We start from the raw sequence: 230686 nt of genomic DNA, 5'->3' as shown, positions 1-230686 counted from the left end.
ATTTTGTCATGGTCTCAAAATTCTATAGTTGTGGATTCCCTGGTTGCGGCGGTGATGTTGAAGAACATACATCGTACTTTTCAGGCCACATTTTTAACAAGGTAACATGGGAAGAAACGCCTCAGGGGCGTAAAAGAAAACACGCATGTGATTGTGGTTACTATTACTATACAGACCATTGATAATTTGGATAAATGTTTTGTGATCGACTTCAATAAAGCGGTTTGATCATTTATGTATAAGTGATACACATATAGGATGGTCTATCCAACAAATTCATCATTAAGGAGACAGAAAATGAAGAATAATGTTAAAAAACTGATAGCCATATGCCTGATTATTGTTTCGGTATTTGCTGTTATTAACGCCTTTGCGGATGTGGTGCTGAAAGATGATGGCGGTGGACATGTGCATAAGTTTGATGAATTCTGGTATTCATACAATAAGCCTTCACAAAATCTGCATATAAATGTATACAGATGTTCCTGTGGTAAGACGGAACGATGGTATTCCAGTATTGATCCTTCCAGGCCCGCTGGAAATATCGATTAATCAACATGATGGTTACCGGCAGCTGAAAAGCTGCCGGTGATTTAATTGTACGCGGTGAAGATTCTTTCAAAAAACAGTAGACAGATGAAAACAAATTCCCCCTTTTTGACGTCTAATAGTATGGAAGTATTTCCATGGGTTTCATACGGAGTCTGTGCGCATCATAAAATACAACAACTCATCATACGGAAACCTTTACTGAACCAATACTAAAGTTTTGAAAGGAAAACGAGGTGATCGATCGGATACCGGGTGTAAAAACCAGGCTGACCAATACTTGCGTACAGATGAAACCCGATGGATAAACCGGATGACAGGAGATACGGAGCTCCTGTCATTTTTTGTTGGTTTTTGATTTGTTTAGATCTTTACTTTTTCTCTTATTTTTGGACGTGAAAGTAAAGAATTTGAGATGGCTTCTTGTTTTCAGGTAAAGATCTTTGGCTTCGTTTTTTTTAATTGAATTCTAATTACATTCCAACCGGCTGTTCGTGTTTCGCGGGCGCGTTTAGTGTACGCTTATGATGTCAGGGGAGCAGAGCTTTTCCGCGCGCGTGCCTGAGCCGGACTGTTGGGCGGAATTGGGAGAAATAACCCCTGCTATTGCTCCTTACTGAATCTGTTTTGCGGGTTTGGATGGCAGTATCCTTTTCATATACCGGGGGATGAACCGGGAAAGGAGAGAGAATCATGTTTTCGCTGCTGGGTGCGTTGTTTGTCGGCGCTTGTGTGATTGGACGGCATAGTTTCAGGGCCCTGACAAGGGGACTTTTGTTTGGCGTGCTGATCGGCATTTTCGGAAAGCGGAACTTTGATATGAACCGGGTGCGGGAAGACGTCCATGACAAGGTCAGGGACGTCCGGAGAACCGTGAAGAAGGCCGTGAAGGACGCGAAGAAGGAGATGCGGGATACCGGAAAGGCGCAGCGGGCCGCCTGGGAAGGAAGGGTGGCAGAGCGCCTGGAGAGGGCGGAAGCGCGGATTGACGCGGCAAGGGCCCGCCAGGCGGAACGGGAGGTTCGGGTGGAGGAACGCCTGGAGAAAGTCCATGAGCGCATTGCCGTGGAGAAAGCGCGGCAGGCGGAACGGGAAGCGCGGCTCCGGGAGCACATGGCCCAGGTGCAGGAGCGGCTGGCGGCGGAAAAAGCCCGCCATGCGGAAACAGAACAGAGGATCCGGGAAGAGCAGGAAGCTGTGCGCGCGAAGATCGAAGCACAGAAGGAAGAACGCCGCCTGCAGGCGGAGGAGCGCATGGCCCGGATCCATGCGGAGATAGAAGCCCGGAAGGCCCAGAGGGAACAGAAGGCCCGGGAGGAAGCAGAAGCGCGGAAGGAACAGGAAATCCGCCGCGCGGAAGCTGCCGCGGTTCCGGCTGAACCAGTGGTTATGGAGATTCCCGGAAACGGGAACGAAGCCCTGGAAAACCGGGAACTGGTGGAGGAACTGGAACGGAATGTCCGGACAGCCGCCATGGCCGCGGATGTCCCGGTGATCGAGTTCCCGGAAGAGGATGACAGGTACTTCTCCGCAAAGAAATACGGGTACGCCTGATTGGGGGAAGAACTGTGAACATCATCATTGCGTTTTATATCCTGCTGGATATCGCGTTTATCGGATTCTTTACGGTGCTGTTCAGACAGCGGATCCGGGAGGAAAAGGAAAAGGCCGGCGCGGAGCCGGAGGTTAAGGTGGATCTGGAATGCCGGAAAACACTGGGGTGCGACCCGGCCGGTTGCGCGGAGTGCGTAAGGGCCGCGGCGGCACAGCGGTGAGCGTCAGCAGGAATAATCGATTATTGGTAGAATAATATATACGTAAACTGAATAACGCCTATGAAGAGTGCGCGAGGGACAAGCCCTGTGACCGCACGACAACCTGCCGGAAACGGTAAGGTGCCAAAGCTTGACCGATAGGATGAGAAGATACTGCGAACAGAGTCCTGTCGGAAACGATAGGACTTTTTCTTTGCCCTCTTCATGGCCGGACAGATGAAAGGAGAGGGAAGAACATGGAAGGAAAGAAAGAATGTGTCGTCGGTTACTACAGGATCATAAAGGCAAAAGATCCTAATGCTGTTCACAGGGCTTTGCAGAAGGGATACGGGATCAAACATCCGGAACGGATCAATGGGTATTCCGGAGTCGTTTTCGGAACAGGGGATGTATTTGTTTCGGAGGCTGTTGGCCGGCGCATGGGAATAAAGGAATTCAAGGAGTTTGTCTTTAACTCGCTGATGATGTTTGGAAGGGAAAAATACGGGGAAATCTCCAGTGATGCTGAGGAGCTGAACGGGGAAAACCGCTGGCTTGGAAACGGTGACTATGTCTTTGGCCGTTACGGGTATTTCTTCGATAACCGTTATCAGGGAAAGAAACAGTATGATGAAATAATCCGGATCAGGATGTGGAAAGGAAACACCTGGGTCACCTATGATTCTGAAATGGATCTGTTCTTGCTGCTGAAGGATAACGGGGATGACCCCGGGACGGTGGTGGAAGACTTGCCGTGTGAGGAAGAATAGACGACGGGAAGTTGACAGGATCCGTTTTTCAAGTCATACTTGAAATACAAAACTCAAGTTCAATTTGAATCTGCTGGTTGCATGTCCTTTTCCGGGATAAGATAAATACGGAAAGGGGATGAGCAGGATGGCAGATGTGAAACACAAGATCAAACTGCTGAACATGTTCAGGCTGAATCCGGACAAGTTCCTTCCGGTGGCGGATCACGCGTGGAAGGTGTTCCCGGAGGAGGATCCGGGAACCGAATGGTATGACGACACGGAGGTCAACCTGGGCTGGGATGCGGGGCTGCTGGAGCCTGACCGGCCGTACTTTATGGAATGCTGGGCAACCTGCGGGATCACGATGCTGACATACTTTGTGTCAACAAGGGGGATTGAGGACGCGTCCACGGAGGACCTGGTGAGGATGCTGACGGACGCGCATCTTTTCCGGCTGCTGGATCCCGAAAATCCGAGGACGTCCGTGATGAAGTTTGAGGATGATACCGGGAATGAGTTTTATTCCATCAACGTGACGGCCGGGATTGAGGATGACCTGTATGTGGAAGGCGGAGCGTGTTATCCGTTCGGGCCGCTGAATGAGTACAATGAACGGAAAATGAAAGGGGAAAAGCCGGATGACGGAAAACGGAAAGATGAATAAGGTGATCGGGGAGAGGATCAAGGCGGCACGTCTGGTAAAGGGGCTGAGCCAGGAGAAACTGGGAGACCTGCTGGGGGTCTCCTTCCAGGCGGTGAGCAGCTGGGAGACCGGAAAGTTCATTCCTGATTCGGATCATCTGGCGGCGCTGGCGAAGGCGCTGGATCTCTCCCTGGACGCGCTGTTTGTGGATGAGGAAAAGAATTGGGAGCTGGGGAGGATCAATTATGATCCTGAGCACATGTTTACCCGTGTGAAAGTCAAGGCCGAGGAAAAGGGCATGTTCCAGACGCTGCGGGTGCTGGACCTGCTGCGTCCGGCGCATGGAGCGCAGCCCAGAAAGTCGAAATACGGGTTTAAAGCCAGCTATACTGTGCATCCCCTGACCATGGCCTGTCACGCCCTGGCGATGGGCCTTGTCGATGATGACGTTCTCGCGGCCTGTCTGGCTCACGACATGGTAGAGGACGCCCATATGAAGCCTGAGGATCTGCCGGTGAATGATCGGGTACGGGAAGCGGTACGGCTGGTCTCCAAGAACATGTATGATCCTAATGATCCGGATTGGGAAAAGAAATACTTTGAAAACATCCGGGAGAACCCGCTGGCCTGTTTGGTGAAATGCCTGGACCGGGTGAACAACCTGGCGGGGATGGCGGACGCGTTTTCCCGGAAGAAGATGATCCGGTATACGGCGGAAACGGATAAGTATTATCCGGCTCTGCTGGAAGTGGTCAAAAAAACACACGGATGGAATGATGCCTGGTGGCTGCTCCGGTATCAGATGATGACGATGGTGGAAACCTTCAAGAGGCTTTTGTGAGGAAAGGAGAAACATGGAGGAGAAGTATCAGTTTATCGATATACACAGCCATATTATCTACGGCGCGGATGACGGGGCCGGAAGCCTGGGGGAAGCGGTCAGGCTGCTGGAGCTGGATGAAGAAGAAGGCGCGGCGGCTGTGTTTGCCACCCCCCATTACGGGAAGGAAAACGGATACGCGCCGGACGCTGCCGGGGTGATGCAGACCTTTGAGCGCATCCGGGAACGGGCGGCGGAGGAAGTGCCGGGGCTTCAGCTTTACCTGGGAACGGAATGGTACTGCGCCTGGAACCTGGGAGAGCGGATCCGGAGGCGGGAAGCCTTCCGGATGAACGATACGGACTATGTGCTGGTGGAGTTCCTGGAATACAGCGAGGAGCATGAAAGCGCGGACAGGATCCTGACGAACCTTGCGGAGTTGAAGAGGCAGGGATTCAAACCGATCCTGGCCCATCCGGAAAGGTATAAGGCGATGCAGGAGGATTGGGACCTGGCGAAGCAGGTATGCGATATGGGCGTGCTCCTGCAGGTGAACGCGTATGACCTGGACCTGAACTGGAAGATCCGGACCAAGGAGCTGGCCCAGTGGCTGGCTGCGGAGCGGATGGTTTCGTTTATCGGGAGCGACATGCACGGGGTGTATAACGGCAAGCGGGTTCCGAAGATGAAGGAGGGCATCCGGTGGCTGTATGAGCATACGGACAGGGAGTACGCGGACGCGGTGGCCTTCGGGAACGCGGAGCGGCTGCTGGGAGTATCTTTGGATAAATAATAAAAGGTGTCGCCCGGCAGGCGACCCGGACGGAACGCGTCAGGTGTAGGATATGGATGTAAGCGGAATTGAGTTTGATGAAGGAGGAATGACGCATGTACGGAGCGATACTGGGAGATATCATCGGGAGCCCCTTTGAGTTTGACCAGGGAGGGAAGACAAAGGAGTTTCCGCTGTTTTCGAAAAGAAGCGGATTCACGGATGATTCCGTGATGACCCTGGCAGTGGCGGACGCCCTGATGGCGGCCGGGAAGGACCCGGAAAGGACAAAGACGCTGCTGGTGTATTCCATGCAGCGGTGGGGGAAGAAGGAACCGGACGCCGGATACGGCGGGATGTTTTACCGGTGGCTGCGGATGGAGAATCCGCAGCCTTACGGAAGCTACGGAAACGGCAGCGCCATGCGGGTGTCTTCCGCGGGCTGGCTGTATGACACCCTGGAGGAAACCAGGGAAATGGCCCGGCTGACGGCGGAAGTGACGCACAACCACCCGGAAGGCATCAAGGGCGCGGAATGTACGGCTGCGGTGATCTTCCTGGCCAGGAACGGAAAGAGCAAGGAAGAGATCCGGGAGTATGTGGTATCTGAATTCGGATATGACTTAAGCCGGACCTGCGATGAGATCCGGCCGGGGTACCATCATGTGGAGACCTGCCAGGAGACGGTGCCGGAAGCGGTGACGGCCTTCCTGGAAGGGAACAGCTTTGAGGACGTGATCCGGACAGCGGTCTCCCTGGGCGGAGACTGCGATACGCTGACCTGCATCGCGGGCAGCATGGCGGAAGCGTTCTACGGGGTACCGGAGGAACTGAAGGAGGAATGCCGGGAAAGGATCACGCCGGAGATGCGGGAGATCCTGGAGCGGTTTGATAAGGTAAGGAAGTAAAGGAAAAACGCATACAGAGCGGCGGCGCGGATACGCATCGCCGCTCTTTTGAAAAAGAGTGTTTGGAATTATCAATATTTGTGGTACAATAACCAAAACCACTCCGAAAAATTGATTCTACAGGGAACGGGGATTGATTGATGTTATCTCATCTCATCAGCGTGCATTATATTACCATCTTTTTGGTGGTCCTGCTGGGGATCAAGCTGCACGCCCAGGGAAAGACACGGGATGTGGAGCTGCGGTTTTACTGGCTGACGCTGATCTGCTGCGCACTGCTGGTAGTGGAGGATGTACTGGAGACCGCGGCGGCGGAGGATCCGGATATGCGGTTCTGGCGCACGCTCCTGTCCATAATGGGGTATGTGCTGCGGCCTACGGCGGCCATGGGGCCGCTGCTGGTGGTCTGCCCGAAGAGACTCAGGAACTGGAAATTGTGGATCCCGTGGGGGATCAACCTGATCGTGAACCTGACGGCATTCTTTTCTCCGGCCGCGTTCTACTTTAATGAGAACTACGATTTTGTACGGGGACCGCTGGGCTATGTGGTGTTCGCGGTATCCTTCCTTTACCTGCTGATGATCCAGAGCATGATCTGGAAACGGTTCTATGAGGGCAAAACCGCAGAGCGGTGGATCCTGATCGTGTGCGTGGTGGGCTGCATGCTGGCCTCCGTGGTGGATGCCCTGTACGGGCGGGTGCACATCAACGAGGCGATCATGATCTCCTGCGTGTTCCTGTTTATCTACCTGCGGTCCCATGACAACTACCTGGATCCGCTGACGAACCTGCGGAACCGGTTCGCGTTCTACGACGACAGCGAGCACCTGGTCCGGGATATCTCCGCGGCAGCCTCCATGGACATGAACGGGCTGAAGGAGCTGAACGACACGAACGGCCACGCGGCTGGCGACAAGGCGCTGGTGGCAATAGGGGGATGCCTGAGGGAAGCTGTAAGCCGGAACACGATCGCCTACCGGGTGGGCGGAGATGAGTTTGCGGTGCTGTTCATGCGGCAGGACGAGGGCACGGTGAAGGCGGCTCTTGCGGGCATGAAGGAACGCATTGAAGCGGCCGGGTACAGCGTGTCCGCCGGATACGCCATGAAGGCGGCGGGGCAGGGCCTGGAAGAGGTGCTGCAGGAAGCGGACCGGGAGATGTATAAGGACAAGACGGCGTATTACTTCCGGAGCGGAAAAGACCGGCGGGGGCATGCGGGAACCCCGGGAGGAATAAGGCCCTGTTGAGGAATAAACAAAGAGGCGGTGCCTGACGGCACCGCCTCCGCTTATCTTTATGGGGTTAAGGGTTATGGATTACGGATCCAGATCGCAGTAGTAATCACTGTATTCGTAAGTTAAGTTGTCTCTTTTTTCCGCTCCGCATTTGGAACACTCGTATTCATCACCGCTCACATAGACGTATCTCCAATGACCATGGGGCGTGGAAGAAAGGGAGCAGGATACAGTTTTATGCTGCGTATACATACCGTTATACTCACCCGCATAAACCCAGTTATGGTTACACTCAGCCAAACCCGGAGCTATGATCGAGAACAGCAGGATGACTGTGAGTGAAATCGCGATAAGTTTCTTTTTCATAAGTACCTCCTCATTTGGTTCGTTCTTTATATTTGTAATGCAGTGTGTTTTCAGATGCTTATATACCTGGCCACAGCATATGAATCAGCAACTGAACAGAATATATTGAACGGTTTAGTTATCCCACCCCCTTTGTGTAATGGATTATTCTGTAAAAGGACACCGCATTGCAAAACGGAATACAGTACCGCCGTTTGTGCAAGGCGTTACGGGTTCCCGGCCGTATGCCGGGGAATGAAAATCTATTGAACAGCCTGAATCTGTCGGGGAAATTATTCGTATTTGACGCTGTATTTCTCGCTCTTGGTCATCTTCCGGCTGCCGGAACCTTCCACGTAAGGCATGAGGATGATCAGGGTGCGGCCCTTCTGGAGCTTGATCTCGTTGCCGTCCTCACCGTAGAAAACGGTACGGCTGTTGATGTCGGTGCGCTCCCAGACGCCGCGGTAGTGCTTGCCGCCCATGAAGTAGTCAGCGTTGCCGGTGCCGGTGAGTTCCGGATCCGGACGGAGGCTGTCGATCCAGTGCATGCCGATGCCCTGGACAATGATGTTGTTGAAGGTAATGAGCTCATTTTCGTTCCGGCTTTCCGCCACAACCTTTTTGACGGTTTCGCCTTCGCTGTTCCGGACCTTTTTGATCTCCGGGTTCACGAGCACGGTATCCTTGTAGGGCACATCGCCGAGTTTCTCCACATTGACATAGCGGATATAGGCATTGAGGGAAGAATCGTACTCCAGGCGGCTGTCGGTTTCATATTTGTTGCCCCAGGTCACATAGACGATGGAGCCGGAGTCGCCGCCTTCGGGCAGGTCATCCGAGAAGAGCCAGGTATGGTTGGCCGGGACGTGGTCCTTCGGGACGATGTTCTTGACGATGTCCGCGGGCATGAAGAGCTCGCTGTTGGCGCTGTCGATACCGCTGAGACGCCAGACATAGTCTTTCCAGGCCTTGGGGTAGTCACCGACATAGGCCAGGCCGATATCGTCCGGAGTGGCACCGGCGGGGTTGCGGACGCCCAGCTTCCGCCATTCTTCCGGGACGTCAGCAGAGGAATAACCGGAGGTGCAGTAAGCACAGTCCCATTCCTGCCGGATACGGCAGTGGGTGAGGCGGGTGCTGCGGACAAAGCCGACATAGTCCGGAATGGTGTCGGAGAAGATCATGGACATACGGGTTTCATTGCCGCCCTTCTTCTGGGGCGCTTCATAGACCACATCGGAATAGGAACCGTTGACGGGGGCGACGATGTACAGCTTGCCGCTCTTGCTAACGCCGACGCCGTTGCCGGAATTGGAGATCTGTACCATGATCGGCTGGTACTGGCCGGTGACGGAAACACCCAGGAAGCCGTCCGGGGCTTCGATTTCATCCAGCGCGCGGCCGGTAGTGGGGCTGAAGCCTTCGCCGATCACGTCATCCGCGGAAGGGTTGAGGCCGGCACGATTGATTTTGATGTTACGGTCGGAAATACCATCGATCTCAGTGGGTTCCGCAAAGGCGGGAACTGCTGCCAGCAGGGCCAGGGCAAGGAACAGGGAAACGATTTTCTTGGTCATACAGTTAATTCCTCCGGTTCATGTTCTAGAACATACTCATATATATAGACGAATGAGGAGGGGATTTTGTGCCATGGTTTTGAAATTTTTTTGTAAATTTTCTGTAATGTACGAACAGACTTGCACTGAGACCGTTGGTGCTCAACGGCTCCAGTGCAAGAATGAATTATGTCAAAGCAATTCATTGCTTTGACATATGAATTATCGTCTGCGACGATATGAATTATTGAACGGCGGAGACCGTTCAATATGAATTATGCCTTCCAGGCATATGATAGTTACTGTGCTTCGCACGGGGTATTTGCCTGTGGCAAATATGATATAATTATGTACACAATACGGGGAAATGATTCCGGAGGAGAAAACAGTGAAGAAGATTCTGATCACGGCGTTTGAACCGTTTGGCGGAAGCGCGGTGAATACGTCCGCGGCGGTGCTGGAAAAGCTGCCGAAGGAGATTGGCGGGGCCGGGGTGGAAAAGGCGCTGCTGCCGGTGGTGTTCGGGAAGGCGGCGGAGAAGGCTCTGACCTGTAAGGCGGACTGTATCTTTCTGCTGGGGGAGGCCGGAGGCCGGACAGCGGTGACCCCGGAACGCCGGGGAAGGAATGAGCGGAATGCCCGGATCCCGGACAATGAAGGGAATAAGCCGGAAGGGGAGAAGATCCTGGCGGACGGGCCGGAGGAATACCTGACGGTGTTTCCCGTGGATGCCATCACGGAAGAGATGAAGGCGGAAGGATACGGGATCGAAGTATCCGAAGACGCGGGAACCTATGTGTGTAATGACACCTTCTACCTGGCGGGCGTGAAGAGCGCTGTGCCGGTGCAGTTCATTCATGTGCCGGCGGAGAGGGAGAAGGCGGAGGCGTTTGGGGAGATAGTGGAAAGGTTTATTGAAAAATGCCTGAAAAGCATTTTTCAATAAAAAGGAAGGGGTAAGTGAAATTTTGAACGGCGGAAGCCGTTCAATGAATTATTTGCCTTCGGCAAATATGAATTATCGTCTGCGACGATATGAATTATTGAACGGCCAGCCGTTCAATATGAATTATTCGGCTACGCCGAATATGATGATGACCGGAACGAACGCAGTGAGTGCAGCGGAGAAATCTGGCCACAGGTTCAGATTAGAACGGAGAAACTCCGGTTGTAACTTCTGTTTGTATATGTATGAGAAAAATGGTATAATTTCCCTGTAAATCAATGGTTATCCATCTGCGCACAAAAGAGACCTATCATTCTTCGTTTTTTTCTTAATCCTGTTTTGAGCGAAAACCTGTTTTTGTTTCGGAGGGAATGAGAAGATGACAGAAATGCTGAAGCAGATTCCGTACTGGGAATATCTGACGGAAGATGAAAAGAAGCGTGCCGCGGAGTCGGCGTATATCCGGCACTATGTTACGGGAGAACAGATGTACGGGCCCTATGTGGAATGCGTGGGCATGATCCATGTGCTGAAAGGGGAAACCAGGGCATACCTGCTTTCGGATGAAGGCCGGGAGGTAACGCTGTTCCGGGTGGTGCAGGGGGACAACTGCATTATCTCCGCTTCCTGCGTGCTGGCGCAGATCAGCTTTGAGGCGCATATGGAGGCCTCGGAAGATTCCGATATCCTGATCATTCCCGTGGAGCTGTTCGGGGAATTCTGCGAGAAAAATGTGTATGTGCGGTGTTTCGCCTATGAGCTGGCGACGACGCGGTTCTCCTCTGTGGTGGCAGTGATGGAGCAGACGCTGTTTTCCCGGCTGGACAAGCGGCTGGCGGGGTGCCTGCTGCGGCTGTACAAGAAGACCGGGGACACGGAGATCCGCCTGACCCAGGAGCAGCTGGCCGGACAGGTGAACTCCGTGCGGGAGACCGTTGGACGGATGCTGAAGCGTTTTGCGGCGGAAGGAATGATCGAGATCCACAGGGGCGGCGTGATGCTGAAGAACCTGAAAAAGCTGGAGGAAACAGCCCGCTGAGGCTGTGTGATCTAGTCACTGACAAAAGGGGTTCGGATGAATATAATAGCAAACTGAATCCCCATAAAGAACCGCCCTTTCCCGTCACTGCATACCACGGGGGAGGGCGGGATCTTTTTGACCTTTGGGCAAAAAGATCAATGAACAATGAACAATTAACAATGAACAATAAAAGGTTTTTGCTTGACCGAATCTTTATCGCGTGATATAATGCCTTTCGTTCCCTGTTATGGTCTGTTGGCTCAGTTGGTAGAGCACATCGTTCACATCGATGGGGTCACTGGTTCGAGTCCAGTACAGACCACACGGGAAAACCCACCCCTAGCGGGTGGGTTTTTCGCTGTGCCCGTGTACTGGCCTCTCACCAGTGTCCAATCGATGCGTTAAGCGCATCGATTGGGCGCGGAGCCGAAGCGCTGCCAGTGGCAGATGAAGCGAGGCGGAAGCGTAGTGAGCAACAAGTCATGCAAGCGGCAGCGAAGCAGGGCGACGATTGCGAACTTGACCGAGCAAGCGAAGCGCAGCGAGACCTGGTTCGAGTTCAGTACGCCGAAGATCAATTTACAATTATCCGGCTGCGGCCGGGGAAGATCTCTCCACGCGGCCGTAAACGGCCTTGGTCGAGATGACATTTTAGGTGCATTACTATGCGGTTCCCATGTGTGTTGATTCGATCTGAACCCGTAGGAGATTCTTCGACGTCGCCTGCGGCTCTGCTCAGAATGACACATAAACGAGCGGCGAGCCCGCTCCAAGGGCGAGCAGCGACGATTGAGCGAACGGAACACTGGTTCGAGTCCAACTGTCACCACCACGAATCCGGTAGGCGTTCAAGTTCAACGCTTACCGGATTTTTTTGCGTACCCCTCAAGGGTACGCACTTTTCGAAGTCAGGAGTACGCACTTTTTTGTCAGAGGGGTACGCAAAAAGGGTACGCAGTTCACCTGAAAACTGCGTACCCTTGGAAGCATTTCGTTCACATCCATCGTGATGCTTTAGCCAACTTCCGTTTTTTTCACCAGAAACATAAGCAATTAACGAGCAGTTTTTCTTTCGAGTTTCGTATGCCTAATAGGAAAAAATATCAAAAAATAATAAACACTCACCTAGTAGCAGTGCTATGATAATATATGTTGAACAAAGGAACAGAAATCCAATAAAGCACTGTTCCAATGCTTAAATTAACATGGCATGGCTGCCAAAGTGATCAACACACGAGGAGGAATCCTTCTTAAACTGATTAAATAAGGAGCACTGCTGTATGTTGTTTCAATCATTGGATAAACTCAAGCGGCAGTCGATACTGGCTGCAATTCTCATGATGGCTCTCGGTGTGGTCATGCTGATTTGCCCCGAAAGCTATGTGAATACCCTCGTTGTGACCGTGGGCTATGGGATGATTATCTTTGCGCTCGTGGAGATGCTTGAATTCATTGTAAGCAAAAAAGCCTTGATTCACTACATCATTTTTACCGGCGCATTATTCATCGCTATTCTCGGCGTCTTCATACTCATTTACAATCAGGATCTTCTGAAAGCCTTGGGCTGGCTGTTCGGATTCGTGCTGGTGCAAGATAGCCTGTTTACGCTGTTGAATGCTCTGTTGTTTGCCCGCCGCTCCAATCGGAAGGGTTGGTGGATGCTGATCATATTTGCCATTGTGCTTATGGCTTTGGGTGTATTGATCTTTTTGAATCCCTGGTGGGATTCCCCGACCTTACTCATGAGGATCATCGGTGGCGCGCTCCTGTTTTCCGCTTTTGTGAGCACGCTTAGGCTCATTTGGGTGTGGCCGTTCAAAAACGGGAAGGAGAGTGCGGAAGATGCCTCTGAACGATAAAGCGCAAAAAATGGTGGACAAGCTTGAAACTGAAAAAGAACAGATCAAACATAGTACGGAGGAAATGAGTGCGGAACTGAAGCGGCTCCTTGAAAGTGAGATCAATGCGTTTCAGAAGCGCGAGAAGCACCGCTCCACCGAAATGATCGCTATCTTTGCCAGGCATAATTTCTACGCCAACGGTTTTACACCGCAGGAGCTTCGGACGACCCTGGAAGATCTTGGGCCAACCTATGTAAAGATCGGCCAGATCATGTCCAGTCGGGTTGATCTTCTGCCTGTCGGGTATTGCAGGGAACTGGCAAAGCTGCGTGATAGCGTAAAGCCTCTGGACCCGGCTGTGGCCAAAGCCGTCATCGAGCAGGAAACCGGCAAAAAAAACGACGAAATCTATTCTGAGTTTCGGGATGAACCACTGGGATCCGCATCGATCGCACAGGTCCATTATGGTGTCCTCAAGGATGGTACCCGAGTCGTTACCAAGATACAGCGCCCTTTGATCGCCGACATGATGCGAAAAGACTTCGTGCTTCTCAACAAGCTTGTTGACCTGGTGAACATCGTCGAGGAAGATTCCGACGAACAGGTCATCGACTTCAAATCGGTGATCAGAGAGGTTGAACGTGTTACCAAAGCTGAACTTGATTTCCGCGTGGAGGCAGAAAACACACGTCTTTTTAGGAAGAAGTGCATTGATGACGAAGAACTGATCTCCTGCCCAACCGTCATCGATGAGCTGACCACCGAACGCATCTTTACCATGACCTATATCGATGGCTGCTCTGTCGCCAACACGGAAAAATTGACTGCGGATGGTTGCGATCTGGATGAGATCGGGCGCGTGATTGTGGACAGTTACCTGCATCAGGTGCTGGACGTAGGCACATTCCACGCCGATCCGCATCAGGGCAACATCCTGGTCAGCCATGGCAAGCCCTATTGGATCGACTTCGGGATGATCGGGCACGTCACGGACAAGGATATCGATTTAATCCAAGACGCGGTCAAGGCGCTGTTGATCCAGGATGCTGACTCTTTGGTCAACGCGGTCATGGGTATGGGCGCTGCTTCGGAGAAAACCGACCGCACTATGCTTACCCGGGATGCAGAAATGTTCATCCAGAAGTATATGAATGTGAAGAGCGTCAGCGACATCAATGCGATCGAGGTGTTCGACGAAGTGATGAGCTTGGCTGCCAAAAACCACGTTTCTATGCCTGGCAGGTTCACCATGCTCGCCCGCTCCCTCACCACCCTGGAAGGCGTCATTGAGCAGCTTTGCCCTGACCTGAACATATTCGATATGCTTTATGATAAGCTGAAGGAGCGTGCGCGGCAGAATATGAACATTCCGCGTGAGCTTTTTGAGAAAGGGCAGGAACTGGTCAAGGCGGGTAAAAAGGCAGCAAGAATCCCTCTCCTCGCTTCTGAAGTTCTGGAGGGTATGGTGAAGGGAAAGACGAAGGTGCGCTTCGAGTTGTCCGGCTATGAGGAACCCCTAAACCGGATCTTCCACTTCCTGCGGTACACCGTACTGACGCTGGTGGCTTTGGTACTGTTCATCGGATCCTGCATTCTTTGCACCACCGATTTCAAGCCGATTCTACCCAACGGAGTGCCCCTGCTGGCTGTAGCCGGGATCGTCTTTTCCATCGCGTTGGCGATATTCTCGATCAAAAAGCTGAAATAGCTGACATTTGTCGTAGCACGATGGCACTCTAAGGTTGCCACATAGAAAAGAGAAAAAAATTAAAAAAATTAGCACTCACCTCTTGACAGTGCTAACAATATGACTATAATATGTGCTGAACAAAGGAACAGCGATCCAATAAACCACCGTCCCAATGCTCAAAATCAACATGGCGTGGCTGCCATGGCGGCCCAACACCCAAGGAGGTAAGAGTTATGTTGATGCCGAGTATTTTTGCTGAGAATTTGTTCGATGATTGGTTTGATTTCCCGTCTTTCCGGAACATGGATCGTCAGCTCTACGGCAGGCACTTTGCCCGTGAGATGAAGACCGATGTGCATGAGCATGATGACCATTACGAAGTGGACATTGACCTGCCCGGCTTCCAGAAGGATCAGATTCAGTTGAGTCTTGAGAATGGTTATCTGACCATCACGGCCACGAAAGAGGTCGAGAAGGATAAGACGAAGAAGGGCAAGACCATACGTCAGGAGCGTTACGACGGAACGCTGCAGCGGAGCTTCTATGTGGGCGATGCGCTTACGGAGGAAGATATCACCGCAAAGCTGGAGCATGGTGTGCTGAGCTTGAACATCCCGAAGAAAAACGAGAAAAAGCTTCCTGAAAAGAAGCTGATCGCGATTGAAGGATAATGGGCTCTCATCCCAAGCAAGCTAAACCAACCGCATGGCTCATCATGGAAACATGGTGAGCCCTTTTTCTATAAAAGAAAGCGTATTAATTATATAATGCAAATATTGTTACTGATTGATGCTTCTATTTCCTTATAATATTCTCGATCTTAGTAATGGGTCTGTTCTCCAGCCTTTCCAGATCCGCATCTATTGTCGCTTTCAGAGCTTTTACTTCCTCGTTCGCCGTTTTTTCATCGTATAGCAATGCAATCAAATTTCCCTGTCGCTCAATCAGACTGGCTTTAACCAAAGCTGTTGGCTCAGCGATTTGCCCAACCTTTTTTGTCAGGTCCTGTGCTCTTTGTTCTGCCTCCTTCTTAAGCATTTCTGTCTCTGCTTTTATTTCAGCCAACCGCGCCTTTATGCGGTCAGTCCTATAAATCACGTCTGGATAGGCTTCAGCAAAGCGGCGATAAAAAACAGATTTATCTGTGAGCGTACGTCTGATCTCCAAACTAATTTCCTCTGTATTGTCTGCCTGACTACACTCAACGCTCGTTTTCACCAGTTTCAGGATAAAGTGAGTCATGGCATAGTCCGAAGCACAGACCGCGGCCAGCACTCCAACTGCAATTTCTTTTGTCAGCAGAGCAATCCTATCCAGTATTGTAAAAAGTACCGGATTAAAGAAATGGACGATCGCAACACCACCCAATCCAAACAGAATCAAATTTCCTATCCACACCCGACCATGCAGATTCATGGGCTTTTGACTATAATCCCACCAACGGGCATGAAAGCGTTTCTCCAAATACCAGCTTGTAAAATACTCTACTCCACCGCACAATAGAAATGATATGACAAAGGTTGTACCAAAGGCTTCTTCAAAGGGAGTCAAGAGGTGTACCGCAACGGTGATCAGTACTGCCCCGGTTCCATAGATAGGGCAGATCGGCCCTGTAAGGAATCCACGGTTGATAAAACGGTGATACTGGATATATTTTAGACAAACCTCAATACACCATCCCGTAAGAGAATAAATGAAAAACAGAAGAACAAGATCTATCAGCATTGTGCCTGTCGCATTCATGACGGCGCTCCTCCTTAACCGGAAGTCAAGGTTGTCTGTTTATGCCTAACAATGGTTCCCGGTTCCAATGATAGCATATCCTGGTGAATTTTTCAGAGAATTTTCGCCGCTGGCATTCATCAACAGAAGAATGCCAGCGGCTTTCCGTCATGAAGACATGACGTCCAGCCTGCTGCTGCTGGGTGAGCTTGTTGCCCAGCATGGACAGCTTGGCTTCCGTGCCCGCGATGGTCTTTTCATAGTTTTCAACGCCAGCCCCGGCCAGACGGAAGGTGGGCTCGGCTTCCTTGATCTGCTGGTTGATGGTGCGCATATTGCGCGAGAAATTGCTGGAGTCCAGCGACAGCGCGACTACCAGTTCGCGCAGGGTTTCAGCCATAAAGTTTCACTTTGATTGCAGGAGATTCGGGAAAGATGGCAGAATACTGGTTAGGAACATCGGTTCGACAACTCGGGATCTGAAAAACCACTTAACTTTGAATTCAAAGAACTGTCGACAAATCAAAACTTCCTTTTGCAATTGACCTCTGAGGAATATATTTCCTTCTTTCCTTTTCAGAGAAAAGAAGTATAATGATTCAGCGGAATCGAAAGACCGTCCGGTTGGGCTTTTATTCTGATTCACACTCTTGAGAGGCAGCCTTATGAATCGATTTTTTATTGACTCACTGAAGATGATGCGGGAAAATTACATCCGTGCCTTCGGGGGAAAATACGACACGGAGATGTGTCCAATCAAAGATGTGGAAGTGGACGAGCGGGACGCGGCGGGCATCGTGACTGCTTCTACGGGATTTCTTCGGGGGCTGACGATCGACGGCGTCAGCAGTCTGAAGAAAATCTACACAAATGACGTAAACGGAAAAACAGAGGAAATTCTTGATATTCGGGAGCGGGATGGAAGTGAACACGAATACAGGGATCTGGCGCTGACGAGATACCGCTGTTCCCTGATGACGGTTTTCACGATGGAACAGCTGATGCGAAAAAAACCGAAAAACGTGGGATTCATCGGGACAGGCCGCACGAACCTAGCGAACTGCATCGGAATCTGCGAGCGCTTCTCTCCCTTGGGAATCGTAATCCGCGGAAGCAAAAGGAACGTCGACAAGAACATCGGGGATTTCCTGCTGGTTAACGGAAAAACGAAAGTGGATGACACGGAGGATATGATTCATCTTAACGCCTGCGATACCGTGATTATCTGCACTTCCGCCACAAGGCGGGAGGAAATGATAAGCGCCAACCTTCTGATGGGCCCGGATTTGATCATCGTTCTGGATAGCGGGTATTACCTGGATGAATCCTTCCGGAAAACCCGGGATAATTATTCGGACAGCCCGGAACAACTGGAAGCTCATTTCCGGGATGAATTTCCCTGGGATGAAAAAGACTATACCTTTAAAACACTGCTGGATAAACGGGACGCCAGAAAATGCACGGCCTACCTGTACGGCATCGGCCTGGCCGACGCCGTGGCGGGGGAGGAGATCACGAACCGCATTGAAAAATCTCACAGGAAATAAAGGCATCCTCTAGAACAAAAATTCTTCATCAAAAACAGGATGCGTCTCCGCATTCAGAGACCAAAATATTTCTCGGAATATAATCTTGTCCGAGAGTCGCCAAAGGGAATACATATGATCCTGTACCGTTCCCTTCCCTTTTTGAGATGAACGGTATGGATAAATCGGGGTAAATAATTGCCCTTCGAGTGTCATGTGAAAACCCGCAGAGCTTATCACAATCTGCTCTGCGGGTTTTCGTCATCTTTGGGTTTAAGCAGCAATCACTTATGGCGATGTATGTATTGACAAGAAGAATGTATATAATGAAACCGTAAATGAATACAGGGGGCTAATCTTAGAACTCTTTACAATAGATATCTCTTCCTCTGTAAACTTTGAATCTCTAGCCATTGTCAACTATCCTTCCTTTCGTTTGGTATATCACCTCCATCCTTTGTCCAGCAAGCATTCTGCATTGCTTTTCTTGTTAGTGTGCTATTTCCATTGTCCAGGTATGAGGACTCTGTGTTAATAGTCTTGTCCATTTTTGAGGATTTCGGCTATTTTATCTGTCCACAAACCGGGATCGGGTTAAATTCATCTGTCCATTCTATGGGGAGTATTTTACACTCCTGGCCCGTGAACACCCCCTGAACACCTTTTCATTGAACACCTCCGAAAATAGAAAAAGCCTTTATTTTAAAGGCTTTTCAGGTGTGTTCACGTCCACATTTCAGTTTGACAACTTGACCGGTAGCCCAGTGCACATCGTTCACATCGATGGGGCAAACGAAGGAAGTCTTTCCGCAATCTCGGTCGGCATAGCGGGTATTGCTTTTGCTGCAACCCGCTATTTGCCTCGATAAGGAAACGCACACGCACCGCGGACGGGATCCCCGTCCCGCGCACCGCGCGCGTCAGGACTCCACCTTGTTTTCGCCTATGGCGAATGACCCACTGGGTCACCACGCGGATCGTTCCCCACAGTGTGGAGTGCCGCAGGCAAGCGCCCTGAGTTTGTTAGCGCGAAACGAGCGGCGGGCCCGCTCCAAGGGCGAGCAGCGACGATTGAGCGAACGGAACACTGGTTCGAGTCCAGTACGCCGAAGATCAATTAACAATTATCCGGCTGCGGCCGGGGGAGATCTCTCCGCAACCTCAATCGGCGCACTGCTCGCTTGGAGCGCTTCGCATTGCTTGTTTCGGTAAGGAAACGCACACGCACCGCGGACGGGATCCCCGTCCCGCGCACCGCGCGCGTCAGGACTCCACCTTATTTTCGCCTTTGGCGAATGACCCACCGGGTCACCACTCGGATCGTTCCCCACGCGGCCGTAAACGGCCTTGGTCGAGATGACATTTTAGGTGCATTACTATGCGGTTCCCATGTGTGTTGATTCGCTCTGAACCCGTAGGAGATTCTTCGACGTCGCCTGCGGCTCTGCTCAGAATGACACATAAACGAGCGGCGAGCCCGCTCCAAGGGCGAGCAGCGACGATTGAGCGAACGGAACACTGGTTCGAGTCCATATGTGCCTTCGGCATAGTTGTTTCGCTCTCTTACGCAACCTCAATCGGCGCATTTACCGCAATCTCAATGGTCGCAACTCCCCACTGGGGAGATTGCTCCCTTTCGATTGACCTCTCGGGGCTGCCGCCCGTTTTTCGCTGAGAAAGAGCCACTGGCTCTTTCTCCGGGCGCTCCAAACCCTCTGATGAGATTTCCGCCACTGGCGGTCATCAGAGGTTCGCCCTGGAGCGCTTCGTACTGCTTGTTTCGGTAAGGAAACGCACACGCACCGCGGGCGGTATTCCCGCCCCGCGCACCGCGCGCGACAGGACTCCACCGCGCTTTTGCCTGCGGCAAATAACCCACTGGGTTATCACTTCTTTCGTTCCCTGGTTCGAGTCCAGTACAAAACTGCGTACCCTTGCAGGCGACTCGTTCACATCAACCAATGACCGTTAGCCCGTATAACTTCCGAGTTTTCTTTTCAAGAGGTATCCCAACAAACTGGAATTTGTAAAATGATGCTTACAGCTTTTTGCAGGTGAGTTCGTCGTACGCCACACAGCTGTCACTGAAGGTCAACTTGAGCATCCCGCCCTTCCTGCCGAACTCGTTTTCCCCGATGGGATAGAGCATGAATTCGACTTCATCGCCGTCTTCGTCGATTGCTTTTGCGTAAAGCTCATCGTTTCTCAGGAAGACTTCGTCGACAATAAAATCGGCGTCCTCAGGATGCTCGTACTTGCCGCAGAAACTATTCCATTTCGACTTGTCGACACTTTTGAGTGCAATATCCTCAATCGACACGATGGGCTCCGGTTCCTTATCCCTTGCGATTGCTTCCATTCCGTTCCAGTAACCCAAATACGCCCTTACATCCCTGTAGTCCCGGTTGGCGAGGATCACAAGAACCCTGTCCGCATCTATGAAGCGTTCAAACCAGGTAGCGACACCCGGCATGCCGCCGCTGTGACTAACAATCAGACCGTACTTCTCGTCGTGTCCGATTCCCCATCCGAATCCGTAGCCCAGTCCATCGTCTTCATCGTAAACAGCATCTTCGCAGTTGTTGAGTCTCCCGGGAGTGTACATGATCTGCTGCTCCTCGGCAGTAAGCACCTTGCCCTCGCGCAGCGCCCTGTCCCATCTGAGCATGTCAAAAATGTTGGTGTACACATAGTCGTCACCGTTCAGACCATCAAAGGCAACCACTTCTCCGTCCTCGGCGGAGTCAATATCGGCAACCCATTTATCGTCTTCGAATACCGTCGCACGGGCGTAGTTCTCGAACGGAACGCCGTCCCTGCGGATATGACAACAGCGGGTGGAGGTCATCCCGGCAGGCTCAAAGATGTTCTTTTGCAAAAATTCCTCGAAAGGAACGCCGGAGAGCCGCTCCACAAGCAGAGCCAGCAGGTTATAGCCGGTATTGGAGTAATGCAATCCTTCCCCCGGTGCGAAGTATGGTTTCGCTTTGGTTTCAAGGAGAAAACTGAGGATTTCGTCGTTGCACGGGACCCGTTTTTCTTCCTTCCAGATTTTTATAAACCAGTCCGCATCGTCAAAATAGTCGGGAATTCCGCTGGTGTGGTTCAGAAGATGCCGGACAGTTACGCCCTCATACGCAGCAAGTTCCGGAAAATACTTTGTGATCCTGTCCTCCGGGCTGAGAAGGCTCTGCCGCATCAGCAGCATAACGGCCGTCGCCGTGAACTGCTTACTGATCGAAGCCAACTGAAAGATCGTGTCCTCCGTAATCGGAAGCGTGTTTTCAGGATCCCGGAAGCCGAGAGCTCCCTTGGACACGATCTCGCCGTTTTCCGCATAGAGCCACGCCCCGTTGAAGCCGTCTTTTTCCTGCAGCGCCCGGGCAAGGTTTTCCATTGCTGTATTCTTATCCATTTTGTTTCTCTCCATAAACTCCGATTTGTCGTTGGTCACATAACTCAAAAGATATTTTCCGAAATATCTTGCCAAAAGGGAGCCATCAAACCGGAAAGGTGCGTAAATCTTAGGGAACAATATCGCGTCATTTTGTTTCTTCCACGGTATTTGTCAGCCTGTGCAGTCGATGATAACAGACCATGATCAGAAAAGCTCCCGCACCAATCCATGCTGCAATCTCTGCCAGATAAACTCCCCAATATCCCAGAATCGCAGGAAGAAGCAGCGCTGCTCCAACACGCAGCGCCAATTCCAAAAAGCCGGAAATCATCGGCATCACTGTATCGCCCAAGCCTTGCAGGGTAGTTCTGTAAACAAAAAGCAGATACAGCATGGGCAACCCGGCTGCCATCACCCGAAGAAAATCATATCCAATCGCCAGCACCTGATCTGCCAGTTCCGCCTCATCCCGGATAAACAGGGAAAGAATGGACTTTCCGAATACTGTCATCAGCCCTCCGACGGTAAGCGCGAGCAGAAAACCGATCTGTGCTGAACGCCGCAGCCCCAGCCTTACACGATCCATTCTTCCGGCGCCATAATTCTGCCCGGTAAAGGTACCCGCCGCGCTTCCTAGGGAAGATCCTGCGATTTCCACCAGTCCCTGCAGCCTGGAGGCCGCGTTGTACCCGGCCATAAAGATGAATCCGAAGGCGTTGACCACGCCTTGCAGTATGAGCCCTCCAAGTGAAATGATGAGGTTCTGAAAGGCAATCGGGAATCCGAGCCGAATAAGTTTTCGAATCACTATCCGGTCAGGACGGTAATCGACCCGCTGAGGGCGAAGTTCCGGAATCTTCAATACCGCAGCCAGACAGATTCCGGCGGAAACCGCCTGTGCTATCACGGTCGCATACGCGCCGCCGTTAGTGCCAAGGCCCAGGGAACCGACAAACCACCAGTCCAGAGCGATGTTTACCGCCGTGGCGCAGGCCAGAGCCAGCAGAGGCGTTCTGCTGTTTCCCAGCGCGTACAGAAAGCCGCTGAACACATTCAGGCACATCACCACCGGCAGGCCTGCATAGATAATTCGCAGATAGTTCTCTGTCAGATGAATGGTTTCCTCCGGCGAATTCATCCATGTCAGCACAGGACGCAGCAGCGTCTGGCTGATTGCCTCCAGTGCGACTGTCACTGCTGCGGAGATCAGATAGCTTTGTGCAACGGTTCTTTTCAGTTCCGCATACTGTTTTCCACCGTAGCACTGGGAGGCATGGATGGAATATCCCTGCGCCAGCCCCATGGGGATTGACAGCACGGCCCAGTCCAGCCACCCGGAGGCCGAAACCGCTGCCAGTGCTGTAACTCCCAGCAGCTGCCCGATAATCAGAGAGTCAACCAAATTATAAAACTGCTGCAGCATATTCCCCGTAAGAACCGGTAGCGCAAAAACCAGTATCAGCCTCACGGGATTCCCTGATGTCAAATCCTTGATCCGTATCACTTTTTCTCCTGTTTCTGATGCTGAAGAAAATCAAAATATATCTTACGAGTTTTCTTACCAACAGGTGCCTTGACAAACTGGAATTTGTCATTCAAAGGGAAATGAACAGGGAAGAAAATGCTTTTCTTTCCCATCATCCTTGAATATATCAGATCATTTTCAGCCTTTCATGCATAACGCGCACATCTTCCTTAGCCCCTGCTGGCGTAGGCCATTCTCCTGGATTGCCCAGTCGATCCCCGATTTTTCTCGGGATTATGTGTACATGAAAATGAGGGAGTGATTGGCTCACGGGACTGTTGGCTGACATGATGTCGGCTCCGTCGTAACCGCAGTCTTCAATCAGGTGTTTACTGACCTTCTGTGCCATGAACCAAACCTTACAAGCCACATTCTCGGGACAATCGGTCACATATCGATAGTGCCTCTTGGGTATAACAAGAATATGTCCGTCATAATCCCTCGAGATGTCCATGAATGCGAGAGCCTCGTCATCTTCACAGATCCTGAGTCCCTGTATCTCGCCGGAACCTATTTTGCAAAACACACAGTCTTCCATATTTGCCTTTCCGCCCATAACTTGATATTGCGTTCCGTAACAGCAAATCGATGATTGCAAAAGCCAAATCCCGATTTGTCGATCGCCATATAACTCAAAAGATATTTTGGCAAGCCCATACTGGCTACCAACCCTAATTTTAACATATCCTCTGGATTTTTGGCAGAAGATATTTGCCGCTGGCATTCATCAACAGAAGAACGCCAGCGGCATGGCTCAGTCGGTAGGACAAACTGAACAAAAGATCCAACTGCCAACAGTTCGGATGATCCGAACCGCTCACATCGACGGTCAAATTTGTCTCTCCATCAAAAATCTTGCAAGTTTTGTGTTGCCGGGTGTTGCGAAAAAAGTACTGCGCAGGCCCAATGGAATGAACAGCATATCCCGGACAGTATCGTCAAAGGGTTTATCCACGCGCATCCGACCCCGGGAAAAACTTCCAGTACTTTTTTCATACCGTTCCCCTTTCCGCTGAAGTTTATCGGTCAAGGCTGTTTTCGTCCAGAAGGAAATCGATGATGTTGATTCTCAGAATTCCTTCTTCATCAGTCCAGCTCTTTCCGTAAGATTTTGAAATAATGATTTTCTTAAAAGAATCCTTTATTGCATTCAGCGGTCTGATTTCTGTCCCGGCTTTTTGCGGGTCATCCATATTCAAGGCGGACTGAATATAGTACCGTTTGCCTCCGCCGGTTGCGATAAAATCAATCTCGCAGTTCTTCTGCACCCGTTTTCCTTCATCATTTTTCTCCACAATCGGAATTACGCCAACGTCTGCATGATAACCCCTGACCAACAGTTCATTATAAATCAGGTTTTCCATAATATGCGTTTCTTCCTGCTGGTGCAATCCAAGCCTGACATTGCGAAGTCCGACATCTGTGCAGTAATACTTGGAAGGATATTCAAAATATTTTTTCCCTTTGATGTCATATCTGACTGCCTCAGAAAAAAGGAAGCTCTCTGTCAGGTATTTCAGATAAGCACTGATGGTTTCAGCATCCACTTTGATGTGTTTTACACTTTGAAGGGTTCTTGATATTTTGCTGGCATTCGTCAGCGAACCGATTGATGAACAAAGATCACTGGTCAGTTCCCGCAGCAAAGCAGGCAGCGCAACATTATACCTTTCTTCTATATCCTTGAAATAGATTTCCTCGAACAGATCGGACAGATACTTAAACTTATCCTCATCCCTGTCCAGGGATAACAGGTAGGGCATTCCGCCATACATACTGTATTCGTTATAGGCTTCTGTCTTATCCTGACCGTATGCCTCGTAAAACTCACGGAAAGAAAGCGGGTACACTTTCACTTCATCTCCGCGGCCCCTGAATTCTGTGGCAATATCCTTTGAAAGCATTTTCGAATTGCTGCCTGTTACATACACATCAATATTCTTCAGGCGAAGAAATCCGTTCAGAACACTGTAAAGCCTGACAGGCTTATCCTGCTGCTTAAGTTCGTCTTTGGAAATGGCAAACTGTATTTCGTCGATAAAAACATAGTATTTCCGGCTGGAATCGGATGTGCGTTCCCGGATATAAGCAGAAAGGCAGTACGGATCACGGTACTTTTCGTTCAGATCATCATCCAGCGCCAGCAGAATAATATGATCCTCCGGGACACCGTCCGCAAGAAGATATTCCCTGTACAGGTCAAACAGCAGTGTACTCTTTCCACATCTGCGGATCCCGGTAATCACCTTAATCCGGCCGTTCCATTGGCGTCTGATCAGGGCATCCAGATATTTTCTGCGTTCAATCATATTTTTTGTTTCCTTTCGGAAGTTGCTCGTCTTTTCGAGCTACTTCCGAAAGGAAGTATATCATACTCACCGTAGTGAATCAAGAAGTGAACACTGAAAAGGGGAGAGAACAATTCATAATTCTCAACAACGGTGACGGTGTTGTCATAGAAAAAAACACGAGCAGGAGCCGCAACTGAACTCCTGCCCGTCGTTTTATTTTTCAGATTATGCTTTATGGCATGAATGCTCTCCGCATCCATGGCTGTGGCAGTCATGACCTTCTCCGTGGTGGTCATGATGGTCGCAGCGCGCGTCAGGATCATATTCCAGGCTGCCTGCGGCCAAGGCCTTCGCCGCGGTGTCCGCGCTGCCGGTCACACCGGCATACAGCTTTATCCCGGCTTCCGCCAGTGCCATCTGAGCACCGCCGCCGATCCCGCCGCAGATCAGGGCATCCGCCCGGGCTGCCTGCAGGAAACCAGCCAGTGCTCCGTGTCCGCTGCCGTTGGTATCCACGATCTGTTCCCGGACAATGGCTCCGTTTTCCACATCATACAGCTTGAACTGTTCGGTGTGGCCAAAGTGCTGGAAGATTTCTCCCTGTTCGTAAGGTATTGCGATTCTCATGCTCTGGATTCCTTTCATCATCAGGTGTTCCGGAGGCGGAACCGGTGCGAACTCGCAGCATCCGCCGGTGATCTGCAGTCTTTTTCCCTGGACCAGCGCCGTGGCGGTTTTACGCCTGGCACTTTCATAGATCGCGGTCACCGTGGTCCTTGCCACATTCATCCGGGCGGCGCAGGATTCCTGATTCAGCCCTTCCGCATCCATCAGGCGCAGCGTCTCATACTCGTCCAGCGTCAGACGGATCACTTCGGCGTCCGGCGCGTCATCCGGCGAAAAACTGCGGAACATGGGCATCTGCCCGATCCTTCTGCATCTGACCGGTCTTGGCATGCGGCACCTCCTCCTTTGTTAAGGTATAGTACAATTAATGACATATGTCAATAACGAAAGGGGCCTTTCTGAAAACCATGGTGTTTACAGAGCTTTCCGGAACAGGGATTATCCCTGCTGCTTCCCTGTTATTGAGCCACATCAAAATCCTGGTGGATCACTTCGATTTCCATGTTTTCATTCAGCGTGATGATTGTGGCATAAAAGTCGAAACCGATGCTGTTTGCTTCTTTTTCGGCCTTGACCTTCAATATGTTTTCGAGGCCCCGGGTTACAACCGGCTCCTCCTTTTCCGGGTCGGAATTGTCCTCATAGCGGATCGCGGCTGCCGGCGGAAGGTGCAGGATGCTGAACGCGTGCATATACCGCCTGTCATCGTCTGTGCTCTGGGCGATCATGTCCTCGTCACCGACCTGGAAGAATACGATTTCATATCCATCCTCTGTCGCGATCAGGATATCTCCGCTTTCCTCTTCCGTTTTTTCCTTTACTCTGTACAGCCGTCCGCCGGCCAGCAGGGTATCACCGGCTTCCAGCTTTTCAATATTGTCGATGTCAAAACGATCATCATCGTAGAGGGTCACCGTGAAGGTTTTTGTCTGAGCGTCATATTCGCCGACTGTCGCATGGACCGTCACTCCGGCCAGGCCGTCGGTTTCTGTGCTTTCGGGTTCCACGGTTTTTGCCGCTGCGATTGATGCTGTGAGGATCATCACAGCTGCCAGGATCAGGAATACTGTTTTTTTCATCATGTTCTCCTCCTTGATATTGTTCCTCCGGGCGGTCCCGCGTACGGGGCTTTACCGTGATTCACCGGCTGATCATTTGCTTTTCAAACCGGAACATGCCGCCGCCCTCTTCATAGTTTTCCTCCTCGCCGGTTTCGGGATCATGAGGATCCGGGTGATGGCTGTTGAAAAACTCGACGATATGGAAACCGCATTTGTTGACATAGAAATGGATATTCCTGGTCTCAAAGTACGGCGTGCAGGTTTCCCAGACTTTTGTATCCGGATACAGCCGTTCCACTTCTTTCCAGGCGGCGCAGCCGATCCCCTTGCTGTGGGCGTCCGGGCAGACAAACAGCAGATCCAGGTGGTTGTGCTGCGTTTTTTCATCGATCCTGAGCACGATGCCGCCTACAATTTGGCCGTCTTCACGGATGCGGTAGGCTGCGCCGTCACGGATGCTGCGCAGAATCGTTTTCCGGGAGATGATTTCCCCGTCTTCTTCATAATGGGCATCCCGGAGTCCGAACTCCTCCATCGCACCATACTTAAAGGCACGCTGATTATCGAGGACAAACTGTTCCCGGTCATCATCGGTGAGCGGTGTCAGGGTGATCTTTGCCATATAAAGGTCTTCCTTTCTGTATCAGTATTCGTTAATCACCTTTAGGAATGTATCTGAATTCCCGGCGCGGCCGGGATTAAGGGCGGATTTTTGATTTCAGGCTTTTCATCTCCTATAAAACAAGCGCCCGGCTAAAACACAACTCTTCATTGCATTCTAAAACCGAGCGCACCCGACACCTTATCCGGCAGGCGGCCTGCTGGCGTAAGCCAACGATCCCCTGTGCTGCGGCACACTGCCCTCCGGTGACCTGTATTCAATTCACGTTGTCAGCGGTATCCGCCTAAAACAGAATGCCGGCTGACAGTATTATTTTATCATCTTTGTTTCCGATAATCAAATGACGGAATGCAGCACTCCTTACGAAACACAAGATAATGCCAATGGTCAGATAACCTGAACGATATAATATCCCAAGGTTTTTTACGGCGTTTTTCAGCGGTCTGTTCTTTTTCCCCATGCCCACCGTAATTCTGTATTGTGTTATCGGGGGATGTCGGTTATTATGGTCAATATCAGACAAGCGCATAAATGAAAGGAGCTGACCCTCAATGAAAAAAACCATCGCACTGGCACTTTCCATTGTTCTCGTCCTTGTTTCACTTTCATGCATTGCACAGGCTGAAGAAGGACCGAAGTTCGTCACAATCCGGGAATGGATGGATGCAAAGGGAGAATGCGGGGACTGCATGCTGCTTCTGAAAATCAAGCAGGTGCTTAATCCGGTTGTGGCCCTTGCGGTTGATGAAACCGGAGAGGTAAATCTTTTTTCCGGAGCAAATGAAGAAAGTTCATTCGTGCAGTTCTGGGACGAGGAAAAAGGCTTTTTTGAAAACTATTTCCTGGTGATTGCGAATCCCAAATACAATCCGTATGAGGGAACCATCGAGATGGCTGAATGGACGCTGCTGCGGATCCTTCCGGCGATCGACTGAATGATGATCGTGCTTTGACTAATCAAAGAGATCCTCAAGTCTAAATGACCTGAGGATCTTTTTGATGTCATTCTTATATTATCTGTGATCTGTTGTGCTGGCATTATTATACCCGCTATATTACATCAGTGTTCCGGCGCGCCGCCTGCAGGGTGTGTTTTTTCAGCAATCAATTATCCTGAGATAATACTCATCGCTGCCTTCAAAAACGCCGGTTCTTCTGAACCCGTGGTGCTCATAGAATGTTCCGACACGGGTATTGTCCTTGTGAACGCCCAGCGCAATGGAGCGTTTCCCGAACTCATCGTATACCCGGGCGACCGCCTTTTCCAGGATTTCTCCGCCGATCCCTTTGCTGCGGTATTCCCTGTCAACCACAAATCCCATCACCCTGTAGAACGGTTTCCCTTTCATTTCGTCAGGATCGGTATCCCAGGGGATGGCTTCCCCGATCATAATTAAACCGACAGGTTTCCTGCCCATGTATGCAATGAATGTATGCCCGATCAGATGATGCTCAGCGCCGTAATCTGTAACTTCCATCAGCGTGTCTGCGGTATCCACCCATGCTTCAGGAATATCGTCCCGGTTGATCGCCCGGGCATCCCGGAAATTGTCATGCGTGAGCTGTGCCAGGGTCAGGATTTCCATACTGCTGCGTTCCTTTTGCGGGGATTAAGTGAAAGCCATTAAGTTTTCACCGGCTGCCGGCTGTTTTCCTGCTTTATATGTTTTTGATGTACTCGCCTTCCACGTAAAACACGCCGTCGGTCAGGGGCCGGTGTTCATCGGGTTTCTTCAGGACGCCGCGGCGGATCAGCTCATCGGAAACATAACCGGCGAGCTGGTTCGCGTAGCAGGAAACCCACTGGTTGATCTGGGAATCAAGCCGCTTCGGGACAAAGGACGCAAAGGCTTTCCGGAGATCTTTGATCCATTCGCCAAGAGGCGCCTCAAGGCCGTTGTCGGCATCGAACAGGGAAACAAAGGCTTTGAAAGCCGCAGCGGTGAAGCAGGGGAAACTGAGCTGATACCCGTCAGCGCACTTCCGGATCAGGCCGTTGCTGATATAATGCGCGGCGTCCTCGTCACTGAGACTGATCTGAATGATCCCGTTTTCACTGCTTTGCGGGATGCCTTCCGCGTGCATCCGGCAGGTGCCGTATACGTGGTAGACACCCGGGTCGAAGTATCTGGATATCCAGTAGTAATAGATATGGGACGGCTTTTCGTTTCCGCTGCCGCTGTCATCGCCGGTGGTGTTGCAGCCGCAGTTGAATTCCGCCGCCATCTCGCGTTCGTCTTCTGTTTCCTCAACGATCATCCAGCCGTAGCCGCCGTCCTGCCGGACCGGATACGGGCCGTTTTCGAAACGCAGTTTTGTTTTGACGGCGCTGATCATATTCCGCAGGACATACGGGATCACGATAAAACCGAGCCGGTCCATGCCGAAATCATGGCCGTAGAAGTCAAGCTCCCTTACCGCTTCGGATCTTTCTGAGAACAGGTTTTCAAAGAAATCCGCAAAGGACCGGATCAGCTGAGCGGAGGCGGCTTCCAGCTGCTTCCGGTCTTCCAGGCGGAGAAGGATAAAGTCAGTCGCGTATTTGTTGCCGGCGCGTCTGACGGCGTCACCGTATACCAGCTTCGGAAGCTCGTCCTCGATATACATGGCGGGGATCCCGGTGGCTATGCTGATCTCCTCAACGGTCAGCGGCTTTTCGTACGCGGCGAGACAGATGGCCCGCGCAACCTGGGAGTGCAGGTATTCATAGGTGTTCAGGTCGCCGTTGCACACCGTGGTGTTCCAGTTGATGCGTTTATATACTCTTTCCATTTCATCTGCTCCTATCCGTTCCTTGATCTTGCGGCGTCCCTCGCTGAGACGCCATTTGACAGTGGTTTCGGGAAGGGAGTATTTGACCGAAAGATCGCGTACGCTCATCTCACCGACGTAGTAATCGACAAAGATATTCCGGTATTCGGTGGAAAGCGTGTGGAGATATCTGAACACGTTCTGGTATTCCGCTTCATCATCTTCGCCGGATTGCTCTTCGGCGGCGGTGTCCGGCAGATCATCGCCCGAAAGGATCATCCTGTTCTGCGCCCGGGCGTTGATGAACCGGGCGTACCGGTTGCGGGCAACACGCCAGACCCACGCGTCCGGCGAATTGATGCTGTACTTCTTCATACCGGTCAGCACGTGCAGGAGAATGTCGCCCGCCAGGTCTTCGGCATCGCTGGGATTGTTCAGGCGCTTCCGGCAGAAGTTCAGAACCGGCTCGACATATTTCAGTATCCCGTTCTGATCCATGGTCATCCCTCCTTTCCGTCAGGATGTAAATGCATTTACACCTGTATAGTGCCTGCAAAAATGATTTGGATAGGTCAGAAGTATCATAACAAAAAAGTTCCCTGCAGGACAATCCTGCAGGGAACCGCAAATGGAGCGACTATCGCTGATCAGTTTTCGATTTCAACAAGGGTGATTTCGACAAAAGGCAGGACTGTCTTGAGGCTCTCCACGGAGCCCTGGGATTCCGCCGGAATGAAAACAAACATGCCGGTTGCCGCGTGATACCCGAAGGTAACAAGAATGGGTGTTCCCTTTTCAAAGAGGTACAGGTAGGAGACCTTTTTTTCTTCCGTCAGGTCGCTGTTTTTGATATAGGCCTGCGCAAGGTTGGCGAAGGAAACGGAGGACGCGCCCGCCTGTCCGTTCACGATGCTGCAGATCGTTGTAACGCCAATTTTATTCAGGATCTGTTCCTGCAGGTTATCAGAGAGGCTGTTCCACTGGCTGCTGCTGTCCGGATCCTTGTCGATCATGATTTTAAGATAGGCTTCGGGGTTGTCCAGGGTGACGGCATAAACCGCAACGGGCTTGTCATAGTCACCGGTGTTCACGGCTTCCCGGACATCGTTCCAGGTGGAAGGGGTGCCAAGCAGGGAGAGATAGGTTTCGCTGTCCACCATTTCACTCATCACGGAGGTGACTTCCAGGCCGATATGGTAATAATCGGGTTCTGCCTGGGCAAAGCCGGCGATTCCAACAAACATCGTCATGATCAGCAGAATGCAAATGGATTTGATGGTTCTGTTCTTCAAGTTCTTTCCCTCCTGTCGGGAAACGATAGGGACGGTCTTTTTCGTTCCCTTGTTCATATTTTACCAGATAGTATCCGGATCCATACAGTATAGCACAAAATCCGGTTCGGGTTCGTGAAGCTGCAGAGGCTTTTCAGCGCCGGCCTGATCCTCAGGTACCTGTACGGCTTTGTAGACTGTTGTTTTCGGCATTCCTGTCAAGCGTGATATCTGGCCTAATGAAAGCCCTTCATGGTGCATTTTTCTTACGTACTCTTTTCGAAGAGATGAATCCAGCTGTTCAAATTCTGAAACGGATGAGCATTGTGTAATCCTGCGCATCTTTTCCTTAGCAAGATCATTCTTAAGGCGCCGGTCACAACTGGCTTCATCCATGACAGAATCATCATCATTCTTTTGATTGAGATATTCAACCAGTTGCTGCTTTCCGCCAAAGAGATCCAACGCATATTGGGTGTCTGTTACTGTGCCTTTTCCCTGTTCATAAGCAAGGAAACTGCTCCAGCGATAGCTGCCCGGGCGGCTTTCGATTCCTGCCTTCATCGGATTTTGAATAATATATCGTAAAACTGTCATGAAATACAGGCCAGATTCAACGTTTTCACTTCTGAATCGATCCTGAAACAAATGACCGACCCGTTGATACTTTTGGTTAAACCAGACGGCATAGCGCGTGCCGATCCTTCTGAAGATTGTGTCCAGCGATTCATCTGCCGGTTCTATCAGAAGATGAACATGATTGGACATCAAAACAAAAGCATAGAGCTTAAATCCTGAACCTTTTTTGCATCTTCCCAGGATATTCATGAAATACAGCCGATCTTCATCCTCTTCAAAAATGTTCTGCCTGTTGATTCCACGCAGCATGACATGATAGATGTTGGATAAGCTGGTTTTTCTTGCTGTTCTCGGCATGTTCATCACCCATGGCTACTATATCATAGATAAGATACAAGCGACAAGAAAGGGAACGATAGGGACGGTCCTTTTCGTTCCCCTCAACTTTGGTTTAAGCGTTATTTCACTTTACTTTCTGAATGGTGACGAAAAAAGGGAACGAAAAGGACCGTCCCTATCGTTCCCCCCGACTTTGGTTTAGGTGTTATTTTGCTTTGATTTCTGAATGGTGATGAAAAAGGGAACGAAAAGGACCGTCCCTATCGTTCCCTTTTTGATTATTCTTTTTTGGGAGATGTTGTATAATCGGCATAAGTGTGCGTCTAAACAGGTGAAAGGGGGTATGCGGTGCCATGGAAACGGTAAAGGGCCCTTGCCGTTCGGCGGAAGAAGAAATCACGCGCCTGGTGGAAGAACATCAGCTGGCGCTGCTGCGTCTGTGTTTTGCCTATCTGCATGACCGGGCACTGGCGGAGGACGCGGTTCAGGAGACCTTCCTGAAGGCGTACAGGAAGCTGGACCAGTTCCGGGGAAACGCCAGTATGAAGACCTGGCTTTCGGCGATCGCGATCAACTGCTGCCGGGATATGAGCCGGGGCAGCTGGTTCAGGCATATAGACCGTTCGATCACGATAGAGCAGCTGCCGCTGCGCGCGGAAGAAACGGATCCCGAAGAGGATGCGGTATCGGTTGAGGTGATGAACCTGCCGATCCGCCTGCGGGAAGTTGTTTTGCTTTACTATTTTGAGGATATGAATACCAATGAGATCGCGGAGACGCTTCGGATCTCCCAGCAGGCGGTTTCAGGCCGGCTGATGAGGGCGAGGGCAAGACTCCGCAAAGCGCTGGGTAATGCTGAAAGGGGTGAGCAGGATGGATGAAAAGCGTGAGATGCAAAACCGGCTGAACCAGTCCCTTTCCGGCCTGAAGGAAGATCCGTTCCTGGCTCAGCGCGTGATCGCGCAAGGGAAAGGAGAACCTGAAATGAAGAAAAAGATATCATTCGCCTTTGTTTTAGCAATGGTTTTACTGCTTCTGCTTGCGGTAGCGGCAGTGGCAGAGGTACTGGGAGTCAACGTGTTTGAACTGTTCGGCAAAACAGACAGCAGGTATGCGGAGCTTGCGCCGTATACAACGCTGGAGAGCACGCCGGAAGTGAGTGTAAACAGTGAGGAACTGGGACAAACGGACGCGGCGATCAACAGCGCCTATTATGACGGAACATCGCTGATTGTCGGATATACGATCCGGAACAGTTCCCGCATGGAGGAATATCTTCCGGATGAAACCCTGGCAGCTGCAATGACACAGATGGATAATAACCTGGTCTGGGCGGCGGACAATGACGAAGAAGGGGAACTGATCACGGCATGGGTACAGGCCCGGGAGGAAGGAAGAAAAGCAGGACTTGTACAGTATCACGTCTGGCCGAGTGATCATACGGAAACAGATGATGGGATTGATATCAGTCCCAGAACGGAAGAAACCCGCACAGGTGAAGACGGACTTGAATACACAATGCGTGAATATAACACACCGCTGACAGAAGAACTGCGGAACCTGGATCAACTGACCGTCAATATCCGGCTGTACCGTACGGAAGAATATTTGTACTTTGACGGGGAAAAGACCTGGACGCTTCAGAAAACAGAACCAGCCGGAGTCATGAGGGCGGTTGTTCAGAAGACTGGCGCGGAAGCTCCTGTTTTCAGCGGAACAGGTACGTATAAGGGGACGGACTTCAGCGCTTCAGTCACTGCATCCGCATCATCTGCCGCACTGGATATTCATTTTTCTGAGCTTCTTCCGCAACTACCGGAGGACCATTGGTACGCCTTTTACCTGACGGATGAAACAGGAACGGTTCTGTTCCAGAACGAAGGCTGGGATGATGAGAAAAAAGAGGGTACCATCACTTTTGAGGGCACCGGTAAAGTTCCGCAGGAATTGAGCCTTCGCATCATTGAGGAGCAGGAAGGCGAAATTGATGTTGACGCGGAGATGAAGGAAGCGGAAGAGATCAAGTTGAACAGATGATAAGCAAGGAAGGACGGCTAAGTGCCGTCCTTCTCTTTTCCCTTCGGTCGGGAGTGGTAAGTGGGCCTGGGGGACGGTTCCGGTGGCCCATTAAGGGAACGATAGGGACTGGGAACGATAGGGACGGTCCTTTTCGTTCCCTTTTTTCATCACCATGGGAACGATAGGGACGGTCCTTTTCGTTCCCTTTTTTCATCACCATTCAGAAATCAAAGCGAAATAACGCTTAAGCCAAAGTCGAGGGGAACGAAAAGGACCGTCCCTATCGTTCCCCAGGCCCACCCCAGGCCCACCTGATTACTGGTAGATGAAGTACATGATGAGAGCGACGCAGGCGAGCCAGCCGCCGGCGAAGAGGATGAAATGTTTCTTCTCCATGTGGATGGCGATGTATTCGCGGATCAAAGCACTGGGCCAGAAATACCAGGCCACATGGCTGCCGATGCCGGTGCACTTCAGGCCGATATCCCGGCAGTAGCGGAGTGCACGGTAGACATGGTAGTTGCTGGTTACCAGGGCAGTATATTTCCGGCAGTCATAGGTGTCCATGATCTTTTTGGAGAACTGGAGGTTCTCCAGGGTGGTGGTGGACTCAGTTTCGGGGAGAATATCGTCTTCGGGGACGCCGTGGGACATCAGGTACTGTGACATGGCTTCCGCCTCAGAGATGGTTTCATCGGAACCCTTGCCGCCGGAGGGAATCAGTTTGGGCGGGGTCGGATCCGCCTTGTAGACCTCGATCGCCTTGTCCAGGCGGTCCTGCAGGAGCTTGGAAACCCGGTTTCCGTCCAGCAGGCCGGCTCCGTGGATGATGACGAAGTCAAAATCCTTTTTCCGGGGAATGATCTGCAGGAACAGGGTGTAGATCATGAAAATGAGGAAGGAAACGGATCCGTAGATCACCGTGAAGCTGAACAGCGCGGCGAAAACCGCGATAAAGGTCTGGGGGATAAAGGGCTCTTTGCCGTCCAGGGCGGCATAGCGCAGGATACCGCCGAAGGTGATGAGTTCACCGATGAGGATGGCGATGCCGAAAACCAGGGAAAGCAGCTGGGACAGGTGCCGGCCTTCCTTCCGGATCATGACGATGCCGTTGAAGATCAGGAAAAAGGGAACGATCAGGATGATCAGCAGGCCCAGCCACAGCGTAAGCATTACGGGCATGCTGCTGTAGCGGCCCAGCACGCCGACAGCAAGGGGAAACAGGGAAAGCAGCGCAAGGGACAGGAGATAGCAGTTGCGGTAACGGCTTCTGTCCTTACGGAAATACAGGACGAACATAAACCAGCAAAACATGGAAAACACGATGGCGGCGAGGGCGAGGTACATGATCTGTTAATCTCCTGATCTGATGCTTAATAAGATGATATTTACAGGTTCCGCTGCGCGACAACAACGGTGTAGTGGTCCGTGTCATAGGTGACGCCGGTTTCGGTAAAGCCGTTTTTATGCCAGAAGGATTCCGCCTGCGGGTTGCCTTTGACCCAGCCCAGGCGGATGCTCTTATATCCGAAGGACGGCATGGCGGCGCAAAGCTCGTCGATGATCCCGCTTCCGATACCGGCATGCTGGACGGATACGTCCGTCATGAAAAAACCGATGAAGGCCGTGGACTCATCCGGAAAGGAAACGATCAGGTCCATGACCGCGACCAGCTTCTCTCCGTCGAAATAGCCGACATAGTACTTATCGGAAAGGGTCTTCCGAGGGGGAAGGGCTGCCATATCACCGATGATGCCCTCCTCCGTCACAAAGGGCGGGCAGTATTGGTAATACAGGCTGTTTTCGCGGCAGAGCGCATAAACAAGCGGGGCGTCATCCGGGGTCAGCCGCCTGACGCGATAGCGGGCGGAAAGCGCAGTAATATCCATAGAGTTCCTCAGCAAAATGTGAAGTTCTTGGCAACCATGTCTATCATAGCATACTTTCGGGGGAGTAAACAATTCGCAAATTGTCCGGACAGGAGGCAAACTTGAAAAGAAATGGATATCCGGTTATCATGGAATGTATACAATGTACAGAATGGAAGTGAGATGAATGGATTACCGGGAGATGAAAAAGGAAGAGCGGGGCGCCTGCGCTGAGCTGGCTGCACGGGCTTTTGATGACTATGAATACTTTACGGTGTATTTTCCACGGGGTGAGCGGCGGTACCGCTTCCTGCGCAGCATGATCGACACGGAATTCCGGGTCAACGACGGGCTGGAAGTGTTCCTGACCGCGAAGGAGGGAGACCGGACGGTGGCCGCGGCGATCCTCTGCCGCCCGGGGTATATCAAACCCTCCGCCGCGGCATACCTGCGCGGGGGCTTCTGGAAGTCCATGCTGTACGGCGGATTCAGGGACGTGTCGGCCTGGGACAGGATGGAGTATGAAGCCTTCGGCCCGTGCCGGGAAATGAACAGGAAGGACGCCTGGTATCTCAATATGCTGGTGGTCTCCCCGGACCGGAAGGGGGAAGGGATCGGCAGCCGGATGCTGCAGGAATGCCTGATCCCCTATGTGAAGGAACACGGCGGGAAGAAGCTGTGCCTGTTTACCAACTCACAGGGAAACAGGGTGTTTTACCGGAAGAACGGATTTACGGAATTTGATGAAAGGCAGTTTGCCTATAAAGGGAAAACGATCGGAAGCTGGAGCCTGCAAAAAATAATTCAGAATTAAGAATTCAGAATTCAGAATTATCCCGCTGCAACGGGGAAAGAACAATTAAGAATTAAGAATTCTGCGATCGCCGTTACCAAAATGTCCGGGACATTTTGACGGCTGTAGCATGGGAGTCATTAGCCATGCAAAAGCATGGATGACTCCTCAACAATTCATAAATGGGTTGGATATAAAAATATATACGATGTGAATAATCAATACTGTCCCTCTCGTCATAAAAGGTGAAGGAGGTGATCGGCCATGGAACATGCTGAGGTACCCGGCATGATCCGTGAACAACGGTTGAGCAGATGGATCGAAGAATACTCCGATCCTGTTTTGCGGACCTGTTTTGTTTATCTGTCCGATCGGGCCCAGGCGGAGGATGCCACGCAGGATACGTGGATCAAGGCCTGGAAGCATATGGATGATTTTGAACGGAAAGGCATTGCCAATGAAAAGGCATGGCTTTTGCGTATCGCGATCAATACCTGCAAGGACTATCGGCGCTCGGCGTGGTTCCGGCATGTGGACCGGAGCAAAGCCCTGGACGAACTGCCGCCGCAGCTGACCGCCGTGGAGGCGGAAGACCGTACCGTCACACTGACCGTGATGGACCTGCCGGACAAATATAAACAGGTCATTCTTCTCTACTACTTTCAGGGACTCACCATGCAGGAAACGGCCGACGCGCTGGGCTCCTCACAGCCGACTATACAGCGCCGGCTGAAAAAGGCGGAAGAGCTCCTGAAGGGACAGCTGACGGGAGGTGCGGAATATGAAGGATAAGAAACTGGAACAGCAGATTCAGCATTCGCTGAACGCGGAGCTTTCCGGACTGAACACAACTTCCTGGCAGCGCGATCAGTTTTTTGAAAACGCGACAGGAGGATATAAAGTGAAACGGAAGCTTTCATACGGCCTGGTACTGGCCATTGTACTGCTGCTGGCGGCCGCGACCGCCGTGGCAGTGGCGCTGCTCAGCCCGAAGGAAGTGGTGGAGCAGGTGGCAGTGCCCATGGCACAGGAAAACGATCCGGACTGGAGGGTGAATATGGAGTTCTCAGCGGAAGAGCTGGAAACCTTCATCCGGAAAGCCAATGAGATCGGGATTGAAATAGACGACAGCCATCCTCTTATGGAAGCCCTTCGCAATGGCGATGGCTATGACGAGGAGGAGGCTATCATGGAGGTGTGCCGCCAGGCTTTCGGCGGAACCTACAGCACCTGGACCCTGGAGGAACGCCACTGGTTTGACGACATGCTGACGGAGATTGGCTTCACGGACGGGGAAAGCCAGCCGCTGCCGGGGCCGGATGACCTGACCGAGGAGGAAGCCCGGGCAAAGATGATCGAGGCGATCGAAGCAGAGTTTAACGATGAGATGTATCTGTCTGACTACGGAGAAGAGATGAACCTGGCAGACAGGGAAAAGTTTGCCCTGGCCCTGGACTATTATCCGGAGGCGAAGACGGACGGAACCGTATGGCACCTGGAAGCCTGGCCGCGGGGAGAGGAACGGTATGACTTCTATACCGCCGCGCTGGATAAGGCGGGGAATCTGTTGGGCGTTGTTTCCATGACCCGGAAGGCGGCCGACGCGCCGGAGGAGCTTCTGAAACCGAGCAAGGAAAAAGAGGAAATGATGCATATCGCCGCGGAGGGCATCCGGGAGAAGCTGAAGAAGGATATTCCGCTGGAGGATCCGGAAAAGTTTGAGAGCTTAGGACATGCGCTGCCGGGGACGGATGACGTAACCTGGGACATCGTTTTTATCAGCAAAACGATGGACTGGGGTTACTGCAATGCCCAGGTCAGCGAAAAGACCGGTAAGGTGAAGATCATCAGGGCGGACGCGGGAGATATCACGGCTGACAATATCCTGGATCGGAACCGGGCTGTCTATGGCTGGTATGATGAGTGGCCCAGCGAGGTGTGGGCCGCCGTGGCCGCCGCTGCGCCGAACCTGACTGCGGAAACCATGACTGGCCGGATCGTGAAAGCCACGCCGTGGATCGCCTGGCATGAAGGCCTGCTGACCCTGGAAGAGGCGGAAGAACAGGCGTTCCGGAGAACCGGCGTGCGCGTCGGGGAATACAACAGCGCCTGCCTGATCGATTCACAACCCAATCCTGTGTGGAAGTTCCGGCTGATAGAATACTTCGGGGAATACAGGGACATGGTGGTGGAGATCGATGCCGTGACCGGCGAGATCACAGACCTGGATATGTACAAGGCGGATCATTATACCCTGGAACCGCCTTATCACATGATCACACTGCACCGCATCTGGGCGAAGATGGAACTGGAGGAGAACGGTCCGCTGTACCTGGCGCGCCTGGCGGTGATCCACAAATTCGCGGACCTGAGCTATGACTGCCCGGAAGAGGACAGTATTCCGATCTTTAGGGAGACGTTCTGGACGCCGGAGATCGACGGAAACACCGTAACCTTCCGCTGCCACTGGTCGAACCTGCCGGACTACCGGGTGACGCTGGACGAAAACGGAATGCCCACGGAGGTTGTGGAACTGGCATCCAGCGGAACGGAAGAACTGCCGGCGGAGCAGATGCCGGGATATGAGGAGTAGCCCTGCGGGCTACAATGAATTATTGAACAGCAAAGCTGTTCAATGTGAATTATCGACTGCGTCGATATGAATTATTGGACTTCGTCCAATATGAATTATGCCCTTCGGGCATATGATAGTTACTGTGCTTCGCACGGGAAAAGAACGAACCGAGTGGTTCGTTCTTTTTGGTTGAAATAGAGCGAAGGATCATGGATAATAACAGGGAAACGGAAAACACCTGAGAGGATTATTCTATGCAGATCTATGAAGTCGGGGAGCGTGCCTCGGATATTCTCCTGATCCAGCCTGTGGATGATCACGACCTGGAACTGATCGAAAGCGAGGCGGCGGCCATCCGGCAGCTTGCCGGGCGGGATTTCCACCTGACCGCGGTGCGGGTCCGGGACTGGAACCGGGACCTGACGCCCTGGGAGGCGCCGCCGGTTTTCGGAAAGGAAGGCTTCGGGAACGGAGCAGGGGAGACACTGCAGGAAATCCTGGAGCTGGCAGGCGGGGAGAAGAAAAAGATCATCCTCGGCGGATATTCCCTGGCCGGACTGTTTGCCCTGTGGGCAGGATACCGGACGGACTGTTTCGCGGGGATCGCGGCGGCTTCCCCTTCCGTGTGGTTTCCGGGCTTTTCGGATTTTATGCGGGAGAACACCATGAAGGCCGGGTGTGTTTACCTGAGCCTGGGGGACAGGGAGGAGAAAACCCGGAACCAGGTGATGGCGAGGGCGGGGGACTGCATCCGGGAGGCACGCGAGCTGCTGGAACGGCAGGGGACCTGCTGCACACTGGAATGGAATGAGGGAAACCACTTTAAGGATCCGGATCTGAGAACTGCCAGGGCTTTTGCCTGGGTGATGAACCATATTGGCTGACAGGAGAGAAAAAAACGTGAACGGGAAATACAGGGCAACCATCCGGGCATCCTTCCTTGGGTATGTTGTGCAGGCGATCGTCAACAATTTCGTGCCGCTGCTGTTTATTCGGATGCAGAGTGAGTTCAGCATCCCGCTGGCACAGATCACCCTGCTGATCACCTTTAACTTCGGCCTGCAGCTGCTGATCGACCTTTTGTCCACGCCCTTTGTGGAGAAGATCGGGTACCGGGCGTCCATACTGCTGTCCAATGCCTGCGCGATCGCGGGCCTGGTGCTGCTGACCATCCTGCCGGGCGTGACGGGCAATCCCTTCGTCGGGATCCTGATCTCCGTATGCGTTTACGCCGTTGGCGGCGGGCTGCAGGAGGTGCTGGTGAGCCCCATTGTGGAGGCGTGCCCGACGGACAACAAGGAAAGTGTCATGAGCCTGCTGCATTCGTTCTACTGCTGGGGACATATGGCGGTGGTGCTGGTTTCGACGGTTTTCTTTGCCTGCTTCGGGATCGCAAACTGGAGAATCCTGGCGCTTGTGTGGTGCATTGTCCCGGCTGTTGATTTTGTGATGTTCACCAGGGTGCCGATCGCGAAACTGGAGCCGGATGACGGGGTGCGGGGGAGCATCGGGACGCTGTTTAAGCAGAAGTTCTTCTGGATCATGATGCTGATGATGCTGTGCGCCGGGGCCTCGGAGCAGGCGGTGAGCCAGTGGGCGTCCGCCTTTGCGGAAAAGGGCCTGGGGGTTTCCAAGACCATGGGAGACCTGCTGGGGCCCATGCTGTTTGCCCTGTGCATGGCGGTGTCCAGGACGATCTACGGCGTGCGCGGAAGGAAGCTGGACCTGAAAAAGTTTATGGGCGTTTCCGTGGCGCTGTGCATAGCGTCCTATGTGATCATTGCCCTGGTGCCCAATCCGGTGATCGCCCTGATGGGCTGCGGACTGACCGGATTCGCGGTCGGAATCTTCTGGCCCGGGACCACCAGCCTGGCCTCGGCGAATATCAAAGGGCGGGGAACCCTGCTGTTCGCGCTGCTGGCCCTGGCGGGGGACCTGGGATGCTCCGGCGGGCCGACCTTCGCGGGACTGATCGCCTCCTCCGCGAACGGGGATATGCGGCTGGGCATCGGCGCGGCCATCTGCTTTCCGATCCTGCTGGGAGCAGGGCTTGTGATGGTGAGAAAGAAAACAGGTAAAAAAGAAACGGAATTGCCTTCGGTCAAAGAGGGTAAGTGAAATGGAGATCCTTCGACTGCGCTCCCTTCGTACCGCTTGCTCAGGATGACACTTTAATCGGAACAGATGTGAAATATTGTGCGGTTAACCGCACAATGTGAAATGTTCGCCTGACGGCGAACGAGTAAGATGGTTATACTGTGAAAACCGGAAACAATAAAGAAACCAGCGCCGGAGGGCGCTGGTTTTTGGATGGCCGGGATTATCTGACAATATAGCGGGCGAGTTCCAGGGCGATGTCGAAATGGCCGGGATCGTGCTGGGTGTTTTTGACCTGGTTTTTGGTCATCCGGGCATCCCACTTCGGGGCGTCCAGGAGGTCGCCGCAGGTGAAGAAGAAGTAAGCGTTCAGGCCGCGAAAATCGCACATGGCCTGGACAGCGGCACATTCCATTTCCACGGAGATGCAGCCTTCGCTTTTCCGCTTTTCAAAGTTTCCCCGGGTCTCCCGGTGCACGGCGTCCGTGGTCCAGGTTTTGCCCTGAATCCAGGGAAGACCGGCCTCCTCCATGAAGGCGGCGACGGTATCGCTGTTTTTCACGGTGATGTAGTCCGAGGCGGGCGCATAGTGATAGGAAGTGCCTTCATCCCGGTAGGCGGCGGTGGGAACCATGACTTTGCCCCGGGCGATCTCCTTGTTCAGGCAGCCGCTTCCGCCGAAGACGACATACTTGTCTGTATTGATCAGGGACAGGGTATCCTCGATATCGGCCACGCAGCCGGCGGCACCGACATAGGACATGTATACCGCGAATTCCTTTCCTTCATAGGTGAATACGTACACGGGATTCGCCCCGTTGGAGGAATAAAGGTCGCCGATCTTTTCACAGTCAAACCGCTCCAGCACATACTGCAGGATATTGTTGGAGAAGGTCAGGATGCAGGCATCCACCTTCTTCGCGTTTTCGTTGCGCCATACTTTGATGATCTCTTCTGTCCGGTTATCAAAAGTATCTGTGATCATGGCTGCCTCCGTTTTCCGGTATTTTGACATATGATAGCACAGAACCCGGAAAAACCAAAGAAGAAGTTAAGGACATCAAAGACAGGGGAATGCGGTGGGCCAGAGGGACGGTTCCGGTGGCCCAGGCTAAAATAGATCGAAGGAATCGTCTCCTCTGTTCCACCTGGGCCACCGGAACCGTCCCTCTGGCCCAGTCCCTCTGGCCCACCGAAAAGTGGAACTAGGAACCGTCCCGGGGTTCCGTTTTTTAGTTGCTTTTGGCAGAGCAGTAGAGCTGGATCGCTTTGTTGGCGAAAGCACCGGTTCCTTCTCCACCGGCCCGGTCGATGTTTTCCGTCATTTCACCGCCGGCGGCATAGGCCTGGCCGAGACCGGAAAGAATCTGGTCGGAGCAGGTATAGAAATGCTCCGTAATGAAGTCCTGCAGCTTCTTTACAAGACCCTGGACCTTTTCGGAGGCGGGATCGCCATTCCGCTCAGCACCGATCTCGGTGAAGATCTGCATCATCTGGCGGTTCAGGTCACCGGTCTGCTCATCAGTCCGGCCTTCCACCTTCTGTTCGTATTCCCGGTATTCCGGGGTGCTGCCCCATTCGGCCTTGGCCCGGCGGGCATAGTCTTCCAGTTTTGATTTGTCAAACGCCTTGAAATCCATTCCTGACGTTCCTCCTTGCTTCATCTCACGGGCCAGGTTCATCAGGTTTTCCAGGTGCTCCTTTTTCAGCCGGAGCAGTTCGATCTGCTGGTCGATCGCCTTTTCCCGGTCAAAGTCCGGGCTTTCGATGATCTGCCTGATCTCTTTCAGCGGGAATTCCAGTTCCCGGAACAAAAGGATCTGCTGCAGGGTTTCCAGGGCTGTATCGTCATACAGCCTGTAGCCCGCTTCGGTATATTCCGACGGGTGCAGGAGACCGATACTGTCGTAATACTGCAGGGTGCGTATACTCACGCCTGTCAGCCGGCTGACCTCATGGACTGTTTTCATGGAAATCCTCCTTCCTGTCCGTGGCAGGAACAGGATAAGGTATTACGTAACGTCAGAGTCAAGGGGTTGGGAAAATTTTTTTAGATCAGTTTTATTATGCATGTTTCGATATGCAATGACAAGCGATGGGTGGATAGGAAGGAAAGCGGAACCCCGGGACGGTTCCTCGTTCCATTTTAGTCCTGCAGTTTCGCAAAATGGAACCCCGGAACCGTCCCGGGGTTCCATTTTACATGGTGGTTTTTCAAAAGTGGAACTAGGAACCGTCCCGGGGTTCCGTTTTCCCTTCGGTTCGCTTCTCAAGTCCAGCTAACTTGCCCGGGAGAAACTGCCGTGCTATGATTTCGGGGAATGGAGGGGAAAGCATGACACCGAATCAGAGGCAATGGGCGTGGTCCAGGGATCAGCTGGCAAAGGCTGTTGTTTCGCTGGGCTATCCGGGAGAATTCGCAGATCTGCTGGCGAAACAGCTGGGAAGCCCCAAAGCCATCGACCGGCTGACCTCCTATCTGTATCATGCGAAACCCCGTTCGATGGAAATGATCATCGATGAGATGCTGGCGATCCGCGCGGAGATCGATGCCTGGCGCGAAAGGAAGGAAAGCCTGGAAGCCCAGGAAGGATACAGCAGATGGCTGAACAGCGAGACCAGGCGGCAAAATGAGGATGAATAAAGACGATGGAACCCAGACAGGTTTTCATTCGTCTTTTTCTTTGAAGGGAGTGTGACTATGAAGAAACTGATCTGCTTTGGATTAACCCTGATGATGCTTATGGCGGCGTTTTCCGCGTATGCGGATTCAGAAATGGACGCTGTGTTTGATTCCGGGTCTCCCATACTGAGTGAAGTGACGGGAGAATTTGATTTTAAGATGACGGAAGAAACTGTTTCCCTGCTGAAAGAAAGTGATGAGGAACTTCGCGTGGTGTCCATATCACCGGTTGGTTATTCCGGCATTTTTACTCTCGGCAAGTCTATGCTGACGGTGTATGACGAGAAGCTCTCTGTTGTTCATCCGTCTTCCGAACAGGGCGTGAAGGACGAATACGGCAACCTGGACCGGTATTATAACGGCCTCAATACGGATATGAGCCACCTGATCGGTGAGGAGGGCGTTGTCTATTCTCCTGACGGGAAATACGCGTTCATCGGCAACAGAAATCAGACGCTGATGTACATGAAGCTGTACATTGATCCGATTCTGCTGGATCTTTCCACGGGGGAACTGATCCTGACAGCGACTTATCCGGGCAAGCTGAGCATTGAAGGCTCCGGCGCCTTGACCTCCGGGCTGTTTTCAGCGGACGGCCGGTATTTCTATTACACCTTTTTCGGGCGCAGCGGGGAGATGCTGATCAGTGTATACCGCTATGACCTGACCACCGGAGAGACAGAGCTTTGCTTTCAGTCGGATCAGAACCTGTACTATCCGCATCTTTCAGAGCTCAGTGACGGAAGCCTGCTGATGCTCAATGAGGCCCGGCGGAACGATGAAAAGGAAAGCCTGGTCATCGCGAAAGAAGATAACGGGAGCTGGACCCTGCAGGAAACTGAGCTGCCGCTGGACCGGACATGCCTCTACGCGGACGAACTCAATTATGCTGCCGGCACAGGTCTTGTGTGCCTGACGGAAAAGACGGATCTGAAGGAAACCTTCGCTTTCCAGATCATCAATCCGGAAAAGGATTTCGAGGGACTGGACCGGATCCTTTGCGTAACAAAGGACACGAATGAGATCGTCAGCCTGTCGCCGGAAGAATTCCAAAAGGCTATGGAAGACGAATGTGCCTACCAGGAGATCCATAAAGCTGTTTTCTCACCGGACGGCCATTACCTGCTGCTGCATGCCCTGGGTGATTCCGCAAACCTGCTTCTGGTCCGGCTGGAGGACATGGCGGTTGTGAAAGTGGGCGGCCTGGACGCAGTGGACATCAACAGCGGCGTAATGTCAAGAAGATACCCTGTCTGTATCGAATGGAACACGGACGCGCTGATCATCGGCACAAAGGACGGGATCAAGGCGTTCACCTTTGACACCGGAAAACCGTGAAAGAAGAAAAGTGGAACAGGGAACCGTCCCGGGGTTCCATTTTTGCGGGTATGGCAATTTTGTTCTATCATGCATTGCTGAAGAGGCGGTATGATTTTTGTACGCTTTCCGCAGAACAAGGGAAAAACAGGCGGAGGGGCGGGGCTGTGGTAAAATTTAGCAGTACTTTTGATGAGACAGACGAAGGAGGTTATCTGTTATGAAAAAGATCCTGGCAATGGTCATGGCACTGGCGCTGTGTGTCTGCGCGGCCGCGGCATGCGCTGAGACAACCGTTGAGTCCAAGGTGATCGAAGCCTATGGCCTGGAGCTGAATACGAAAGCGAATACACTTGTCCTGACGGATGGAAAAACATACGACAAGTATGTGGTGGACACCGAAGGCAACAAGCTGAGCGACAGCTTTGCCTATATTTCCTCCAACGACGGATTCTACACCGTGGGCAATGAAGATCTGCACCTGGGCCTGCTGGACGGCCAGGGCAAGCAGCTGCTGCCCCTGGAATACGGCGAGATCAAGGTCTACGGAACCAAGTGGATTGCCGGTATCAAGCTGGTGGTTAGCGAGGATTCCGAAGAGAATCCGGACTACAAGTCCCTGTTCGGCGGTAAAAGCTACATGATCGATTCCGTTGACGTGTATTACGCCGGCGAAAAGAAAGCCACCCTTACCCGGGCAGAATGGGATTATGCCAAAGCCTTTGGCGATTACATCGCCATCGAGGACCGGGAAGGCAAACAGTCCTTCTACAACAAGGATTTTGTGAAGTCCCTGGCGGAAGCATCCTATGCCTATGAGTATAACAACGATTACTCCACAAAGACTGTTACTCACCTGGGCAGCGGCCAGGCGGCCTTCACCGCTGACTGCACACTGACCGCGGATGAGGTGCTGCAGTCTGTGTGGGTCAACTCTGACAAACAGCTGCTGGACCTGCAGGGCAATGTGCTGGCGGACTTCTCTGATTACAAAAACGTGCAGGTGGACGCTGAATCCAACCTGATCAAGCTGGAGAACGCGGACGGCAAGGTTGGCCTGGCGGACAGCACCGGCAAGGTGATCATCCCCTGCGCATATGACAGGATGAGCTACGCGCTGGCCGGCGCGCAGAAATCCGGATATCTGTATGTGGAGAAGGACGGCAAGAACGGCTTTGTCAGCCTGACCACCGGAGAGGAAACCGGTTTCACCTTCATGAAGGATGCGGGTGACCAGCGGGCCAACTTCATCCTGGTGAATGATGCCCGGGAAGGCAAGATCCTGATCAGCGCCATGGCCGGTGAGCTGCCCGGACGCTATAAGGAAACGAACGCCGGTTTCCCGGCCCAGGCGGACGGCAATCCCTATGCCATCGTCAAGGAAATGGATGATACCTGCCGCGTGGTTGGCCAGAAGGGCGAGGAAGTGCTGCCCGGTGTGACCTTCAGCGGTATCTATGACGCGAAGATTTCCGATGACGGCACGCTGATCCTGCTGCCCGGCGAACGGGGAAGCTACACGCTGTACAAGGTCAGCTACAACCCCTGAAATATAATTAAGAATTAAGAATTAGATTGGGAAGAGACGAAGGTATTATCCGGAGCATCGGGTTGGATAGAGACTGCGGAGGAGATTTCTCCATTCCGCTTCGCTTCAGTCGAAATGACATCCGGGAACAATGGTAGACAATTACAGTAAACAAACACAGCCCGGAGGGAAAGATCCCTTCGGGCTGTTGATTTTGTGCGATCAGGGCTGCCAGAGGAAGAGACCTTCGGCGGTGGCGAGAAGACGGAGGCGGTTCAGCAGGGTTTCGGAAGGATTGTAAACGGTCATGCAGGTATCATCCCGATCCAGGGTGATCAGCGCGTCCTCCCGAGGGAGGAGGATACACAGGTTTTCCTGCGTGTCGAGGATTCGGGAAGCCAGAATATCCGGAGCGGGATTGCGGACAAACTCCTCCGAATCGGCGGCGCAGACCTGGAAATCATAATAACAGTTCAGCTTCAGGAGGATATCCGTGAAACGGCGGCGCAAAGTGGATAGCGCGGGCTCGCGGAGATAATACTCTTCCACCGCGAAGAACTGCCCGGCGCTGCCATCCGGCACCTGCTCCGGCAGGAAGTCAATTACCCAGTAAGGCTTATTCAGCAATGTTTCAATCATACGGTACCTCCCAGCCACTGCCGGACTTCCGGCAGGCGTTTTTCGGCTTCCTTCCGGCCAATCTGATAGACCCGTTCCAGTTCATCCGGATCTTTTGTTGTGTGACTGATTCCCAGGGCTTCCGGGGGACGGATCACCAGGGCGGTCTTTTCCGCTTCCATGCGGTCCAGATCGTCCATCTCCCGGTTATACATCTCATGCCGGTGTTCCATGGCTTCACGGATCTTCGGATATCGGCGGAGGAACAGTTTCATAAGGGCTGATGTATTCGGATTTTTCCGGTAGCCCCCGGGCTGGGTCAGGACGATGACGTTCCGGTCATACCCCTGTTGCTCCATGAAGGCATATGGGACGGCGTCGCTGATGCCACCGTCCAGGTATTCATGACCGCCGATGGGGACCGGCCTTGAAACCATGGGCATGGAGGCCGTGGCCCGGAACCAGAGCATATCCTCGCCCTTTCCGTCCGTGAACAAATGGTATTCGCATTTGCCGGTTTCAACGTCTGTCGCTCCGGCATAGAAGGCCATGGGGTTTTCCGCGAACGTTTTGCTGTCGAAGGGGTCCAGGATCTCCGGCAGTTCCCGGTAGCAGAAATCCGCGCCGAACAGGTCGCCGGTTTTCAGCAGGGAACGGATACTGCAGTAACGGGGATCCCGGCAGTATTTCTTGTTATAGCGGATGGGCCGGCCAATCTGCCGTGACTTGATATTGCAGCCGAAGCCTGCTCCGGCGGAGATGCCGGCGGCGCCGTCAAAGGTGATTCCGTTTTCCATGAAAACGTCTATGACGCCGCAGGTGAACATACCGCGCATGGCGCCGCCTTCCATAATCAGGGCTGTTTTCAATCCGATTCCTCCCGTAAGGGGTATTTGCGATGATCGATTACCGGTAAGGAAAGTATAACACAGATTTTCAATTCAGAATTCAGAATTCAGAATGCAGAATTAGGTTGGGAAAAGATACTTGATGTCTTGCAAGTATATAGACATAATCTGAATCCGTAGGAGATCCCTCGACCTTGCTCGGAATGACAATTGAATCGGAGGGAAAGCGCGTGGTGCGCGCTTTCTTTGAATAAATGATGGAAAGGAAACGGACGGGTAAATCGTTTGGTAATCAGGAGGGATGATATATATGAAAAAAGTGATCCTGGTGATCCTGGCGGGCATACTGCTGATGGCCTCGGTTTCTGCTGTTGCGGAATATAAAGATTACCGGCTGACGGAAGGGGATATGTCCATCGACAGTACATGGGGATACCTGGCGCTGGACGCTCATAATACCGTTGCCCTGAACCGCACCATGACTAAGGGATGGCATGTGACATGGTACAGGGACGGAAAACTGTACAGGGATATATCGGGAAAGGGTGATATCACAATGGTGCCTGCCGTGGTCGGCAGGGACGGAGACACATTATTCATGGCCAAAAAAGTGGCTAAAGACAGCACAGAAGTCACCTATATGAAATGGACAGAAGAAGGCCTGACGGATGTTCCCGCGTATGAGGTCAGTTCGTTTGATATTGATGATCCTGCCTTGATCAAAGAAGAAAATGGCTGGAAGATCCGGTACCACGGGAACGAAACCGCCCTGCCTGACAGCATTCCGGCTGAAGGGGAAGAAATCCGTGGATGCATTGCTGCCGGAAAGGGTTTATTCCTGGTGGAGACACACAAAGAAGAGGGATTCAGGAAATTTATAACCTGTATTGACCACGGAGAAGTGAAATATAAGGCGGAACTGCCGTGGAGCGCTTATTTCCAGGCTCCTGACGGAAAAGGCGGCTTTATCACGACATATACCTACCCCAGTGGTGATTATTCCCCGGTGGAACTGACGCATTATGACGCACAAGGCGAGGCGGACAGGCACCTGCGGCTGACGGGTAACAAGGTGGTCCTGAGCGTTTGGGAATCAAGGCTTGATGAAGAAACCGGGCTTTGCACCATCTATGGTTCCGCTGTGGCCAAATCCCGGAAGGTCTTCACTGTTTTCGCGATGACGCTGGATGAAGATCTGAATGTCTGCAAGCTGGACATGCGGAAGGTCGATCCGGAGTACCAGGATTATGATCCGCGGTTCTATATGGCTCCGGATGGAACAGCCTATGTGATTATTCAGGATATGAGAGACAAAAAGAAGCTTCGTCCGGTGCTGATCCCGTTCTCCCTGCTGGAAGAGAGCAAGGAAACGTATGGGGTAGACTTACAGTAATGAATAATGAATAATGAAAAATGAAGAATGAAGAATGACGGAGGAAAGCGCGCAGGTGCGCGCTTTCTTTGATTGAATGCGCCTTCGGCGTAGTAAGGGATATCCGCAACCTCAATCGGCGCACTTACCGCAATCTCAATGGTCGCAACTCCCCACTGGGGAGCTTGCTCCCTTTCGATTGACCTCTCGGGGCTGCCGCCCGTTTTTCGCTGAGAAAGAGCCACTGGCTCTTTCTCCGGGCGCTCCAAACCCTCTGATGATATTTCCGCCACTGGCGGTCATCAGAGGTTCGCCCTGGAGCGCATCGCATTGCTTGTTTCGGTAAGGAAACGCACACGCACCGCGGGCGGAATTCCTTCGTGCCCAGGGCTGATACCCGCAACCTCAATCGACGTGGCTCCACACTGTGGAGACCACTTGTTTCGGTTGACCTCAGAACCGATGAGATTTCCTCCACTGGAGGTCATCGGTTCTTCGCCCCGTTCTTCACTGAAAACGAGCACACAGGCTCGTTTTCCGGGCGTTTCGAACCCCGCGCACCGCGCGCGACAGGACTCCAGGTCACTTTTACCTTCGGTAAATGCCACACTGTGGCACCGCTTCCTTCACTCCCCTCGACTATGCTCGGGATGACAACCCAGATGGTTGTGTCATTCAGATTGGAACAAACGCAGTAAAGGGTATGGGTTGCGCGGGCGGGAATCTCATGTTATGATTGCCGGTAACCTTTGGAAAGAGAGCAGACCTATGGAATACAGATATGCCACGACCGACGATATGAACCTGATGATCCGGAGCAGGATGGATACCCTTCGGGACGTAAACAGCCTGGATGAGGATTATAAGTTCAGCGAAGAGTTCCTGGAAGCCAGCAGGGAATACTTCCGGGAGGGAGACCAGTCGACCGTGCTTGCTATTGATAACGGCCGCGCAGTGGGCTGCGCGACTATGTGCTACATCGACCTGATGCCCACCTATGCCCATCCCTCCGGACGGAGGGCCCATTTGATGAACGTGTGGACGAATAAGGATTACCGCCGACAGGGCATCGCCGAAAAACTGGTAACCATGCTCATTGAGGAAGCCCGGGGCAGGGGCGTGAGTGAGATCAGCCTGGACGCCACGGAGGCCGGACGACCGCTGTACCGGAAGCTGGGGTTTGTGGAGTCGGGGGAAAACATGACTATGATAATTCAGAATTAAGAATTCAGAATTCAGAATTATCCGCTGCGGCGGGATACTACTTAAAACTGAAAAACGAAAACTTAAAACTTAAGAATTCTGGAGAAAACAGCACATAGTGCTGTTTTTTTCTAATAAAACTGCCGAACGCTTAGCCGTTCGGCAGTGATGAGATACCAGTGAAAAGTGAAGAGTGAAGAGCTGTTGAATGAAGGGACAAGCCCATTCATTCAACGAACGCAGAGGCAGTCGTACCAGTGAACATAACGCTGGCCGTTGACCACGATCTGCTCGTTGTTGGGCAGGAGCTCGGACCAGCACTTGCCGGCCCAGTCATCCCGGTTGAAGCGGCGCCAGAGGACGGTGTGTCCGCTGCGGTCCAGGTACTGCTCGCTGATGACGCCCTCATTGTAGTCACCGAAGTCCATGACGCATATGGTTTCATAGACGGTGCCGTCCAGGGTCACATCGCAGCGGCCGGCCACATCAACAAAAGGCTTGTCTCCGTTGACGGTCAGTTCGCTGCCCTTCCGCTGGATCTTTCCCCAGGATTTGACAGCGACGGGTGTTCCGCAGTTTTCCTCGCCGAGCCCCCAGTTGTCCATGAAGGCATCGCCGTCCAGGAAAGTGGTCAGGGTGCGGACACCGTTATCAATATGCTCAGCGGAAAGGAAGCGGGTGTAGCCGTCCTTTTCCTGGGCGGTGAAGAACCATTCTTCCTGGCCGCCGGTGGAGGCATCCACAGCGGCTTTCATCGGATCGCCTTCAGCGGCTGTGGCTTCGATAACCTTGGCGTGGATGGCAACGCCGTCCAGACCGTGTACGTTTGCCGGGCCGGTGACGGCCATCTCATAGGAAACATCCAGCTTACGGGAAGGCAGGTCGTACATGCCCCAGGTGACTTTTTCACCGATCTTCGGCACGATGAACCAGCCGGTGAGTTCCTCACAGTTGACGGCGAAAGCGGGTTCGTCTTTCCAGATGATGGAATATTCAGGCAGGACAGCGGGCAGTTTCAGCATTTTATTACTCATGATAATCTCTCCTTTCGGCGGGTAGGGGTAGGCGGTACGGAAATGGAACCGGGCCATGCTCATCCGGCTTTTGACTGTGCCTTCAGGAATCTTCAGCTGCTCGGATATCTGTTTCTGTGACAGCATATCCTGATAGAACAGCCGGAGCATGAGACGATCCCGTTCCGGAAGGGCTTCCAGCGTTTCCTCTACGGCTGAGTTGTCCGGGGATTCTTCCGCGGCCTTTTCCGGAAACTCATCCAGCAGGATCTCGTTCCGTCTGGCTTTCATCCGGTACCAGTCCGCGCATTTTCTTCTTGCGATGCTCAGTATCCAGGGGAGGAACACGGCCGGATTCCGAAGTTCCCTGTATCCCTTGAAAGCAGCCAGGTATGTTTCCTGCAGGATGTCTTCCGCATCGGCAGGATTGCTCATACGGGCTTTCACCCACCGTTCCACAGCTGTTTTGCTGCCGGCGAGCAGGGTTTCGAAATCATCCATGGCTTCACTCCCTTTCAGGTGGTCTTGAAAATCGACTTTCACCTATATAGTCGCAGGCCGGCAGGGAAAGGTTCGATCTGCGGAAAAAAATCTGAAAAAATAGTCTTAAACATATTATCATCTTTCCTGACGCATGGAAAATGGAGATTGCCCGTGTGACAGAGGGACAGACGTAATGTCACACTGCATATGACATTACGTCTGTCCCGCAGTCACACGGCTGCGGTCGAAAATGATAAATTAGTGATAGAAGGGAAGGTATTCTTGATATATAATAGACGCAAATGAACAGGAGGACTAAGGAATGCTGGACAAACAAGGATTTGACCTGTGGGCAGACGGATATGATGAGGCAGTGGGCCTTTCCGATGAGGATAATACCTATCCCTTTGCGGGATACAAGGAGGTACTGGGAAAGATCTTCCGGACGATCATGGAAAAGCCCGGCGCTTCGGTGCTGGATATCGGCTTCGGAACCGGTACGCTGACCACAAAGCTGTATGAAAACGGATGCGACGTCTGGGGACAGGATTTCTCCGAGCGGATGATCGAACTGGCTTCCGCGAAGATGCCCGGCGCGCACCTGTACCAGGGAGACTTTTCCAAAGGCCTGGTGGAGCCGCTGGCCGGACGGAAGTATGACTTCATTACGGCAACCTATTCCATGCACCACCTGCCGGATGAACAGAAGGCTTCTTTCCTGCGGCAGCTGCTGGGATGCCTGAACCCGGGTGGACAGATCCTGGTCGGGGACGTGGCGTTTGAAAGCCTGGAGGCAATGGAAAAATGCAGTGTGGAAGCCGGAGACGAGTGGGACGATGAGGAGTTCTACTGGAAGGCCGATGAAATGCGGAAGGTTTTCCCGGGACTGAAGTTTGAGAAGGTTTCGTTCTGCGCAGGGATCATTTCAATTAACAATTAACAATGAACAATGAACAATGGTGGTAAAAACAGCACAGAGTGCTGTTTTTCGAATTAAGGGATTCCTCCGCTTCGGTCGGAATGACAAATCAAGTGCACAGCTATAGAATCCCATGATTATTGAGTGAATCGGAATCCGTGGGAGATCTCTCCACGCGCTGCGCTTGGTCGAGATGACAAATAGCGTTGATCTGTGGAATAGAAGGAACAGCAATAGAAAAACACGCTTACGAGGATTGTAAGCGTGTTTTCTTTCCGGGTCGTACGGCATGAAAAAAAACCGGAGCGGAGGCTCCCGGGAAGGGGATTAAACTGGATCGGTTATCTTTCCTGTGACCAGGGCGCTGCGGGAATAGCGGATGATCAGCAGGGTGGAGCAGAGGATCCATCCGACGGGGTAGGCCAGGGCGACAGCGACGAAGCCCGCGTCGAGGGCTTTGGTGACGGCCAGGTAAACCTGGCGGAAAGCCACAAAGGAGACCAGCATGATGACGGTCGGCATGGTGGCGTCCCCGACGCCCCGCAGGGCACCAGCGTAGATCTGGTTGAAGCAGATGGCCAGGTAGAACGGGGTCACGATATGGATAAAGCGCACACCGTAGTCAATGACTTCCGCCTCCGGGGAAAAGAAGCCGGTCAGGAGCCTTGCCAGGGCGAAAACGATGAGCCCCAGGGCGGCAGTGGACACAATGCTCATGGTGATGGCGGTCTTAACGCCCTCCCGGGCCCGGGCGGGCTGCTTAGCGCCCCAGTTCTGCCCGACAAAGGTGGTGGAGGACATGCTGATGCTCTGTACAGGGATGAGGGCAAAGGCGTCGATCTTGCCGTAGATGCCGTAACCGGCCATGCAGGCGGAACCGAAATAGTTGATATAGGACTGAACGAACACATTGGAGAAAGCGGTGATGGCTGACTGGATGGCGCTGGGGAGACCCAGCTTCAGGATCAGGGAAACGGAGCGGCGGTCGATACAGAGCTTCCGCCAGCGGATGCCGTAGTTGCCTTTTTCCCGGGTCAGCGTAAACAGGATCAGCAGGGCTGAAAGGATCTGGGACAGGATGGTGGCGTAAGCTACGCCGTCCACGCCCATGCCGAAGACCAGCACGAACAGCAGGTCCAGCACCGTGTTCAGCAGCGCGGAGATGATCAGGAAGACCAGGGGCCGCCGGGAGTCTCCGACCGCGCGGAGGATGCCGCTGCCCAGGTTATAGAACAGGATGCCGGAAACACCGGCAAAATAAATGGAAAGATAGGTTCGGGATTCCGGGAGCACGTCCGCCGGGGTCTGCATGAAGTCCAGCATGGGCCCGATGATGAGCTGCCCGAGGATCGTGGCGAGGGCGCTGATAATGAAGGTGACCGCAACGGTGGTGTGGACGGCCTTGCTGAGCGCCTCGTCATCGTGGGCGCCGTAGCGCTGGGAGATGACGACTGACGCGCCGGTGGCCAGGCCCGCGCAGGAACCGACGATCGTGTTGATGATTGGGCCGGTGGAGCCGACCGCGGCCTGGGCCTGCTGGCCTACAAACTGGCCTACGACCAGGGTATCCACAGTGTTATAAAGCTGCTGGAACAGCAGTCCGATCGCCATAGGGATTGAGAAGCGCAGCATGTGTTTCCAGATGCTGCCCTCGGTCATATCCAGGTCCATCCGTGCCAAGTGATCACCTCCGGGGCTGTCCCCCTGCCGGGATTGTATCAGCAATCATATCACAGAAAAGGAAAATCATCCAATCCATGTGTGCCGTTTCCTTTCGGGATGAATAATGATATAATCACAGAAGTGTTTCTGTACTTTGACTTACGGGAGAGAAAAGTATGCTGTGGACCTTATTCCTGACTTTTTTCAGGATCGGGGCATTCACCTTCGGCGGGGGATACGCGATGATCTCCGTGATCGAGAACATCTGCGTGGAACAGAAGAAGTGGATTACCCATGAGGATCTGGTGAACGTAACGGTGATCGCGGAAAGCACGCCGGGACCGGTGGCCATCAACTGCGCGACCTTTGTGGGCTACAAGCAGAAAGGCATATGGGGATCGATCGCGGCCACGCTGGGTGTTGTGCTGCCGTCCTTCATTATCATCTGGGCGATCTCCATGTTCCTGGAACGGTTCCTTGAGATTGCCTGGGTGGCCAGCGCGTTCAAGGGCATCCGGGTGGCCGTGGGCCTGCTGATCCTGGATGTGGGTATCAAAATGGCACGGAAGATGCCGAAAGAGCCGCTGCGGATCGTGCTGATGATCGCCGCGCTGGCCGCGATGCTGCTGGCCGGCTTTTTGGGCTGGAACCTTTCCACCATTGTCCTGCTGCTCTGCGCGGCGGCGGTCAGCCTGGCGGTGTTCCTGGTGCAGGATACGCTGAAAAGGAAGGAAGGTGATCAGCAATGATCTATCTGGAACTGCTGATCGGCTTCCTGAAGGTGGGCTGCTTCTCCTTCGGCGGCGCGTACGCCGCGATTCCGCTGATCCGGGACGTGGTGCTTTCCTACGGCTGGGTGAGCGAGGAAATGCTGACGGATATGATCGCGGTCAGTGAGAGCACGCCCGGCCCTATTATGGTGAACCTGGCGACCTATGTGGGCAGCAGCCAGGCGGGGATTCCCGGGGCAGCCATCGCGACGCTGGCCTCCATCCTGCCGGCTTTTGTGATCATCCTGCTGGTGATGGCTGTGCTGCGGCATACGCTGAACAATAAGTATGTCCAGGCGGTCATGAAGGGCCTGCAGAGCTGCGTGATCGGCGTGATCACGGCGGTTGGCGTTCAGATGCTCTATAAGAACGCGATCCAGCCCGTGGTTACGGGAACAGGGGACTGGCGGGCTCCGGCGCTGGCAGCGGTGCTGGCGGTGATCTATTTCGGTTCCCGGAAGATCAAGGCGCTGAAGAAGGGAATATCGCCGATACTGCTGATCGGGATATCGGCAATATCTGGCATCTTGATCTTCTGAGATCATGATGCCTAATGAATAATGAATACTTAAAACTTAAAACTTAAAAATTCAGGTAAAAACAGCTTCCGGAACCGGAAGCTGTTTTATCCATCATTATTCATTTTCCTTGTAAAATGTCATCCTGGGGTTCGGAACGCCCGGAGAAAGAGCCAGTGGGCGAAGCTCTGAGGACTGCCAGTGGCAGATATATCATCAGAGCTGAGGTCAACCGAAACGAGCGAGCTGTCTGGGGGACAGTCGCGACGATTGAGGTTGCGGATTCTATTTCAGTGGAGAACGGGGCGAAGAACCGATGACCTCCAGTGGAGGAAATCTCATCGGTTCTGAGGTCAACTGAAACGAGCGAACTGTCTGAGAGACAGTCGCGATGATTGAAGTTGCGGGTATCAGCCCCGGGCCACGAAGTGGGACGAGCGTAGCGAGCGCAGTCGAAGGATCTGGTTTTCAGTAAAGCATTCTGAAAGAATGCTTATCAGGGTTTGTCCACGGTCTGGTAAACGTTGGAGTAGAGACGGCCGTGAACGGGGGTGACGCCCGCTTCGGCAAAGAGCTGCGCGCAGGTGACGAAACGGTATCCGCGCCTCTTCAGCTCCGGAACGATGGTCTTCAGCGCTTCCACGGTGTTTACGTTCCATTCCATATCGTGGAGGAGAACGATCTGGCCGTCCTCGGCGTTGGCCAGGACCCGCTCTGTCCTCTGCTCCGCGGTGACCTCGGGAACCCAATCCTCGCAGCCGGCGCCGCAGATGAAGGTGAGGTCAATGTTGTCATACATTTCCCGGCTGACCCGGATGAAGGGCGGACGGAAGAACTGCGGAGCCCGGCCGGTGATGGCCGTGATCTTCTCCGAGCAGGTTTTCACCTCTTCCCGGATGGTTTCCGGGGTCATCTCATCCATGAAGCTGTGGGTGACGGAATGGTTTTCGATATCGCAGCCCAGGGATACGGCCCGGCGGACCATCTCCGCGGATTCCGGGTTGATGTTCTGCGCAATGAGGAAGAAGGTGCCCACGGCGCCGTTTTCTTCCAGGATATCCAGCACCCGGGGTGTGATGACGGTGTTCGGGCCATCGTCAAAGGTAAGGGCGATCATGGGCATGGTAAAAAACCTCCCTGTTTTATGAATTCATAATTCATAATGATTCATGTGCGTCCTGCTGTACGTACAAGCATTGTATACAGCGGACAAGGGGATGTCAATCTTTCGGCGCACCGAATGAGCAGCGGGGAAGAAAAACGTGCCGGAAAGCGTAAAATATAATGAATCATGGGAGCAGAAAGGGAGGAGAAAATGAAAGCTGATAAAGACTTCAGGCGGGGTGTGATTGTCTTATTGATTATCGCGATCCTGGTTCTTGTCCGGGGTTATTATCGGACAAAACTGGACTGGCTTCAGCTGCCGGAAGGGGCAACGGGTTTCCTGGGAACGAGGATCGTGGCTAACGATATCTGCTGGAATCATTGCGTTGTGGAGAAAGTGGTCCGCTATGAACAGGGACTGGACGAATTCCGGGAATACCTGAAAGAGCACAATTCACATGAGCAGCTGGAGGGTGTGAATGTCTGCCCTTTTGACGTGCTGGATGATATGGGTCACTATTGCTATGATAATCTGAAGGAACCAAGGCAAAGTGAAGTCCGGGAAGACGGTGTTGAGAAATACATTATCATGGAATACTGGGTATACGGCGCCAGGGGGAAAAGCCAGTGGCGTCTTGTGGATGAATGAAAAGTATAGTTAATTCACAATTCATAATTCATAATTATATATACCTGAAAAGCTTGATGAATGAGATTAGTAAAAGAACAGTAAAAAACTTGCGGATATATTGTATAAAAAGGTATAATAATTTGTTGTGAATGTCCTTGGCCCATATGTATTTCAGGGATGGGGCCGAGCCATTATCATTATGAATTATGAATTGTGAATCATGAATTATTCATTTCCGGAGGGGACAGCATGAAGGAAGTAATCAGGAAGACGGTCAAAGAGCTGACACAGATTACGGTGGAACAGATCCACTGCAACGCTCATGCCTGTCCGCCGCCGGACCGGCAGGAGATCGTCAAGGTGATCCATGAGCTGCAGGCCCTGCTGTTTCCCATGGCCTTCCGGCGGGAATATCCGGATATGGCGGATGAAACGCTGCTGAGCCGCGCCCTGTACCGCCTGAGGGACCAGCTGACGGCGGCCCTGCGTTTCCGCAACGGCCTGGAGGGAGACCCCATGGCTGAGGCGGACAGAATCTGCGAAAAGTTTTCCGCGCGGCTGCCGGAAGTCAAGCGTCTGCTGCTGCTGGATGTGGAAGCCCTGTATGAGGGAGACCCCGCCGCGGGGAGCCGGGAAGAGGTGATGGTCACCTATCCGGGTTTCCGGGCGATCTCCATTTTCCGCATTGCCCATGAGCTGTATGTGCTGGACGCGCCGCTGATCCCCCGGATCATGACGGAGTACGCCCATGAGCGCACGGGAATCGATATCCATCCCGGCGCCACGGTCGGGCAGTATTTCTTCATTGACCACGGCACAGGTATTGTCATCGGTGAAACCACCACCATCGGACACCATGTGAAGCTGTATCAGGGCGTAACCCTGGGCGCAAAGAGCTTTGAACTGGACGCCAACGGCAATCCGGTGAAGAAGATCAAGCGGCATCCGGATATCGGGAACCACGTGGTCATCTATGCCAACGCCACGATCCTGGGCGGGAATACCCGCATCGGGGATAACAGCGTGATCGGCGGCAATACCTGGCTGACCCGCTCTGTAGAGCCGGGCAGCATTGTTACCTACCGGGAGGGAGAAGTATGAGGAGCCTGAAAAGAATCCTGGCCCTGGCCCTGTGCCTGTGCGCGCTGCTGCCTGCGGCCTGCGCGGCAGCGGAGGGAAATGAGGAGCTGCTGAAGACCTTTGTGCTGCGTTACGGAGACAGGGAAAGCAAAAAGATCGCCATTACGGTGGACGACTGCTATAAAAGCGCGACGGAATGGATTAAGCGGGATGCGGAGCTGTGCCGGGAGTACGGCATCGCGATGACGTTCTTCCCGCTGGTGAACACCGGCTGCCTGGAAGAAAAGTACCGGGATCTGTGGCAGGAAGTGGTGGACAGCGGCTGCGAGATCGGTACCCATACCAATTATCATGTGAAGATGGGCAACCGGGATGCCTGGTCCATCATCGGCGGCCTGGGCAAGAGCCAGGAAGCGCTGGACAAGACCCTGGGATACCACTATGAGATCCGCTGGCTGCGGCCGCCCTACGGTACCGTGGGTGACGGAAAGAAGCTGAAGGAACAGCAGGTTATCAACGCGATCCGGAAGTACGGGTTCCAACATATTGTTCACTGGGAAGTCAGCGAGACAAAGGATCTGGATAAGGCGCTGGAAAAGACGAAGAACGGCAGCATCCTGCTGTTCCACAGCAAGAAAAAGGATACGCTGTTCCTGGAAAAACTGATCCCGGCACTGCAGGAAAAGGGCTTTGAGATGGTGACGGTGAGCGAGCTGTTCGGGTTTGATCCGCCGGAAACCAGCGATGAGCTGTATGTGTATAACAAGGAAAACTACAGGAACAAGGATTAATTCAGAATTCAGAATTAAGAATTCAGAATTGGGTTGGGTAGAGAGAATTGATTTCCTACAAGTATGTGGACATAATCTGAACCCGGAGGAGATTCTTCGCTGTGCTCAGAATGACACCGGGAGAAACGCCGTCCTGATATATCGATGCGGGCATATACAATTATGAATTGTGAATTATGAATTATGAATTAACATAAAGGGATTGGATTAAGTGAACCGTAAGTCTTTGCGCGGCAGTTTACTGCTGCTTCTCGGCTCCGTGATCTGGGGCGCGGCGTTTGTGGCACAGCGCGTCGGAATGGATCACATGGGGCCGTATACTTTTACAGGGATCCGGATGCTGCTGGCCTGGCTGGTGATGATCCCGGTGACCCTGTGGATGGACCGGAGAAACAAAAAAGAGCCCGGTTACCAGGCTCCGGATTTCAAAGAGCAGCGGATCAGCGGCGTTGCCTGCGGCCTGCTGCTGTTTATCGCCACGTCCCTGCAGCAGATGGGACTGGTTTCCACGACCGCCGGAAAAGCGGGGTTCATTACCGCCCTGTATGTGGTGCTGGTGCCGGTGGCGGCGTGGCTGATGTTCCGGAAGAATCCCGGAAAGATCATCTGGCTTGGCGTCGCGATCGCTGTGGTGGCCCTGTGGCTCCTGTGCATGCCCGCGGGCGGCAGTCTGGCCCTGCAGGGCGGAGACCTGCTGGTGCTGGGATGCGCGGTGGCGTTTACCTTCCAGATCCTGTGCGTGGATCATTTCGCGCCGCGGGTCAGCAGCGTGAAACTGGCCCGGGACGAGTTCCTGGTGACCGGCGCACTGAGCATGCTGATCGCCCTGATGACCGAAACGATCACCGGGGAAGGCATTCGGGAAGCTCTGGTTCCCATCCTTTACACCGGTATCCTGTCCGGAGCGGCAGGCTATACGCTGCAGGTGCTGGGCCAGCGGGATACGGACCCCACTGTCGCATCGCTGCTGATGTGCCTGGAAGCGGTGTTCGCGGTGCTGACCGGGGCCCTGCTTTTGGGCGAAAAAATGACGGTCCGTGAGACCGTCGGATGTATTATGATGTTTACCGCGGTGATCCTGGCCCAGCTTTCGCCGGTTATATCCAGCATCCGTCGAAACGGACGATCTCACCGTTAAAGTATTCCGGCATTTCCAGCAGGCGGAGCATGGCCTGTGCCGCCTCTTCCGGAGAAGCGATATAGCCCGCGGGGATCTGGTCACGGATCTCCGCGGTTTCATTTTCTGAAAGGTGCGCGTTCATCCGCGTATCGATGATGCCCAGGGCAATGGCGTTCACCCGGATATGGGAGGGCGCCAGTTCTTTTGCCAGGGCTTTGGTGAAGGCGTTCACCGCGCCTTTGGAGGCACTGTAGGCCACTTCGCAGGAAGCGCCGCAAAGACCCCAGACGGAGGAAACGTTCAGGATCCGTCCGCCGCCGGCGGAGACCATGTCCGGTACATAGGTATGGCAGGTGTTGTAAAGCGAGGTCACGTTGACCCGCAGCACCCGGTCCCACTCCTCCGGAGACATATCCGTCAGCAGGCCTGTGCGGGAGATGCCGGCGTTGTTGACCAGGGTATCCACAGGACCGAAACGTTCCCGCAGGCCCTGCACATAGGCCAGGTCGCTGACATCGCCGATGTCGGCGATGCAGATAAGATCACCCGCTGCGGAAACGCGGCGGGCGGTATCCTCCAGGGCAGCCTTGTCGCTGCCGCCGTTGAGGATGATCTTGGTGAAGCGCCCGGACTCCGCGCAGGCAATGGCAAAGGCCTTACCCACGCCGTGAGAGGCGCCTGTGATCAGGATGGTGCTCATACGTGTGTATAGTCGAAGACTGTGATGATCCCGCCCATGTTGTCCAGGGAGGATTCCCAGTTGTTTGTGCTGTTCAGCTGGATATCGAATTCCTCATCATCACCGACGATCTGGCGGTAGACTTCATACTGCAGATGGTCATCCACATACAGGGCAATATGGGGATGCTCCTCGAGGTACTCGATATACTCTTCCATGGTGAAGTCCATATAGTGCATGATGGCGGCGTTGCCCTTGCCGACATAGCGGTAGACGTTCAGGTGAACGGAAACGCCGGTTTTAAAGCTCTTGTCCGTGGAGGTTTCCAGGGGCCACTGGTTCTGCGGGAAACGGAAGACAAGGCCGTACTTCCAGCAGTTCTCGTTCATCCACTTGCCTTCAGGTGTGGTGGAATACTTCGGGGAACCGACATCGGGATCATTCTTGTCATACAGGCGGAGCTCGAAAGCGAGACCGGAGTTGTATTCGCTGGTGCCGGGATAGTTGACTTCCTTCTTGGTGGCTTCATCGAGGGCTTCTCCGGAATACTTGGAAGAGAGCTTCTCCCTCTTCTTGTTGTAGTATTCCTGCTGCCTTTCGATGGTGCGGTAGCCTTCCTCCACCAGGTAATGTTCCATGCCTTCCGCCTTGGCAGCCAGGAGGGCTTCGTGGAGCGCGGCGAGCGCGTTGGTGTGAAGCGTTACGTTGTTATCTTTGGCCTGGATCTTTTCTTCGCCCTTATAAGCCTTGCTTACGCCGACAATCCCCGCATCGCTGTAATCCGTGGGACGGGAGTGCCACGCGTTGACCAGCAGCATGCCGTTATACATGATCTCCTGCCGGTTGCTGTGTACAGCCCTTTGATCCTGGAGCGGGTACTGGGACAGGTCCAGCACTTCCCATTCCAGCTTATCATCGTTTTCCGGCCAGGAAGGGTTCTCGGGGTTGTTATACGCGGCCTGCGCTTCGGAAAGCTGCAGCTGGTATTCAATATCAATCTGCTTGTTATGCTCTTCCACCGCAGCCTTCGCATCCTCGTAGGCCTTGTCAATGGCATCCTTCTTGGGCTGGATGACCAGGGGATTAATCAGGAAGCAGACAACAGCCAGCACGGCAAGCAGGATCGTGATAACCAGGACGATCGGGACAGCCTTGCTCTTCTTTGCTCTACTCATTTTATGTGCCCACCCTTTTCAAATTCAGAATGAGGAATTCACAATACATCATTGTGTTTCTGTGACCGAAATAACCGGAATGACAAAATCATTCTTTAAAAATTTCGTTACACATAGTTACAATTCCTTCACATTATAAGGGAAACAACGTAAAAACGCAAGCGTAGGGGGCCGGAGAAACGGTAAAACCGTTTTTTCGGCCCCAATGAACAATGAAGAATTAAAAATGAATAATGGTGGAGAAAACAGCGCAGAGCGCTGTTTGTAAGAACTGATCAGATCTCTCCACTACGCCTGCGGCTCCGGTCGAGATGACAAAGGAGGCAAGACGATGGGGTTCCTATGCTTGTTGGGAACGATAGGGACGGAACGATAGGGACGGTCCTTTTCGTTCCTTTTCCAGCCAGAAAAGTGAATAAGGGACATGCGGGGGAACGAAAAGGACCGTCCCTATCGTTCCCGAGATAAAAGCGCATTGGATTTCTCCAATGCGCTTCAGGTTTACACAAACATTTTTAAGTTTTTAGTCTTCAGTTTTCAGTATTCATTGCGGACGCACCGCGGCCGCGCTTACATCCTTTCGGGCGCTTCGATTCCGATGAGGAAGAGGCCGGTTTTGATCACCGTCTTCGCGGCGCCGGTCAGGGCGACCCTCGCGGCGGCCTGGGCCGGTTCGCCGTCCAGGATGCGGTGCTCGTAATAGTATTTGTTGTACGCCTGGGCAATGTCGGTCACCGCGCGGGTGATCATGCTGGGTTCGTACTTGGCGGCGGCTTCGCGGATGACGTCCGGGAAGCGGCTGATCAGCCGCAGCAGGGCCTGCGCCTCATCGTCCGTCAGGGCGTTCCAGTCCGGGGTGACACCGGAGAAATCCGGGGCCTTGCGCAGGACGGAGCAGCAGCGGGCGTGGGTGTACTGGACGTAGGGGCCGGACTCGCCGTCAAAGTTGAGGGCGCGGTCCCAGCGGAAGTCGATATCCTTGATCCGGTTGTTGCTCAGGTCGGTGTAGACCACGGCGCCGATACCCACCTGGCGGGCAACCTCGTCCTTGTTCTCCAGGTTGGGGGACTTCTCCTCGATGATGTCCCGGGCCTTGGTCACAGCCTGGGACAGCAGGTCCTCCAGCAGGACCATGTTGCCCTTCCGGGTGGAGAGGGCTTCGCCCTCGAAGCTGACCATACCGAAGGAAACGTGGACGCAGTCCTTCGCCCAGGGATAACCCATCTTTTCCAGCACGCGGAAGACCTGGCGGAAATGCAGGTCCTGCTGATAGGCGACCACGTACAGGCACTTGTCAAAGTGGTAGGTGTTCTGGCGGTAGATGGCGGCGGCCAGGTCGCGGGTGGCGTAGATGGTGGCGCCATCGCTCTTGAGGATCAGGCAGGGGGGCATATTGTCCTCGCTCAGGTCTACGACCTGGGCTCCCTGACTTTCAGTCAGCAGCCCCTTATCCCGAAGCTCCTGCACCACAGGTTCCATCTTGTCGTTGTAGAAACTTTCACCGGCATAGCTGTCAAAGGAAACGCCGAGGATATCGTAGACGCGGGCGGCGTCTTTCAGGGTCACTTCCTTGAACCAGCGGAAGATCTCCATGGCCTCGGGATCGTTGTCCTCGATCTTCTTGAACCAGGCGCGGCCCTCGTCCTCCAGGGCGGGGTTGGTTTCGGCTTCTTTATGGAAGCGGACATAGAGTTCGGTCATCGCGTCGATGCCGCGCTCCTCCACGTCTTCCTTTTTGCCCCACTTCTTGTAGGCGCAGACCATCTTGCCGAACTGGGTGCCCCAGTCTCCCAGGTGGTTGATGCCCACGGTCTCGTAGCCCAGGAAGTCGAAGATCCGCTTCAGGCTGTTACCGATCATGGTGGTGGACAGGTGGCCGATGTGGAACCGCTTGGCGATATTGATGGAGGAATAGTCCAGGCACACGGTTTTGCCTTTGCCTTCCTCGCCGGAGCCGAAACGGTCCTTCTTCTCCTGCAGTTCAGCCATGATGCCGGCGGCAAAGTTGGCCCGGTTGAGGAAGAAGTTCATGTAGCCGTTCACGGGCTGCACGGAGGCGGTGCCCTCATTCTTCCAGGCGGCGCAGAGGGCTTCCGCGATCTTCGGCGGGGCGGAGCGCAGGGGCTTGGCCAGGCGGAAGCAGGGGAAGGCGTAGTCGCCCAGGGCCGGATCCGGCGGTACAGCCAGCAGGCCGCGAAGCTCATCCGCAACGGGCAGGCCTTCGGCATCGGGCCAGACAGCCTTGATGGTGTCGGCAAGGAGATTGGCGATGGTGGTCATCATGTCCACGATTAATCCCTCAATTCATAATTCATAATGCTTGATGCATAATGTTTAGATACTGAACAGTCGGGGCATATCTGCCACCATACTGTACAAACAATCATTATACAGGGTTTACAGGCTTTTTCGCAACCATAAAAAAGCGCCGTGTATGTGACCAATGATGACATATAAACCAGTAATCCATAATTATGAATAATTATTTGTCTTGTCTTCTGATGACATTTTATGGCGAAAGACAGTTGGCGAAGCGCTTCGAAAGGACTGAACACGATATTATTGTTCATTGTTCATTCTTCATTTTTCATTATGCAACTTCCGCCTTCCGGAGGCGGAAGTTGCATTGACATCTACCTATATAATGCATATAATTACATACAGAGGCGAACCGCTTTTTTCGTGCGCTCTTTTGCACGAAGGTAACGGTCAACATATGGGCGGGTAACCGCTCCGCCACATCAAGTCAGGAGGTAAATTCATGTCCATCAAACTGACCATTGACGGCAATACCGCTGTCAGCCACGTTGCGTATGCGTTCAGCGATGTGGCAGCTATCTACCCCATCACCCCTTCTTCCCCCATGGCGGAAGTCGCGGATGAATGGGCCGCCCATGACAGGAAAAACCTGTTCGGCCAGACTGTGCGCATTGCTGAAATGCAGTCTGAAGCCGGCGCTGCCGGTGCCGTGCACGGATCCCTGTCCGCCGGTGCTCTGACCACCACGTTCACCGCATCCCAGGGTCTGCTGCTGATGATCCCCAACATGTACAAGATCGCCGGCGAACTGACGCCCGCTGTCTTCCATGTCAGCGCCCGCGCCCTGGCGTATCACGCCCTGAACATTTTCGGTGATCACAGCGACGTTATGGCGTGCCGCCAGACCGGTTTCGCCATGCTGGCCAGCAACTCCGTCCAGGAAGCCCACGACATGGCTCTGGTTGCCCATCTGGCGACCCTGAAGAGCTCCGTGCCGTTCCTGCACTTCTTCGACGGTTTCCGCACCAGCCACGAAATCCAGAAGATCGACGCTATCGACACCAAGAACAACTACGAAGAGATCAAGGCTCTCGTGCCGTGGGACAAGGTTGAAGAGTTCCGCGCCCGCGCCCTGAATCCGGAACATCCGCATCAGGCCGGTACCGCCCAGAACAGTGATATCTACTTCCAGGGCCGTGAAGCCGCCAACAACTTCTACGCTGCCGTTCCCGCCATCGTGGAAGAGTGCATGGACGAAGTCGCCAAGCTGACCGGTCGGGTTTACAAGCCCTTCCAGTATGAAGGCGCTCCGGATGCCGAAAAGGTCATCATCTCCATGGGCTCCAGCTGCGACGTTGCCCACGAGACCATCAACAAGATGCTCGAGAGCGGCGAAAAGGTCGGTATCGTGAAGTGCCACCTGTATCGTCCCTTCTCCGTGGAATACCTGATGAAGGTGCTCCCGAAGACCGTGAAGAAGATCGCTGTGCTGGACCGCACCAAGGAATCCGGTTCCCTGGGCGAGCCCCTGTACCTGGATGTTGTTTCCGCCCTGGCAGAAGCCGGACGCGGCGACATCAAGGTTGTGGGCGGCCGTTACGGTCTGGGCAGCAAGGAATTCACCCCCACCATGGTCAAGGCCGTGTTCGCCAACCTGGATGGTGAGATGAAGAACCACTTCACCGTGGGTATTGATGATGACGTCAGCAACACCAGCCTGAAGCTGGGCGAAACCTTCGCCGCCGCTCCCGCCGGTACCGCTGCCTGCATGTTCTACGGCCTTGGTTCCGATGGTACCGTCGGCGCCAACAAGAACAGCATCAAGATCATCGGTGACCACACCGAGAAGTACGCCCAGGCTTACTTCTTCTATGACTCCAAGAAGTCCGGCGGCCTGACCGTCAGCCACCTGCGCTTTGGTGACACCCCGATCCAGAGCCCCTATCTGATCGACGTGGCCGACTTCATCAGCTGCTCCAACCCCGCCTATGTTACCATGTATGACATGGTCAGCCCCCTGCGCGAAGGCGGCACCTTCCTGCTGAACTGCCAGTGGAGCGTTGAGGAGCTCAACGAGCGCCTGCCCGCTTCCATGAAGAACAAGCTGGCTGCCAAGAAGGCGAACTTCTACATCATCAACGCTATTGACCTGGCCCGCAAGGTCGGTATGGGCGGACGTACCAACACCACCATGCAGGCTGCCTTCTTCAAACTGGCCGACATCATCCCCTACGAAGATGCCGACAAGTACATGAAGGAAAAGGTTGTCGCTTCCTACGGCAAGAAGGGCCAGGATGTCGTCAACATGAACTTCGCCGCCATCGACGCTGCCCTGACCGGCCTGGTCAAGGTTGACATCCCCGCCGACTGGGCGACCACCACCGAAGGCGCTGTGCCCGCCAAGGTGCCCGGAACCAACGAGTACTATGATGAGTTCATCGCTCCGGTTCTGGCCCAGGAAGGCAACAAGCTGCCCGTATCCAAGCTGGATCCCCGCGGTATCGTGCCCACCGGCACCACCAAGTTCGAGAAGCGCGGTATTGCCGTGTTTGTGCCTGAATGGCAGATCGACAACTGTATCCAGTGCGGCACCTGCTCCATCGTCTGCCCGCACGCCTGCATCCGTCCCATCTATGTTGAGGGTGATGCGGAAGTGCCGGAAGGCTTCGCCACCAAGAACGCTACCGGTAAGGAATTTGCCGGCATGAAGTACCGCCTGCAGGTCAGCCCGCTCGACTGTACCGGCTGCGGCAACTGCGTTGACGTCTGCCCGCTGAAGGACAAGGAAGGCAAGCAGGCCCTGGTTATGAAGCCCCTGGACAGCCAGCGTAAGGAAGAGGCCAACTGGGAGTACGCCATGACCGTTCCGGAAGTTGCTTCCAAGATCGAGAACAAGGCTTCCGTCAAGAACAGCCAGGCCCTCAAGCCCCTGTTCGAGTTCTCCGGCGCCTGCGCCGGCTGCGGCGAGACGCCCTACGTCAAGCTGGTTACCCAGCTGTTCGGCGACCGCATGATGATCGCCAACGCGACGGGCTGCTCCTCCATCTACGGCGGTTCCGCCCCGACCTGCCCCTACACCACCAATGAGAAGGGCTTCGGACCTGCCTGGTCCAACAGCCTGTTCGAAGACAACGCTGAGTTCGGCTTCGGTATGAACCTGGCCACCACCCAGCGCCGCGCCAAGCTGGCTGAAGTGATCGCGGAAGTGGTCGAAGTCGGCAAGGACGAAGCCATCGTGGCTGCTGCCAAGGAATGGCTGGACAACATGGACGACGCCGAAGGTTCCCGCAAGGCCGGTGAAAAGCTGGTTGCCGCGCTGGAAGCCAAGGACGGCGGCGCCGACAAGAAAGCCTTCATCCTGGCCAACAAGGACCTGCTGACCAAGAAGTCCATCTGGATCTTCGGCGGCGACGGCTGGGCCTATGATATCGGCTACGGCGGAGTTGACCATGTGCTGGCCCAGAACCAGGATGTCAACATCCTCGTGCTGGACACCGAAGTGTACTCCAACACCGGCGGCCAGGCCTCCAAGGCTACCCCCACCGGTTCTGTGGCGAAGTTCGCTGCCTCCGGTAAGCGCACCAAGAAGAAGGACCTGGGCATGATGGCCATGAGCTACGGCTATGTGTACGTCGCGCAGGTCGCCATGAGCAACCCGCAGCAGGTCATCAAGGCCATGCTGGAAGCGGAAGCTTATCATGGACCGTCCCTGATCATTGCCTACGCACCCTGCATCAACCACGGCCTGAAGGCCAAGGGCGGCATGGGTAAGGCCCAGGCTGAGATCAAGAAGGCCGTTGAGTGCGGTTACTGGCAGCTGTACCGGTACAATCCGGAAGCTGAGAACCCGATGACCATCGACAGCAAGGATCCCACCGGCGATTACCAGGAATTCCTGAAGGGCGAGGTTCGTTACACCTCCCTGGCCCAGCAGTTCCCGGATGCCGCCGCCAAGCTCTTTGTACAGCAGGAAGAGGACGCCAAGGTGCGCCGCGAATCCTACAAGAAGATGGCCGGACAGAACTAAAATGGCTACGAAGAGGCTGCCGCAAGGCAGCCTCTTTTCTTTGCCATTTTAGTTCAATTAAGAATTAAGAATTCAGAATTAAGAATTATAAATGGTTTGGTCCTGTACTCACTGAATATTGTGCCGCGGTTTCTGTTACGGACTGTGATGTGATAACGAGGCGGGACAGCATTTCATTCTGAATTCTGCATTTTGAATTCTGCATTGGATTTGCCTGCTTTTGCAGGCAAATCCTTGTGACTTGTTTTGAATGGCGGGAAATGGTAGAATATAAAGGATGCAACAGCAAAGGAGGTGCGCCCGGATGAGTAAGACAAAAGAGCGGATCCGGGAAAGCAATCTCCGGTATAAGCAAAGCCTGGGACAGAACTTCCTTTATGACGAAGGCCTGCTGGCGGAACTGACGGCCGCGGCCGGGGTTACAAAGGATGAGGATGTGCTGGAGATCGGTCCGGGATGCGGCAGCCTGACGAAGCACCTGTGCGACGCGGCGAACCGTGTTTTGGCTGTGGAACTGGATGAGCGGCTGATTCCGCTGCTGCATGCTTTCCTGGACGAGAAAAAGAACCTGACCGTGGTACAAGGGGATGTGATGTCCCTGAACCTGCAGGAGGTTACCGCGGAGCTGAAAAAGCCCTTTGCCGTGGTGGCCAATATTCCGTATTACATTACCACGCCGCTGATCAAGCTGCTGCTGGGCGGAGACCTGCCGGTGAGCCGGCTGGCGCTGATGGTCCAGCAGGAAGTGGCGGATAAGATCCTGGCGCAGCCCGGGGAGGATGCCTGGGGACCGCTGTCGATCCTGTGCCAGTTCCTGTGCGAGCCGCGGCTGGCGGTGAAGGTGCCTGCGGAGATGTTCACGCCTCCGCCGAAGGTGGACAGCGCCTTTGTGGTGCTGCCTGTGCGGGAGAAGCCCGCTGTGGAAGTGAAGGACCGGGATCTGTTCTTCCGGGTGGCGAACGCGGCGTTCGCGCTGAGGAGAAAGACGATGGTGAATAACCTGTGCGCCACGTTCCGCGTGGACCGCGCGAAAGCGGTGGAATGGGTGACGGGAGCCGGGCTGGACGAGAAGATCCGCGGAGAAAAGCTTACTCTGGAAGAATTGGCGTCTTTAGCCAATGTGATTGAATGATTGGATACCCCTGCGCTCGCCACAGCATAACGGGCTGCTTCCGTGCCTTTTCGGACGGGCAGACCGCAGGTGTATAAGCGGGGAGTTTGTTTGCAGCCCGATACTTCAGGAGTTTAAAGAAATGAAGATTGCAAGATTTACGCATGTATCTGAGGCACAGTACCGGGAAGCTATGTCCGGCCGGGAGGGTTTTCTTCCGCTGGAAGAGATTCCTCTGCCCAAACGCGCGACAGCCGGCAGTGCCGGATACGACTTTGTGTCGCCGGTGGACGTGACGATCCCCGGGGGAGAAACGGCCCTGATCCCCACCGGGATCCGGGCGGAGATGGAACAGGGCTGGGTGCTGATGCTCTTTCCCCGCAGCTCGCTGGGGTTCAAATACAGCATGCGGCTGGCCAATACGGTGGGCGTGATCGACAGCGATTACGCGTATGCGAAGAACGAGGGCCATATTATGGTCAAACTTCGCAACCCGCTGGACACACCGGTGTCCATCGGCAGGGGGGACAGATTCTGCCAGGGCGTATTCCTGCCCTACGGAACGGCGGAGGAGGAAGACGACTTCGCTGTGAGGACCGGCGGATTCGGTTCGACGAACAAATGAGGATATCATTGGAGGGAATTACACCATGGAACTGATTCGGGCAACAGAGCAGGAACTGGATGAACTGCTTGCCTTTTATCAGCATGTGGCGGATAACATGGGAAAAAGCGGCCTGCAGCAGTGGCGCTGGGGCGTGTATCCGAGTGAGGAGATCATCCGGGAGGACGTCCTGCGGGGCGACCTGTATTACATGCGCAGTGACGGGGCCCTGGTGGCGGCGGTCGTGTTTATGAACGGCCAGGAACCGGAGTATGACTCCCTGACCTGGTCCTGCGGGCTGCGGCCCGGCATCTTCCACCGGCTGGGTGTGCATCCCTCCATGCAGGGAGCCGGCATGGGCGGCCTGGTACTGGATGATGTGCTGCAGCTGCTTCGGCGCAGCGGATGCGACTGTGTACGGTGCGATACTTCGGAACAGAATGAACACGCGATCCGGCTGTATGAAAAACTGGGATTCCGCAGGTGCGGAAAGATCCACTGGGAAGGCGCGGAAGGCGACAATATCACCTTTGACAAGCCGCTGAAGCGGGAAACGCCCCTGTGGCCGATCCTCATGAAACCGGCTTTCCGGGACGGGGCGCTGACTCCCTGGGGCGGAAACCGGCTGCACGAGATATACGGAAAAGAAACAAAGAACGACCGGACCGGCGAAAGCATGGAGGTCAGCTGTATTCCCGGATTTGAAAGCACAGATGCCCAGGGACGGAAGCTGACGGAACTGATTGCGGAACACCGGGAAAAGCTGGTGGGGAGCTACGCGGACAAGCCGTTTCCGCTGCTGCTGAAGCTGATCGACGTGCGGGAAAAGCTGAGCGTTCAGGTGCATCCGAATGACGCTTACGCCGCGGAACATGAGAACGGCAAGCTGGGCAAGACTGAAGCATGGCTGGTACTGGATACGCCTGCCGGCGGCGGTGACCTGGTGTACGGCGTGAAGCAGGGGACAACCCGGGAGGAACTGAAGGCGGCGTGCGATGAAGGCACCGTGGAAAAGCTGCTGAACAAAGTGAAGGTCAAGCGGGGAGACGTATGCTTTATTCCCGCGGGCTGTGTGCATGCTGTCGGAGCAGGCGTGATGCTGTATGAGATCCAGCAGTCTTCCGACCTGACCTACCGGTTCTATGACTGGGACCGGGCGGATGCGGATGGAAATAAGCGGGAACTGCATCTGGACAAGGCGCTGGATGTGGCACGGCTGAGGAGCGCACCGGCCATGAAACGGGTCGGGAAGGCTTTCGGTACCCGCCGGGTGCTGTCTGAAAAGTATTTCACACTGGATCTGATCCATACCGATACGATGGAACTGCTGCCCGCTGTTCACGAGTTCGGCATCCTGACCGTGATCGAGGGGGAGATGGAGCTTCGTTTCTCCGGTGGTATGGTGGCGATGAAGGCAGGGGATACCTGCCTGCTGGCGAAGAACGGACCGGAGTTGGCGCTGGTCGGCGCTGGAACCGCTGCGCTGGCGATGCCTGGCTGAGCCTGAATGCCATTCAGGCTCAGCAATGAAATATTTCAAAGCAATGAATTGCTTTGAAATGTGAAATATGCCCTCCGGGCATGTGAAATATTCGGCTGCCGCCGAATGTGATATATGGTTTCGGACCCTTATTGAGGATATAAAAATGATAAAACATAATGTAAACGGAAATATTGAGGGTGTGCGGGACGCAATGCTCGCACGCCTTGACAGCCTGTACAGCTATGAGCTGGAAGAAGGCGAATTCCTGCCCCGGGAGCTGATGAAGATCCTGGCGGAATGTTCCTGCGCGCTGAACCGGGAGATCGCTGTCTATATCACCCGGGACGGGGAGATCGTGAACGTGGCCATCGGCACGGACTGCGATGTGGAACTGACGGACTTCCGCCTGCGCCGGAACACAAGCCGGCTGAGCCGGGTCCGCTGTGTGCATACCCATCCTGACGGAGACGGCCGCCTGAGCGACGTGGATCTGAGCGCGCTGAAGATCTTCCGCTATGACGCCATGACGGCGGTGGGCGTGAAGGACAATGAGCCTGTGATCGTCCAGACGTCCTTCCTCGGGGAAAACGCGGAGGTCATCCTGACGCCGACGGAACGCTGGTACAAGCTGCCGGACGCGGAATGGCTGGCCCAGATTGAGGAAAGCGACCGGCTGGTGGGCCGGGAGGAAACCGAAAAGATGGAGGACGGCCGGGAAAAGGCTGTACTCATGGGCATCGAAAGCGAGGAATCGCTGGAGGAACTGGCACGGCTGGCGGAAACAGCCGGAGCGCAGGTGGTGGGCAGTTTCCTGCAAAAGCGGGACAAGCCGGACAGCGCGCTGTTCATCGGTTCCGGCCGGGCGGATGAACTTGCCCGGGACTGCCAGGCCCTGGAAGCGGACGTATGCATTTTTGATGAAGAACTGACCGGTATGCAGGTGCGGAACCTGGAGGAAGTCCTCCGGATCAAGGTTGTTGACCGGACCGCCCTGATCCTGGACATTTTTGCCCAGCGCGCTTCCAGCGCGGAAGGCAAGCTGCAGGTGGAACTGGCACAGCTGCAATACCGCTCTGCCAGGCTGATCGGCCAGGGCCTGGTGCTCAGCCGGCTGGCCGGCGGTATCGGTACCCGGGGCCCCGGCGAAAGCAAACTGGAAATGAACCGGCGCCGCATCCGAGAACGGATGACAGAACTGAGGCGGCGGCTGGATGAACTGGAGAAGCAGCGAAGCCTGCGCCGCAAGAGTCGGGAACGGAATGAGATTCCCGTGGTAGCACTGGTGGGCTATACCAATGCCGGCAAGAGCACCCTGCTCAATGCCCTGACCGGATCGGACGTTTATGTTCAGGATCAGCTGTTTGCGACCCTGGACGCGGTTTCCCGCCGCATGGTGACACCGGAGAACACGGAGTACCTGCTTACGGACACCGTAGGCTTTATCCGCAAGCTGCCCCACACGCTGGTCAGTGCTTTCCGCTCCACACTGGAGGAAGCGGTGCTGGCGGACGTGCTGGTGATCGTATCGGATGGCTCCAGCCCGGAAATGTTCAGGCAGCACGATACCGTGGAGGAGGTTCTTGCGGAGCTCGGAGCTACGGAACAGAAACGCATTGAGGTTATCAACAAGTGCGACGAGGGAGATCCGGATCCGGTATTTCCCGGAGCGGTCCTGATCTCCGCGAAGACCGGCGAGGGCCTGGAAGACCTGAAGCAGAAGATTGCGGAGACCCTGCAGGCATCCCACCGCCCGGTGACCTTCCGTATTCCCTTCAGCCGCTACGGGATCCTTTCGGAGATCCGTCCGCTGGGCCGGGTGATCATGGAAAACCACACGGATACCGGCACGGAGATCACCCTGATGATCGCGGAGGAAGACGCGGAACGCCTGATGAGGAAGTACGGAACGGAAATCTGCCTGCCGCAGGAATGAAATATTGGCCTGAAAAGGCCAATGTGAAATACGTCTTCGACGTGTGAAATATTGAACTGCAGGCAGTTCAATGTGAAATATCCGACATACGTCGGATGTGATGATTACTTTGTTTTTCATAATGAAATGTATAAAACATACAGCCAGAGGCTTTTTCCTCTGGCTGCTTTAGTTTCGGGTCATAATCTGAATCCGAAGGAGATCCCTCCACTTCGGTCGGGATGACAACGTGGCGAAAGAGGTAAACCTTTCGGTACAAACAAATAATTCTGAATTCTGAATTCTTAATTCTGAATTAGCCACATGATCTGTCCTGCGGATAGAAGTGCCTGTCGAGGCGTTCTTCAAACTCTTTCACGGGAAGGGGCTTGTCATAGTAGAATCCCTGGGCGATATCGCAGCCGCACTTGCGCAGGATGTTTACCTGATTGATGGTTTCCACGCCCTCGGCCACACAGGTGAGGCCGATCTCCTTGGCCATGTTGACCACGTGGCGGAACATGATGTTCTGCCGGTCGCCTTCAGCTTCTTCATTGATGGGCAGGAAATTCTTATCCACCTTCAGGATGTTCCAGGGGATCTCCCGGATCAGGTTCAGGGAGCTGTAGCCGATCCCGAAGTCATCCACGGAGGTGTAGATCCCGGCATCATGCAGGGCGCCGGCAACGCGTTTCAGGTCACGGAATTCCACGTCCGTAACGGTTTCTGTCAGTTCAACCTCGATGAATTCGTGGGGAACATGATGCTTGTCGATGATCGCCAGGATGCTGTCTGTCAGGTTCATGTTGATCAGGTGGCGGCGGGAAAAGTTTACGGATACACGGACGACCTGGCGTCCTTCATCCAGCCAGCGGCGCAGATCCCGGCAAACCTGATCCAGCACGTAGAAATCCAGCTTGCAGATGTCCATGGTCTGCTCCAGGTCGGATATATAATCCGCCGGCATGATCAGGGTTCCGTTGCGGCACCAGCGGCTCAGGGCCTCGGCACCGGCAATGCTGTTATCCCGCAGGTTGATCTTTGGCTGGTAGAAAACCTGGAATTCATGGTTTTTCAGTCCTACGGGGAACTGGGCACGGATCTGCATGAACCGGTCCTTTTCCTCCATCATCTGTTCACTGGCATAGACGATATCCCCGGCATCTCCGCGCCAGGCAGCATTGTAGGAGCTGGTGAGGCGGTCAAGGATATCTTCGCTGTGGCAGTAGTAATAGTTTTCGGGAACAAGAAAGATCCCGGCACGTGAGGAAAGCAGAACCCGGCCGTCATCTTCACTGCTGTAAGGAACCGGGAAGCCCTCAAAATGCACCAGGACCTCGTTTAACTTCTCTTTCCGGAAGACGGTGACAAAGTTATCCCCGCCAAGGCGGCTCACAATGCCATCCGGACTGACAATTTCTTCCAGTTTGTCGATATATTTTCTCATGACCAGATCACAGATATCCCTGCCCAGCTGCCTGTTGATCAAGGAGAAATGACGCAGGTTGAACCGGGCGAAAGCATAGTCTGTGATCGTGCCTGAGGAGCCGATTTGTTCTATCGTTGCGGTGAGAAAACGGAAATTGCTGTAGCCCGCGTCATCGAAGAGGGTGGCTTGTTCCACCATCCCTTCCGCACGCAGGCGGCCGACCACGGTGAGCATCAGCCGCTGGACCATTTCGATCCGTTTTCGTTCCTGTTCGTTCCATGGTTCCGCGCCTTTTGCACGGAAGGCTTTGCAGTCCGCGACTAAAATGTTGCTCAGTACGGTGCGGCAGGTCAGGACATCTGCGGGTTCTTCACCGCTGTCATAGCAAATCAGAACTGTACCGTGGCCCAGGCGTTCTTCTTCAGCGCTGCTGTAATACTCGGCAACGCCTTTGCATACCCGGAATGCGATGCACAGTTCTTTCAGGACGGAATAGATTTTTTCGAGGTTGAAATGATCAAGATCCGTGATTGTATCCGTCAGCTCTTCCAGATACTGCGAAAACAAGACGTCCTGATTCATTGCTAAGCGCCCCGCTTCTTTTTGCATTTTTGAATACCAGTTACATCATACAAGATGTAAAAGTAAAAATCAAGGGCTTGTACGGACAATTGCAAACAAAACATTGTTAAAACATAGAAACATACAAGTTTACGAATTGTTCGTACAGAACGATACAAATAAGCGCGGACAATGTTATTACGCGGTTCGCACGGTATGCTGATAATCGAACAAGAGCGGTATATCCCATCAGAAGGATCAGAAAAACCTATCGGATGAGTCGGCGAAAGGGATGAAAACTTGTACGGACAGAAAAGAGCCGGTTTACACCGGCTCTGAAAGAGTACTGTTATGATGAACCGCGGCGATCAGATCGCAGCCAGCGCCTGAGCGATATCCTCGATCAGGTCGTCCTTGTTCTCCAGACCGACGCTGAAACGCACCAGGTCAGGAGATACTCCGGCAGCGAGCAGCTCTTCGTCGCTCATCTGGCGGTGGGTTGCGCTGGCGGGATGCAGGCAGCAGCTGCGGGCATCGGCCACGTGGGTTTCGATGGCAGCAACCTTCAGGTGTTTCATGAAGGCTTCCGCGGCTTTGCGTCCGCCCTTGACACCGAAGGAAACCACGCCGCAGGAGCCGTTGGGCAGGTATTTCTGCGCCCGTTCATAGTATTTGTCTCCGGGCAGTCCGCAGTAGGTGACCCAGGCGACCTTGTCATGACCCGCCAGGAACTCTGCTACGGCCTGGGCGTTTTCACAGTGACTCTTCATGCGGACGTGCAGGCTTTCCAGACCCAGGCCCAGGATGAAAGCGTTCTGCGGGCTCTGGATGGAACCGAAGTCACGCATCAGCTGGGCGGTTGCCTTGGTGATGAAGGCGCCTTCCAGGCCGAAGCGTTCGGTATAGGTGATGCCGTGATAGCTTTCGTCCGGCGTGGTGAGGCCGGGGAACTTATCGGCATATCTGTTCCAGTCGAATTTGCCGCTGTCCACAATGCAGCCGCCGACGGCGCTGCCGTGGCCGTCCATATACTTGGTGGTGGAGTGGGTGACGATGTCAGCACCCCATTCGATGGGACGGCAGTTGACAGGAGTGGCGAAGGTGTTGTCGATGATCAGCGGAACGCCGTGGGCGTGGGCGGCTTTGGCAAACTGCTCAATATCCAGCACGCTCAGCGCCGGGTTGGCGATGGTTTCACCGAAGAGGGCCTTGGTGTTCGGGCGGAAGGCGGCGTTCAGCTCTTCATCTGTGCAGTCCGGGCTGATGAAGGTGAAGTCTATGCCCATCTTCTTCATGGTGACGGCAAACAGGTTATAGGTGCCGCCGTAGATCGCGGAGCAGGCGACCACATGGTCTCCGGCGTTGGCGATATTGAAAACGGAATAGAAGTTGGCAGCCTGGCCGGAAGAGGTCAGCATCGCGGCAGTGCCGCCCTCCAGGGCACAGATCCGCGCCGCCACCGTGTCATTGGTGGGGTTCTGCAGCCGGGTATAGAAATAACCGGAGGCTTCCAGGTCAAAGAGCTTGCCCATGTCCTCGCTGGTATCATACTTGAAGGTGGTGGACTGGATGATCGGGATCTGGCGGGGTTCACCGTTTTTCGGCGTATAGCCGCCCTGTACGCAAAGTGTTTCAATTCTGGACATTCAAAAGGACCCCCCTAAACAATTAAGAATAAAGAATTCAGAATTAAGAATGGACAGATTAAATATGGAACACTGTATAAACAGCGCCTTGAATAATATATCAGTTTTTGGGGTGAAATGTATGCGCTTTTTGTGTATTCAGGGAAAGCTATATTCTATAAAGAGCTATAGTTTCAGACTATAGCCGGACAAAATGAATTCTGAATTAATTAAAGTCTGCGCTGTGAAGGATGAACTGCATGTCGGAGTTCCGGATGCGGGCTTCACCCGGATCGGTGATCCGGCTGCGCAGGGACTCCATGTGCTCGGAGGGCAGGCATCCCAGCTCCGACTGGAAGGCGCGGCGAAAGGTGCGCATGTTGGTATAGCCGCAGGCATCGCTGATCTCGGTCAGCGTCATGTTCGGATCCCGCATCAGCAGGCGCGCGCGGCTGATCCGGATGGCGTTGATAAACCGGCGGAAATTGGTATGCATCCTTTCCGAGAAGAAATGGGAAAGGTGGGAGACGCTGATCCCCAGCGCACGGGAAGCGCTTTCCAGGGTGATCTCCTCAAAAGCGTGCTCGGATATATAGTGGATGATCCGGTGGCCCAGTTCCTTTTCACTGTAATCATAGACCGGACGGTAGGAAAGGCTGTGGAGCAGGCCGGCAAGCAGCACATGCAGGTAGGAGACGCACAGGGGCAGGTTTTCCTCCATGTTCAGATGGCTGAGCCGGTCCACGGCCAGCCGGAGGTCCAGACAGGTATCCCCGGCACGCAGCAGGGGGCATTCCGGCTGAAGACCATGGAAGGTGCCGGCGTATTCCGGAATGATCTCCGGAGGGAAGATGGCGGTGACCCCGTTGGAATCCTCACTCAGTTCATCATAGCTGTGAGGCACCAGGGGGAAGACGATGAAGGCATCTCCCGGATCGAGCTTATACCGGACCTCATCAATCGTGACGACGACGGTACCCCGGGTTATGACCACCAGCTCCGCCACGGAATGAACGTGGGCAGGGAAGGTGTGGTGTGTCATTTCACCGATAAACAGTTGCTCCGGACGCTGTTCATAGAACGTATTCACAGTCTGGTTCCTCCGTTTTTGCGCAGTTGCATTCTTTGTCCTGTATTATACGATAAACAGGTGCGTTCTGACTTATTGTAAACCAAATCGAACAAAATGCAAATAATTTTAAACTATAAAAAGCAAAATTTGTCCCATACTTCTCAAAAAAAGTCGTTGTGGGTTAACGTTCTTCCTGCTATAAATAAGGAGTACACGACAGAGATAATGAAAAATGTAAACAGATATTGCTCTCGCCTGAAGGATTCAGAACTATTCGGAAAAGAGGTGGAAATATGCGGGATTCCGGAAGAAGGATCGATTACAAAAAGCGGCGTTCCTATCAGGAATTCCTGTATATCCTGCCCTTTATTCTTTTAGTCGCGGTGTTTTCCTATTTCCCGCTTTACGGATGGAGATACGCATTCCACGACTATGAACCCCCGTTCCCGATCAGCGCCGAAAACTTTGTGGGTTTCAAATGGTTCAACTACATCATTTCCAAACCCGCACGTGTTAAGGATATCCTGAGGGTACTGCGGAACACCTTCGCCATGAGCGGGATCTCGCTCCTGTTCTCCTGGTTCCCGATGATCTTCGCGGTGTTCCTCAATGAGATCAAGTGCAAGCCCTACCGGAAATTCGTCCAGACGGCGACCACGCTGCCGAACTTTATCTCCTGGGTGCTTGTGTTCTCCATCGCGTTCAACGTCTTCAGCTCCACCGGCGCGGTCAACACCATTATGACGGATCTGGGGCTGATCTCCGAACCCATCGCGTTCCTGAAATCCTCGGAGCATGTATGGTTCAGGATGTGGCTGTGGCTGACATGGAAGAACGCCGGATGGGCCGCCATTATGTACCTGGCCGCGATCTCCGCCATTGACGAGCAGATGATCGAGGCGGCCAAGGTGGACGGCGCGACCCGGATGCAGATCATCTGGCGGATCACGATCCCCAGCATCCTGCCCACGTTCTTCGTGATCGTTATGCTGAACATCGCCAGTTTCCTGAACAACGGCATGGAGCAGTACTATGTATTCCAGAACAACTTCAACAAGGAATACATCGAAGTGCTGGACCTGTATGTGTACAATATCGCCCATAAAGGCGCAGGCAACTATCCGCTGTCCACAGCCATCAGCATGCTCAAGAGCATCGTCAGCATCGGACTGCTTGCCGGCGCGAACGGCCTGTCCAAGCTGATCCGCGGCGAGAACTTTATCTGACAAAGGGGAGGTGAATTACATTGACAGCCCACGCGGAACCCAGGAAAAGTCATATCCAGCGCAGTTTCAGCGATAAGGTGATCGATGTAATCACCTACATCGTATACGCGTTCTTTGCCTTCGTATGTGTTTTCCCCTTCTATTACCTGATCATCAACTCCATCAGCGCCAACAACCTGAGTGAGCGCGGCAAGGTCATTTTCTGGCCGCAGGAGATTCACTTCACCAACTATAAGAACCTGTCCACGATTCCCGGACTGACCGACGCCGCGGTGGTTTCCGTGCTGCGTACGGTGGTGGGCACCCTGTTTACGGTGATGATTGCCGCTTTCCTGGGATACATGTTCACCCGTCAGACACTGTGGAAGCGGAAATTCTGGTACCGGTTCGTGGCAATCACGATGTACTTCAACGCCGGTATCATTCCGTGGTACCTGGCCATGAAGACCATCGGGATGACCAACAACTTCTGGGGATATATCTTCCCGACGGTGGTCCAGCCGTTCTATATCATCCTGTGTAAAACCTACTGCGAAGGGGTGCCGCAGGCGCTGCAGGACGCGGCGGAAATAGACGGCGCCGGTACACTGAGGATCTTCTTCCGGATCATGCTTCCGGTTATCAAACCGATCCTGGCGACAATCGCGATCTTCGCGGCTGTGAACCAGTGGAACGCGTTCCAGGACACCCTGCTCCTGATGACCAAGCGCCGTGACCTGGACACCCTGCAGTACAAGCTGTATCAGTATATTACCCAGGCCAGCAGCATCAAGATCAGCAGCAGTACGACGACAACCGATATTGCCGGCGCGCTTGCCACCGCGGCAACAGCTACTTCCATCCGTATGACGGTTACGGTGGTGGTTGTGGTCCCGGTTATGATGATCTATCCCTTCTTCCAGCGGTACTTCACCAAGGGGATTATGATCGGCGCGGTCAAAGGATGAACATTCGATGACCGCCAGTGGCGGAAATTTCATCGAATGTGAATTCAACCGAAACAAGCGAGCTCCCCGGTGGGGAGTCGCGCCGATTGAGGTTGCGGAGGATGCCTTTGAGCCACACCGATCAAATGAACAATGAACAATGAACAATGACAGATGGTTAATACCGACTGAATACGAATAATTACAGGCATTCATAACAATTCCGAGTGTGACCGATTAACTGAATAAACGTCCAGATCAATTATTCCGGTTTACTGTTGCATGCTAGAGTAACGATAATTTTAGTAAGGGATTCCTCCACGCAGGCTGCGCCTTTGGTCGGAATGACATATAGCAATGACCTTTGCTAATCAACTGTGTAGGTGAAGGCAAGAATGCCTTTATCATAGAAAAAAGGAGGGGAGCGAGGGAAGCGGTGCCCCGGTGGGGCATTTGACGAAGTCAAAAGCGACCCGGAGTCCTGTCGTGCGCGGTGCGCGAGGTGGGAATCCCGCCCGCGGTGCGCGCGCGAACCCTTACCGAAGCAAGCAGAGGGCTGAAGCGACAGCGAAGCCAACTGCGCCGACTGAGGTTGCGGTTCAATTCTGAAGATGGGGACAAGAGAGTCCTTTCATCATAAATTAAAGGAGGTACAACTATGAAACGGTTTCTGTCTGTTCTGCTGACGATCGCTATGCTCCTGGGCATGGTCACCATCAGCGCGATGGCTGAGGGAGAAGAACCCATCACCATCACAATCTATGATGCTGCGGCTAACTATCATGGCATCCAGAAGGGCTGGTTTGCCAAGGTTGTTAAAGATCGCTTCAACATCGTCCTGGACATCGTCGCTCCGCAGGTTGCCGGTCAGGAGATCTACGCAACCCGCGCTGAAGAAGGCGATCTGGGTGACATCGTGATCGTTGACAAGAGCGAATTCCCGAACCTGGTCCAGGCCGGCCTGGTCCGCGAGATCAATGAGATTACCGGAAAAGAGAATCTCATGCGGTTCAAGGATCAGATCGAACACTACAACAAGGAACTGACCGGTGAAGAAGGCAAGTTCTACGGCATTCCTTCCGAAATGACCGATACTTCTCCCTCTTCCCTGACCGACGACGTGGTTCCGGACAGCCCCATGCTCCGCTGGGACCTGTACAAAGCGATCGGCGCTCCGGAAATCAAGGACCTGGACGGCCTGGTTGACGCTCTGGCCGCTATCCATGAGATCCACAAGACCACCGATGCCGGCGATCCCTGCTACGCCGTGACCCTGTGGGCTGACTGGGACAACAACGACGATATGTCCGGTCCCGCGAACGTGACCCACATCACCCCCTGGTATGGCCAGAAGATGAAGCGCAGCGCCCTGCTGCAGGCTGACGGCGAAACCTTCCTGAAGGTTTATGACCGTGCCGGCGCCTACTACAAGGCCACCAAGTTCCTGAACAACCTGTACCAGAAGGGCCTGGTGGATCCGGACTCCGGTTCCCAGGACTGGAACTCTGTTATGAACAAGTGGATCAATGGCCAGGCTGACCTGCTGTGGTACAACTGGTCCGTTGGTTTTACCAACAACAACAAGGACGCCGACGGCGTGCCGCTGAAGTCCAAGGGCGAAACCTTCTTCTGGATCCCGATCACTGATTCCAAGTACTATGCTGAATCCGATGCCTACTACGGAACCGCCCGTATGTTCGGCGTGGGATCCAAGGTCGAAGGCGATAAGTATGACCTGATCCTCAACTTCCTCGACTGGTACGCCAGCCCCGAAGGCATGACCTTCCAGCATGTCGGTATCGAAGGCCTGAACTACACCGTGAACGAAGACGGCACATTCTCTGTGCTGCATGACGATGCCCTGTCCGCCAACCTGCCGGTTCCGGAAGAGTATGTCGGTGAAGACGGTGTTGTGGGCTACAGCGATGGTAACAACGCGATCAACCAGTGGATCGGCGCTTCCATCTGCGTGAACCCGCTGACCAACGAACGCTTCCCCACCAAGTTCTGGGCTTCCTACAAGGCTCAGGAGAAGGAAGAGGACAAGACCAAGGCTGAGTGGCAGGAGCACTTCGGAGCTGAGAACGCTGTGGACTACATGCTGAAGAACGGCATGCTCGAGCCCAGCCCCAACGTTGGCTTCGCCGCTCCCAAGGATGAAGGCGAAATCAAGTCCCTGCGTCCCGAAATCAACGGCAAACTGTGCGAATACACCTGGAAGGCGATCTTCGCGAAGGATGACGCTGAATTCGAAGCCCTGTGGGACGAGATGATCGAAGAACTCGACGGCTTCGACTATGACAAGCTGTTCGAGAACGACGTGGCTGCTTACCAGGTTGAAGTTGACATGAAGAAAGCGGCTCTCGGCAAATAATCAGTTTATCCACTCCGGGGCGCTCCGTACGGAGCGCCCCAATTCATTCCAGAGAAAGTCAAAAAACGGGAAGCGGACAACAAAAAACAGGAAGGTGGAATAATCCTCTTCATGCTATAGTACATATGGCGAAACAGAATTACAGAACAATCAAGGAGAACAAAGATGGAAAAGGATTATTCCGCCCTTCTGCCGGATGGCAGCACCTTTGAATTCTGGGAAACCGAACCTGTATGGGAAAGGGAACTGTTTGTCAGTTCCTCGGATCCTGCCGCCTCGGATGATAATGACGGCAGTGAGGCCAGGCCGTTCCGGACTATTGGCCGGGCAGCGTCGGAAGCAACGCCGGGTACCCGGGTGCGGATCCACGCCGGGCTTTACCGGGAATGCGTGAAGCCTGCCATGGGCGGCACGGATCCCCGGCATATGATCTCCTATGAAGCCTTTGGCGACGGTGACGTGGTCATCAGCGCCTCGGAGGAAGTGAAAGACTTTATCCCCAGCGAGGGCTGGATGCTGAACCGGGGCTGGGGAGCAGAGCAGCCGGAGAACGTTCGTGTCTGGGAATATGACCTGGATCCGGACCTGTTCCGGGGCTACAATCCCTTCTGCGCGGTGAACATCCTGCATGACCGGCTGTTCATCGAGTATGACAAAACGGACATGACCACCTACCTGAACCGGCGGGGCTGCGTTTTCTGCGACGGCAAGCCGCTGAAGCAGGTACCGCTTTACGGTGGGATGGCGCAGGAAGACAATACCTACTGGGTGGAGGCGAACGGCCAGAAAGTCCACTTCCGCCTGGCGTATGACGAGAACCCGAAGGATCACCGGATCGAGGTGACCGTGCGGGAGCAGTGCTTTGCGCCGGACAAACCTTTCCTGAACTACATCCGGGTGAAGGACCTGGTCTGTGAGCATGCGGCCACCGGCGCGCCGGTGCCGCAGCGCGGAGCCATCTCCGCGTACCGGGGACATCACTGGATCATCGAAGGATGCACGGTATACTGGACAAACGGCGTGGCGATCGATATTGGCAATGAATGCTGGCATCATACCCACCGGCCGGACGAGATCATCGGATACAGCGTGATCCGGAACTGCACCATCCAGGACGCCGGCGTCTGCGGCATTGCCGGGATGTTCGCGGAACGGATGCTGATAGAAGGCAACACCATTGAGGGAACCGGCTGGCAGAAGATGGAGCTGAGCTGGGAGGCCGGAGCCATCAAGCTGCATAACAGCGTGAACGGCCTGATCCGGAACAATGTTTTCCGGAATACTTTCCGGGCGGATCACCTCTGGCTGGACTGCGGCAATGAGAACAACCGGATCACAGGCAACCTGTTCCTGAACGGCATTGAGCAGCGGGAAGCAATCTTTATCGAGTGCACCCGGGAAGGGATCAACCTGATCGATCACAATATCATCTGGAATGTGGAGGGCCGGTTTGATCCGGCAAAGGTGCCGGCTGAGCCCGGCTCCTCCGGATGGTATAAGCTCCAGGAGAACGAAGCGGTGAACGGCTACGGTGTCTACGGGGAGGGAACGGACCGGCTCCATGTGTCCCATAACCTCATCGGCTGCTGCCGCCACAGCGGATACTATCTTAAACCTGTGCCCTTCCGCATGCACGGAATGCTGCGGGGCGGCACTTCCCGGGACGCGAAGATCCGGAACAACATCTTCTACGACTGCGGGGAGGCGGCCATTGATTTCCCGACAAAGGACAACGAGGCGGAGGGCAACCTGTATGTGAAAATGCAGGGCGGCTACCTGCGGGTGATGTATCCGGAACCGGAAAACTGCCTGGATCTCAAGTCCTGGCAGGAGTTCTTCGGCTTTGACAAAGAAGGGCAGAACGCCTGGTTCGATATCGACCTGGACGAGGAAACGGGAGAAACGGTCTTCAGCTTCGCGGAAAAAGCACCCTTCGCGTTCGGCAGGGATCTGAAGAGACTGCATATGATCCTGGATCCGGAAAAGGTCAAGCCGGTGCAGGCGGATAAAGATCTGCCGTGGGAGCAGGAAGAACGGGTTTTGCCGGGACCGTGGGGCTGCTGGTGTGTTGCACCGGCAAAATGAAATGGAGATCCTTCAACTGCGCTCTCTGTGCACCGTTTGTTCAGGATGACATTTTAAGCGGAAGTGTGAAATATTGAACGGCAAGCCGTTCAATGTGAAATATTCCGCATACGCGGAATGTGATGGTTACTTACAGCCTGCAGTTGTTTCAGGCTGGAGAAAACACTATATCATTATGCATTATGCATTGTGCATTGAAAAACCGGGAGGTTTTGTTATGTTGCGTCAGGTAAGAACCGAAAACGGTGTTGTGCGGGGCATTGAAGCGGCGGATCCGCGTATTACAGCCTTCAAGGGAATTCCCTTTGCCGCGCCGCCCACGGGAAAAAACCGCTGGCGGGCACCACAGCCCTGTGAGAACTGGGCGGGCGTGCGGGACTGCTCCCGCTTTGCGCCGATCTCCATGCAGTGGATCCCGGGCCTGGGAGATGATATCTACTGCCGGGAGTGGCATGTGGATCCGGAAATCCCGATGGGAGAAGACTGCCTCTACCTTAACGTCTGGACAAAGGCAAAAGAGCCCGGAGAGAAGATGCCCGTGCTGGTCTGGTTCTTCGGCGGCGGCCTCCAGTGCGGTTATCCGGCGGAAATGGAGTTTGACGGGGAACGCATCGCGCGGCGCGGGATCGTGGTGGTCACGGTCAATTACCGGGTCGGCGCCCTGGGTTTCCTGACCCATCCGCAGATCAGCCGGGAACAGCAGGACGCTCCGGCCAATTTCGGTAACCTGGACCAGCAGGCGGGACTTCGCTGGGTGCAGCGGAATATCGCGGCCTTCGGCGGCGATCCGAAGAAGGTGACCATTGCCGGACAGTCCGCCGGCGGCGGAAGCGTTATGTCCCAGCTGGCCTGCAAGGCCAATGAAGGCCTGTTCTCCGGCGCGGTGGTGATGAGCGCTATGATCTTTGACCCCTATCTTCGCCGGGAGGTGGGCCGTCCGGAACTGCTGAAGCAGGCGGAAAAGAAGGGCCTGGACTTCTTTGAGTTCCTGGGTGTGAAGACCCTGGAGGAAGCCCGTGCCATGGACGCGGTGACCCTGCAGCGCAGCTATGAGAAATATATGGAAGGCCATCAGCCTTTCTTTACCGTGCAGGATGATAAGTTCTGCGTCGGGGATCCCATTGCCCTGTATACCCGGGGAGAATGCGTGGATGCCGTCATGATGGCGGGCAACACGTCCGACGAGTTCCTGAACAGTATCGAAGTGAAAAACGAAGTCAAACTGAAGGAAGCGGCTGTGAAACTCTTCGGGGACAAGGCGGATGAATTCATGGCCTTCCCGGAAACCCGGGCGGCTGTATCCGGCCAGGGCTACGCGCCGGCCAGCGGCATCGAGTGTACGGTGAAGGGTGTTCTGACAGAAACCGCGAAGGCCGGCAGGAAGGGCTACTGCTACCTGTTTGATCCGGACATGCCCGGATGGGACAATCCCGGCACGTTCCATTCTTCCGACCTGTGGTTCTGGTTTGAAACCCTGGCCAAGTGCTGGAGGCCTTTCACCGGCCGGCATTACGACCTGGCCCGGCAGATGTGCGACTACTTCTGCAACTTTATCAAAACCGGTGATCCGAACGGCGAGGATCTCTGCGGCCTGACGCTGCCCCGCTGGGAGCCCTGGAGCGGGGAGGCGCCCTGCACCATGAAGTTCCTCCCGGACGGCGCTGCTCCTTCCACGGAGCCGCTGACACCCTTCAAGCAGTTCCTGTCTGACAGGATCATGGAGCGGATAAGAACAATTAAATAATTCAGAATTAAGAATTCTGCGATCGCCGTTACCAAAGCCACTTTGCGCCTTTGACGACTGTAGCATGGCAGTTGTTACCCAAATCATAGATTTGGACAACTGCTCAACAATTCAGAATTATATATGGTTGAACAGGAGGGATATCCAGTGGCTCTATGGTGTCATCTCGACTAAGGCCGCAGGCCGCATGGAGAGATCTTTTACGGAATATGGATTCAACCAGAAACTAAGAACAAGAACAGCGTTTCGGTTTTAAACCGAAACGCTGTTTTGTTCAGGAACCATATTATTTTTCGTCTGTCAGGTATTCCGTGGCGACATAGCCTTCATAGCCCTTGATCTCGACCTTGCTCCAGTACTTGCCCTTCTTCAGCACAGTAACCTTGGTGCCGCCCCGGAAGCTTGTTATGACATCAGAGTCGCCGTCCGCTTTTTCCCTCATGTTCAGCTTGACGCCCTTCATAATATACATAGTAGAGCCGGAGGAAGTCTTCTCCTTTTTATCAGCTTTGGAGGAGGAAGAAGACTTAGAAGAAGTATTGGAAGAGGAGTTAGAAGAAGACTTTGAGGAGGAGTTCTTGCCGGTCACCCCGCTCTTTTCTTCCTCCGGCGTATCTTTGCTGTAAGCGAGGTAACAGGTCATCATGTAGCCTTCTTTTCCGTCCACACGGACCTTGGTCCAGGTATCACCCTTTTTCAGGATTTTGACCGTGGTGCCGCGGGGGAAGGCGTCGATCACCTCGCCGTCTGTGGACGCCTCATCGCGGAGGCGAAGCAGGTAGCCTGTGACCTTCGTGGTCTCTGACAGGGCGGATGCACAGGGCATCAGGACTGCCAGGCAGAGTAAAAGACAGAGGATGCGTTTCCTTCCTGTCGATTTCATCTGATAATCACTCCTTTTATGACGGCGGGATGATCCGCCCGGAGGCCGTGCCCGTAAAACAGCAATTATTGAAGCACGACCGATGACTTCTTTTGTTATTTGTAATATATCGACCGAACATATCTATGTCAATGGCGATTGTTTCCCCTCTGTTTCGCAATTCTTAAAAGACTGTTACATGTATCCGTTTTTGCAAAATTAGAGCAATAACATGTAACTTTTCGCTGCTTTGAGGGACAAAAACAGCCGCTGTCCACCATAAAAGACGTAAATGGAGGGGGATTTGTTTCATGTGAATTCTGATTTCAGAATTTACATGAAACAATGCAGAATGCAGAATGCAGAATGATATATGGTCTTCCGCAGAAGACATACCAAGTGCGATGCCACGGGGACGGTGGGACCGTCCCCGTGGCCCGCAAAAGCGGCGGGTAACAATCTGAATCCGTGGGAGATCCTTCGACTCGGCCTGCGGCCTTGCTCAGGATGACACGGTAATGCTGCTCCGTCTCAACTATGCGGCAGAATGGATTCAACCATATAAAATATGAATTATGAATTGAAAAAAAGGCTGTTTCCAGCCTTTTTAAACTTAATTATGTACTTCTTCAATGAGCTCAAGCACGCGCTGTGTTCCGTTTGCGGGTGGGGAGCGAGGAAAACGGCAGCCCAGTGGGCTGTCCGCTGAAAGCGGAAGTGACCCGGAGTCCTGTCGCGCGCGGTGCGCGAGGCGGGAATTCCGCCCGCGGTGCGTGTGCGTTTCCTTACCGAAGCAAGCAGCGGGTTGAAGCGTCAGCAATGCCCGCTGCGCTGACTGAGATTGCGGGGCAAGCGACGACTGCAGATGCGGGGGTTACTTCTTCCTGATTTCTTCAATCATCTCAAGAACACGGTTTGTGCCATCTGCAGGCGGAGCGTCCTTCAGTGCGGCGGTCAGTTTCTCCCGGTCTGCCCAGGTTTCACCGATGGCCTTTACCATGGAATCAGGCGTCATGTTTTCCTGGAGCAGCACTCGGCAGAGGCCGCGTTTTTCCAGGCTTTTTGCGTTCAGGATCTGGTCGCCGCGGCTGGCTCCCTTTGGATAGGGGATCAGCAGCATGGGACGGCCGAGGGCCTGGAATTCACACAGGGCGTTGGCGCCGGCGCGGCTGAGGACGAGGTCCGTGCAGGCCAGCACATCCGGAAGATCCGCATCCAGGAATTCAATCTGTTTATATCCGGCTGTTCCTTCCAGCTCCGTATCCAGGTTGCCCTTTCCGCAGATATGGGCCACATCGAAATCAGCGGTCAGCCGGGGCAGTGCCTGCCGCAGGCAGAAGTTTACGCTCTGGGCGCCGGAGGAACCACCCATCATCAGCAGGACGGGTTTCTGCCCGTTAAAGCCCAGCAGTTCCAGCCCCTTTTCCCTGCTGCCGCGGAACAGTTCGGGACGCAGGGGCGTACCGGTCATTTCCGCCTTTTTTCCCAGTGCTTCAGCGCATTCCGGGAAGGTGGTGGCAAAGCGGGTGGCGAAGGGCTTGCAAAGCTTGTTGGCCAGGCCGGGGGTCAGGTCGCTCTCATGGCAGAGCACGGGGATGCGGTGCAGCCAGGCACCGAAGACAACGGGCACAGCAACGAACCCGCCTTTGGAGAACACCACATCCGGACGGATTTTGCCCATCAGGCGGGCGGACTGGAACGCACCGGCGATCACCCGGAAGGGATCGGTGAAGTTCTTCCAGTCGTGATAACGGCGGAGCTTGCCGCTCTTTACCGCGTGATAGGTGACTCCTTCCACGGCGCGCATCTTCGGCGCTTCCATGCCGTTTTCCGTACCGATATAGTGGATTTCATATCCGGCTTCCTTCAGCCTGGGAATCAGCGCCAGGTGAGGCGTAACGTGCCCCAGGGTACCGCCGCCGGTCAATACAATCTTCTTCAAAACAACACCTCAATATCCAGTGACAGGATTCACAGTCCACAAATGATATCATATGAACACGTTCTATTATAAATAAATCAACGATAATGTACAATGAAAAGATCCATTCGCCGCTTTTGAGGATCAGTTTCTGCATCTTACCTGCCAAAATCTGCCTCTTGGCTCAAAACTGCTGACAGAATATGGTTCTTTGTTTATACTATGCCTGTACTTAGTTGATGCGCACTCAACAGGAAGGGAGATCTCTTAATGCAGGTCAAGATTGAAGTATCGCCGGAGAACAAACCTCCGCGGGCGGTCATTTATACGGATCAGTTAACATCGGAAATCCAGCGGGCCCTGGATGTGCTGCAGGCAAAGGACACCCCTGTGCTGGCGGAGCGTAACGGCCGTACGTTCCTGCTTACCGGACAGGAGATCTGCATGGTCCGGGTTGAGGACGGAGAAACAAAGCTCTATACGCAAAAGGAAGCATTCAGTACGCGGAAACGCCTGTATGAAGTGCTGGAGCAGACGGGAGGCAGCTTCATGCAGATATCCAAGTCCTGCGCTGTCAACCTTTCCTTCGCGGAGAGCGTGGAAGCCGGGTTTGGAGGAAGCTTACTGCTGAAGATGAAGAACGGGCTTTCGGATTACGTTTCCCGGAAGTACCTGCCCGGTCTTAAAAACTATCTGGGATTATAGGAGGATAGAACAATGAATAATAAAGAACGTAAAGCATTTGTGATCAAAAACACCAAAACGACAGTGGCTATTGCTTCGTTCCTGTTTTTACTCAGCTTCCTGATCAACGATCTTAATGCGGAGGGCGCCTGGTCCTCTTCCGGTTATTATGTTACCAAACAGGCCCTCGGCGCTTTGGGAATCGGACTCGGTTTCGGCCTTGCTTCTGTCATTTTCACCAATCCGAAGCTGAGCCAGTCCGTGCAGACTGCGGTTTACCTGGTGACCGGATGCATCATTATGGCGGGAATCGGGCTGCTTACCGGCATGATCCCGACAGATAAAGGCCTGCTTCGTTCGGCACTGGCAGTTCTTCTTATGCTTGTGACTGCCTTTATCATCTGGGGGTTATCGTACAGCCGGCAGAAGAAGCTGGCACAGAGGATCAACCTGGAACTGGAGAAAAGGGGAAACTAAATATCACATTGGACGAAGTTTAATATTTCATTGAAAAAAAGCCCGGAATTATTTCCGGGCTTTTTGCCTTACTTACTCTTGTGGAACAGCAGTTTTTCGTAACGGTCCTGGTCGCAGCGGCGAACCATAACTTCCAGTTCCTCGTCGCCCATGACCGTGTTGCGGCCCTTGGCATACAGTTCATCGACCTTCGCGCGCATAGCCACGATCAGCGGATCGTTCTTGTCGATCGTGTTGTCGCCGGTCAGGCGGAAGTAGTTGTTCAGCCAGTGGGCAACAGAAGCGGTGCCGCCGCGGCTGTCTACAGCCACGGAAGCGGGACGGTTCAGCAGCTTCGCGGTATCGAAGATGTTGTAGATCTCCTCGTCCTTCAGCATGCCGTCGGCGTGGATACCGGCGCGGGTCACATTGAAGTGGCGGCCGACGAAGGGCTGCCGCGGGCTGATCTCCAGGCCGATCTCCCGCTCCATATAGTCCGCGATCTCGGTGATGGCGGTCAGGTCCATGCCGCCGTCATCTCCGCGCAGGCTCTGGTATTCAATCGCCATGGCTTCCAGCGGGCAGTTGCCGGTGCGCTCACCGATACCCAGCAGGCTGCAGTTGATGCTGCTGCACCCGTGGAGCCAGGCGGTGGCGGCATTGGAAACGACCTTGTAGAAGTCATTGTGGCCATGCCATTCCAGCTGCTCGGAAGGCACTTCCGCGTAGTGGCGCAGGCCGTAGATGATGCCCTGTACGCTGCGGGGCAGCGCGGTGCCGGGATAGCTGACGCCGTAGCCCATGGTATCGCAGGCGCGGATCTTGATCGGGATTCCGCTCTCACGGCTCAGATCCATCAGGGCGCCGGCGAAGGGAACCACGAAACCGTAGAAATCGGCCCGGGTGATATCCTCAAAGTGGCAGCGGGGACGGATGCCGTATTCCAGGGCGGATTTGACGATGCCCAGGTATTTATCCATGGCCTGGCGGCGGGTCAGGTGCATTTTATTGAAAATATGATAGTCGCTGCAGGAAACCAGCACGCCGGTTTCGGCGACACCGGCCTGTTTGACCAGTTCAAAGTCTTTTTCATTGGCCCGGATCCAGGTGGTGATCTCCGGGAACTGAAGGCCGGCGTCCTGGCACAGGTGCAGCGCCTTCTGGTCGTTCTCCGTGTAAAGGAAGAACTCGCTCTGGCGCACCATGCCCTTGGGTCCGCCCAGGCGGCTCATGAGCTTGAACAGGTGCAGGATCTGTTCCGGAGTGAAGGGGCTGACGCTCTGCTGGCCGTCACGGAAGGTGGTATCGGTCATCCAGATCTCATCAGGCATCTGCATGGGAACATGACGGAGGTTGAAGGCAACCTTCGGCACGTGTTCGTAGTCGTAGATCTCCCGGTACAGGTTGGGTTCCGCCACATCCTGAAGGCTGTAGCGGTATTTGGACTGCATGAGCAGGTTAGTCGTGGAATCAAAACTCAGCATGGACAATCACTCCGGTTTCTGTATACAATGCGGTCATTATAATCTGAAACTGTTTGAAACTCAAGTAAAGTACGGAAAGAACACAATATCACAATAATTCAGAATTATTGTGCCTGCAGACAGGCACTACTGAATAATGAAGACTGAAAACTGAAAAATGAATAATGGCGGATGGATGGCTGCGCCATCCTTTGAATTATCAGGAATTGAATTATTTGATCATTAATTCAATTCTTCGTTTTCCGGTTCCGGAACGATTTTTTCGCCGCTGGACAGGAAAAGGTAGAAGGCGGCAACGGAACAGCCCGCGTATACGCTCAGGGCCAGACCGGCCAGCATCTGGAAGACCGTGGAGAGCACTCCGTTCAGCATGGAGGCAATCAGCATCTCCAGCAGATACCAGAGCAGAAAGCTGAAGAGCAGGAAGAACAGATCCTTTTTCTTATCCTTCATCAGCTGCTTGCTGCGGCGGATGCAGGAGAGGATCTTCTCTCCGGGTTCGTCCGCCATGATGAATTCCGACATGGCGTAACGCAGGGCGGCGATGGCGCCGGGAACCACAATCAGGAGCGTAACGGGAAGCGTCATGTTGTAGCTGTTCTGCAGGGCTGCCAGGCGTCCCTGCAGGGTGCCGGACTGATAAACCGGGACCATCAGGGCTGTTGCCGCGGCGATACCCGGAAGCATCCAGAGGAGGATCTTCAGGATGATCAGGAGCTGCAGGCCGATGGCTTTCAGGAACAGCTTCATCCGGCACAGCACGGTGCCAACCGGATCTTCCTGCCCGCGGAGACGGTCCATCAGCCACTTGTACATACCCAGGGTCAGGCAGGGGGTTATGAGCCAGGCCAGCACTTCCAGTCCGCGGACGGTCCAGAAACTCGTGCTTGCGAGGATGGCGTCAAATTCCTTCAGCAGCAGATCCTGGGTCATCAGGCCGTCCCGGCTGGCAGCGACCATCACTGCCTGCAGGCGGGTGATCAGGTCATTTCCCGTATAGGCGGAAAAGCCCTGCATCAGCAGTGTGGGCAGATTCACGATCAGCGCTACCAGCAGGGCTGTCTGCCAGTGGCCTTTCAGCGCCGCGCGGGCTTTCATCCGGAAAACAACGGAGGGATAAAGCATGGGTTATCTCCTTACAATAAGCAAAAAGGGATGCCTTGCGGCATCCCTTTCATGCATCGATCAGTCCTTCAGGGCATTCATGTCGACCTTGATGCCGGCTTCTTCCACCCACTGAGCGAGAGTAGCTTCGTAGGTGTCATTCTGCTTCGTATTCAGCAGGGAGGAGGAAATGGTTTCTTTCAGGGTATCGAGGGCGATGGGGCCTTCGGCTTCATCGCTTTCATAGCGGATGATGTAATATCCGTACTGTCCTTTGGTCTTGGGAGAAACATCGCCGATCTTTTCCAGCGCCATGGCGGCGTCAACGAAAGCAGCATCGAAGCCGCTCATTCCGGCGGCTACGGCATAACCCTTTTCATTATCCTTCATGCCGGTATCTTCGTTGTACTCGTCCGTCAGCTTCTGCCAGTCGCCGCCTTCAGCCAGCTGGGCCACAACGGTGTCGGCTTTTTCATCGATGTTTGCGAAGGCCTTGTCTGTGGCATCGGTGACTGCCTGGTTGGCAGCCAGCAGGGCCTTGTCAGCTTCATCCAGTTCCTGCTTAGCTGCGGTCAGATCCGCTTCGGCCTTGGTTTTCTCTTCATCGGTGATGCCCTCGGTATCCAGGACCTTCTGCGCGGCATCGACCTTGTCCTGCGCGGCGGTTCGGGCGGTATTGGCATCAGACAGCTTTGTGTTGGCATCTTTGATGGCGGTCTGGTCTTCTTCCGTGAATTTGACCAGGATCTGCTTCACGCGGCGGACGCCGGCGGGGGTGTAGTACAGGGTGGTATAGCCGTTGTTCGCGGTGGCGGCCCAGGAAGCGGCGTTTTCAGCATAGGTTTCCTTGTTGGATTCGACCTTGCTGTCATACTCAGCCTGAATCTCTTCATCTGTGACGGCAACGTCCTTGACGGCGTATTCCTTCAGCTTGGCAGAGACCGCGTCCTTGGTGGCGCTCTCTGTCCGGTTTTCCATGGTATAACCCGCGTCTTCAGCCATTTTCACGGCAGCTTCGGTGAGGGCGGCTTCATCCATTTCGTCTTTGCCTTCGACATACTGCTTGGCGGTATTCACCATGTTGTCGTAGGATTCCTGGGCCTTGGCCTTGACGGCTTCCAGTTCCTCGTCTGTCAGCTGATCAAAACCCAGCTCAGCGGCCTTGGCGGTCAGGGTCAGGTCCTCTTTCAGGGCCTTGACAGCGGCTTCCTGCGCTTCGGCAATATTGGCAGGATCTGTCATATCGTAGGCATAGCCAAACATGGAATATGTTTGGGCCTTGTTGATGAGCTCCTGCTGGGCTGCGGCTTTCACCTGGATCTTGGTGTAAACCTTGTCGCCCATCCGGATAATCTCGGTGGCATCGTCAACAGCCTGGTCCTTCTGGATCAGGGCGCAGCCGCTCAGCAGCAGGACAGCGGCCATCATGAGTGCAAGAAGAGCTTTTTTACGCATAGGGTATCTCTCCGTTCATTATCAATTAGTTGGGAACACTCCCAATATTATATCAAAGGGGAAATGCTCAGGCAAGCCAAAAACTGCTGCCGCTGAAAAAATACAGGGAAGAACAGAACGGAACATCCACTGCCTGCCGTTCTGTGATATAATCACATACACAGCAAAACCTGAAAAACTGATACAAACCGAAAGGAGAAAACAAATGAAGAAGATCGCTGCACTGCTGCTGGTACTGTGCATGCTGCTGACGGCTATACCTGCCCTTGGCGAAGGCCCCTCCGGAAACTGGTATATGACCCTGGCGGATGTCAGCCTGGGCTATATCCTGCTGAATGAAGACGGCACAGCCAATCTCAATATTGCTTCCCAGGTGGAAGCAACAGGCACATGGACCGTGGACGGGGACAACGTGACCATTACGGCTGAAGGCGAACCGCTGACCTTTGTCTATGACGGGACGAGCCTGAAAAGCGATGTTTTCCCGCTTTCCCTGGGCCGGGAGGAAGGCAGACTGCCTATGAACGTCATCGTCAGTATGATGAGCGGCGAGGAGTTTGAACTGCCGGAAGGCATGACTGAGGATGATGTGAGAACCATTGGCATGAACTTTATCGCGGAATATTCCAGGATCATGGAAGCAGCATCTGCATCCGCAGATTCCGGCGAACCCGCTGCCGAACCTCCTGCTGAACCCGCTGATGAGCCGGCTGCCGAACCCGTTGCTGAGCCGGCGGCCGAACCCGCGGCGCAGGAGGATCCCGCCGTAACCATCGTGAAGGGAACCTTCAAGGTGGTTGAGAGCTACAGCGGCTTCCGCGGAGTCTATATCGCCAGGATCCAGAATAACACCTCTGTTCCGCTGTTTATCAGAACCGGCAGCCTGAAGGTGATGGATGCTTCCGGAAACCAGGCGGGCGAGGCGACCTACCTGTCTTCCTGCGGTTCCAAATACCTGGAACCCGGTGAGATCTCCTTTATTTCCATGACTGCAGACCTGGCGGAAAACGGCAATTATACCTACGAAGCGACGATTGAATCCAGGACAGATGCTTATTTCAGCACCGATAAAACCGTGAAGCTGGACAACCCTGAATTCAGGAAAGCGGAGGGAGAATACGGACGTGACACTATGCGTGTTACCGTGATCAATGATTCGGAAGAGCCTCTGCCCAATATTGAAGTGGTTTTCGTGCTGGAGGATGCTGACGGCAATCTGCTGGATCTGAACACTGAATCGCTGTTCCGCCATGAACTGGGCGCCAACAGCACCATTACCCTGGTAACCAGCGTGGACAGCAAGGTGATGGAATTCTGCGCCGCCAACGGTATTGAGCCCACCACTGTGGAAGCTTATGGCTGGGTGGAAAACAACGACTGGTAAGCAATCTGAACAATCGGGGATAAAAACAATTGCCGTGCTCACATTGAGCACGGCAATTGTTTATCCGTCAGGATCAGGCGGCGGGTTCTTCTTCCGCGGCGTCCTTAACAAAATACATAATGGCACCCGTTTCGCCCATGCTGGCAGTCAGGGCCAGCATGCCATCCTGGAGCATTTCCAGCTTGAGTCCGTAAGAGGTTTCACCTAAAGCAACGGACATGCTGAGCGCTCCGTCGGCATAGGTCAGCGGCAGGGCATTGGTTCCGAATACCTGGGCCAGGCTGCCTTCACCCGTGAACTTCATGGTGCTGTTTTCAACCACCAGGCCGGGGAGCTGCTGTCCGGCGGCGGCAGCATCCACGACCGTGCCGTTGTATCCAATATAGACGATGTTCCATGTGCCGTCAAAATCTTCCGCCGCGGCGGCAGGATTCACTTCCGCGATCTGGATGCCCTGGGGCATTTCGCGGGTGAAGACCATGGTCATATCTTCATCGCCCAGCGTGATCTTACCGTCGGCATAGGTGCCTTCCGCGGGGGAGTCTTCAATGGTTACGGTAATCTTTTCACCGTCGAGAACCCAGGTGCCGGCAGCCACATTCTCAGTACCGGGCATGGACATTTCCGCAGTGCCGTCTTCGGCAAGGTTCATGACCATCGTCACGCCGGCCAGGGAAGCATACCATTCGCCTGTAATGCTGTCTTCCGCCATTGCGGGGATCAGCATGCACGCCATGCACAGAGCCAGGATCAGAGAGAACAGTTTCTTCATCGGTTCATCGCTCCTTTTCCATTCGTTTCTTTTATCGCACGTTTTATGCGTAACATCTTTTTTATACTACCATATGTTGGAATATATTGCAAAATATGCCTCTGAAGCCAGTACCAGGCAGACTGACGCGGGTGTCTGTACCAGGGCAGGCAATAAACGCTGGCATAACAAGGACCGCGTTCAGATGAACGCGGTCTTTGGGCTTAGACATCGTCCCAGGTGATCCAGACGGCGTCGGATCGCTGCCCTTTGTCCTTTGGCGCGTCAGTATCGATCAGGAGACCTGTTTGGGCATTAACGAGCGCTGCCATATGAGCTGCGCTTTCCGGGTCATCATCATCTTCCAGCACCCAATAGGGAAGCAGCACCGGATCTCCTTTCCGGTTTTCGGGATCGTTCAGGGAGAGATAAACAAGCCGCAGCCTTGTGGGTTTGATCGGTTCGAGATTGATCCCGCTTCCGCAGGACTGCTTCAGTGCCTCTATGACAGCGGACAGCGGGCAGAGCGGTATGTCTTCAGCCAGGACGCCTGATTCATTGCTCATGTCGAGGTTATACCAATAGCAATCAGGAGAAAAGATATGGAATGTGCATTGGCCGTGAGGCAGTATTCCCTGCCGGTCATAGTCACTGAACCAGGCAAAATAATCTGATATATGACCATAACAGGGAATACCATGGAAAACCTGTTCATATTCCAATGAATAATACCCGGTACTGTCAACCGGCTGATCCACAGATGGCTTCCTGCCTTTTTCCCGGTACCGCCGGGAGTTGGCCCAGGCGCGATGCATGCGGAATGCCGGACTGCTGTCTTTGGGATTCAGGGCCTGATCCGCAAAGGCAATGGCTTCGGCCATGGTCAGCGGACTTCCATCCGCCTGTGCATCCAATCCGTATTGACTGATCCGCATGGTACCCCTGATCGGGGTTCCAGCCACTTGTTCCTTTTTGAGCTGAACAGACCAGCCGGTCATATAACCCGCATTACCGGGGCGGCGTTCCTCTATACTGCCGCCTTCCGGCACCGGCGGAGCCTGATCGGGTTTGGGAAGTGCAATGGTGATCACCGGGATCTGTTCAACATCCGGAATCTCCAGGGAAACAGTATAACGACCTTTGAGTGTTTCTATTTCGATCGTACCGTCAGCAAGGGTTTCCGCCTGTTTCCGGACCTGACTGATCGTACAGTATTCAGTGTCAGCAGCTGCCAGACAGGGCAGACACAGTATCAATAACAGAAGTACTGTAATTCTTTTCATTGATATTCCTCCTGCAACATGGAAGAAAAGAGTTTATATGTACCGTCAGATAACACCGGCGGTCAGTCTGCCGGTTTTACCAGCACGGCCTGACTCATATCCACCTTTGCGTTTCCTGTGCTTTCTCCGTTTTCATCCACTTCCGTTTCTTCAACGGGGGCCAGGTACAGTTCATCCGGGATATTCTCCAGGTACGGATAGAGGAAGTCAGCAGATTCATCGCCGAAACCTTCACAGCCGCCCTTGCCAGGGAAGATCAGTTTACCGTCCTTATCCACCAGTTCCAGGCTCCAAATCCAGCTTTCAAACATATCCATGGGCTTATAGGGCCACAGGACGGTGCCGTCCTCATCCACCACATTTTCACCGTTTTCCTCAATGAAGGCAGCCATGGCTTCGGGATTGGCCTCCAGGTCCAGGGTGATATAGGTCATCAGGGGCGTGAAAGCCGCGTCAGAGACTTTAGCAGTCACTTCCGGCAGGACTGTTTCTTTGTTGGGATGATAAGTCTTCACTTTGGACTGGATATCACCGGCATCGTAGGTGAAGGTGATCATTCCTTTATCGGGTTTCTTCAGGTCATCTCCGTCCCACAGTTCCGGATGCTTCGACCTGCTGTAATTCTCCAGGGGCTGACATTCCCCGATGGGCAGGCTGATCTCGATAGGCCCGTTTACAATGACGCCATTGTTGTTCAGCCGCCAGACAAGGGTGCAGATGATCTCGCCGGGAACGGTTGTGCCGTCCATCCCCATTTCTGAGCTTTCAGGCGCATTCACTTCCTGACCGTTTACCCAGATGGAATCGTTCCACCAGCCAACGTTATGGGCTGCCAGGACTTCGTACATCTTTTCTTCATCGCTCCAGCCAGATACAGCTTTGTCTGGATCTCCGCCTTGTTCTTTCAGCTCATCCTCCGGAATATTGTCTCCATAACGGTCTCTAAGGGTAACCCCGAAAGCTTCGTCCATATCCGGGATCTGGTATTTGTACTGCACCATCAGGATCCGGCCGTCATAACCCACTTCCTGAATGGAGATCTCCACGTCATTCACGGTTTCTGTATAGACATCCCGCTGCATGATGCTGTCAGCGTTGACCGGCGATTTGCCGGTAAGGTAGGAGATGGAAACCCGCTCAAACAGATGCCACTGGACCGCCGCGAAAGCGATGGCACCAAGGGCCAGGATCAGCGCGATGGCGATGACCAGCGTGCGGCGGCTGAAACGGCCGGCGGTTTTGATCGCCTGTTTTGTACTTTCTTTCATCTGTGCCTCCTGCGTCACGATGTTCTCCAGGGTCATTTCCACCCTGTTGTGGAAATGCTCCGGGACTTCGGGGGTTACAGATGCCAGCCTGTTTTTAAATTCATTAATCTTCATTTATTCCGCCTCCTCTTCCAGCTCAACGAGGAGAGCTTTGCCTATCTGTTTCCGTGCGCTTCTCATACGGGTTTTGACGGTGCTTTCCGGTATTCCCAGGGTATTCGCCAGATCCTGTATGGAGTAGCCGTCCACATAATGAAGCGTGATGAGCAGGCTGAGCTCAGGCTTCAGCTTGCTGACCGCTTCCAGCACGGGAGCATCCGGTTCGGGAGCATTTGCTTCCTGTGCCGCGGCTTCCTCCAGGGGACAGAAGTTCCATTTTTTGCGCTTACGCAGGAGATCCTTGCACTGGTTTGTAAGAATACGGGACATCCAGGGCCTGAACTGCTTCAGGTCCCGCAGGGATTCCCGTTTCTCCCAGGCCTTGATCAATGCATCCTGTACCGCATCCTCAACATCCGCGTTGCTGCCCATGTAGGACCAGGCGATGCGGTATAACAACTTCTCGATCCGCCTGATTTCCGCTTGAAACATCAAAGCATCCACGACATCGTTTCCCCTTCAAAATATTCGGTCGGCGCGTCCGCTTTCCGAAGAAGCGTCCTGTACAGCGCTGATTACAGGTTCCATCTATAAGACGAAGGAAAAAGAAAAATGGTTTTCTTTCTGAAAACATTTTTCTTTTTCAATTAACAATGAACAATTATATACTGCGGACAAAGCCCTACTTAAAACTTAAAACTGAAGACTGAAAAATGAATAATGATGGAAAAAACAGCACATTACGTGCTGTTTTCATGAATCAATTCAGATCTCTCCACACGGTCGCAAGCGACCTTGGTCGAGATGACATTTGAAAATGTCAGTTTAGAGTGAAGAGTGATGAGTTAAAAGTGAAAAGTGAAGAGTGAAGAGTGAAGAGTTTTGATTGTCGGATATATTAATATCCGACAATCAAACCCTCACGCTCAGCATAGAAGCTGTCGAGGCCGCGGGCGGCCTGCACCAGGACCTCAATACCGGCATGGGCTGCTTCCAGGGCTTTCTTCAGGGCTTCGGCATCCTTCAGGTTCTGGCAGTGGCTGATGACGATCTGCTTGCCGGCAATACCAACCTTGCTGATCTCTTCCACCAGGAAACGCACCATGCTCTTGCTGCCGCGGGCTTTGCCGCGGATGACGATCTCGCCCTTCTCATCGCCCATACCGATGCCCCAGAAGCCCAGGTGGCCGGCGATGAAACCGATCAGGCGGCTCACCCGGCCGCTCTTGATCAGGTTATGGTAGGAGATCAGCGCGAAGCTGGTGTGGATCCGGTCCGCGGTCTCATTCAGATCCTTCTCGATCTCCTCAAAGGACTTTCCCGCAAGGATCAGGTCACGGGCATGCCAGATCAGCATGGACACTTCGGGACCGGTGGCCTTGGTGTCAATGATGGCGATCTGTTTGTCCGGTTCGTCTTCCAGAACCATGTTCCGGCCGATCAGGGCGCTGTTATAGCAACCGCTCAGGGCTCCGGAAATGGTGAAGGCGATGACCGGACCGGGGGCGGAGAACTTTTCCCGCCAGGCTTCCGGGGAAGGACAGGCGGTCTGCGCCATTTCGGAGTGGGTTTCATTTGCTTCCAGCATTTCACCCACGTTCATGTTCTCATCATCCACATATTCTTTGCCGCCGATCCGGATGGTAAAGGGGATCGTCGCAAAATCCATTTTGCCTTCTGTGCCCTCCAGCTCATAGAGGTCACAGCTTGAATCAGATACCAGATGCCACATACTCCAGACATCTCCCTTCGGTATTACGATTTAAAACCGGGGCGCTTCAAACGCGGGTGTTTCCACCGCGGGCATGGCGCTGAAATCGATCGGATCTCCGTTCAGGTCCTTCGCCTTGCTGTTCGGAACAGCCTTTTTATCCTTCAGGATGAACAGGGGATCCTTCGTGATGAACACATATTCCTGATAATCGAAGAAGTCACCGAAGGTCAGCACCCAGATCCGGGCATCCTTCGCTTTCTTCGCGTCAGCTTCCTCCATCGGCGGAAGGTCCGTCATGGTGGCGTAGCTCATGGCTGCCTTTGAAATGCCGCGGTATTTTGCCATGACCGCTTCATCGAAACCGACGGGGTCATAACAGTTTTCCCGCAGGATCAGCTTGGTCCTGTCATCCGCGTCCAGCGCCGCGCTGCGCAGGACAACGGTGGTTTCATCCGTGCGGCATTCCAGCCCGGTCAGCTTCCCGTCCGGGGAAAACTCGGCATCCAGGACATAACCGCCGAAGCCTGTCTGGCGCCAGCTGACTATGCAGCTTTCGGCCTTGCCGTCTTCCCCGAAGGTTACCGTACGGACAAAACGGTCTTTTGTATCTTCCACGGTGCGGGTTTCGCTGATCAGGGTGCCGTCTTCCCGGAAAGCATATTCCGCGTCGGCTCCGTCCGCGTCATCCGAAAGGGAGGCACGCACGAACTCAAGCGGACCGTTCCAGGTGTTGTATTCCTGGGTGAGGCCGGTATCCCCGTTCCAGTAGATGTAGACGTTGAAAATGCTGTCTTCATTGCCGGTGCGGTGGGCAACGGCGGAATCGGTGTTCTTTTTGGAGAAAATGGTGTTCTCCGTTGCTTCCACAAAATTGATCTCCGTCACAACCAGTTTCGGGACTTCCCGGTCCAGTGTCAGGGTCAGGCGGCCGGCATCACTGACGGAAAACTCTGTCACACGGGCAGGCTCCGGAAGCCCTTCCGGCAGGGCGACGGCGGATGCCTTCGCGGGGATCTTTTTCAGTTCTTCGGGCAGGATATATCCGTTCTTCGGACTGCCTGCGGCATGGGCGCCTGCCAGAGGCAGCAGCACCAGCATGACCGCGCACAGCAGTGTAAGCGCTCGCTTCATGATCAGCATCTCCTTTCACGGTGTGTGCGTAAAAGAATAATCATCCTATTATACGCCTTCCGGACGTTCCTTTGCAAACCAACCCGGGAGTTTCCTTCGTCCTTTTTGTGTGTTTACCAAAAAAGAAAACGGACGGGAGGTTCACACGGAACATCCCGTCCGGACAGAACGTTTTACAGGTTCACAAAGTTGACCAGGTTTTCCCGGGGTGCCTTGGCCCGTTCGCACTTCAGCTCGTTGAGCATCAGGGCGGTCTGGCCGTCCGGCCCCTGTACCATCTTGCAGCGGGCGGTCAGGCTGAAATAGGTCTTGTTGTCCGGGGTGCGCTCGCCCTTGCAGACCCAGCCGCAGGGGGCGATATCGTTGGCACAGCAGGTCATGGCTTCCCGGGCAAAATAGTAGAAGCCCTTCGGGAACTCCCGGCGGCGCCAGGCCTGGCCAACCAGGCTGACCACCTTGCCGTCGTAGCGCTCCGGATGATCCATGCTGTCCACGTAGAACAGGCCGAACTGCTCATCGGAGATGCGGATAACGTCCGCCTTCATGTCATAAGGCAGGTCCTCATCCCGGATGCCGTCATCCACCGTGCCGTCCAGGTTTTCGAACATGATGGTGGCGGCGCTGTTCATGGCGCGCAGCTGCTTGCGCCAGCTGCCTTTGTTAAAGTCCTCCCCGCAGCGGTTCACATAGATCATATCCGCTGTCTTCATGGGGTCGGTGAGGAGCTTGCGCATGTTGGTCATGTAGTTGTCGAAGGTGGTGGCATCGGCGGTAGTGACCACCTGTGCCCAGTCCCACAGCCGGGGAAGCATGATCTCATCCAGCTTCTCCAGACCCCACATGGTGTTGTATTCCATGATCACGCAGGTGGGCTCATACCGCTTGTCCAGCTGGGCCAGACGTTCGGTGGTCAGGTCATCGGCGCTGTCCAGGACCTCCAGGATGCCCTTGTGGTCCTTCAGGCTCTTGTCATCCCACTCGACTTCGCCTTCTTCGCAGCAGAGGATCAGCACGTTGCCGCCGTTGGTGAAGCGTTCGTTCGCCAGCACGGTCAGGCCCAGGGTTGTCTTGCCGCTTTCAATGAACCCGGTGATCAGGTATACCGGCACAAATCTTCTGATCATAGATGAAACAACTCCGTCAGCGCTTTTTCGTTCAGGTCGGCGCCGATCACGCACAGGCGGCCGGTGTAGTCCGCACTGCCGTCCCGCATGTCGATCTCGCCGGGCACATAGTCAAACTGGAACCAGCTGCCTGCCGCGGTCTGCAGGATACCCTTGGCCCGCAGCACCTTGCCGTATTCCTCTTCATCGGAGAGCTTCTCCAGCATGCCGCGGATCTCGTCCTTTTCATACCGCTGCGCGGTTTCCAGGCCGATGTTGCCGAAGACTTCGTCCGCGTCGTGGCCTTCTCCGTGGTGATGGTGGTGATGGTGGTGGTCATGGTCATGGCAGCCGCAGGTGCAGCCTTCGCCGTGTTCATGATGGTGATGCTCATGATCGTGATCATCGTCGTCATCGTCATCGTCATCATCGTCGTGATGGTGATGGTGATGCTCATGTTCATCCTCATCATCGTCATCGTCGTCATCATGGTGATGATGGTGGTGGTGTTCATGTTCATCCTCATCGTCGTCATCGTGATCATGGTGATGATGGTGGTGCTCGTGCTCATCCTCGTCGTCATCATCGTCATCATCCAGCGGGGCAAACCAGATGGGCTTGCCGTTCTCGATCACGTCCAGCATGAAGTCCGCGTCCATCTCATCCCAGGGGGTGGTGATGATCCGGGCATCAGGATGGGCTTCGGCGATCAGCTGGCGGCTCTTTTCCACCCGGGCGGCGTCCAGCAGCTGGGTGCGGCTGAAGATCACCGTGGAGGCACTCTTCACCTGGTCCAGGAAGAACTCACCGAAGTTCTTCATATACATGCGGCACTTTCCGGCATCCACCACGGTGGCGCTTCCGCCGGTCTCGATATCCGTGTGGCGCTCTTTCGCTTTTTCCACCGCGGAGAGAATCTCGCTCAGCTTGCCGACGCCGGTGGGCTCCACCAGGATGCGGTCCGGATGATAGGTGTCGATCAGCTGGTCCACAGCGGCCTGGAAGTCACCCGCCAGGGTGCAGCAGATGCAGCCGGCGTTCAGCTCCGTCACTGTGATGCCGGCGTCCTTCATGAAGCCGCCGTCAATGCCGATTTCACCGTATTCGTTCTCAAGCAGCACAACCTTTTCATTCTTCAGGCGGCCGCCCAGCAGTTTTTTGATCAGTGTCGTCTTACCGGCTCCGAGGAAGCCGGAGATCACGTTTACCTTTACCATGGATGATCCTTCTTTCCTTACGCTCGCCGCGAACCGCGGCGGCACTCCTTTTTATAGCGCCAGATTCCTTGTTTGTCAATGGCTTTCGCCATACAGGCTCCCAAAGGGCAGCAGGAGAACAGAAAAAGTTTTTCGCGGGCATGTTGCGTTTTTTATGTTATCCTGTGTCTAATGTGTGAACGGGCTGAGCCGGGAGAACAAAACGCAAGGCACAGCCCCGATGAGACAGGAGGTGAGGCTGCCATGGAAACTGTCATGGGCCCGGACAGTAAAGAGGAAAGAATAGAACGCATGGTAGCCCTGTACCAGCTGCCGCTGCTGCGGCTGTGCATCATGTATCTGCATGATGAGGAACTGGCAAAGGACGCGGTACAGGAAACATTTATCAAGGCCTACCGGAACCTGGACAGCTTCAGGGCGGACGCGACGGAAAAAACATGGCTGACGCGGATCGCGATCAACACCTGCAAGAACCTGCACAGATCCGGATGGTTCAGACATATGGACCGGGCGGTCACGCCGGATATGATTACCGACAGGCCGGCCCCGGCCCGGCAGGAAGACGATGACCTGACCACAGAGATCATGAACCTGCCCGTCAAGCTGCGGGAAGTCGCATTGCTCTGCTGGCTTCAGGGAATGACATATGAAGAGACCGCCGAAGCGCTGGGGATTTCCCGGCAGGCTGTGGGCGGTCGGTTGAACCGCGCAAGAAACAAACTGCGCTTTGCTATGGAAGGAAGTGATCATCATGACCTTGCATGAAGAACAGAAACGGGTTCAGGAAGCGGTCAGCAGCTCCTTCGCGTATGTACAGGAAGATCCGTGGCTCGCGCAGCGGGTTCTTGCCAACGCGAAAGGAGAAGAACCTGTGAAAAAAAGGATATCCCTTACCCTTGTACTGAGTATTATCCTGGGCCTTGCCCTGATCGGAACGGCATACGCCCTGTTTTCCTCCCGGGTGGTGGAGTTTTTCGGAAACGAGTATGGAGAAGATTTTGCTGAATGGCTGAAGGACGGGAAATCTGCCGCGATCGGGGAAACCGTTACCCTGGACGGCGTTGACTTTACCCTGGATGAAGTGATCTGGCGGGACAACGGGATCTATGCAGTCGGAACCGCCAGGGCAAAGGACGGAAAAGACGAGCTGGTCCCCATGGAAATGACATTTGCCGCGGACTGGACGGATGAGGATGCCCTGGATGAGGAATACCGGGTGCTGATCAGCCGCGCGCAGGCCGCCGGAGGACGGCTGCTGTCCGTGGACTGCAGGCCGAGTACGATCGGCATGGATGAAGGCACTATGGACATCCTGGACAACGTGGGTTTTGACCAGGAATACAACGAGGACGGAAGCATTACCTTCTGCTTTGAAGCGACTGATTATACGCTGGAAGAAGGTACGGTATACCAGATGGAGATGTTTGCTCAGGTGGACGAATGGACGGCGGAGGGTGAAGTGGATGAAGGGAAAGGGGCTTACCAGACCTGGATCGTTTCCTTTACCCCTGAATTCATGGACGGCCGGACATAATAAAAAGACGAAAAGCAGCTGACAGGCTGCAGGACGATTTGACGGAGGATACCTGAAAATGCGTAAATATACCAGAATACTTTCTTTTCTGACTGTATTGATTCTGCTGTGCTCCGCTGCCGCCATGCCGGCATTTGCGGAATACGAGCTTGTGGTTCCTGAGGAATATAAGGAGACAGGCACCTTGCCCGTATACCGGGCGGTCAAAAACGACTTCACGTCCGTGATGCAGCCGGAATGGCTGAACCAGAGCGGAATCACCGAAAAGTGGGATACAGGAGCCTTCTTTAACGATCACGCGGAACTGTTCTGTTATCCGGAATCCATCAGTTATTCTGAATACACGGATGAAATGATTGAGATTAACTGGGCTGAACGGGAGGAAAACCCGGAGATTGAGCCGGAAATGTACAATCAGCACGCACTTCCGAGCGCCATCACCCGGCTGGCCAACGCAGCTTATACCGGAATGCGGGAGTATGCCCGGGGAGTGAAGCTGGAACACGAACAGCTGACGCTGATTTCCCTGGCGGAAGCCCGGCAGGCGGCGGAAACCTTTATCGCAAGGGTGGGCATGGAGGATCAGGGCTACGAGCTCGCCTATGCGCTGGACATGGATCTGGAACGGATCCGGACCATCGGGGAGGAATACAACCGTTTCCGGTTCGATGAAGGCCGCAGAAACTGCGATATGCTGGATTATTCGACTGCCACGGCTGAAGATGAAGGCTATTTCCTGCTCTATACGCTGCTGGGATCACCCCGCATCAGCTACCATGATTATCATCTTGAGCTGTATGTCACCAGCCGGGGAATTGAAGACGCATATTTCGGCGCAGAGTACCGGAGAGAGGAAATTGTGGATACCCCGGCGGAACTGATCTCTCCAGATGAGGCGGCGGCCCGGTTCTATGAAGAACTGGCTGCCAGCGAAAGCCGCAGGACGGCGGATTCCCTGGACAAGATCTCGCTGACTTATATGCCTGTACACGCAAAGAACAAAAAAGATGGCATGGTTTTTACTCCAACCTGGCAGATTTCGTACACATGGCGGGGAAGAAACCGCCACTGGGCCTATATCAACGCGATCGACGGCAAACTGATCGACGCGGTATTCAAATAAAAACAGTTCTCCCATAAAAACACCCGCGGGACAATGAGTCCCGCGGGTGTTTTGTGATGCTTTTCAGAACCGGGAGTAGATGCCGGTCAGCACTTCTTTCCGGAAGGCTTCCTTCATCGGAAGGTCCGGATATAGATCTATGGTATCCACGGCCTTCTGGTTATCATAGGGAACGGAAAGAATGGTAATGTTCAGCGGGCCGCCGTCTTTTTCCCCTTCCAGCAGGAGCGCGTGGGCCCTGGGAAGGCTGAGGTTGTCGCCGACACTGCCGGTGTTGAGCGCGTATCCGCCTTCCAGCGGGCGGACAAAAGGCCTGTGGCTGTCAGCGCAGATGAGACCGTCCGCCTCCGGGCGGCCGTCGCGGAATTTGAATCCTTCCCGGAGTTTTTCATCCGGATCAAAGCTCAGGTAAAGCGGATCCAGGAAGCGGCCGTGCACCAGGCGGAACCGCATGCCGGCGATGGTCAGCTCGTCTTCCAGCGGCAGGGAGTCCAGCCACGCGAACCGTTCCGGACCGATCTGCCGGGAATAGAAAGTATCCTGGTCCTTTTCATTGCTCAGGCCCCGGTCCCAGTTGCCGGCGACCCAGTGACTGCAATGGGCCCGGACCCAGTCGCAGGTCTTGTCGCTTTCCGGGCCCTTGCCAACCGCGTCCCCGAGGAACCATATATCGTCCGGCCGGATCTTTTCCAGCTCCCGCTCCATGGCTTCTGTCGCGGTCATGTTCCCGTGCAGGTCCGCCAGGAGAACAATCTTCATATCCGTCACCCCGCTGTTCTTCGATCTGATACGGCTATTGTATCGGGAAAAGCCCGGATTGACAAGAACGGCCGGGGAATTGTCAGTTCAGTACCTGAAGCCGGTCGCCGTCGCTCCGGAAGGCGATGGTCCCCAGCTCGTCCGTGCGGAGCGTTTTTGCTCCGATCTTTTCCAGCCGCTCGAGTACCTGCCGGTGCGGGTGGCCGTATTCATTGTTTTTTCCGACGGAGATCACAGCCCAGGAGGGCTGCACAGCCTCCAGGAAAGGTTTAGTGCTGGCGGTGCTGCTTCCGTGGTGGGAAACCTTCAGGACATCCGCTTTCAGGTTTGCGCCGGCGTCCAGCATCATATACTCAGACCAGTCTTCCGCGTCCCCGGTGAAAAGGAAGGAAGTTTTTCCGTAATCGATCCGAAGCACGATGGAGGCGTCATTGGTGCGGCTTTCACTGACCGCCTCCGGCCAGCAGTGCAGGACGGTGACAACGGCGCCGCCCAGCCGCAGCGTATCGCTGACAGCCGGAACAGCCAGGGGAGTTCCCTGCTTCGCGGCGTATTTCAGCACATACTCAAAGGCTTTGGAATCCCACTCCCGGACCGGAGAAAGCAGAAGGTCCGCCGGTGCCGCGTTCAGCACGGAGGACAGGCCGTACACATGATCCACATGGGGATGGGTTGAGATCACATAATCGATATGGCGAAGGCCAAGGGTCTCCCGGATATACCGGTAGACCATCCCCGCGGAAGCCCGGGGGCCGCCGTCAATGACCATGGCCTCGCCGTCGCACAGAACCACGGCGCAGTCGCCCTGGCCCACGTCCAGGAAATGGACTTCCAGATCCGCCAGCGCGATGGCCGGCAGAAGCAGGAGTACCAGGAATACCGTTAATACCTTTCTCATCTTTCGGTTCATCACCGGAGGGCTCAGGGATTCCGGTGACCAGGATGAGTATAGGCAGAAATGTACATATAAAACAGTACAAATCGGGACAAATACGGGCGGTTATTTTGCGGAGTGTGGCAAACCTGCGACTCAATTACCGGTTGAGTATTCTAAAGCATACAGTTATTGATAATGGATAAAAAACAGGTTATGATTCAACTGTCAGCTGACATAACTGATATGGAGGGATACAGAATGAATATGAATGTGGGAAGCGTGATCAAACGCCTCCGGACAGAGCACTCAGTCACCCAGGAGGAACTGGCCGGACACCTCGGCATTTCATACCAGGCGGTCAGCAAATGGGAAACGGGAGCCACCATGCCGGATATCACCCTGCTGCCGGAACTGGCGGCATTCTTCGGGGTCAGGATCGACGAACTGTTTTCCGTTGACCGCGAGGATGAGCTGGAACGGATCGATACCATGCTGCAGCGGGAAACCATGACAGACCGGAATTATGCCTACGCGAAGCGGGTCCTGGACGGGATCCTGCAGGAAAACCCGAAGGATATCGGCGCGATCAAACGGTATGCCAGGGTATACCTGGAGAAGACCAATACGGATCTGCTGGCTGCAGGACGTATGCTGGAGACTGCCATGGAACTCAGCCCGCTGGATGAGGAGATCTATTTCCTGTACCGTTCCGTGCGCGGCGGCAACGGGTATAAACAGCACAGTGACAATGACTGGTTCATCCGGGTCTGTGAGCCTTATGCCAGGAAGTATCCGCAGAACAGGCACCTGTATTTTATGCTGATCGAAGCCATGACGGACAAGAAGTACTTTGACCGGGCGGAAGAGCTGCTGAACGCGGTGCGGTTTGAAGGAGAAAACCGGTATATGAAAGAGGTGCTCCTCGGGGATATCGCGCTGGCCAGGGGAGAAGAGGAAAAGGCCAGGGAGATCTGGAGCAGTATCCCCGGTGATGACTGGCTGGGACAGCAGGAAGCCGGGGAACGGTTCAACCGGATCAATGAATATGAGAAGGCCATAGAGTGCTTCAAAAACGCGTATGACGCGCAGACGGAAGAACCGCGCAAGCTGGATATGATCTATTCGTTGGCGTTCCTGTACAAGAAACTGGGACGATGCGCGGAAGCGAAAGAAGCCTGGGAGCTGATCGCCGATACCCTGATCTCCGGATACGGAATGACGGAAGAGGATAATGATGTGAAGTGGCCCCGGCGGGAGATCGCCAGGCTGGATCAGCTGATGAACGCGCAAGGCTGATCCGGAGCGTTCCGGAAGCAGCCCGGCAGTAAGCCGGCAGTAAAAATACAGTAAATTTACAGTCAAAGGACAGTTTTCGTACACTTGAAACACAGTGGACACCGGGTATATCATTACACTGGAAAAATACACAGAGGGCTCCGGCAGACAGCCGGGGCCCTTTTCGTAAGGAGGAATAAAATGAATGTGGAACCTGTCGCCCTGCGCGGACTTCGCCGTGAACTGACCCGTGACCTGTTTGAGGAACTGGGCGCCATTCAGTGCAAAACCGAAGAGATCCTCGGCTATATCGGTACAACGGAAAAGAAACTGGAGGCCTGGTGCCGGAAGATTTACAGGCACTCCCTGAATGAAACGCTTGAGATGATCCGCCAGGACGGACTGATCGCCATCCGGCGGGCCAGTTTTGATCAGCTGAAAAAGAGCGCGACCCTGATCTCCCAGCAGTATAACCGCTTCCTGCCCAACGCCGGTATGGATCCGCAGAAGAACGCGGAAGCCGCGATCCGGGCCCTGACAACCGCGGCAGCGCCGCGGCGGGAGGAAATGCAGGAACTGTTCGCTGATCCGGAGGAGGGAGGCGAGGAGTCCTGAGCTTCCAGTTTCAGCCCTTTTCCCGCAAACAAAGGCAGCTGCTTTACTGGTGGATGCCGGGGTCCGGATATGAAGACCGGCGCATTGTGCTGGCGGACGGGGCGATCCGGAGCGGAAAGACGGTGGCGATGATCCTGTCCTTCCTGCTCTGGAGCCTGACCTGCTTCCAGGGACGGGATTTCATCATGGCCGGTGTCACTTCCGGAGCCCTGGCACGGAATGTGCTCAGCCCGATGCTGTCCATGCTGGAGACCCTGGGTATTCCCTATGAATGGAAACGCGGGGAGGGAAAGGTGATCATCGGCCGGAACAGCTATTACCTGTTCGGTGCGGACAAGGACAATGCCCAGGACAAGCTTCAGGGAATGACTGCTGCCGGTGCCTATGCCGATGAGGCGGCCCTGTTTCCCCGGTCCTTTGTGGACCAGATGATCGGCCGCTGTTCTGTGGAGGGAAGCCGCATCTTTCTGAACTGCAACCCGAACGGCGCCTATCATTTCCTGAAAACGGATTTTATCGACCGGGCGGATGAGATAGGCATGTACCGGCTGCATTTCACCATGGATGATAACCTGACCCTTTCCCCAGCAATCCGGAAAAGCTACGCCCGAAGCTTTTCGGGCGTTTTTTACCGCCAGTATATCCTGGGAGAATGGGTCAGTGCCGAAGGCGCGGTCTATCCTATGTGGGATGACCTGGAAAACACGTTTGACGAATCGGAACGCGGCGAGGAGGAACAGCCGTTCCTGGATATGCGCCGTTTCTGCGCTGTGGACTACGGCACAGTGAACCCCTGTGTTTTCCTGGATGTGCGGGACGATGGAAGAACCTTCTGGATCATGAGAGAGTATTACTGGGATTCCACAGCCCGGCGCAGGCAGAAAACAGACGCGGAATACGCGGACGACCTTTACGCGTTCCTGGACGGAGACCGGAATACGCAGATCATTGTGGATCCCAGCGCGGCCAGCTTCAAGGCGGAACTGCGAAAGCGGGGCTTCCGTGTACTGGACGCGAAAAACGACGTCCGGGAAGGGATCGCTACAACGGCGGTGCTGATCGGAAACCGGAAGGTCCGGGCGGAACGGAACCACTGCGTCTCGCTGATGCGGGAAATCCATGGCTATACCTGGGACGAGAAAGCCAGGCAGAAAGGGGAGGAAAGACCGGTGAAAGAACATGACCACGCGATGGACGCGATGCGCTATTTATGCCATACGAAAACAAACCGTTTCCGCGGTATCTAACCGCGGAAACGTAATGAATACTGAAGATTGAATACTGAAAAATGAATAATGGTGGATGGATGGCTTCGCCATCCTTTGAATCCATAATCTGATACAGCAGGAGAGAAAATGATAATCATTATGAATTGTGAATTATGAATTATGAATTGAAAAAGCGAAGCTTTGCCCGTGACGGTTATTCCAACACGGCGGCGTTCCTGGGGAAAGATTCTGTGCTGCTTTCGGCAGGCACCTTTGTCCGCTCCGGGCTGACGTCGGATCCGGAACTCCTGACAGCCATGTACAGGGAATCCTGGCTGACCATGCGGATCATCGACATGCCCTCGGAAGACATGACCCGGGCCTGGTACAGGCTTACCGCGGACCTGGATGAAGACGAAATTCATGCCCTGCGCCGCCTGGAAGCACGCCACAGCATCAAACAGGAACTGACCAATGCCCTCCGGTGGGCCAGGCTGTATGGCGGCTCCCTGGCACTGATGGTGATCCGGGGTGAGGAAGACCGGCTGGACCAGCCGCTGGATATGGATATGCTGCTGCCGGGATGCTTTCAGGGACTGCTGGTGCTGGACCGGACCCAGGGGATCGAGCCATCGGAGGAACTGGTGTCAGACCTGGATGATCCGGATTTCGGACTGCCGGCCAGCTATACCGTGAACCTGAACATGGAGGGATACAGCTCCGTAACCCTGCATCACTCCCGTGTGCTGCGGTTTGTCGGGCGGGAACTGCCGCGGGTGGAGACCATCCGGGAGCGGTACTGGGGAGTCAGCGAGATGGAGCATATCCAGGATGAACTGCTCAAGCGCAGCGCGGCTTCGGCCAACATAGCCCAGCTGATCTTCCAGGCGAATATCACCACCCTGAAGATGGCAGACTTCGGTGACCTGCTTGGCACGGGCACGGAGGAACAGCGCAGGAACCTGGAATACGCCATGGAAACAGAGAACCGGTTCCGGACCTCCTTCGGGCTTCAGCTGATGTCGAGGGATGACTGCCTGGAAAATCACCCTTATTCCTTTGCCGGACTGAGTGAGATCTATGAGCAGTTCATGATGGATATGGCCGGGGCGGCGGAGATCCCGGCGACAAGGCTGTTCGGCCGGAGTCCGCAGGGGATGAACGCCACCGGGGAATCAGACCTGCGGAATTACTACGATATGATCGCCCAGATGCAGGAGAGGATGCTCCGGCCAGCGCTGGATAAGCTGCTGCCGGTGATGGCAGTGTCCTGCTGGGGCTTCGTGCCGGAAGACCTGGAAATTGTTTTTGAGCCGGTAATGACAAGCAGCCCCGCCGAACGGGCGGAGCTGGTGCAAAAAATGTCCGGGGACGTGATCGAAGGGTATAAGTGCGGTCTGTTCACAAGGGAACAGGCGCTGAATGAACTGAAATCCCGGGGAGAAGAGATGGGCGTATATACGAAGATCAGGGATTAAGGCTATAGTGATATGGACTGGAAAGCAGGTAAATATGGTTCAGGATGCTGGTACAGTAGTCAGTCATGGAGGTCTTTATGATCAGGGTATTCAGGAGATCTCCGTTGAGCCAGTAAAGCATCTCAGTATACACTTCAAAAGTTCCGTTGGCATTATAACTGATCTTTATTCCGGGAACTTCCCTGTCCGAGATCCTGCGATGAATGATCTCATAACTGAAATCATCCGGTGATGACGCGGTGAATGCCCGGTCATAGAACTTCTTTATTTCCTCAGCATATGCTTCTTCACCGTATTGCTTCACGAACGGTACGGCGGAGGTGCTCACCTGGAAAGTGACAGTTCCAGGTTTTTTCGAATTGGCCATATACATCATGGTGACAGGATCATTGTTTTTCAGGAAATCCGGATCCTCGTCCGAATACTCTCCTGCGCGTGCACGATTGGTGTCAAGGAGATTCAAGTATCCCTGCTGGGTGTAAAAAACCCAGTCCTCCAGGGCACAGCCAATGTCCATTGTCGCGTTTTCATATATGATGCCGTTCGTAGGAATATCAAAGATATCGGGACCTTCAGGCAGTTCGGGCGTTATGACAGGCTGTTTTTCCCGCGGCTGGAAATCCGCCGGCACTTCCTGATCCTGCAGATAGCTCAGGTTCCATTTCTCCGGGTTATGGGTTGGCTTGTACTGCCAGGCTTCAGCGGGCACGCCCAGAAGCCTTCCGTCATCAGCCTGCGCCTTCATCGTCAGGACTTCTTTAAAAAACTGCATGTCGCGGTTTCCTGTGTAGGGATCAAACCCGTATACTTCCGGTTTGTCCGGATTGGGAATTTCCAGCTGCCATTTTTGGTAAAAGCTGCCCAGCTGATGGATCCATTCGTGCACACAAACGATCTTCATATCGGCTATGTGCTCCGGAGAAGGATCATCACCAAGCATGACGACAACCGCGTAACCAGGTTCTTCACGGGGGTTTTCCGGAGCAGTTGCCAGACCTGCGTATGTCAGGGCAAAATGATCCAGGCGTGCCATGACAAGTACGGAATCATATTTACGTAAGGCAAGGTGCTTCACGTCGAGTTCGGATGATGGCAGGCTGTATCCATAATCCGGATTATATGTGAGAGCTGTGACCGGTTCATCGATGGTCATCCGGGTAATCTCAATATCGACCAGTCCGTCTGTGGACTCTTCAACAAATGACTCAAATGCTTTGGACACCTCTTCGGAAACCTGGTGGTTTCTTTCTGTCATGCGGTTAGTGATCCCGAGACAGTCGACGGTTTCTACATCGATCCACAGGACTTTCCATATGCTGGGCCCTTGGAATTCTTCCTCCGCTTTTTCCTCTTTCCAGCCAGCCGGAAGCAGACCGCGCTTCTTGGCGTAAAACAGCTGGAAGCTGTATTCCGCGCCGGCTTCGGTCTCGATCTGATAGGCGGTCGTATCAACCGGGAAAACGGCGTTCAGGGTTTCATCGGTAAGGTTATTCTTCCAGAAGAGTTTGAAGAATCCTTTTTCAGCATATCCGTCCGGCAGGATCACCGTGAAGCCGGAATCTGTCTGCTCCACGGTAAAATCCTCAACCGGGGTGTTCAGTTCCGCGGCGGACACAGGCAGGGCTGCCAGAAGCATGGAAGCCAGGAGCAGCAGGGCTGTAAAGCGTTTCTTCATATGGAGACATACATCCTTTCCCGATCAGATTTAGTTTCCAGTACAGCTCTTTATACTGATTATACGTACGGCATGAGCAGAGTACAGGACGGATCCGGAAAAATAGGAGGGGCTATTTTGTAAAAGAGGTAGGAAGTAGGAGATAGGAAGTATAATACTTAAAACTTAAGACTTAAAAATGAATAATGAATAATGGTGGATAAAACAGCGCCGGAGGCGCTGTTTTCAGGATTTAATTCAGCTTTCCTTGCACACTTTGTTTGTTCGGGATGACATGTTTATCAAACGGAGTGCACTCCGTTTGATAACTATTCTTCCGGAACAAAAGTCAGCTTATGGATCTCGGCGTACTTTTCGGCTGCGGAACCGGCAGCACCGCAGATGGTCTGCAGGCTGTTGCCAAGGGAAACGTACGCACCGGTCTGAAGCTCGGGATTATCCTCCATAGAAACGTTATCCATGATGCCGATGGCGGTGACACTGGCCGGAACATGCAACTCTTTGATGCCGGTCCTGCCGAAGGCGTTGTAGCCGATGTATTCCAGGCCGTCGGGCAGGGTGATGCCGGTCAGGGGCGCCCGGTTGAAGGAGTTGGCATAGATCATCTTTACACCGTCCGGAACCTGGTATTCCTTTGCTTCATTCATGAAGGAATAGAAGATCAGTTTTGTGCCGTCGGCGGACATGAGGATGGTGTTATCCTCATTGCTCCGGAAATGGGTGTTTTCTTCAGGGGCGTTGATGTAAGCCAGGTAGTCGCACATTACAAAGGCGTTATCATCGATCTGCTCCAGGGATTTGGGCAGCTGCAGCGCGTTCAGGTAATAGTTGCCCCAGAACGCGGCATACTCTATTTTCTTCAGGCCTTCGTTCAGCCCCGGGTTTGCCAGCCGGAAACAGCTTTCAAAGGTTGCGGAGGGGAGCACTTCCAGGGAGTCCGGCATGCGGGCATAAATCAGGTGGGTGCAGCCGCCGAAGGTGCTGGAACCCATTTCACGGACCGTATCCGGCAGGGCAACATAACGGACACCGGTTTCATAAAAGACACAGCTGTTCATGGAAGTGACCGGTTTGCCTTCGATCTCGGCGGGTACAACAACGTAATCACTTTTCCCGACATAGGCAGTCAGGCATACTTCATCCTGCTCAATCTTATAGGCAAAATCGGAAGCGGGAGCAATATCCAGGCTCATGGGTCCGAAACTGAAAACGCCGCAGGTCGTGAAGGAATCAACCATTTCAGAAATGGTGTTTGTGTATTCCGCGTCATCCGGATCCGTGGTGTACATGAAGAACCAGAGATCGCCCATGACCTTGATTTCATCATCCAGGCTGATCCCGTCATAGGGGTCCATGATCCAGACCATTTCAAAACCCTGGCCGACCATTTCCACCCGGGTGGCAGGAAAGCCGTGAAGGTCAAACTGCTCGACGATTTTGCTTTCATTGGTGCTGATGCCCTGCGTGACGTACAGGCCCTCCCACAGGAAACTGTAGGTGGGATTGTTCTCATCCACCATGATGAGGGCCTGGTCGGACAGGCTTATTTCCACAGCCAGGATCAGATGATTCTGGTTTTCAGGATCCATGGCAATGACGGAAGGAAGGCCGTATACTTCGCTGTTTTCACCGCCGTCCCATTCAATGGGGCAGTCAATACAGAAATGCCCCGGATATTCTTCGTTGCTGTCCGCAGACAGCGGAAAACAGGTATAGCCCGGCAGGGAACGGAAGGATTCTTTCGTTTCTTCCTCCGTGTTTTCCGCCAGGGCAGGGACACAGAAACATAGGGCAGCAATCAGCAGCAGGGAAAGGATTCGCTTAAACATCGGAAACCTCCATACGCGCGGTGTTGTATTTTGCTGTTCAGTAGTCTGTTGTGTTGTTGGGTGCCTGTTTTATGGAACGATCTTATTTTTTGCTTTCACGGACATAGACGTATACGCCGATCACCAGCGCGACAGCGGCGATGATCACGTGGGATAAGGGTTTGCTCATATCAATGCGCAGGATACCGCCCTGGGGATCAATCAGCGTGACAACAAAAGACAGTGCTTCAAGCGCAAGCAGGGCAATAACCGCGACTAAACCCGCGGTTTTCAGCGCGTTCTTGTTCATTTTGTTTATCTCCTAATATACAGGTCGGTCAGAAGTGTTCTCATGTAATAATTTATGCCTGATACAGCATATCAGATGTAATTTATACCGACAACTCCGAAAACAGGAAGAATACAAAAAAACGGAACAGAAAACCTGTTCCGTAATGCGTGATACGGGGAAACGTATTATTCCCCGGCGGGGACGCGGGTGAAGGAAACGCTTCCTTTTGCCTGATGTCCGGTCACGGAGATATGGTATGTGCCGGCTTCAGAAATCGGGAGACTGAATTCGCCGTTCTTCTGGTCAGTTCCCCTGTAGAGCGGTTCTTTTCCTTCCTGTCCGACACTTGCGTCTATACTGCCGGCAGAATGGGCAAAGCGGATTTCGAGCTGATCGCCTTCTTCAAGATACAGATCGGCTGATTCTTCACGGTTCAGAACAGCATAGTCCATCTGGAAACCGCCTTCATTGGCAGACCTTGAACCGTCAAAAACGCTGGTGGAACCGCATCCGGAAAGCATTACGGAAAGGGAAACCAGCAGGCTGAGGATTGCGAATCTTTTCAGAAAAGTCATTTTCATGGGGAATCCTCCTGTATGAATGATGATGCGATTGTGCACCTGTTCCGGTGCGTTTCATCGTGATGAAAGAGTAACACGGGAACAACAGGGAATAAAGGATAAGGCAGGAAAAATACGGAGCCGTATTTCCCGCCGATGAATACAATAGAAAAATACAGGCAGCGGAGGCGGCCTGTATTTGAACAGTGGTCAGCTCTTTTTCTTCCTGCGGAAGCGGGCGGGCAGGTCATTGGGATCAATGGCTTTCAGCAGGAACGCGGCGGCAATATAGACAATGACGCCGACTGCAATGCAGACCGCAACCAACAGCAGGCGCTTTGTGAAACCGGCGGACAGGCATTGTTCACCGCCGAACATGAACTGGTAGATAAACCAGACGACACCGCCCATCACTGCGGCAGCACCCAGCGGACGGAGAATCACATTGGGGATAGAGAACCTGCAGCCGGTATATTTACAGGAATAATACAGGTTTGGAATCATGGATACGGTGTAGCAGACCAGAGACGCGACAGGCGCCCCGTGAATGCTGATGTTCCGGTTGCTGACCAGGATTATGTTCAGAACGATCTTACAGACAACGCCCGCAAGCAGGGTCAGCATCGGGATTTTCTGCTTTCCGGCTCCCTGCAGGATACCGGAGGTTGCCTGTACCATGGTAAACAGGATAATGGTCATGGCGGAGAACTCCAGCAGATTACCGGCCAGCATCAGTTCTTCCGCTGAGAACCTGGGATTGCTGCCATAGAGGAGAAAGACGATGGGCTTAGCCAGCAGGCTCATGCCGATGGAGCAGGGAAAACCGACAACCGAGGCGACCCGAAGGCCGATACCGGCTTCCCGGGCGACATATTTCATATCCTTCCGGGCCAGGCCGGAGGCAACAGCAGGCACCAGATTGGTGGACATGGCCATAGCGATGGCCGTAGGAACATTGATCATTGTGATGACAATACCGCTGTAAACGCCGTAACGGGAAAGAGAGATTGCGTCGGAGAGACCGGAATCCATCATCAAACCTTTGAGCATTCCGGAGTCAATGACAGAAGACAGCGGGACGATGCAGGCACCTAAAGAGATCGGGATGGCAATACGGACGATGCGCTTTGCCAGATCCCTGCCGGAAACGGTTTTTTCATCCGGCTTTGCAGGCGGATTCTTAAACAGCCGCCCCTGAATGAGCATGTACAGCATGGCAGCGCATTCTGCCAGAGAGGTACCCAACAGGGCGCCGGCGCTGCCCAGAATCCAGCCTGTTTCCTCTCCGCCCCGGGCGAAGCCGATGGAAGCCAGGGGCAGGGCAACAGCCACCTTACCGACCTGTTCAATCAGCTGGCTTATGGCGGTGGGCATCATGCGGCGCATTCCCTGCATGTAGCCCCGGTAGGCGCTCATGACGCAGACGAAGAACAGGGACGGGGCGATACACATATAGCTGAGGTAGCCTTCAGGGGTCTTGACCAGTGTTGCGATTAAACGGGAACAGAGCAGCAGGATGATGGTGGAAACGATGCCCAGTACTGTGAGCAGCTTGAAAGCCGTCTTGAATACCTTGCGGGCATTGCCCGGCTCCCCGATGGTGACATAGTGGGAAACCATGCGGGAAATGGCGACGGGAATACCTGCGGAAGTGATTGCCAGGAGAAGATTATAGGAGGGCATGACCTGCTGGAACAGACCGAGGCCTTTTGTGCCGATGATATGGGACAGCGGGATCCGGAACAGTACGCCGACGACCTTACAGATGATGCCGGCTATGCCGAGTACGGAGATGCCGCCGATGAGGCTGCGTTGTCTTTCTGTCATAAGGTTTCCTTTCTGACCGAAAAAAATAACAACACATTATAGCACAGAACAAACAGAATTGAAAATTCGGGACGCGTTCCTTCCGGCGGGAGAGGGACGCGTCCTGCTTTGGGGAGGAGTGGAAATATGCACTATTACGGGACGCGGTTGTCTGAAAACATATCCAAAAGGGAACCCGAGGGTTATCTTCTGTGCCTGAATGTGCCGGTGGCCCGGACAGGTACGCAGGAATACCTTCCGGAGGAGCTGGGGATCACCAATGAACAATTAACAATGAACAATGAACAATTTCATGCTGAAGCAGGGGGCGGCCCGATCAGGGTGTTTCGACCAGAAGAAGAGGTGTTTTCTCCGGAAACCATTGCTTCCTTTGAGGGAATGCCGGTTACCAACGATCATCCGCCGGAAGGGGTGGATATCGGGAATATCCGGGCCCTGCAGAAAGGGCATGTTCACAATGTCCGCCGGGGAAGCGGAGAAGAATCGGACCTGCTCCTGGCGGACCTGATCATTACCGATCCCAAACTGATCCACCTGATCCTGGAGGAAGGCAAACGGGAAATCTCCTGCGGCTATACCTATGAGCTGTGTGAGGAGAACGGACGGTACCTCCAGCGAAAAATCCGCGGGAACCACGTGGCGGTTGTCGACGCCGGACGCGCCGGTCCCCGCGTTTCTATAAAAGACTACAACAAACCAGCGATCGAAAGGAGAAACAAGATCATGAAGAAGTCCCTGTCCAAAGTTCTGGCCCGTATGGCCAAAGACGGCGACGTGGAAACCGTCGCGGAGATCATTGAGGAAATGCTGGATCCCGCTGAAAACGCGGAAGCTGAAACGGCTCCTGAACCGGAGATCGTGGAAGAGGAGCAGACGGAAACCGAAGAAACGAAGAACATCATTATTGATGAAAACAGTTTCGCGGGCATCCTGGAACGCCTGGACCGCATCCTTGCCCTGCTGGAGCCGGCCGCGGCGGATGAAGCGGTTCCGGAGGAAGCATCAGAAGTGATTGGTGAAGCACTGGAGAATGCCGCGGAAGAAGCGCTGGATCCGATGACAAGCGAGATCTCCGAGGTGATGGAGGAGATCCTGGATCCGGTGGCTTCCGCCATTATTGAGGCGGAAAACCAGGAGGAAGCCGGGCTTCCGGAGACACTGCAGACCGGAGACGCGCTGCGCGCTGCCCTGAAAGCCGTGCGGCCTCTGCTTGTCCGGATGCCTAAGGGAACGCAGCGTAAGATCGCCGGTGATATCGCCGCAAACCTGCGCCGCGCCGGGGGCAGAAAGACGGCTGATTCTGACATCTACGGGGTTCTGTCTTCCGCCTGCCAGCGGACAGCGCCTGTTTCCGCCGACCTGGGAAGGCGCATTATGGAAAAACGCAACGCAGCCATGAGGGGAAAGGAAGCGAATCATCGTGGGTAAGGTACAGAAAGGTTTCAGAAGCGGCAGTCCCGGAGCGGTTTCCCGCTCCGTGGATGACATTGTGATCTCTGTCAAAAATGCCGGGAATACGGATATTCCCTTCGGCGCTCCTGTATTTATGGGCTCCGGCGGAGCTGTGCCCTTCAACACTGCCAATCCGCAGGAATTCACGGATTTCCTGGGATTTGCGGTCCGGGTGGCGGACAAGACGCCGGAAACTTATCCCCGGGATCAGTCCGGCGAGCCCCAGGCAGGCGTGTGGAAGGCCGGGGATGTGATGGAGGTGCTGGTCCGCGGAGGGATTGCTGTATCGCTGAGTAATTCGGGCAATAACGGCGGGGCAGTGTATATCCGCAAGAGTGACGGCGGCCTGACCGGAGCGGCCGGAACAGCAGGTTCAACGATGATGCTGGAAAATGTCCGGATCCGGAATAAGCAGGGCAGCGGAGAAACTGTATCGGAAGTCACCGTAAACGCGCGCAATAATATCTGATCCATATGATGAACAAAATATAATTGAAAGGAGTTTTGTCATGAATCATGCTTTCAGGATCGATCCCCGCCGCCTGGCGGTGAACGATTCCTATACCTTCCTCATGAAAGAACTGGAGAAGGTGGATAATGAAATCCTGGAGCCGCTTTCCGGTACGGACTGGCCGAGGGATATGCCGGTCATTACCGGCGGCGGACTGCTGGAATCCATCGCTTCCGTGGATGTATCCTACGCTTCCACCGGCGGGGATGACGACAACCTCTTCTTTGAGGCGGCCAATGATATTCCGGTCATCCAGGCGGATATGTCCAAACAGGTGGCCCGCACCTTCAATTTCGCGGAATATATGTCCTTCTCCACCATGGAAAAGGAGAAGATGATCCAGGTGGGCCGGGATCCGGAAACCTTCCTGAACAAAGGAATCCGGCTGCACTGCGACAAGCTGATCGACCGGAATGTTTACACCGGTTTTGTGAAGGTATCCTCCACAGGCCTGTGCAACAATCCGGCGGTGACCCGGGCTTCCGCGGCTGCCCATACCCCGGGCGGAACGGACACCTCCTGGGCGACAAAGACCGCGGATGAGATCCTGGCGGATATCAACCGGACTATTTCCGCTCTCTGGCGGGACAATGACTGTTCCAGCGATGCCCTGCCGAACCATATCCTGATCCCTGTGGAGCAGTTCGGCCAGCTGGTAACCCGCAAGGTTTCGGACGACTCCGAACGGTCCATCCTCACCTATGTACTGGAGAACAACCTGACAGTTCAGCAGGGCGGGGAACTGACAATCGCCCCATGCAAATGGTGCTCCGGTATCGGCAGTGACGGCAGCGACCGGATGGTGGTCTATATGAACCGGGTGGACCGGATCTGTTTCAACCTGACCCAGCCCCTGCGCCGTATGGATACGGAATATGCCGAGATGCGCATTAAGATTCCGTATATCGCCCAGTTCTCCGAGGTCCGGTTTCTGTACCCCAGTACGGTTCGGTATCTGGACGGAATATAATCCGTCCGGATACCGAACCTTCAATGCAGAATTCAGAATGCAGAATGCAGAATGATATATACTTTACAATCCTGCAAGATGCTTTAGCTGTTCGATGCTGCAGGCTGATGAATTGCGGGGTGAAGATGCTTCTGAAATTATCTGCAGCCTTGTTTGAAATGATACTGTCAATGTTACTGGTAGTTCCAAATGTCTGTTAATGTTGAAAACAATTGTGAATTATGAATTATGAATTGTTTTCGACTGAAAGGAGAAAAGCCTATGCTTATATTGTCACGGGTATGTGCCGAGTTTCGGGACCGGTCCGGTACAGTGATATACCGGGTTACGCCGGAAACCCGCCTGACCTTCCGGGAAGCGCCGGAAGCCATCCGGCAGGATCCCCTTTTTGAACTGCTGATCCGGGAAGGTTCCCTGGAAGCATCCATGACACCCGTACAGCAGAAACAGCTGGAAAATTCACCGCTTGAGGGGGTGGACGCGGCAGGCAGGAAGCCTGCAGCGTCTTCTTCCCGGGCCTCCGGCCGGAAGTCCAGAGCGAAGGATGAACCCGCAGCTGAGATAAAACCTGACGAAGAAAAAACGGAACAGGAACCGGAATCCTGACAGGAGGTGAAGCCGGTGACCGCTGAAGAGTTTACCGATTTCTATCCACAGTTTACCGGCTTCTCGCCTGTTGTTGTGCTGACGGAATACATCCGCCGGGCCAACGGGCAGTTTTCCTCCTTTACTCCGGAGGACGCGGAGGAAGCCCGACGGCTTTATACGGCGCATCAGCTGACCCTGTATGCCCGTTCCGCGCCTCCGGAAGGTATACCGCCCATCAGGGCGGTACTGGCTTCCGCCGGGCAGGCCCCGCAGCGGATTACGGGTAAAAAAGTCGGGGAGGTGTCGGTTACTTACGCAACCGCCGCCTCCCCGGCATCCGGTTCCGGCCTGGCTGAACCGGCGGATTTACGGGAAACCGCGTTCGGGCTTCAGCTGCTGGCCATTCTGCGGCGGTACAGGAGAAGCCTGTATGTACCCTGAAAGGGATGAAGATCAGGCATGAAAGGTTTTGTTGGCCTGGGGTGTGTAATCATCATCGGTATCTGAGGAGAACACAAAGGAAGGGCAGGGCATAATCAGCTTTTCCTCTTCAGGCTCTTCCTCTTCTTCCCCTTCGTATACGTCTTCCTGCTCCTCTTCGGCCCGGGCCTGTTTCCGGCTGAGCCGGCGACGGTACAGGATAAAACCGATGATCGTGCCTACGACGAGGCCGCCGATGGCTGATTCAGAGGCGGACAGGGAACCGAAACCAGAGAGCAGTGCGTGGATGATGGACCGGAAAGCGGAAAGAATGCCGGACAGACCGGAAGAAAGCCCGCGGACTAAAGCGCGGCCTCCGGCGGCTGCCGTGTGCAGGATCTGATAACGGAAGATGAGGAAAAACAGGAGAGGTACCAGCCACCGGTGCTTCCGGGAAGAACGGCGGTTATGGTTTCGGGTATTCCGGTTGTTGTTCCGGTTTTTGTCTCCGTTCCAGTTCCAGTTCCAATTCCAATTCCAGTTCCAGTTCCAGCCCTGGTTCTGATCCTTGTTCTGCTGGTCTTTATCCATAAGACAGGTCCCTTCTTTCTGCGAAATAATGAAAAGTGATGTTTCAGAGGAGTGTTTCCCCGAATACAGGGGATGGTTATTCTTTGCGGGACAGCCTGACCGGACGGATCAGCATCACCAGGGAAATGAAAATCATCAGGAGGACCATGATGGTCAGGCATGTATCAGAGGTGATAAAGAGTGTTCCATCCGCAGGCACGTAGTTTTGAAGATGAATGAAAACATCGAGGATAAAATGCAGGAACATGGGGATCACGATGTTGCGTGTGTTGAGATAGATGACGGCAAAGGCAAAACCGACAGCGCCTGTATAAAGGAACGTGGCGAAACTGAGACTGGTGCAGAGATGAAGCGCACCGAAAATGCCAAAGCTGATAAGCGCGTAAAGGAGTTTCCGGCGGAGAGTCCGCGGACCGTGGAAATATCCTTCACAAACGAGAAGACGATAGCACAGTTCCTCATAGAACCCGGTGGTGATCTGCAGCAGGAATAGATCGATAAAGATCAATTCGCTGGTCAAACCGGAAAAGGAAGCTCCGGGAGCCGAGAGAAGCGCGAAAACACAGAACAGATGATACAAAGTATACAAAACCGCACCGGCGCCTGTAATCAACGCGGGACCGTTTTCGCGTGAACTGAGTATTTCCGGGACCAGCCTGCCGTAAAGCTTCCGGGCAATCCGCAGGACGGCGAGACCAAAGATGATCCGCAAGGTGCAGTTGTACAGGAACGCGTTGAGGACTGTCTGCCGGGGACCGTAAAATACGAGGAAAAAAAACAGCACTGAGAGACCGAGCGCGATCAGGATACCAACCCACTGCCTGCTGCGCTTTTCAGGCGCCGCATCGTTATCATCATCGGAAAACCCGCAAGAGTCCTGATATCGGCTGCTATTGATATTCAAAGCGGAATCCTTCTTTCGTTCTGATCGGGAGACAACTCCTTCATGAAGGGAAGTGTATCATTGACCGGACGGGAAAAACAGGATAAAGCAGGCGGAATAACGATGGGTATTATTCCATGTCGATATACCGGAGCACGGCGTCACAGGGAGATTCAGAGGGCTTGCACGGAAGATCCGGTTTTGTGCCGTAGAGGGAGTTCAGCAAACCTTCCGCGTTGGCGGTGGCCACTGCTGAAAACTTCATCAGCAGGCCGGTCCGGGTAAGACGGGTGAAACATGAACTTACCATGCCGCCGTCTCCCATAGTGGTCCGGCCGACAAGGGTGGCCCAGTGTGTCTGCCTGCAGAATCCGGCGAATCCGTCCGCCGCGGAAAAGACAATCTGATCGATCAGGACCCAGCGCTTCGCGTCGCAGTGGATGATCCTGCCTTCTTCAGCAGGTTCAGCAAGAAAGGTCCCTGATGAAGTGTACGTCAGGTCCAGTTCCCTCACAAAGGGAGGCAGTTCGTCGGCGGGCAGGGAGGATACCGGCACAGCGTTTTCCATTATGCCGTAATCCCTGGTTATGGGGGTATCACGGAAGTAAAGCCGCTCGGTGATAGGAATACGCTCTCCGAAAGGTGCCACCAGCAGTTCATACCAGTATAAGTCTGACCCGCCGTGGTTACCGCAGATGTCGAAGACGATATGCTTCACGTCCGGATGCTCCCGGACAGCATCCACGAGAATATTCCGGTCACGTTCCATAAGGGTAGAATTGAAGGAGGGCAGGCGGAGGTAAAGGAGAGACCTGCCGGGATCATAGGAAACGGATGAAAGATATATGGCGGAGCTGAATGAAAATTTGGATGGTAAAGACTGGTTCCGGTCCATGGAAGCATAGACGGCACGGGTCTGTTCGTCATTGAGCAGACGGATCTCAGGAGAGTCGGCATCATACCAGTTTGCGGCGTTATCGGTATAATACCGATAAGTGTCCGAATCCAGTATGGCCAGATGAGCAGGACTCCCTATCCTGTTAAACAGATTAGCCAGGATGTGCATCAGGTCCCCGGCGGAATCACAGCTGTTGAGAACCGTTTCACGTCCCTCACGGCACATATCATCATAATTCGGGTATTGCTGCCGGATGTAAGGCAGGCAGGGAAAGCATTCCTCCAGGATGCTGAGCGCTTCATCATAATCCGCGAGGAAATCTTCCTTTGTAAACTCCTCGGATGCCGCGGCAGTGCCGCAGAGCAGGCAGAACACCAGGAGAAACGACAGGACCTTTTTCATCGGCAATACCTTGCTTCCGCTGTTATAAAACCTTTTTTACCATCACGACTTCGTCATTCTGCCAGTCGATCTCAAAGCCGTTTTTCAGGAACAGTTTCCAGGAGGGATTGTCCGCGGCAATATCGTCATACAGGACAGCGACGCCGTTTTCCTTTGCTGCCTGGCAGAGCAGGTTTATACCGGCGGAACCGTATCCCCGGCCCCGGTATTTGGCCAGGACGATCACGTCACAGATGTGGATGTTCCTGTCCTCATCATAGTGATAGGCGATCTCGCCGACAAAGCAGCCGACCGCATCGTCATACAGGTAACGGTAATACATTTCAGATTCCGGAGCGTCCATCCAGTACTCATACCAGTCTTGCCAGTCTTCCTTCGGAAAGGGAATGGTGCCGCCCCAGGCGTCATTGTAGGACATGGTCTCGGGATCGGCCATCAGGCTCTCCCGGAAAGACAGTTCATCCAGCGCGGGTTTATATGCTTTGATCATTTTTGCCTCTTCACAGTTTCAGTTCGTATTCTTCCTCGCCGGTTTGGGTAAAGCCCAACGCAAGGAACATTCTTTTACTTTGCTCGTTGAAGGAATAGATATTGGCCCAGACGCGGTCCATGCCTTTTTCCCGGGCCAGCTCCAGCATGCCCGTAACGCATCTCCGGCCGATGTGCCGGTTCTGGTATTCCTTACAGATCACGATGGCCAGCTCCTTGCTGTCCCGGAGGGAAACGTCGCCCACCAGGACACCCTGATACTCAATGTAATAGCAGTCCCCGTGGGAGGACAGATAGTCGTACATCCGGTGCAGGGTTTCCAGGTCATAGACATGGTCGATATTATCCACCTGCTTGCAGACATCCGGATCCTGGTACCAGGGGAAGGAAGCCTCATCGTTGCGGTAGTAGGGAATGAGCTTTATATCATTGTCAATGGTTCGAATTGTCATGGCGGTTCCTCGTGTTGTTTATTCAGTCAATCTCAGAATTTTCCGTTTTCAGGTCGCGGTAATGCCTTCCGCTTTCCGCGGTAAACTTCAGGACGCAGTAGTCCGGATCAGTCACACCGTTTTTGTAGAACATGGTGTCGCCTTTTCTCCAGATCATATCCTTTGAGGCCTGGTCTGTCAAAACAGCCATAGTACCCTTCAGCATAACGCCTTCATAATGGATCAGCCCCTTGTGATAAAAGTAGACGCTTGCTTTGGGGTTTTCGAGGTACTGGCGGATCCTCATGGAAGAAGTGTTGGTGGAGAACCAGAACTCCTTCACTCCGACCCGCTTCCGCGGCTTCAGCATAGCTTTGACGTTCGGGCAGCCTTCATCGTCCACAGAACAGACAAAACTGACACTCTGCCTGCTGATAAAACGCTCCACAGCTTTCAGATCCATTGTTTCATTCTCCATTTGCTGAGATTTGTAAACAGGTTTATCCAATCTGATTATCTGGCTTTCGGCAGGCTCCACCGGAAACGGGCAGCCAGCAGCCGCAGGACCACGGTAATGGCAGCGCCGGCGATCATGGCGGTTACGGCACCGGTGTGGGGCCAGAGCAGAGCACAGGTCCATGCCCCGATGATGGAGGCACAGGCATAGAAGTGCTTGATAAAGATATAGGGCGTGTTTCCGGCAAAGATATCCCGCAGGATGCCGCCGCCGACCCCGGTGAGCACACCGACGAAGGTGATCAGGAACAGGTTCCGCTCCGGCATGGCGGCAGTGGCCACCTGGACGCCGACCACGGTGAAAAGGCCCAGGCCGACAGAATCCATGAGCAGGATCAGGACTTCATAAATCTTCTTTCCATGCTCAAAGACATTCCGGACCGCCGGGATGAAGATCAGGATGCTGACAAGGATGGCGGTGGCCGCGAAAACAGGGTTCTGGAAGGCCGCGGGCGGGGTGATGTTCAGGATCAGGTCCCGCAGGATTCCGCCCCCGACAGCTGCCGTGAGGCCCAGGATACTGACGCCAAAGATATCCATCTTTTTCTGTATGCCGACAACCGCGCCGGAAACAGCGAAAGCGATGGTACCGATGATTTCAAGGATAAACAGGATCTGCATGACTTCTTCTTCCTTTTCCCAACGGGGATCAGACGTTTTGAGCCGGTTTGTTCCGGAGGAGGGAAACCGCGGTGATGACGATAACCGATAAGCTGCCGATGGCACCGACATAGTTCATGATGGAAAGATTGAAGACCGCGAACATTACGGCGTTGATCAGGAAGGCGAGCTTCAGGCCTCTTTCGCTGTCTTTCAGCCGGAAAACGGCAACGGAGTATTCCAGGTTCGCGATAACGGGAAGCCAGCCGATGAGCCCGCGGTTGTTGAACGCCGCGCCCAGCACGACACCCAGCAGGATGAGGTCCCATTCGACGGCTTTGCTTTTGACATTTTTCATTGCCGCCAGGTTACGGAGAACGGACACAACGTTCTGGGCCGTGCTGCTGTAGCCTTTCAGGACGAAGGATCCGGCGCCGTAAAAGAACTGGCTGATCAACTGCGCACCGAGGATGTGCCGGGGATTTTTCCGGGTTCCGCTGATGCCGTCCGTGATCATCGCTCCGAGGCTGCAGATGTTTCCGATAAGAATTTCGCTGGTTTCCACGCGTTTCTGTCTCCTTTGATGCCGCGGGTTTTTCCAGCGGTGAACGCATTATATCACAAGGAACGGCAAAGGGGAATTAACCGGCGGTTGAAAGACTTATGGAGTATGAGTCACCCAGACGGACAAATCCGACGGACTCGGCCAGCCTGAGGGACGCGGTGTTTTCCGCTTCAGCGGACCAGATCGGGCATTTGCCCCGGGACAGGACTTCATGGATGCACTGAAGGCAGGCGGCCTTTGCGCAGCCCCGGCCCCGGTACGCCGCCAGCGTATTGATCCCGATTTCCCGGATGGATTCCTGCATATAGGGCATTATCGGCATATCGGTGCAGCTGACGAGCAGGCCGTCCATGAAAACCCCGCAGCAGAGATGCTCCGCGGCCATCTCGTCGAAGTATTCCCGCAGCCAGGATACGTCTTCCAGATCCGGATACTGCGAGCGGAAGAATTGCTCAAAGGCGGGATAGTCGGAGGGTTCCAGGACGCGGGCGTCCGGGCTTTCCCTGTCATCGCCGGCGTAGAACCAGCGGATACTGTGTTCGGGCCTGACCCCGTAAACCTGCTGAAGTGCCTGACCCAGCGGCGTGCCGCCGCGCAGGAACTCTTCCAGCCGGGGGATACTGTCCCGCACCGCGTCTCCAAAGGAAACGAAGGTTCCGGAAGCTGTTTCCAGGGCCCAGACGTCAAAACGCTCGCCATAGCCGGCCTGGACAGTGTTCCGTTCCGGGGTGAAGAGAAAAACAGGGGCATTCTGCGTTCCTGCCAGCAGATTGCCGTCGGAACCCAGCCAACGGGAAAAGTATTGCTGGGTCATTTCCTTACAGTTCATAACAGACTCCTGTGGATCAGACAGATTATTCTTCCGGATTATATCACAGAGAGATACCGGAACAAAAGAAAACGCCGGTAAAGAACCGGCGCAGGAAGGAAAACAAAGGAACCTGGAGGAGTATGCGGGGGATTACTTTTCCGTTTCATTCTTTTTCCGGAAATAGGTGGATATACCGACACCCAGGGAGATAACGATGATGACGGACTGGTACGCCATGTTCTTGAAATCAACATACGTGCTGGCACTGTCCTTGTTGATCAGCAGCCCAAGGAAGCCAATCGCCTCGAAAATGACCAGCGTAACAATGGTAACAAGAACCGCGCTTTTGAATGCCTTCTTATTCATTTTGCTTCTCTCCCTTAACCGGACCGGGCCGGATCATTATGCTTTTTTTGCTTTGTCCCTTTACCTGAATTATAACACAAAAAAGAATGAAGAATGAACAATGAAAAATGAAAAATTATGATTACTTTGACTATCCATGAAGATTCAGAGCATCAGGAAAAACGAAGGGAATGCCTGGAGTGGCTGGGAAAGCACCGGGTGGACGTGGGACTGACATCTAAAGCCTCCGGCCGGTCCCGGTTCCTGCTGGGAATCCATACCCGCGGGTCACCGGTTATGCGGATCCCGCCGCGGCCGGTGGTGCAGCCGGCGCTGGCACAGGAAGACCTGCGGGAGGAAATGGCAGGCTGCCTGGCGGAAGCCTGCGGCGCTGCTTTTGCCGGAGACTTTCCGGGCACGCGGGAGGGACTGGAGAAAGCCGGTCAGCGCGGGGTGGACGGCATCCGGGAATATATTGACGCGGGAATTGACCCGCCGAACGCACCGGTGACGCTTTCCGGCGGATGGATCTATAACCGGGTCGCGAAAAAAGGCGTGCCGGTAAAAGGAAAATCCGGTACGACCCCGCTGGTCGATACCGGACAGCTGTATGACGATTTTGATTATGAGATCACGGAGAAATAACCCTGCTTTACCGGGCCTGAAGCCAGTCCACGATACCGCCATGGCCATGTTCCAGGATATAGCCGATGACATTCTGTTTGCGAAGGATGGACCGTACGAAGTCCCCGTCCAGGGATTCCAGGAGGTCAACGGCGGCGCGTTGTGAACTGCGGCGTATCTGTTTGAGCAGTTCGGTATCCCTGAGCTTCCGGGCGGCTTCTCCTTTGGGGTAACCCTGGCCGAAGGGCTCCGAAAACAGTTTCGCGACAGTGGCATCAAAATTTTCATATCCGGCCCAGGTGTATTCCTCGCCAAGCGGCAGGGAAACCGCGTTTCCGTTATTGATCTGGGCGAAAAGATAAGCGTCCATGGGGGTCGGCGCGTATCCGCACAGAACGCCCGGGAAGCTGTTGCAGGCAAGCATCATCCCCTGGCCGGAAGAACATCCGGTAACGATGAAGTCCACGGCACCGGAGGAAAGGAGCATTCCGGCCAGTACGGAGATCTCTATATAGCTGTAACGGTCCGGTTCATCTTCCGTACATCCGAAATTGATGATCTCCGAACCGGCGGCGTATTTCTTCACCGTGTCGAAGATGAGCTTGTTTTTTCCGACCTGCGAGCTGGCCTGGATGATTCCGATATTCATGAAAATCCCTCTTCCGGTCTGGTCTGTTCCAACCCCTGACAAATAATATTATAACGGAGCAGATATGAAAACAAGGGGAAAAGGAAAACGCGCCGGCAATGAAAACCGGCGCGACGCGGATTCCTGTGATGAGACTATTCCATATCAAAACGGAATTCTCCGTCCTGGCACTTTTCACTGGTTTCCACGATGATGTAAACCGTCTCATTCGCAAAGGGCCCAAATACAGAATCAAGTTCTTCACCGGCGCCCAGGGAGAACAGCTCTTTCTTTTCACCGTCATCATAATACACGACGGCGCTGCCCGTTCCCAGTTTCGCGGATGCTTTCAGCTGTCCGCTGCTTTTCAGGGTAAAGGCCATCCGGCCTTCAAAAATGGCAAAGTTCAGAAAGGCGGAGCGGGTTGTGTTTGAATGAACACATCCCACAGCGTTGTAATGGGAGGAGTATTTACCGCTGCAGCCGGTCAGGCACAGCAGGCAGACGATCAGCACCGCGGCCAGCAGCCATTTTGTTGTTTTCTTCATCAGTTCAGTCTCCTTCCTGTGCGTCGGGCTCTCTGGACATCACTTTTTTGCAGAATGATCTCTTTCCGCAGCGGGGGCATTTCAGGAGCCGTTTTGACACCACGTTCAGTCCGAAAGCGTGGGACCAGAACGTCGGGACGAAGGTTCCGGAACACCTGGCGCACTGATAATACCCGATCTTCCGCTGCCCTTCGATAACAGCCAGGAGGCCGACCGCAAAGATCAAAAAGGCGATCGCCAGGATGATAAACCTGAGGGTCAGGGAGATGGCGCCTGTGGGAAGGCAGGCCACAAACAAGAGGGTCAGGAAGGAAAGCAGCGATACACCGCCCAGGGCGGACAAAAGCATATAATGCCGCCGGTTTTCCTCCCGTTCTTTGATCATATCCACCATATTATTCTCCGCTTTCTCCTGATACGCTTCCCCGGGGACAAGCTCGGCCGACAGCAGGTCATTGACTGTGATTCCGAGTTCATCGCACAGAGGAAGCAGCAGGGATACTTCCGGGAATCCGTTTCCGCATTCCCATTTCGAAACCGTTTTGTCGCTGATGCCCAGTTTTTCAGCGAGCTGCTTTTGTGTAAGGCCTTTCTCTTTCCGCCGCGCGGCGATAAAGCGGCCTGTTCTGACCTGATCCATGCGCTCCTCCTTTCGGGGATGGATTATCCCGCAATCCTTCCTGAAATCACACCCACGGACCGTAGAATATGGCGGAAAAGCGGAGTCTGCGATCCGTAGAGTTGGCAGGAAGGTGCTGTTTTAAACGGATATCCGGATAAAAACGATGAGTTGATCACATCGGGGAATTATTGATACATATGACGGTTTGTGTCCGGGAAATCTTCCTCACTGACGGAAGAGGGAACCTCAGGCTCTTTTTCTTCTGTTTTTTCCGTTTCTGTGTTTTTCCATCTGCGGTAAAAGAACCAGGCCAGGCCGATGAACACCCCGAGCAGGACACTCCAGAAGGGAGATATGGAGCGGAAGACCAGCGGGGTACGGAGCACCACGCGAATCGCGTAGCGGAGCGTAAAACCGGCACGTATCAGGGCCTGAAGGAACAGGGCCATGTTGTAAAGATAGTAAACTACGAACAAACCGAGAAAGACCCAGCACGCGCGGCGGAAGCCCTTGTTTCCGAATAAACGGCGGAAGAAGCCGGAAATACGCTGAAACATATCGATTCTTTCTCCTTGCCTGAATAACTGGATACAACCCTTATAGTATACCATGACGGAGGTCTGATGGGTATTTCTTCTGTTCTCCATGATCCCGAACTGGGATCTGTTGCTTTTACCGTTGAGCGGATCACCTGCACCCGGAGCCGGGAGGGAACGGTTTCCTGCAGCGTGACCGGGCAGGCGGCGGGCTGCATTCATCCCGGAACAGCGGAAAGCCTGAAACTGCTGCCGGAAGAGGAAAAGAAGGAGTCCTGTATTGTGATCTATACCGACTATGCCCTGAGCACCGGAACACCGGCGGATGACAGCGGCTCCTTTACCGCGCCGGACAGGATCCGGTGGAACGGTCAGACCTGGCGGGTGGTGAGGGTACGGAACTGGCAGGGATTCGGGTTTGTTCAGGCCCTGGCGGTGCTGATTAACGAAGAAAACCGGGAGTGATGAACACTCCCGGCGCATATGGATTCGCCTTGCTTACTTCTTTTTCTTCGCGACGGCGTCCTTCATTCCCTTGCCGGGCTTGAAGGCGGGGGCCTTTGTCGCCTTGATCTTGATCACTTCGCCGGTGCGGGGGTTCCGGCCGTTACGGGCGGAACGCTGACGGGTTTCAAAGGTGCCGAAGCCGGGCAGGATAACTTTGCCATCGGCAACTACACCCTGGACGATAGCTTCCAGCGTGGCGGTAACAACTTTCTGAGCCTCGGTTTTGGTAACTCCAGCTTTAGAGGATACGACTTCAACGAGTTCTGTTTTGTTCATGTTTATTATCCTTTCCGGGCGTGTGCCCTGCTTTTGATGTGATTATATCACACTTGTGCGCGAAATACCATACAAATGGAGAAGAAAACGATGAATTTTCCTTCAAAACCGGTTCAAATTGCCCTTTTTGATGCTCTTTGTGCCTGCGCAGGGGTGAATAATCTGTCCCGTGAGGCCGCCGCGCTGATCCGTGAGGCTTATGCTGAACCGGAAAACGCCCCGCGGCCGCCGGTAAACCGGAATGTGATCTACTGGACACTGCTGCAGGATCCGGCTTCCGATCCGGTGTCCACCGCATATGTTCCCCAAGAGGCCGGAACAGGCAGAAACACAGCCCTGGTGTACACAACGCTGAAATACCGGCTGATCATTGTCTGTTACGGTCCGGCTTCAGAGGAGTACGCGCTCCGGATCCGGCACATGCTGTACCTGGACGGAAACGGGTTTCCCCGGCGGATTCTGCGGGACGCCGGAATCTTTCCCGTTCCGGATCCGCCGCAGCCGGCCCTGATGCATGAGGAGGAGGGCTCCCTCTGGCGGAAACGGGCGGACCTGTCGATCCCGCTGCGCATCCGGTATGAACAGCAGGCGGGGACGCGGCCTTCCATTGCTACAGCGCCTGTTGTGATCCTGAAACACCAGGGCGGCACCAGACATCAGGACGAATTATGAATTGTGATTTCTCAATGGCTATGCTATTATTTGCGCTGAATACAGCGCCGGAGGTGAGACGCGGTGACGATCCTTGTGGATATGGACGATACCATGGAGCAGCTGCTGGAAGCCCTGGTGAAACGGGCCAATGAGCGGTTTGACCGGAACGTGTCGGTGGATGACGTGACCGACTGGACCATCGTGTGTGCTTTCCCGGGCATTGAAAAACGGCAGATCCTCGACTTTATGCGCGAGGATGATTTCTGGGAGGACGTGAAGCCCGTGCCCGGCGCGGCGGAAGCGCTGAAGCATTTCATGGATGAAGGGCATAAAGTCTACGTCGTTACAGCCACAGAGTTTGAGCATGTGCACAGGAAAATGGAGGATGTGCTCTTCCGGTACTTTCCCTTCCTGTCCCCGCAGCAGGTCATTATTACCAGCCGGAAGCAGATGATCCGGGGAGACGTGCTGATCGATGACGGCATTCACAACCTGGAAGGCGGGGAATACAAAAAAATCCTCTTTACACGGCCCTACAACCGGGACTATGACGCGGAGGCCAACGGTATGATCCGGGTGCATAACTGGGATGAGATCGTTGAAGCCATAGACCGGATGGAATAAAAAAACGATTCTGAACGTCGCTGAAAAGCGGCGTTTTTTGCTGCCGTTTTTGACCCCACAATTCATTCTTAATTCTGCATTCTGAATTCTGAATTTAAAAACCGTAATGAAATGGAGGCTTTTTCTGTGCTGAGCATTAATCCTGTTGCCCGCGTGGCGGTCAGCACCGTCCGGGCATCCGCCGCTCCGTCCTCTTTTGATACAGGCCTGCTGCTGGTTCCGGACACCGGATATACGGAGGAGCGCCGGCTGCAGGTTTATACCTCCGGGGCGGAGGCCACTGCCGGACTGACTGCCCTGGGGTTTGAGGCGGACGGGGATGCCTGTGGGGCGGCGCTGAAGTATTTCGCGGCTTCTCCGGCACCAGGGCACCTGCTGGTTTCCTGTTATCCGGTTTCACAGACGGCGGAGGACGCTCTGGACGCGGTGCTGGAGCAGACGGCAGATTTTTACGGTGTAATGCCGGTATCGCCCCTGACAGATGAGGCGTTGACGAGACTGGCCCGGTACGTGGAAGCCCTGCCGGTTCCGGCGGTACTCTTTGCCCCGGTATTGTCTTTTTCCGCTGCCGCGGATGGACCGCTGGACCGGCTGTACCGGGAACGGCTGAAACGGACGCTGCCGTTCTGCTGCGCCGCGGTTCCTGACTGCGCGGCGGTGATGGGAACAGCCATGGGACTGGAACTGGCACATCAGAAAACCGCCTTTGCCCTGTGCTACAAGACCATCCAGGGAATACAGCCTTCCGCGCTGACACAGGGACAGGCGGACAGCATTAAGGCAAAGAATGGAAATGTGTACGTGGCGCGGGGCTATACCCACTTTCTGTTTGAGAACGGAACGATGGCTAACGGGCAGCGGTATGATGAAGTCCTCTATACGGATAAAATCGCGGAAGACCTGCAGAACGCCGCGGTGACGCTGCTGGCGGAAAATCCGGATAAGATGCCCCAGACGGATGATTCCACGGCTCAGTTTATCAACCGGTTTTCCTCCATTCTCATGGGCTATACCGACCGGGGTGTGCTGGCTTCCGCCGTGTGGCGCGGGACAGATGCGGGACCTGTCCGGAGCGGGGAGATCGTCGAGAACGGGTTTATGCTCTGGGCGGACAGCTATGATGACCAAAGCGAAGCTGACCGGGCGGCGCACAGGGCTGTACCGGTGCAGTGCGCGCTGTGCCTGGCGGGAAGCATTGAGTCTGTTGTGATTGAAATAAAAGTAGAGATATGACAGATATGAGGTAGGAGGTAGGAGGTAGGAAGTAGGAGGTTTTTTACTTAAAACTTAAAAATGGTGAAAAAAACAGCGCGGGATGCGCTGTTTTTCTGAAGGAATAGGGCACCAGATGCCGGTTGAATTACGACAGTTCGTCGATGAGGGTTTCGGCTTCTTCCCGCATATCAAGCAGCCTGTTTGTACGCTCTTTCCACAACTGCTCCAGAGCCTTGATCTCCTTCAGGGTTTTCGAGATCTTGTCCTTATAGGCTTTAAGCTCTTCCAGGTCCATACCGTCCAGAATGGAGCATTCCATCTGGTCGATCTCATCCGCCTGGAAGACATCGGATCCCAATTCTTCGTTCCAGGCATCGCCCGCAGGTTCTTCTTTCCAAAGCTTTGCCATTTCGCGCTGCGCTTCTTCCAGACAGCTGTAGGGAACATAGACATCACGGGTAACAGTATGTTTATCAATGCTGACGATGTTCATCCTGAACGGGATGCCTTTCTGGTTCAGGAGCTCTTTAAGAACCGCTGCCTCACTGGGTAGATTCAGGATGGTCAGATAACAGTGGTCATCATCGGCCGGTTCACGGGTTTCTGTGCTTCCGCAGAAGGGACACACATCTTCCATAATAATACGCCTGCATTTCTCACATATCAGCGCCATAAGGATATCCTCTCTTTCGTTTTTGTGAAGCTATACTGACTGAAAAAGCTAGGGATAAGGTCAAAACATGAAGGCAGACCGCGGTGTCACAGGTGGCAGAGGTCTTTTGCCCGGGCGTAATCCTTCCTGCTGACATAGACCATGTAAACATAACTGACCTGGTCAGAGTAAGAAGAGGATGGCATACCGGAACCATATGTACGGGCACCTATGCTGGTGTGGATGGCTTTTCCCAGCGCGGTGCTGTTCTGGACAGTTTTCATGAAATACTTAATACCGGCAGCTTTCAGCGCCTCCCGTACTTTTGCCGCTGTTTCGCTGGAAGAGTCAGCCAGAAGCCTTTTGCGGTTCAGAATGGTGACCATATATATGCTCCTTTCATTACCGGGATGTAACCTGTCTATATACAAACTATCACAGAAATGACCGCCTGGCAAGGCGGTCATCATAGCAGAAGGAGGCACGCATGGCTTATAACGTTTATTCCCTTCCGGATGTGAAGTCGGTTTTGTACCATCCGGATGTGGGGACGGCGAACCTGCATCTGTGCGGTATCGGGAAGATCACCGTGGCAGCGGCCGGGGACCTGAGCTCCCATACAGCTACCGCGGACGGATATGTGGTGGTGAACCGGCTGAAAACAACAAACGGCACCATCCAGATTGAGGTGCCGCAGAACAGTATCGGGGATGATTTCCTCAGGCGCTGGGCCAGGTGGGCAAAAAATACGGGCAATCCGAACCGGATTGCCCTGGGAACACTGACCATTACGGATACGGTGTCCGGGTTCAAAACCATCTGTACCGGGGTTTCCCTGCAGAAAGCGCCGGACCGGACTTATGACCGGATGGCAACGAACGTCAGTTATACCCTGCTGGCAACGACCATAACGGAACAGTAAGATTAATTCAGAATTCAGAATTCAGAATTCCATGATCGCCGTGACCAAAGTTCTGGAAGGAACTTTGACGGCTGTAATATGGCAACTGTTACACAAATCAAAGAATTGGACAGTTGCTCAACAATTCATAATTAGGAGTGTTTGCTATGCGCACAGTCACAAAGGATATCGAAATCAGGAAAGACGGGAACCTTCTCGGTTTTCGCCTTTTCAAACTTGATGCTTTTTCCGGGGTGGTACTGCTCCGGCTGCTGATGAGGCTGGAAGGGAAGATCGAACATCCTACGATGCTGGACCTGATCGCCTCCCTGTCGGAGGAGGAACTTCGGTCTGTGATGACGGCGGTGCTGAACCATGTTTCCGTGCTGCTGCCTGCCGGGCCCCAGCCGGTGATGACCGGCAGCGAATGGGGCTATCCGGAGCTGGAGCACGATACCCGTTCCTGCATGAGACTGCTGATGGAGGGCATCGCCTGGAGCCTGTCCGGTTTTTTCGGCGAAGGCGGGTCGGGGATGGAAACAGCCCCTGCGGATACATCCCCCTGACCTGCCCGAACATCGATGAGTTCCTCTTTCTGCCGGTAGCCGCCGGAATGTGGCGGCAGCATGAACTCTGGGACGGCACCTATACGCTGGACGACCTGCTGGACATTACGGAGCTGATCCGGGTGCGAAGGGAAAATGAAAAAAGGGCGGCCGAAGCCGCCCGGATATAATGAAAAGACACACAGCCTGCCGCTTTTGTCAGCCGCGGCGGCCGGGTCTTGTTTCAGACATGTTCCGTATCTCCCCAGACAAACAGGCCCAGTTCCGGGATGGGTTTCTCGAAACAGAAGGTCCAGGCTTTGCCGGGGAGGGTGAAAGAAATGGAAAGATCGCCCGTCACCGAGTCACGGTGCGTGCTGAGTGAGAAACGTGTATAGAGCTCCCCCTGGCGTCTGATCACGTAAACCTTCGTCTTTCTCATTTCTATCACCCTCCATAATATTAGACGACAGGAAGGGGCATTTTGTTTTCACTTTTTTGTAAAAAAATTGTAAAAATTGAAAATTTCTTTCAGGAGGGGGTATCTCGTGCAGGAATTCCTGGCTTCCTTTGCCGTCAAAATTGATGAAGCAGGCGTCAGCCGCCTGCAGTCTGTCCTGTCTGAAAACCGCGAACTGGCGGAGCAGCTGGCAGCAGCTTTTGACGGTGCGTCCGCGGCGATCCGCTCCTTTTCGGAAGAGCTGGGTATCCTGCCGGGCTTTTCCGGTTTCGATGTCCCTGTGGAAGAAACCGCAGGTCCGGGCAGGCTGCCTGTCGGGCTGGACCTGGCACAGGCTTTCAGCGATTATGAGAGTTTCACCGCTCTGGTGAAACAGCCTGTTTCACTGAAAGCCAACGCCTCCGGGATCGTATCCGCCGCGCGGAGCGCGGTGGGCAGTATCCGGAGCATCTTTTCGGATCCGGTGGAAGTAAAGCTGAAAGCCAATTCAGAATTACGAATTCAGAATTCAGCATTAACGCCTACGGGCGGAGGGAATAGAATTAATTCAGAATTAAGAATTCAGAATTCAGAATTATTATCCGGCAGCCTGGAACATACAAACAATTCAGGGACGGGATTCGTGAAGTCAGAACTGATGTCGGAGATTCGGGGAGATCTGAATGCTTCGCGGATGAGCCTGGTTCTTTCTGAAATCCCCAAAGCGGGGGAGGCGGGAACGGGGAGTGTCAGTCATTACAGCCAGAACGTATCCGCGCCGGTGAATATCCATGTGACGGCAGCGGGAAGCGATCCGGAGCAGATCGGCCGCAGCCTTTATGATACGGCGGAACGATACCTGCTGCGGACCCTGCAGTCAGCCAAAGGATAAAATTCTATTTTGCGGTTTCCGGAGAAATAGACGGTTCTATTTCCGCAAAGCGAAGGTCGCGCATATGAAATGATATGGTATAATTTCCCCTGTCGGAAGGGGGAGAACAGAATGCTCGTACCGGTTTTGCTGTTTCTGCTGGGATTCATACTGCTGATCAAGGGCGGGGACTGGTTTGTGGATGGTTCCACGGATCTGGCCCGCCGTTTTCATGTTCCGGAGCTTGTGATCGGGGCGACGGTGGTTGCCATCGGAACGACCCTGCCGGAGGTGCTGGTCTCCGCGACCGGCGCGCTGAAGGGCCATAGTGAGATCGCCTACGGAAACGCCATCGGGAGCGTGATCTGCAACACGGCGCTGATCTCCGCTGTTACCTTCGCGATACGGCCCTGCAAGGTGGACACAAAGAGCTTCCGGGTGCCGGTGGTCTTTTTCTTCATCGCGGCAGTGTATTATGCCCTGAACGCTTATATCGGCCGGACCTTCAGCCGCCTGTCCGGCATTGTGCTCCTGCTGATTTTTGCTGCCTATATCGCCTACACCATCTGGGACGGGAAAAAGAACGGCTACGGAAGTACGGATGATGCTGAGGAAGCGGAAGACGGGGAATCCCCCCTTTGGAAGACCATGCTGATGCTGGCCGCCGGCGCGGTAAGCATTGCCGTAGGCGCCAACCTGCTGGTGGATAACGGAACCCTGATCGCCGAGGCTATCGGCGTTCCGGAAAGCGTGATCGCCCTGACCTTTGTGGCGCTGGGTACCAGCCTGCCGGAACTGGTAACGGCCATCACGGCGCTGGTGAAAGGCCACGGCGCCCTGAGCCTGGGCAACATCGTCGGCGCGAACCTGTTCAACCTGGTGCTGGTTTCCGGCCTGAGCACAACGCTCAGCCCGTTCAAAGTGCCTGTCAGTAATACCATCTGCGGCACGCCGGTTTCCCTGGCGGTGGATATTCCCGTAATGTTCTTTGTGATGGCTTTCATGACGCTTCCGGCGCTGAAACGGCAGAAGCTGACCCGGTTCCAGGGCATCTTCCTGCTGTGCGTGTATGCCGCGTTCTGCGTATTCCAGTTTGTCATCTGATACCCCTGTTGATCCGATCCGACCGGCCTGCGAAAATGCAGGCTTTTTTTGTACCCGCAGGAAGGGAGAAAAAGAATGAGCATGGCTTCCACAGCCTATGTTGCCTGCGCGGCAGACGGGAAAAACTACGCCTGGCACTTTACCGGGGTGACAGCTATTGAACACAGTCTGACGCTGGACCTGAACCGGGAGGCGCCCCAGGGAACGGAGACCGTTAACAGCGCGAGAAACCTGCCTGACCGGGTGACACTGTCTGTGATTGAAACCGATACGGCCCACAGTCCCGGCTGGTCTGCCCGGATGCTGGAGGCAATGGCCTCCCTGAAACGGAACCGCATCCCCTGCAGGGTGGTCACCTCCCTGGGGACCTATGAGAATATGCTGCTGACGGAGATCACAGCCACCCAGGACGAGGAAAACCAGGAAGGATGGAGCGGGGAACTGGTCTTCCTGGAATACCTTCCGGCGTCTGCCGGAAACGACGGGGAGGTAAAGACAAACACCAACTCCTCGGTGCGGGAAAACACCGGAACGGCAGGAAACCTTAAGAAAGTGACAGGAACCGCTTTGACGCAGATGCTGCAAAGAGCAGGGGTATAACCAATGAACAATTAACAATGAACAATGAACAATTAATAGTTAAACCTTTATTGGGAGAGATGGTATGACGGGGTATTTATTACCGGTGACAGGGGAAACGTGGCAGGTGATGACGCTGGATCTGTCCATCGGCGGGGAACCTTTTCACGCGCAGGCGGAGCTGCGGTACCTGCCGGCCGCGGACCAGTGGTTCTTTTCCCTTTGGGACCACGCGGCGGGTGAACTGCTGGTAAACATGATCCCGCTGATCTGTTCCCGCGGGGAGATGAATGACCTGCTGCGGCCTTTCCGGCATCTGCGGAACGGAAAAGGGGCAGGCAGCCTGCTTTGCCTGCGCGGAACAGAGGAACCATCCACCCGGGATCCGGCCGGGGAAAACCTGGCGGAGTTCAGGCTGCTGTTTCTGGATGAAATACCGGATGAAAACTGACATGCTGCCATAGGGGAAAACGAGATGAGCAATCCAATGATCCGGTCATTGACTGTGATGGCGGACGGAGAACGGGTAAAGGGGCTGAACCGTGTATCTGTGACAGGCCGGGAAAGCCTGGGCCTGGAACCCCTGCCGTTTATCCTGCGGGCGTGGAATCCGGATGATTCCGCCCATGCGATGCTTGCCGCCGCAAAGACGATAACGGTCCTGCGGGAGAACAGCCTGCTGGCGGCAGGACAGGCTGCCGGAGTTTACCGGCGGACTGTGCCGGAGGGGATGATTACGGAAGTTGTCTTTTCCCCGAACCTGGCCCTGTGGGAAGCGCCGGTCTCCCTTTCCGTGGAGGCCGGCACTTCTGTATCTGAAACTGTTCAAAGGATCCTGAATGCTTCCGGTACCGGGATCCGCCTGCTGACCTGCGCAGGACCGGATCCCGTGTTTTCCAGGGGACAGGCTTTCCGCGGACGGGCAGCGGAATGTGTGAATGACGTGCTGTCTGCCGTTCCGGCACGGGCATACATGACGGAAGCGGGACTGTGCGCGGCGCCGGCGGAAGGGCTGCCGGTGTCACTGACGCTGACCGAAAGCGATTTGACAGACGTTCCGGTTTTCACCGGGGGAAAGATGATCCTCCGGACAAAACCGGCGGGCTGGCCGCTGGGAAAACGGGCAAAAGTGAAATGGAAAAACGAGTCCACGGAGGGACTCGTTACAGAGCGCAGTATAGACGCTGACAATATGACAGGTAGCTGGCAGGCGGAAATCATTTTGGAAATTCAGAATTAAGAATTCAGAATGATATTAAGGGATCTGTCTGTATGCTGTTCTCTGGTTTCCGGAGTCTGTCAGAAACTGTATCGGGAGAACGTTTTGCAGCATGTGCTGTTCACAATTCTGCATTCTGCATTCTTAATTCTGCATTAGTTTGTGGTATTCCACGCCATCCAGGGTTTTCCAGGTGAAGGTACCGTTTTCCAGCAGGATATAGCCCCGGGGGGAACCTGCCTTCGGAATGGAAACGGAACCCGGGTTGAGGCAGGGAATGCCTTCCCGGACGTCCCAGGCGGGGATGTGGGTATGGCCATACAGGAGGATATCTCCCGGCTGCAGCGGCGGGAGGTGATCCGGGCCGTAAACATGACCGTGGGTGGCATAGAGCCGGAGACCGTCCACACAGACCAGGGCGTAGTCCGCCATGAGGGGGAAGTCCAGGACCATCTGGTCCACTTCCGTATCACAGTTGCCGCGAATGCACAGGATGCTGTTCTTCCGGGCGTTCAGGGCGGGAATCACTTCCTTTGGCGCGTAGCCGTCCGGCAGGTCATTGCGCGGGCCGTGATAGAGAATATCTCCCAGCAGAAGCAGGCGGTCCGCCTGCTCCCGGTCATAGGCCTTGAACAGCTCATTGCAATACAGGGCGGAACCGTGAATATCCGAAGCGATCAGCAGTTTCAACGAAAGGTTCTCCTTTTCTCAGTACAATTATATCGAGGTGACGGAATGAATCATTCGACAGACGGCGGATTGTCTCCTTCCGAATGGCTGGCGGTGAAGAAGGATATTTTAACCTCTTTACACTGTGCCATGCCGGGAACGGTGGAAACCTTTGATCCGGGAAAAGGGACCGCGGAGATCCGGCCCGCGGCGTCTGGCTTTCCGCTGCTGCGGGATGTGCCGGTCTTTATGCCGGTTCCCTTTGAAGTGAATCCGGGAGACGCGTGCCTGGTGGTATTCGCGGACTATGATACGGATGCCTGGCAGGAGAACGGAGAGACTGGAGAGCCCAGGTCGGGGAGGAGGCACTCCTTGTCAGATGCATTCGCGTTTGTAGGGTTCAGGAAGAACCCGAGAACAATTCAGAATTAAGAATTCAGAATTCAGAATTAATTGCGGCTGCGGCCGCGAAAGGAGAGAGTGTATGCTTATCCGGCCTGTGGATGAATCCGGGGATGTGCTGCCGGTACTCAGGGTTTCGGATATGCTGAAGGGGAGCAGGGCGACGGCGGAACTGATCCATGACCGGCTTCGGCTGCTGACCGGCGAGTGGTGGGAAAACCCGGGCCGGGGCAATGGCGTACTGGAGATGCTGAAGGAATCCCGGCTGACGGAAGCAGACGGGCAGCTGATTGCCGGATACCTGTCCTCCTATATACGGGAAACTCCCGGAGTACATGACATCCGGGAGTCAAAAGTTTCTGCTGACGGCCGCAGGCTCCGCTTTTCCTTTATTGCGGAGACCACGGATGGGAGCGTTGATATTTCCTATGAATCAGAATGAGGATCAGGGGGTAACGGTCTGATCAGGTTCAACAGTTCGGGTGTCTACGCGAACGATGGGTTCATCAGGCCTGTCTGACCATGCCATGATCAGCGTATCGGGAAGCTCCTCAGGCAGCTTGCAGGGCAGGCGGTACACGTAGGTGGTGTCATCATCCTCATATTCCTGGGAGATCGAGTGAATGACGGTTCCGCTGTACGCGTTCATGTCCCTGTTTTCATCCAGCAGGTGAGCGTGCCTGAAAAAGTAATCCCTGTCTTTCGTCCTGAACTCAGCATAATCGGATACCTGTGACCGGTAAATGGAAACGGTCATTTTATCAACGTTTGCCGGGTCAGAGGCCAGCCTGTATTTGCCGATGAGCAGGGGTTCCTGTTTTGAATCGGGAACATAGATCGGGATGATGACCTGTTCCTGCCGGTAAGAGCCTTTTGTTCCGAGCTCCCAGGACATCAGGTTGCAGAACAGGTCATAGATCTCCTGACTGGGAATGGATTTTCCTGTTGCGCGCAGGATGGCTGAGCCGTTTTCGGTCAATTCGGTGCCGTTGGAATAGGAATCCAGCATGGATTCGGCAGAAGGAGAAGTGTAGTTCAACGACTCGGGCATGGAGGAACTTAAGGTGACGCGGATCACTTTATCATAGCCATGGGCGGCAGCCCATTCTGTAATGGTCTGGGATCTGCTGTCCGGTACCTGTCCGATCTTTTCCGGTGAATCAGAAGATGGAGTGACATCAAAGTTTACCACCAGGCATTTTTCAGACTTGGGGGTAACCTCAACGGTGAGGCAGATATTGCTTGTATCGGCGACGGCTTCAAGCACCTTCACCGAGGCCGTTTCTGTTTCAGCTTCATCCAGCTTTTTCAGGGTATACCATGCCTGTACCGCTGGCTCTGTGGTATTTTCGGGAATCGTGACAAGATAGTATTTAAACGTATCAGGAAGGTTTTTCAGTATATCGTCTGTCATTTCTTTTGTCGGTATCATAATACAGTTCTGATTATCAGCCAATGGATTAAAAAAATTGGTAATGTTCGAAAAACTTCCGGCCATCTCATTATCAGAGAGAGAAAGGATGCAATAGCTGACGAAAGATCCGTCATCTTTCAGACGATTCAGTTTACAGTATGTATTCAGGGAAGCCCGGATAATGGAGACGGTTATTTTTCCTTCTGGTTTTCCAGTGTCCGGATCAACAACCGAGATGTAATCAGCAAGGGTTACAGGTACCTCACCTGTAGTGCTGACAGACAATGATATGCCTTTTTCCTCACATTCTGCAGCAATAAGGCGATAGGAGGGTTCATCACTCATATCATAAGGGGTAAGAGACAAGTGAAGGGGATACTGATCAGTATCAGGAACTGTACTGCTGACAAGATTGATGAGGGTAGAACCGGTTTCAGTGATCTCTACCTCTGTGGCTCTGAATGGGTCAAACAATCCATCGCGCAGAGACGTTGCATTAAACTGCAGCAGTTTATGATAACCGTGTTCGACGGCCCACTGATAAACGGTCTGCCCGTCATAATCTGATGTTATTCCAATATTCTCCAGGGCACTATAACTTGGATGCATATAGTCAGCCAAGGTGAGGCAGTTACTATTTTTTGGTTGAACCTCAACAGACAGATAAACAGCTATACCGTCTGTGACTGCTTCCCGGATCTTCACAGTGCCCTGATCAAATTCAATGTCTTCCTGCTCATTTTCCTGTGTGTTTTCCTGCTCATATTCCAGAGCATCGATATAACAGTAACGGGCAGTCAGTACAGGAATATTGTCATAGAGGCAAGAAGCATCCGCATAGATCCGGTAAGAAGATCCGGCTTTCCATGGGAAAGTGCAATACGAGGGGCTTTCAATGATTACCGGCCGGGATGTACCATCTTCGCTGGTGTTGATCAACACCCTCAGGGGGCTGGCAGAGAGGACTTCCTGTACAACGCCTTTGACATAGTATACCTGGCCAATCCTGACGTCTATTTTATTCACCAGATCTTTATAAGATAAGGCATCTGTTAAGCCCCATGCCTTCCCGGAATATTCAGTAATGGGCGGGATGTCTGAAGTGCTTGTTCCAGGGAAGACTTCAAGCTCCGGAATATGAGACGCTGTATCCGTGAGGGTCAGGCGGATGCTCCCTCCGTCGTGCAAGCCCGGAAGGAACGACTCACCCTTATCTTCCATATTCCACGGAATGATATGGAATTCCAGGTCATATACGTCATTGTCTGCGGCAGGACCCACAATGGTCATTAGAGCGGATCCGTCTTCCCTGAGCGTGTGCTTTTCAATATGCCAGAGACGGGAAACGGGGCCGGGTGTGTCATCTGACGGAGCATTCAGGTCAACAGCCAGGGCCTTCGGAAAACCGTGCTCCACGGCCCATTCATACAGGGACTGCTCCGGGCTGTCAGGCTGGATTCCATACAGATCAGAGACATACTGAACAGACGTGCTCAAAAGGTGATTTGCGTTCAGTGCAAGGGTATGTTCATTCTTTGGCCGGATATCAACGGTGATCCGGATATCAGAGCCATCCCTTACCGCTTCAGTGAAAGTCAGAACAGCGTGTTCTGTCTCAATGGGTGTGGGGCTGGCAAGGGGGGTGACGGTTGTCTGTGCTGTGGCGGTAATATCCACAGGACTGGTTGCCACGGGCGTGAGGTAGTCGCGATGGTCATTTCGGGCGGCTATCACAATGCCTCCGATGACGAGTACCAGCGCGGCAAAAGAAGAGACAAGCCGCATGGAGAAGTTCCACTTCGGCCGGCTCTCCCTTTCCGCCTGCCGGTTCAGCTGGTTCAGGGTGTCCATAACGGACTGCTGGAAATATTCATCCGGTTCGCCCAGGGCGTTGCGGAAATCTTCATTACGTTTCATATTCTTCCAAAGCCTCCTCGTTCAGGATGTCCCGCAGCCTGGTGCGGCCGCGCATAAGTCTCGTTTTAACGGTGCTGGCAGGGAGCTTCAGGATCTCTGACACATGCCTGATCTCATATCCTTCGATATAGTGCAGGATGACGGGAACGCGGTACTTTTCCTTCAGCTGAAGCAGGGCGCCCCGCAGGTCGACGAATTCCGGCGCGTCCAGGGGACGATCAGGAATCTCGCTGACAGGGTATACCCGCTTTTCATGACGCTGGATATCGTGGCACGCGTTGAGGAGAATCCTGATGACCCAGGTCTGAAGGTAGCGCTCGTCCTTCAGGTTTTCCCGCTTTTCCCAGCTGCGCCGGATGGCTTCCTGTACGGCATCCTGCTGATCCGCCTCGATCATCAGCTGGCCCCTGGCGATCCGGTATAACGTGGGTGTCATCCGGATAATCGCCTCGGTAAAGGCTTCGTTGGTCACTTTGGTTTCCTCCTGAAGATAATCTGCCCGGGCATTTTGACATCCGTTAGACGGAGAAGCCGGCAAACAGGTTTCATTTTAGCACAAGTTTTTTCCGCGTAAATGCGACAGTGAATGATGAATTGGAGGATGTATGTCTTATTTCGCGCCATATATTGACGGAACCGGCATCCATATGCCGACTTATGAAGACCGGCTGGAAGACCTTACGGAAGCCTACCGGAACATCTTTGGTATTGAGACGGAACTTGGACCAGCTGTGCCGGATTACCAGCTGTTATCTGTTTTTGCCAAAGCGCTGGATGATGCTTCCGCCCTGGTACTGCAGGCATATAATTCCCGGAATCCGGCTTATGCCTCCGGGAACGCGCTGGATCTGCTGCTGCCTGCCTACGGCCTTACCCGGGCGGCAGGGGAAACAGACGCATCTGTACGGGCACGGATCCGGCATTCCCTGGCTGGCCGGAGTACCGGAACGGCGGATGCCCTGCTGGCCGCGGTGAAAGGAGCGAAAGGTGTACGCGATGCCCGGCTGTATGTGAATGATACAGACAGTACAGACAGCATCAGTATTCCCGCACACAGCATCGCGGTGGTGACCGACGGCGGAAACGGGGAAGCTGTGGCACAGGCAATCTTCGATAAAAAGCCGCCGGGGATCGGGACATGGGGAAGCACCACGGTTACTGTCCCGGACGCCCAGGGGAACGGTCATCCGGTTTCCTTTACCCGGAATACGGACAAGATGATCGTGGTCTATCTCTTTATCCGGGTGCTGGAGGGCGGAAACCGGGATGAGATCCGAAATGCCCTGAAGGGACCGGTGGCGGACTACATCAACGGATTGGGCCTGGCGGCACCGTTGAACATTCCGCAGCTTTACGGCGCAGCCTACAACGCGAAACCGGAGATCGCGAAAACCTTTATCATCACTGATATCCAGGCAGCAGTAAGCGGCGAATCTTCCGCGGCGCGGGATCTTGTTCCCTGCGCGTGGAACGAAAAAATCACCACCATTCAGAACGGCGGTGTGATCTTCTATTTCAGTTAATGAAGGCAGAAACAGGATGAATTGTGAATTGTCGGATTATCTTTCTCTTTTTCCCGCTTCTTCCCGGGAACGGCCTCGCTTTATGGCGCTGGCAGAAGCTGTCCTCCGGCAGGCGGCGGACCTGATGACCCTGGCTGCGGCCCTGCAGCCGGGGTATTCGTTTGCCTGTGCGGAGGGAATTCAGCTGGACAGTATGGCGGAGGCTTCAGGACTGAAACGCGCGAATCTGGGCACAGATGTTCCGGATGAAGCTTTCCGGTGGTATGTGCTGGCCAAGCTGGCCCTGTGGACCTGGGACGGAACAAATGAAACCGTCCCCGCGGTACTGGAGGCTGCCTCTCCGGGAAGCATCCTGACAGACAACGGGGACGGGACGGTGACGGTGAGAGGGGGAAGTGTTTTACCGATCCCTGCGGGGATTGGGAAAACAATGCAGAATTCAGAATGCAGAATTCAGGATCAGGTTGCTGGCGCATGATGAGCCGCTTTCTGGTTTATGGACATCATTTGCGACAGTGGACAAACGAACTGTTTATCACATGACGCCATGGGAGCGGAGCAGTTCACAGAAGCGCTTACGGGCAAAGAAGACCACAAATTTATAGCTTTCACCGCTTCTCATGTGAATGGTGACCGCGGGAAGAAACAACGCGCGGTCTTCGGTGATGCCGGCGATATCAGTGTATTTCATTTCCAGGTTCCGCAGGTTGGCCGGGATGGTCAGTTTGCCGGTTTTGTAGGTAATGGCGTTGTCATCCGCAATAATGTCGCCGCCCAGAAGACCATGGTAACAGAAGCTTACAATAAACAGGTTCTTTTTCATGGGATTTACCTCCTTCAGCGGCACAGGCCGCTTATTTACTGATTAAAGAATATGACAAAGGGAGGGGAATGAACAGGATGAAAAAGGAGAAATAGACGCTGATAATTGATTTGAACAGGAGGGGTGCAAATGATCACAACGGAAGCATTGATCGAAAAGTTCCGGCAGGCCCTGAAGGAGAAATGGGGATATATCTGGGGAACGGCCGGGGAGAAGTGGACGGAAGCCAAACAACGGGAACTGGAGAAAAGCACTGATTCCAACAGGGCCCAGGGACGAAAATACGGAAAGAAATGGATCGGGCACACGGTCGCTGACTGCAGCGGCCTTTTTTCATGGGCTTTTAAGCAGCTGGGCGGCACGATGTATCACGGGTCCGACACGATGTACCGGAAATGGTGCACGGAAAAGGGGGAACTGAAGAAAGGAAAACGCACGGACTGCGCTGTCCTGAAACCGGGCACGGCGGTTTTCGTGTGGAACGGCAGCCGGTACAGCCATGTGGGCTTGTTTGTGGGAGACGGAACTGTGATCGAAGCGATGGGAACGATCAACGGGGTGACCACAACGAAGGTCACGGCGGGGAAATGGACGCATTGGGGAGAGTTGGCCGGCATTGATTATATCAATGCCGGCAATGAAGAATTACATGATCGCCGTGACCAAAGTTCCAATGGGAACTTTGACGGCTGTAATATGGCAGCTGTTACCCAAATCAAAGATTTGGACAACTGCTCAACAATGAACAATGAACAATTAATGGTTGAAGCCTGGCCGACGCTTCGGAAGGGGAGTAGAGGGGAGACTGTTAAGGAACTGCAGGAGGTGCTGGAAAGGAAGGGATACAGTGTAGGTTCCTGCGGGATTGACGGGAAATTCGGGAAAGATACCCTGGCGGCGGTGAAGGCCTTCCAGAAGGATCACGGGCTGAAGATGGACGGCATTGTGGGACCGGTGACGAGAAAGGAGCTGATGAAAGAATGAACATTGAGACGATCGTTGCGGCGCTGATCACCGCGGGTTTCGCGTTCCTGGGTGTCTATATGAGCAACAGGAAGCAGGCGGCCCTGGTGGCATACCGGCTGGAAAAGCTGGAGGAGAAGGTGGATAAGCATAACAGCGTGGTGGAACGAATGTACCGGCTGGAGGAGCAGGTGAAAAACCTGCAGGCGGAAGTGAAGCTAATCCACAATGCATAATTCTGCGATCGCCGTTACCCGAATTAAAAATCCGGACGGCTGTAGCATGGGAAGCATTTACCACGAATGGCTCGGCGTTACCAGCGCTGAAACGCTGACGCCTGCATGGACGATCTGTTACCAGCGCTAAAGCGCTGACAGATCAGTCTTAAGCGTGGATGCTTCCTCAACAATTCAGAATGAAAACATGTAAAGTGTGATGAGGAGGAAAAAAGATGAAGATTAACTGGAAGGTTCGTTTTCAGAACAAAGTATGGCTGGGAAGTTTTTTCAGCCTGATCGTTGGGTTTGTCTACAGCCTGCTGGCGCTGTTTGACGTGTTTCCCGCGGTAACGCAGAACCTGGTGGTACAGCTGCTGAACCAGGTGCTGACTTTCCTGGGCCTGATCGGCGTGATCGTGGATCCCACGACCGCCGGGATCGGGGACAGTGAACGGGCAATGGGCTACGAAACGCCGTACAGGGATGAGGAGTGAGCCGGGGGGGAATGCCCCCGGCCTTTTTTTATTTGTAAAATTTCCGACAGTTTAACTTTTTTCCCTCCCCGGGCGTCTATAATATGTCATGACTGATGAAAACTCTTCGGAGAGGTTGTACTGATGATGGATGAACTGCAATTCACACGGAAGCTGCTGGACAGCGAACAGATGCTGTACAGGATCGCCTGCGCGCTCCTCCGGTCCGAAGCGGACCGCCAGGACGCAATGCAGGAGACCGCACTGAAGGCCTGGCAGAATTACGGAAGGCTGCGGGAAGAACAGTATTTTAAGACCTGGATCTGCAGGATCATGGTAAATGAATGCCACAACCTGCACAGGAAAAACAGCCGGTGTTTCCCGGCGGAGATGATTCCCGACCGGCCAGCGCCGGAAAACGATGACCAGGAGACACGGCTGATGCTGGAAAGCCTGCCGGAGAAGCTGCGCGTTCCGCTGGTGCTGCACTACCTGGAAGGGTTTACGCTGGAAGAGATCGCGCGGATACAGCAGGTATCCCTGGCGCTGGTCAAAAACCGGATGCATCGGGGACGCAAAGCGCTTCGTGTGGAATGGGACGGAAAGGAGGAGTCGAAATGACAGAGCAGGAGCTTCGCGCACGGCTGAACCGGATGACCGGCGAAATCCCGGCGGAAACACACCAGGCATATCTTTCGGCTGTCCTCAGGGGAAAGGATGAAGTCAGGGTGAAAAGAAAGATCCCTGCCGGGCTGGTCTTCGCGATCGTGCTGGTTCTGCTGGCGGCCGCTGCTGTTGCCGCGGGCGTTGTATACGATATAAGATGGTGGTTCGGCGGACAGAACAATGGAAATGACGCGGCCTGGCAGCAGGAGATTATGGAAAACCGGGTGGAAGAACCGGCCCAGCAGCAGGCGGATGACGGCCTGGTGGATGTTACGGTGCAGGACGTTTCCTGGGCACCGGAAGCGGGGGAACTGATCATCACCTTCAGGGCAGCCCCGAAGGACCCGCAGCATTATGAACTGCACAGCAAATGGGCGCTGGATACGGACGGCTCCTATATGGGTAAGGATTATGAACCGCCGGAAGACGCTGACGAGGACGCGGAAGAGAGAAATTATCATATGCTGTGGCGGGATAACCGGGAAACGGATGAAGTGACCCACGGACCGGTTGCGGAGATGATGGATGACAACAGCAAAACCCTGCTGCTGATCGATGCGGAAGGTGTCAGCCTGAAGGACGGAACTTCACTGGAAGGATCCGCTTCGCTGGATGAGCTGCGTACACCGGACGGGGATGTGGTCTATATGATGTATTACCATCCGGACTGGCTGAACGCTTCCTATGATGAAGAAATGAGGAAATTTGTTGAGGAATATCCGAATATGAAGGACTACGCGGAGCAGCAGATCATCACGGCACAGGCCGGGCGGGAAACGCTTGGCAGTGAGGGAATGAACTGCGTCCTGCGTTACAGGGTAATGGAGTATACGGAGGACGATGCCGATCTGTATACCGGCGGAACGGCCGGACAGGTGGAGTTTGCCATCTGCACCGGGAAAGGGGAGTAAAGAATGCTGAAAAGAATAATCCTTTGTCTCCTGTGCCTGCTGACGGCGGTTTCCGGCTGCATGGCGGAGGAACTGCCTTCGCAGGCATATGAATGCGAGATCCGCATGTATCCTGATCTTCCGGAAAAAGCCATGAAGGCGCTGCTTTCGGAATATATGGCGCCGGGCTGCGAGGTGACCTATGATGAAAATATGGCCTGGTGCGATGAACTGCTGATGAGCGGATACGGCTGGCACCGGAGTGCAGAAGCGGTGACCGAAGACAGCGAAAGGATCAGGAACTGCCGGGAAACGGCGGAAAAACTGCTCCGTACCGCATATCCGGATAACGAACCGGAACTGATCACCGCCATGCCCTATCAGGATTTTGAAGCGAAAACTATGGAACGGTCAGAGTGCTTCGAGCTGAAAGACGGGCAATGGTTCTATATGGACAGGCCCCTGACACATGAACTGGAGGGAGCGCTGACGGCCGCACAGCTGAACGGCGCGAGAGAACGGGAACGGATAGAACAAATCGATCCGGACTGGACGATCCTGCAGTACCATCCGGGTCCGGTCTGCGGACTGCCGGTGGGACTGGTGCTGGACAACGGACAGGAATATATGCCGTTCTGCCTGACAACTTTCATTTTTGATGCCGGGAACCACATTGTTTCTGTGAACCTGGGCGGAAGCTTCACGGCCAATCCTGTCCGGGAAACCGTGGTGAAGATCACCGTGGAGGAAGCACTCCGGATAGCTGCGGAAAAGAATGACGGAACAGAAATCTATGACTGGCGGATACGGGGATGGGAGGGCAATGCCTATGACTTCCTTCTGAAGGAACTGGGATGCTCATCCATCCGGATGCGGATGGTTTCCGGCAAAACCGCACGCCTGGTGATGGCCGTCAATAAAAAAGGACGGCTGCAGCCGGCCTGGGAATGCAGTGAATACTATGAGCTGCTTATGGATAACGAGGTCATTCAGGAACACCACCAGGGACCGTGGAACTTCTACATTTCCGCGGAGGACGGGTCCCTGCTGAATCCGTAAGAAAAGGAATGATGAGAGATGAAGAGAATTATTGCGCTGGTTCTGTGCCTGATGGCGGTGGTTTCCGCCTGTATGGCGGAGGAAATGCCTGCCGGAGTATATACAGGCAGGATCAAAATGTATGGGAAGATTCCGGAAAAAACCATGGAGACAGTGTTTTCCGGATACATGGTTCCGGACAGCGAGAAGGTATTTGCTGATAACAGTGCCTGGAGCAAGGATCCGGTCATCTTCAACGGAGAAGGATGGGATGTGATTCCGGATCCGGAAATTTTGGATAATGAACGGACCAGGGCTTGCCGGGAGATCGCGGAGACACTGCTGGAGACAGTCTATCCCGAAGGAGAAATGGAACTGATTGCCGCCATGACTTGCCGGGATTATATCGAGCGTGACTTTGAAAGATGGGATTTCTGGGACCGGGAAGACGGACAATGGTATTATCTTGGAAAAGCTTTGTCGCCGGGACTGGAGAAGGTTCTGGAAGCGATGCAGAGAACCTGCGGGGAAAGACGGGAAAGAATCGAAGAATTTAACCCGGATGTTATGATCCTGCAATATCACCCGGCCCCTGTCTGCGGCCTGCCGGTCGGGCTGCACTCCTACCGGACTGAAGATCCGTCATTCTGTCTGAATACATTTGTCTTTGACGCGAACAACTATCTTGTTTCCGCAAGACTGGGAGGCGGCTTTACCTTTGAACCGGGGAAAGAAGCTTTGATCACCGTCACGGAAAAGGAGGCGGAGGCCATCGCTGCGCAGACTCCTGTACTGCCCAGCTTATCAAGCTATGACTGGCGGGAGTATGCCATTGGACCTTATGATGAACTGCTGAAGGAACTGGGATACGCTGAGATCCGGCATGAGTTTGTCAACAAACAGTCCCTGCGCCTGGTGATGGCTGTGGACAGCAAAGGAAATATCCAGCCTGCCTGGGAAGGATGGGAAGTGATGAATGTGCTTGCGGACGGGAAAATCGTGAAGGAATGCTATGATGCCCTGACGTATTACTACATTTCCGCGGAGGACGGGTCCCGGCTGGAATGAAGTTTTTTCCGTGACAGGCCGCCTTCGGGCGGCTTTTTCTTGCTTTTCAGGACAGATTCGGGGATAATGAACGCATCACTCCTGAAGGAGGAACCGAATGGAAAAGAACTTTATTCCCAATATACAGAGTTCACTGAGGGGCCATATCCTGAAAATGCCGGAGGCGTGCTATTCCGCCAGCGGCATCATTGTCAACGGCCGGAGGATCAAGACTTTCGTTTTTACCACCGACCTGGCTATCATCCGGAACTGCGACGCGGACGCCGTGTTCGCGGTCTATCCCTTTACGCCGCAGCAGGCGATCAGCGACGCGATCATCAAGGCATCCTATATTCCGGTGTTCTGCGGGGTGGGCGGAGGCACCACAAAGGGACCGCGGACCGTGGCACTGGCAAAGGACGTGGAATGCCAGGGCGCCATGGGCGTGATCCTGAACGCGCCGATCACCAACGCGAACCTGGCGGCGGTGGCCATGGCGGTGGATATTCCGGTGATCATCACCGTGACACAGGAAAGCACGGATATCGAGGGCAGGCTGAAAGCCGGTGCCTCTATGCTGAACGTGGCCTGCGGGTCAAAGACGCCGGGAGTGGTGGAAAAGATCCGGGCGGAGTATCCGGAGATCCCGCTGATCGCCAGCGGCGGCAACTCGGAGGAAAGCATTGCCCGGACCATTGCCGCGGGAGCGAACGCGATCACCTTTACCCCGCCGTCCACAGCGGAACTGTTCAAGGAAATGATGGAAAAATACAGGGAAGAGTAATCCCGGCCGCCTTAGGGCGGCTTTTTTGGTTGCAATCATGAAAAAAGGGCTTTTTTCCGTTTCCGGCGAATAGTAGAGGAAGACTCAGAAGAAGCATGTCTTGTTTCCCTATACTCACTGCGACAACAAAAAGAATACGGGAGGAATGAAGATGAACAAACGACTGATCGCAATGGTTCTTGTTCTTGGCTTGCTCCTGTCCTGCGCAGGGCATGTAACGGGTGAAGAGGCGGCCGCGCCGGCGGCGCGCAACGCGGCGGAAGACCTGCTGCTGATCGTGGACTTCCAGAATGTATACCTGCCGGGGTATGACTGGGCCTGCCCCAATATGCCGGAAGCCATGGTGAATACGATTTCCATCCTGATCAATCCGGAAGCGCCGGATTATCTCCTGACAGCGTATATTGCCCCCACGGAGCCGGTGGGACGCTGGCAGGACTACAATGAAGCCTATAAGGAAATCAACGAAAACGACTTCCTGTCTGAACTGGCGGAAGCAATACTTCCCTTCGCGGAGGAAGGCCGTGTGGCGGAAAAGACCACCTACTCCTCCATGGACTGCGATGCTGTGGTGGAAGCCATGAAGGGGAAGAAAGCGGTTGTGCTGACCGGTGTGGTTGCGGAGTGCTGCGTGCTGGCCACCATGCTGGACGCGATCGATATGGGCTATGAAGTGGTGTATCTGTATGACTGTATCGCGGGATGCTCGGAAGAAAATGAAGCAATGATCAAAGCCCTTGCCGAGAGCTTCGCCCCGGTTCATACGACCGTGATGAGCAGCGAAGAGTATCTGGACGCCATCGGCGCCGGAAGCGCCTGGGGTGGTGAAGATGATGAAGCATTCTACTGGAGCGATCCGGATGAAAAATATATAGCGGAACTGCTGGCCCCGATGAAGGAGATCCATGACGAAAAAGAAGCGGAAGCCTACATGAAGGAACTGTGGCCCCTGCTGAGCAGCGAACCTCTGCCGGAGGGAGAACTGAGCATGAATGTGGATGAGCATGACATGAGCTACCACATGTCCATCAACAACGCGGAAGGGAGAGACCTGTACACCGCGAACTTCCTCAGCAACGGCGTGATCCAGGAGATCGGGTATAATGACCTGGATGACCGGAAGTATTCGGCTTCCCGGATGGACGGCGCGGACCTGGACGAAGCGGTGTGGGAGCAGGCGAAGGGTCAGCTTACCGAACAGCTTGAGAAGCTGGCGCCGGGGGTGCTGGAGCTGCTGGAGCCGCTGAAGGTGGAGGATTATATTGACGTGGGGGACAAGCAGTACCTGTATATTTACGCGATGCCGCTGGACCCGGCCTATGATGTGGCAACCTGCATTATCGCGGTGCTTGATGCGGAAGGCAACTGTGAACTGATGGATTATTCCTGCTACGGGGCGGGCTGAGCGATCCCGGCAGCAGAACGACAGCATATACCGGGAAACAGGAAACTGTTTCCCGGTTTTTTGAGCGTGGAAGACAAAGGTACTTTGCTCCGTTCTTATAGATGAACAGCTTTTCGTGGACGCCGGGGAAACCTGCTGATAAATCATTGCCGAAAGGAAACAACAAAATGAGAAACATCCTGAAACGATTCCTGGTCCTGGTGATGGCAGCTGCCATGGTCCTGTCCGGCTGCGCGGCAGCCTTTGGTGAGACGGCGGATTCTGAGACTGCGCGGATAGAGGAACTCGTGACCGACTTTTTCGAATTTTGGGGAAACAGTGATTATGATCCTATGGTGGAACTGTGTGATCCGAAGTGGAAATCGAACTGTGAAAATCCCAAAAACGCGCTATTTAACCTGCTCGCGAACAGAAGGGCGCTGGAACTGTATATTGAGCTGATTTCCGAAAACGGGACAGGATCGGACGGCACGGTAACGCTTTCAGTACTGATGGACCGGAATGACGGAAAGGAACCGGTACAGTACAGAATGTCCATTCATGTGATAAAGGCCGCAGACGGGAATTGGTATATTGATCCCCAAAGCCTGAAAAGCTATGAGGTCATCACAAGTGTACAGACAGAGGCTGCGGATGACACGGTAATCCGGAACAAACTGGCAGTCTTCTTTGAAGGATGGGGAACCAATGACCTTGACCGGATGCTGGAAGTGTGCTCCCCTGAATGGAAGAAGGAACAGGAAAACGCCAGACGGAGGCTGTTTGAGCTGCTGGGAAACAGGACAGCTGTGGACGAAGAAATATTAAATATCGAAAAAACGGAAACGGATACGGTTCGTAAGGCGATGGCTTTTATAACGGTGGACCGGAATGACGGCAGGGAACCGATACCGTATTTCGTCAGTATTCTTATGAAAAAAGGTGAAGACGGGTTCTGGTATGTTGACCCTGAAAGCCTCAGAAGTCCGGAACCGACTTTGAATGATGAACTGGCAGCGGAAGCAGCTGCTGAAACGGAGAATGACAGCACAACGGAAGAGAAAGCTCCCGCCAGATAAAAGCTGCGCCAGGTATTCAGACTGTGTATGAGAAAGGCAGGATAACCGGCAGATGAGACAGAAATTTTTTCTGTCTCATTTTTTTGTAACGTTTTTTCCGGATGTGCGACTAAAAGAATGAAAGCGCTTTTGAAACTGCGGAAGGGAGGGACGCGCCACGGCTGACATGGAAGAAATGTACGACCGCTACAGTGGCATGGTAAAAGCCTACCTGACGCGCCTGAGCGGAAGCAGTGAACTGGCGGAGGAACTGACGCAGGAAACCTTCTACCAGGCGGTCAGGAGCATAGACCGGTTTGACGGAAGGTGCAGCGCAAGCACCTGGCTGTGCGGGATCGCGAAACACCTGTATATCGACGCGGTCCGCAGGCGGAAACCCACGGAGCCACTGCCGGAGGATATTCCCTCCGGGGAGGATTTCGCGGAAAAGATCGTGCGGAAGGACCAGGCGATGATTGCCCACCGGTACCTGCACAGTCTGGAGGAACCATACCGTGAGGTGTTCACCCTGCGTACCTTCTGCGACCTGAACCATACACAGATTGCGGAACTGTTTAAAAAGAGCGAGTCCTGGTCCCGGGTGACCTATTACCGGGCCAGGCAGATGCTGCGGGAAGCCATGGAGGGAAACAAGAATGAAAAAGAATGACTGTAATGTGATCCGGGACCTGATGCCCCTGGTGCTGGACCGGGTTGCCAGCGATGAAAGCCGGGGACTGGTTGAGGAACATATGGAAACCTGCGAGGAATGCAGGAAAGAGTATGAAAAGATGAAGGCGGATATGCCGCAGGAAACGCTGGCGGAATATGAGGAAGAACAGCGCACCATCGTGGAAGCGTTGAAAACCACCCGCGCGACCCAGCGCAAACGGAAACGCAGGAAACTGATCCTGGTGTTTGCTGTCGCTTTTGTGGCGGTGATGGCGGCAGGATTCCTGATGACCTGGCTGGATCAGGGGAATTGGCCGGTGAACAATGAAAAGTACACCATGAGTTTGAGCAGACTGAAAAACGGGGAAATTGTTGTAACGATGGATCTGAGATTCAATTCCAGTTATATTGGATCAAATGCTAAAGTTGTAGAGGAGAACGGAAAGAAAATCCTGTATGAATCTGTTTACGTTCCGCCGCTCCGGTATATTAACGGCGGGGAGAATCATGGCAAATCATTCTGGTCTGTCTGGAGTGATTCGGATCTGCCGGACGAGGTTCGCCAGGGCAAACCGGGAGATTATGTGACAATCTGGAAAAAGGGAGATCCCATTCCGGATGCCTCTGAGGAAATGGAAAAATATATGGAGATGGAGAGAAAAGCATATCCTTATCTATACGAAGAGGGAAAAGACAGTCTCAGCGAACTGGATGAGCTTGAGAATGCTGTGCCGGAATGGCATTGAACCACACAAGCGTTTAGCGCAGGGCAAAAGCCCTGCGCTTTTCTTTGTGTTTTGATATATTTTTTTGTATGATGGAGCACAGAGCAGCAAAACCACGTCTTAATAGTGTATCCGGATACGGGAAAAGGAAGTGAAAGCATGAGTGATCAAAACGAACAGCTTTTTATCGAAGCTGTGAAAGCCAGACGGCAGGCAATGTGGCGGGTGGCTTATAACCTTCTTCACTCGGACGCGGACGCGGAAGACGCGGTTTCAAGCACGGTGGAATCCACCTGGAAACACCTGCCGAGGATCCATACGAAGGAAGCCCTGCCGGCGTACCTGATGCGGAGCGTGATCAACGCGGCCCACGATGAACTGCGCAGGCGGAAGCGGACAACGCCGATCGAACCGCTGGAAAATGTGCTGGAGGCTCCGAAGGCCGAACGCGGCATAGCGGACTACCTGACAGCACTGGATGAAAAATACAGGCTGCCGATGCTGCTGAAATTTGATGAAGAGATGCAGGAAAAGGAGATCGCGGCAGCGCTCCACCTTCCGCGCGGGACCGTTTCATCACGGATCGCGCGGGGGCTGGAAATGATCCGGAAGGAAATGGAAAAGGAGGGAATGAAGAATGCTTCAGGAAGATATGAAAAAAGCCATCCAGGCGAAGCGGAGAACGCCGCCTGCGGGCTTTGAAGCAAGAAGCGATATGCAGATACTGAAACTGACGGCTGAGACAAAGCCGGGAAGGAGAATGCCCCGGGCCGCGGTGATCCTCTGCGTGATCCTGGCGGTGATGGGACTGGCCACAACCCTGGCGGCAACGGTGGACGTATGCAATGCCAGGCTGCACGCTCTCTGGCCGGAAGCCGCGGAGTTCCTGATGCCGGTGGATATGAGCTGCGAGGCGGAAGGGATCCGGATGGAGGTCATTTCCGCTGTGGTGAAGGACAACAAGGCCATGATTACGTTCTCTCTGCAGGACCTGGAGGGAGACCGGCTGAGTGAACATACCGCCATTACGTCCGGTTCGGAAGCGTTCCCAAGGAGCGATGAGGAACAGTATACGGTAGACGGCCCGCTCTGCCTGTCCTATGACGCGGCTGAAAAGAAGGGAGTATACGCGCAGGTTTACGATTTTGAGCCGGAACTGATCAGCGAGGATTATGAGATTCCGCTGCTTATTGATTCACTGGAGACGGTGAAAGTGGATGAAACAGACCTTCGCCCGATGCTGGAACAGTACGGGAGGGACGTGAAGACGGCGGAAGCGCCCGGAGACGCGAGAGCACTGCGTTACAGAGTGGTTTCGACTGACGGCAGCAGACCGGAAACGGCCACGATCCTGGATCCTTCCGCGAACCTGAAGATTCCGCTGAATGAGTATGTGGAACTGAGCGGGATCGGCTGGATAGACGGAATGCTGCATGTGCAGATTCACTATCCGGACCATGTGATGAAAAAGATCAGCCGGGATACGGAGTATTTTCCCACGTCCTGCTGGCTCCGCATGTATGGCGTGGACGGAATCAGTCCCTGGCACTGGCATCCGGAAAAGCTGCCGGACGGGGTGATCGGATGGGAATGGGATGAAAACGGCGATGAGATCGGCGACTGGGAAGAGTATATATTCCCCTGTGAGCCGATAGACGTGGAGGAGGGAGTTCTCCGGGCTGAACTCCGGGATAACACCAGCTGGCAGGAAATCAAAGGGAACTGGTCTGTGAAGATCCCGATGAAGAGAGTCCAATTCCAGGAAGGAAACTGACCGGGAGCCGTTCCGGAATAACAGAGGAACCCCCGTTTCCCACAGGCCGGGAAACGGGGGTTCTTTCATTTAGTATTCGTAAAGGTCTTCATTTCGGGCTGCAAAGAGACTCCGGAGGAGATCCCTCCACGCGGTCGCAAGCGACCTTGGTCGGGATGACAATGGGGACGAATTCCCGATTCAGGGTCAGCCCCAGACTTCTTCCGCGATCTCTTTGACCAGCTTCAGCTTGGCCCACTGCTCCTCCTCAGTCAGCTTATTGCCGATCTCGCAGGAAGCAAAACCGCACTGGGGACTGAGGCACAGCCGGTCCAGGGGAATAAACCGGGCAGCGTCATGAATGCGCCGGATCACTTTCTGCTTATCCTCCAGGACGGGGGACTTGGTGGTGATGAGGCCGAGGACGACCTGCTTGTCTTCCGATACTTTCGCCAGGGGCGCAAAACCGCCGGAGCGCTCATCGTCATATTCCAGGAAGAGGGCGTTGACGTTCTCCCGGGCGAAGACATAGTCCGCCACGGTGTCATAGGGGCCGCTGGTGAAATAGGTGGAATGATAGTTGCCGCGGCAGATGTGGGAATTGATGACCATATCTTCGGGCTTGCCTTCCAGCGCCAGGTTGTTGACCTCCAGCAGCTGGGCCTTGACCTCCTCCAGGTCGATGCCCAGGGATTTGTAGCGCTGCTGCGCGGCGTCACCCACCAGGGCACCCCAGGTGCAGTCATCCAGCTGGAGATTGCGGCAGCCCGCGTCATAGAACTGGCGGATCACATCCTGATAGGCCTTGCCGATATCCCGGATGAGCTCCGCGTTGTCCGGATAGAACTTCCGGGTGGTTTCGAAATTGGCGGGGATGATCATCTGCTGGAAGGTCTGGGCGGGGGCGGGAATGGTGTATTTTGCCACGGTATTCTCATCCTCAAACTGCTTCAGGAAGGAGAAATACTCCACAAAGGGATGGGCTTTGGCCCGGATCTTTCCGACCAGGTAGGTGTCATCCAGCACGGCCAGCTCATCATGGAAGGGTACGCCCTTTCCGGTTGCTTTGTGGTCCACACCATCGAAGCCCCACATGAAGTCCAGGTGCCAGAAGGTCCGGCGGAACTCGCCGTCGGTGATAACGTGATAGCCAAGCTCCTTCTGCTTTGCCACCACTTTGGTGATTTCACAATTGATAATCCTGTCCAGTTCCTCCCGGTCGATCTTACCGGCCTGAAAGGCTGCCTTGGCGTCCTTCAGGGCCTGCGGCCGCAGGAAACTTCCCACAAAATCATAGCGGAAGGGTGTTTTCAGGTTGCTCATACGTCAGGTCTCCTCTCCGTGATCAATGCTATGAACCGGATTGTAAACCTACCGGGGAAATAGGTAAAATATATCTTTTACAGGGTTTACCATAGAAAAAATCTATGAACGGTGATATACTGCAATTAAATCCTATCCATGGAGGAAAATGCCATGACCCTGAAACAGCTCCTGTACGCGGTGACGGTGGCGGAAACCGGAAACATCACGGACGCGGCGAAAAAACTGTTTATTGCCCAGCCCAGCCTGACCGCAGCCATTCATGAGCTGGAGAAAGAGTACGGGATCGTACTTTTTGCCCGGTCCAACAAGGGCATGGAAGTGACCCCGGACGGGGAGGAATTCCTGGGTTACGCCCGGCAGGTGCTGGAGCAGGCGAACCTGATCGAGGAACGGTATACGGGGCAGAGCATGGGAAAGCAGCGATTCTGTGTATCCTCCCAGCATTATTCCTTTGCGGTGGAAGCTTTTGTCAGGCTGCTGAAGGAACAGGCCGGCAGTAAATATGAATACCATATGCGGGAAACCCAGACCTATGAGATCATTGAGGATGTGGCACACCTGCGCAGCGAGATCGGGGTGCTGTACCTGAACCGCTTCAATGAAACGGTTATCCGGAAAACCCTGCGGGACAACAATCTTTCCTTTACGCCCCTGTTTACTGCGAAGCCGCATGTGTTCATCGGCAGGGATAATCCGCTGGCTGAGAAGAAAAGCCTGACCCTGGAAGACCTGAAACCTTATCCCCGGCTTTCCTTTGAGCAGGGAAGCCACAATTCCTTCTACTTTTCGGAGGAAATCCTGAGCACTGCGGACTGCGACCGGGAACTGGTGGTGTGCGACCGAGCCACGCTGTTCAACATGCTGGTCGGCCTGAACGGATACACCATCTGCAGCGGAGTGATCAGTGAGGAACTGAACGGACCGAATATTATCGCGAAGCCGCTGGAAGCGGATGATTATATGGAGATCGGCTACATCCTTCCGGGTGCTATCCGGCCTTCCTTCCTGACAGCCAGGTACATTGAGATCCTGAAAAGCCTGGCACCGTCAAACCCGGAATAACAGACAAACAACAGCGCGGCAGTCCCTCAGGGGCTGCCGTTTTTTTGCCTGCCCGGCGGCAGGATCGGGATTTGTTATCAGAAGGTTCATCTATGTAAACAAGTTGTAAAATTTGCAAAAATGTCTTTACTGATGAAACAAAAATGCGATATTGTGCGTCTAATAAAGTAGATGGGAGTAACAGAATAATCCGGAAGAGAGGGACAAGCGGGTGAAGAGATCATATATCCGGACAATTCTTATGATAATCTGCCTGCTGGCTGTGACGGCAGGGACAGCGCTGGCAAACACGGGGGACAAAGTCGATTCTTTCCTGAATAACCAGTGGAAAGAATACGCGGACTGCCTGAAACCTGTCCGGATGAGCTGCGACAAAGCCGGAATCCGGATCGAAGTGATTTCGGCGGGCGTGAAAGACCGGAAGACGCTGCTGGTCTTTTCCCTGCAGGACCTGGAGGGAGAACGGATCGACGCGGATACCCGGACAGTGCTGTATGACGATCTCGGCAGTTATGAAGGGGCTGCGGCCTATATGCTGGATTATGACGAGACAACGCACAAGAGCATATACGCGGAAGAGATCCGGCACAGCAAACCGGTACAGCCGGAGGAAAACGGGATCACGTTCAGCATGAAAGACCTGCAGCTGACGCGGCATTCGGAAACGGACCTGATCCCGCTGGTGAAGCAGTACGGGAAAAACGCCGGAGGCGTCATGCCGCCGGAGAACCTGCCGGTGTGGTGCGACCGCCCCGGTGAATACCAGAGCGACCAGGTGCCGGATCTCAAGGTGCTGGATTATACCCATCCGCTGAATATTCCCCTGAGGGACAACCTGATGCTGACCGGGGCCGGCTGGATAGATGGCCTGCTGCATGTGCAGATCCACCATATGGACAGGCCACATGCTTCGGTAAAGAACAGCTGCCAGGATCCGCTGGTGTTCAGCCTGTGCGATGATATATATGCCGAGCGGAAGGACCGGCTGCCGGAAGGCGTCCGGAGGCTCAGCTGGGACGAAAACGGCGACCGGGCGGCGGACTGGTATGAATACCTGTTTGCCTGCGGACCGGAGGAGATGGACCGGTTCAACATTGTGGCGGAGATACAGGAAACCCTGGGCGTGCTGGAAGAAAAATGGGAGATCAGGATCCCGGCGGACACGATCCGGGATTCCTGACAGCTTTGACCGGAAGGACAACTGCCTGAAGGAGGGTCAGACGAATGAAAAAAGGAAAGGATTTCCGGATGCCCGCGATCGCGTGCGCGCTGATTATTGTGATGTGCATCGGCTTTGTGGTATCGTACGGCCTGCTGGGAAACAGCATTCTGGGAAACCTCCATACAGCACAGGCTGCTGAAAACGTGCTGACAGAAGCAGCGGAAACGGAGATGGCGACGGAGGCTGCGGAGACGCTGACAGCCGGAGCGGAAAGAATTGCCTCCGATACCGCGGCAGAGATTGCGGATAACGGGACGGCAACCGGGAACAACCGGTAGAGACCGGAAGGGAAAAACCGTCGGGAGCATGAAAAATATGGGGATTTTATACAGCTGCGCTTTCATCGCGGCTGTTTTTTTTGTATAATTTTTTATAAATTCAAACACTTCGTGAACCAAAGGCACTGTCGGAAAGTCTAATAGGTGTAAACCAAAGGACAGGGAGGAACCTTAATGACAGGTGAAGCTTTCGGTCAGGTCATGACCGAAATGACGGAGACGCTGTACAGGATAACCTGCAGCCAGCTGTCTTCTGAAGCGGACAGGGAGGATGCCGTTCAGGAAGCCCTGCGGAGAGCCTGGGAAAAGCGCGCGTTTCTCAGGAACGAATCCTACATCCGCACCTGGATCATCCGGATCCTGCTGAATGTTTGCCATGACATCCGCCGTGAAAAAAAGCGGATGATTCCGACAGAGGAGTTTCCGGAGGCGGCAGCGCCTTCCGCGTATGATTCCATTGACCTGAAGGAGTGCCTGCTTCAGCTGGAGGAAAGAGACCGGATGCCGATCCTGCTGTATTACATCGAAGGATACGATGTAAAAGAGGTCGCTTCGATCCTGCGGATCCCGCAGGGAACCGTGAAATCGAGGCTGAACCGCGGACGCAGCAAGCTGAAAGAGATTTGCAGGGAGGAAGTGTTTGAATCATGAAAAAGGCAGAAGATTTCCGGAAAGCGTTCGGACCTGCGGACGCCGGATTCCGGACTGTTATGCAGAAAACCATTGAAGGACTGAAAGCGGAAGAAGAGAAGAAAAAGGCAGCCCGGGACTTCCGGCGGTTCCGTGTGCCCGCGCTGGCGGCGGCCATGGCTGTTGTGCTGATCGTGGGTATCGCTGTACGGGGCGGCTTCCATGGCCTGATCAACCGGCCGGATGAGATTGCGCCCAATGACATTCAGTATACCGCGCAGCCCATTGAAACAACCCTGGCGCAGGGAACGGAACAGAACGGTACAGCAACCGCAGCGCCTGATGAAAATGAAACTGATCATGCCCTGATCCAACGGGTGGTGGACTTTGCCGAACGCTGGAACAGCAGGGAAGAACGGACTGATGAAGACCTGGACGAGATGCTGAAGCTGTGCTCCGCAGAATGGAAAGAGAAAGCCGGGAATGCGCGGGAAGCCCTGGATGAAATCCTGGGGGACACAATCTGTGCCGGATTCGGGGACGGAAATGAAATATCCGGAAGCGCGGGAGACCCGGTGCGGACACTGACCTGTGAGAACATACTTCTTGCGGTGGGAAACAAGACATACGATAAATTCAGGATGGAGTTTGACCTGTGCCTCGGAAAGGACGGACTCCGGTACATCAATCCTGAAAGCATCCGGAGGACAATGCCGCAGATTTCAACAGATCCGCAGGACATCATTAACGACAAGCTGGAGGAAACATGGCCGGGGATCACAAAGGAACTGGTTCCGGTCAACCTCAGCTGTGAAAAACAGGGAGTGCGGATGGAACTGATCTCCGCTGTTGTGAACCGGTTTGAGGTTTATTATGTCTGGTCTCTCCAGGATCTGGAGGGAGACCGGGTCAACAGCGCCAGTTCCAATAAAATCAGTGAGATATACAATTATGAGACATATTCCGCGCAGGATACGGTTGACCTGCTTTATGAAGAGGCGGAGCATAAGTATACCTATGGAACGAAGCGCATGTATGACCAGGCGCTTCCGACGGATGACGATGTCTTTATGATGGGCATGGAAGACATGCCGGTCCGGCACAGGGTGACAGCGGATATGGTTCCTTACCTGAAGGAGTATGGAAAGACGGAGAAGGGTATCGAACTGACGAGCCCGCTCGACACCTACTGCTGGTACGGTCAGGATGTGGAAGAGGATAAGACCTGGAAGGTGCTGGATTATACGCATCCCCTGGATATCGCCCTGGATGAAGATATCACCCTGACCGGAATCGGCTGGATCGGCGATGAACTGCATGCCCAGATCCATTTCACCGGTAACAGGGGCATGATTTCGGAACGCGGCTATGAAGGCATACGCTTTGAAACCTGGCTGGGCGACTACGGTATCCGGACGGATGAGGAAGGCGAGTATACCGGGTATGAGCTTGCCATGCTGGCCTGGGATGATACCGGCGACGGCCTGCCGGACTGGGTGGAATATGTGATGACCGGCACTCCGGAGGATGCTGACCGGACGCTGTTTGAAGTCGAACTGGAGACCTTCGAGTCGTTTGTGGAAGACACCTGGAAGATTGAGGTTCCGTTCGGGCTCCTGCGGCAGGATGCCGAAAACAGCGGTGAAACCGAATATGAAGAAAACGGCCTGCGGTACGCACTGAACGCCGACGGTACGGCGACAGTTCTTCCCGGCGCGGATAACAAACAGATGGACGAGATCGTCATTCCGGCGGGCGTAAACAACAGCTACAGGGTGACGGAAATCGGAGAAGGCGCCTTTGAGGACTGTACGGAACTGAAATCAATCACAATGCCCGATCACCTGACCCATATCGGGAACCGGGCATTCCGCGGCTGTACGGCGCTGAAATCGGTCACAATGCCGGGAAGCCTGTTCTCGATCGGGGAATCCGCTTTTGAAGGCTGCACGGACCTGACGGATATCCTTTTCCGGGAGGAAAATGACAGCGGATTCATCAACATTGGCAGGAAAGCGTTCAGCGGCTGCAACAGCCTGATTTCCGTATGGCTGCCAAAGAATATAACATGCGGGGAAGCTGTCTTTGCTGACTGTGAGAACCTGGATTCTGTTATCCTTCCGTATATGGCGACCGGCGTAACGGAGAATATGTTCTCCGGCTGTGTGAACCTGACCTCTGTTTCCATGGCGGATGGAATGACGTACATCGGCAAAGGCGCGTTCAGCGGCTGCAGAAAGCTGCACGAAATGGTCATTCCGGAAAAGATGATGTATATCGCGGAGGAAGCTTTCAAGGGCTGCGAGAGCCTGGACAGCCTTGTGATCCCTGAAACAACATGGGGGATAGAGGACAGGGCTTTCGAGGGCTGCACCGGCATAAAGACCATTACCGTACAGACGAAGGAGCTTGAAATCGGTGAGGACGTCTGGAAAGGCTGCGATGGAAAGAATATCAATGTGATGGTGGATGACGAAACGAAGAGCCTGGCGGACTGGTATAAGGAAGCCAGGGAAAAAACGGAAGAAACCTGACGGTTTTCCCGGCATAACGGGATTTGACGCAATGATCCGGTTGTGATATACAGAACCGGATCATTTTTTATGCCGGAGCCCGGGCAGAAGTGAAACAGATGAAGGGCCCGGATCGTTTATTATCACGAAGAGAACGAAGAAGGGAGGCAGGCCTGTGGCAAACGGAAACAACCGGGATCCGTACCGCCGGGAAACGGTGAACCCGGCATGGAACGGAATGCGGGGGCCGGCCTCCAGACCCGAAAGGGGATATATCCCGCAGGATAACCGCCGGCAGGTTCCGCCGGGCAATTACCGGGGACAGGTTTCCCGGCAGACGCCGGCGGGATACGGCTATGTTCCTGATCCGCGGCAGCAATACAACCAGGGTATGGGAGCGGGAAACCGGACACCCCGGCCGCCAAAAAAACAGAAGAAGGGCAGTACGGTAGTGATTGCCGCGGTTCTGATCATCCTGCTGGCGGTGATCGGCGCGGGCCTGCTTCAGTCTGTCAGTCACCGGAACAGTGAACAGCAGTCCCGGGATACGATCCTGGCGAAAATTGAACCCTATAACGAAAAGTTCTGCCCCGGGGTGTATGTGGACGGGATCGACCTGGGCGGCATGACCGCGGACGAGGCGCGGGAGGCGGTGAACTCCAGGATCCGGCAGGTCTACGGCACATGGAAGGTACAGCTGACCTGGAACGGTACGGTGTACGGAGAAATAGACGCGGACATGCTGGGCTTCAACGTGGACACGGAGAGTGTGCTGTATGAAGCGGCACAGCTGGGGCATACCGGCGACGCGGAAACGCGATACGAGGAAATGCTGCGCCTGGAAAAGGAACCGTACCAGGCCTATACAGCGAAACCGGACGGAAACCTGCGCGTGATTGATGAGAAACTGGCACAGATCAAGGTGCAGATCGACAAACCGGCTGTGGACGCCAGGGCGGTCAGCTTTAATCCGCGCAACCCGGACAACCCTTTCACCTTTGAGGAGGAACAGTACGGGTGGAGCCTGGACACGGAAGAGGTCCGGAAGGAAATCTGGCGGAGGGCTTCGGCGCTGGAAAGCGGAACGGTGGAACTGACGCCGAAGAAAATCACACCGTCTGTTCTGCTGGAGAACGTGAAGAAAAACTATACGCGCCGGGGAGAAGCGGTGACGGATATCCGGTATGACGAGGACCGGAACAAAAATATCGAACTGGCTTTTGAGTATATCAACAGCAACGGCAGTATCCTGAAACCGGGGGAGACTTTCAGCTTCAACGACGTGGTCGGCAGGCGGACCCAGGAAAGGGGATTCTATCCGGCCATCGAGTATGTGTACGGGGAAAAGGAAACCGGCTTCGGCGGAGGCGTCTGCCAGGCCAGCACCACGCTGTACCAGGCAGCGGTCCGGTCGGGACTGACGATTGTTGAAAGGAAGCAGCATTCCGAACGGGTAAACTACACGCAGCCTGGAAAGGACGCGACAGTCTACCTGTCCGAATACCGGGGTGGAAAAAAGATAGACCTGAAGCTCAGGAATGATACGGACGGACCGGTTTACATCTGTACCGAGGTCACAAGGAAACCGGGATCCAAAAACAAGAAACAGATGATCGCCCGGGTGGTGATCTACGGAAAGGATCCGGGCGGCGTGACATGGGACATCGTGACGGAGGAACAGGAAATCCTCTGTGTCGCGACGCCGGTTCCTGTTATGGACAAACAGGAAGCGGCACCGGCAGAGAACGGCTGCATTGTGGACAGTTACCGGGTGGAGTATACCAACGGGGTTGAAACAAACCGGGTAAAGCTGGGCCGTGATGAGTACAAGCCCAAACCGGCCCGTGTCTATGAACCGTAAGGCGCGGAAGAACAGCAATTGACGCGGCGATCCGGCTGTGATATACAGAACCGGATCGTTTTTTTCTTTCCCCAAAAGCAAAAAGCCCTCTTTGGTGTGTCTGTTATACAGATCGATCGAAACGGACGGAGGATGCGCAGAATGGATCAGGAAAGGCATTTCCTGGATACGGTGCGGAAAAACCGGGACAGGATGTACCGGGTGGCGATGAGCTATCTGCATACCGGAGCGGACGCGGAAGACGCGGTTTCCGCCGCGGTGGAAGCAGCCTGGACACATTTTTGGAAGCTGAGAAACCCGGACGCCCTGGGACCTTATCTGATCCGCTGTGTGATCAACGCTTCCAAAAACGAGCTGCGAAGAAGGAAACGGCTCGTTCCGCTGGATTCCGTGCAGGAAAGCCTGATCACGGACAAAACCGGAGACCTGCTGTTTGAGTACATCTGCGGACTGGAGGATAAATACCGGATCCCGCTGATTCTCAGGATGCAGGAACGGATGACTGAAAAGGAAATCGCCGAAGTGCTCCGGGTTCCGCGGGGAACCGTTTCCACCCGTATCAGCCGCGCACTGAACGAGCTGAAGAAACAGATGGCAAAGGAGGGAATTGTATATGCTGAAGAATGATATCGAAAGAACGCTGCAGGCACATAATCCGGATCCCTCGGAAGGCTTTGCGGAAATGATTGATGATAAAGTGTTCCACCTGATGGCGGAACGACAGGAGCAGAAAGCTGCCCGGAAGAAAAAACGGCTCCGGCTGGTCCCTGTGACCGCGGCGGCGCTGGTAGTGGTGATGTGCGTCGGGATGCTGGCCGCGAACGGCCATTTCGGGCTGATCAACCGGCCGGATGAGATCCGGCCCGGCGAAGGCAGGTATACCGTACAGCCTATTGAGACGGTCCTGGCGCAGGGAACAGTGACCGTTCCGGGAGAAACGGACGGGACAGAAAATCCCGCGGTATTGGTGGAAGAGAACGAAAGTGATGTGATCGACCGGGGATACAGTTTTATACAGCACTGGAACGGGGAAAGCATATGGGATGATGCCGACCTGGAAGCTATGCTGGATCTGTGCACACCTGAATGGAAGGAAAAAGCAGGGGATACCATTGAAGCCCTGAAAGAAATCCTTGGCAATACTTCGTATAACGGAATGCAGGGATATATCTCGCTTTCGGGAGAATCGGGTGATCCGGTCCGGACGATGACCATGCAGGGACATGGAAAATGGGTCCAGACCAAGCTCAGTTTTGATCTGAAGCTTGAAGCTGACGGATTTCGGTATATCGATCCGGAAAGCGTTCAGATCACAGTTCCGGAAGAACCCAAACTGCATTCTTTAGTTGAAATGAAGCTGGAAGATCTTGACGCGGAACTGAAAAACCACTGGCCGGGAATTACGGAAGAACTGATCCCGATGAACCTCAGCTGCGAAAGCCAGGGGTTCCGCGTGGAAGTGATTTCCGCACTGGTGAAAGGACGTGAAGCCTGGTTTGTCTGTTCAGTACAGGACCTGAAAGAAGAAGAACGGGATTTTGACCGTGATGTGTTCGGGTACTCTTTCCAGGTACAGACAGATATCACTGATCAAATGGAAGAAGTGACCGGTAATACTTTTGGCTATGACAAGGAGGAACACAAACAATTTTTCCTTGCACATCAGGAATATGATGAACCGATCACATCGAAGAACCGCAATATTACACTCAATGTAAAGGACATTATTATTATCGGAACCAGGAGAACAGAACTGACTCCGCTGATTGAGAAATATGGGAAAACGGTGGACGGAATTGAACCACCGGAAATGTACCCTGATGAAAGGGACACGAAAAAGAGAAATGTACTGGACTATCGTAATCCGCTTGATATTCAGATTGAGAAAGGCGTTTACCTGACCGGAATCGGCTGGATCGATGACGAACTGCATGTTCAGGTTCGCTTTACATACTCATCCCGCGGAGGGAGATTCCCGGTACTTTTCATGAATAACCTTAACGCATGGGGAGCGGAAGATTATGATCCCAAGTTCAGCGGATCAATGTGGACGGAAGAATCGGGACAAGCGGAAAACTGGCAGGCGGAAGTCTGGTATGAATATTTCTCACCTCTGAAACAGGAGGATGTAGAGTATGTAAGGCCGGCGCTTGAGATTGATACAGAATTGGAGACGGTTGAAGGAGACTGGAATATCCAGATCCCGCTGGACCGGCTCATGGTCGGCGGCAGCCAGGATGATGTTGAATCCATCGGAACGGACAATCCGGAAGAAACCGAAGCTGCATCCGGTGTGGAATCAGCGGATATCAACGCACTGCTTGAGCAGGAATGGCCGGGCATTACGGAAGAACTGGTTCCGGTGAATCTCAGCTGTGAAAAACAGGGAATCCGGATTGACGTGCTGTCCGCACTGGCAAAAGATAAAGGAGCCTGGATCGTGTATACGCTGCAGGATCTGGAAGAAGACCGGACACCCAGACAGGACATATACCAGTATGTGCCTTCTGTTTTTACGGATTTCGATCATGGCGCGCATTACGTGGCATCTCGGTATCTCCTGTATGATGAAACAACCCGCAAATCTTTCATGGCAGCATACATACAATACTATGACACGATTCAGCCGGACAGCCGTTATGTATCGATCATGATCAATCATATCAACATAATCGGGGAAACGAAAACCGATCTGGCCCCCCTGATCGAACAATATGGCAAAACAGCTGAAGGAACAGAACCGCCGGAGCTGCTGTACACCTCGCCGGTTGATCTGAAAAAGAATGTGCTGGACTTTCATAACCCGCTGGATATTCCGGTTGATGAGGATGTAACCCTGACGGGGATCGGCTGGATCGACAATGAACTGCATGTACAGCTTCACATGACCGACAGGATAATCAGAGCCTTTGCGGCAAAGAGTGACGCAGGCAATTCCTATGTTGACGGAATACAATACTGCGAAACAGGGTTTGAAGAGGAAAGCTGGGATGAGGACGGCAACGGCCGCGGTGATTGGGCTGAGTTTATTTCAGAAGTGAAACCGGAAGAAAAAGATTCGGTGAAGGCGGAGATCAGGATCCAGAAATGTATAGAATCGGTGACGGATGACTGGGAAATCCAGATCCCGCTGAACCAGATTATGGCCGGCGGCAGCCAGGAAACTGATGAGTCTGCTGAAAACATTCCAGAACAAACTGCGGAGGCTCCTGAAGGCACAGGATCCGCATATGACACATATGATATGGAAAACCTCCATGAGAAGATGGAAAGCAAATGGCCGGAGATCCGGGAAGAACTGATCCCGGTGAATCTCAGCTGTGAGAAACAGGGGATCCGGGTTGAACTGCTTTCAGCACTGGTGCAGGACCGGGAAGCCTGGGTGATGTATACGGTGCAGGATCTGGACGGAGACCGGATTTCCGGACGCAGCATGGAGCAGTACAGGCCATATGCCGTGACGGTCATCAGCCAAAACCTGGATATGATGTCAGGCACGGTATTCACGGAATACGATGAAACAACACACAAAATGACGGTTGCAGAATATGTGCTGTATGATCAGCCAGTCGAGCCTTATAATGGCCCTGTAACGTTTGGGATAAAGAATATTACGATAAGCGGGCATACGGATACCGACCTGACTCCGCTGATCGGGCAATACGGGAAGACGGCTGAAGGAATTGAACCGCCGGAGATGCTCTTTACTGAACCGACAGACCTGAAGCGGAAAGTGCTGGATACCCATGATCCGCTGGATATCCAGATCGATGAAGGCGTTGTACTGACAGGCATCGGCGTGATTGACAATGAACTGCATATACAGCTTCAATATCCGGATAACAGGCTGATATGGTTCGCGGACAATACGAGATACCACAAGATGATCATGTCCTATGTAAGCTATAGCTTTGAGAACAGGGAGCATGATATCAATGAGCATTTCATGTCGGCATGCTGGGACGAAAATGGAGACGGCGTTGAAGACCGGGAGGAATATATCTCAAGACTGAAACAGGAAGACGCGGACAAAGCTGTAACGATACTTTGTGTTGAAAGGATTCTGGAATCGATAGAAGATAACTGGGAGATTCAGATCCCGCTGTGTTCTGTCCGGAAAGAAGGAAACCGGTTTGAATATGACGGACTGGTGTTCGGCGTGAAGGAGGACAATTCACTTACGGTAGTCAGCGATCCTTCCTATAAGCAGAGCACAAAGATTGTCATTCCGGAAACGGTATACGGGTTATATGTCAGGGAAATTGCGGAAGACGCGTTCAAAGACTGTACCAACCTGACTTCCGTGATCATGCTGGACTATGTGACTGAAATAGGGGATTACGCGTTCAGCGGCTGTGAAAACCTGGCATCCCTCATTCTTCCGAAGAAACTGGAAACCGTTGGGGAAGGCGCTTTTGAAGGATGCAAAGCACTGACATCCATTGACCTGCCGGACAATGTGATGACCATCGGAGGCTCCGCGTTCCGCGGCTGCAGCAGCCTGAAATCCGTTTCCATTCCGTATGGAGCGAAGTTTGAAGGAGGACATGTTTTCGCTGACTGTACGAGCCTGGTTTCGGTCACGCTGCCGGGCTGTATGGAAAACCTGGAGATTTATACATTCTCCGGCTGTGAAAACCTTGAGTGGGTCATCATCCGGGAAGGAACCAGGACCATCGGAAGAGGCGCTTTCCGGAACTGCGAAAAGCTGAAACTTGTTGAGATCCCGTACAGCGTATACTATATCAGCGACTATGCTTTCGAGAACTGCGGGAACCTGGAGAAGATTGAACTACCGGAAATAGTGAGCTACATCGGGAAGAACGCGTTCACCGGCTGCGAAAACCTGGTATGCGTTGTGTACGAAGGTTCCTACGCACAGCAATACTGCGAGGAAAACGGCATTCAATACGAAATCCGGCAGGCGGAATAACAGGACTTTTGACCGGGAGCCGGGGAGAAAACGCTTCTCCCCGGCTCCTCTTGTTGCGGGTTTTGTTCCGTGATATGATGAAACAAAAATGACGATCTGAGGACTGACTGAGCCTATGCGGAATATGATCGATGAAGCCATCAACTATATCCGGGAGCTGTTTGCGGAGAACGCGGACGGGCATGGATTTGAGCACGCCATGCGGGTATACCGCAACGCCCTGCTGATCGCGGAAACGGAGCCGGAAGCAGACCGGCTGGTTGTTTCCCTGGGCGCCCTGCTCCACGACGCGGATGACCACAAGCTGTTCAACACGGAAAACAACGCCAACGCCCGCCGTTTCCTGGAAGCACAGGGCGTGGACCGGGAAACGGCAGACCGGATCTGCGAGGCGGTGAATTCAGTCTCCTTCAGCAAGAACAGGGGAAAGCATCCGGAAACCGTTGAGGGACGGATCATCCAGGACGCGGACCGGCTGGATGCCATCGGGGCCATCGGCATTGCCCGGACGTTTGCCTACGGCGGAAAGCACAGCCGGACACCGGAAGACTCCATTGCCCATTTTCATGAAAAACTGCTCCTGCTGAAGGACCTGATGAATACGGAAAAGGCAAAGGAAATGGCGGAAAGCCGCCACGCGTTTATGGAACAGTTTCTGAAGGAATGGGAACAGGAAATCGGGTGAACAGGATGCAGACCTGGGAAGTGAAGGTGATCCGCTGCAGGCGGAAAACCATCGGGATCCGGATCGACGACGGGGGCGGGATCACCGTACGGGCGCCGCTGCGTACATCGGAGGCAGAGATCCGGCGGGTACTGGACAGCAAAAGAACGTGGATCGAAAAGACGCTGGAAAAGGTCAGCGCCCGGGCGCAGGTGCCGAAGCTTTCCGAAGGCGAACTGGAGGACCTGGTGAAGCTGGGACGGAAGGTTATCCCGGCCAGGGTGGCGGAATGGGCCCGGCAGGTCGGTGTGACCTATGGACGGGTCACCGTCAAAAAGCAGAAGACACTGTGGGGCAGCTGCTCCGCGAAGGGAAACCTGAATTTCAACTGCATGCTGCTGCGGTGCCCGGAAGACGTGATGGACTATGTGATCGTCCATGAACTGTGCCACCGGAGGGAACTGAATCACTCCCCGCGGTTCTGGGCGGAGGTGGAGCGGATCCTGCCGGAATACCGGAAGCCCCTGAAGTGGCTGAAAACCGAGGGACAGGCGCTGATCTCCCGGATGCCGTGAGGCTGGAACAGGGCAGAACGAAAGCCGCCGGGCATGAGCCCGGCGGTTGAGATGAAAACGGCTTTATGATAATATTTCATTTACAGGACTGAAAAGAAACCGGAGGACTGCGGGATGATCAAGGATATTCTTTCTGTATTCGGCGGCGCGTTGTGGCTGATCGTAAGGTTTATCCTGATCATCGCCCTGAGTGTCGCGGCTGTGTACTGCGTCGGCACGCTGGGCTTTTTTCCTTTCATCTGGGAAGGCCTGAAGCGCCTGGGGATTGCCGCGGCCTGCATCGGCCTTGTGGTCCTGCTGATCCGCAGCGGACGGGACAAGGACGATGAAGGCCCGATGCCGGACGATTTCCGTCCGTAAAGGGGAGATTGTCAGACCAGGTTCCGGAGACTGAAGCTGCTGGCGTTATAGACCTTCACCCCGTGATCCAGGGCGTATTTGACCGTATAGGCTGTGCCGGTGCGCGGCCGGTTGCAGTAACTGACACACCAGGCGGAACAGTCCACAAGCTTTCGGTCCCGCAGGAGAAAGACGTTTTTTTCATATTCGTTACGGACGTAGACCACCTTGTCGCTGCCAAGGAGGATCTTCTCCTCCCGGGCACGGAGCTTGTCTGTCCAGTCTTCGGTTTCCCGCCAGGCGGGATAAGGCAGGACAGAGATGATCTTGATCTGGTGTTCGTCATGGGCTTTCAGGTCCAGCAGGTATTCTGAGGCGAGCATATCAAAACCAACCGCCCCGCCCACGCCGAAGAAACGGACGTTCTTCTCCCGGATGAGCCGGAGGAGGATGTTCTTCGCCCGGATCATGATCTTTTTCTCTTCTCCCGGAGGGATCACCCGATGCCCGGTGAGACAGCAGGTCTGCGCTTCCTGTGAAAGATCCCTGTAGCGCTCCGCGTAAATATCCGTCATAACCCTCTTCATCCTTCTTTTTCTCCTTTTCATTATACGGGAGGCCCGGAAGGAAGAAAAGCGAACAAATAAAAATATCAGCGTTTCCAAAGGGAAACAACGGTATGGAGGAAACGAAAAATGGCAGAAAAAACAACGGCTGTCCAGATCGTGATGCCGCAGCACTGCAACGGCTATGCCAAACCCAGGCTTTTCGGCGGACAGATCATGGCGTGGATCGACGTGGTGGGCGCTGTGGCGGCCCGCCGCTATACCGGGCACGCGGTGACAACGGTGTGCATTGACAACCTGAACTTCCTGAAGCCGGCGTACCTGAACGACACGGTGGTGCAGGAGGCAACGGTGACCTGGACCGGACGAACCTCCCTGGAGGTCCGGGTGGACAGTATGGTGGAACGGCTGGACGGCAGCCGGGAACTGATCAACCGGGCTTATGTGGTTTTTGTGGCCCTGGATGAGCAGGACCAGCCCGCCGCGGTTCCCCCGTTCGTTCCGGAAACAACGGAGGAAAAACAGGAATACGCCGCGGCGGAGGAAAGACGCAGGATCCGCCTGCAGCGGTAAGCGGCACAAGGAGGTTTCCATGAAAAGAATCATTGCGCTGGCACTGGCCCTGGTGCTTTCCATCGGCTGTGCCGCGGCGGACAATAAAAACTTCAATATCCGGTTTTTTAAGGATAACGCTTCCTTCTTCCGGTTTATGGAGCCGGAGGGGGGAAACTCCGCCTTTATTGAAACCCTGGAGACGGCGGAACACCGCGCCTTCATGACTCCCTATGACAGCGAAACCTATTTCAGCACGGTGTATCCGGAGATCATGGTTTCGGACTATACAGCGGATGAGGCTGAGCATGCCGCCTTCCGGATCTGGATCCGTTACCGCGGTACGAAGCACCTGAATATCAGCACGGTTTCCTTCATCCTGGACGGGATGGAATACCGGTTCCTGGATGTGACCACGCCGGACTGGACCGCGACCAAGGAAGACGGAACAGCGGCGGAGGACGCCATGATCATGCTGGGCAAGGATATCAGCAACGCCACGTTCTTTGCGGGCCTGCTTGCCAAGGCGGTGGAATACGCCGGAACGAAGACGGCGGATCAGGAAACAGCCCTGCCGGAGATGACGATGATCCTTCACGGGGAGGAAGACGTGGAAGTTACCCTTCCGGCCGCATTCTGGGAGGAGACGGCGGCGTTCGCCATCGCGCTGGATTCGATCAACGGCTTCCAGTTCCTGACCAAATACTATACAGGGACGCCGTGTGAGATCCACGCCAACTGACAAGGGACAGATAAAACTACAGCAGCCGGGTTTGCCCGGCTGCTGATTCTTTTTGGCAGGTTTTATTTTTCCAGTTCGGCCTTGCACTTCCGGAGCAGGGTGATCACAGGCAGCCCCTGGGGACAGGCCCGCTCGCACCGCCCGCAGGAAACACAGTCGCTTGCCAGGCCGCGGCCGGCGGTTACGATGCTGTATTCCCGGATGGTGCGGAACTCGGGACTGCCTTTCCGGCGGTTGATCACGTTGAAGATCTCCGGGATGGGAATGTTCATCGGGCAGCCCTTGGTACAATAGTGGCAGGCGGTGCAGGGGATGGACTTGTCTTCATCCAGCGCTTTCCGGGCGAGGCTGATCAGTTCCATTTCCTTTTCGTCCAGCGGGCGGAAATCCTTCATGGTTTTCAGGTTGTCATCCATCTGGGCCAGGTTGCTCATACCGCTGAGCACGGCATGAACGCCCTCCAGCCCAGCAGCGAAGCGCAGGGCCCAGCTGGCATAGGAAACATCCGCGCCGTAAGCGTCAAACACCGCCCGCACTTCCGGAATGGGGTCGGCCAGGATGCCGCCCTTGACCGGCTCCATGATCATTACCGGAATCCCGCGCTCGCGGCAGATCTCCCAGTTACGGCGGGAGGCCACACCGGGGTTTTCCCAGTCAGCATAGTTGATCTGCAGCTGGACAAATTCCGTGTCCGGGTGGGCATCCAGCAGCCTTTCCAGCAGGGCGGGATCCGCGTGGAAGGAGAAGCCCCAGTGGCGGACCAGCCCTTTCTCCTTCAGGTCCTTTACAAAGTCCCAAAGGCGGTAGTCATCGTATTTCTGATGGGTGGAAACCTGGAGAGCGTGAAGCAGGTAGTAATCAAAGAAACCGGCGCCGGTGCGCTCCAGGCTGGTCCGGAATTCCTGCTTGGCGCTTTGTTCATCGGTCGCGCCGATGGTGGCGTGGATCTTGGTGGCCAGGGTATAGGTGTCCCGGGGATAACGATCCGCCACGGCGGCTTTGAAGGCTTTTTCGCTGTCGCCGCCGTCATAGACGTAGGCGGTGTCAAAATAGGTGCCGCCCGCGGCAATGAAACGGTCAGCCATTTCACAGACCTGGGGGATGTCGATGCTTCCGTCCGCGTTTTTCGGCAGGCGCATCAGGCCGAAGGCAAGACGGAGGGGATTGGGCCTGAATGGTTCCGGCATAATCGTATCCTTTCTTTCAGTCATTCAGTTGTGTTCATTCCTGCAAAACCATTATACCCGAAAACCGGAAAGAATCCACGCTTTTATTTTCTTTCACCGCATGATGCCAGGACCCGCTGAAGCAGATCCAGTGCCCTCCGGTGCAGTTTGTAAGCTCCGTTGAGACTGCGGTTCAGGGACATCGCGGTTTCCGGCCAGCCCTGACACTCCAGGTAACGAAGCTCCAGCAGGCGGATCATCTCCATGTCCGGCAGCCTTGAAATGAGAATGGCGGCTTCTGAAGAAGCCTGCGACAGTTCCGCTTCCAGGCGGGTAACTTCCTTTTCCTCGTCAGCGGCTTCCGCAAGCAGGGCCTGCATCCGGGTGGGATCGGGGGATGATTTTACGCGGACCTGGTTCAGGCCGGAAGATAACCGCACGGAGTATTTCTGCAGCATTTCGATCCGCATGAGCCGGATGCTGATCGCCTGCCGGATCTTTCCGGGCCTTTCAAGGCATTCACGGACAGTCATTCACGATCCCGCTCCTTCCGGAGCATCCTGAGCACCTTCTCACCGTCAAAATGGGTGAGCCGGCGGAATCTTTCCGAACGGAAGAAAGCCTCGGTTTCCGCCAGCTGCCTGCGGGCTTCAGAATCGGGCAGCCTGCTCAGGGCATGAAGGTGATCCGCAATGGCCTGGCGGATGACATCCTCAATGAGCCGCAGGCAGCCGTTATCGTCCGCCGCTTCCGCCTTTTCCCGGTTGTGTGACATGACGGTATGAATGGCTTCGGAAGCGGTGGGATCGGGATAATGTTCATGATTATAAATGTCCATTGTGTTTCCTCCTTTCGTCGGCATTACCATAGCGCCGGAAAAGGGAAAACACAGGGACACAGGCTGTCCATTCTGAAACGCCCGGGAACGGAAAAACGCGGTTCAGGGATCACCGGAAAGACGGAAACGGACTGTCGGGGGATCCAGAGAGTCATGAAAACAAAGGCGGCGGGCGGAACAGGACAGGCTGTGTCCGCCGGGAAGGAAAAAAACAGGGAGAAAACCGGAACAGGAAGAAAAAAGCGATGGTCAACAAGGGAAAATTTTGGTAAAATAGACGCAACAAATTGAATGATAACTGCCGAAAAGGAGCAATGACCATGAAAAAAGGAACGTCGCTTTTCCTGCTTGTGCTTTACTGCGTATTCTGTATGGTGATGACACCGAACCAGGCCAGCGCCTATATCGATCCCAGCACCACCACCTTTATCATCCAGGCGGCCATCGGCCTGGTGGTGGCGATTGCCGCGGGCGTATCCATTTACTGGCGCAAGGCCAAGAAGAAGATCAATAAAGTTGTAGGCAAGGAAGAAGCTTCGAAGGACGAAAGCGACGACCTGGAAGACCTTTGATCACGGATAAGAGAGAAGAAACATGCAATTAATCTGCGCGCCGCTTGGCTGGCTGATGAGGATCGCCTACAGCGTGACGGGCAACTACGGCCTGGCTGTGATCCTGTTTACCCTCATGACCAAGGTGGTCCTGCTGCCTGTATCCCTGTGGGTGCACGCGAACGGCATTAAAATGGTCCGCCTGGAACCGGCGGTCAACCGGCTGAAGGTCAAATATTTCGGCGACCCGGACAAGGTGGCCGATGAACAGGCCCTTCTGTATAAAAAAGCACATTACAGCCCCTTCGCCACCGTGATCCCGGTGGCGGTTCAGGTGATCCTGCTGATCGGCCTGGTCCAGATCATCTATCATCCGGACGTGTGGCTGCGGCAGCCGGACCTGAACACACGTTTCCTGGGCTTTGACCTTTCCGCGACGCCTTCCGCGGCCGGCGGCATTCACTTGCTGATCCCTGTGCTGGCAGGCCTGGCGGCAACAATCCTGAGCCTGTGCCAGAACCGGCTGAATCCGCTTCAGAAAAGCCAGGGCAAAGCGGCCCAGTTTTCCTCCATGGCGGTTTCCGTCGGCATCAGCCTGGTGCTGGGATTCACGGTGCCCGCCGGAGTGGGCTTCTACTGGATCTTCAGCAACCTGTTCACCATTCTGCAGCAGGTGGTGCTGAACAAAATACGGCCGCCGGAGAAGGAGATCGACTGGGCTGACCTGGAGAAATCCCGGCAGGAACTGGCTGCCTATACCAACACCGGCAGGGAAACCGTACGCAGCCGGGAGGATAAGCACCGGGAAAAAGCGGACTACAAGCGCTTTTTCTCCGTGGGGAACAAGCACCTGGTTTTCTATTCCGAGAGCAGCGGGTTCTATAAGTATTATGAGCGGATCATCGCCTATATCCTGGCAAACAGCAAACTGACCATACACTATGTGACCGGTGATCCCAACGACCAGATTTTTGAGATCGCGAAAAAGGAAACGAGGATCGTTCCGTACTATATCGGGCAGAAAAAGCTGATCACACTGTTCATGAAGCTGGAGGCGGACGTGATGGTTATGACCATGTCCGACCTGGGCAACTACCAGTACAAGCGCAGCTATTACAGCAAAAACATCAAATATGTTTACGTATTCCATTATCCGCTGAGCACCCATATGGTGCTGCATACCGGCGCCCTGCGCCACTATGACGCGATCCTGTGCGTCGGGGATTTCCAGTTTGAGGAGATTCGTCAGACAGAAAAGCTTTTCGGTGATCCGGAACAGGAGCTGATCGCCTGCGGATACGGCCAGTTGGAAAAGCTGTATGACGCGTACCGGGCAGCGCCGCGGACAGAGCGGGTTCGGCCGAAGGTGCTGATCGCTCCTTCCTGGCAGGCGGACAATATCCTGGACAGCTGCATAGACGACCTGCTGAAGGAGCTGCTGGGCAGGGGCTTTGATGTGACGGTGCGGCCGCATCCGGAATACGTGAAGCGCTACGGGGACCGGATGGATGCCATCGTGAAGCGGTATGAACATTATGAGGGCGGGGACCTGTTCTTCGAACTGGACTTTACCGGCAACACGTCCATCTTTGATTCGGATACGGTGATCAGCGACTGGTCCGGTACAGCCTACGAGTTTGTGATGGTCACAGAGCGGCCCTGTGTGTTTATCGATACGCCGCCGAAGATCAACAACCCGGACTATGAAAAGATCACCGTGGCTCCGCTGGAATTTACCCTGCGGGACCAGGTGGGTATCCGGGTGAACCCCGGGGAGATCCCCGGACTGGCGGAAAAGATCCGCGGGCTGCTGGAGGATGAGAGCTTCGGCGAAAGGATCAGGGGGATCAGGGAGAAAACAATCGCCAACTTCGGACGGAGCGGCGAAGTTGGCGGAAGGTATATAATTGACTCTGTAAAAGAAAAAGTTCAGACGAGAAAAAATGCATGATGAGAGTCAATAGGTAGGAGGTAGGAAGTAGGAGGCAGGAGGTATTTTTACGCTTCTCCTGTTTACTTCGTTTTGAAGGTAACGGTAACAGTGGCGGAGACGCAGATCTTAGCCGCCTGGATGATGGTGGCGGCATCAGTTTCAACGGCACCGGCAGCCTTGGTGACAAAACGATTGGTTCCGTTGTCATAGGTGAAGAATCCGGTTTCCTGGATGGACTCGATCTCCGGTTCGCCCATTCCGGCGGCTTCCGCAAGGACAGCCGCCTTTTCCTTTGCTTCCGCAAGGGCGGCCTTCAGGGACTCCGCCCGGGCGGCTGAATCATCGGAAGCGGAGAAGGAAACGCCGTCCAGCATGTTCGCGCCGGCGCCGAAGGCCAGGTCGATTACTTCCCCGACACGGCTGATATCCTTTACCAGAACGGCCAGGCTGGAAGAAGCGCTGTAGCCGGTGAGCTTTTCCTCGTAGCCGCTGTAGTCATAGACCCCGTAGAGGTTGACATATCCGGTGTTGATGTCTTCTTCCTTCAGACCGGCATCGGTCAGCGCGGCACGGATACGGGCAATGACCTCGTTGACTTCGGACTGGGCCTTGAGCGCGTCCGCGTTCCGGGCGCTGACGCCGAGGGAAACAACGGCGGTATCGGCAGGAATGTAGGTTTCACCGGTTCCGGTGACGACGATCGAAGAATCCGCCAGGGCGGAGAAGGTGAAAAGGGAAAGAACCATAACCAGGATCAAAGCAATCAGTTTACGCATGACAAAAAAACTCCTTTCAAAAGTGGTTTCATGATGTATGACGACAGGATTGGAAAAAAGTTCCGTAAAAAACAGGAAAAAGTATAAAAAAATTATACATTGACACACTGGAAAGGGTCAAGGTAAAATACAGCGAGGCATTTTTTCGTTATAAAAAGAATAGTGGGGAGATAAGCTGTGTTGTCGTTCAGAAAAGGACAGGGACGAGGCGTATCATTGAGACGCTTCTCTTTCCTGATGCTTTTCTTTTCGCTGATCGTCACGGCAGCCCTGCTGTATACCACCTTCAACACAGTGAAAGCTTTCCGCGGCCTTTCCGAGGCGACAGGGGATTATATTGAGCTTGCCTCGGCCGCGGACGCACTGATGGACGCTTCCGACTACCTGACGGAAGAAGTACAGCGCTATACCGTGATCAGCGACCGGACACACCTGGACAATTATTTCCGGGAGGCAGAAACAGACCGCCGCCGGGAACGGGCCCTGGCGATCATGTTCCGCAACGCTCCGGATTCCCCGGCCCTCGGGCAGCTGCAGGCAGCCATGAAGGAATCCATGGAGCTGATGAGCCGGGAATACTATGCCATGCGGCTGATGCTGGACGCGGCAGGAGACACGGATATCCCCGCAGCCCTGCAGGATGTTCAGCTGACTGAAGAGGACCTGGCGCTGGACGCGGAAGCGAAGGTGGACAAGGCCCGGATGATGATGCATGATACGGAGTATTACGCGCAGAAGAGTCGGATCCGTGAAAACATGCAGGAATGCGTTGACACGCTGACCGGAAGCACCCAGAAAGTCCGGGATGAGATGCAGGCATGGACAGACCGCTCCCTGAAATGGATGATCATCCTGCTGGTTGTGCAGAGCATCTGTATCTTCAAGATCCTCTGGCTGTTCTCCCACCTGGGGGTTGTGCCGCTGCTGAAGGCGGTCGGCCACATCCGGAAGGATGAGAAACTGCCGGTGACCGGAGCACAGGAATTCCGGTACCTGGCGGAAACCTATAACAGGATGTACCACACCTATAAGAAGAACATCGAAAGCCTGAGCTTCAAGGCTTCCCATGACGAACTGACAGGCGTGTACAACCGGGCAGGCTATGAGCTGATCCGCGCGAACGTGGATATTGCCACCACGGCGCTGCTGATCCTGGATGTGAATTTCTTTAAAGAGATCAACGATACTTCCGGCCATGAGACCGGGGACGAGGCCCTGAAGAAGATCTCCCGGGTGCTGACGGAAAACTTCCGTTCGGATGACTATATCTGCCGGATCGGTGGAGATGAGTTCGCGGTGTTCATGGTTCACCTGAAGGATCATCCCGAGGAGCTGATCCGGAGGAAGGTGGACCAGGTGAACGCGGCGCTGGCCGATACCGCTGACGGTTCACCGGCTGTCAGCATGAGCGTGGGCGCGGCGGTGGGCGACGAAAGCATCACAGATTCCCAGGAGCTGTTCCACCGGGCGGACGCGGCCCTGTATCATGTAAAGGAGAACGGAAGACAAGGCTGCTGTATATACGGCGATGAGATAAGCGGGTCCTGACGGACCCGTTTTTTAATCCTCCTGGAGTTTAAGCTCCGGGTATCCGGCGGCACGGAGATATTCCTGCACCTCGGGAATGGTGTCCATGAAACAGCAGTCCAGGATCTCCCCGTAATGTCCCCGGGGACCATAGCTTTTGATGGAGAAACCGGCTTTGTCCAGCATCAGGCGGGAAAGCCAGGGCGGCAGGTGAAGGGCGATGCACAGTGCCACAACCACATCCGGATTATACCCTGAGCGCATACCGCCGCGGTAGCGGCTGACGGTTTTGCTGGAGACATGGGCCAGGGCGGCCAGCTCTTCCAGGGTGACCTTTCCGCCGTCCCGGTTTTCCATCAGGTAAACCAGCGCGTCCGGAAAATCATTGGGCATGGACTGCATGAGACGGTTGCGCCGGGCCAGCCGTTCCCGGGCAGTCAGACTCAGCCGGCGGTCCAGGAAACGGTCGTATTCACGGACGTAATCCTCATTGCTGTTCAGGGTGCCGAAGAGCCAGACGGACTCCTCGTTCTCCCGCAGCCAGACCTTTTCAAACCAAAGGCAGCAGGCATCGGCGTGGGCGTTGGCCCAGGGCGTCAGGCGGGCGCCTTCTTTGGTGGGACGGAGGAACTGGGGATCATTCATGCAGACATGGCCGTCCGCGTAGACAAAATCCCCGCGGCCCATGAGCTGGCGGAATTCGCTGCTGCGGTGGTACAGGTCCGTCAGGGCTTTGCGGCTGATGACAAGGGTTGCCTGGCCGCGGGAGGAATGCTCCTCGGTGAAGGCAAAGGGCGTAATATACCGCCCGTCCACATAATTGACGGCCCCGCGGGCAGCCGGGTGACCCAGCTGAACCAGGCGGCGGCGAAGGGTGGTGCGGGGAGCACCGTATTCATCCGAAAGGCGGCGGATGACTCGGTCCCAGCGGAACCCCGGGTGATTGATATAGCCTTCCACGGAGGGATAGGTGCTGGCCTGCTGGAACAGGCGCCACGCTTTACCGCGGATCAGGTTCTGGGGAAGAAGCAGGGCAATGCTGCCGCTCCGTGCCTGGTGTTCCATGAAGCGGAGGGGATCACTGGCGGGACGGCCGATGGAATTGCGGACAGTCCGGTAACGGATTTCCAGCGGGTTGGTGCTCATCAGCTTCTGGAGACGGTAAAAGAGCAGGTGCCACTCATAATGGATACATTCATGGAGAATATCCAGGTCCCGGCATTCGGACCGGGCGGCGGTATTGATCACAATGGTGTTGGCCGGAACCTGGCGGGAAACCGGGAGAGGGAAGTCTTCCTCCCCGGGCTTTTTTTCATCCTGGACAAGCACTGTTCCTTCCCGGAAGAAAAGGATGCTGCGGGTGCGGTTCTGGCAGTGGAGACGCATTTCCCGGATCTCCAGGCCCAGCTTTTCCGCAAGCATCCGGGCGGTACGGTCCTTCGGATCCTTTATGCCCGGCAGGAGGTTTTCCCACAGGCGCTCCGCCCCGGACTCGATCTCGTCCTCCCGGAGGATCGGTACCAGGAAGCGGTCCAGCTTCCAGAAACTGCGGTCCGGCTTGTCTGCCGCCAGGTGCAGTTCCTGCACCTCACAGCTGAAACCCTCTTCCGTGCAGAACCAGAGCCCCAGGCAGAAACCGAAACGGCCGGCGATGTCCCGCCCTTCCTTTTCAACGGTCATGGAAACTGAAAGGTCCACATCCGCCAGGAAATCCGTGCGGTTCAGCCGCCAACAGGTGATGGTGCCGATTTCCAGGTCCCGCGGGGCGATCCTCTCGGATACGGCGGCGTTTCCGAGGAGGAGACTCAGTTCGCCATTAGCCAGACGGGCGTTCATTTCCTGAAGGATGAGGGTGGAAAAGCGTTCCCGGATGCAGCGGTCCATATCGTCCACAACGGGAACCAGCCAGGCCTGGACAGGGCAGCGCTTTTCATCCTCCCGGGCGCGGAGCATTTCCTCAACCGGGTCTTCCCCCGGGATGCAGGCTTCTTCCTCAGCCCAGCCGGCATACTCTCTCAAAGACTGTTCCATAATGATCTCCTCTCTCCTGTTTCCGGGAATAAAGGCGGGGGACCACGCCCGCAGAGCGCGCGTCACCCGCAAGAAGCACAATAAAAATGTGAAAAAGAAAGAATATTCATTTTCAGCACAATTATATTGTGCTTTTCAGAAAAAAGCAACAAGCAAATTCAGAATTCAGAATTCAGAATTAATCACGGGGAGAAGGTTGAGTTCTTATCCGGACAGATCCGGAGCGATACAAAAAAAGCTTTGAATAATACATAATTACATAATAGAAAGGGTCAAATGGGTGCAGGGTGAAACAGAGACTGTCTGATCTGTAGAAGAGCGGAAAACAAAATATAATTCTGAATTCTGAATTCTTAATTCTGAATTAACATGAGTACACAGGAAGAACAAACACGCCCCTTGCGCCGCGGGAAAGTCCTGTGGTATGCTTTGCTAAACCGTTGAAGAAGAGTAAGTACTTTCCATACATCTTACCTTACAGAGAGCCGCCGGGGGTGGAAAAGCGGCAGGGAAGCGGAAAGGAATGGACTTCCGAGGGCGAACAGAAAGGGTTACCGAGTATGTGAGACGGAGATGACCCTCCGTGATCAAAGGTCCGCGTATGAATGTACGCAGCGAGGAGGGCGCGAAAGCGCCAAGCCGGGTGGCACCGCAGGAATGATGATTCAGACCTGTCCCAGCAGAAAACACTGGGACGGGTTTTCTTTTTACCGTCCCGCAACGATCCTCCGCTTCATCCGGACTGACGGGAGAAGCGGGAACCGGGCCAAGGCCCTGAAAGAAAGGAGACTGCACCATGGCAAACAATGAGATCCCTTACAAAATCTACCTGACTGAAAATGAAATGCCCACCTACTGGTACAACCTGCGGGCAGACATGAAAAACAAGCCCGCTCCCCTGCTGAACCCCGGCACCCATCAGCCCATGACCGCGGCGGAGCTTTCCGGCGTGTTCTGCGACGAACTGGTGCAGCAGGAACTGGACAACGACACCCGCGAGTATCCCGTTCCGAAGGAGATCCTGGACTTCTACAAGATGTACCGTCCGTCTCCCCTGGTCCGGGCCTACTGCCTGGAGAAGAAACTGGGCACTCCCGCGAAGATCTACTACAAATTCGAAGGCAACAACACCAGCGGCAGCCACAAGCTGAATTCCGCCATTGCCCAGGCTTATTACGCCAAGAAGCAGGGCCTGAAGGGCGTGACCACCGAGACCGGCGCCGGCCAGTGGGGCACGGCCCTGTCCATGGCCTGCGCGTATTTCGAGCTGGACTGCAAGGTCTACATGGTGAAGGTTTCCTATGAACAGAAGCCCTTCCGCCGCGAAGTGATGCGGGTGTACGGCGCTTCCGTGACGCCTTCCCCGTCCATGACCACCCAGGTGGGACAGAAGATCCTGGCGGAGCATCCCGGCACCACGGGCTCCCTGGGCTGCGCCATCTCCGAAGCGGTGGAAGTGGCCGTCGGCAATCCCGGTTACCGCTACGTGCTGGGCAGCGTGCTGAACCAGGTTCTGCTGCACCAGTCCGTGATCGGTATGGAAACCAAGATCGCGATGGATAAGTACGGCATCAAGCCGGATACGATCATCGGCTGTGCCGGCGGCGGAAGCAACCTGGGCGGCCTGATCGCTCCCTTCATGGGTGAGAAGCTGCGCGGCGAAGCGGACTACGACTTCATCGCCGTGGAGCCTGCCTCCTGCCCGAGCCTGACCCGCGGCGTATACGCCTATGACTTCTGCGACACGGGCATGGTGTGCCCGCTGGCAAAGATGTACACCCTGGGTTCCGACTTCATCCCCGCCCCGAACCATGCCGGCGGCCTGCGCTATCACGGCATGAGCCCGATCCTGTCCCAGCTGTATGATGACAAGTTGATGCGGGCGGTTTCCGTGCCCCAGACCAAGGTGTTCGAAGCGGCTGAAACCTTCGCCCGCACCGAAGGCATCCTGCCCGCGCCGGAAAGCAGCCACGCTATCTGCGCTGCCATCGATGAGGCACTGAAGTGCAAGGAAACCGGTGAGGAGAAGACCATCCTCTTCGGCCTGACCGGCACCGGCTACTTTGACCTGGTGGCTTACGAGAAGTTCCATAACGGCCAGATGGATGACTATATTCCCACGGATGATGAGCTGAAAGCCTTCCGTGCCCGGCTGCCGAAAATCTGATAAAGACGACTGATACAGGGAACGCGCAGATTCTGCGCGTTCTTTTTTTACCTGCGGAATTCCGGGAGAATGACGGGAAATGGTTACATAAAGAATAAAAACGCAACAAGAAACAGCAAATGTAACCCGTAAACGATTACGTATGAGATTCCAGGTAACCGATCCGCAAAGGAGCGGATAGAAAGGATGGGAGGCTTGAAAATAAAGTACTGGATACAAACAACCAGAGGGTTCAAAACCCTTGACGGCTTTCCAAAACATGGTTACAATACATATGTACGTACAGCTTGTATTGTAACTGCCATACAGCCTCGAAAGGAGAATGGCTATGCGTCAGAGGAAAGCGGATTCCTGGAAGATCCTGTTCAGGAGGCTGCCTGCCTGCGCGCTGGCCGTTTTTGTGCTGTCCGCTTCGGGCTTTGCCCGTGCGGATGAGGTTCTGCCCACTCCGCTCCCGGAGCATATCACCGCCGCGGACCACCTGGAGATTGATGACCGTTTTGAGGAACTGAGCTTTTATACCGTAACCTTCCGGAACACAAGGGCCTATACGCCCGAGATGTTCAACCCGGGCAAAGTGACAGAATCGGATTATATCCAGTCGGAATCCGGCTCCGGGGATGACTGGTATCACTACAGGTATGAGGATGACAGTGAGCTCACCATCCCGGGAAACACGGAACTGATTTACGGCAGCAGGGATTATGAACGTTACAGTCAGCTGCTGACTTACCTGGACAATGCCGGGATCAGCGCGGAGGAACGGGAAACCGCGCCTTATCCCCTGCAGGACGCGCTGGAGAGAAGCAATTCCCTGTTTGACAGGCTTCATATCGGAAACCTGGTTATGGACCGGGCTGTAGCGCTTCCTTCTTCCCGGATCCGCGCGCTGACCGATGACATGAAACGGTTTTACAGCGGCGCGCAGAAGCTGTACTGCTTTGATTCCTTCCCGGATGAAATCGGCGCGTGGTACCTGACTTTCCGGCAAGAGCTGAGCGGGATCCGTTCCGCGGGCGTTCCGCAGGTCAGGATCGTGCTGACAGGGGATGGGACAGCACTGCTGGAACTGAACAGGATTATTGACCATGTGAACGATGATTATGAGCTGACAGCCGCCGCCACGTGGCAGGACGCAGTCCGCCTCTTTACGGCGACGCACGAACAGAAGAGCTCTGAAAGCGAACTGTACAGCGAATCCTTTGAGATCAACCGGATCAACATCGCCTATGATTATGAAATGCCCCGTGACGATTCCGCCACGCTGGACGCGAAGGTCTTCCCCTGCTGGCAGATCGAGGGCAGCCAGGAGATCACCCTGGCGGAAGGACCGGAGATTCACAATCCCGGAACAAAGATTATCCCATTTTCGGAGGTCTACAGTATTCCGGACGGGAAGAAGAATATAAACTGGTAAGACCGGAAAGAACAAAGTTCCGGCAACAGAAAAGGGAGTGCGCCGGCGCGCACTCCCTTTTCTGCTGGACAGGATCCAACAGGGAAGGTTATTTGACAGCAGCCCCTGAAAAATGGTACGATGCAAAAGGTTCGAACAACTTTGCAACATACTGTAATGATCCGCCCGGGACGGCGGTTGTCCCCGATTGACAGTCTTGATAAAATAGATCTGTATTAAAAATGTTTTTAATAAAAAATTAACAAAAAAACAGAGAAAAAATAGGTCCCTTGTTCGTCTAATTAAAAGAGTGGCTTATTTCAGGAAGGAGGAGAGGACAGAAGCATGGGCAAGAAGATTGGCAGGCTGATTATCGCAGTCTGCATTGCTCTGGTCCTCCTGGCCGCCGGCGCCGCACTGGCGGAAGACCCGGCAACACCAACAGATATTGATAAACCGACGGATCCGCCGGCATGGGAAATCGAGGGGGACGTCCTGGTTGCCTGCAGGGTTACGGACGAGAACATAACCGTTCCGGACGGGATCCGCGTGATCGGCCCGAATGCCTTCAAGGGGCTGAAAACCATGAAGAGCGTCACCCTGCCGGATTCGGTGGAGAAGATCAGCAACGGCGCCTTCGCGGAATGTACAAAGCTGGAGAAGGTACGCCTGGGCAGCCAGACGCACCTGCAGGAGATCGGGAATCACGCATTCCTGAACTGCAGGCAGCTGGATACGACTTTTGTGCCGGATGGCGTGCGCGTTGCGGACAACGCGTTTGAAGGAGCGGGAAAACAGCCGGATGAGCCGACGCCGACGCCGACACCAACGCCGGCGGACGATACGACACCGACCCCGACGCCCGCCCAGACGGACGAGACCACACCGACACCAACGCCGGAACCCACACCGACGCCGGAACCCACACCGGAACCGAAGGAACCGGACCATGAACCGCCGGCATCCACGCCGGAAGCGCCCCAGGAACCGGAACAGCCGAGCCAGCCATCCTATCATGGCGGAGGCGGCGGAGGCGGTGGGATCAGGATCCCCCACAGCCGCGGCAGCAAAACCGTGGGACCGGATTACGACCTGGTGGGCCTGAAACAGCTGAAGGATGAACCGGACAAGGTGATGAGCCAGCTGACGCTGGACGGCGAGGCCCTGGCGCTTTCCATGAGCCGGGAAGGGGACGGGGAAAACGGCTTTACCGCGGCCGGGATCAACTGGCAGCAGCCGGAAAACCAGGAATCCATCGATACCCTGGTGCTGACCGCCGCGGGAGACGGCGCGGGAAGCGGGAGCACCTGGAACCTGAACGGGGAGGTGCTGCGCAAGATGCACAAGAGCGGCATCCTGCACCTGGTCCTCCGGGACGGCGACCAGATCGCCGTGATGGAAACCGAAGGCTTCCTGGCCGGATGGAATTACGATGAAATGAAAAGCCGGGGCACAGCAAACCGGCGCTTTGAATACGGCATAGCGATCACTCCCGGTGCACCTGCTTCCTGGCAGGTGAAGGTCGGGGAGGAAACCTATGAACTGACTACGGATGAACACGCGGGGATTTACCTGACCGGGGTTTACAGCGGGTCCGCGGAAGCGCTGAACCTGCCGTACGATAAATTGTTTTCTGGTGAGTGAAAGGAGAGGAACCGGATGAAAAAGGTATTTGCACTGCTGATAGCCCTGGCCCTGGTTCTGGGCAGCACAGCCCTGGCTGAAACAGGACTTTCCTACGAGGGAAAGGTTGTCGCGGGAGACTCGGTTCCGATTGCCGCGCCCTTTGGCGGCCGCATTGGATCAATGACGCTGCGCAAGGGCGATCCGGTCCGGGAAGGCGACGCCCTGGTAACGATCCAGACAACCATGAACTACGCGCCGGTGGAAGGTACCGTGACCGGCCTTTATGTGGCAGAGGGTGACAGCACCGAGGGGGCGAAGACCCGCTACGGCGCTTCGCTGTATATTGAACCCACCCGCAAGTATAAGGTGGAAGCGAACAGCGAGAAGGCTTTCAACAAGAGCGAGAATTACTTTATCCATCGGGGTGAGCGGGTTTACCTGATCTGTGTTGCCGACGGCACCCACAAGGGGACGGGCATCATCTCCGGGATGACGGAGACCGGATACAACATTGAAGTGACCGGCGGAGAATTCTACCTGGAAGAAAAGGTCTATGTCTACCGCGATGAGAACCTGTCCAAGGAAAGCCGCATCGGCAAGGGAACGGTGAAACGGTCCGATGCCGTGCCGGTGGAAGGTACCGGCAGCGTATTGAAGCTGCACGTGAAGAACGGTGATTTTGTGGAACGCGGCGAGCTGTTGTTTGAAACGGTGGACGGTATCCTGGACGGGTATTACGCGCCGGATAACAGTGTGAAGAGCCCTGTGACGGGTGTGATCGCCAGCGATCCCAAAGGCGCCGGCGAGACCGTGACCAAGGGCGACACCCTGATGATGGTGGTTCCCTCCAAGAGCTTCCAGGTGGAGTTTGAGGTGCCTGAGGCGGATCTTTTCCTCCTGGAGGAAGGGCAGGCTGTTTCCATGGAACTGCTTTGGGACAACGCCGCGGAAAAGAACTACACAGGCGTTATCACGGGAATCTCCCATATGAATGAAGATCCAAAGGAAGGATCGGACAAAAAGCTTTATAAAGCTTATGCCTCCTTCGAGGCAGACGAACGGATCAGACTGGGCATGACCATGCTGATCTATCCGGTGGACAATACGGAAAAGACGGAGGAACCTGAAGAATGATCAGACTGAACGGAAAAAAGGTAATCCTGCTGTTTCTGGCTGCTGCGCTGTGCGTGACGGCATGCGTACCTGCCTTCGCGTCAGTGGGGGACCGTATCCTGATGCGGTATTCCACCACGGACGGATATGGTATGGACGAAACCGTCCAGACTGTTGTGCGGGCCGGAGACGGGATCTGCGTTGTGCTCCGGGGACAGGATGGGAAGAAGTTCCTGGTGTACAAAGATCCCAAGGGAGAACCGGAAACCTATACCATGCCGGATAACCGGGAACCCAACATCACCCAGGATGAGAACGGTTCGGACATCAGGCACTATGAGGATGTGAGCTCTGTGTTCGGCTGGAACGGCGAGATCTACGCGCTGGTTTCCAGGCAGGTGTCCGGGGAAGACTTCTGGAAAATGGACGGCGCTTCCGTGAAGCATATTAAGCTGGAAAACGGAGAGGCTGTCCTGGAAGACAGCGGCCTGCCGGATATGGACATCACCGACATGCTTAACGGCGATGATGAATACCAGTATTTCGACGGCCTGAACGGGGCTTTTACGTCCGGGGATAAGCTGATCGGCCAGACCTATGGTGAGGAAGGCCCCAAACTGTGCGTGGTTGACCTGCAGGAAGGGACCACGGATGTGACGGATCTGGATGACAGCGTTGCAAGTATTGTCGCGGGTCCGGAAGGGTCGGTCCTGGTGACGCGGATTAACTGGGAAAGTGAAAAGGCCATAGCGAGCATGAGCCGCATGGACCTGGCAGACAAGAGCGAGGAACCGCTGTGGGAAAAAACGGGAGAAGATCTTTACGGCCTGAATCCCTGCTATGATCCCGAAAGCGACATGCTGTTCTTTGCGTACAAAGGCGAACTGTGGAGGATGCCGCTGGCCCAGCCGGACTTTGACCAGGCTGAATCCGTGAACGACTGCCCGAGCGCGGATTCCGGCGCGATACTCCTGCCGGACGGTTTTATGGTGCTGTGGTCCTACAATGTGGTCCTGCTGAAGAATACCGATCCCGCACAGCGCGGCAGCGTCACACTGCGGATCAAGGACTTTAATTATTCCAATGCCCTGAGTGAAGCAATCTATGATATGAACAATACCCGGGGTGACGTTTCCGTTGTCCTGGACCAGGAATACACGGAAAATCCCGGTGTTCTGCAGGCGATGATGAACCGTGACGCGTACTTCGACATTTACGCGATGGAATACGAGGCCAGCGACTGCAGCGCGCTGCGCAACCGCGGATACATGCTGGACCTGAGCGGAAACGAGCAGATCGCTGAATGTGTAAACCGGATGTATCCCTATCTCCGGGATGCCGTGGAAAAGGATGGAAAGATCATCGGCGTTCCGGTGGAAGCATACGGATCATCGTTCGGTATCAACCTGGATGTGCTGGAACGGCTGGGCCTGAAGGAAGAAGACCTTCCGAAGACCTGGGAGCAGTTCTTTGACTGGGTGGAAGCTTTGCCGGAAGTGCTGGCGGGCCAGAAGGAAGCGTCCCTGGCGGGAAGCTGGGAGGACCGCCTGTATGTCCGCGCGGCCATCCTGAACAATCTTCTGAACCAGTACCAGGTCTGGATGGACGGCAAAGGCGAAAACTATCTTTTCAATTCCCCGCTGCTGAATGGCCTGATCACCCGCCTGAACAACCTGGACTATGAAGGCCTGGGCGCCAGGGAACACATAGAGGACGATGAGGGTGAAAGCTATGATTATGACGAAGAAGAGTATCGGGAGCCCCTGCTGGAGCTCTATTATGAGTCCACGCCGGGCGGCTACAACTCCCGTTGCAAGCCGCTGCTGCTGAGCTTTGCTGAAGGTGAGGATCCGGTTGTACCGGTGACGATCACCATCGCGTACGTCAATCCCTATACAGAGCATCCCCAGGAGGCCATGGAGTTCCTGGCGCATTCCATGAAGAACCTGTACACGGACAGCCGGTACACGGTCTTTGCGGATCAGACGGAAGCTTTCCGGTATCCCTGGTATGAGGAAAATCTCAAGAACTGGAAGGAAGAACTGGAAGAATACAAAAAACAGCTCCAGGAGGAGACGGAAGACGATAACAGGAAATCCCTGGAAGAAGAGATCGAGAACCTGGAAAAGATAATTGATGATGAAGAAAAGTACAGCTGGGTCATGAGTCCCGAGGAAATTGAACGGTACCAGAAGAACCAGCACCTGTATAAAGTGCAGGACTACAACTTCATCCATGACATGATGAAAAACAATGACGACAAAAAAGAGGACGAAGAAGAGTCCGAGTATACCAATGAGTACTATGACCTGGTATATGGTGAGAAGAACTTCGGACTCAGCGCGGATGAACTGCTGAACACAATCGACAAAAAGATCCAGATGATACGCCTCGAAGGAAACTAACGGTATATTTTGCATGAAAAACAGCGGCCGGCAGGACACAGCTGTCCTGCCGTCTGCATATAAAAAACAACACGGAGGGACCCATATGAACAGACAGATTATCAAAAAATTGATCCTGTGCCTGATGACTGTGATCCTGTGCGTGACAACATGCGCGCCTGCTTTTGCTTCGAAAGGTGACCGTACACTGATGCATTTTTCAGATGAGGAGCAGGCAAACGACTGCTACATTAACAGCGCTTTCCGGATGGGAGACGGATTCTGCATCTATTACCGGGAAGGGTCAATGAACCCGAAGCAGATCATCCTGCGGTACGCGGACGCCAAAGCGGAACCGGAAAAGTTTATCCTGCAGGACGATATGTCAGCCGGCGAAGGCGATATTGTTTCTGTGGAAACAGAACCTGCGACAGAAACGGATCTTCCCGCGGCGGAGGATGCCGCGGCAGTCGAAGGAATCGCCGCGGGCAGTGTAATCCCGGAGGGCGAAGAACTTACCGCAGGGACAGAGGAATACATTGATTATTCGAATATGTCCTATACATACGAATACGTCAACAGTGTGTTCGCCTGGAAGGATGATCTCTATGCTGTGGTGACGAAAACGGAATACAACGGGGATGAGTCTAAACAGAACTTATTTGTGAAACATCTCAGGCTGGAAGACGGCAAGGCTGTCCCGGAGGACTGTGACGTGCCGGAACTGGATATTACCTCCCTGATGCATGATTCTGATTACGGCGACGGCGGTTCTTATTTCGGCGGTTTCAACGATCCGTTCATGGTCGGGGACACCTTGGTCGGTACGTCTTACGGCGATGAGGGAAGCATACTTGTGGCCTTTGACCTGACCACAGGTTTCTGCTCCGAGTTCGCGGTGGAAGAACCCAACGGGATCACCGCCGGACCGGATGGATCCGTACTGATCAACCATTATGAATACGATGATTCTGACTATTCATCCAAAGCGGCTGTGATCCGGATTAACCTGGAAGACCAGAGCGAGGAAACGATCCTGGAACTGACAGGCAGTGATGTTTACAACGTGAACCTCTGCTATGACCAGGAAAAAGACGTGCTGTACTATACGCTTAACGGTGAACTGTGGGCGGCACCGCAGATGGACAAAGACCAGGCGTTCAGCGTGAACGAATGCCCGGAAGCCGGAAACGGAGCCATCTGCCTGAAAGACGGGTTTCTGCTGATCTGGACGAACAATACGGCGCTGATCCGGAACACGGATCCGTCCCAGCGCAGTTCCATCACCCTGCGGGTTGATATCGACGGCTGGAACACTGCTGCGACCAACGCAGTCTATGCCATGAGCGAGGTGCGCGGTGATGTCGCGGTACTTCTGAAGGGCATTGAAGACGAGAACTTCGATATGATGCAGGCGATGATGAACCGGGACAGTTATATGGATATTTATAATCTGTACTGTTCAGGTTCGGACTATAATGCCCTCAAAAACCGCGGATTCCTCCAGGATCTGAGTGACAATGAACAGATCGCCGCGGATACGGAACGTATGTATCCCATTATCCGGGATTTTGTGAAACAGGACGGAAAGATTATCGGTGTTCCCCTGTATGTATCCGCGGGTACGCTGGGCATCAATACGCGCCTGTGGAAGAATATGGGCGGAACGGAAGAGGAACTGCCGAAGACCTGGGACCAGTTCTTTGACTGGCTGGAAACCCTGCCTGAGAAGCTTACAGAAGACATTGACCTGGTTGAAGATTCCGAGTGGATGGACAGGGACAATTTCCGTTCAAGCATACGCAGTGACATCCTGGACCAGTACCAGGTTATGATGGATGCCAGGGGAGAGGAAGACTATGTTTTCAATACACCCATGATCAACAGTCTGCTGAAGCGGCTGGAGGAAGTGGATTATGACGCGCTCGGCGTCAGGGAAGCGGATGAAAGCAGAGAAGACAATGTCTATGATATGGATATGGATAAGAAGACCCTGCTGGCGACTTATTTCAGCAGTACACCCGATTCGTATAACAGCACGATTTATGCTCCGCTGATCCTGACCTTTGAAGAGGGAGAAGAGCCGATCATTCCGACATATACGAGCCTGGCGATCCTGAATCCCTATTCCGAGCATCCGGAAGAAGCAAAGCTGTATCTTTCCCTGATGCTGCAAAATGAGGACGCGAGCAACGCGTACACGCTCTTTACGGACAAGACAGAACCTATTGCTAACTCGTATTACCTCGAAAGCAAGAAATACTATGATGAGAATGTGGCATTCCTCCAGGAGCAGATTGAAAAAGCGGATGGGGACGAGAAGGCCACATGGGAAGGCTATCTTCGTGAAACAGAAGATCAAATGGAAGACATGGAACGGTGGGGCTGGGTCATCAGCCCCCAGAGCATCGAAAACTATAAGACAACCAATACCCTGATGAAAATGATGACTCATGACTTTATGGTTGATATTCTGGGTTCTGTGGACGAGGAAGCCGAGGAGGCTTTCTATAAAGAACTTGACAGGGAGAGAGACGTTGACAAATACCTGAACACGATCGACAACAAACTGCAAATGGTCCGCAGGGAAGGACACTGATCCTTCCGGAACGGGGTACAGGCCGGCAGGCAGCTGCCGGCCTTCCCGACGACCAAATCCATATATACAACGAGAGGAGTCGAAATGAAGAAACCGATTATCAAAACAACATTCCTGTGGATTATGACCCTGATCCTGTGCGTGACAACATGCGCGACAGCTTTCGCGTCAGCGGGAGACCGTACGCTGAAACATTATTCCGCCTCTGACAGCACAGGAAGCGTTAACAATGTATATAAGACCAGCGGCGGGTTCTGTGCTGACATCGAGGACATGAACGGACGGATGCTGCTGCTGTTTATGGATTTCCAGGCGGAACCTGAAAAATACGAGATACAGGAAAACGCGGAGGACGACGAACAGGCAGAGGAAGTCTGCTGCTATTTCTCCTGGAATGATGAGCTTTACGCGCTGGTGACCAGGAAAGCAAGTGACGGAGACAGCCAGATCATCAATGCCATTGCGGTGAAGCACATCAGGCTGGAAGACGGAAAGGCGGTCCCGGAGGACAGCAGCCTGCCGGAACTGGACTGCGGCATGCTGCTTGATGATTTAGGGGACAACATGTATTTTTATCCGGCAAAAGTGTTTACGTCCGGAGACCGGCTGGTTGGCACCGCTTACGGGATGAACGGACCGATCGTGTTCTGCTTTGACCTGGAGACGGGCGATTATACATGCCTGGAGACCGGGGATATCAGCGAGATCGCGCCCGGACCGGAAGGCTCTGTGCTGGTGACCCGGGCCGACTGGGGCGCGAAAGAAGCAAAGATCATCCGCATCAGCCTGGAAGACCAGCGTGAGGAAGAGATCACGGAGATCACTGACGCGACCAATTACCTGAATCCCTGCTATGACGCGGAAAAGAATATCCTGTACTATGCCAACGGCGGTGAGCTGTGGGCCATGCCGATGGATGGCACGGCACAGGCTGAGGTGGTCAATGACTGCCCGATTGACGGCGGCGGCGCAATATGCACGTCTGACGGTTTCCTGCTGATGTGGGATTACTCAACAATCCTGCTGCGAAACACGGATCCCGCGCAGCGCGCCAGTACGACCCTGCGGATCCGGGACACGAGTTATAACGGCGTGATGTCCGAAACGGTTTATACCCTGAACAATAAACGGGGTGATATCTCCGTGATCATTCAGCCGGACTGGGACGGGGTCCAGACGGATATTCCGCAGTCCCTGCTGAACCAGGATGCCGATACGGATATTTATGTGCTGCAGTATGAAAGCAATGACTTCCGGGCGATCCGCACACGCGGATACGCAGCGGATCTGAGCGGAAACGCGCAGGTCGCCGCGGGTGTTGACCGCATGTATCCCTTTATCCGGGATGCCCTGAAGCAGGATGGAAAGATCATCGCGGTTCCTATTGAAATCTCCGGCCAGACAGTCGGGATCAACCATGAAATGTGGAAAAAGCTTGGAGAAACCGAGGAGGAACTGCCGAAGACCTGGAGCCAGTTCTTTGACTGGCTGGAGACTCTTCCGGACAGGCTGGCGGGACGGAATGACGTATGTGTCTGCGATTCTCCGCGCGAAGATTTCATCAGCGCCATTACCATGACTATTCTGTATGAATACCAGGTCTGGATGGATGGCAAGGGAGAAGACTATGCTTTTAACTCTCCCGTGATGAATGAACTGTTGACACGCCTGAATAACCTGGACTATGATGCCCTTGATATGAAGGACCGGCATTACTATGATGACGGCTATACGGCTGGCGAATACAAGGATCCGCTCCTGAGCGTCTATACGGATCCCGGCATGATGGGTTACTATAAACCGATGCTGATCGGCTTTGCCGAAGATGAGACCCCCATCCAGCCGGTACAGATGTGTGTCGCCTTTGTGAATCCCTATTCCGAACACCAGGAAGAGGCTGCGGAATTCCTGGCTCTGGCCCTGGACAGCATGTATTTCCGAACAGAATATGCGATCTTCGCTGATAAAACAGAACCTATCCGCAGCGCGTACTATGAAAACGACCTGGAGCGCGCGAAGGAAAACATCGAGGCAGCGGAAGAAGCCCTTGAAAAAGCGGAAGACGGCGAAGAACGGGCAAACCTGGAGGACACGCTCAAGGAGTTCCGGGAATACCTGCAGAATGTGGAAGAATATGACTGGTCCATGAGTCCGGAAGCGATTGAGGATTACCAGAAACGCCTTCCGTCCCTGAAAGTGCTTGATTACCTGTTCCTGTACGATATCGTGGGCAACACGGACGCAGAGGAACAGCAGGAATTCGCGGAGCTTTTCTCCGGCAACACGGATCCCGGAGAACTGCTGAACAGGATCGATCAAAAGGTCCAAATGATCCGTATGGAAGGGAACTGATACCTTTTGTATAAGAAACTGAGAACAGCCTGGCCCTTTTTGCTGCCGGGCATGGCGGGACTGCTGGTTTTCTACGGCATCCCGTTTGTGGGCGGAATCTGGTACAGCGTCACGGACGGACGGGTTGAGAACAGCTTCGTCGGGTTCGCTAACTATGTTTCCGTCTGGGGCAACCCGATGTTCCAGACGGGACTGAAGAACACCATGGAGCTTTCCCTGATCTGCGCTCCGCTTCTTTTCCTGCTGTCCTTTTTACTGGCGGCAGGGCTGCACCGGATCCGTCCGGCCGGCGGCTTTTTCCGCTCCAGCGTGCTGATGCCCTACCTGATGCCGTCTTCGGCTATCCTGATCATCTGGCTGATGTGGTTTGACTTTGCCGGCCCGGTGAACCGGATCATCACAGCGCTGGGCGGAGCCCGGATTGACTGGCTGAAGGGAAGCGAATCCCGGATCCCGGTCATCCTGCTGTTCCTGTGGAAAAACCTGGGCTTCTGTGTGGTCATCTTTATGTCCGCACTGCAGTCCATTCCGGAATCCCTGTATGAATACGCGACGCTGGAAGGTGCTTCCTTCCTGAAACAGACCTTCAGCATCACGCTGCCGCTGGCGATCCCCTCGGCTTTCCTGGTGGCGATTCTTTCCTTTGTCAACGCGTTCCGGATCTTTAAGGAAGTTTATTTCATGGCCGGCGCCTACCCGGACGAGCCGCTGCTGTACACGCTGCAGAATTATATGAACAACATGTACGGCAAGCTGAATTATCAGAACGTAACGACGGCGGCGTACATTTTTGCCCTGATCGTGCTGGCACTCTTCGGCCTGCTGTTCATAAGCCAGCGGCAGGCGCTGAAACGACTGAACGGAGGCGACTGACGATGAGACAAAAAGGCTTCCGGATCTGGCTGGCACGAATTGTACTGACTATCCTGGCACTCATTATCCTGCTTCCGATGGTCCAGACTTTCCTGTATTCCTTCTCCTCCATCGGGGAAATGAAGGAACTGATGAAAGAAAGGGGAAAGCTGGGCGAAGGGGAGTGGATGGATCCGCATTATTCACCGCACCAGATCTCCCTGGGGCAGTATGAACAGATCCTGATCAAGGATGAGGCGATCCTGCATTTTTTCAACAACTCGGTGATCTACGCCGCGGCGATCCTGCTGGGACAGGCGCTGGTCGTTCCGGCCCTGGCGTTCGGACTGAGCAAATTCCGCTTCCGCGGACGGGAAACGATCTTCTTCCTGATCGTGATGCTGATGCTGCTGCCCTTCCAGGTAACCATGGTCCCGAATGTGCTGACACTGCGCTTTATGGGACTGCTGAACACAAGATGGGCGATCATCCTGCCGATGCTTTTTGCCCCGTTCTTTATCTTCCTGCTGCGCCAGTATATGATCGCGCTGCCGGACGAGCTGCTGGAAGCAGCCTCCATAGACGGAGCCGGACCGTTCCGGTCCTTCCTGTGGATTGTGCTGCCGGTCTGCCGGCCGGTGCTGGGCGCGGCGGCGGCGCTGTCCTTCGCGGAAAGCTGGAACCTGGTGGAACAGCCGATCACTTACCTGACGGCGGCGAAAGCGCTGGAACCCCTTTCCACACAGTTCAACCAGCTGACCAGGAAAGTATCCGGCTATGAGTTTGCCGGCGCGGCACTGTATATCCTGCCGGCACTGCTGATCTACCTGTTCTTCCAGGAGGACATCCTGGCGGGGATTCAGCTGACGGAAATGAAATAAGAGGCTAGCCTGAGAGGCAGAAAGGTCTGGTTTTATGCGACTCAAGAAAATAGCTTTACGGGGTATGATCATCCTGGCGGCGATCATTGCGCTGTGTATCCTGTTTGCCGGTACGCTCCGGTCCCTGACCACCCCCAAGGTGGATTTTGCGGAGGTTAAAAACGGCAAACTGGAGAACAGTGTTGAAATGACGGGCAGCGTGGTCTTCCCGGAAAAGGAAGACTTCACTATTGCTGTTCCCGATGAAATGAGCGTGACGGTGGAAAAGATCCTTGTTTCCACCGGCGAACATGTCTCTGCGGGTGACGCGCTGATGAAAGCCAAGGTAACGGATTATGAGAAAAAACTGGCGGAACAGAAGGAAAAATATGACAAAGCCCGTGATGAGCTGGACGCGTGGGAGCGGAAGAACGGCGATATCCGCCTGACGAACAATGAAAAACAGTGGATGGCGGCCTATGAAAAGGAACGGGACGCGACAACCAGGGAGCAAAACCTCCGGATCTCCCTGATGGCCAAATTTAACCTGACGGATGCCGCTGACCTGACGGATGAACTGATCGAGGGCATCAAAGACGGAAAGATCATCGAAAACTATACCGAATGGAAGACAGTCCAGGAGGAGATGACCGCGGCCAAAAAGGAACTGAAAAGCCTGGAACGCTATGCCGTGGCGGACGATGTGTGGGCTACTCTGCAGACCAAGAGGGACAAGCAGAAGGAAATGGCGGACGCGGAAGCAAAGATGATGGAGATCCGGAAGCTGCAGAACAGCGTGGAAACCATCACAGCACCGCATGAAGGCTATGTGGTCGCCATCAAAGCTTCCAAGGAAGTCCCGCTCGTTGGCGACAAAGCGGAAGTGATCCAGATCACGCCGGAAGGCAAGGGACCTGTGCTGCGCGTTATGCTGAAGGATAAAAACAATCAGCCGGTGAATGTGCAGAAAGGCGCGGCGCTGACCATCCCGGTGAGCAACTGGATGAAGGTGGACGCGAAGGTAACTGCCCTGGGCGTGGACAAGAACGGGGACAAGTACGCTGACGCGGCGCTCACCGATAAGATCCTGGGAGAATTCGGCAATGTCAGCGGCATGATCAAAAAGGGCGATATCAAAGTCAAAATGACTACGCGGGCCAAGGATACCACCCAGCTGATTGAAGCCGGCGCGGTGCGTACGAACGGCAGCACCCGGTATGTTTTTCTCGGAATCACAGAGGAGGCTCCCCTGGGAGGAACACGTATCGTAGTCCAGGAATTTGAACTGAAAGACGTGCTCGGGGAATCTGAAAAATATGTTTCAGTGGCGGAAGGCACCATTGAATCCGGCAAAAAGGTGCTGTTTCATGAAGACCGGATCATTAAAGATAAAGATACCGTTATGAAATATGAATGAGGAGCTGGCAGGAATGAAGCGAAGATTTCATCTTTCCTTTTTACTGCTGGCAGGGATCCTGATGCTGGGAGCCGGCCTGATCGGGCTGACCACAGTACCGGACCTGATGCAGTACGCGTTCATCCCGCAGGCTGAAACAGACGCGCTTACACCGGCACCATATCAGGCGGAAACAGAGGCATTGGCGCCGGATCCGTCCGGGGAGGATACAGAGCCTGTTTTGCAGCAGCCGCCGGAAATAGAGACCGTCATGCTGGACAAGTATGATAAAGCGCTGGAAGGGATGGGGAGCACCTTTCCCGGACTGACGCTGCACGGGATCAGGAATAACACAGGCCTCGACGTGATTGGCCAGTCTCAAAGCGTATGCCTGTACGCGATAGGGCCGTCCTGGAACGAGGTTTACACACCCCGGATCGTCAACGGACGGGAACTGGTCCGGCTGGATGTGCAAAAACAGAACGACGTGATCATCCTGGATGAAAAGACGGCTTTCAAATTCTTCCAGGCGGAGGATCCGATCGGCAGGACGGTTACCCTGAACGGAACAGAGATGGAAGTGGCGGGAGTTGCCGCCCACAGCCGGAGGATCGGCGAGACAATGGAAAACGCCGCCTGGGTTCCGCTGGACAAGGTGACGGACTGCGAACTGATGGTGCTGTCTGCCGCGTCGCCTTCTGTGTCCTTATTCTCTGTATTCCAGAAGCAGGCAGAGGAGTATTTCGGCTCCAACGGAACGGCCATCAGCCTGAAAAAGGAAAAGATCAGGGCACTGATGCCCCTGCTGCTGGTGTTCCTTGTTGTGGCCATCTGGCTGCTGAAACGCTGGATCAGCTGGCTGGGCGGATATGGACGGGCAAGGATGGCGGAGGTCCGGGCGGAGAGCAGAAGACGCTATGCCCTGCACCTGATTCCCTACCTGGCGGGGAAACTGCTTCCTGTGGCGCTGATGATCATCGCGACAGTGGCGGCCTGCTACGGCGTGGCTGTGCTGGCAGTGAAACCCCTGTGGACATTCCCGGAATGGGTACCTGAGACGCTGGGAGAATATCCTTCCTGGATCAGCAAGTTCTGGGACCTGACAAGCGCGGCAGCAAAGACAATAACCATCAAGACCACGGAACTGGCTGAGGTACAGTTCTGGAGCAGCCTGATCCTGTGGGGAACGATCCTGATCCTGCTGCGGGCGGCGAAGAACACCCTGGCCGGATTCAGCCGGAAGAAAGAAGACTGATCCGGAACTGCTCAGAATGCAGAATTCAGAATTCAGAATTCAGAATTGCGGTTAACACAGCTTCCGGAAACGGAAGCTGTGTTCTTATATAAACGCTCATAATACGATACGCGCTGAAAAAATAAAAAAATATAAATTATCCTATATTTTTCCTTTTAGGAGAGTCTATACAGGTACAGGAGGTGAACGGCACTTGAGCGGGAAAACAACCCGGGAAACTGTAACGCAGCCGGTTCCTGATTTTGACAGGCTGCTGGAACAGTACCAGACGGCGGTCCTGCGTGTGTGCTATCTGTACCTGTGTGACCGGTCACAGGCAGAGGACGCGGTGCAGGAGACGTTCCTTAAGGTGTACAGGAACCTGGACAGCTTCAGGGGCGAAAGCAGCGAGAAAACCTGGATCATGAAGATTGCCATGCGGGTGTGCTATGACATGAATCATTCAGGCTGGTACCGGCTGATCAACCGCCATGTTACACCGGAGATGCTTCCGGAAGCCTCCGTGCCGTTTGAGGAAAAAGACGATGCGCTGACCCATGCCGTGATCCGGCTGCCGATCCGGCTGCGGGAAGTGATCCTCCTGTATTACTACCAGGGACTGAAGGTCAACGAAGTCGCGGAAGCACTCGGGATTTCCCAGCCGTCCGTTTCACAAAGACTGAAACGGGGACGGGAAAAGCTGAAGGACGCGCTGGAAGGGAGGGAGCTTGATGAGTGAGAAGATGAGCAGGAAAGAGTTCTCCGAATCGCTGGACAGGCGCCTTTCCGGACTGCAGGGTGATCCGTGGCTGAGGACAAAGGTCCTTGCGAAAACGGAAGGAGAAAAACCTGTGAAAAAACTGTCTGCTGCTACGATTGCGGTTATTGTGCTCCTTATTCTGGCGATGGCCGGGGCAGTGGCTGCGGCGAACTGGACAGTGATCAGCCGGATTTTCGGCACAGGCTGGTATTACAATGAAGAAGCGATCACAGCTCCGCTGAAAACAGAATGCGATTCGCAGATGATGCGGATTGAAGCTGCGGAAGCCTATTGGGCGGAGGATGGAGTATCCGTTGTGTTTAAAGTGGAGTGCACGGATCCCAACTGCCTGCCGTATTATGAAGAGGGAGAACATCCGGAGCAGATCGAATTCAACGGAAAGAGCATCACGCAGGATGAACTGCGGGGAGAAAAGGAACTGATCGCCTGTGATATCTGGAAGCCTGAAGGGGATTGCTGGACCTGGTATGAATACAATGATGAAGGATTATTCATCATCGTGACAGCAATGAAATATGACACAGAAAGGATACAGACGGGAGGTACGATGAACTTCGAGTGCTATTGTTCCAACCTGCAGACGGATGAGACAGAGGACTGTATATTCACAGTAACGCTGCCGCCCATGACCATGCAGGAAGGATATTTCAGCAAATAAACATATCCTGCGGTCACAGAGGACTGTATAACGGGAGGGAAACGAAAGTTTTCCTCCCATTTTTTGGGATACTTGTTTTTTTTGTATACAATCGTATATAATAACGCTGTAAGAAAAGATCCTGAACAGAGAATTGAAAAGCAACGGAAGAGGGCGATTTCGGATGATAAGCGTGAAGAAGATCATTGCACTTGTCCTGGCTCTTGTACTGCTTTGCGCGGCAGCGGCCGCAGATACCTGGCAGGCAGCGGAGGAAAACCTTCCGCGGTTCAGGACACTGGCGGAGCTGCTGAAGGAAGCCGGCAGGGAAAAAACCGCCGAAAACCAGGCGGAGATAGAAGCCCTGCTGGAAGAAATACAGGTGGCAAATCCGGAGGACTATGCTGTGGGACGCGCTGTGACGGACCACTGGTTTAAAAGCGCACTGAACAGCAATTACCGGAGGTTTGCCTACCGGGGAGAGGAAAAAGCCTATCCGCTGGAACGGAGCGGCCTGGACTTCGGGGGAAAGCACGCCTTTGTGGTGCTGGGATTCCAGCTGGAGAACGGGGAGATGCAGCCGGAGCTGACCGGCCGGTGCGACGCGGCGGCGGCAGCGGCAAAGTCCTTCCCGGATTCGATCCTGATCTGCACCGGCGGGGCCACAGGAGAAAACAACCCGGAAAACCATACGGAAGCCGGGGAGATGAAGAAATACCTTTCGGAAAAGAAGGGGATTGAGGCCTCCCGGATCTTTACGGACGCGGAGGCCATGACCACGGCGGAAAACGCGGTCAACGTTTTCCGGATCCTGAAGGAGCAGGGGGTCGAAGCCATAACCATTGTGACATCCGATTATCACCAGCTGTGGGCGCAGGTGCTGTTCAACGGGATCGCAGCGGTATGGAAAGCCCATACCGGCTATGAAGTACGAATTGTCGGCAACTACAACTGGCGGACGGAAACAAAACAATCCCGCGAAATCACGGGGCGCGGACTGGGACAGCTGATGTCCCTGCTGGAGAACGGGATCACGATCGATCCGTAATGAAAACGGGAGGCAGTTCACTGAACCGCCTCCCGTTTTTTATACTTCCTTTTTGGCTTTTTCCAGGGCCGCGATCACCCGGTCGCACCAGGCATCAAATTCAGGATCTTCCTTCTGGCATTCCGGATGGGAAAGAATATAATCCAGCGCTTTCCTGACACCAACGTGGAAGGGTACGGCCGTCCTCATATCAGGTACGGCTCTTTTCAGTTTCCGGTTATCAAAGACGACTGAAACAGACTTGTCGCCGATGAGCCCGCCGGTGAAGTCATAGCCCATGGACTTTCCGGTTTCTGCCAGGAAGTCAGCTGAAACATGATAGGGGATCAGGGGCTTATTCAGCGCGTCCGCAATAGTCCGGTGGATCTGATCCCAGGTCAGGGTTTCGTCCCCAGTGATCTGGAACGCCTCGCCGATGGCGTGGCGGCTTCCCATAAGGCCGGTAAAGCCCCGGGCAAAGTCTGTGTTGAAGGTCAGGGTCCACAGGGAGGAGCCGTCTCCGGGAATGATGACGGGTTTGCCCTCCATGATCCGGCGGATTACCTGCCAGGAACCGTTGCTTCCATGGACGGCCACAGGGATGCTGCGCTCATCATAGGTGTGGCTGGGCCGGACAATGGTGACAGGGAAACCTTCCTCCCGGTGCTTTTTCATCAGGAATTCCTCACAGGCGATCTTGTTGCGGGAGTATTCCCAGTAAGGATTCGCCAGGGTGGTACCCTCGGTGATCACATAACCCGCGGCCGGCTTCAGGTAGGCGGAGGCGGAGCTGATGTAGATATACTGGCGGGTCTTATCCCGGAAGAGACGCCAGTCCCGTTCCACCTGGTCCGGGGTGAAGCCGATGAACTCACAGACGGTATCGAAGAAGTGATCCCGGAGCTTTTCCGCCACATCCTTTTCATCGCTGATATCCGCGGTGATGGTGTGCACGCCGGCGGGAACATCCGCGGCGCGCCGGCCCCGGTTCAGGAGCCAAACCTCCCAGTCTGTCTTTTCCGCCAGCCGCCGGACGATGGCCATGCTGATGGTGCCGGTTCCGCCGATGAAGAGAGCTTTCATATTCAGGGACCACCTTTCATGTTGATGAAGGAGGGAAATCGCCTGAAGGCGATTTTACTGAAAACTTAAAAATGAAAAATGAAAACTTAAAAATGGAGGATAAAATCGCATCCAGTGGGTGCGATTTTTCTGATTAATTAAACATTCACCTTGCGGGTCAGGGACTGATCCGGTACAAGTGCGATCCGGGTGAGGCCGGATTCCAGGTCAGGGGAGGATGTTTCGCCATCGTCCCGGTACAGCTCATAAGCTCCTTCCTGCTCAATGATGCCTAGTAGGGCAAAACGGGTATCGTCCAGCAGTTCGGAGGATTCTCCGCCGGGGCAGAGGGGCACCGCATGGTTCTTTTTCACAAAGAGCGGGAACTCACCCAGGGCCAGGTCGATCCAGTGATCCCCCTTTTCCAGCGGAACCAGGTCGTAATCCTTCGCGGAACGGAAGCGGATGAGGAGCATATCTTCGGGCAGGTATACATACCGGCCGGCAGCGTTCTGCTCACAGACGGGGGCGATCATGCAGTCCCCGCCCAGCATCAGCTGGTCCTGGGTATGGACGGCGCGCCGGTCTGCCGGATAATCAAAGGCCAGGGGGTGGAAATACATCTCATCCCGCAGGGCGGCCTTCATGAACTCACTGTAGAGATACGGAAGCAGGGCGTAACGCACGGATACGGTGTCCCGCATGGTTTCCCAGATACTGAAGCGGTAGATTTCCTGGTCCCGGGTATGGAGGGCAGAGTGATTGCGCATCAGGGGAGTGAAGACGCCCAGCTGCAGGAAGCGCTCCAGCAGATCTTCCGTGACATTGCAGCCGAAGCCGCCCAGGTCACAGCCGGTGAAAAGGAAACCGCAGAGGTTCAGGCCCGGGAGCATCTGCAGGGCCATCTTCAGGTGGCTCCACCAGGAGAAGTTGTCACCCTGCCAGATTCCGCCGTTGCGGTGGGCACCGACAAAGGAACTGCGGGAGAAGAGCAGCAGGCGCTTATCCGGGCTGAAGCGGCGGAAACCTTCCGCCGTGGCACGGGTCATGCCGGCACCGTAGAGGTTGTGTACCAGGTCATGACGGACGGGCTTTCCGTCCACCAGATGGTAAAACCGGCGGTAGTCATCCATGCTGTTGGCCATGCCGTTGAAAACATCCTTCAGCCACCAGGTGGATTCATAGTCCACCCCGCCGGAACGGATCCTGTCCGCGGCGGCAAAGGCATCAGCCAGCCCCTCATCGGAATAGAAGAGGGCAGGCTCGTTCATATCATTCCAGAAACCTTCGATACCGGCCTCCAGCAGGGGAAGGTACAGGTCCCCGAACCAGCGGCGGACATCCTCCCTCAGGAAATCCGGGAAACAGCAGCGGCCCGGCCAGACGGCGGCAACAAAATCGCTTCCGTCTTCTTTTTTGCAGAAGAAGTCCCCGGCTTTGCCGGTGTCATAGGGAGTATACCCCTCCTCCACTTTGATGCCCGCGTCGATGATGGGCACCAGGCGGATATGGTCTTCTTTCATCTCGCCCTGGAATTTTTTCAGGTCCGGGAAAGCATCCGGCTTCCAGGTGAAGTTTTTGAAATCCACCATATAGTCGATATCCAGGCAGATGCCGTCCAGCGGGATATGACGCTTCCGGTGCTCTTCGGCAACGGTGCGGATCTCCTGTTCACTGGCGTAGCCCCAGCGGCTCTGGATATAACCGAAGGCCCAGCGCGGCGGCATATAGCTGCGGCCGGTGAGCTTCCGGAAGGAACGGGCAATCCCGGGAAGAGTATCCTCTTCAATCAGGTAGACATCCACATTTCCGCTTGCGGAGGTAATGACTGCCTCACTGCGGTTTCCGTAACCAAGATCCCAGGTGATCCGGCCGGGATCATCCAGGTAGAGGCCCAGGAGCCGCTCCGGGCTGAAGAAGACCAGCAGGTTATGGCTGCCGTAAAGGCTGGGGCGCTCTTCAGTGTGATTGAAGACGTCGCTGTTCCAGCTTTCATAGCGGTGGCCCCGCTTATCCATGCCGCGGACGGCCTGTCCCAGGCCGAAGATCACTTCTTCCGGGTGCAGGGAAAGGGACAGGGTCAGGCTTCCGTCCTCTCCGGTGTGAGCGGAGAAATAAGGCAGGGGGCTTTTCTCCGCCGGGAGGGACTGAACAATGGCATCTGTAGGCAGGGGGGTACCGAAGGTGTACTTACGAATCATCCGTGATTCCTCACTTGTTGCTTTGGTGACGCTATTGTATCATGCGCGGGGCAGCGATACAAGCAGCAGCCTGAAACGGAATAGCCGCGCCTATTTTTCGGAATCCATCCTTTATTGTATCCCGGATACGGCGGTATTCTTATCCTGAGAAATCATTGCTGCTGCCGGAAGGAAATACGGCGGTGGACGGTATATCCGGCAGGAGAAGGAGGTTATATGCTTTTCAAAAAGAAAAGAATCAGACGACTGAAAGAAGCCTACGGCAAAAAACCGGATGGTGAATACTACGACGGGGACATGACCTGGATCCGGTCCTATTATGATGACTGCCGGAAGCAGGGACGGGATCCGTTCTATGTGGATGACACCACCTGGAACGACCTGAATATGGACGCGGTATACAAACGGATCAACGCCTGCCAGTCCACAGCAGGGGAGCAGTGCCTGTATTACATGCTGCGCCGGCCCATGGACAGGGAAACCTTCAGGAAACAGACGCAGCTGACGGAAATGATGGAACAGGATCCGGAAAAACGGCTGAAGCTGCAGCTGATCCTGTCCAGGATGGGGGTATACCGGCCGGTATACCTGGGGAATATCCTTACGCCCCAGAAAAGCGACCGCCTGTGGCTGGCACTCTACTGGGCGATGTTCCTGTTTTTGCCGGTTTCCATTATCTGCTTTATCGCTTTCGGAAATGCCTTTCTCTGGATGCCTCTGCTATCCATCAGCATAAACAGTTATGTACACCTGAGACGCGAGAAGAAGTGCGAGATGGGGATCCGGCTGGCGAACTACTGCGTTCTGCTGGTCAAAACCCTGGACCGGATGAAAAAGCTGAAAGATGACGGGATTGACCGGTACCTGGAGGAGGCCTATACGCAGATGAAACCGCTCCGGTTCATGCTGCGGGGCGGCGGAATCGTAACAGACCCGGGGCTGAAAAGCGACCTGGATTATATCCTGTCGATGCTGCTGCTGGATCTGATCTATTATGAGCGCATCCGGACGAAGCTGGCCAAATTTCATGAAAACTTCAAGGTGATCCATGAAGGTGTCGGAGGAATCGACGCAGCGATCTCCACTGCCTCCTGCAAGGCCAGCCTGGAAACAGCCTGTGTTCCCGAAATTGATTATGAGGCGGAAAAACCTTATCTCCACGCGGCAAAGGTGGTGCACCTGATGCTGACCGGGGCGGTGCCGAATGACGCGGTGCTGGATAAATCCTTGCTGATCACCGGATCCAACGCTTCCGGAAAATCCACCTATCTCCGGGCTGTTATCCTGTCCGCCCTGATGGCGGAGACAATCGGGATCTGCCCGTGTGAATCGTACCGGGGCAGTCCTTTCCGGATCTATACATCCATGGCCCTTTCGGATGACCTGCTGGCCGGGGAAAGCTACTTTATGGCGGAGATCAGATCCCTGAAGCGGATCCTGGATGACCGGGGCGAAAACGGCTTTGTGCTGTGCGCTGTGGACGAAGTGCTGCGCGGAACCAATACGGTGGAACGGGTTGCTGCTTCCGCACAGGTGCTGGAGGCCCTTGAGGAGCGGGGCACCCTCTGCCTGATCGCCACCCATGATGTGGAGCTGTGCGATATGGCGGGGGACGGATATGAGAAAGCGCATTTTGAGGAACGGATCTCCGATACGGATGTCGTGTTTGACTACCGGATCAAGCCGGGTCCGGCAACCACGCGGAACGCCATCCACCTGCTGAAACTGATGGGATTCGATGAAGAGATCGTCCAGGCTGCACACGCCCGGGCGGACAGGTATGTAGAGACCGGAAAATGGACCAACTAAGAAAGTGGTAAATGAAATATTCCAAAGTAACACAGTTGCTTTGGAATGTGAAATATCGACTTCGTCGATGTGAAATATTGAACAGCAGGCTGTTCAATGTGAAATGCGGCCTGCCGGCCGCGTGATATATACTTTAATGTTGTGTGCAAAATAATAAAGGTATGATAAAAGGGCTGTTCCGAAAGGAACAGCCCTGAGTTTTATGGTTGATTTACTTGCGTTTCAGGATCTCGCTCATCACAATGCCGCGGACGATCTCGTTGCCGGTCCAGTTGAGCTGCAGTCCGCCCTCCGCTGCTTCCGCCGCGGGAACCGCGTTTTCAGCCAGGGTGAGGGGAGCCAGCTGCTCATCGTGGCAGGGATCATATCCTTCACCGGTGACAGCGTTCATGCTGCCCGTGTAAACCGAATCATCATGTTCGGTAAACGTGATGGTGGGCTGCAGAACGGCCGGCCGGAGCGTGGATCCTTCACCGGAGGAAGTCCCGGAAGACTGCACTGCCGGTGCGGCTGCTTTCGCAGGCTGCCTTTCAGGCTGCCGGGCCTTTGGCGCGGAAGCTGTACGCGCGGCCTGCTGACCCTGGCTCGCCTTTTTGATCTTTGAAAGCGGCAGGCTGATGAGGAGCCAGAGGATCACAAGAATCAGAATAGGTGGGAAATCCATCGAAAGGAATCTCCTTTCTCAATTCAGAATTCAGAATTCTGAATCAGGGTTTACGGGCTTGCTTCGGGATCCCTGTTACGGATCATCAGATGAATCCACAGGGATCCCCGACGCTGCCCGGGAGGACATAAGGGAGAGCGTCTCCCTTGTGTCATTTTTTGCCGCGGGGCTGCTCACCGACAGTCTGCTGCGGGGTGCTGGCCTTGGCAATGGATTCACGCATTTCGGTATCGGCGATGGTGTTCTTCATCTGGTAGTAGTCCAGGACACCGATCTTGCCTTCACGCAGCGCGGTCGCCATGGCACGCGGTACTTCGGCTTCGGCTTCGACCACCTTCGCGCGCATCTCCTGCACGGAAGCCTTCATTTCCTGCTCGTGAGCGACAGCCATAGCACGGCGCTCTTCCGCCTTCGCCTGGGCGATACGACGGTCTGCCTCGGCCTGGTCCATCTGCAGCTGGGCGCCGACGTTACGGCCAACGTCCACATCCGCGATATCGATGGAGAGGATCTCGTAGGCGGTACCGGCATCCAGGCCCTTGTCCAGCACAGTACGGCTGATCAGGTCAGGATTCTCAAGTACCTGCTTGTGGGTTTCAGCGGAACCAACGGTGGTAACGATGCCTTCGCCGACACGGGCGATAACGGTTTCTTCACCGGCACCGCCGACCAGGCGTTCGATGTTGGTGCGCACGGTCACACGGGCTTTGGCCCGCAGTTCAATACCATCTTTCGCGATAGCGGCAACCACAGGAGTTTCAATGACTTTCGGGGTAACGCTCATCTGTACGGCCTGGAAAACATCACGGCCGGCCAGGTCGATTGCGCAGGCCTTTTCAAAGGCCATGTCGATGTTGGCGCGCTGTGCGGCGATCAGGGCGTTGATGACGCGATCCACATTACCGCCGGCCAGGTAGTGGGTTTCCAGCTGGCTGATGGTCAGGTTCAGACCGGCTTTATTGGCCTTGATCAGGGGGTAAACCAGGCGCTGGGGCTGGATGCGGCGGATCCGCATACCGATGAGCGCGCTGATCGGGATATGCACGCCGCTGGCCAGGGCCGAAATCCACAGGCCCATGGGAACGAAGTGCAGGAAAATGGCCAGTGCGATAAGCACTACAACCACGATGATCGGGATTAAAACAGCAGATTCCATAAAAGTTGATTCTCCTTCCGATTTCTCTTAATGAGGATTCAGGTTAGTCTTTTTTGCGGATGACGTAATGGTCGCCCTCTGTGCCGGTGACCAGGACGGGAGTGCCTTTTTTAATAAAGTCCCCGGTGCTGGCGGCGTTCAGGCGGGTTCCGCCGATCTCGATCTGGCCGGCGGGACGAAGCGCGGTAACCGCGGTGCCTTCCTTACCGATCCAGAGATCCTGTTTGCTGTCGGCAGCAGCTGTCTCTGTGTCTTTCAACACAAGATGGCTCCTGCTCAGGCGGCCGTTCATGGCGCTGCGATAGGAGAGGAAGATGGCCAGGCCGATCAGCAGAAGCACACCCACAAAGGCGAGCAGTGCCGCGGTGATGCCATGAGCCTGCCAGCAGCAGTAAAGGGCGCCAATCTCCAGAATAATGCCGCAGACGCCGGCCACCCCGAAACCCGGGATATAGGCTTCCGCGATGATGAGACCGGAGCCGATTACGAAACCAAGGATCATGATCAGATTCCACGCGAACGGATCCATTATCCGGATGCCTCCTTTCCTTGGATTTTTCTGAGATTATCGTAAGTCATAACAGACCGGAAAAACATGGCCAATAGTGAAAAATAACGGCGCTTATTTTATCGTTATTAACAAATCCTGCTCCGGTTCCGCAGTATCGCGCGCCGGACGGCGGTTTAGGTGATATATAGGTCACTGCTCAAACATCCTTTATGATACCATACTCACGAGGAACGCACAACCTCCGGTATTGTTGCAAATCAAGGGTTTACATGGTATAATCCCCTTGTTACGCATATGCGGAACAGGCATTTACAGACAAGAGTGTGTTTCTGAAAGGATTGAATCATTATCATGGGTCTATGGCTTGCCCTGATCCTGTGTATCCTGCTTTCGGCGTTCTTTTCCGCAACGGAAACGGCTTTTTCCGCCTGTAACCGGGTGAAACTGAAAACGGTAGACGGTCCCCGGAAGGAAAAGGCCCAGATCGCCCTTGGCCTCCTTGAAAAATATGACTCACTGATCACAACTGTACTGATCGGCAACAACCTGGTGAACATCGTGGGCACGGCTATCGCCACCCTGTTGTTCACCACGCGTATTTTACCGGGACAGGAAGACCTGGCCACCACCATCGCTTCTGTGATGATGACGGTGCTGGTTCTGTTCCTCGGCGAGGTGGGCCCCAAGACACTGGCCAAACAGCAGCCGGAAAAATATGCCATGTATGTCAGCCCGGTCATCCGCTTCCTGATGACAGTGCTTAAGCCCCTGGACTGGCTGTTTGCCCTGTGGCGGAAGCTGCTGGCAAAGCTGGTGAAGCCTGAACAGGAAGAGAGCCAGATTGAAGAAGAACTGATGACCATGATCGACGAGGCGCAGACCGAAGGCGATATCGAAGAGGAAGAGGGAGAACTGATCCGCTCCGCTATCGAGTTCAACGACCAGAACGCCGCGGACATCATGACGCCCCGGGTGGACGTTACTGCCCTGGAGGATACCGCCACGATCGAAACCGCCGCGGACGTGTTCCGTGACACCTGGTTCTCCCGGATCCCTGTGTATCACGAAGACCTGGACCATATTGTTGGTATCCTGCATGAGAAGGACTTCTACAAGCTGACGCATGAGGGATGCACGGATATCACAAAGATCATGAAGGAGCCGGTGTTCGCGCCGGCAACCCTGTCCATCAGCAACCTGCTGAAGCTGTTCCGTACCTCCCAGACCCACCTGGTGATCCTGCTGGATGAATACGGCGGCACGGACGGCATCGTGACGATGGAAGACGTGCTGGAGGAACTGGTCGGCGAGATCTACGACGAGCACGACGAGGTCAGCGAAGAAGTCGTTGAACAGGAAGACGGCACCCTGATCGTGGACGGCAATATGCAGCTGCAGGAGCTGCTGGAGAAGTTCGGGGTTGAGGATGACGAATATGACGCTGACACAGTGGGCGGCTGGGCCAGCGAAATGCTGGAAAAAGTGCCTGAGGTCGGCGACAGCTTCACCCTGGACCGGCACCAGTTCACCGTAACTGAGATGGACGGTTTCCGCGTGATCCGGATGCAGGTGACAGAACTGCCGGAAGAGACGGAGACTGCGGAGGCTGAGGAAACGGGCGAACCTGAAGCAGAAGAGTGATCGAATTAAGAATTCAGAATTCAGAATTAAATGTGACAGCGCTTTGGATATTCCAAAGCGCTGTTTTTTCATTTATTTGTGGAGCTGAAGGGGCTCACTTTGTATCATTATGAATTATGAATTGTGAATTATGCATTAATTGCCCCTTCAGCACTTAAACCTTCCTCCGGGCGGGAATGGTGGACGGCCGGGTTTGCGCGGCTTTTCATCATCCTGCCCGTCCGGGCCGGGATGCGGAAAACCGGGAACACGGGGCGGAAAATCCGGACCGGGAGGAGGCGGCGGCATACGCCGGTCTTCCGGCAGGTCCAGGGCAAGCCGTTCCATATGGGCGCTGAGCTTGTTGCACAGGAGGCAGAACTGCTCTTTTTCCTCTTCTGTCAGGCAGGCGGTTTTCTTCTGTGCGTCCAGATTACGGACGTTTTCCATTTCCGTAACGGCCTTCTGCCCTTTATCAGACAGGGAAATCCGCTGGACACGGCGGTCCGCTTCATCCACGGTGCGGGTGATCAGTCCGTCCGCCTCGGCACGGGAGAGCATTTCACTCAGGGAAGAGGGACGCAGGTCCAGGAACTCACACAGTTCACGGGAGGAAACGCCGGGATTCCGGGCGGCGCATTCCAGCAGGCGGCCGATGGCCGGGGGAAAAGGGAACTCATTGCGCTCCGGCGGGCAGCGGCGCATGGCGCGCGCCAGCTTCAGGGAGGCAAGGATCACATCGCTGTCACGATTCATCATTGTCATCGCTCCTTTCACAGCGGGAAACTTCAAAGTTCGGTACCGAATCAATTGCATTATAATTCGGTACCGAAACATTGTCAAGCTTTTTTGTGAAAAAAGCTGAACCCCTTGAGCAAAAAGGGGAAGAGGTGTTACAATAAAAAAAACCGGAAGAACACAAGAAACAACATCAGAGACCGCCCTGCTTTTCAACCTGGGAGGGAAGGACGTATGTCAACCATCATTCATGTGGAACTGGACGTGCTGTGTTTCGTGATCCTTGCGGTGATCGGATACCAGATCACAAGAAGCGTCAGCAAGCAGATGAACCGGGTGCTGTTCCGCACACTGATCTACGGTATCATGTTTTTCCTGGCACTGGATATCATCTGGGTGCTGACGGAAGGACGTATGTTCCCCGGCGCTGTGGCCTTCAACAAGGTGATCGACGCGCTGTATCTCGGTGTCGGTGTCATTCTGGGATGCGTCTGGTACCTGTATGTGCTGGAAACCCTTGGATACAGGATCACCCGGCAGATAACATCCCTTGTGATGCTTCCCGGCGCGATCTTCCTGGTACTGAGTATCATTTCCATATGGACAGGCTGGATCTTTACCGTGACCCCGGAAAACCACTATGTCCATGGCCCGTGGTTCACGGTGTACAACGCCGGGACGCTGTTCATTCTGTTCCTGCCGCTGGTTCATATCATCATCCGGCTGCTGAACAGGCGGGAGGGGACACCCCGGTGGATGGTGTGGAAGCTGCTGCTGTTCTATATCCCGCCGGTGGTCGGTACCCTGATCAGCATTCCCTATACAGGCCTGCCGGGAACATGGACCTGCGCGTCGGTTTCCATTGTGCTGATGTATATCGATGACCAGGAACGGGAAATCCTGCGGGACAGCCTGACGGGACTGAACAACCGGAAAACGCTGGACAGCGTATTCGAGGATTATACGAGGCAGGCCGGAGAAGGAAAGCAGCTGTATCTTTTCATGATGGACCTGGACAATTTCAAGGGGATCAATGACACACTCGGCCATTCTGTCGGTGACCGGGCGCTGGTGCAGACGGCCCAGCTGCTGACCGGCTCCCTGGCGGGGATGAAGGGCTATATCGCCCGCTTCGGCGGGGATGAGTTCCTGGTGATGAGCTTTTTCGGAAGCGAGGAGGAAGCGTCTGAATACAAGGAGAAGCTGACGGAAAGCTTCCGGGAATACAACGAAAAGGAAAAGCTGCCGTACCTGCTGAAAACCAGTATCGGATTCAGCCGCTGGCAGCCGGGGCAGAGCCTGGCGGAGCTGACGGAACTGGCGGACGGACAGCTGTATGAGGAAAAAGCAAAAACCAAAAAGAAGAGACGGAAAACGGGATCGCGCTGAGGCGATCCCGTTTCTTTTTGTTATGCCGGATCAGGGGTTATACGGAGCGTATCCGCTGATGAACTGGGCGATGATGTGGCCGATGACCGGGCCATAGGTGACGCTGGGATGGAGGCCGTCTCCGTTCATGGTTTTCTCCCGGGCATTGAGGAGGTTCATGCCGCCGCAGGAATACAGGTCCAGGCAGGGCGTACCGTATTCCTCCGCGATGGCCCGGATGGCCTTCACGTAATCGATCAGGTATTTTCCCAGCTTGTTGGGGCCGAGGCCTCCGGTTTCAATGGGCTTGGATTCATGGTCAAAGTTCCGCTGGAGCGGGGTGATGATCACAATCTGGACCGTGGGATAGGCGGTGTACAGCCCGTTCAGGATAGTCCGCAGGCCGTTTTCCATATCCTTTATCCTGCCGCTGTGACCGAAATCATTGGTTCCGGCGAACAGGGTGATCAGGTCCGGCGCGGTATCCGTGATCATTTCCGTATAGACGTTCGCCAGCTCAGCGTAGGAGTAACCGGAATGGTCATACTTCACAGACACGGTTCCGAGCTCCTCGTTGACGGTGTCGATATAGTATCCCAGGGAAGTGATGGAGTCCCCGAAGGCATACCAGGTTTTTCCCTGCCATACGGATTCCGCTGACGCGGAACAGGAACCGAACATGAGACAGGCGCATAAAAACAGCGCCGCAGCCAGGCAGAACGGCGTTTGACGTTTCATCGGGAGACCCCCTTTTATATTATGCTTTTTTGCGGCTGTATTTTTTCTTCATGGCGGACTGGTGACGCTTGCGGCAGTCCGGACAGTAGCTCGGATAATGGAGGGTGTCGCTGGGAAAGGTAAAGAACTTTCCGCAGGCTTTGCATGTGCGTCTGATGTCCCGGAGGGGCCCCTTGCGCTGGGCGGTCTCTTTTTCTTTTGCCATCTTCTGCTTGCAGTCCTTGCAGAAGGTGGGTACAAAGCCCCAGGCGGGATCCACGGTGAAGGTTTTGCCGCACTGCCTGCAGGCCTTCTTCAGCGGGGCAGGCGCCTCAGGCGCTTTGGACGCTTCCGGCTCCTCTTCGGGGCGGAGGAAGCCGCGGATTTTATCCAGCAGTTTCATGGCGGCTTACTTCAGCCTGTTCCGGATGGCGGCGAAGGACTCTTCTGAAATATCGTGTTCAATTTTACATGCGTCTTTCCTGGCAATGGCTTCATCCACGCCGAGGGAAACGAAAAACTTTGTCAGGGTCTGGTGGCGGTCATAGGTCCGCCGGGCAATGGGATAGCCCTTGTCGGTGAGGGAAATGAGACCGCCCTTTTCCATGGAGATATAGCCGTTTTCCCGCAGCTTCTTCATGGCAACGCTGACGGAAGGCTTGGTTACACCGAGAGATTCGGCAATATCCGTTGAACGGGCATAGCCCTTTTCCTCCAGCAGGACCAGGATCTGCTCCAGATAATCCTCTGCGGATTCATATATATTCATAACCTCTATCCTCCCGGTGATGTGTTGTTATTTCTTATTAAAGAATGTATCACATCAGGCCGGTTAAATCAATCAAATCTTTTGACTGGTCTGTTTCCGGCCTGCGCCAGTCACTGGGCGCGACGCCGGTCATCTTCTTGAACAGGTGGGAAAAATGAGCGGAGGAAACATAGCCTACGGATGCGCCGATTTCCGAAACGGACAGATCGGTCTCGTCCAGCAGGCGTTTCGCCTTTTCGCAACGGATGGCGTTGTGATACCAAAGCAGCGTGTGTCCGGTTTCCCGCTTGAAGACCCGGGCCAGGTAATTTCCATTTACAAAGAGCGCCGAAGCAATCCCGGAGAGGGAGAACTTCTGCTCGCTGTGCTCCCGGATAAAATATCCCGCCTGCTGCGCAAGGCGCTTTCCGGCGGTGGTTCTGGTTGATTCGGCCATGAAGGATGCCTCCCTTGTAAATTAATGCTTACATATATTAGCATAAACTAACAAACGAATCAAATCTTTTTTAACAGAAGTCATTATCGAAAAATATATCTGTAAAAGGTCAATTTCAGGCAAGCGAAAAAGATTAGATTATGCTAATATACTTTCGCTGATTAGGAAAGACTAACGGCAATAATACGAAAGAAAGAGGACGACAGCATGAGGAAAGCCCTTCGGCCCGTGTTGTGGCTGCTGCTGATATTGTCCCTGATGGCGCAGGTTCTTCCCGCCCTGGGCGAGGGAGGCAGCACCCGCTGGGCTGACGCGTCAGACGAAATTGACAAATACCTGGATACTGCTTTTGAAGACTATCTGGCAGGCGACGCGGGAACGGCGTACAACAACGTGAACGACGCCTACTTCCGGGTATACGAAACCACCGGTTTTGAACGCCAGACCATGAGCTACATCTCCGGCGTGCGCAAGAACGCGGTGGAAATGCAGTTCTCCGCCTGCAAGGCGGCGGTGAAAAAGGAAAACACGGATCAGGAAACGATCGTTTCCGTCCGCGGCGCCCTGCTCAAGCTGAAAGCCATGATCCGCGAGGACGGCAACAAGCTGGCTGCGCAGCAGGGCGGCGTGCAGAGCGAAAACAAGTTCTATAAGAACGGAGAACCGGTTTCCGCGGATCCCTATCCCGAGTATTCCCCCGACCCGAACGCCGCGGCAAAATACGCCAGCTGGTACGAAGCGGCGAGCCTGACCAAGGAACTGCTGGATACGGCCTACCTGGCTTACCTGGACAAGGACTTTGAAGCGGCGGATGACAACCTGAACACCGCCTACTACAGCGTATACGAAGAATCCGGACTGTCCCACAAAATCTACACGGAGCTGGGTGTCAAAGACCGCCGGGAGACGGAAAAGCAGTTCGCGGAACTGCGGACCCTGGTCAGCGCCGGAAACGAAAAGTATCAGAAGAACAAATACCGCACGACCAGCGACAAGACCAAGCAGGTGCTGCTGAAGAAAGCAAAGACGCTGGACGAAAAGGCGGCCGCGGAAAAAGGAACAACGGAAGCGGCGGCAGAAGAAGCTGCGACAGAAACAGCGGAAGAGGCGCAAAGCAGTCCGCAGTGGCTGACCTTCCTGGGTGCCTTCGGCATCATCGTCCGGGAAGGCCTGGAGGCGATCCTGGTTATCGCGGCAATCATTGCCTACCTTGTCAAGAGCGGTAACGGAAAGAGCCTGAAGAACGTGTACATCGGCGCCCTGGCCGGTATCCTGGCAAGCTTCGCTGCAGCGGCCGTGCTTTACTTTGTAAAGCAGGCGGTTGCGGGCGCCGGTATGGCACAGGAGCTGATTGAAGGCGTCACCGCCCTGATCGCTGTGTGCGTCCTGTTCTATGTTTCCAACTGGATGATCTCCAAGGCGGAAGCAGCAGCCTGGACTGGCTATATCGACAGCAAGGTGCGCTCCGGCGTAGAGAAACGCTCCGCCTTCACCCTGGCCTTTACCGCGTTCCTGTCCGTATTCCGGGAAGGCGCGGAAGTGGTGCTGTTCTACCAGCCGATGCTGCAGGAGGGCAACGCGGGTATGGTTTGGGCCGGCTTCGGCGCGGGCGTGGTAATCCTGGTGTTTGTCTACCTGGCCATTACCAAGCTGTCCATCAAGCTGCCGATCAAAGTGTTTTTCACCGCCACCAGCATTCTCATGGCTGTGATGTGCGTCAGCTTCCTGGGAAGCGGCATCAAGGAACTGGCGGAAGGCAACCTGTTTGACCTGACGCTCCGGGTGCCCGGCATTCCTGAAAACGATGTAATCCAGATCTTCGGCATCTATCCGTATCTGGAAACACTGGTGCCGCAGCTGATCCTGGCCATCATCCTGCTGGTAACCTTCATGATCGCCCATTACCGGGGCAGACTGGCAGCCCAGCGCAAGGAACTGACAGCTGCCCAGCAATAAGATTTTTCGCGCGGTGCCCCGCGCACCGCGCTGAAGAATACCAATCTGGATCATATTTCCAGACTCACCGATTCATTAAAGGAGGATCCCCCAAAATGAAAAAACTGCTTTCTCTGGTTCTGGCTGTTATGATGCTGTTCTCCCTGTCTGCCGTCGCGATGGCGGAAGAAGAAGCCGGTTTCGATGAATTCGAACTGGGCGTTGAAGGTGAACAGGAAGTTGGCTTCATGACCATGGCTATGGTTTACTTCCAGCCCGTTGATATGGCTCCCGTTGATCAGGCGACCGCCAAGGAAAACACGGACCTGCACATCGAAGTGGACCTGACCGCCAACGAGAACGGCTATGCCTTCCCGGTGGACCAGTGGGTGCCCTACCTGACCATTGACTTCGTGATCCGCGACACCGAAGGCAAGGAAGTAACCTCCGGTTCCATGATGCCCATGGCGGCTTCCGACGGCCCCCACTACGGCAACAACATCAAGCTGGCCGACGGCGAGTACAGCATCACCCTGTACATTAAGAGCCCGGCTGAAAACGGCTATCTGCTGCATGTTGACTCCGAGACCGGCGTCGATGCCAAGGACGGTTTCTGGACCGAGCCCCTGGAAGCGACCTGGACCGGCTGGAAGTTCGTCAAGCAGTGGTAATCAATCCCTGAACTGAAGACTTTGCGACAGCCGGCGCGGGATCCGCGGGGGATCCCACGCCGGCATATTCCATCTGGAGGGTATCACTTTGCTGTATTATCTCTGGAGTGTTATACAGGACCTGTTCTATACCGTCACAACCGTGACGCTGATGCACGCCTTCCTGGGACGGCTGTACGGCCGGACCGGACGCCGGGGACACGCAATCGGCCTGTGGGCAGGTATCATTGCCGGCATTGCTTTGGCTGTGGTCAAACAGACCACCAATAAAATTATCTCCAGTCACTGGAACCATTGGACCTATGCTTATCTGATGGTTTTCATAGTGGCATTTTTCATGTTATCCCTTTTCCATGGCCGGAAGGAAGGAAAGAAACCGGGCGCTGGCGGAATCTGCCTGACTGTTTGCGGAGCGGCGGTTTCCGCGGGAATGATCTTTTTCCGGCTGCCGACGGTGGCACTGTATCCCTTCAGCTTCAACACGATGGGAAACGGCTTCTTCTCGGCCTACTACATGGAGCGGCTGGGCGGCTGGGCCCTGGCGCTTCTGCTGCTGTTCGTCTATTCGCGTTTCCTGTACGGATGCGCTGTACATATCCGGAAGTCCGCTGTACCGCGGCAGATTCTCCGCACGGGAGTGCTTCTCTACGCGGTCTACTGCCTGGGGCGGTTCTTTGTGCCCTGGATCAGCCGGGCCAGGTGGCTGGGCTGGTCTGTGAAGTACACGGAGGCTGAGTACGGCTGGATCGGCTCCTTTACTATGTGGACGGCCACAAACGCCATGATCTTCATCTGGGCAGCTGCGTTCCTGGCCGCGTTGCTGGCGCTGCTGTTCCTGCTGGAGAACACCAGGGTGACGGAACCCTATGAGCACGCGGCACAGCTGCGCAAGCTCCGGGCGGGCAACCGGAGACGCCGCCGTCTGGCGATCGCCACGCTGGTGATGATCCTGCTGTTCGTGCTGACCCTGACCGCGGTGAAGGCCTATGACACCAAGGAAGTGGTACTGTCCGCGCCGGAAAGCTACACGGTGGACGGGGACCGTATCCTGATTCCCACGGAGGCTGTGAACGATGGTCACCTGCACCGGTTTGAATACACGACCGAGAAGAACGTGACCATCCGCTGGATTGTGGTGAAGAAGCCCAATGCCGCGACCTACGGCGTCGGCTTTGACGCCTGCGAGGTATGCGGAAACGCAGGCTATTACGAGCGGGGCAGCCAGGTGGTCTGCAAGCGCTGCGACGTGGTTATGAACATCAACACCATCGGCTTCAAGGGCGGCTGCAACCCGATTCCGCTGGCTTATGAGGTGGGAGACGGGAACCTGGTGTTCAAACTTGAGGATCTGCTTGCAGGGGAGAAGGAGTTCAGATAATTCCGGAACCGGAATTATCTGAACAATGCACAATGCACAATTAATGGTTGATTCCGGATTCATTGGGGTGAATCCGGAATGGGAGGAAAAGAAATGCTGTTGCGGATGATTCGCGGCGTCCTGTTCCATCAGAAGGGGAAAATGCTGCTGATCGCGTTCACGATCGCGCTGGGGGCCAGCTTGGCCACGGGCATGCTGAACGTGATGATGGACGTCGGAGACAAGGTTAACCAGGAACTGAAGAATTACGGCGCCAATATCGTGGTGAAACCGAAGGATTCCTCCCTGCTGTCTGACATCTATGACGTGGGAGAAGGCGGCGAGGAGCTGAATACAGCCTGGCTGAACGAAGGGGACCTGGGCAAGATCAAGACGATCTTCTGGGCGTTCAACATTGTGGACTTCGCCCCCTTCCTGGACACCCAGGCCGTACTGCCGGACGGCAGCGCGGTGAAGCTGAACGGAAGCTGGTTCAACCACCATCTGTCCCTCCCGACAGGCGAGGAACTGGACGCCGGCGTGGTCGGCATGCGCTCCTGGTGGGACGTGACGGACGGACGCTGGCTGGATGAAAAGGACGAAAACGCCAACGCGGAGATCATGGCCGGTATGACAGTGGCACAGGCCCAGGGATGGAAAGCGGGAGACACTGTAACGCTGCGGGGCAGCAAGGGTGAAAAGACCGTGACCGTTGCCGGCATCTATGACGCAGGCGGAGACGAGGACGAGCAGATTTTCGGCACGCTGGCCCTGGTGCAGGAACTGACTGACCGGGCAGGCAAGGTGGCCTCGGTGGAGGTTTCCGCCATTACCACGCCGGACAACGAGCTGGCACGCCGGGCGGCACGGAACCCGGCGGCACTTTCCGGCCGGGATTATGAAACCTGGTACTGCACGGCCTATGTGAGCGCGATCTGCTACCAGATCCAGGAAGCTATTCCGGGATCCGTGGCCGCCGCGGTCCGCAAGGTGGCGGAAGGCGAAGGCGCGATCCTGGAGAAAACCCAGCTCCTGATGATCCTGATTACAGCGCTGAGCCTGATCGGCTCCGCCCTGGGCATCAGCAACCTGGTGACAGCCAGCGTGATGGAACGGGCGAAGGAAATCGGCCTGCTGAAGGCCATCGGCGCACGGGATCATTCCATCACGGGCGTTATCATGACGGAAATCCTGGTCACGGCGCTGATCGGCGGCGCGGCAGGATACTTTATGGGCTTCGGATTTGCCCAGCTGATCGGCCGGAGTGTGTTCGGCGCGGCGGTGGAAATGAAACCGGCGGTGGTTCCGATCGTGGCGGGCCTGGTTGCCCTGGTGACGCTGGCGGGCAGCCTGCCGGCAATCCGGACGGTGCTCAGGCTGAAACCGGCCGAAGTGCTTCATGGAGGGAAATGATCCGAATGGTGCCCCGGTGGGGCATTCGTCGCAGACGAAAGAGAGGTGAATTTCTCAATCGAAACGAGCGGGGGGCTGAAGCGAAAGCGAGGCCCGCGGGGACGATTGAGATTGCGGGAAATGACAAGACGCAGAATGTTCCTGAGAATGATCACTGCCTCGCTGCTCCGGCGGCGCAGCCGGATGCTGATCGCGCTGCTGTCCATCGGCATCGGCGCGACAATCCTGGCAGGCCTGGTGACAATATATGTGGACGTACCCCGGCAGATGGGAGCCCAGTTCCGTTCCTTCGGCGCGAATATGCTGCTGCTTTCCGATGAGGGAAAGAGCATGACGAAGGATCAGCTGGACGGAGCCCTGGAAAAGATTGACGCGGAACAGCTGGTTGGCGCGGCTCCTTACCGCTACGTGCGGGTGGACATGACCACGCGCCAGCAGTCCTTTACAGCGGCAGGTACGGATTTCAGCCAGATTACGAAAACGAGCCCCTACTTCAGCGTGGACGGCCGGTATCCGGAAAAGACCCGGGAGGTGCTGGTAGGCAAGGAGATTGCGGAAACCATCGGCGCGCGGATCGGATCGGACATGGAACTGACCTGGCAGCCGTCTGCCGGCGAAATGACCGGCGATCCGGCCGAAGACCGGAAACCCGGCGCGGTGCTGACCGGAAGTGCGGAGGGCTGGAGCGGCGGCAAGGTCTACGTGACCGCCCGGCTGGACAATGAGTCCCGGATTGCCTCCCTGACCATTGACGCGGGAACCCAGACGCCGGAGATCGGCGGGCTGGCACAGACGGACGAAGCCTTCAATGCCCAGTTTATCGGGAAGGCACTGCCGCTGAACCTGGGCGGGGACGTGGATGCGCTCAGCGGTGCCACGGTGACCTCCACGGCGGTGGTGGACGCCCTGAACACAGCCCGGAATGCGGAAAGCAGTGTAACGGCACGGACGGTGAAATGCACGGTGTCCGGCATCCTGACCACGGGCGGTGAAGAAGAAGCTTACGTGTTTATGAGCCTGGAGGATATGGCAAACCTGACAGGCGAAGACAAGGTGGACGTGGCGGAACTGAGCGTGAGCGCTTCGGCGGAGGAGCTGGAAGCCTATACAGAAAAGATTTCCGCGGAGACGGAGGGCGTCAAAGCCCGGCTGGTCAAGCGGGTGACGCGGTCCGAAACGGCGGTGCTCGGTAAGCTGCAGAGCCTGGTGTTCCTGGTGACCGCAGTGGTATTGGTGCTGACCATGATCTGCGTATCCACCACGATGATGGCGGTTGTGTCCGAAAGGCGTCGTGAGATCGGCCTGCGGAAGGCGCTGGGCGCCTCCGATGGCAGCATCCGGGCAGAGTTCCTGGGTGAGGGTGTGTTCCTGGGCCTGCTGGGCGGGTTGCTGGGCGGCCTGCTGGGCTTCGTGTTTGCCCAGGTGGTGAGCGTGAACGTGTTCGGCTCCTCCATCACCTTCCAGCCGCTGCTGCTGCCTGCGGCGGTGATCGTGTCCATCGCGGTGGCGGCCCTCAGCTGCCTGCAGCCGATCAAGCGCGCGGTGGCCATTGACCCGGCGATTGTGCTGAAAGATGAATAAGATTCATCTTTCAGTACAATGCATAATGCACAATGATGAATGGTCAGACCTGTTTATCAGCAGGCGGTTAAAATAATAATTCTGAATTCTGAATTCTTCATTCTGAATTAACCAAAGGAGAATGGTTATGAGTCTTCTGGAATTAAAAAACATTTCCAAGATTTACGGGGACCTGAAGGCCCTGGATAATGTAAGCATTCATGTGGATAAGGGAGAATGGGTTGCGATCATGGGGCCTTCCGGTTCCGGAAAGAGCACGATGATGAACATCATCGGCTGTATGGATAAGCCGACGCTGGGCGAGGTGCTGCTGGACGGGGTGGACATTGCCCGGGAAAGCAGCAAGAAGCTGACAGATATCCGGCGGGATAAAATCGGACTGATCTTCCAGCAGTTCCATATGGTGAACTACCTGACCGCCGTGGAGAACGTGATGGTCAGCCAGTATTACCACTCCATGCCGGATGAACAGGAAGCCCTGGAAGCCCTGGGCCGGGTCGGCCTGCGGGAACGGGCCCACCACCTGCCCAGCCAGCTGTCCGGCGGCGAACAGCAGCGCGTGTGTGTGGCACGGGCGCTGATCAACCATCCGGAGCTGATCCTGGCGGACGAACCTACCGGAAACCTGGATGAAGCCAATGAGAACATCGTGCTGGACCTGTTTGCCCGCCTGCACGCGGAGGGAACGACCCTGATTGTGGTTACACATGACCCGGAGGTTGCGGAAGCAGCCCAGCGGACCATTGTGCTGGAGCACGGCAAGGTGGCGCGGGAGGTCATCAACGAAAACTTTGAAGCGCAGCAGAAGGAATGGGCGCAAAAACACCGGAGCTGAGGCTGCGGACGCCCCTGCTGAAAAATGAACGAGAGGTATAGAGATGAAAAAGAATCTTTTTGCGATCCTGCTCCTGGTGCTTGCCGCAATCATAGCCACGGGATCCGTGACAGTGCTCGGCCCCTGCGTCCATGAGGACGGGAGCAAAGGCCCCTGCGCAGACGCGGGAAGAGCCCTGCTGATCGACGGATGCGTGACAGCTGTTCTCGCAATCCTGATTATGCTGCTGAAAAGACGCGGCGTCCGGCTGGTGCTGTTCGCGGCAGCCCTGTGCGCCGCGGTCATCGGTATCCTGCTGCCGGGCGTGCTGATGCCCCTGTGCAAAATGGACACAATGCACTGCCGCGCGGTAATGCAGCCCTCCATGATTATTCTTTCCGGAGCGGCGGCAGTATCGGCACTGATCGGGATCATTACAGAACGGAGCAGGAAAGCATGAAACGTTTTTCACCGGTGTTCCGGAACCTGACCAGGAAGCCCGGACGGACAACGGCCCTGATCCTGCTGACGGCCTTCCTGTCACTGTCGCTGTTTGCCGGCACGATGGTAGTTTCCTCCCTGCGCAGGGGACTCAGCAGCATGGAGAACCGCCTGGGCGCGGATATTATCGTGGTTCCCGCGGAAGCGGAATCCAAATCAAGCCTTAAGAACATGCTGCTTCAGGGAACCATCGGCACCTTCTACATGGACGCTTCGGCGGTGGAGAAGGTACGGGAAACGGAGGGCGTCCAGAAGGCGTCCGCCCAGGTTTTCCTTTCCTCGATGAAGGCGGACTGCTGCTCCGTGAAGGTGCAGATTATCGGCTTTGATCCGGAAAACGACTTTGTGGTGCAGCCCTGGATCGCCGAAAGCCTGAATAGGCCTCTGGGCGACATGGAGATCGTGGTCGGCTGCCGGGTGGCAACGGACGTGGGGGAAATCTTCCGCATCTATGACCAGCGGTGCCTGGTGGCCGCACGGCTGGCGGCGACGGGCACGGGCCTGGATACTGCGGTGTACTGCAACATGAACACCATGCACGCGCTGCTGCGGGCGGCGGAGGAAAAAGGCATCAGCCACAAAATTGACACCGGAAACGACGCGGAAGTGGTTTCCGCTATTT

The 230686-nt window shown here is 54.4% G+C and carries 224 protein-coding genes, 1 tRNA gene and 1 riboswitch (2 of these 226 running past the window's edge); of the genes, 136 read left to right on the top strand and 89 right to left on the bottom strand.

Annotated elements, in window-relative coordinates; translation table 11 throughout:
- From JYE50_RS10500 to JYE50_RS10455, 10 genes are all read left to right on the top strand, one after another.
- Window positions 1–182 carry the final stretch of a hypothetical protein gene (locus JYE50_RS10500; protein ID WP_143763587.1) on the top strand. It extends 349 nt beyond the left edge of the window, so 182 of the gene's 531 nt are visible here — the last part of the coding sequence; the start codon falls outside the window, past its left edge; it ends in the stop codon at window positions 180–182.
- A 115-nt stretch (window positions 183–297) separates the two neighbouring features.
- A complete protein-coding gene (locus JYE50_RS10495; RefSeq protein WP_084095488.1) occupies window positions 298–552 on the top strand; it encodes a hypothetical protein in 255 nt (84 codons plus the stop codon).
- 690 nt (window positions 553–1242) lie between these two features.
- Window positions 1243–2103: a hypothetical protein gene (locus JYE50_RS10490; RefSeq protein WP_084095487.1), complete on the top strand. Its 861-nt coding sequence runs from the start codon at window positions 1243–1245 to the stop codon at window positions 2101–2103.
- A gap of 14 nt (window positions 2104–2117) precedes the next feature.
- Window positions 2118–2324: a hypothetical protein gene (locus JYE50_RS10485; RefSeq protein WP_084095486.1), complete on the top strand. Its 207-nt coding sequence runs from the start codon at window positions 2118–2120 to the stop codon at window positions 2322–2324.
- Window positions 2325–2379: 55 nt separating this feature from the next.
- Window positions 2380–2468, top strand: a riboswitch (SAM riboswitch).
- A gap of 92 nt (window positions 2469–2560) precedes the next feature.
- On the top strand, window positions 2561–3073 hold the full coding sequence (locus JYE50_RS10480) for a hypothetical protein (RefSeq protein ID WP_084095485.1): 513 nt from the start codon (window positions 2561–2563) through the stop codon (window positions 3071–3073).
- A 127-nt stretch (window positions 3074–3200) separates the two neighbouring features.
- Complete coding sequence (locus JYE50_RS10475; protein ID WP_084095484.1) at window positions 3201–3719, top strand: hypothetical protein; 519 nt, start codon at window positions 3201–3203, stop codon at window positions 3717–3719.
- A complete protein-coding gene (locus JYE50_RS10470) occupies window positions 3694–4539 on the top strand; it encodes a helix-turn-helix transcriptional regulator (protein ID WP_084095483.1) in 846 nt (281 codons plus the stop codon). The genes JYE50_RS10475 and JYE50_RS10470 overlap by 26 nt, the downstream gene beginning before the upstream one ends.
- A 13-nt stretch (window positions 4540–4552) precedes the next feature.
- Window positions 4553–5311: a CpsB/CapC family capsule biosynthesis tyrosine phosphatase gene (locus JYE50_RS10465; protein WP_084095482.1), complete on the top strand. Its 759-nt coding sequence runs from the start codon at window positions 4553–4555 to the stop codon at window positions 5309–5311.
- Window positions 5312–5406: 95 nt separating this feature from the next.
- Complete coding sequence (locus JYE50_RS10460; protein WP_084095481.1) at window positions 5407–6198, top strand: ADP-ribosylglycohydrolase family protein; 792 nt, start codon at window positions 5407–5409, stop codon at window positions 6196–6198.
- Between the two features lie 140 nt (window positions 6199–6338).
- Complete coding sequence (locus JYE50_RS10455) at window positions 6339–7445, top strand: GGDEF domain-containing protein (RefSeq protein WP_084095480.1); 1107 nt, start codon at window positions 6339–6341, stop codon at window positions 7443–7445.
- A gap of 69 nt (window positions 7446–7514) precedes the next feature.
- Here JYE50_RS10455 and JYE50_RS10450 read toward each other — a convergent pair whose 3' ends face one another.
- Together JYE50_RS10450 and JYE50_RS10445 are read right to left on the bottom strand one after the other, a co-directional pair.
- Window positions 7515–7799, bottom strand: a complete 285-nt coding sequence (locus tag JYE50_RS10450; protein WP_084095479.1) for a hypothetical protein — start codon at window positions 7797–7799, stop codon at window positions 7515–7517.
- Window positions 7800–8071: 272 nt separating this feature from the next.
- On the bottom strand, window positions 8072–9358 hold the full coding sequence (locus tag JYE50_RS10445) for a DUF3048 domain-containing protein (protein WP_084095478.1): 1287 nt from the start codon (window positions 9356–9358) through the stop codon (window positions 8072–8074).
- Between the two features lie 367 nt (window positions 9359–9725).
- Between JYE50_RS10445 and JYE50_RS10440 the strand changes: the two genes are divergently transcribed.
- From JYE50_RS10440 to JYE50_RS10415, 6 genes are all read left to right on the top strand, one after another.
- The gene (locus JYE50_RS10440; protein ID WP_179138292.1) at window positions 9726–10283 is read left to right on the top strand and encodes a pyroglutamyl-peptidase I; all 558 of its coding nucleotides are present in this window, start codon (window positions 9726–9728) and stop codon (window positions 10281–10283) included.
- Window positions 10284–10662: 379 nt separating this feature from the next.
- Window positions 10663–11322, top strand: a complete 660-nt coding sequence (locus JYE50_RS10435; RefSeq protein ID WP_084095476.1) for a Crp/Fnr family transcriptional regulator — start codon at window positions 10663–10665, stop codon at window positions 11320–11322.
- A gap of 231 nt (window positions 11323–11553) precedes the next feature.
- Window positions 11554–11626: transfer RNA gene (locus tag JYE50_RS10430), tRNA-Val, on the top strand.
- Between the two features lie 958 nt (window positions 11627–12584).
- On the top strand, window positions 12585–13163 hold the full coding sequence (locus tag JYE50_RS10425; RefSeq protein WP_084095475.1) for a DUF308 domain-containing protein: 579 nt from the start codon (window positions 12585–12587) through the stop codon (window positions 13161–13163).
- The gene (locus tag JYE50_RS10420; RefSeq protein WP_084095474.1) at window positions 13147–14853 is read left to right on the top strand and encodes an ABC1 kinase family protein; all 1707 of its coding nucleotides are present in this window, start codon (window positions 13147–13149) and stop codon (window positions 14851–14853) included. The genes JYE50_RS10425 and JYE50_RS10420 overlap by 17 nt, the downstream gene beginning before the upstream one ends.
- Before the next feature lie 215 nt (window positions 14854–15068).
- Entirely contained in the window at window positions 15069–15506 is a 438-nt protein-coding gene (locus tag JYE50_RS10415) for an Hsp20/alpha crystallin family protein (RefSeq protein WP_084095473.1), read from the top strand.
- A 124-nt stretch (window positions 15507–15630) separates the two neighbouring features.
- Here JYE50_RS10415 and JYE50_RS10410 read toward each other — a convergent pair whose 3' ends face one another.
- Together JYE50_RS10410 and JYE50_RS10405 are read right to left on the bottom strand one after the other, a co-directional pair.
- Entirely contained in the window at window positions 15631–16578 is a 948-nt protein-coding gene (locus JYE50_RS10410) for a putative ABC transporter permease (RefSeq protein ID WP_283399178.1), read from the bottom strand.
- 25 nt (window positions 16579–16603) lie between these two features.
- Window positions 16604–16957 carry a hypothetical protein gene (locus JYE50_RS10405; protein ID WP_084095472.1) on the bottom strand — a complete coding sequence of 118 codons (354 nt, stop codon included), beginning with the start codon at window positions 16955–16957 and terminating at the stop codon, window positions 16604–16606.
- A 265-nt stretch (window positions 16958–17222) separates the two neighbouring features.
- Between JYE50_RS10405 and JYE50_RS10400 the strand changes: the two genes are divergently transcribed.
- Window positions 17223–18104 (top strand): hypothetical protein, encoded by an 882-nt coding sequence (locus tag JYE50_RS10400; protein WP_084095471.1) that lies wholly within the window; start codon window positions 17223–17225, stop codon window positions 18102–18104.
- Between the two features lie 2017 nt (window positions 18105–20121).
- On the opposite strand, the gene JYE50_RS10395 is transcribed toward JYE50_RS10400, so the two are convergent.
- The 7 genes from JYE50_RS10395 to JYE50_RS10365 all read right to left on the bottom strand — a co-directional run bounded on the left by JYE50_RS10395 (window position 20122) and on the right by JYE50_RS10365 (window position 27606).
- Complete coding sequence (locus JYE50_RS10395; RefSeq protein ID WP_179138291.1) at window positions 20122–21498, bottom strand: serine hydrolase domain-containing protein; 1377 nt, start codon at window positions 21496–21498, stop codon at window positions 20122–20124.
- 127 nt (window positions 21499–21625) lie between these two features.
- Entirely contained in the window at window positions 21626–22984 is a 1359-nt protein-coding gene (locus JYE50_RS10390; RefSeq protein WP_084095469.1) for an MATE family efflux transporter, read from the bottom strand.
- Window positions 22985–23132: 148 nt separating this feature from the next.
- On the bottom strand, window positions 23133–23543 hold the full coding sequence (locus JYE50_RS10385) for an HIT family protein (protein ID WP_179138289.1): 411 nt from the start codon (window positions 23541–23543) through the stop codon (window positions 23133–23135).
- 481 nt (window positions 23544–24024) lie between these two features.
- The gene (locus JYE50_RS10380; protein ID WP_084095467.1) at window positions 24025–25314 is read right to left on the bottom strand and encodes an ATP-binding protein; all 1290 of its coding nucleotides are present in this window, start codon (window positions 25312–25314) and stop codon (window positions 24025–24027) included.
- 207 nt (window positions 25315–25521) lie between these two features.
- Window positions 25522–26253: a NifB/NifX family molybdenum-iron cluster-binding protein gene (locus JYE50_RS10375; RefSeq protein WP_084095466.1), complete on the bottom strand. Its 732-nt coding sequence runs from the start codon at window positions 26251–26253 to the stop codon at window positions 25522–25524.
- Window positions 26254–26381: 128 nt separating this feature from the next.
- On the bottom strand, window positions 26382–27005 hold the full coding sequence (locus JYE50_RS10370) for a hypothetical protein (RefSeq protein WP_143763585.1): 624 nt from the start codon (window positions 27003–27005) through the stop codon (window positions 26382–26384).
- A 58-nt stretch (window positions 27006–27063) separates the two neighbouring features.
- Complete coding sequence (locus JYE50_RS10365; RefSeq protein ID WP_084095464.1) at window positions 27064–27606, bottom strand: GNAT family N-acetyltransferase; 543 nt, start codon at window positions 27604–27606, stop codon at window positions 27064–27066.
- 551 nt (window positions 27607–28157) lie between these two features.
- Here JYE50_RS10365 and JYE50_RS10360 point away from each other — a divergent pair.
- Window positions 28158–28541, top strand: coding sequence for a hypothetical protein (locus JYE50_RS10360; RefSeq protein WP_084095462.1), 384 nt, complete (start codon window positions 28158–28160; stop codon window positions 28539–28541).
- A 162-nt stretch (window positions 28542–28703) separates the two neighbouring features.
- On the opposite strand, the gene JYE50_RS10355 is transcribed toward JYE50_RS10360, so the two are convergent.
- The 4 genes from JYE50_RS10355 to JYE50_RS10340 all read right to left on the bottom strand — a co-directional run bounded on the left by JYE50_RS10355 (window position 28704) and on the right by JYE50_RS10340 (window position 32564).
- Window positions 28704–29192 carry a GNAT family N-acetyltransferase gene (locus JYE50_RS10355; protein WP_084095461.1) on the bottom strand — a complete coding sequence of 163 codons (489 nt, stop codon included), beginning with the start codon at window positions 29190–29192 and terminating at the stop codon, window positions 28704–28706.
- Window positions 29193–29265: 73 nt separating this feature from the next.
- On the bottom strand, window positions 29266–30855 hold the full coding sequence (locus JYE50_RS10350) for an RNA polymerase sigma factor (RefSeq protein ID WP_179138288.1): 1590 nt from the start codon (window positions 30853–30855) through the stop codon (window positions 29266–29268).
- Between the two features lie 149 nt (window positions 30856–31004).
- A complete protein-coding gene (locus JYE50_RS10345; RefSeq protein ID WP_084095459.1) occupies window positions 31005–31649 on the bottom strand; it encodes a hypothetical protein in 645 nt (214 codons plus the stop codon).
- Window positions 31650–31709: 60 nt separating this feature from the next.
- On the bottom strand, window positions 31710–32564 hold the full coding sequence (locus tag JYE50_RS10340) for a transposase (RefSeq protein ID WP_179138287.1): 855 nt from the start codon (window positions 32562–32564) through the stop codon (window positions 31710–31712).
- A 335-nt stretch (window positions 32565–32899) separates the two neighbouring features.
- Here JYE50_RS10340 and JYE50_RS10335 point away from each other — a divergent pair, with 335 nt between their 5' ends.
- Entirely contained in the window at window positions 32900–33427 is a 528-nt protein-coding gene (locus tag JYE50_RS10335) for a sigma-70 family RNA polymerase sigma factor (protein WP_084095457.1), read from the top strand.
- A complete protein-coding gene (locus JYE50_RS10330) occupies window positions 33420–34583 on the top strand; it encodes a hypothetical protein (RefSeq protein WP_084095456.1) in 1164 nt (387 codons plus the stop codon). Before JYE50_RS10335 ends, JYE50_RS10330 begins: the two co-directional genes overlap by 8 nt.
- Before the next feature lie 297 nt (window positions 34584–34880).
- Here JYE50_RS10330 and JYE50_RS10325 read toward each other — a convergent pair whose 3' ends face one another.
- Entirely contained in the window at window positions 34881–35912 is a 1032-nt protein-coding gene (locus JYE50_RS10325; protein ID WP_084095455.1) for a YdcF family protein, read from the bottom strand.
- A 41-nt stretch (window positions 35913–35953) separates the two neighbouring features.
- On the bottom strand, window positions 35954–36454 hold the full coding sequence (locus JYE50_RS10320; protein WP_084095454.1) for a GNAT family N-acetyltransferase: 501 nt from the start codon (window positions 36452–36454) through the stop codon (window positions 35954–35956).
- 166 nt (window positions 36455–36620) lie between these two features.
- Here JYE50_RS10320 and JYE50_RS10315 point away from each other — a divergent pair, with 166 nt between their 5' ends.
- The 5 genes from JYE50_RS10315 to JYE50_RS10295 all read left to right on the top strand — a co-directional run bounded on the left by JYE50_RS10315 (window position 36621) and on the right by JYE50_RS10295 (window position 41919).
- Window positions 36621–37247, top strand: a complete 627-nt coding sequence (locus JYE50_RS10315) for a GNAT family N-acetyltransferase (protein ID WP_084095453.1) — start codon at window positions 36621–36623, stop codon at window positions 37245–37247.
- A 243-nt stretch (window positions 37248–37490) separates the two neighbouring features.
- A complete protein-coding gene (locus JYE50_RS10310; RefSeq protein ID WP_084095452.1) occupies window positions 37491–38018 on the top strand; it encodes a sigma-70 family RNA polymerase sigma factor in 528 nt (175 codons plus the stop codon).
- The gene (locus tag JYE50_RS10305; protein WP_084095451.1) at window positions 38008–39819 is read left to right on the top strand and encodes a PepSY domain-containing protein; all 1812 of its coding nucleotides are present in this window, start codon (window positions 38008–38010) and stop codon (window positions 39817–39819) included. Before JYE50_RS10310 ends, JYE50_RS10305 begins: the two co-directional genes overlap by 11 nt.
- A gap of 236 nt (window positions 39820–40055) precedes the next feature.
- Complete coding sequence (locus JYE50_RS10300; RefSeq protein WP_084095450.1) at window positions 40056–40685, top strand: alpha/beta hydrolase; 630 nt, start codon at window positions 40056–40058, stop codon at window positions 40683–40685.
- A 16-nt stretch (window positions 40686–40701) separates the two neighbouring features.
- Entirely contained in the window at window positions 40702–41919 is a 1218-nt protein-coding gene (locus tag JYE50_RS10295) for an MFS transporter (RefSeq protein ID WP_084095449.1), read from the top strand.
- Window positions 41920–42121: 202 nt separating this feature from the next.
- Here the strand turns inward: JYE50_RS10295 and JYE50_RS10290 are convergent, their stop codons facing one another.
- Both JYE50_RS10290 and JYE50_RS10285 read right to left on the bottom strand, forming a co-directional pair.
- Entirely contained in the window at window positions 42122–42883 is a 762-nt protein-coding gene (locus tag JYE50_RS10290; RefSeq protein WP_179138286.1) for a nucleoside phosphorylase, read from the bottom strand.
- A gap of 247 nt (window positions 42884–43130) precedes the next feature.
- On the bottom strand, window positions 43131–43868 hold the full coding sequence (locus JYE50_RS10285; RefSeq protein WP_084095447.1) for a MerR family transcriptional regulator: 738 nt from the start codon (window positions 43866–43868) through the stop codon (window positions 43131–43133).
- Window positions 43869–44233: 365 nt separating this feature from the next.
- Here JYE50_RS10285 and JYE50_RS10280 point away from each other — a divergent pair, with 365 nt between their 5' ends.
- The 3 genes from JYE50_RS10280 to JYE50_RS10270 all read left to right on the top strand — a co-directional run bounded on the left by JYE50_RS10280 (window position 44234) and on the right by JYE50_RS10270 (window position 47447).
- Window positions 44234–44542 (top strand): hypothetical protein, encoded by a 309-nt coding sequence (locus JYE50_RS10280; RefSeq protein ID WP_084095446.1) that lies wholly within the window; start codon window positions 44234–44236, stop codon window positions 44540–44542.
- A 57-nt stretch (window positions 44543–44599) separates the two neighbouring features.
- Window positions 44600–45919, top strand: a complete 1320-nt coding sequence (locus JYE50_RS10275; protein ID WP_084095445.1) for a hypothetical protein — start codon at window positions 44600–44602, stop codon at window positions 45917–45919.
- A 199-nt stretch (window positions 45920–46118) separates the two neighbouring features.
- Entirely contained in the window at window positions 46119–47447 is a 1329-nt protein-coding gene (locus tag JYE50_RS10270; protein ID WP_084095444.1) for a WG repeat-containing protein, read from the top strand.
- 201 nt (window positions 47448–47648) lie between these two features.
- Here the strand turns inward: JYE50_RS10270 and JYE50_RS10265 are convergent, their stop codons facing one another.
- The gene (locus JYE50_RS10265) at window positions 47649–48065 is read right to left on the bottom strand and encodes a hypothetical protein (protein WP_084095443.1); all 417 of its coding nucleotides are present in this window, start codon (window positions 48063–48065) and stop codon (window positions 47649–47651) included.
- Window positions 48062–48913 (bottom strand): patatin-like phospholipase family protein, encoded by an 852-nt coding sequence (locus JYE50_RS10260; protein ID WP_084095442.1) that lies wholly within the window; start codon window positions 48911–48913, stop codon window positions 48062–48064. The genes JYE50_RS10265 and JYE50_RS10260 overlap by 4 nt, the downstream gene beginning before the upstream one ends.
- 289 nt (window positions 48914–49202) lie before the next feature.
- Between JYE50_RS10260 and JYE50_RS10255 the strand changes: the two genes are divergently transcribed.
- The gene (locus tag JYE50_RS10255) at window positions 49203–50285 is read left to right on the top strand and encodes a hypothetical protein (RefSeq protein ID WP_084095441.1); all 1083 of its coding nucleotides are present in this window, start codon (window positions 49203–49205) and stop codon (window positions 50283–50285) included.
- 747 nt (window positions 50286–51032) lie between these two features.
- The gene (locus JYE50_RS10250; protein ID WP_084095440.1) at window positions 51033–51488 is read left to right on the top strand and encodes a GNAT family N-acetyltransferase; all 456 of its coding nucleotides are present in this window, start codon (window positions 51033–51035) and stop codon (window positions 51486–51488) included.
- A gap of 209 nt (window positions 51489–51697) precedes the next feature.
- Here JYE50_RS10250 and JYE50_RS10245 read toward each other — a convergent pair whose 3' ends face one another.
- Window positions 51698–52981, bottom strand: a complete 1284-nt coding sequence (locus tag JYE50_RS10245; RefSeq protein ID WP_084095439.1) for an RNA polymerase sigma factor — start codon at window positions 52979–52981, stop codon at window positions 51698–51700.
- 304 nt (window positions 52982–53285) lie between these two features.
- Here JYE50_RS10245 and JYE50_RS10240 point away from each other — a divergent pair, with 304 nt between their 5' ends.
- Window positions 53286–53903, top strand: coding sequence for a class I SAM-dependent methyltransferase (locus JYE50_RS10240; RefSeq protein WP_084095438.1), 618 nt, complete (start codon window positions 53286–53288; stop codon window positions 53901–53903).
- A 306-nt stretch (window positions 53904–54209) separates the two neighbouring features.
- On the opposite strand, the gene JYE50_RS10235 is transcribed toward JYE50_RS10240, so the two are convergent.
- A complete protein-coding gene (locus JYE50_RS10235) occupies window positions 54210–55553 on the bottom strand; it encodes an MATE family efflux transporter (RefSeq protein WP_084095598.1) in 1344 nt (447 codons plus the stop codon).
- A 167-nt stretch (window positions 55554–55720) separates the two neighbouring features.
- On the opposite strand from JYE50_RS10235, the gene JYE50_RS10230 reads away from it, so the two are divergent.
- Both JYE50_RS10230 and JYE50_RS10225 read left to right on the top strand, forming a co-directional pair.
- Window positions 55721–56293 carry a chromate transporter gene (locus JYE50_RS10230; protein WP_084095437.1) on the top strand — a complete coding sequence of 191 codons (573 nt, stop codon included), beginning with the start codon at window positions 55721–55723 and terminating at the stop codon, window positions 56291–56293.
- Entirely contained in the window at window positions 56290–56853 is a 564-nt protein-coding gene (locus JYE50_RS10225; RefSeq protein WP_084095436.1) for a chromate transporter, read from the top strand. Before JYE50_RS10230 ends, JYE50_RS10225 begins: the two co-directional genes overlap by 4 nt.
- Before the next feature lie 475 nt (window positions 56854–57328).
- Here the strand turns inward: JYE50_RS10225 and JYE50_RS10220 are convergent, their stop codons facing one another.
- A complete protein-coding gene (locus JYE50_RS10220) occupies window positions 57329–57955 on the bottom strand; it encodes a polysaccharide deacetylase family protein (protein ID WP_084095435.1) in 627 nt (208 codons plus the stop codon).
- Between the two features lie 192 nt (window positions 57956–58147).
- On the opposite strand from JYE50_RS10220, the gene JYE50_RS10215 reads away from it, so the two are divergent.
- The 4 genes from JYE50_RS10215 to JYE50_RS10200 all read left to right on the top strand — a co-directional run bounded on the left by JYE50_RS10215 (window position 58148) and on the right by JYE50_RS10200 (window position 61576).
- A complete protein-coding gene (locus tag JYE50_RS10215; RefSeq protein ID WP_084095434.1) occupies window positions 58148–58585 on the top strand; it encodes a hypothetical protein in 438 nt (145 codons plus the stop codon).
- Between the two features lie 231 nt (window positions 58586–58816).
- Window positions 58817–59668 carry a serine O-acetyltransferase gene (locus JYE50_RS10210; protein WP_084095433.1) on the top strand — a complete coding sequence of 284 codons (852 nt, stop codon included), beginning with the start codon at window positions 58817–58819 and terminating at the stop codon, window positions 59666–59668.
- Window positions 59665–60438, top strand: a complete 774-nt coding sequence (locus JYE50_RS10205; protein WP_084095432.1) for a polysaccharide deacetylase family protein — start codon at window positions 59665–59667, stop codon at window positions 60436–60438. Before JYE50_RS10210 ends, JYE50_RS10205 begins: the two co-directional genes overlap by 4 nt.
- A gap of 211 nt (window positions 60439–60649) precedes the next feature.
- Window positions 60650–61576, top strand: a complete 927-nt coding sequence (locus JYE50_RS10200; protein ID WP_084095431.1) for a DMT family transporter — start codon at window positions 60650–60652, stop codon at window positions 61574–61576.
- On the opposite strand, the gene JYE50_RS10195 is transcribed toward JYE50_RS10200, so the two are convergent.
- The 3 genes from JYE50_RS10195 to argS form a co-directional block, all read right to left on the bottom strand.
- The gene (locus tag JYE50_RS10195) at window positions 61536–62258 is read right to left on the bottom strand and encodes an SDR family NAD(P)-dependent oxidoreductase (RefSeq protein ID WP_084095430.1); all 723 of its coding nucleotides are present in this window, start codon (window positions 62256–62258) and stop codon (window positions 61536–61538) included. The genes JYE50_RS10200 and JYE50_RS10195 overlap by 41 nt on opposite strands.
- Window positions 62255–63412, bottom strand: coding sequence for a M15 family metallopeptidase (locus JYE50_RS10190; protein WP_084095429.1), 1158 nt, complete (start codon window positions 63410–63412; stop codon window positions 62255–62257). Before JYE50_RS10190 ends, JYE50_RS10195 begins: the two co-directional genes overlap by 4 nt.
- 570 nt (window positions 63413–63982) lie before the next feature.
- The gene (gene argS / locus JYE50_RS10185) at window positions 63983–65695 is read right to left on the bottom strand and encodes an arginine--tRNA ligase (RefSeq protein ID WP_084095597.1); all 1713 of its coding nucleotides are present in this window, start codon (window positions 65693–65695) and stop codon (window positions 63983–63985) included.
- Between the two features lie 478 nt (window positions 65696–66173).
- Between argS and nifJ the strand changes: the two genes are divergently transcribed.
- The 5 genes from nifJ (at window position 66174) to hflX (ending at window position 74829) form a co-directional block, all read left to right on the top strand.
- Window positions 66174–69698, top strand: coding sequence for a pyruvate:ferredoxin (flavodoxin) oxidoreductase (gene nifJ / locus JYE50_RS10180; RefSeq protein ID WP_084095428.1), 3525 nt, complete (start codon window positions 66174–66176; stop codon window positions 69696–69698).
- Between the two features lie 304 nt (window positions 69699–70002).
- On the top strand, window positions 70003–70830 hold the full coding sequence (gene rsmA, locus JYE50_RS10175; protein WP_179138285.1) for a 16S rRNA (adenine(1518)-N(6)/adenine(1519)-N(6))-dimethyltransferase RsmA: 828 nt from the start codon (window positions 70003–70005) through the stop codon (window positions 70828–70830).
- A 121-nt stretch (window positions 70831–70951) separates the two neighbouring features.
- Window positions 70952–71434 carry a dUTP diphosphatase gene (locus JYE50_RS10170; protein WP_084095426.1) on the top strand — a complete coding sequence of 161 codons (483 nt, stop codon included), beginning with the start codon at window positions 70952–70954 and terminating at the stop codon, window positions 71432–71434.
- A 25-nt stretch (window positions 71435–71459) separates the two neighbouring features.
- A complete protein-coding gene (locus tag JYE50_RS10165; protein WP_084095425.1) occupies window positions 71460–72914 on the top strand; it encodes a type I phosphomannose isomerase catalytic subunit in 1455 nt (484 codons plus the stop codon).
- Between the two features lie 145 nt (window positions 72915–73059).
- Window positions 73060–74829, top strand: a complete 1770-nt coding sequence (gene hflX, locus JYE50_RS10160) for a GTPase HflX (RefSeq protein WP_179138284.1) — start codon at window positions 73060–73062, stop codon at window positions 74827–74829.
- A gap of 295 nt (window positions 74830–75124) precedes the next feature.
- Here the strand turns inward: hflX and JYE50_RS10155 are convergent, their stop codons facing one another.
- From JYE50_RS10155 to JYE50_RS10145, 3 genes are all read right to left on the bottom strand, one after another.
- The gene (locus tag JYE50_RS10155) at window positions 75125–76819 is read right to left on the bottom strand and encodes a GGDEF domain-containing phosphodiesterase (RefSeq protein ID WP_179138283.1); all 1695 of its coding nucleotides are present in this window, start codon (window positions 76817–76819) and stop codon (window positions 75125–75127) included.
- Between the two features lie 347 nt (window positions 76820–77166).
- A complete protein-coding gene (locus JYE50_RS10150; RefSeq protein ID WP_084095422.1) occupies window positions 77167–78444 on the bottom strand; it encodes an O-acetylhomoserine aminocarboxypropyltransferase/cysteine synthase family protein in 1278 nt (425 codons plus the stop codon).
- Window positions 78445–78649: 205 nt separating this feature from the next.
- Complete coding sequence (locus JYE50_RS10145) at window positions 78650–79513, bottom strand: helix-turn-helix transcriptional regulator (RefSeq protein ID WP_084095421.1); 864 nt, start codon at window positions 79511–79513, stop codon at window positions 78650–78652.
- A gap of 275 nt (window positions 79514–79788) precedes the next feature.
- Between JYE50_RS10145 and JYE50_RS10140 the strand changes: the two genes are divergently transcribed.
- The 5 genes from JYE50_RS10140 to JYE50_RS10120 all read left to right on the top strand — a co-directional run bounded on the left by JYE50_RS10140 (window position 79789) and on the right by JYE50_RS10120 (window position 87850).
- Window positions 79789–80721 (top strand): ABC transporter permease subunit, encoded by a 933-nt coding sequence (locus JYE50_RS10140; protein WP_084095420.1) that lies wholly within the window; start codon window positions 79789–79791, stop codon window positions 80719–80721.
- Window positions 80722–80741: 20 nt separating this feature from the next.
- A complete protein-coding gene (locus tag JYE50_RS10135) occupies window positions 80742–81668 on the top strand; it encodes a carbohydrate ABC transporter permease (RefSeq protein WP_283399177.1) in 927 nt (308 codons plus the stop codon).
- A gap of 637 nt (window positions 81669–82305) precedes the next feature.
- Complete coding sequence (locus JYE50_RS10130; protein WP_084095419.1) at window positions 82306–84021, top strand: type 2 periplasmic-binding domain-containing protein; 1716 nt, start codon at window positions 82306–82308, stop codon at window positions 84019–84021.
- A 165-nt stretch (window positions 84022–84186) separates the two neighbouring features.
- Window positions 84187–86106, top strand: coding sequence for a right-handed parallel beta-helix repeat-containing protein (locus JYE50_RS10125; protein ID WP_084095418.1), 1920 nt, complete (start codon window positions 84187–84189; stop codon window positions 86104–86106).
- A gap of 217 nt (window positions 86107–86323) precedes the next feature.
- Complete coding sequence (locus JYE50_RS10120; RefSeq protein ID WP_084095595.1) at window positions 86324–87850, top strand: carboxylesterase/lipase family protein; 1527 nt, start codon at window positions 86324–86326, stop codon at window positions 87848–87850.
- 286 nt (window positions 87851–88136) lie between these two features.
- On the opposite strand, the gene JYE50_RS10115 is transcribed toward JYE50_RS10120, so the two are convergent.
- On the bottom strand, window positions 88137–88733 hold the full coding sequence (locus JYE50_RS10115) for an SH3 domain-containing protein (protein WP_084095417.1): 597 nt from the start codon (window positions 88731–88733) through the stop codon (window positions 88137–88139).
- Window positions 88734–89586: 853 nt separating this feature from the next.
- Window positions 89587–90654, bottom strand: coding sequence for an undecaprenyldiphospho-muramoylpentapeptide beta-N-acetylglucosaminyltransferase (murG, locus tag JYE50_RS10110; protein ID WP_084095416.1), 1068 nt, complete (start codon window positions 90652–90654; stop codon window positions 89587–89589).
- A 249-nt stretch (window positions 90655–90903) separates the two neighbouring features.
- Here murG and JYE50_RS10105 point away from each other — a divergent pair, with 249 nt between their 5' ends.
- Complete coding sequence (locus JYE50_RS10105; RefSeq protein ID WP_084095415.1) at window positions 90904–91338, top strand: LytTR family DNA-binding domain-containing protein; 435 nt, start codon at window positions 90904–90906, stop codon at window positions 91336–91338.
- Window positions 91339–91350: 12 nt separating this feature from the next.
- Entirely contained in the window at window positions 91351–91794 is a 444-nt protein-coding gene (locus tag JYE50_RS10100) for a DUF3021 domain-containing protein (protein ID WP_084095414.1), read from the top strand.
- Between the two features lie 68 nt (window positions 91795–91862).
- Here JYE50_RS10100 and JYE50_RS10095 read toward each other — a convergent pair whose 3' ends face one another.
- The 3 genes from JYE50_RS10095 to JYE50_RS10085 all read right to left on the bottom strand — a co-directional run bounded on the left by JYE50_RS10095 (window position 91863) and on the right by JYE50_RS10085 (window position 95816).
- On the bottom strand, window positions 91863–93257 hold the full coding sequence (locus JYE50_RS10095; protein ID WP_084095413.1) for a hydroxymethylglutaryl-CoA lyase-like TIM-barrel protein: 1395 nt from the start codon (window positions 93255–93257) through the stop codon (window positions 91863–91865).
- Window positions 93258–93479: 222 nt separating this feature from the next.
- Entirely contained in the window at window positions 93480–94382 is a 903-nt protein-coding gene (locus JYE50_RS10090; RefSeq protein WP_084095412.1) for a DUF975 family protein, read from the bottom strand.
- A gap of 60 nt (window positions 94383–94442) precedes the next feature.
- Window positions 94443–95816: a peptidylprolyl isomerase gene (locus tag JYE50_RS10085; protein WP_084095411.1), complete on the bottom strand. Its 1374-nt coding sequence runs from the start codon at window positions 95814–95816 to the stop codon at window positions 94443–94445.
- A 205-nt stretch (window positions 95817–96021) separates the two neighbouring features.
- Here JYE50_RS10085 and JYE50_RS10080 point away from each other — a divergent pair, with 205 nt between their 5' ends.
- Complete coding sequence (locus JYE50_RS10080) at window positions 96022–97200, top strand: hypothetical protein (protein ID WP_084095410.1); 1179 nt, start codon at window positions 96022–96024, stop codon at window positions 97198–97200.
- Between the two features lie 73 nt (window positions 97201–97273).
- Here JYE50_RS10080 and JYE50_RS10075 read toward each other — a convergent pair whose 3' ends face one another.
- The 8 genes from JYE50_RS10075 to JYE50_RS10040 all read right to left on the bottom strand — a co-directional run bounded on the left by JYE50_RS10075 (window position 97274) and on the right by JYE50_RS10040 (window position 105766).
- Window positions 97274–97972, bottom strand: a complete 699-nt coding sequence (locus tag JYE50_RS10075) for a DUF2147 domain-containing protein (RefSeq protein WP_084095409.1) — start codon at window positions 97970–97972, stop codon at window positions 97274–97276.
- A gap of 203 nt (window positions 97973–98175) precedes the next feature.
- Window positions 98176–99234, bottom strand: coding sequence for a hypothetical protein (locus JYE50_RS10070; RefSeq protein ID WP_084095408.1), 1059 nt, complete (start codon window positions 99232–99234; stop codon window positions 98176–98178).
- Window positions 99235–99296: 62 nt separating this feature from the next.
- Complete coding sequence (locus tag JYE50_RS10065; protein ID WP_084095407.1) at window positions 99297–100616, bottom strand: DUF4179 domain-containing protein; 1320 nt, start codon at window positions 100614–100616, stop codon at window positions 99297–99299.
- Window positions 100617–101093, bottom strand: coding sequence for an RNA polymerase sigma factor (locus tag JYE50_RS10060; RefSeq protein WP_084095406.1), 477 nt, complete (start codon window positions 101091–101093; stop codon window positions 100617–100619). It abuts the gene before it with no gap.
- Window positions 101094–101499: 406 nt separating this feature from the next.
- A complete protein-coding gene (locus JYE50_RS10055; protein WP_084095405.1) occupies window positions 101500–102333 on the bottom strand; it encodes a DegV family protein in 834 nt (277 codons plus the stop codon).
- Window positions 102334–102363: 30 nt separating this feature from the next.
- Entirely contained in the window at window positions 102364–103446 is a 1083-nt protein-coding gene (locus JYE50_RS10050; protein WP_084095404.1) for a hypothetical protein, read from the bottom strand.
- 173 nt (window positions 103447–103619) lie between these two features.
- Window positions 103620–104570 (bottom strand): TIGR03943 family putative permease subunit, encoded by a 951-nt coding sequence (locus JYE50_RS10045; RefSeq protein ID WP_084095403.1) that lies wholly within the window; start codon window positions 104568–104570, stop codon window positions 103620–103622.
- Window positions 104567–105766: a CobW family GTP-binding protein gene (locus JYE50_RS10040; protein ID WP_084095402.1), complete on the bottom strand. Its 1200-nt coding sequence runs from the start codon at window positions 105764–105766 to the stop codon at window positions 104567–104569. The genes JYE50_RS10045 and JYE50_RS10040 overlap by 4 nt, the downstream gene beginning before the upstream one ends.
- Window positions 105767–106009: 243 nt before the next feature.
- Here JYE50_RS10040 and JYE50_RS10035 point away from each other — a divergent pair, with 243 nt between their 5' ends.
- Genes JYE50_RS10035 through JYE50_RS10025 form a run of 3 tightly spaced genes read left to right on the top strand, consistent with a single transcriptional unit; the run spans window position 106010 to window position 108423 of the window.
- The gene (locus JYE50_RS10035) at window positions 106010–106531 is read left to right on the top strand and encodes an RNA polymerase sigma factor (RefSeq protein ID WP_179138282.1); all 522 of its coding nucleotides are present in this window, start codon (window positions 106010–106012) and stop codon (window positions 106529–106531) included.
- Window positions 106518–107300: a DUF4179 domain-containing protein gene (locus JYE50_RS10030; RefSeq protein WP_084095400.1), complete on the top strand. Its 783-nt coding sequence runs from the start codon at window positions 106518–106520 to the stop codon at window positions 107298–107300. Before JYE50_RS10035 ends, JYE50_RS10030 begins: the two co-directional genes overlap by 14 nt.
- Window positions 107301–107358: 58 nt before the next feature.
- On the top strand, window positions 107359–108423 hold the full coding sequence (locus JYE50_RS10025; protein ID WP_084095399.1) for a hypothetical protein: 1065 nt from the start codon (window positions 107359–107361) through the stop codon (window positions 108421–108423).
- Between the two features lie 63 nt (window positions 108424–108486).
- Here JYE50_RS10025 and JYE50_RS10020 read toward each other — a convergent pair whose 3' ends face one another.
- Both JYE50_RS10020 and JYE50_RS10015 read right to left on the bottom strand, forming a co-directional pair.
- Entirely contained in the window at window positions 108487–109182 is a 696-nt protein-coding gene (locus JYE50_RS10020; protein ID WP_084095398.1) for a metallophosphoesterase family protein, read from the bottom strand.
- Between the two features lie 82 nt (window positions 109183–109264).
- On the bottom strand, window positions 109265–110080 hold the full coding sequence (locus tag JYE50_RS10015; RefSeq protein ID WP_179138281.1) for a ComEC/Rec2 family competence protein: 816 nt from the start codon (window positions 110078–110080) through the stop codon (window positions 109265–109267).
- A gap of 237 nt (window positions 110081–110317) precedes the next feature.
- Here JYE50_RS10015 and JYE50_RS10010 point away from each other — a divergent pair, with 237 nt between their 5' ends.
- The 4 genes from JYE50_RS10010 (at window position 110318) to JYE50_RS09995 (ending at window position 114635) form a co-directional block, all read left to right on the top strand.
- Window positions 110318–111355, top strand: a complete 1038-nt coding sequence (locus JYE50_RS10010; RefSeq protein WP_179138280.1) for a helix-turn-helix domain-containing protein — start codon at window positions 110318–110320, stop codon at window positions 111353–111355.
- Between the two features lie 180 nt (window positions 111356–111535).
- Window positions 111536–111949 carry a hypothetical protein gene (locus JYE50_RS10005; protein WP_084095395.1) on the top strand — a complete coding sequence of 138 codons (414 nt, stop codon included), beginning with the start codon at window positions 111536–111538 and terminating at the stop codon, window positions 111947–111949.
- A gap of 53 nt (window positions 111950–112002) precedes the next feature.
- Window positions 112003–113196 (top strand): PBSX family phage terminase large subunit, encoded by a 1194-nt coding sequence (locus JYE50_RS10000; RefSeq protein ID WP_084095394.1) that lies wholly within the window; start codon window positions 112003–112005, stop codon window positions 113194–113196.
- A gap of 134 nt (window positions 113197–113330) precedes the next feature.
- The gene (locus tag JYE50_RS09995) at window positions 113331–114635 is read left to right on the top strand and encodes a phage portal protein (protein ID WP_084095393.1); all 1305 of its coding nucleotides are present in this window, start codon (window positions 113331–113333) and stop codon (window positions 114633–114635) included.
- On the opposite strand, the gene JYE50_RS09990 is transcribed toward JYE50_RS09995, so the two are convergent.
- The 5 genes from JYE50_RS09990 to JYE50_RS09970 form a co-directional block, all read right to left on the bottom strand.
- Complete coding sequence (locus JYE50_RS09990; RefSeq protein ID WP_084095392.1) at window positions 114625–116310, bottom strand: hypothetical protein; 1686 nt, start codon at window positions 116308–116310, stop codon at window positions 114625–114627. The two genes, JYE50_RS09995 and JYE50_RS09990, sit on opposite strands and share 11 nt — an antisense overlap.
- 308 nt (window positions 116311–116618) lie before the next feature.
- Window positions 116619–118139: a leucine-rich repeat domain-containing protein gene (locus JYE50_RS09985; RefSeq protein ID WP_084095391.1), complete on the bottom strand. Its 1521-nt coding sequence runs from the start codon at window positions 118137–118139 to the stop codon at window positions 116619–116621.
- 82 nt (window positions 118140–118221) lie between these two features.
- A complete protein-coding gene (locus tag JYE50_RS09980; protein ID WP_084095390.1) occupies window positions 118222–118428 on the bottom strand; it encodes a hypothetical protein in 207 nt (68 codons plus the stop codon).
- 167 nt (window positions 118429–118595) lie between these two features.
- Window positions 118596–118991: a hypothetical protein gene (locus JYE50_RS09975; RefSeq protein ID WP_084095389.1), complete on the bottom strand. Its 396-nt coding sequence runs from the start codon at window positions 118989–118991 to the stop codon at window positions 118596–118598.
- Window positions 118992–119180: 189 nt separating this feature from the next.
- The gene (locus JYE50_RS09970; RefSeq protein ID WP_084095388.1) at window positions 119181–120797 is read right to left on the bottom strand and encodes a putative polysaccharide biosynthesis protein; all 1617 of its coding nucleotides are present in this window, start codon (window positions 120795–120797) and stop codon (window positions 119181–119183) included.
- Between the two features lie 126 nt (window positions 120798–120923).
- Here JYE50_RS09970 and JYE50_RS09965 point away from each other — a divergent pair, with 126 nt between their 5' ends.
- The 5 genes from JYE50_RS09965 to JYE50_RS09945 all read left to right on the top strand — a co-directional run bounded on the left by JYE50_RS09965 (window position 120924) and on the right by JYE50_RS09945 (window position 124759).
- Window positions 120924–122225 carry a DUF2213 domain-containing protein gene (locus tag JYE50_RS09965; RefSeq protein ID WP_084095387.1) on the top strand — a complete coding sequence of 434 codons (1302 nt, stop codon included), beginning with the start codon at window positions 120924–120926 and terminating at the stop codon, window positions 122223–122225.
- On the top strand, window positions 122218–122718 hold the full coding sequence (locus tag JYE50_RS09960) for a structural cement protein Gp24 (RefSeq protein ID WP_084095386.1): 501 nt from the start codon (window positions 122218–122220) through the stop codon (window positions 122716–122718). The genes JYE50_RS09965 and JYE50_RS09960 overlap by 8 nt, the downstream gene beginning before the upstream one ends.
- Window positions 122719–122758: 40 nt before the next feature.
- On the top strand, window positions 122759–123730 hold the full coding sequence (locus JYE50_RS09955) for a DUF2184 domain-containing protein (RefSeq protein WP_084095385.1): 972 nt from the start codon (window positions 122759–122761) through the stop codon (window positions 123728–123730).
- 261 nt (window positions 123731–123991) lie between these two features.
- On the top strand, window positions 123992–124336 hold the full coding sequence (locus tag JYE50_RS09950) for a hypothetical protein (protein ID WP_084095384.1): 345 nt from the start codon (window positions 123992–123994) through the stop codon (window positions 124334–124336).
- 15 nt (window positions 124337–124351) lie between these two features.
- Window positions 124352–124759, top strand: a complete 408-nt coding sequence (locus tag JYE50_RS09945) for a DUF4054 domain-containing protein (RefSeq protein WP_179138279.1) — start codon at window positions 124352–124354, stop codon at window positions 124757–124759.
- Window positions 124760–124771: 12 nt separating this feature from the next.
- On the opposite strand, the gene JYE50_RS09940 is transcribed toward JYE50_RS09945, so the two are convergent.
- The 10 genes from JYE50_RS09940 to JYE50_RS09895 all read right to left on the bottom strand — a co-directional run bounded on the left by JYE50_RS09940 (window position 124772) and on the right by JYE50_RS09895 (window position 131290).
- On the bottom strand, window positions 124772–125329 hold the full coding sequence (locus JYE50_RS09940) for a hypothetical protein (RefSeq protein WP_084095382.1): 558 nt from the start codon (window positions 125327–125329) through the stop codon (window positions 124772–124774).
- A gap of 76 nt (window positions 125330–125405) precedes the next feature.
- Window positions 125406–126233 carry a CPBP family intramembrane glutamic endopeptidase gene (locus tag JYE50_RS09935; protein WP_084095381.1) on the bottom strand — a complete coding sequence of 276 codons (828 nt, stop codon included), beginning with the start codon at window positions 126231–126233 and terminating at the stop codon, window positions 125406–125408.
- A gap of 109 nt (window positions 126234–126342) precedes the next feature.
- Window positions 126343–127512: a S41 family peptidase gene (locus tag JYE50_RS09930; RefSeq protein ID WP_084095380.1), complete on the bottom strand. Its 1170-nt coding sequence runs from the start codon at window positions 127510–127512 to the stop codon at window positions 126343–126345.
- A 22-nt stretch (window positions 127513–127534) separates the two neighbouring features.
- Entirely contained in the window at window positions 127535–128002 is a 468-nt protein-coding gene (locus JYE50_RS09925; protein ID WP_084095379.1) for a GNAT family N-acetyltransferase, read from the bottom strand.
- A 10-nt stretch (window positions 128003–128012) separates the two neighbouring features.
- Complete coding sequence (locus tag JYE50_RS09920; protein ID WP_084095378.1) at window positions 128013–128453, bottom strand: GNAT family N-acetyltransferase; 441 nt, start codon at window positions 128451–128453, stop codon at window positions 128013–128015.
- A 22-nt stretch (window positions 128454–128475) separates the two neighbouring features.
- Window positions 128476–128895 (bottom strand): pyridoxamine 5'-phosphate oxidase family protein, encoded by a 420-nt coding sequence (locus JYE50_RS09915; RefSeq protein WP_143763584.1) that lies wholly within the window; start codon window positions 128893–128895, stop codon window positions 128476–128478.
- A gap of 50 nt (window positions 128896–128945) precedes the next feature.
- The gene (locus tag JYE50_RS09910) at window positions 128946–129569 is read right to left on the bottom strand and encodes a trimeric intracellular cation channel family protein (protein ID WP_084095376.1); all 624 of its coding nucleotides are present in this window, start codon (window positions 129567–129569) and stop codon (window positions 128946–128948) included.
- Window positions 129570–129597: 28 nt separating this feature from the next.
- Window positions 129598–130113: a YgjV family protein gene (locus JYE50_RS09905; RefSeq protein WP_084095375.1), complete on the bottom strand. Its 516-nt coding sequence runs from the start codon at window positions 130111–130113 to the stop codon at window positions 129598–129600.
- Between the two features lie 76 nt (window positions 130114–130189).
- On the bottom strand, window positions 130190–130942 hold the full coding sequence (locus JYE50_RS09900) for a GNAT family N-acetyltransferase (RefSeq protein WP_084095374.1): 753 nt from the start codon (window positions 130940–130942) through the stop codon (window positions 130190–130192).
- 132 nt (window positions 130943–131074) lie between these two features.
- Window positions 131075–131290: a hypothetical protein gene (locus JYE50_RS09895; RefSeq protein ID WP_084095373.1), complete on the bottom strand. Its 216-nt coding sequence runs from the start codon at window positions 131288–131290 to the stop codon at window positions 131075–131077.
- A 117-nt stretch (window positions 131291–131407) separates the two neighbouring features.
- Between JYE50_RS09895 and JYE50_RS09890 the strand changes: the two genes are divergently transcribed.
- Window positions 131408–131914 carry a hypothetical protein gene (locus tag JYE50_RS09890; RefSeq protein WP_084095372.1) on the top strand — a complete coding sequence of 169 codons (507 nt, stop codon included), beginning with the start codon at window positions 131408–131410 and terminating at the stop codon, window positions 131912–131914.
- Window positions 131915–131921: 7 nt separating this feature from the next.
- On the opposite strand, the gene JYE50_RS09885 is transcribed toward JYE50_RS09890, so the two are convergent.
- From JYE50_RS09885 to JYE50_RS09870, 4 genes are all read right to left on the bottom strand, one after another.
- Window positions 131922–132542, bottom strand: a complete 621-nt coding sequence (locus tag JYE50_RS09885) for an RpiB/LacA/LacB family sugar-phosphate isomerase (RefSeq protein WP_084095371.1) — start codon at window positions 132540–132542, stop codon at window positions 131922–131924.
- Window positions 132543–132676: 134 nt separating this feature from the next.
- On the bottom strand, window positions 132677–133069 hold the full coding sequence (locus tag JYE50_RS09880) for a hypothetical protein (protein ID WP_084095370.1): 393 nt from the start codon (window positions 133067–133069) through the stop codon (window positions 132677–132679).
- 4 nt (window positions 133070–133073) lie between these two features.
- Window positions 133074–133709, bottom strand: a complete 636-nt coding sequence (locus JYE50_RS09875; protein WP_084095369.1) for a helix-turn-helix domain-containing protein — start codon at window positions 133707–133709, stop codon at window positions 133074–133076.
- A 167-nt stretch (window positions 133710–133876) separates the two neighbouring features.
- The gene (locus JYE50_RS09870) at window positions 133877–134248 is read right to left on the bottom strand and encodes a hypothetical protein (RefSeq protein WP_084095368.1); all 372 of its coding nucleotides are present in this window, start codon (window positions 134246–134248) and stop codon (window positions 133877–133879) included.
- 66 nt (window positions 134249–134314) lie between these two features.
- Here JYE50_RS09870 and JYE50_RS09865 point away from each other — a divergent pair, with 66 nt between their 5' ends.
- Complete coding sequence (locus tag JYE50_RS09865; RefSeq protein WP_084095367.1) at window positions 134315–134692, top strand: hypothetical protein; 378 nt, start codon at window positions 134315–134317, stop codon at window positions 134690–134692.
- A 33-nt stretch (window positions 134693–134725) separates the two neighbouring features.
- Here the strand turns inward: JYE50_RS09865 and JYE50_RS09860 are convergent, their stop codons facing one another.
- Entirely contained in the window at window positions 134726–135010 is a 285-nt protein-coding gene (locus tag JYE50_RS09860; protein ID WP_084095366.1) for an HU family DNA-binding protein, read from the bottom strand.
- Between the two features lie 90 nt (window positions 135011–135100).
- Between JYE50_RS09860 and JYE50_RS09855 the strand changes: the two genes are divergently transcribed.
- The 3 genes from JYE50_RS09855 (at window position 135101) to JYE50_RS09845 (ending at window position 137521) form a co-directional block, all read left to right on the top strand.
- The gene (locus tag JYE50_RS09855) at window positions 135101–135682 is read left to right on the top strand and encodes a phage neck terminator protein (RefSeq protein ID WP_084095365.1); all 582 of its coding nucleotides are present in this window, start codon (window positions 135101–135103) and stop codon (window positions 135680–135682) included.
- Between the two features lie 63 nt (window positions 135683–135745).
- A complete protein-coding gene (locus tag JYE50_RS09850; RefSeq protein WP_084095364.1) occupies window positions 135746–136288 on the top strand; it encodes a 5' nucleotidase, NT5C type in 543 nt (180 codons plus the stop codon).
- Window positions 136289–136414: 126 nt separating this feature from the next.
- Window positions 136415–137521, top strand: a complete 1107-nt coding sequence (locus tag JYE50_RS09845) for a DUF3383 family protein (RefSeq protein ID WP_179138278.1) — start codon at window positions 136415–136417, stop codon at window positions 137519–137521.
- Window positions 137522–137648: 127 nt separating this feature from the next.
- Here JYE50_RS09845 and JYE50_RS09840 read toward each other — a convergent pair whose 3' ends face one another.
- Together JYE50_RS09840 and JYE50_RS09835 are read right to left on the bottom strand one after the other, a co-directional pair.
- Window positions 137649–138176 carry a hypothetical protein gene (locus JYE50_RS09840; RefSeq protein ID WP_084095362.1) on the bottom strand — a complete coding sequence of 176 codons (528 nt, stop codon included), beginning with the start codon at window positions 138174–138176 and terminating at the stop codon, window positions 137649–137651.
- 86 nt (window positions 138177–138262) lie between these two features.
- Entirely contained in the window at window positions 138263–138541 is a 279-nt protein-coding gene (locus JYE50_RS09835) for a hypothetical protein (RefSeq protein ID WP_084095361.1), read from the bottom strand.
- 101 nt (window positions 138542–138642) lie between these two features.
- Between JYE50_RS09835 and JYE50_RS09830 the strand changes: the two genes are divergently transcribed.
- The 3 genes from JYE50_RS09830 (at window position 138643) to JYE50_RS09820 (ending at window position 139792) form a co-directional block, all read left to right on the top strand.
- Window positions 138643–139077, top strand: a complete 435-nt coding sequence (locus tag JYE50_RS09830) for a tail tube family protein (RefSeq protein ID WP_084095360.1) — start codon at window positions 138643–138645, stop codon at window positions 139075–139077.
- A gap of 146 nt (window positions 139078–139223) precedes the next feature.
- A complete protein-coding gene (locus tag JYE50_RS09825) occupies window positions 139224–139622 on the top strand; it encodes a hypothetical protein (protein ID WP_084095359.1) in 399 nt (132 codons plus the stop codon).
- 47 nt (window positions 139623–139669) lie between these two features.
- A complete protein-coding gene (locus JYE50_RS09820) occupies window positions 139670–139792 on the top strand; it encodes a DUF6889 family protein (RefSeq protein WP_283399176.1) in 123 nt (40 codons plus the stop codon).
- A gap of 53 nt (window positions 139793–139845) precedes the next feature.
- Here JYE50_RS09820 and JYE50_RS09815 read toward each other — a convergent pair whose 3' ends face one another.
- A complete protein-coding gene (locus JYE50_RS09815; RefSeq protein ID WP_084095358.1) occupies window positions 139846–140043 on the bottom strand; it encodes a hypothetical protein in 198 nt (65 codons plus the stop codon).
- Between the two features lie 106 nt (window positions 140044–140149).
- Between JYE50_RS09815 and JYE50_RS09810 the strand changes: the two genes are divergently transcribed.
- The 5 genes from JYE50_RS09810 (at window position 140150) to JYE50_RS09790 (ending at window position 143834) form a co-directional block, all read left to right on the top strand.
- Window positions 140150–140932 (top strand): hypothetical protein, encoded by a 783-nt coding sequence (locus tag JYE50_RS09810; protein WP_084095357.1) that lies wholly within the window; start codon window positions 140150–140152, stop codon window positions 140930–140932.
- Between the two features lie 111 nt (window positions 140933–141043).
- The gene (locus JYE50_RS09805) at window positions 141044–142015 is read left to right on the top strand and encodes a calcium/sodium antiporter (protein ID WP_084095356.1); all 972 of its coding nucleotides are present in this window, start codon (window positions 141044–141046) and stop codon (window positions 142013–142015) included.
- Between the two features lie 75 nt (window positions 142016–142090).
- Window positions 142091–142615 carry a phage baseplate protein gene (locus JYE50_RS09800; protein ID WP_084095355.1) on the top strand — a complete coding sequence of 175 codons (525 nt, stop codon included), beginning with the start codon at window positions 142091–142093 and terminating at the stop codon, window positions 142613–142615.
- Between the two features lie 64 nt (window positions 142616–142679).
- A complete protein-coding gene (locus JYE50_RS09795) occupies window positions 142680–143045 on the top strand; it encodes a phage baseplate plug family protein (RefSeq protein ID WP_143763583.1) in 366 nt (121 codons plus the stop codon).
- Between the two features lie 24 nt (window positions 143046–143069).
- On the top strand, window positions 143070–143834 hold the full coding sequence (locus JYE50_RS09790; protein WP_084095353.1) for a hypothetical protein: 765 nt from the start codon (window positions 143070–143072) through the stop codon (window positions 143832–143834).
- A gap of 123 nt (window positions 143835–143957) precedes the next feature.
- Here the strand turns inward: JYE50_RS09790 and yfcE are convergent, their stop codons facing one another.
- The gene (gene yfcE, locus JYE50_RS09785; RefSeq protein ID WP_084095352.1) at window positions 143958–144503 is read right to left on the bottom strand and encodes a phosphodiesterase; all 546 of its coding nucleotides are present in this window, start codon (window positions 144501–144503) and stop codon (window positions 143958–143960) included.
- Between the two features lie 45 nt (window positions 144504–144548).
- Between yfcE and JYE50_RS09780 the strand changes: the two genes are divergently transcribed.
- Window positions 144549–144914, top strand: coding sequence for a Gp138 family membrane-puncturing spike protein (locus JYE50_RS09780; RefSeq protein ID WP_143763582.1), 366 nt, complete (start codon window positions 144549–144551; stop codon window positions 144912–144914).
- Window positions 144915–144966: 52 nt separating this feature from the next.
- Window positions 144967–145326: a hypothetical protein gene (locus JYE50_RS09775; RefSeq protein ID WP_084095350.1), complete on the top strand. Its 360-nt coding sequence runs from the start codon at window positions 144967–144969 to the stop codon at window positions 145324–145326.
- 3 nt (window positions 145327–145329) lie between these two features.
- On the opposite strand, the gene JYE50_RS09770 is transcribed toward JYE50_RS09775, so the two are convergent.
- Window positions 145330–148215 (bottom strand): hypothetical protein, encoded by a 2886-nt coding sequence (locus JYE50_RS09770; protein ID WP_084095349.1) that lies wholly within the window; start codon window positions 148213–148215, stop codon window positions 145330–145332.
- The gene (locus tag JYE50_RS09765; RefSeq protein WP_084095348.1) at window positions 148205–148687 is read right to left on the bottom strand and encodes an RNA polymerase sigma factor; all 483 of its coding nucleotides are present in this window, start codon (window positions 148685–148687) and stop codon (window positions 148205–148207) included. The genes JYE50_RS09770 and JYE50_RS09765 overlap by 11 nt, the downstream gene beginning before the upstream one ends.
- A gap of 133 nt (window positions 148688–148820) precedes the next feature.
- On the opposite strand from JYE50_RS09765, the gene JYE50_RS09760 reads away from it, so the two are divergent.
- Both JYE50_RS09760 and JYE50_RS09755 read left to right on the top strand, forming a co-directional pair.
- Window positions 148821–149738 carry a hypothetical protein gene (locus tag JYE50_RS09760; RefSeq protein WP_084095347.1) on the top strand — a complete coding sequence of 306 codons (918 nt, stop codon included), beginning with the start codon at window positions 148821–148823 and terminating at the stop codon, window positions 149736–149738.
- Between the two features lie 16 nt (window positions 149739–149754).
- Window positions 149755–150216, top strand: a complete 462-nt coding sequence (locus JYE50_RS09755) for a DUF2612 domain-containing protein (protein WP_143763581.1) — start codon at window positions 149755–149757, stop codon at window positions 150214–150216.
- A 57-nt stretch (window positions 150217–150273) separates the two neighbouring features.
- On the opposite strand, the gene JYE50_RS09750 is transcribed toward JYE50_RS09755, so the two are convergent.
- Window positions 150274–150561, bottom strand: coding sequence for a hypothetical protein (locus tag JYE50_RS09750; RefSeq protein ID WP_084095345.1), 288 nt, complete (start codon window positions 150559–150561; stop codon window positions 150274–150276).
- 129 nt (window positions 150562–150690) lie between these two features.
- Between JYE50_RS09750 and JYE50_RS09745 the strand changes: the two genes are divergently transcribed.
- The 15 genes from JYE50_RS09745 to JYE50_RS09675 all read left to right on the top strand — a co-directional run bounded on the left by JYE50_RS09745 (window position 150691) and on the right by JYE50_RS09675 (window position 162253).
- Window positions 150691–151545: a peptidoglycan-binding protein gene (locus JYE50_RS09745; RefSeq protein WP_084095344.1), complete on the top strand. Its 855-nt coding sequence runs from the start codon at window positions 150691–150693 to the stop codon at window positions 151543–151545.
- Window positions 151542–151760 carry a PilN family protein gene (locus JYE50_RS09740; RefSeq protein WP_084095343.1) on the top strand — a complete coding sequence of 73 codons (219 nt, stop codon included), beginning with the start codon at window positions 151542–151544 and terminating at the stop codon, window positions 151758–151760. Before JYE50_RS09745 ends, JYE50_RS09740 begins: the two co-directional genes overlap by 4 nt.
- Window positions 151753–151890, top strand: coding sequence for a hypothetical protein (locus JYE50_RS09735; RefSeq protein ID WP_179138277.1), 138 nt, complete (start codon window positions 151753–151755; stop codon window positions 151888–151890). The genes JYE50_RS09740 and JYE50_RS09735 overlap by 8 nt, the downstream gene beginning before the upstream one ends.
- A gap of 85 nt (window positions 151891–151975) precedes the next feature.
- Window positions 151976–152236 (top strand): phage holin, encoded by a 261-nt coding sequence (locus JYE50_RS09730; RefSeq protein ID WP_084095342.1) that lies wholly within the window; start codon window positions 151976–151978, stop codon window positions 152234–152236.
- 123 nt (window positions 152237–152359) lie between these two features.
- A complete protein-coding gene (locus JYE50_RS09725; protein ID WP_084095341.1) occupies window positions 152360–152836 on the top strand; it encodes an RNA polymerase sigma factor in 477 nt (158 codons plus the stop codon).
- A complete protein-coding gene (locus JYE50_RS09720) occupies window positions 152833–153792 on the top strand; it encodes a hypothetical protein (RefSeq protein WP_084095340.1) in 960 nt (319 codons plus the stop codon). The genes JYE50_RS09725 and JYE50_RS09720 overlap by 4 nt, the downstream gene beginning before the upstream one ends.
- Before the next feature lie 3 nt (window positions 153793–153795).
- Window positions 153796–154830, top strand: coding sequence for a hypothetical protein (locus JYE50_RS09715; RefSeq protein WP_084095339.1), 1035 nt, complete (start codon window positions 153796–153798; stop codon window positions 154828–154830).
- A gap of 18 nt (window positions 154831–154848) precedes the next feature.
- On the top strand, window positions 154849–155877 hold the full coding sequence (locus JYE50_RS09710; RefSeq protein WP_084095338.1) for a hypothetical protein: 1029 nt from the start codon (window positions 154849–154851) through the stop codon (window positions 155875–155877).
- A gap of 97 nt (window positions 155878–155974) precedes the next feature.
- Complete coding sequence (locus JYE50_RS09705) at window positions 155975–156640, top strand: beta/alpha barrel domain-containing protein (protein WP_084095337.1); 666 nt, start codon at window positions 155975–155977, stop codon at window positions 156638–156640.
- A gap of 151 nt (window positions 156641–156791) precedes the next feature.
- Complete coding sequence (locus JYE50_RS09700; protein ID WP_179138276.1) at window positions 156792–158045, top strand: cysteine hydrolase family protein; 1254 nt, start codon at window positions 156792–156794, stop codon at window positions 158043–158045.
- Window positions 158046–158212: 167 nt separating this feature from the next.
- Complete coding sequence (locus tag JYE50_RS09695; protein WP_084095335.1) at window positions 158213–159103, top strand: hypothetical protein; 891 nt, start codon at window positions 158213–158215, stop codon at window positions 159101–159103.
- 166 nt (window positions 159104–159269) lie between these two features.
- Window positions 159270–159752 carry an RNA polymerase sigma factor gene (locus JYE50_RS09690; RefSeq protein ID WP_084095334.1) on the top strand — a complete coding sequence of 161 codons (483 nt, stop codon included), beginning with the start codon at window positions 159270–159272 and terminating at the stop codon, window positions 159750–159752.
- Window positions 159739–160500 (top strand): zf-HC2 domain-containing protein, encoded by a 762-nt coding sequence (locus JYE50_RS09685; protein WP_084095333.1) that lies wholly within the window; start codon window positions 159739–159741, stop codon window positions 160498–160500. The genes JYE50_RS09690 and JYE50_RS09685 overlap by 14 nt, the downstream gene beginning before the upstream one ends.
- 138 nt (window positions 160501–160638) lie before the next feature.
- Window positions 160639–161181, top strand: coding sequence for an RNA polymerase sigma factor (locus JYE50_RS09680; protein ID WP_084095332.1), 543 nt, complete (start codon window positions 160639–160641; stop codon window positions 161179–161181).
- The gene (locus tag JYE50_RS09675) at window positions 161117–162253 is read left to right on the top strand and encodes a hypothetical protein (RefSeq protein WP_084095331.1); all 1137 of its coding nucleotides are present in this window, start codon (window positions 161117–161119) and stop codon (window positions 162251–162253) included. The genes JYE50_RS09680 and JYE50_RS09675 overlap by 65 nt, the downstream gene beginning before the upstream one ends.
- A gap of 186 nt (window positions 162254–162439) precedes the next feature.
- Here JYE50_RS09675 and JYE50_RS09670 read toward each other — a convergent pair whose 3' ends face one another.
- Window positions 162440–163555 (bottom strand): 5-methyltetrahydropteroyltriglutamate--homocysteine S-methyltransferase, encoded by a 1116-nt coding sequence (locus tag JYE50_RS09670; RefSeq protein ID WP_084095330.1) that lies wholly within the window; start codon window positions 163553–163555, stop codon window positions 162440–162442.
- Between the two features lie 153 nt (window positions 163556–163708).
- Here JYE50_RS09670 and JYE50_RS09665 point away from each other — a divergent pair, with 153 nt between their 5' ends.
- The 11 genes from JYE50_RS09665 (at window position 163709) to JYE50_RS09615 (ending at window position 177656) form a co-directional block, all read left to right on the top strand.
- Window positions 163709–164620: a LysR family transcriptional regulator gene (locus tag JYE50_RS09665; RefSeq protein WP_084095329.1), complete on the top strand. Its 912-nt coding sequence runs from the start codon at window positions 163709–163711 to the stop codon at window positions 164618–164620.
- A gap of 211 nt (window positions 164621–164831) precedes the next feature.
- The gene (locus JYE50_RS09660) at window positions 164832–165800 is read left to right on the top strand and encodes a hypothetical protein (RefSeq protein WP_143763579.1); all 969 of its coding nucleotides are present in this window, start codon (window positions 164832–164834) and stop codon (window positions 165798–165800) included.
- 44 nt (window positions 165801–165844) lie between these two features.
- Window positions 165845–166120, top strand: coding sequence for a hypothetical protein (locus tag JYE50_RS09655; RefSeq protein ID WP_084095327.1), 276 nt, complete (start codon window positions 165845–165847; stop codon window positions 166118–166120).
- Between the two features lie 174 nt (window positions 166121–166294).
- Complete coding sequence (locus JYE50_RS09650; protein ID WP_084095326.1) at window positions 166295–166771, top strand: RNA polymerase sigma factor; 477 nt, start codon at window positions 166295–166297, stop codon at window positions 166769–166771.
- Window positions 166768–169284, top strand: a complete 2517-nt coding sequence (locus JYE50_RS09645) for a leucine-rich repeat domain-containing protein (RefSeq protein ID WP_084095325.1) — start codon at window positions 166768–166770, stop codon at window positions 169282–169284. The genes JYE50_RS09650 and JYE50_RS09645 overlap by 4 nt, the downstream gene beginning before the upstream one ends.
- A gap of 154 nt (window positions 169285–169438) precedes the next feature.
- Complete coding sequence (locus JYE50_RS09640; RefSeq protein ID WP_084095324.1) at window positions 169439–171124, top strand: VanW family protein; 1686 nt, start codon at window positions 169439–169441, stop codon at window positions 171122–171124.
- Window positions 171125–171265: 141 nt separating this feature from the next.
- Window positions 171266–171751, top strand: coding sequence for an RNA polymerase sigma factor (locus JYE50_RS09635; protein ID WP_179138275.1), 486 nt, complete (start codon window positions 171266–171268; stop codon window positions 171749–171751).
- Window positions 171738–176057: a leucine-rich repeat domain-containing protein gene (locus JYE50_RS09630; RefSeq protein ID WP_084095322.1), complete on the top strand. Its 4320-nt coding sequence runs from the start codon at window positions 171738–171740 to the stop codon at window positions 176055–176057. Before JYE50_RS09635 ends, JYE50_RS09630 begins: the two co-directional genes overlap by 14 nt.
- Before the next feature lie 115 nt (window positions 176058–176172).
- Window positions 176173–176742 carry an HD domain-containing protein gene (locus JYE50_RS09625; protein WP_283399175.1) on the top strand — a complete coding sequence of 190 codons (570 nt, stop codon included), beginning with the start codon at window positions 176173–176175 and terminating at the stop codon, window positions 176740–176742.
- A 5-nt stretch (window positions 176743–176747) separates the two neighbouring features.
- Window positions 176748–177296, top strand: coding sequence for a M48 family metallopeptidase (locus tag JYE50_RS09620; protein ID WP_084095593.1), 549 nt, complete (start codon window positions 176748–176750; stop codon window positions 177294–177296).
- A 114-nt stretch (window positions 177297–177410) separates the two neighbouring features.
- Window positions 177411–177656, top strand: coding sequence for a hypothetical protein (locus tag JYE50_RS09615; protein ID WP_084095321.1), 246 nt, complete (start codon window positions 177411–177413; stop codon window positions 177654–177656).
- A gap of 11 nt (window positions 177657–177667) precedes the next feature.
- Here the strand turns inward: JYE50_RS09615 and JYE50_RS09610 are convergent, their stop codons facing one another.
- Window positions 177668–178222, bottom strand: coding sequence for an SLOG family protein (locus JYE50_RS09610; RefSeq protein WP_084095320.1), 555 nt, complete (start codon window positions 178220–178222; stop codon window positions 177668–177670).
- A 108-nt stretch (window positions 178223–178330) separates the two neighbouring features.
- On the opposite strand from JYE50_RS09610, the gene JYE50_RS09605 reads away from it, so the two are divergent.
- Together JYE50_RS09605 and JYE50_RS09600 are read left to right on the top strand one after the other, a co-directional pair.
- Window positions 178331–178774 carry an acyl-CoA thioesterase gene (locus tag JYE50_RS09605; RefSeq protein WP_084095319.1) on the top strand — a complete coding sequence of 148 codons (444 nt, stop codon included), beginning with the start codon at window positions 178331–178333 and terminating at the stop codon, window positions 178772–178774.
- A gap of 19 nt (window positions 178775–178793) precedes the next feature.
- Window positions 178794–179495, top strand: coding sequence for a hypothetical protein (locus JYE50_RS09600; protein WP_084095318.1), 702 nt, complete (start codon window positions 178794–178796; stop codon window positions 179493–179495).
- 62 nt (window positions 179496–179557) lie between these two features.
- On the opposite strand, the gene JYE50_RS09595 is transcribed toward JYE50_RS09600, so the two are convergent.
- The 3 genes from JYE50_RS09595 to JYE50_RS09585 are packed head-to-tail and all read right to left on the bottom strand — an operon-like array spanning window position 179558 to window position 181499.
- Window positions 179558–180706 (bottom strand): aldo/keto reductase, encoded by a 1149-nt coding sequence (locus tag JYE50_RS09595; RefSeq protein WP_283399174.1) that lies wholly within the window; start codon window positions 180704–180706, stop codon window positions 179558–179560.
- Window positions 180707–180765: 59 nt separating this feature from the next.
- Entirely contained in the window at window positions 180766–181194 is a 429-nt protein-coding gene (locus tag JYE50_RS09590; RefSeq protein WP_084095317.1) for a hypothetical protein, read from the bottom strand.
- Window positions 181191–181499 (bottom strand): hypothetical protein, encoded by a 309-nt coding sequence (locus tag JYE50_RS09585; RefSeq protein WP_084095316.1) that lies wholly within the window; start codon window positions 181497–181499, stop codon window positions 181191–181193. Before JYE50_RS09585 ends, JYE50_RS09590 begins: the two co-directional genes overlap by 4 nt.
- 153 nt (window positions 181500–181652) lie before the next feature.
- Between JYE50_RS09585 and JYE50_RS09580 the strand changes: the two genes are divergently transcribed.
- Genes JYE50_RS09580 through yidC form a run of 3 tightly spaced genes read left to right on the top strand, consistent with a single transcriptional unit; the run spans window position 181653 to window position 184001 of the window.
- Window positions 181653–181790 carry a hypothetical protein gene (locus JYE50_RS09580; RefSeq protein WP_179138274.1) on the top strand — a complete coding sequence of 46 codons (138 nt, stop codon included), beginning with the start codon at window positions 181653–181655 and terminating at the stop codon, window positions 181788–181790.
- Window positions 181791–181819: 29 nt separating this feature from the next.
- Window positions 181820–182071, top strand: coding sequence for a hypothetical protein (locus tag JYE50_RS09575; protein WP_084095315.1), 252 nt, complete (start codon window positions 181820–181822; stop codon window positions 182069–182071).
- A gap of 22 nt (window positions 182072–182093) precedes the next feature.
- A complete protein-coding gene (yidC, locus tag JYE50_RS09570; RefSeq protein ID WP_084095314.1) occupies window positions 182094–184001 on the top strand; it encodes a membrane protein insertase YidC in 1908 nt (635 codons plus the stop codon).
- Between the two features lie 62 nt (window positions 184002–184063).
- Here the strand turns inward: yidC and JYE50_RS09565 are convergent, their stop codons facing one another.
- Complete coding sequence (locus JYE50_RS09565; RefSeq protein ID WP_084095313.1) at window positions 184064–184759, bottom strand: SIMPL domain-containing protein; 696 nt, start codon at window positions 184757–184759, stop codon at window positions 184064–184066.
- Window positions 184760–184939: 180 nt separating this feature from the next.
- On the opposite strand from JYE50_RS09565, the gene JYE50_RS09560 reads away from it, so the two are divergent.
- Complete coding sequence (locus JYE50_RS09560; protein ID WP_143763577.1) at window positions 184940–186307, top strand: GGDEF domain-containing protein; 1368 nt, start codon at window positions 184940–184942, stop codon at window positions 186305–186307.
- A 12-nt stretch (window positions 186308–186319) separates the two neighbouring features.
- On the opposite strand, the gene JYE50_RS09555 is transcribed toward JYE50_RS09560, so the two are convergent.
- The gene (locus JYE50_RS09555) at window positions 186320–188317 is read right to left on the bottom strand and encodes a helix-turn-helix domain-containing protein (protein ID WP_084095311.1); all 1998 of its coding nucleotides are present in this window, start codon (window positions 188315–188317) and stop codon (window positions 186320–186322) included.
- Window positions 188318–189113: 796 nt separating this feature from the next.
- On the opposite strand from JYE50_RS09555, the gene JYE50_RS09550 reads away from it, so the two are divergent.
- The 14 genes from JYE50_RS09550 (at window position 189114) to JYE50_RS09485 (ending at window position 208762) form a co-directional block, all read left to right on the top strand.
- Window positions 189114–190484: a TrpB-like pyridoxal phosphate-dependent enzyme gene (locus JYE50_RS09550; protein WP_084095310.1), complete on the top strand. Its 1371-nt coding sequence runs from the start codon at window positions 189114–189116 to the stop codon at window positions 190482–190484.
- 328 nt (window positions 190485–190812) lie between these two features.
- Entirely contained in the window at window positions 190813–191901 is a 1089-nt protein-coding gene (locus JYE50_RS09545) for a hypothetical protein (protein ID WP_084095309.1), read from the top strand.
- Between the two features lie 324 nt (window positions 191902–192225).
- Window positions 192226–193524, top strand: coding sequence for a leucine-rich repeat domain-containing protein (locus tag JYE50_RS09540; protein WP_143763576.1), 1299 nt, complete (start codon window positions 192226–192228; stop codon window positions 193522–193524).
- 15 nt (window positions 193525–193539) lie between these two features.
- Entirely contained in the window at window positions 193540–194640 is a 1101-nt protein-coding gene (locus JYE50_RS09535) for an HlyD family secretion protein (protein ID WP_084095308.1), read from the top strand.
- Window positions 194637–197024, top strand: coding sequence for an extracellular solute-binding protein (locus JYE50_RS09530; protein ID WP_084095307.1), 2388 nt, complete (start codon window positions 194637–194639; stop codon window positions 197022–197024). The genes JYE50_RS09535 and JYE50_RS09530 overlap by 4 nt, the downstream gene beginning before the upstream one ends.
- An 85-nt stretch (window positions 197025–197109) precedes the next feature.
- Window positions 197110–199602, top strand: a complete 2493-nt coding sequence (locus JYE50_RS09525; protein ID WP_179138273.1) for an ABC transporter substrate-binding protein — start codon at window positions 197110–197112, stop codon at window positions 199600–199602.
- Between the two features lie 84 nt (window positions 199603–199686).
- Window positions 199687–201954 carry an ABC transporter substrate-binding protein gene (locus JYE50_RS09520; RefSeq protein ID WP_084095305.1) on the top strand — a complete coding sequence of 756 codons (2268 nt, stop codon included), beginning with the start codon at window positions 199687–199689 and terminating at the stop codon, window positions 201952–201954.
- A gap of 6 nt (window positions 201955–201960) precedes the next feature.
- The gene (locus tag JYE50_RS09515) at window positions 201961–202827 is read left to right on the top strand and encodes a carbohydrate ABC transporter permease (protein WP_084095304.1); all 867 of its coding nucleotides are present in this window, start codon (window positions 201961–201963) and stop codon (window positions 202825–202827) included.
- Between the two features lie 2 nt (window positions 202828–202829).
- On the top strand, window positions 202830–203687 hold the full coding sequence (locus JYE50_RS09510; protein WP_084095303.1) for a carbohydrate ABC transporter permease: 858 nt from the start codon (window positions 202830–202832) through the stop codon (window positions 203685–203687).
- A 34-nt stretch (window positions 203688–203721) separates the two neighbouring features.
- Entirely contained in the window at window positions 203722–205083 is a 1362-nt protein-coding gene (locus JYE50_RS09505; protein ID WP_143763575.1) for an HlyD family secretion protein, read from the top strand.
- Between the two features lie 13 nt (window positions 205084–205096).
- Window positions 205097–206317 carry an ABC transporter permease gene (locus tag JYE50_RS09500; protein ID WP_179138272.1) on the top strand — a complete coding sequence of 407 codons (1221 nt, stop codon included), beginning with the start codon at window positions 205097–205099 and terminating at the stop codon, window positions 206315–206317.
- 193 nt (window positions 206318–206510) lie between these two features.
- Window positions 206511–207035, top strand: a complete 525-nt coding sequence (locus JYE50_RS09495) for an RNA polymerase sigma factor (RefSeq protein WP_179138271.1) — start codon at window positions 206511–206513, stop codon at window positions 207033–207035.
- Complete coding sequence (locus JYE50_RS09490) at window positions 207028–207735, top strand: hypothetical protein (RefSeq protein WP_084095299.1); 708 nt, start codon at window positions 207028–207030, stop codon at window positions 207733–207735. The genes JYE50_RS09495 and JYE50_RS09490 overlap by 8 nt, the downstream gene beginning before the upstream one ends.
- A gap of 172 nt (window positions 207736–207907) precedes the next feature.
- Window positions 207908–208762: a YdcF family protein gene (locus JYE50_RS09485; RefSeq protein ID WP_179138270.1), complete on the top strand. Its 855-nt coding sequence runs from the start codon at window positions 207908–207910 to the stop codon at window positions 208760–208762.
- Between the two features lie 39 nt (window positions 208763–208801).
- Here JYE50_RS09485 and JYE50_RS09480 read toward each other — a convergent pair whose 3' ends face one another.
- Entirely contained in the window at window positions 208802–209824 is a 1023-nt protein-coding gene (locus JYE50_RS09480) for an SDR family oxidoreductase (RefSeq protein WP_084095297.1), read from the bottom strand.
- A 137-nt stretch (window positions 209825–209961) separates the two neighbouring features.
- Window positions 209962–212004 (bottom strand): glycoside hydrolase family 31 protein, encoded by a 2043-nt coding sequence (locus JYE50_RS09475; protein ID WP_084095296.1) that lies wholly within the window; start codon window positions 212002–212004, stop codon window positions 209962–209964.
- Window positions 212005–212220: 216 nt separating this feature from the next.
- On the opposite strand from JYE50_RS09475, the gene JYE50_RS09470 reads away from it, so the two are divergent.
- The gene (locus JYE50_RS09470; RefSeq protein WP_143763574.1) at window positions 212221–213813 is read left to right on the top strand and encodes a MutS-related protein; all 1593 of its coding nucleotides are present in this window, start codon (window positions 212221–212223) and stop codon (window positions 213811–213813) included.
- Window positions 213814–214024: 211 nt separating this feature from the next.
- Here the strand turns inward: JYE50_RS09470 and JYE50_RS09465 are convergent, their stop codons facing one another.
- The 3 genes from JYE50_RS09465 to JYE50_RS09455 form a co-directional block, all read right to left on the bottom strand.
- Window positions 214025–214477: a hypothetical protein gene (locus tag JYE50_RS09465; protein WP_084095294.1), complete on the bottom strand. Its 453-nt coding sequence runs from the start codon at window positions 214475–214477 to the stop codon at window positions 214025–214027.
- A 151-nt stretch (window positions 214478–214628) separates the two neighbouring features.
- Window positions 214629–215633 carry a flotillin-like protein FloA gene (gene floA, locus JYE50_RS09460; RefSeq protein WP_084095293.1) on the bottom strand — a complete coding sequence of 335 codons (1005 nt, stop codon included), beginning with the start codon at window positions 215631–215633 and terminating at the stop codon, window positions 214629–214631.
- A gap of 43 nt (window positions 215634–215676) precedes the next feature.
- A complete protein-coding gene (locus tag JYE50_RS09455) occupies window positions 215677–216162 on the bottom strand; it encodes an NfeD family protein (RefSeq protein ID WP_084095292.1) in 486 nt (161 codons plus the stop codon).
- Window positions 216163–216495: 333 nt separating this feature from the next.
- Here JYE50_RS09455 and JYE50_RS09450 point away from each other — a divergent pair, with 333 nt between their 5' ends.
- Window positions 216496–217785 carry a hemolysin family protein gene (locus JYE50_RS09450; RefSeq protein WP_084095291.1) on the top strand — a complete coding sequence of 430 codons (1290 nt, stop codon included), beginning with the start codon at window positions 216496–216498 and terminating at the stop codon, window positions 217783–217785.
- Between the two features lie 147 nt (window positions 217786–217932).
- Here the strand turns inward: JYE50_RS09450 and JYE50_RS09445 are convergent, their stop codons facing one another.
- Window positions 217933–218523 (bottom strand): MarR family winged helix-turn-helix transcriptional regulator, encoded by a 591-nt coding sequence (locus JYE50_RS09445; RefSeq protein ID WP_179138269.1) that lies wholly within the window; start codon window positions 218521–218523, stop codon window positions 217933–217935.
- A gap of 213 nt (window positions 218524–218736) precedes the next feature.
- On the opposite strand from JYE50_RS09445, the gene JYE50_RS09440 reads away from it, so the two are divergent.
- The gene (locus JYE50_RS09440; protein WP_084095289.1) at window positions 218737–219891 is read left to right on the top strand and encodes a GGDEF domain-containing protein; all 1155 of its coding nucleotides are present in this window, start codon (window positions 218737–218739) and stop codon (window positions 219889–219891) included.
- Window positions 219892–219921: 30 nt separating this feature from the next.
- Here JYE50_RS09440 and JYE50_RS09435 read toward each other — a convergent pair whose 3' ends face one another.
- The 4 genes from JYE50_RS09435 to JYE50_RS09420 are packed head-to-tail and all read right to left on the bottom strand — an operon-like array spanning window position 219922 to window position 221792.
- Window positions 219922–220608, bottom strand: a complete 687-nt coding sequence (locus JYE50_RS09435; RefSeq protein ID WP_084095288.1) for an SGNH/GDSL hydrolase family protein — start codon at window positions 220606–220608, stop codon at window positions 219922–219924.
- A 19-nt stretch (window positions 220609–220627) separates the two neighbouring features.
- A complete protein-coding gene (locus tag JYE50_RS09430; protein ID WP_084095287.1) occupies window positions 220628–220990 on the bottom strand; it encodes a hypothetical protein in 363 nt (120 codons plus the stop codon).
- 6 nt (window positions 220991–220996) lie between these two features.
- Window positions 220997–221356 (bottom strand): metal-dependent transcriptional regulator, encoded by a 360-nt coding sequence (locus JYE50_RS09425; RefSeq protein ID WP_084095286.1) that lies wholly within the window; start codon window positions 221354–221356, stop codon window positions 220997–220999.
- Window positions 221357–221405: 49 nt separating this feature from the next.
- Window positions 221406–221792, bottom strand: coding sequence for a helix-turn-helix domain-containing protein (locus JYE50_RS09420; RefSeq protein ID WP_084095285.1), 387 nt, complete (start codon window positions 221790–221792; stop codon window positions 221406–221408).
- Window positions 221793–221999: 207 nt separating this feature from the next.
- On the opposite strand from JYE50_RS09420, the gene JYE50_RS09415 reads away from it, so the two are divergent.
- The 8 genes from JYE50_RS09415 to JYE50_RS09380 all read left to right on the top strand — a co-directional run.
- A complete protein-coding gene (locus JYE50_RS09415; protein WP_084095284.1) occupies window positions 222000–223748 on the top strand; it encodes an FTR1 family iron permease in 1749 nt (582 codons plus the stop codon).
- A 95-nt stretch (window positions 223749–223843) separates the two neighbouring features.
- Window positions 223844–224398, top strand: coding sequence for an iron transporter (locus JYE50_RS09410; RefSeq protein ID WP_084095283.1), 555 nt, complete (start codon window positions 223844–223846; stop codon window positions 224396–224398).
- Window positions 224399–225158: 760 nt separating this feature from the next.
- Complete coding sequence (locus JYE50_RS15565; protein ID WP_436197984.1) at window positions 225159–225776, top strand: Fe-S-containing protein; 618 nt, start codon at window positions 225159–225161, stop codon at window positions 225774–225776.
- A 93-nt stretch (window positions 225777–225869) separates the two neighbouring features.
- Window positions 225870–227168: an ABC transporter permease gene (locus JYE50_RS09400; protein ID WP_084095281.1), complete on the top strand. Its 1299-nt coding sequence runs from the start codon at window positions 225870–225872 to the stop codon at window positions 227166–227168.
- Window positions 227169–227288: 120 nt separating this feature from the next.
- Window positions 227289–228749, top strand: coding sequence for an FtsX-like permease family protein (locus JYE50_RS09395; protein ID WP_084095280.1), 1461 nt, complete (start codon window positions 227289–227291; stop codon window positions 228747–228749).
- 127 nt (window positions 228750–228876) lie between these two features.
- A complete protein-coding gene (locus tag JYE50_RS09390) occupies window positions 228877–229584 on the top strand; it encodes an ABC transporter ATP-binding protein (RefSeq protein ID WP_143763573.1) in 708 nt (235 codons plus the stop codon).
- Between the two features lie 43 nt (window positions 229585–229627).
- On the top strand, window positions 229628–230023 hold the full coding sequence (locus JYE50_RS09385; RefSeq protein ID WP_084095278.1) for a DUF4418 family protein: 396 nt from the start codon (window positions 229628–229630) through the stop codon (window positions 230021–230023).
- Window positions 230020–230686, top strand: partial view of an ABC transporter permease gene (locus JYE50_RS09380; RefSeq protein WP_084095277.1) — the 5' portion only. Its footprint extends 539 nt past the window's final position; the window shows 667 of its 1206 coding nt (coding positions 1–667); the start codon lies at window positions 230020–230022; its stop codon lies off the right edge, out of view. Before JYE50_RS09385 ends, JYE50_RS09380 begins: the two co-directional genes overlap by 4 nt.

This window comes from Aristaeella lactis, from assembly GCF_018118585.1.
GTDB lineage: Bacteria > Bacillota > Clostridia > Christensenellales > Aristaeellaceae > Aristaeella > Aristaeella lactis.
The sequence above is the reverse complement of the archived record's forward strand: the minus strand, read 5'-3'. Positions and strand labels throughout refer to the sequence as shown.

Excerpts from the sequence above, each read along its gene's own strand:
- JYE50_RS10495 (WP_084095488.1), top strand. The coding sequence starts at position 298 with ATGAAGAATAATGTTAAAAAACTGATAGCCATATGCCTGATTATTGTT.
- JYE50_RS10490 (WP_084095487.1), top strand. The coding sequence starts at position 1,243 with ATGTTTTCGCTGCTGGGTGCGTTGTTTGTCGGCGCTTGTGTGATTGGA.
- JYE50_RS10480 (WP_084095485.1), top strand. The coding sequence starts at position 2,561 with ATGGAAGGAAAGAAAGAATGTGTCGTCGGTTACTACAGGATCATAAAG.
- JYE50_RS10475 (WP_084095484.1), top strand. The coding sequence starts at position 3,201 with ATGGCAGATGTGAAACACAAGATCAAACTGCTGAACATGTTCAGGCTG.
- JYE50_RS10470 (WP_084095483.1), top strand. The coding sequence starts at position 3,694 with ATGACGGAAAACGGAAAGATGAATAAGGTGATCGGGGAGAGGATCAAG.
- JYE50_RS10465 (WP_084095482.1), top strand. The coding sequence starts at position 4,553 with ATGGAGGAGAAGTATCAGTTTATCGATATACACAGCCATATTATCTAC.
- JYE50_RS10460 (WP_084095481.1), top strand. The coding sequence starts at position 5,407 with ATGTACGGAGCGATACTGGGAGATATCATCGGGAGCCCCTTTGAGTTT.
- JYE50_RS10455 (WP_084095480.1), top strand. The coding sequence starts at position 6,339 with ATGTTATCTCATCTCATCAGCGTGCATTATATTACCATCTTTTTGGTG.
- JYE50_RS10450 (WP_084095479.1), bottom strand. The coding sequence starts at position 7,799 with ATGAAAAAGAAACTTATCGCGATTTCACTCACAGTCATCCTGCTGTTC.
- JYE50_RS10445 (WP_084095478.1), bottom strand. The coding sequence starts at position 9,358 with ATGACCAAGAAAATCGTTTCCCTGTTCCTTGCCCTGGCCCTGCTGGCA.
- JYE50_RS10435 (WP_084095476.1), top strand. The coding sequence starts at position 10,663 with ATGACAGAAATGCTGAAGCAGATTCCGTACTGGGAATATCTGACGGAA.
- JYE50_RS10425 (WP_084095475.1), top strand. The coding sequence starts at position 12,585 with ATGTTGTTTCAATCATTGGATAAACTCAAGCGGCAGTCGATACTGGCT.
- JYE50_RS10420 (WP_084095474.1), top strand. The coding sequence starts at position 13,147 with ATGCCTCTGAACGATAAAGCGCAAAAAATGGTGGACAAGCTTGAAACT.
- JYE50_RS10415 (WP_084095473.1), top strand. The coding sequence starts at position 15,069 with ATGTTGATGCCGAGTATTTTTGCTGAGAATTTGTTCGATGATTGGTTT.
- JYE50_RS10410 (WP_283399178.1), bottom strand. The coding sequence starts at position 16,578 with ATGAATGCGACAGGCACAATGCTGATAGATCTTGTTCTTCTGTTTTTC.
- JYE50_RS10405 (WP_084095472.1), bottom strand. The coding sequence starts at position 16,957 with ATGGCTGAAACCCTGCGCGAACTGGTAGTCGCGCTGTCGCTGGACTCC.
- JYE50_RS10400 (WP_084095471.1), top strand. The coding sequence starts at position 17,223 with ATGAATCGATTTTTTATTGACTCACTGAAGATGATGCGGGAAAATTAC.
- JYE50_RS10395 (WP_179138291.1), bottom strand. The coding sequence starts at position 21,498 with ATGGATAAGAATACAGCAATGGAAAACCTTGCCCGGGCGCTGCAGGAA.
- JYE50_RS10385 (WP_179138289.1), bottom strand. The coding sequence starts at position 23,543 with ATGGAAGACTGTGTGTTTTGCAAAATAGGTTCCGGCGAGATACAGGGA.
- JYE50_RS10380 (WP_084095467.1), bottom strand. The coding sequence starts at position 25,314 with ATGATTGAACGCAGAAAATATCTGGATGCCCTGATCAGACGCCAATGG.
- JYE50_RS10375 (WP_084095466.1), bottom strand. The coding sequence starts at position 26,253 with ATGCCAAGACCGGTCAGATGCAGAAGGATCGGGCAGATGCCCATGTTC.
- JYE50_RS10370 (WP_143763585.1), bottom strand. The coding sequence starts at position 27,005 with ATGATGAAAAAAACAGTATTCCTGATCCTGGCAGCTGTGATGATCCTC.
- JYE50_RS10365 (WP_084095464.1), bottom strand. The coding sequence starts at position 27,606 with ATGGCAAAGATCACCCTGACACCGCTCACCGATGATGACCGGGAACAG.
- JYE50_RS10360 (WP_084095462.1), top strand. The coding sequence starts at position 28,158 with ATGAAAAAAACCATCGCACTGGCACTTTCCATTGTTCTCGTCCTTGTT.
- JYE50_RS10355 (WP_084095461.1), bottom strand. The coding sequence starts at position 29,192 with ATGGAAATCCTGACCCTGGCACAGCTCACGCATGACAATTTCCGGGAT.
- JYE50_RS10350 (WP_179138288.1), bottom strand. The coding sequence starts at position 30,855 with ATGGATCAGAACGGGATACTGAAATATGTCGAGCCGGTTCTGAACTTC.
- JYE50_RS10340 (WP_179138287.1), bottom strand. The coding sequence starts at position 32,564 with ATGCCGAGAACAGCAAGAAAAACCAGCTTATCCAACATCTATCATGTC.
- JYE50_RS10335 (WP_084095457.1), top strand. The coding sequence starts at position 32,900 with ATGGAAACGGTAAAGGGCCCTTGCCGTTCGGCGGAAGAAGAAATCACG.
- JYE50_RS10330 (WP_084095456.1), top strand. The coding sequence starts at position 33,420 with ATGGATGAAAAGCGTGAGATGCAAAACCGGCTGAACCAGTCCCTTTCC.
- JYE50_RS10325 (WP_084095455.1), bottom strand. The coding sequence starts at position 35,912 with ATGTACCTCGCCCTCGCCGCCATCGTGTTTTCCATGTTTTGCTGGTTT.
- JYE50_RS10320 (WP_084095454.1), bottom strand. The coding sequence starts at position 36,454 with ATGGATATTACTGCGCTTTCCGCCCGCTATCGCGTCAGGCGGCTGACC.
- JYE50_RS10315 (WP_084095453.1), top strand. The coding sequence starts at position 36,621 with ATGGATTACCGGGAGATGAAAAAGGAAGAGCGGGGCGCCTGCGCTGAG.
- JYE50_RS10310 (WP_084095452.1), top strand. The coding sequence starts at position 37,491 with ATGGAACATGCTGAGGTACCCGGCATGATCCGTGAACAACGGTTGAGC.
- JYE50_RS10305 (WP_084095451.1), top strand. The coding sequence starts at position 38,008 with ATGAAGGATAAGAAACTGGAACAGCAGATTCAGCATTCGCTGAACGCG.
- JYE50_RS10300 (WP_084095450.1), top strand. The coding sequence starts at position 40,056 with ATGCAGATCTATGAAGTCGGGGAGCGTGCCTCGGATATTCTCCTGATC.
- JYE50_RS10290 (WP_179138286.1), bottom strand. The coding sequence starts at position 42,883 with ATGATCACAGATACTTTTGATAACCGGACAGAAGAGATCATCAAAGTA.
- JYE50_RS10285 (WP_084095447.1), bottom strand. The coding sequence starts at position 43,868 with ATGAAAACAGTCCATGAGGTCAGCCGGCTGACAGGCGTGAGTATACGC.
- JYE50_RS10280 (WP_084095446.1), top strand. The coding sequence starts at position 44,234 with ATGACACCGAATCAGAGGCAATGGGCGTGGTCCAGGGATCAGCTGGCA.
- JYE50_RS10275 (WP_084095445.1), top strand. The coding sequence starts at position 44,600 with ATGAAGAAACTGATCTGCTTTGGATTAACCCTGATGATGCTTATGGCG.
- JYE50_RS10270 (WP_084095444.1), top strand. The coding sequence starts at position 46,119 with ATGAAAAAGATCCTGGCAATGGTCATGGCACTGGCGCTGTGTGTCTGC.
- JYE50_RS10265 (WP_084095443.1), bottom strand. The coding sequence starts at position 48,065 with ATGATTGAAACATTGCTGAATAAGCCTTACTGGGTAATTGACTTCCTG.
- JYE50_RS10255 (WP_084095441.1), top strand. The coding sequence starts at position 49,203 with ATGAAAAAAGTGATCCTGGTGATCCTGGCGGGCATACTGCTGATGGCC.
- JYE50_RS10250 (WP_084095440.1), top strand. The coding sequence starts at position 51,033 with ATGGAATACAGATATGCCACGACCGACGATATGAACCTGATGATCCGG.
- JYE50_RS10245 (WP_084095439.1), bottom strand. The coding sequence starts at position 52,981 with ATGGATGATTTCGAAACCCTGCTCGCCGGCAGCAAAACAGCTGTGGAA.
- JYE50_RS10240 (WP_084095438.1), top strand. The coding sequence starts at position 53,286 with ATGCTGGACAAACAAGGATTTGACCTGTGGGCAGACGGATATGATGAG.
- JYE50_RS10235 (WP_084095598.1), bottom strand. The coding sequence starts at position 55,553 with ATGGACCTGGATATGACCGAGGGCAGCATCTGGAAACACATGCTGCGC.
- JYE50_RS10230 (WP_084095437.1), top strand. The coding sequence starts at position 55,721 with ATGCTGTGGACCTTATTCCTGACTTTTTTCAGGATCGGGGCATTCACC.
- JYE50_RS10225 (WP_084095436.1), top strand. The coding sequence starts at position 56,290 with ATGATCTATCTGGAACTGCTGATCGGCTTCCTGAAGGTGGGCTGCTTC.
- JYE50_RS10220 (WP_084095435.1), bottom strand. The coding sequence starts at position 57,955 with ATGCCCATGATCGCCCTTACCTTTGACGATGGCCCGAACACCGTCATC.
- JYE50_RS10215 (WP_084095434.1), top strand. The coding sequence starts at position 58,148 with ATGAAAGCTGATAAAGACTTCAGGCGGGGTGTGATTGTCTTATTGATT.
- JYE50_RS10210 (WP_084095433.1), top strand. The coding sequence starts at position 58,817 with ATGAAGGAAGTAATCAGGAAGACGGTCAAAGAGCTGACACAGATTACG.
- JYE50_RS10205 (WP_084095432.1), top strand. The coding sequence starts at position 59,665 with ATGAGGAGCCTGAAAAGAATCCTGGCCCTGGCCCTGTGCCTGTGCGCG.
- JYE50_RS10195 (WP_084095430.1), bottom strand. The coding sequence starts at position 62,258 with ATGAGCACCATCCTGATCACAGGCGCCTCTCACGGCGTGGGTAAGGCC.
- JYE50_RS10190 (WP_084095429.1), bottom strand. The coding sequence starts at position 63,412 with ATGAGTAGAGCAAAGAAGAGCAAGGCTGTCCCGATCGTCCTGGTTATC.
- argS (WP_084095597.1), bottom strand. The coding sequence starts at position 65,695 with ATGATGACCACCATCGCCAATCTCCTTGCCGACACCATCAAGGCTGTC.
- nifJ (WP_084095428.1), top strand. The coding sequence starts at position 66,174 with ATGTCCATCAAACTGACCATTGACGGCAATACCGCTGTCAGCCACGTT.
- rsmA (WP_179138285.1), top strand. The coding sequence starts at position 70,003 with ATGAGTAAGACAAAAGAGCGGATCCGGGAAAGCAATCTCCGGTATAAG.
- JYE50_RS10170 (WP_084095426.1), top strand. The coding sequence starts at position 70,952 with ATGAAGATTGCAAGATTTACGCATGTATCTGAGGCACAGTACCGGGAA.
- JYE50_RS10165 (WP_084095425.1), top strand. The coding sequence starts at position 71,460 with ATGGAACTGATTCGGGCAACAGAGCAGGAACTGGATGAACTGCTTGCC.
- hflX (WP_179138284.1), top strand. The coding sequence starts at position 73,060 with ATGATAAAACATAATGTAAACGGAAATATTGAGGGTGTGCGGGACGCA.
- JYE50_RS10155 (WP_179138283.1), bottom strand. The coding sequence starts at position 76,819 with ATGAATCAGGACGTCTTGTTTTCGCAGTATCTGGAAGAGCTGACGGAT.
- JYE50_RS10150 (WP_084095422.1), bottom strand. The coding sequence starts at position 78,444 with ATGTCCAGAATTGAAACACTTTGCGTACAGGGCGGCTATACGCCGAAA.
- JYE50_RS10140 (WP_084095420.1), top strand. The coding sequence starts at position 79,789 with ATGCGGGATTCCGGAAGAAGGATCGATTACAAAAAGCGGCGTTCCTAT.
- JYE50_RS10130 (WP_084095419.1), top strand. The coding sequence starts at position 82,306 with ATGAAACGGTTTCTGTCTGTTCTGCTGACGATCGCTATGCTCCTGGGC.
- JYE50_RS10125 (WP_084095418.1), top strand. The coding sequence starts at position 84,187 with ATGGAAAAGGATTATTCCGCCCTTCTGCCGGATGGCAGCACCTTTGAA.
- JYE50_RS10120 (WP_084095595.1), top strand. The coding sequence starts at position 86,324 with ATGTTGCGTCAGGTAAGAACCGAAAACGGTGTTGTGCGGGGCATTGAA.
- JYE50_RS10115 (WP_084095417.1), bottom strand. The coding sequence starts at position 88,733 with ATGAAATCGACAGGAAGGAAACGCATCCTCTGTCTTTTACTCTGCCTG.
- JYE50_RS10105 (WP_084095415.1), top strand. The coding sequence starts at position 90,904 with ATGCAGGTCAAGATTGAAGTATCGCCGGAGAACAAACCTCCGCGGGCG.
- JYE50_RS10100 (WP_084095414.1), top strand. The coding sequence starts at position 91,351 with ATGAATAATAAAGAACGTAAAGCATTTGTGATCAAAAACACCAAAACG.
- JYE50_RS10095 (WP_084095413.1), bottom strand. The coding sequence starts at position 93,257 with ATGCTGAGTTTTGATTCCACGACTAACCTGCTCATGCAGTCCAAATAC.
- JYE50_RS10090 (WP_084095412.1), bottom strand. The coding sequence starts at position 94,382 with ATGCTTTATCCCTCCGTTGTTTTCCGGATGAAAGCCCGCGCGGCGCTG.
- JYE50_RS10085 (WP_084095411.1), bottom strand. The coding sequence starts at position 95,816 with ATGCGTAAAAAAGCTCTTCTTGCACTCATGATGGCCGCTGTCCTGCTG.
- JYE50_RS10080 (WP_084095410.1), top strand. The coding sequence starts at position 96,022 with ATGAAGAAGATCGCTGCACTGCTGCTGGTACTGTGCATGCTGCTGACG.
- JYE50_RS10075 (WP_084095409.1), bottom strand. The coding sequence starts at position 97,972 with ATGAAGAAACTGTTCTCTCTGATCCTGGCTCTGTGCATGGCGTGCATG.
- JYE50_RS10070 (WP_084095408.1), bottom strand. The coding sequence starts at position 99,234 with ATGAAAAGAATTACAGTACTTCTGTTATTGATACTGTGTCTGCCCTGT.
- JYE50_RS10065 (WP_084095407.1), bottom strand. The coding sequence starts at position 100,616 with ATGAAGATTAATGAATTTAAAAACAGGCTGGCATCTGTAACCCCCGAA.
- JYE50_RS10060 (WP_084095406.1), bottom strand. The coding sequence starts at position 101,093 with ATGTTTCAAGCGGAAATCAGGCGGATCGAGAAGTTGTTATACCGCATC.
- JYE50_RS10055 (WP_084095405.1), bottom strand. The coding sequence starts at position 102,333 with ATGTGGCATCTGGTATCTGATTCAAGCTGTGACCTCTATGAGCTGGAG.
- JYE50_RS10050 (WP_084095404.1), bottom strand. The coding sequence starts at position 103,446 with ATGAAGCGAGCGCTTACACTGCTGTGCGCGGTCATGCTGGTGCTGCTG.
- JYE50_RS10045 (WP_084095403.1), bottom strand. The coding sequence starts at position 104,570 with ATGATCAGAAGATTTGTGCCGGTATACCTGATCACCGGGTTCATTGAA.
- JYE50_RS10040 (WP_084095402.1), bottom strand. The coding sequence starts at position 105,766 with ATGGTAAAGGTAAACGTGATCTCCGGCTTCCTCGGAGCCGGTAAGACG.
- JYE50_RS10035 (WP_179138282.1), top strand. The coding sequence starts at position 106,010 with ATGGAAACTGTCATGGGCCCGGACAGTAAAGAGGAAAGAATAGAACGC.
- JYE50_RS10030 (WP_084095400.1), top strand. The coding sequence starts at position 106,518 with ATGACCTTGCATGAAGAACAGAAACGGGTTCAGGAAGCGGTCAGCAGC.
- JYE50_RS10025 (WP_084095399.1), top strand. The coding sequence starts at position 107,359 with ATGCGTAAATATACCAGAATACTTTCTTTTCTGACTGTATTGATTCTG.
- JYE50_RS10020 (WP_084095398.1), bottom strand. The coding sequence starts at position 109,182 with ATGAAGATTGTTCTCCTGGCGGACCTGCACGGGAACATGACCGCGACA.
- JYE50_RS10015 (WP_179138281.1), bottom strand. The coding sequence starts at position 110,080 with ATGAGAAAGGTATTAACGGTATTCCTGGTACTCCTGCTTCTGCCGGCC.
- JYE50_RS10010 (WP_179138280.1), top strand. The coding sequence starts at position 110,318 with ATGAATATGAATGTGGGAAGCGTGATCAAACGCCTCCGGACAGAGCAC.
- JYE50_RS10005 (WP_084095395.1), top strand. The coding sequence starts at position 111,536 with ATGAATGTGGAACCTGTCGCCCTGCGCGGACTTCGCCGTGAACTGACC.
- JYE50_RS10000 (WP_084095394.1), top strand. The coding sequence starts at position 112,003 with ATGCCGGGGTCCGGATATGAAGACCGGCGCATTGTGCTGGCGGACGGG.
- JYE50_RS09995 (WP_084095393.1), top strand. The coding sequence starts at position 113,331 with ATGAATTATGAATTGAAAAAGCGAAGCTTTGCCCGTGACGGTTATTCC.
- JYE50_RS09990 (WP_084095392.1), bottom strand. The coding sequence starts at position 116,310 with ATGAAGAAACGCTTTACAGCCCTGCTGCTCCTGGCTTCCATGCTTCTG.
- JYE50_RS09985 (WP_084095391.1), bottom strand. The coding sequence starts at position 118,139 with ATGTTTAAGCGAATCCTTTCCCTGCTGCTGATTGCTGCCCTATGTTTC.
- JYE50_RS09980 (WP_084095390.1), bottom strand. The coding sequence starts at position 118,428 with ATGAACAAGAACGCGCTGAAAACCGCGGGTTTAGTCGCGGTTATTGCC.
- JYE50_RS09975 (WP_084095389.1), bottom strand. The coding sequence starts at position 118,991 with ATGAAAATGACTTTTCTGAAAAGATTCGCAATCCTCAGCCTGCTGGTT.
- JYE50_RS09970 (WP_084095388.1), bottom strand. The coding sequence starts at position 120,797 with ATGACAGAAAGACAACGCAGCCTCATCGGCGGCATCTCCGTACTCGGC.
- JYE50_RS09965 (WP_084095387.1), top strand. The coding sequence starts at position 120,924 with ATGCACTATTACGGGACGCGGTTGTCTGAAAACATATCCAAAAGGGAA.
- JYE50_RS09955 (WP_084095385.1), top strand. The coding sequence starts at position 122,759 with ATGAATCATGCTTTCAGGATCGATCCCCGCCGCCTGGCGGTGAACGAT.
- JYE50_RS09950 (WP_084095384.1), top strand. The coding sequence starts at position 123,992 with ATGCTTATATTGTCACGGGTATGTGCCGAGTTTCGGGACCGGTCCGGT.
- JYE50_RS09940 (WP_084095382.1), bottom strand. The coding sequence starts at position 125,329 with ATGGATAAAGACCAGCAGAACAAGGATCAGAACCAGGGCTGGAACTGG.
- JYE50_RS09930 (WP_084095380.1), bottom strand. The coding sequence starts at position 127,512 with ATGAAAAAGGTCCTGTCGTTTCTCCTGGTGTTCTGCCTGCTCTGCGGC.
- JYE50_RS09925 (WP_084095379.1), bottom strand. The coding sequence starts at position 128,002 with ATGATCAAAGCATATAAACCCGCGCTGGATGAACTGTCTTTCCGGGAG.
- JYE50_RS09920 (WP_084095378.1), bottom strand. The coding sequence starts at position 128,453 with ATGACAATTCGAACCATTGACAATGATATAAAGCTCATTCCCTACTAC.
- JYE50_RS09915 (WP_143763584.1), bottom strand. The coding sequence starts at position 128,895 with ATGGATCTGAAAGCTGTGGAGCGTTTTATCAGCAGGCAGAGTGTCAGT.
- JYE50_RS09910 (WP_084095376.1), bottom strand. The coding sequence starts at position 129,569 with ATGCAGATCCTGTTTATCCTTGAAATCATCGGTACCATCGCTTTCGCT.
- JYE50_RS09900 (WP_084095374.1), bottom strand. The coding sequence starts at position 130,942 with ATGAACTGTAAGGAAATGACCCAGCAATACTTTTCCCGTTGGCTGGGT.
- JYE50_RS09895 (WP_084095373.1), bottom strand. The coding sequence starts at position 131,290 with ATGAATAAGAAGGCATTCAAAAGCGCGGTTCTTGTTACCATTGTTACG.
- JYE50_RS09890 (WP_084095372.1), top strand. The coding sequence starts at position 131,408 with ATGATTACTTTGACTATCCATGAAGATTCAGAGCATCAGGAAAAACGA.
- JYE50_RS09885 (WP_084095371.1), bottom strand. The coding sequence starts at position 132,542 with ATGAATATCGGAATCATCCAGGCCAGCTCGCAGGTCGGAAAAAACAAG.
- JYE50_RS09880 (WP_084095370.1), bottom strand. The coding sequence starts at position 133,069 with ATGAAGAAAACAACAAAATGGCTGCTGGCCGCGGTGCTGATCGTCTGC.
- JYE50_RS09875 (WP_084095369.1), bottom strand. The coding sequence starts at position 133,709 with ATGGATCAGGTCAGAACAGGCCGCTTTATCGCCGCGCGGCGGAAAGAG.
- JYE50_RS09870 (WP_084095368.1), bottom strand. The coding sequence starts at position 134,248 with ATGTTTCAGCGTATTTCCGGCTTCTTCCGCCGTTTATTCGGAAACAAG.
- JYE50_RS09865 (WP_084095367.1), top strand. The coding sequence starts at position 134,315 with ATGGGTATTTCTTCTGTTCTCCATGATCCCGAACTGGGATCTGTTGCT.
- JYE50_RS09860 (WP_084095366.1), bottom strand. The coding sequence starts at position 135,010 with ATGAACAAAACAGAACTCGTTGAAGTCGTATCCTCTAAAGCTGGAGTT.
- JYE50_RS09855 (WP_084095365.1), top strand. The coding sequence starts at position 135,101 with ATGAATTTTCCTTCAAAACCGGTTCAAATTGCCCTTTTTGATGCTCTT.
- JYE50_RS09840 (WP_084095362.1), bottom strand. The coding sequence starts at position 138,176 with ATGGCGCTGATATGTGAGAAATGCAGGCGTATTATTATGGAAGATGTG.
- JYE50_RS09835 (WP_084095361.1), bottom strand. The coding sequence starts at position 138,541 with ATGGTCACCATTCTGAACCGCAAAAGGCTTCTGGCTGACTCTTCCAGC.
- JYE50_RS09830 (WP_084095360.1), top strand. The coding sequence starts at position 138,643 with ATGGCTTATAACGTTTATTCCCTTCCGGATGTGAAGTCGGTTTTGTAC.
- JYE50_RS09825 (WP_084095359.1), top strand. The coding sequence starts at position 139,224 with ATGCGCACAGTCACAAAGGATATCGAAATCAGGAAAGACGGGAACCTT.
- JYE50_RS09820 (WP_283399176.1), top strand. The coding sequence starts at position 139,670 with ATGTGGCGGCAGCATGAACTCTGGGACGGCACCTATACGCTGGACGAC.
- JYE50_RS09815 (WP_084095358.1), bottom strand. The coding sequence starts at position 140,043 with ATGAGAAAGACGAAGGTTTACGTGATCAGACGCCAGGGGGAGCTCTAT.
- JYE50_RS09805 (WP_084095356.1), top strand. The coding sequence starts at position 141,044 with ATGCTCGTACCGGTTTTGCTGTTTCTGCTGGGATTCATACTGCTGATC.
- JYE50_RS09800 (WP_084095355.1), top strand. The coding sequence starts at position 142,091 with ATGAGCATGGCTTCCACAGCCTATGTTGCCTGCGCGGCAGACGGGAAA.
- JYE50_RS09795 (WP_143763583.1), top strand. The coding sequence starts at position 142,680 with ATGACGGGGTATTTATTACCGGTGACAGGGGAAACGTGGCAGGTGATG.
- JYE50_RS09790 (WP_084095353.1), top strand. The coding sequence starts at position 143,070 with ATGAGCAATCCAATGATCCGGTCATTGACTGTGATGGCGGACGGAGAA.
- JYE50_RS09780 (WP_143763582.1), top strand. The coding sequence starts at position 144,549 with ATGAATCATTCGACAGACGGCGGATTGTCTCCTTCCGAATGGCTGGCG.
- JYE50_RS09775 (WP_084095350.1), top strand. The coding sequence starts at position 144,967 with ATGCTTATCCGGCCTGTGGATGAATCCGGGGATGTGCTGCCGGTACTC.
- JYE50_RS09770 (WP_084095349.1), bottom strand. The coding sequence starts at position 148,215 with ATGAAACGTAATGAAGATTTCCGCAACGCCCTGGGCGAACCGGATGAA.
- JYE50_RS09760 (WP_084095347.1), top strand. The coding sequence starts at position 148,821 with ATGTCTTATTTCGCGCCATATATTGACGGAACCGGCATCCATATGCCG.
- JYE50_RS09755 (WP_143763581.1), top strand. The coding sequence starts at position 149,755 with ATGAATTGTGAATTGTCGGATTATCTTTCTCTTTTTCCCGCTTCTTCC.
- JYE50_RS09750 (WP_084095345.1), bottom strand. The coding sequence starts at position 150,561 with ATGAAAAAGAACCTGTTTATTGTAAGCTTCTGTTACCATGGTCTTCTG.
- JYE50_RS09745 (WP_084095344.1), top strand. The coding sequence starts at position 150,691 with ATGATCACAACGGAAGCATTGATCGAAAAGTTCCGGCAGGCCCTGAAG.
- JYE50_RS09740 (WP_084095343.1), top strand. The coding sequence starts at position 151,542 with ATGAACATTGAGACGATCGTTGCGGCGCTGATCACCGCGGGTTTCGCG.
- JYE50_RS09735 (WP_179138277.1), top strand. The coding sequence starts at position 151,753 with ATGCATAATTCTGCGATCGCCGTTACCCGAATTAAAAATCCGGACGGC.
- JYE50_RS09730 (WP_084095342.1), top strand. The coding sequence starts at position 151,976 with ATGAAGATTAACTGGAAGGTTCGTTTTCAGAACAAAGTATGGCTGGGA.
- JYE50_RS09725 (WP_084095341.1), top strand. The coding sequence starts at position 152,360 with ATGATGGATGAACTGCAATTCACACGGAAGCTGCTGGACAGCGAACAG.
- JYE50_RS09720 (WP_084095340.1), top strand. The coding sequence starts at position 152,833 with ATGACAGAGCAGGAGCTTCGCGCACGGCTGAACCGGATGACCGGCGAA.
- JYE50_RS09715 (WP_084095339.1), top strand. The coding sequence starts at position 153,796 with ATGCTGAAAAGAATAATCCTTTGTCTCCTGTGCCTGCTGACGGCGGTT.
- JYE50_RS09710 (WP_084095338.1), top strand. The coding sequence starts at position 154,849 with ATGAAGAGAATTATTGCGCTGGTTCTGTGCCTGATGGCGGTGGTTTCC.
- JYE50_RS09705 (WP_084095337.1), top strand. The coding sequence starts at position 155,975 with ATGGAAAAGAACTTTATTCCCAATATACAGAGTTCACTGAGGGGCCAT.
- JYE50_RS09700 (WP_179138276.1), top strand. The coding sequence starts at position 156,792 with ATGAACAAACGACTGATCGCAATGGTTCTTGTTCTTGGCTTGCTCCTG.
- JYE50_RS09695 (WP_084095335.1), top strand. The coding sequence starts at position 158,213 with ATGAGAAACATCCTGAAACGATTCCTGGTCCTGGTGATGGCAGCTGCC.
- JYE50_RS09690 (WP_084095334.1), top strand. The coding sequence starts at position 159,270 with ATGGAAGAAATGTACGACCGCTACAGTGGCATGGTAAAAGCCTACCTG.
- JYE50_RS09685 (WP_084095333.1), top strand. The coding sequence starts at position 159,739 with ATGAAAAAGAATGACTGTAATGTGATCCGGGACCTGATGCCCCTGGTG.
- JYE50_RS09680 (WP_084095332.1), top strand. The coding sequence starts at position 160,639 with ATGAGTGATCAAAACGAACAGCTTTTTATCGAAGCTGTGAAAGCCAGA.
- JYE50_RS09675 (WP_084095331.1), top strand. The coding sequence starts at position 161,117 with ATGCTTCAGGAAGATATGAAAAAAGCCATCCAGGCGAAGCGGAGAACG.
- JYE50_RS09670 (WP_084095330.1), bottom strand. The coding sequence starts at position 163,555 with ATGAGCAACCTGAAAACACCCTTCCGCTATGATTTTGTGGGAAGTTTC.
- JYE50_RS09665 (WP_084095329.1), top strand. The coding sequence starts at position 163,709 with ATGACCCTGAAACAGCTCCTGTACGCGGTGACGGTGGCGGAAACCGGA.
- JYE50_RS09655 (WP_084095327.1), top strand. The coding sequence starts at position 165,845 with ATGAAAAAAGGAAAGGATTTCCGGATGCCCGCGATCGCGTGCGCGCTG.
- JYE50_RS09650 (WP_084095326.1), top strand. The coding sequence starts at position 166,295 with ATGACAGGTGAAGCTTTCGGTCAGGTCATGACCGAAATGACGGAGACG.
- JYE50_RS09645 (WP_084095325.1), top strand. The coding sequence starts at position 166,768 with ATGAAAAAGGCAGAAGATTTCCGGAAAGCGTTCGGACCTGCGGACGCC.
- JYE50_RS09635 (WP_179138275.1), top strand. The coding sequence starts at position 171,266 with ATGGATCAGGAAAGGCATTTCCTGGATACGGTGCGGAAAAACCGGGAC.
- JYE50_RS09630 (WP_084095322.1), top strand. The coding sequence starts at position 171,738 with ATGCTGAAGAATGATATCGAAAGAACGCTGCAGGCACATAATCCGGAT.
- JYE50_RS09625 (WP_283399175.1), top strand. The coding sequence starts at position 176,173 with ATGCGGAATATGATCGATGAAGCCATCAACTATATCCGGGAGCTGTTT.
- JYE50_RS09620 (WP_084095593.1), top strand. The coding sequence starts at position 176,748 with ATGCAGACCTGGGAAGTGAAGGTGATCCGCTGCAGGCGGAAAACCATC.
- JYE50_RS09615 (WP_084095321.1), top strand. The coding sequence starts at position 177,411 with ATGATCAAGGATATTCTTTCTGTATTCGGCGGCGCGTTGTGGCTGATC.
- JYE50_RS09610 (WP_084095320.1), bottom strand. The coding sequence starts at position 178,222 with ATGAAGAGGGTTATGACGGATATTTACGCGGAGCGCTACAGGGATCTT.
- JYE50_RS09605 (WP_084095319.1), top strand. The coding sequence starts at position 178,331 with ATGGCAGAAAAAACAACGGCTGTCCAGATCGTGATGCCGCAGCACTGC.
- JYE50_RS09600 (WP_084095318.1), top strand. The coding sequence starts at position 178,794 with ATGAAAAGAATCATTGCGCTGGCACTGGCCCTGGTGCTTTCCATCGGC.
- JYE50_RS09595 (WP_283399174.1), bottom strand. The coding sequence starts at position 180,706 with ATGACTGAAAGAAAGGATACGATTATGCCGGAACCATTCAGGCCCAAT.
- JYE50_RS09590 (WP_084095317.1), bottom strand. The coding sequence starts at position 181,194 with ATGACTGTCCGTGAATGCCTTGAAAGGCCCGGAAAGATCCGGCAGGCG.
- JYE50_RS09585 (WP_084095316.1), bottom strand. The coding sequence starts at position 181,499 with ATGGACATTTATAATCATGAACATTATCCCGATCCCACCGCTTCCGAA.
- JYE50_RS09580 (WP_179138274.1), top strand. The coding sequence starts at position 181,653 with ATGAAAACAAAGGCGGCGGGCGGAACAGGACAGGCTGTGTCCGCCGGG.
- JYE50_RS09575 (WP_084095315.1), top strand. The coding sequence starts at position 181,820 with ATGAAAAAAGGAACGTCGCTTTTCCTGCTTGTGCTTTACTGCGTATTC.
- yidC (WP_084095314.1), top strand. The coding sequence starts at position 182,094 with ATGCAATTAATCTGCGCGCCGCTTGGCTGGCTGATGAGGATCGCCTAC.
- JYE50_RS09565 (WP_084095313.1), bottom strand. The coding sequence starts at position 184,759 with ATGCGTAAACTGATTGCTTTGATCCTGGTTATGGTTCTTTCCCTTTTC.
- JYE50_RS09555 (WP_084095311.1), bottom strand. The coding sequence starts at position 188,317 with ATGGAACAGTCTTTGAGAGAGTATGCCGGCTGGGCTGAGGAAGAAGCC.
- JYE50_RS09550 (WP_084095310.1), top strand. The coding sequence starts at position 189,114 with ATGGCAAACAATGAGATCCCTTACAAAATCTACCTGACTGAAAATGAA.
- JYE50_RS09545 (WP_084095309.1), top strand. The coding sequence starts at position 190,813 with ATGCGTCAGAGGAAAGCGGATTCCTGGAAGATCCTGTTCAGGAGGCTG.
- JYE50_RS09540 (WP_143763576.1), top strand. The coding sequence starts at position 192,226 with ATGGGCAAGAAGATTGGCAGGCTGATTATCGCAGTCTGCATTGCTCTG.
- JYE50_RS09535 (WP_084095308.1), top strand. The coding sequence starts at position 193,540 with ATGAAAAAGGTATTTGCACTGCTGATAGCCCTGGCCCTGGTTCTGGGC.
- JYE50_RS09530 (WP_084095307.1), top strand. The coding sequence starts at position 194,637 with ATGATCAGACTGAACGGAAAAAAGGTAATCCTGCTGTTTCTGGCTGCT.
- JYE50_RS09525 (WP_179138273.1), top strand. The coding sequence starts at position 197,110 with ATGAACAGACAGATTATCAAAAAATTGATCCTGTGCCTGATGACTGTG.
- JYE50_RS09520 (WP_084095305.1), top strand. The coding sequence starts at position 199,687 with ATGAAGAAACCGATTATCAAAACAACATTCCTGTGGATTATGACCCTG.
- JYE50_RS09510 (WP_084095303.1), top strand. The coding sequence starts at position 202,830 with ATGAGACAAAAAGGCTTCCGGATCTGGCTGGCACGAATTGTACTGACT.
- JYE50_RS09505 (WP_143763575.1), top strand. The coding sequence starts at position 203,722 with ATGCGACTCAAGAAAATAGCTTTACGGGGTATGATCATCCTGGCGGCG.
- JYE50_RS09500 (WP_179138272.1), top strand. The coding sequence starts at position 205,097 with ATGAAGCGAAGATTTCATCTTTCCTTTTTACTGCTGGCAGGGATCCTG.
- JYE50_RS09490 (WP_084095299.1), top strand. The coding sequence starts at position 207,028 with ATGAGTGAGAAGATGAGCAGGAAAGAGTTCTCCGAATCGCTGGACAGG.
- JYE50_RS09480 (WP_084095297.1), bottom strand. The coding sequence starts at position 209,824 with ATGAAAGCTCTCTTCATCGGCGGAACCGGCACCATCAGCATGGCCATC.
- JYE50_RS09475 (WP_084095296.1), bottom strand. The coding sequence starts at position 212,004 with ATGATTCGTAAGTACACCTTCGGTACCCCCCTGCCTACAGATGCCATT.
- JYE50_RS09470 (WP_143763574.1), top strand. The coding sequence starts at position 212,221 with ATGCTTTTCAAAAAGAAAAGAATCAGACGACTGAAAGAAGCCTACGGC.
- JYE50_RS09465 (WP_084095294.1), bottom strand. The coding sequence starts at position 214,477 with ATGGATTTCCCACCTATTCTGATTCTTGTGATCCTCTGGCTCCTCATC.
- floA (WP_084095293.1), bottom strand. The coding sequence starts at position 215,633 with ATGGAATCTGCTGTTTTAATCCCGATCATCGTGGTTGTAGTGCTTATC.
- JYE50_RS09455 (WP_084095292.1), bottom strand. The coding sequence starts at position 216,162 with ATGGATCCGTTCGCGTGGAATCTGATCATGATCCTTGGTTTCGTAATC.
- JYE50_RS09450 (WP_084095291.1), top strand. The coding sequence starts at position 216,496 with ATGGGTCTATGGCTTGCCCTGATCCTGTGTATCCTGCTTTCGGCGTTC.
- JYE50_RS09445 (WP_179138269.1), bottom strand. The coding sequence starts at position 218,523 with ATGATGAATCGTGACAGCGATGTGATCCTTGCCTCCCTGAAGCTGGCG.
- JYE50_RS09440 (WP_084095289.1), top strand. The coding sequence starts at position 218,737 with ATGTCAACCATCATTCATGTGGAACTGGACGTGCTGTGTTTCGTGATC.
- JYE50_RS09435 (WP_084095288.1), bottom strand. The coding sequence starts at position 220,608 with ATGAAACGTCAAACGCCGTTCTGCCTGGCTGCGGCGCTGTTTTTATGC.
- JYE50_RS09430 (WP_084095287.1), bottom strand. The coding sequence starts at position 220,990 with ATGAAACTGCTGGATAAAATCCGCGGCTTCCTCCGCCCCGAAGAGGAG.
- JYE50_RS09425 (WP_084095286.1), bottom strand. The coding sequence starts at position 221,356 with ATGAATATATATGAATCCGCAGAGGATTATCTGGAGCAGATCCTGGTC.
- JYE50_RS09420 (WP_084095285.1), bottom strand. The coding sequence starts at position 221,792 with ATGGCCGAATCAACCAGAACCACCGCCGGAAAGCGCCTTGCGCAGCAG.
- JYE50_RS09415 (WP_084095284.1), top strand. The coding sequence starts at position 222,000 with ATGAGGAAAGCCCTTCGGCCCGTGTTGTGGCTGCTGCTGATATTGTCC.
- JYE50_RS09410 (WP_084095283.1), top strand. The coding sequence starts at position 223,844 with ATGAAAAAACTGCTTTCTCTGGTTCTGGCTGTTATGATGCTGTTCTCC.
- JYE50_RS15565 (WP_436197984.1), top strand. The coding sequence starts at position 225,159 with ATGTGGACGGCCACAAACGCCATGATCTTCATCTGGGCAGCTGCGTTC.
- JYE50_RS09400 (WP_084095281.1), top strand. The coding sequence starts at position 225,870 with ATGCTGTTGCGGATGATTCGCGGCGTCCTGTTCCATCAGAAGGGGAAA.
- JYE50_RS09395 (WP_084095280.1), top strand. The coding sequence starts at position 227,289 with ATGACAAGACGCAGAATGTTCCTGAGAATGATCACTGCCTCGCTGCTC.
- JYE50_RS09390 (WP_143763573.1), top strand. The coding sequence starts at position 228,877 with ATGAGTCTTCTGGAATTAAAAAACATTTCCAAGATTTACGGGGACCTG.
- JYE50_RS09385 (WP_084095278.1), top strand. The coding sequence starts at position 229,628 with ATGAAAAAGAATCTTTTTGCGATCCTGCTCCTGGTGCTTGCCGCAATC.